This is a genomic window from Leifsonia sp. Leaf336, assembly GCF_001423695.1.
GTDB lineage: Bacteria > Actinomycetota > Actinomycetes > Actinomycetales > Microbacteriaceae > Leifsonia.
In genome coordinates this window covers 393103-618212 of the sequence record NZ_LMOZ01000001.1, presented here as the reverse complement: position 1 = coordinate 618212, position 225110 = coordinate 393103, and the positions used below count along the sequence as shown (strand labels likewise).

Annotated in this window: 228 protein-coding genes and 2 pseudogenes (2 of these 230 only partly in view); 88 read left to right on the top strand and 142 right to left on the bottom strand. The window is 69.6% G+C overall.

The features are described from left to right. The 34 genes from ASF88_RS02990 to ASF88_RS02825 all read right to left on the bottom strand — a co-directional run. Positions 1 to 328 carry the beginning of a tRNA pseudouridine synthase A gene (locus ASF88_RS02990; RefSeq protein ID WP_055914014.1) on the bottom strand. Its footprint begins 539 nt before the window's first position, so 328 of the gene's 867 nt are visible here — the first part of the coding sequence; the start codon lies at positions 326 to 328; its stop codon lies off the left edge, out of view. After that, positions 328 to 1368: a GNAT family N-acetyltransferase gene (locus ASF88_RS02985; protein WP_055914011.1), complete on the bottom strand. Its 1041-nt coding sequence runs from the start codon at positions 1366 to 1368 to the stop codon at positions 328 to 330. Before ASF88_RS02985 ends, ASF88_RS02990 begins: the two co-directional genes overlap by 1 nt. 95 nt (positions 1369 to 1463) lie before the next feature. Then, positions 1464 to 2030, bottom strand: coding sequence for a 50S ribosomal protein L17 (gene rplQ / locus ASF88_RS02980; protein WP_055914008.1), 567 nt, complete (start codon positions 2028 to 2030; stop codon positions 1464 to 1466). Between the two features lie 49 nt (positions 2031 to 2079). Beyond that, positions 2080 to 3075 (bottom strand): DNA-directed RNA polymerase subunit alpha, encoded by a 996-nt coding sequence (locus ASF88_RS02975; RefSeq protein WP_055914005.1) that lies wholly within the window; start codon positions 3073 to 3075, stop codon positions 2080 to 2082. Between the two features lie 119 nt (positions 3076 to 3194). Beyond that, complete coding sequence (gene rpsK, locus ASF88_RS02970; RefSeq protein WP_018191944.1) at positions 3195 to 3593, bottom strand: 30S ribosomal protein S11; 399 nt, start codon at positions 3591 to 3593, stop codon at positions 3195 to 3197. Positions 3594 to 3622: 29 nt separating this feature from the next. Then, entirely contained in the window at positions 3623 to 3997 is a 375-nt protein-coding gene (rpsM, locus tag ASF88_RS02965) for a 30S ribosomal protein S13 (RefSeq protein ID WP_055914002.1), read from the bottom strand. Between the two features lie 154 nt (positions 3998 to 4151). Continuing rightward, a complete protein-coding gene (gene rpmJ / locus ASF88_RS02960; protein WP_021759549.1) occupies positions 4152 to 4265 on the bottom strand; it encodes a 50S ribosomal protein L36 in 114 nt (37 codons plus the stop codon). A gap of 79 nt (positions 4266 to 4344) precedes the next feature. Next, the gene (gene infA / locus ASF88_RS02955) at positions 4345 to 4566 is read right to left on the bottom strand and encodes a translation initiation factor IF-1 (RefSeq protein WP_011186713.1); all 222 of its coding nucleotides are present in this window, start codon (positions 4564 to 4566) and stop codon (positions 4345 to 4347) included. Between the two features lie 169 nt (positions 4567 to 4735). Next, on the bottom strand, positions 4736 to 5581 hold the full coding sequence (gene map / locus ASF88_RS02950) for a type I methionyl aminopeptidase (protein WP_082518716.1): 846 nt from the start codon (positions 5579 to 5581) through the stop codon (positions 4736 to 4738). A 5-nt stretch (positions 5582 to 5586) separates the two neighbouring features. Further along, complete coding sequence (locus tag ASF88_RS02945) at positions 5587 to 6195, bottom strand: adenylate kinase (protein WP_200935220.1); 609 nt, start codon at positions 6193 to 6195, stop codon at positions 5587 to 5589. After that, complete coding sequence (gene secY, locus ASF88_RS02940) at positions 6192 to 7514, bottom strand: preprotein translocase subunit SecY (protein WP_055913996.1); 1323 nt, start codon at positions 7512 to 7514, stop codon at positions 6192 to 6194. The genes ASF88_RS02945 and secY overlap by 4 nt, the downstream gene beginning before the upstream one ends. Before the next feature lie 78 nt (positions 7515 to 7592). After that, on the bottom strand, positions 7593 to 8261 hold the full coding sequence (gene rplO, locus ASF88_RS20880) for a 50S ribosomal protein L15 (protein WP_082518715.1): 669 nt from the start codon (positions 8259 to 8261) through the stop codon (positions 7593 to 7595). Further along, a complete protein-coding gene (rpmD, locus tag ASF88_RS02930) occupies positions 8261 to 8446 on the bottom strand; it encodes a 50S ribosomal protein L30 (protein WP_055913994.1) in 186 nt (61 codons plus the stop codon). The genes rplO and rpmD overlap by 1 nt, the downstream gene beginning before the upstream one ends. Then, on the bottom strand, positions 8446 to 9165 hold the full coding sequence (rpsE, locus tag ASF88_RS02925; protein WP_055913991.1) for a 30S ribosomal protein S5: 720 nt from the start codon (positions 9163 to 9165) through the stop codon (positions 8446 to 8448). The genes rpmD and rpsE overlap by 1 nt, the downstream gene beginning before the upstream one ends. Next, positions 9162 to 9533 (bottom strand): 50S ribosomal protein L18, encoded by a 372-nt coding sequence (rplR, locus tag ASF88_RS02920; protein WP_055913988.1) that lies wholly within the window; start codon positions 9531 to 9533, stop codon positions 9162 to 9164. Before rplR ends, rpsE begins: the two co-directional genes overlap by 4 nt. 2 nt (positions 9534 to 9535) lie before the next feature. Beyond that, positions 9536 to 10072 carry a 50S ribosomal protein L6 gene (rplF, locus tag ASF88_RS02915; RefSeq protein ID WP_055913984.1) on the bottom strand — a complete coding sequence of 179 codons (537 nt, stop codon included), beginning with the start codon at positions 10070 to 10072 and terminating at the stop codon, positions 9536 to 9538. A gap of 7 nt (positions 10073 to 10079) precedes the next feature. After that, complete coding sequence (gene rpsH, locus ASF88_RS02910; RefSeq protein WP_055913981.1) at positions 10080 to 10478, bottom strand: 30S ribosomal protein S8; 399 nt, start codon at positions 10476 to 10478, stop codon at positions 10080 to 10082. A 111-nt stretch (positions 10479 to 10589) separates the two neighbouring features. Further along, on the bottom strand, positions 10590 to 11177 hold the full coding sequence (gene rplE, locus ASF88_RS02905) for a 50S ribosomal protein L5 (RefSeq protein ID WP_055913977.1): 588 nt from the start codon (positions 11175 to 11177) through the stop codon (positions 10590 to 10592). Then, positions 11177 to 11536, bottom strand: coding sequence for a 50S ribosomal protein L24 (gene rplX, locus ASF88_RS02900; protein ID WP_055913974.1), 360 nt, complete (start codon positions 11534 to 11536; stop codon positions 11177 to 11179). Before rplX ends, rplE begins: the two co-directional genes overlap by 1 nt. Before the next feature lie 3 nt (positions 11537 to 11539). Next, on the bottom strand, positions 11540 to 11908 hold the full coding sequence (rplN, locus tag ASF88_RS02895; RefSeq protein WP_018191958.1) for a 50S ribosomal protein L14: 369 nt from the start codon (positions 11906 to 11908) through the stop codon (positions 11540 to 11542). Then, positions 11905 to 12210: a 30S ribosomal protein S17 gene (gene rpsQ / locus ASF88_RS02890; protein WP_055913973.1), complete on the bottom strand. Its 306-nt coding sequence runs from the start codon at positions 12208 to 12210 to the stop codon at positions 11905 to 11907. Before rpsQ ends, rplN begins: the two co-directional genes overlap by 4 nt. After that, positions 12210 to 12542 carry a 50S ribosomal protein L29 gene (rpmC, locus tag ASF88_RS21085; RefSeq protein WP_055913970.1) on the bottom strand — a complete coding sequence of 111 codons (333 nt, stop codon included), beginning with the start codon at positions 12540 to 12542 and terminating at the stop codon, positions 12210 to 12212. Before rpmC ends, rpsQ begins: the two co-directional genes overlap by 1 nt. Next, a complete protein-coding gene (gene rplP, locus ASF88_RS02880) occupies positions 12542 to 12961 on the bottom strand; it encodes a 50S ribosomal protein L16 (RefSeq protein ID WP_055894786.1) in 420 nt (139 codons plus the stop codon). Before rplP ends, rpmC begins: the two co-directional genes overlap by 1 nt. Before the next feature lie 2 nt (positions 12962 to 12963). Next, positions 12964 to 13740: a 30S ribosomal protein S3 gene (gene rpsC / locus ASF88_RS02875; RefSeq protein WP_055913967.1), complete on the bottom strand. Its 777-nt coding sequence runs from the start codon at positions 13738 to 13740 to the stop codon at positions 12964 to 12966. Then, complete coding sequence (gene rplV / locus ASF88_RS02870) at positions 13740 to 14132, bottom strand: 50S ribosomal protein L22 (protein ID WP_055913964.1); 393 nt, start codon at positions 14130 to 14132, stop codon at positions 13740 to 13742. The genes rpsC and rplV overlap by 1 nt, the downstream gene beginning before the upstream one ends. Before the next feature lie 24 nt (positions 14133 to 14156). Next, on the bottom strand, positions 14157 to 14438 hold the full coding sequence (gene rpsS, locus ASF88_RS02865; protein ID WP_018191964.1) for a 30S ribosomal protein S19: 282 nt from the start codon (positions 14436 to 14438) through the stop codon (positions 14157 to 14159). A 12-nt stretch (positions 14439 to 14450) separates the two neighbouring features. Then, positions 14451 to 15290: a 50S ribosomal protein L2 gene (gene rplB / locus ASF88_RS02860; protein WP_055913962.1), complete on the bottom strand. Its 840-nt coding sequence runs from the start codon at positions 15288 to 15290 to the stop codon at positions 14451 to 14453. An 18-nt stretch (positions 15291 to 15308) separates the two neighbouring features. Further along, a complete protein-coding gene (gene rplW, locus ASF88_RS02855) occupies positions 15309 to 15608 on the bottom strand; it encodes a 50S ribosomal protein L23 (protein WP_055913959.1) in 300 nt (99 codons plus the stop codon). Next, positions 15608 to 16258, bottom strand: a complete 651-nt coding sequence (gene rplD, locus ASF88_RS02850; protein ID WP_055913956.1) for a 50S ribosomal protein L4 — start codon at positions 16256 to 16258, stop codon at positions 15608 to 15610. Before rplD ends, rplW begins: the two co-directional genes overlap by 1 nt. 5 nt (positions 16259 to 16263) lie before the next feature. Then, positions 16264 to 16923, bottom strand: a complete 660-nt coding sequence (gene rplC, locus ASF88_RS02845) for a 50S ribosomal protein L3 (protein WP_055913953.1) — start codon at positions 16921 to 16923, stop codon at positions 16264 to 16266. 14 nt (positions 16924 to 16937) lie between these two features. Then, complete coding sequence (rpsJ, locus tag ASF88_RS02840; protein ID WP_005050520.1) at positions 16938 to 17246, bottom strand: 30S ribosomal protein S10; 309 nt, start codon at positions 17244 to 17246, stop codon at positions 16938 to 16940. Positions 17247 to 17601: 355 nt separating this feature from the next. After that, positions 17602 to 18684, bottom strand: a complete 1083-nt coding sequence (locus ASF88_RS02835) for a glycosyltransferase (RefSeq protein ID WP_055913950.1) — start codon at positions 18682 to 18684, stop codon at positions 17602 to 17604. Next, positions 18681 to 19601 carry a glycosyltransferase family 2 protein gene (locus ASF88_RS02830; RefSeq protein ID WP_055913947.1) on the bottom strand — a complete coding sequence of 307 codons (921 nt, stop codon included), beginning with the start codon at positions 19599 to 19601 and terminating at the stop codon, positions 18681 to 18683. Before ASF88_RS02830 ends, ASF88_RS02835 begins: the two co-directional genes overlap by 4 nt. Next, positions 19598 to 20602 (bottom strand): glycosyltransferase family 2 protein, encoded by a 1005-nt coding sequence (locus tag ASF88_RS02825; RefSeq protein WP_055913944.1) that lies wholly within the window; start codon positions 20600 to 20602, stop codon positions 19598 to 19600. The genes ASF88_RS02830 and ASF88_RS02825 overlap by 4 nt, the downstream gene beginning before the upstream one ends. 464 nt (positions 20603 to 21066) lie before the next feature. On the opposite strand from ASF88_RS02825, the gene ASF88_RS02820 reads away from it, so the two are divergent. Continuing rightward, positions 21067 to 21696 (top strand): hypothetical protein, encoded by a 630-nt coding sequence (locus ASF88_RS02820; RefSeq protein ID WP_157498177.1) that lies wholly within the window; start codon positions 21067 to 21069, stop codon positions 21694 to 21696. 341 nt (positions 21697 to 22037) lie between these two features. Here ASF88_RS02820 and tuf read toward each other — a convergent pair whose 3' ends face one another. The 4 genes from tuf to rpsL form a co-directional block, all read right to left on the bottom strand. Continuing rightward, positions 22038 to 23231 (bottom strand): elongation factor Tu, encoded by a 1194-nt coding sequence (gene tuf / locus ASF88_RS02815; RefSeq protein WP_055913937.1) that lies wholly within the window; start codon positions 23229 to 23231, stop codon positions 22038 to 22040. Between the two features lie 114 nt (positions 23232 to 23345). Then, positions 23346 to 25460, bottom strand: a complete 2115-nt coding sequence (gene fusA / locus ASF88_RS02810; RefSeq protein ID WP_055913934.1) for an elongation factor G — start codon at positions 25458 to 25460, stop codon at positions 23346 to 23348. Between the two features lie 87 nt (positions 25461 to 25547). Beyond that, a complete protein-coding gene (rpsG, locus tag ASF88_RS02805) occupies positions 25548 to 26018 on the bottom strand; it encodes a 30S ribosomal protein S7 (RefSeq protein ID WP_055913932.1) in 471 nt (156 codons plus the stop codon). After that, complete coding sequence (gene rpsL, locus ASF88_RS02800) at positions 26018 to 26392, bottom strand: 30S ribosomal protein S12 (protein ID WP_055913929.1); 375 nt, start codon at positions 26390 to 26392, stop codon at positions 26018 to 26020. Before rpsL ends, rpsG begins: the two co-directional genes overlap by 1 nt. A gap of 409 nt (positions 26393 to 26801) precedes the next feature. On the opposite strand from rpsL, the gene ASF88_RS02795 reads away from it, so the two are divergent. Continuing rightward, positions 26802 to 27656 carry a WecB/TagA/CpsF family glycosyltransferase gene (locus ASF88_RS02795; RefSeq protein ID WP_055913924.1) on the top strand — a complete coding sequence of 285 codons (855 nt, stop codon included), beginning with the start codon at positions 26802 to 26804 and terminating at the stop codon, positions 27654 to 27656. A gap of 201 nt (positions 27657 to 27857) precedes the next feature. Here ASF88_RS02795 and ASF88_RS02790 read toward each other — a convergent pair whose 3' ends face one another. From ASF88_RS02790 to ASF88_RS02730, 13 genes are all read right to left on the bottom strand, one after another. Beyond that, on the bottom strand, positions 27858 to 28349 hold the full coding sequence (locus tag ASF88_RS02790) for a DUF6121 family protein (protein WP_055913921.1): 492 nt from the start codon (positions 28347 to 28349) through the stop codon (positions 27858 to 27860). Between the two features lie 44 nt (positions 28350 to 28393). Continuing rightward, on the bottom strand, positions 28394 to 29560 hold the full coding sequence (locus ASF88_RS02785; protein WP_055913918.1) for a hypothetical protein: 1167 nt from the start codon (positions 29558 to 29560) through the stop codon (positions 28394 to 28396). A gap of 99 nt (positions 29561 to 29659) precedes the next feature. Beyond that, complete coding sequence (gene pilO / locus ASF88_RS02780) at positions 29660 to 30376, bottom strand: type 4a pilus biogenesis protein PilO (RefSeq protein ID WP_055913910.1); 717 nt, start codon at positions 30374 to 30376, stop codon at positions 29660 to 29662. A gap of 2 nt (positions 30377 to 30378) precedes the next feature. After that, on the bottom strand, positions 30379 to 31116 hold the full coding sequence (locus tag ASF88_RS02775) for a hypothetical protein (protein WP_055913907.1): 738 nt from the start codon (positions 31114 to 31116) through the stop codon (positions 30379 to 30381). Beyond that, positions 31113 to 32162, bottom strand: coding sequence for a type IV pilus assembly protein PilM (pilM, locus tag ASF88_RS02770; RefSeq protein WP_055913905.1), 1050 nt, complete (start codon positions 32160 to 32162; stop codon positions 31113 to 31115). Before pilM ends, ASF88_RS02775 begins: the two co-directional genes overlap by 4 nt. Before the next feature lie 16 nt (positions 32163 to 32178). Next, entirely contained in the window at positions 32179 to 33012 is an 834-nt protein-coding gene (locus ASF88_RS02765) for a prepilin peptidase (protein ID WP_055913903.1), read from the bottom strand. Between the two features lie 11 nt (positions 33013 to 33023). After that, positions 33024 to 34721 carry a hypothetical protein gene (locus ASF88_RS02760; RefSeq protein ID WP_235493255.1) on the bottom strand — a complete coding sequence of 566 codons (1698 nt, stop codon included), beginning with the start codon at positions 34719 to 34721 and terminating at the stop codon, positions 33024 to 33026. A 59-nt stretch (positions 34722 to 34780) separates the two neighbouring features. Next, positions 34781 to 35458, bottom strand: coding sequence for a PulJ/GspJ family protein (locus tag ASF88_RS02755; protein ID WP_055913900.1), 678 nt, complete (start codon positions 35456 to 35458; stop codon positions 34781 to 34783). After that, complete coding sequence (locus ASF88_RS02750; protein WP_055913897.1) at positions 35455 to 36816, bottom strand: type IV pilus modification PilV family protein; 1362 nt, start codon at positions 36814 to 36816, stop codon at positions 35455 to 35457. Before ASF88_RS02750 ends, ASF88_RS02755 begins: the two co-directional genes overlap by 4 nt. 90 nt (positions 36817 to 36906) lie before the next feature. Then, positions 36907 to 37392, bottom strand: a complete 486-nt coding sequence (locus ASF88_RS21080; protein ID WP_055913894.1) for a type II secretion system protein — start codon at positions 37390 to 37392, stop codon at positions 36907 to 36909. 152 nt (positions 37393 to 37544) lie between these two features. Next, positions 37545 to 38771: a type II secretion system F family protein gene (locus ASF88_RS02740; RefSeq protein WP_055913891.1), complete on the bottom strand. Its 1227-nt coding sequence runs from the start codon at positions 38769 to 38771 to the stop codon at positions 37545 to 37547. Next, on the bottom strand, positions 38772 to 40385 hold the full coding sequence (locus ASF88_RS02735; protein ID WP_327063229.1) for a type IV pilus twitching motility protein PilT: 1614 nt from the start codon (positions 40383 to 40385) through the stop codon (positions 38772 to 38774). Positions 40386 to 40393: 8 nt separating this feature from the next. Beyond that, complete coding sequence (locus ASF88_RS02730; protein ID WP_055913889.1) at positions 40394 to 42058, bottom strand: GspE/PulE family protein; 1665 nt, start codon at positions 42056 to 42058, stop codon at positions 40394 to 40396. A gap of 236 nt (positions 42059 to 42294) precedes the next feature. Here ASF88_RS02730 and ASF88_RS02725 point away from each other — a divergent pair, with 236 nt between their 5' ends. Beyond that, the gene (locus ASF88_RS02725; RefSeq protein WP_055913887.1) at positions 42295 to 42645 is read left to right on the top strand and encodes a hypothetical protein; all 351 of its coding nucleotides are present in this window, start codon (positions 42295 to 42297) and stop codon (positions 42643 to 42645) included. Between the two features lie 26 nt (positions 42646 to 42671). Here ASF88_RS02725 and ASF88_RS02720 read toward each other — a convergent pair whose 3' ends face one another. The 3 genes and pseudogenes from ASF88_RS02720 to ASF88_RS02710 all read right to left on the bottom strand — a co-directional run bounded on the left by ASF88_RS02720 (position 42672) and on the right by ASF88_RS02710 (position 43953). Then, a complete protein-coding gene (locus ASF88_RS02720) occupies positions 42672 to 42899 on the bottom strand; it encodes a hypothetical protein (protein ID WP_055913885.1) in 228 nt (75 codons plus the stop codon). A gap of 89 nt (positions 42900 to 42988) precedes the next feature. Beyond that, positions 42989 to 43609: pseudogene (locus ASF88_RS21135) on the bottom strand (hypothetical protein); the annotation flags it as partial. Positions 43610 to 43716: 107 nt separating this feature from the next. After that, positions 43717 to 43953, bottom strand: a complete 237-nt coding sequence (locus tag ASF88_RS02710) for a hypothetical protein (protein ID WP_055913878.1) — start codon at positions 43951 to 43953, stop codon at positions 43717 to 43719. A gap of 78 nt (positions 43954 to 44031) precedes the next feature. Here ASF88_RS02710 and ASF88_RS20250 point away from each other — a divergent pair, with 78 nt between their 5' ends. Next, positions 44032 to 44244 carry a hypothetical protein gene (locus ASF88_RS20250; protein WP_157498175.1) on the top strand — a complete coding sequence of 71 codons (213 nt, stop codon included), beginning with the start codon at positions 44032 to 44034 and terminating at the stop codon, positions 44242 to 44244. 460 nt (positions 44245 to 44704) lie between these two features. On the opposite strand, the gene ASF88_RS02700 is transcribed toward ASF88_RS20250, so the two are convergent. The 8 genes and pseudogenes from ASF88_RS02700 to ASF88_RS02665 form a co-directional block, all read right to left on the bottom strand. Then, positions 44705 to 45007 carry a hypothetical protein gene (locus tag ASF88_RS02700; protein WP_055913872.1) on the bottom strand — a complete coding sequence of 101 codons (303 nt, stop codon included), beginning with the start codon at positions 45005 to 45007 and terminating at the stop codon, positions 44705 to 44707. Continuing rightward, positions 45004 to 46905 carry a glycohydrolase toxin TNT-related protein gene (locus ASF88_RS02695; RefSeq protein ID WP_235493350.1) on the bottom strand — a complete coding sequence of 634 codons (1902 nt, stop codon included), beginning with the start codon at positions 46903 to 46905 and terminating at the stop codon, positions 45004 to 45006. Before ASF88_RS02695 ends, ASF88_RS02700 begins: the two co-directional genes overlap by 4 nt. 147 nt (positions 46906 to 47052) lie before the next feature. Then, a pseudogene (locus ASF88_RS02690) lies at positions 47053 to 50876 on the bottom strand (DNA-directed RNA polymerase subunit beta'). A 49-nt stretch (positions 50877 to 50925) separates the two neighbouring features. Next, positions 50926 to 54423 (bottom strand): DNA-directed RNA polymerase subunit beta, encoded by a 3498-nt coding sequence (gene rpoB, locus ASF88_RS02685; RefSeq protein WP_055913869.1) that lies wholly within the window; start codon positions 54421 to 54423, stop codon positions 50926 to 50928. Positions 54424 to 54742: 319 nt separating this feature from the next. Then, entirely contained in the window at positions 54743 to 55810 is a 1068-nt protein-coding gene (locus ASF88_RS02680) for an SDR family oxidoreductase (RefSeq protein WP_055913866.1), read from the bottom strand. Positions 55811 to 55842: 32 nt separating this feature from the next. Then, positions 55843 to 56520 carry a response regulator transcription factor gene (locus ASF88_RS02675; RefSeq protein ID WP_055913863.1) on the bottom strand — a complete coding sequence of 226 codons (678 nt, stop codon included), beginning with the start codon at positions 56518 to 56520 and terminating at the stop codon, positions 55843 to 55845. Continuing rightward, positions 56517 to 57692 carry a sensor histidine kinase gene (locus ASF88_RS02670; protein WP_055913861.1) on the bottom strand — a complete coding sequence of 392 codons (1176 nt, stop codon included), beginning with the start codon at positions 57690 to 57692 and terminating at the stop codon, positions 56517 to 56519. The genes ASF88_RS02675 and ASF88_RS02670 overlap by 4 nt, the downstream gene beginning before the upstream one ends. A 7-nt stretch (positions 57693 to 57699) precedes the next feature. Next, positions 57700 to 58254: a hypothetical protein gene (locus ASF88_RS02665; protein ID WP_235493254.1), complete on the bottom strand. Its 555-nt coding sequence runs from the start codon at positions 58252 to 58254 to the stop codon at positions 57700 to 57702. An 87-nt stretch (positions 58255 to 58341) separates the two neighbouring features. Between ASF88_RS02665 and ASF88_RS02660 the strand changes: the two genes are divergently transcribed. Continuing rightward, positions 58342 to 59217, top strand: coding sequence for a spermidine synthase (locus tag ASF88_RS02660; protein ID WP_055913859.1), 876 nt, complete (start codon positions 58342 to 58344; stop codon positions 59215 to 59217). A gap of 30 nt (positions 59218 to 59247) precedes the next feature. Here the strand turns inward: ASF88_RS02660 and ASF88_RS02655 are convergent, their stop codons facing one another. From ASF88_RS02655 to ASF88_RS02640, 4 genes are read right to left on the bottom strand one after another with little or no spacing between them, the layout of a single operon-like run. Next, positions 59248 to 60171: a biotin-dependent carboxyltransferase family protein gene (locus ASF88_RS02655; protein WP_055913857.1), complete on the bottom strand. Its 924-nt coding sequence runs from the start codon at positions 60169 to 60171 to the stop codon at positions 59248 to 59250. Then, positions 60168 to 60848 carry a 5-oxoprolinase subunit B family protein gene (locus ASF88_RS02650; RefSeq protein WP_327063228.1) on the bottom strand — a complete coding sequence of 227 codons (681 nt, stop codon included), beginning with the start codon at positions 60846 to 60848 and terminating at the stop codon, positions 60168 to 60170. The genes ASF88_RS02655 and ASF88_RS02650 overlap by 4 nt, the downstream gene beginning before the upstream one ends. Before the next feature lie 2 nt (positions 60849 to 60850). Further along, on the bottom strand, positions 60851 to 61627 hold the full coding sequence (locus ASF88_RS02645) for a LamB/YcsF family protein (protein ID WP_055913855.1): 777 nt from the start codon (positions 61625 to 61627) through the stop codon (positions 60851 to 60853). Positions 61628 to 61631: 4 nt separating this feature from the next. Further along, positions 61632 to 62267, bottom strand: coding sequence for a CGNR zinc finger domain-containing protein (locus ASF88_RS02640; protein WP_235493253.1), 636 nt, complete (start codon positions 62265 to 62267; stop codon positions 61632 to 61634). A 72-nt stretch (positions 62268 to 62339) separates the two neighbouring features. Here ASF88_RS02640 and ASF88_RS02635 point away from each other — a divergent pair, with 72 nt between their 5' ends. Then, positions 62340 to 62948: a GNAT family N-acetyltransferase gene (locus ASF88_RS02635; protein ID WP_055913849.1), complete on the top strand. Its 609-nt coding sequence runs from the start codon at positions 62340 to 62342 to the stop codon at positions 62946 to 62948. A gap of 29 nt (positions 62949 to 62977) precedes the next feature. Here ASF88_RS02635 and ASF88_RS02630 read toward each other — a convergent pair whose 3' ends face one another. The 6 genes from ASF88_RS02630 to ASF88_RS02605 all read right to left on the bottom strand — a co-directional run bounded on the left by ASF88_RS02630 (position 62978) and on the right by ASF88_RS02605 (position 72416). Beyond that, on the bottom strand, positions 62978 to 63505 hold the full coding sequence (locus tag ASF88_RS02630; RefSeq protein ID WP_055913846.1) for a SprT-like domain-containing protein: 528 nt from the start codon (positions 63503 to 63505) through the stop codon (positions 62978 to 62980). A gap of 36 nt (positions 63506 to 63541) precedes the next feature. Next, positions 63542 to 63931 carry a hypothetical protein gene (locus ASF88_RS02625; RefSeq protein WP_235493252.1) on the bottom strand — a complete coding sequence of 130 codons (390 nt, stop codon included), beginning with the start codon at positions 63929 to 63931 and terminating at the stop codon, positions 63542 to 63544. Positions 63932 to 64314: 383 nt separating this feature from the next. Beyond that, positions 64315 to 70548: a DUF5979 domain-containing protein gene (locus ASF88_RS02620; RefSeq protein WP_157498171.1), complete on the bottom strand. Its 6234-nt coding sequence runs from the start codon at positions 70546 to 70548 to the stop codon at positions 64315 to 64317. A gap of 370 nt (positions 70549 to 70918) precedes the next feature. Beyond that, a complete protein-coding gene (locus tag ASF88_RS02615; protein ID WP_055913836.1) occupies positions 70919 to 71221 on the bottom strand; it encodes a DUF427 domain-containing protein in 303 nt (100 codons plus the stop codon). Between the two features lie 78 nt (positions 71222 to 71299). Then, the gene (locus ASF88_RS02610; RefSeq protein ID WP_055913833.1) at positions 71300 to 71875 is read right to left on the bottom strand and encodes a hypothetical protein; all 576 of its coding nucleotides are present in this window, start codon (positions 71873 to 71875) and stop codon (positions 71300 to 71302) included. Between the two features lie 4 nt (positions 71876 to 71879). Further along, positions 71880 to 72416: an EVE domain-containing protein gene (locus ASF88_RS02605; RefSeq protein WP_235493251.1), complete on the bottom strand. Its 537-nt coding sequence runs from the start codon at positions 72414 to 72416 to the stop codon at positions 71880 to 71882. A 112-nt stretch (positions 72417 to 72528) separates the two neighbouring features. Here ASF88_RS02605 and ASF88_RS02600 point away from each other — a divergent pair, with 112 nt between their 5' ends. From ASF88_RS02600 to ASF88_RS02585, 4 genes are all read left to right on the top strand, one after another. Continuing rightward, entirely contained in the window at positions 72529 to 72855 is a 327-nt protein-coding gene (locus tag ASF88_RS02600; protein ID WP_055913830.1) for a YciI family protein, read from the top strand. A gap of 107 nt (positions 72856 to 72962) precedes the next feature. Beyond that, entirely contained in the window at positions 72963 to 74273 is a 1311-nt protein-coding gene (locus ASF88_RS02595) for an RNA polymerase sigma factor (RefSeq protein ID WP_055916593.1), read from the top strand. 49 nt (positions 74274 to 74322) lie between these two features. Next, a complete protein-coding gene (locus ASF88_RS02590) occupies positions 74323 to 74898 on the top strand; it encodes a hypothetical protein (RefSeq protein WP_055913827.1) in 576 nt (191 codons plus the stop codon). Then, entirely contained in the window at positions 74895 to 75578 is a 684-nt protein-coding gene (locus ASF88_RS02585; protein ID WP_055913824.1) for a DUF1684 domain-containing protein, read from the top strand. Before ASF88_RS02590 ends, ASF88_RS02585 begins: the two co-directional genes overlap by 4 nt. 45 nt (positions 75579 to 75623) lie before the next feature. On the opposite strand, the gene ASF88_RS02580 is transcribed toward ASF88_RS02585, so the two are convergent. Then, positions 75624 to 77840 carry a HelD family protein gene (locus ASF88_RS02580; protein WP_055913821.1) on the bottom strand — a complete coding sequence of 739 codons (2217 nt, stop codon included), beginning with the start codon at positions 77838 to 77840 and terminating at the stop codon, positions 75624 to 75626. Positions 77841 to 78096: 256 nt separating this feature from the next. On the opposite strand from ASF88_RS02580, the gene ASF88_RS02575 reads away from it, so the two are divergent. After that, positions 78097 to 79839 (top strand): DEAD/DEAH box helicase, encoded by a 1743-nt coding sequence (locus tag ASF88_RS02575; RefSeq protein WP_055913819.1) that lies wholly within the window; start codon positions 78097 to 78099, stop codon positions 79837 to 79839. Between the two features lie 382 nt (positions 79840 to 80221). On the opposite strand, the gene ASF88_RS02570 is transcribed toward ASF88_RS02575, so the two are convergent. Beyond that, positions 80222 to 80803 carry an NUDIX hydrolase family protein gene (locus tag ASF88_RS02570; RefSeq protein ID WP_055913816.1) on the bottom strand — a complete coding sequence of 194 codons (582 nt, stop codon included), beginning with the start codon at positions 80801 to 80803 and terminating at the stop codon, positions 80222 to 80224. Between the two features lie 111 nt (positions 80804 to 80914). Between ASF88_RS02570 and ASF88_RS02565 the strand changes: the two genes are divergently transcribed. The 3 genes from ASF88_RS02565 to ASF88_RS02555 all read left to right on the top strand — a co-directional run bounded on the left by ASF88_RS02565 (position 80915) and on the right by ASF88_RS02555 (position 87139). Continuing rightward, positions 80915 to 81571, top strand: coding sequence for an alpha/beta hydrolase (locus ASF88_RS02565; protein ID WP_055913813.1), 657 nt, complete (start codon positions 80915 to 80917; stop codon positions 81569 to 81571). A 66-nt stretch (positions 81572 to 81637) separates the two neighbouring features. Further along, on the top strand, positions 81638 to 86356 hold the full coding sequence (locus ASF88_RS02560; RefSeq protein WP_055913810.1) for an ATP-dependent helicase: 4719 nt from the start codon (positions 81638 to 81640) through the stop codon (positions 86354 to 86356). Positions 86357 to 86362: 6 nt separating this feature from the next. Further along, positions 86363 to 87139 (top strand): DNA-formamidopyrimidine glycosylase family protein, encoded by a 777-nt coding sequence (locus ASF88_RS02555; RefSeq protein WP_055913807.1) that lies wholly within the window; start codon positions 86363 to 86365, stop codon positions 87137 to 87139. A gap of 86 nt (positions 87140 to 87225) precedes the next feature. On the opposite strand, the gene ASF88_RS02550 is transcribed toward ASF88_RS02555, so the two are convergent. Continuing rightward, on the bottom strand, positions 87226 to 87807 hold the full coding sequence (locus ASF88_RS02550) for an NADPH-dependent FMN reductase (protein WP_055913804.1): 582 nt from the start codon (positions 87805 to 87807) through the stop codon (positions 87226 to 87228). A gap of 78 nt (positions 87808 to 87885) precedes the next feature. On the opposite strand from ASF88_RS02550, the gene ASF88_RS02545 reads away from it, so the two are divergent. The 3 genes from ASF88_RS02545 to ASF88_RS02535 all read left to right on the top strand — a co-directional run bounded on the left by ASF88_RS02545 (position 87886) and on the right by ASF88_RS02535 (position 90829). After that, complete coding sequence (locus tag ASF88_RS02545; RefSeq protein WP_055913801.1) at positions 87886 to 88434, top strand: hypothetical protein; 549 nt, start codon at positions 87886 to 87888, stop codon at positions 88432 to 88434. 25 nt (positions 88435 to 88459) lie between these two features. Beyond that, positions 88460 to 88954 carry a MarR family winged helix-turn-helix transcriptional regulator gene (locus ASF88_RS02540; RefSeq protein ID WP_055913798.1) on the top strand — a complete coding sequence of 165 codons (495 nt, stop codon included), beginning with the start codon at positions 88460 to 88462 and terminating at the stop codon, positions 88952 to 88954. Positions 88955 to 89083: 129 nt separating this feature from the next. Continuing rightward, the gene (locus tag ASF88_RS02535; RefSeq protein WP_055913795.1) at positions 89084 to 90829 is read left to right on the top strand and encodes an LCP family protein; all 1746 of its coding nucleotides are present in this window, start codon (positions 89084 to 89086) and stop codon (positions 90827 to 90829) included. A 12-nt stretch (positions 90830 to 90841) separates the two neighbouring features. Here the strand turns inward: ASF88_RS02535 and poxB are convergent, their stop codons facing one another. Next, a complete protein-coding gene (poxB, locus tag ASF88_RS02530; RefSeq protein ID WP_055913792.1) occupies positions 90842 to 92575 on the bottom strand; it encodes a ubiquinone-dependent pyruvate dehydrogenase in 1734 nt (577 codons plus the stop codon). 149 nt (positions 92576 to 92724) lie between these two features. Here poxB and ASF88_RS02525 point away from each other — a divergent pair, with 149 nt between their 5' ends. Together ASF88_RS02525 and ASF88_RS02520 are read left to right on the top strand one after the other, a co-directional pair. Continuing rightward, positions 92725 to 93357 (top strand): ScbR family autoregulator-binding transcription factor, encoded by a 633-nt coding sequence (locus ASF88_RS02525; protein WP_055913789.1) that lies wholly within the window; start codon positions 92725 to 92727, stop codon positions 93355 to 93357. A gap of 245 nt (positions 93358 to 93602) precedes the next feature. Continuing rightward, positions 93603 to 93980: a DUF3566 domain-containing protein gene (locus tag ASF88_RS02520; protein WP_055913786.1), complete on the top strand. Its 378-nt coding sequence runs from the start codon at positions 93603 to 93605 to the stop codon at positions 93978 to 93980. On the opposite strand, the gene ASF88_RS02515 is transcribed toward ASF88_RS02520, so the two are convergent. Then, positions 93961 to 94602, bottom strand: coding sequence for a TetR/AcrR family transcriptional regulator C-terminal domain-containing protein (locus tag ASF88_RS02515; protein ID WP_082518709.1), 642 nt, complete (start codon positions 94600 to 94602; stop codon positions 93961 to 93963). The two genes, ASF88_RS02520 and ASF88_RS02515, sit on opposite strands and share 20 nt — an antisense overlap. A gap of 74 nt (positions 94603 to 94676) precedes the next feature. Between ASF88_RS02515 and ASF88_RS02510 the strand changes: the two genes are divergently transcribed. The 6 genes from ASF88_RS02510 (at position 94677) to ASF88_RS02485 (ending at position 99295) form a co-directional block, all read left to right on the top strand. After that, positions 94677 to 95321, top strand: coding sequence for a biotin transporter BioY (locus ASF88_RS02510; protein WP_055913783.1), 645 nt, complete (start codon positions 94677 to 94679; stop codon positions 95319 to 95321). Beyond that, positions 95318 to 96436 carry a class I adenylate-forming enzyme family protein gene (locus tag ASF88_RS02505; RefSeq protein WP_235493249.1) on the top strand — a complete coding sequence of 373 codons (1119 nt, stop codon included), beginning with the start codon at positions 95318 to 95320 and terminating at the stop codon, positions 96434 to 96436. Before ASF88_RS02510 ends, ASF88_RS02505 begins: the two co-directional genes overlap by 4 nt. After that, complete coding sequence (locus ASF88_RS02500) at positions 96426 to 97547, top strand: acetyl-CoA C-acyltransferase (RefSeq protein WP_055913780.1); 1122 nt, start codon at positions 96426 to 96428, stop codon at positions 97545 to 97547. Before ASF88_RS02505 ends, ASF88_RS02500 begins: the two co-directional genes overlap by 11 nt. Positions 97548 to 97656: 109 nt before the next feature. Continuing rightward, positions 97657 to 98358 carry an energy-coupling factor ABC transporter ATP-binding protein gene (locus ASF88_RS02495; RefSeq protein ID WP_055913777.1) on the top strand — a complete coding sequence of 234 codons (702 nt, stop codon included), beginning with the start codon at positions 97657 to 97659 and terminating at the stop codon, positions 98356 to 98358. Continuing rightward, positions 98352 to 98963: an energy-coupling factor transporter transmembrane component T family protein gene (locus ASF88_RS02490; RefSeq protein ID WP_055913774.1), complete on the top strand. Its 612-nt coding sequence runs from the start codon at positions 98352 to 98354 to the stop codon at positions 98961 to 98963. Before ASF88_RS02495 ends, ASF88_RS02490 begins: the two co-directional genes overlap by 7 nt. After that, positions 98960 to 99295 (top strand): CHY zinc finger protein, encoded by a 336-nt coding sequence (locus tag ASF88_RS02485; protein ID WP_235493248.1) that lies wholly within the window; start codon positions 98960 to 98962, stop codon positions 99293 to 99295. The genes ASF88_RS02490 and ASF88_RS02485 overlap by 4 nt, the downstream gene beginning before the upstream one ends. Before the next feature lie 154 nt (positions 99296 to 99449). On the opposite strand, the gene ASF88_RS02480 is transcribed toward ASF88_RS02485, so the two are convergent. Then, positions 99450 to 104243, bottom strand: coding sequence for an ExeM/NucH family extracellular endonuclease (locus ASF88_RS02480; RefSeq protein WP_082518708.1), 4794 nt, complete (start codon positions 104241 to 104243; stop codon positions 99450 to 99452). 211 nt (positions 104244 to 104454) lie between these two features. Here ASF88_RS02480 and ASF88_RS02475 point away from each other — a divergent pair, with 211 nt between their 5' ends. Then, on the top strand, positions 104455 to 105327 hold the full coding sequence (locus ASF88_RS02475) for a LysR substrate-binding domain-containing protein (RefSeq protein ID WP_055916587.1): 873 nt from the start codon (positions 104455 to 104457) through the stop codon (positions 105325 to 105327). A 91-nt stretch (positions 105328 to 105418) separates the two neighbouring features. On the opposite strand, the gene ASF88_RS02470 is transcribed toward ASF88_RS02475, so the two are convergent. Then, positions 105419 to 105976 (bottom strand): ScbR family autoregulator-binding transcription factor, encoded by a 558-nt coding sequence (locus ASF88_RS02470; protein WP_055913771.1) that lies wholly within the window; start codon positions 105974 to 105976, stop codon positions 105419 to 105421. A gap of 124 nt (positions 105977 to 106100) precedes the next feature. Next, positions 106101 to 106580: a hypothetical protein gene (locus ASF88_RS02465; protein WP_055913768.1), complete on the bottom strand. Its 480-nt coding sequence runs from the start codon at positions 106578 to 106580 to the stop codon at positions 106101 to 106103. Positions 106581 to 106694: 114 nt separating this feature from the next. Here ASF88_RS02465 and ASF88_RS02460 point away from each other — a divergent pair, with 114 nt between their 5' ends. After that, positions 106695 to 107873 (top strand): toxic anion resistance protein, encoded by a 1179-nt coding sequence (locus ASF88_RS02460; RefSeq protein WP_082518707.1) that lies wholly within the window; start codon positions 106695 to 106697, stop codon positions 107871 to 107873. Here the strand turns inward: ASF88_RS02460 and ASF88_RS02455 are convergent. The 3 genes from ASF88_RS02455 to fdhD form a co-directional block, all read right to left on the bottom strand. Further along, on the bottom strand, positions 107828 to 109438 hold the full coding sequence (locus ASF88_RS02455; protein WP_055913765.1) for an alpha-amylase family glycosyl hydrolase: 1611 nt from the start codon (positions 109436 to 109438) through the stop codon (positions 107828 to 107830). The two genes, ASF88_RS02460 and ASF88_RS02455, sit on opposite strands and share 46 nt — an antisense overlap. 100 nt (positions 109439 to 109538) lie before the next feature. Continuing rightward, the gene (locus tag ASF88_RS02450; RefSeq protein WP_055913762.1) at positions 109539 to 111830 is read right to left on the bottom strand and encodes an FdhF/YdeP family oxidoreductase; all 2292 of its coding nucleotides are present in this window, start codon (positions 111828 to 111830) and stop codon (positions 109539 to 109541) included. Beyond that, entirely contained in the window at positions 111830 to 112714 is an 885-nt protein-coding gene (gene fdhD, locus ASF88_RS02445) for a formate dehydrogenase accessory sulfurtransferase FdhD (protein WP_055913759.1), read from the bottom strand. Before fdhD ends, ASF88_RS02450 begins: the two co-directional genes overlap by 1 nt. A 45-nt stretch (positions 112715 to 112759) precedes the next feature. Between fdhD and ASF88_RS02440 the strand changes: the two genes are divergently transcribed. From ASF88_RS02440 to ASF88_RS02415, 6 genes are all read left to right on the top strand, one after another. Next, a complete protein-coding gene (locus tag ASF88_RS02440; protein WP_157498169.1) occupies positions 112760 to 113974 on the top strand; it encodes a molybdopterin molybdotransferase MoeA in 1215 nt (404 codons plus the stop codon). Positions 113975 to 114053: 79 nt separating this feature from the next. After that, on the top strand, positions 114054 to 116345 hold the full coding sequence (gene treS / locus ASF88_RS02435) for a maltose alpha-D-glucosyltransferase (protein WP_055913753.1): 2292 nt from the start codon (positions 114054 to 114056) through the stop codon (positions 116343 to 116345). Positions 116346 to 116447: 102 nt separating this feature from the next. After that, positions 116448 to 116828 (top strand): ArsR/SmtB family transcription factor, encoded by a 381-nt coding sequence (locus tag ASF88_RS02430; RefSeq protein WP_055913750.1) that lies wholly within the window; start codon positions 116448 to 116450, stop codon positions 116826 to 116828. After that, complete coding sequence (locus ASF88_RS02425) at positions 116825 to 117874, top strand: cation diffusion facilitator family transporter (RefSeq protein ID WP_055913747.1); 1050 nt, start codon at positions 116825 to 116827, stop codon at positions 117872 to 117874. Before ASF88_RS02430 ends, ASF88_RS02425 begins: the two co-directional genes overlap by 4 nt. Then, positions 117871 to 118488, top strand: a complete 618-nt coding sequence (locus ASF88_RS02420) for a cation transporter (RefSeq protein WP_055913744.1) — start codon at positions 117871 to 117873, stop codon at positions 118486 to 118488. Before ASF88_RS02425 ends, ASF88_RS02420 begins: the two co-directional genes overlap by 4 nt. Positions 118489 to 118553: 65 nt before the next feature. Beyond that, positions 118554 to 118835 (top strand): DUF5652 family protein, encoded by a 282-nt coding sequence (locus ASF88_RS02415; protein WP_055913741.1) that lies wholly within the window; start codon positions 118554 to 118556, stop codon positions 118833 to 118835. 31 nt (positions 118836 to 118866) lie between these two features. On the opposite strand, the gene ASF88_RS02410 is transcribed toward ASF88_RS02415, so the two are convergent. Further along, positions 118867 to 120018, bottom strand: coding sequence for a cation:proton antiporter (locus ASF88_RS02410; RefSeq protein WP_055913738.1), 1152 nt, complete (start codon positions 120016 to 120018; stop codon positions 118867 to 118869). 156 nt (positions 120019 to 120174) lie between these two features. Between ASF88_RS02410 and ASF88_RS02405 the strand changes: the two genes are divergently transcribed. The 6 genes from ASF88_RS02405 to ASF88_RS02380 are packed head-to-tail and all read left to right on the top strand — an operon-like array spanning position 120175 to position 125659. Then, complete coding sequence (locus tag ASF88_RS02405; RefSeq protein WP_055913735.1) at positions 120175 to 121566, top strand: ferredoxin reductase family protein; 1392 nt, start codon at positions 120175 to 120177, stop codon at positions 121564 to 121566. Next, complete coding sequence (locus tag ASF88_RS02400; RefSeq protein WP_055913732.1) at positions 121563 to 122081, top strand: FMN-binding protein; 519 nt, start codon at positions 121563 to 121565, stop codon at positions 122079 to 122081. Before ASF88_RS02405 ends, ASF88_RS02400 begins: the two co-directional genes overlap by 4 nt. After that, a complete protein-coding gene (locus ASF88_RS02395) occupies positions 122078 to 122830 on the top strand; it encodes an FAD:protein FMN transferase (protein WP_055913729.1) in 753 nt (250 codons plus the stop codon). Before ASF88_RS02400 ends, ASF88_RS02395 begins: the two co-directional genes overlap by 4 nt. A 38-nt stretch (positions 122831 to 122868) precedes the next feature. Then, positions 122869 to 123552 (top strand): response regulator transcription factor, encoded by a 684-nt coding sequence (locus ASF88_RS02390; protein ID WP_235493247.1) that lies wholly within the window; start codon positions 122869 to 122871, stop codon positions 123550 to 123552. Further along, positions 123549 to 124766 carry a sensor histidine kinase gene (locus ASF88_RS02385; protein WP_055913723.1) on the top strand — a complete coding sequence of 406 codons (1218 nt, stop codon included), beginning with the start codon at positions 123549 to 123551 and terminating at the stop codon, positions 124764 to 124766. Before ASF88_RS02390 ends, ASF88_RS02385 begins: the two co-directional genes overlap by 4 nt. After that, positions 124763 to 125659 (top strand): LysR family transcriptional regulator, encoded by an 897-nt coding sequence (locus tag ASF88_RS02380; RefSeq protein WP_055913720.1) that lies wholly within the window; start codon positions 124763 to 124765, stop codon positions 125657 to 125659. Before ASF88_RS02385 ends, ASF88_RS02380 begins: the two co-directional genes overlap by 4 nt. Positions 125660 to 125876: 217 nt before the next feature. Here ASF88_RS02380 and ASF88_RS02375 read toward each other — a convergent pair whose 3' ends face one another. From ASF88_RS02375 to ASF88_RS02365, 3 genes are all read right to left on the bottom strand, one after another. Continuing rightward, complete coding sequence (locus tag ASF88_RS02375) at positions 125877 to 126914, bottom strand: YeiH family protein (RefSeq protein ID WP_055913717.1); 1038 nt, start codon at positions 126912 to 126914, stop codon at positions 125877 to 125879. A gap of 75 nt (positions 126915 to 126989) precedes the next feature. Next, a complete protein-coding gene (locus tag ASF88_RS02370; protein ID WP_055913714.1) occupies positions 126990 to 127442 on the bottom strand; it encodes a DUF1801 domain-containing protein in 453 nt (150 codons plus the stop codon). Continuing rightward, positions 127411 to 128241, bottom strand: coding sequence for a metalloregulator ArsR/SmtB family transcription factor (locus ASF88_RS02365; RefSeq protein ID WP_055913711.1), 831 nt, complete (start codon positions 128239 to 128241; stop codon positions 127411 to 127413). The genes ASF88_RS02370 and ASF88_RS02365 overlap by 32 nt, the downstream gene beginning before the upstream one ends. 98 nt (positions 128242 to 128339) lie before the next feature. Here ASF88_RS02365 and ASF88_RS02360 point away from each other — a divergent pair, with 98 nt between their 5' ends. Next, positions 128340 to 128807, top strand: a complete 468-nt coding sequence (locus ASF88_RS02360) for an SRPBCC family protein (protein ID WP_055913709.1) — start codon at positions 128340 to 128342, stop codon at positions 128805 to 128807. Between the two features lie 31 nt (positions 128808 to 128838). Here the strand turns inward: ASF88_RS02360 and ASF88_RS02355 are convergent, their stop codons facing one another. Further along, positions 128839 to 129762, bottom strand: coding sequence for a S1C family serine protease (locus ASF88_RS02355; protein ID WP_055913706.1), 924 nt, complete (start codon positions 129760 to 129762; stop codon positions 128839 to 128841). Positions 129763 to 129969: 207 nt separating this feature from the next. On the opposite strand from ASF88_RS02355, the gene ASF88_RS02350 reads away from it, so the two are divergent. The 5 genes from ASF88_RS02350 to ASF88_RS02335 are packed head-to-tail and all read left to right on the top strand — an operon-like array spanning position 129970 to position 133919. Further along, positions 129970 to 131088, top strand: coding sequence for an ABC transporter ATP-binding protein (locus tag ASF88_RS02350; protein WP_235493246.1), 1119 nt, complete (start codon positions 129970 to 129972; stop codon positions 131086 to 131088). Next, positions 131085 to 132068 carry an extracellular solute-binding protein gene (locus ASF88_RS02345; RefSeq protein WP_235493245.1) on the top strand — a complete coding sequence of 328 codons (984 nt, stop codon included), beginning with the start codon at positions 131085 to 131087 and terminating at the stop codon, positions 132066 to 132068. The genes ASF88_RS02350 and ASF88_RS02345 overlap by 4 nt, the downstream gene beginning before the upstream one ends. After that, positions 132038 to 132292: a hypothetical protein gene (locus ASF88_RS20865; protein ID WP_235493244.1), complete on the top strand. Its 255-nt coding sequence runs from the start codon at positions 132038 to 132040 to the stop codon at positions 132290 to 132292. Before ASF88_RS02345 ends, ASF88_RS20865 begins: the two co-directional genes overlap by 31 nt. Continuing rightward, a complete protein-coding gene (locus tag ASF88_RS02340) occupies positions 132289 to 133107 on the top strand; it encodes an ABC transporter permease (RefSeq protein WP_235493243.1) in 819 nt (272 codons plus the stop codon). The genes ASF88_RS20865 and ASF88_RS02340 overlap by 4 nt, the downstream gene beginning before the upstream one ends. Continuing rightward, entirely contained in the window at positions 133104 to 133919 is an 816-nt protein-coding gene (locus ASF88_RS02335) for an ABC transporter permease (protein WP_055913697.1), read from the top strand. Before ASF88_RS02340 ends, ASF88_RS02335 begins: the two co-directional genes overlap by 4 nt. A 78-nt stretch (positions 133920 to 133997) precedes the next feature. Here ASF88_RS02335 and ASF88_RS02330 read toward each other — a convergent pair whose 3' ends face one another. Then, positions 133998 to 134897 (bottom strand): alpha/beta fold hydrolase, encoded by a 900-nt coding sequence (locus ASF88_RS02330; RefSeq protein ID WP_055913694.1) that lies wholly within the window; start codon positions 134895 to 134897, stop codon positions 133998 to 134000. 73 nt (positions 134898 to 134970) lie between these two features. On the opposite strand from ASF88_RS02330, the gene ASF88_RS02325 reads away from it, so the two are divergent. Both ASF88_RS02325 and ASF88_RS02320 read left to right on the top strand, forming a co-directional pair. Next, positions 134971 to 135438, top strand: a complete 468-nt coding sequence (locus tag ASF88_RS02325) for a MarR family transcriptional regulator (protein WP_055913691.1) — start codon at positions 134971 to 134973, stop codon at positions 135436 to 135438. Positions 135439 to 135492: 54 nt separating this feature from the next. Next, a complete protein-coding gene (locus ASF88_RS02320; RefSeq protein ID WP_055913688.1) occupies positions 135493 to 136200 on the top strand; it encodes a hemerythrin domain-containing protein in 708 nt (235 codons plus the stop codon). Positions 136201 to 136227: 27 nt separating this feature from the next. Here the strand turns inward: ASF88_RS02320 and ASF88_RS02315 are convergent, their stop codons facing one another. From ASF88_RS02315 to ASF88_RS02280, 7 genes are all read right to left on the bottom strand, one after another. Further along, entirely contained in the window at positions 136228 to 136812 is a 585-nt protein-coding gene (locus ASF88_RS02315) for a signal peptidase I (protein ID WP_055913685.1), read from the bottom strand. Further along, the gene (locus tag ASF88_RS02310; RefSeq protein WP_157498163.1) at positions 136809 to 138098 is read right to left on the bottom strand and encodes a hypothetical protein; all 1290 of its coding nucleotides are present in this window, start codon (positions 138096 to 138098) and stop codon (positions 136809 to 136811) included. The genes ASF88_RS02315 and ASF88_RS02310 overlap by 4 nt, the downstream gene beginning before the upstream one ends. 121 nt (positions 138099 to 138219) lie before the next feature. Then, on the bottom strand, positions 138220 to 138792 hold the full coding sequence (locus ASF88_RS02300) for an alternate-type signal peptide domain-containing protein (RefSeq protein ID WP_055913676.1): 573 nt from the start codon (positions 138790 to 138792) through the stop codon (positions 138220 to 138222). A 404-nt stretch (positions 138793 to 139196) separates the two neighbouring features. Continuing rightward, on the bottom strand, positions 139197 to 140138 hold the full coding sequence (locus tag ASF88_RS02295; RefSeq protein ID WP_055913673.1) for a patatin-like phospholipase family protein: 942 nt from the start codon (positions 140136 to 140138) through the stop codon (positions 139197 to 139199). A gap of 194 nt (positions 140139 to 140332) precedes the next feature. Continuing rightward, the gene (locus tag ASF88_RS02290; protein WP_055913671.1) at positions 140333 to 140674 is read right to left on the bottom strand and encodes an antibiotic biosynthesis monooxygenase family protein; all 342 of its coding nucleotides are present in this window, start codon (positions 140672 to 140674) and stop codon (positions 140333 to 140335) included. Between the two features lie 22 nt (positions 140675 to 140696). Continuing rightward, positions 140697 to 141293, bottom strand: a complete 597-nt coding sequence (locus ASF88_RS02285; protein WP_055913668.1) for a GNAT family N-acetyltransferase — start codon at positions 141291 to 141293, stop codon at positions 140697 to 140699. A 1-nt stretch (position 141294) separates the two neighbouring features. Further along, positions 141295 to 142110 (bottom strand): MBL fold metallo-hydrolase, encoded by an 816-nt coding sequence (locus tag ASF88_RS02280; protein WP_055913665.1) that lies wholly within the window; start codon positions 142108 to 142110, stop codon positions 141295 to 141297. Positions 142111 to 142346: 236 nt separating this feature from the next. Here ASF88_RS02280 and ASF88_RS02275 point away from each other — a divergent pair, with 236 nt between their 5' ends. Beyond that, positions 142347 to 143237 carry a formylglycine-generating enzyme family protein gene (locus ASF88_RS02275; RefSeq protein WP_055916585.1) on the top strand — a complete coding sequence of 297 codons (891 nt, stop codon included), beginning with the start codon at positions 142347 to 142349 and terminating at the stop codon, positions 143235 to 143237. A 63-nt stretch (positions 143238 to 143300) separates the two neighbouring features. On the opposite strand, the gene ASF88_RS02270 is transcribed toward ASF88_RS02275, so the two are convergent. After that, the gene (locus ASF88_RS02270) at positions 143301 to 143975 is read right to left on the bottom strand and encodes a GAP family protein (protein WP_055913662.1); all 675 of its coding nucleotides are present in this window, start codon (positions 143973 to 143975) and stop codon (positions 143301 to 143303) included. Between the two features lie 30 nt (positions 143976 to 144005). Beyond that, the gene (locus ASF88_RS02265) at positions 144006 to 144659 is read right to left on the bottom strand and encodes a hypothetical protein (protein ID WP_055913659.1); all 654 of its coding nucleotides are present in this window, start codon (positions 144657 to 144659) and stop codon (positions 144006 to 144008) included. Between the two features lie 83 nt (positions 144660 to 144742). Between ASF88_RS02265 and ASF88_RS02260 the strand changes: the two genes are divergently transcribed. Together ASF88_RS02260 and ASF88_RS02255 are read left to right on the top strand one after the other, a co-directional pair. Then, positions 144743 to 145240 carry a hypothetical protein gene (locus tag ASF88_RS02260; RefSeq protein WP_055913655.1) on the top strand — a complete coding sequence of 166 codons (498 nt, stop codon included), beginning with the start codon at positions 144743 to 144745 and terminating at the stop codon, positions 145238 to 145240. Positions 145241 to 145276: 36 nt separating this feature from the next. Then, entirely contained in the window at positions 145277 to 145714 is a 438-nt protein-coding gene (locus tag ASF88_RS02255; RefSeq protein WP_055913653.1) for a VOC family protein, read from the top strand. Here ASF88_RS02255 and ASF88_RS02250 read toward each other — a convergent pair. Both ASF88_RS02250 and ASF88_RS02245 read right to left on the bottom strand, forming a co-directional pair. Next, positions 145711 to 146424 (bottom strand): alpha/beta hydrolase, encoded by a 714-nt coding sequence (locus ASF88_RS02250; RefSeq protein ID WP_055913650.1) that lies wholly within the window; start codon positions 146422 to 146424, stop codon positions 145711 to 145713. The two genes, ASF88_RS02255 and ASF88_RS02250, sit on opposite strands and share 4 nt — an antisense overlap. Before the next feature lie 119 nt (positions 146425 to 146543). Next, positions 146544 to 146960 carry a hypothetical protein gene (locus ASF88_RS02245; RefSeq protein ID WP_055913647.1) on the bottom strand — a complete coding sequence of 139 codons (417 nt, stop codon included), beginning with the start codon at positions 146958 to 146960 and terminating at the stop codon, positions 146544 to 146546. A 202-nt stretch (positions 146961 to 147162) separates the two neighbouring features. Between ASF88_RS02245 and ASF88_RS02240 the strand changes: the two genes are divergently transcribed. Beyond that, on the top strand, positions 147163 to 147396 hold the full coding sequence (locus ASF88_RS02240) for a hypothetical protein (protein WP_442915013.1): 234 nt from the start codon (positions 147163 to 147165) through the stop codon (positions 147394 to 147396). Between the two features lie 40 nt (positions 147397 to 147436). Here the strand turns inward: ASF88_RS02240 and ASF88_RS02235 are convergent, their stop codons facing one another. Together ASF88_RS02235 and ASF88_RS02230 are read right to left on the bottom strand one after the other, a co-directional pair. After that, on the bottom strand, positions 147437 to 148975 hold the full coding sequence (locus tag ASF88_RS02235; protein WP_055913644.1) for a carboxylesterase/lipase family protein: 1539 nt from the start codon (positions 148973 to 148975) through the stop codon (positions 147437 to 147439). 17 nt (positions 148976 to 148992) lie between these two features. Next, positions 148993 to 150300, bottom strand: a complete 1308-nt coding sequence (locus ASF88_RS02230; RefSeq protein ID WP_055913641.1) for an MFS transporter — start codon at positions 150298 to 150300, stop codon at positions 148993 to 148995. Between the two features lie 157 nt (positions 150301 to 150457). Here ASF88_RS02230 and ASF88_RS02225 point away from each other — a divergent pair, with 157 nt between their 5' ends. After that, complete coding sequence (locus ASF88_RS02225; protein WP_055913638.1) at positions 150458 to 151024, top strand: TetR/AcrR family transcriptional regulator; 567 nt, start codon at positions 150458 to 150460, stop codon at positions 151022 to 151024. A 72-nt stretch (positions 151025 to 151096) separates the two neighbouring features. Here ASF88_RS02225 and ASF88_RS02220 read toward each other — a convergent pair whose 3' ends face one another. The 7 genes from ASF88_RS02220 to ASF88_RS02190 form a co-directional block, all read right to left on the bottom strand. Then, positions 151097 to 152410 (bottom strand): AMP-binding protein, encoded by a 1314-nt coding sequence (locus ASF88_RS02220; protein WP_055913635.1) that lies wholly within the window; start codon positions 152408 to 152410, stop codon positions 151097 to 151099. A gap of 14 nt (positions 152411 to 152424) precedes the next feature. Further along, positions 152425 to 152859, bottom strand: coding sequence for a hydroxyphenylacetyl-CoA thioesterase PaaI (paaI, locus tag ASF88_RS02215; protein ID WP_055913632.1), 435 nt, complete (start codon positions 152857 to 152859; stop codon positions 152425 to 152427). A gap of 257 nt (positions 152860 to 153116) precedes the next feature. Further along, complete coding sequence (locus ASF88_RS02210) at positions 153117 to 154289, bottom strand: glycoside hydrolase family 1 protein (RefSeq protein WP_055913629.1); 1173 nt, start codon at positions 154287 to 154289, stop codon at positions 153117 to 153119. A gap of 40 nt (positions 154290 to 154329) precedes the next feature. Next, positions 154330 to 155973, bottom strand: coding sequence for an ABC transporter ATP-binding protein (locus tag ASF88_RS02205; RefSeq protein WP_055913626.1), 1644 nt, complete (start codon positions 155971 to 155973; stop codon positions 154330 to 154332). Next, a complete protein-coding gene (locus tag ASF88_RS02200) occupies positions 155970 to 156914 on the bottom strand; it encodes an ABC transporter permease (protein WP_055913624.1) in 945 nt (314 codons plus the stop codon). The genes ASF88_RS02205 and ASF88_RS02200 overlap by 4 nt, the downstream gene beginning before the upstream one ends. A 17-nt stretch (positions 156915 to 156931) precedes the next feature. Next, positions 156932 to 157912, bottom strand: a complete 981-nt coding sequence (locus ASF88_RS02195) for an ABC transporter permease (RefSeq protein WP_055913621.1) — start codon at positions 157910 to 157912, stop codon at positions 156932 to 156934. Between the two features lie 70 nt (positions 157913 to 157982). Beyond that, positions 157983 to 159644 carry an ABC transporter substrate-binding protein gene (locus ASF88_RS02190; RefSeq protein WP_055913618.1) on the bottom strand — a complete coding sequence of 554 codons (1662 nt, stop codon included), beginning with the start codon at positions 159642 to 159644 and terminating at the stop codon, positions 157983 to 157985. Positions 159645 to 159802: 158 nt separating this feature from the next. On the opposite strand from ASF88_RS02190, the gene ASF88_RS02185 reads away from it, so the two are divergent. The 3 genes from ASF88_RS02185 (at position 159803) to ASF88_RS02175 (ending at position 163219) form a co-directional block, all read left to right on the top strand. Then, entirely contained in the window at positions 159803 to 160960 is a 1158-nt protein-coding gene (locus tag ASF88_RS02185; protein ID WP_082518702.1) for a LacI family DNA-binding transcriptional regulator, read from the top strand. Between the two features lie 49 nt (positions 160961 to 161009). Beyond that, positions 161010 to 161948, top strand: a complete 939-nt coding sequence (locus ASF88_RS02180) for an alkaline phosphatase family protein (RefSeq protein WP_055913611.1) — start codon at positions 161010 to 161012, stop codon at positions 161946 to 161948. A 74-nt stretch (positions 161949 to 162022) separates the two neighbouring features. Beyond that, a complete protein-coding gene (locus ASF88_RS02175; RefSeq protein ID WP_055913608.1) occupies positions 162023 to 163219 on the top strand; it encodes an alkaline phosphatase family protein in 1197 nt (398 codons plus the stop codon). A gap of 18 nt (positions 163220 to 163237) precedes the next feature. On the opposite strand, the gene ASF88_RS02170 is transcribed toward ASF88_RS02175, so the two are convergent. Both ASF88_RS02170 and ASF88_RS02165 read right to left on the bottom strand, forming a co-directional pair. Further along, on the bottom strand, positions 163238 to 163480 hold the full coding sequence (locus ASF88_RS02170) for a hypothetical protein (protein WP_055913605.1): 243 nt from the start codon (positions 163478 to 163480) through the stop codon (positions 163238 to 163240). Continuing rightward, positions 163477 to 163818, bottom strand: coding sequence for a hypothetical protein (locus tag ASF88_RS02165; RefSeq protein WP_200935219.1), 342 nt, complete (start codon positions 163816 to 163818; stop codon positions 163477 to 163479). The genes ASF88_RS02170 and ASF88_RS02165 overlap by 4 nt, the downstream gene beginning before the upstream one ends. Positions 163819 to 164033: 215 nt before the next feature. On the opposite strand from ASF88_RS02165, the gene ASF88_RS02160 reads away from it, so the two are divergent. The 6 genes from ASF88_RS02160 (at position 164034) to ASF88_RS02135 (ending at position 167814) form a co-directional block, all read left to right on the top strand. Further along, entirely contained in the window at positions 164034 to 164393 is a 360-nt protein-coding gene (locus ASF88_RS02160; protein WP_055913602.1) for a DUF7882 family protein, read from the top strand. Positions 164394 to 164441: 48 nt separating this feature from the next. Further along, positions 164442 to 164984, top strand: a complete 543-nt coding sequence (locus ASF88_RS02155) for a MarR family winged helix-turn-helix transcriptional regulator (RefSeq protein ID WP_055913599.1) — start codon at positions 164442 to 164444, stop codon at positions 164982 to 164984. A gap of 27 nt (positions 164985 to 165011) precedes the next feature. Continuing rightward, positions 165012 to 165479, top strand: coding sequence for a MarR family winged helix-turn-helix transcriptional regulator (locus tag ASF88_RS02150; RefSeq protein ID WP_055913596.1), 468 nt, complete (start codon positions 165012 to 165014; stop codon positions 165477 to 165479). Between the two features lie 87 nt (positions 165480 to 165566). Further along, on the top strand, positions 165567 to 166544 hold the full coding sequence (locus ASF88_RS02145; protein WP_055913594.1) for a diacylglycerol/lipid kinase family protein: 978 nt from the start codon (positions 165567 to 165569) through the stop codon (positions 166542 to 166544). A gap of 86 nt (positions 166545 to 166630) precedes the next feature. Further along, positions 166631 to 167146: an SRPBCC family protein gene (locus ASF88_RS02140; protein WP_055913591.1), complete on the top strand. Its 516-nt coding sequence runs from the start codon at positions 166631 to 166633 to the stop codon at positions 167144 to 167146. Next, positions 167143 to 167814, top strand: a complete 672-nt coding sequence (locus tag ASF88_RS02135; protein WP_055913588.1) for a class I SAM-dependent methyltransferase — start codon at positions 167143 to 167145, stop codon at positions 167812 to 167814. Before ASF88_RS02140 ends, ASF88_RS02135 begins: the two co-directional genes overlap by 4 nt. 7 nt (positions 167815 to 167821) lie before the next feature. Here ASF88_RS02135 and ASF88_RS02130 read toward each other — a convergent pair whose 3' ends face one another. The 6 genes from ASF88_RS02130 to ASF88_RS02105 form a co-directional block, all read right to left on the bottom strand. Then, on the bottom strand, positions 167822 to 168079 hold the full coding sequence (locus ASF88_RS02130; RefSeq protein WP_055913585.1) for a type II toxin-antitoxin system RelE family toxin: 258 nt from the start codon (positions 168077 to 168079) through the stop codon (positions 167822 to 167824). Further along, complete coding sequence (locus tag ASF88_RS02125; RefSeq protein ID WP_055913582.1) at positions 168076 to 168339, bottom strand: type II toxin-antitoxin system Phd/YefM family antitoxin; 264 nt, start codon at positions 168337 to 168339, stop codon at positions 168076 to 168078. Before ASF88_RS02125 ends, ASF88_RS02130 begins: the two co-directional genes overlap by 4 nt. A gap of 130 nt (positions 168340 to 168469) precedes the next feature. Further along, positions 168470 to 169111, bottom strand: a complete 642-nt coding sequence (locus tag ASF88_RS02120; protein WP_055913579.1) for an NADPH-dependent F420 reductase — start codon at positions 169109 to 169111, stop codon at positions 168470 to 168472. A 60-nt stretch (positions 169112 to 169171) separates the two neighbouring features. Beyond that, complete coding sequence (locus ASF88_RS02115) at positions 169172 to 170104, bottom strand: nucleoside hydrolase (RefSeq protein ID WP_055913576.1); 933 nt, start codon at positions 170102 to 170104, stop codon at positions 169172 to 169174. Next, positions 170101 to 170943 carry a ribokinase gene (locus tag ASF88_RS02110; RefSeq protein ID WP_055913573.1) on the bottom strand — a complete coding sequence of 281 codons (843 nt, stop codon included), beginning with the start codon at positions 170941 to 170943 and terminating at the stop codon, positions 170101 to 170103. The genes ASF88_RS02115 and ASF88_RS02110 overlap by 4 nt, the downstream gene beginning before the upstream one ends. 82 nt (positions 170944 to 171025) lie before the next feature. Further along, complete coding sequence (locus ASF88_RS02105; RefSeq protein ID WP_055913568.1) at positions 171026 to 171778, bottom strand: DeoR/GlpR family DNA-binding transcription regulator; 753 nt, start codon at positions 171776 to 171778, stop codon at positions 171026 to 171028. A 207-nt stretch (positions 171779 to 171985) separates the two neighbouring features. On the opposite strand from ASF88_RS02105, the gene ASF88_RS02100 reads away from it, so the two are divergent. From ASF88_RS02100 to ASF88_RS02075, 6 genes are read left to right on the top strand one after another with little or no spacing between them, the layout of a single operon-like run. Next, positions 171986 to 173137, top strand: a complete 1152-nt coding sequence (locus tag ASF88_RS02100; protein ID WP_055913567.1) for an extracellular solute-binding protein — start codon at positions 171986 to 171988, stop codon at positions 173135 to 173137. Then, positions 173137 to 174084 carry an ABC transporter permease gene (locus ASF88_RS02095; RefSeq protein WP_055913564.1) on the top strand — a complete coding sequence of 316 codons (948 nt, stop codon included), beginning with the start codon at positions 173137 to 173139 and terminating at the stop codon, positions 174082 to 174084. The genes ASF88_RS02100 and ASF88_RS02095 overlap by 1 nt, the downstream gene beginning before the upstream one ends. Further along, positions 174084 to 174905 carry an ABC transporter permease gene (locus tag ASF88_RS02090; protein WP_055913561.1) on the top strand — a complete coding sequence of 274 codons (822 nt, stop codon included), beginning with the start codon at positions 174084 to 174086 and terminating at the stop codon, positions 174903 to 174905. The genes ASF88_RS02095 and ASF88_RS02090 overlap by 1 nt, the downstream gene beginning before the upstream one ends. Before the next feature lie 28 nt (positions 174906 to 174933). After that, entirely contained in the window at positions 174934 to 175992 is a 1059-nt protein-coding gene (locus ASF88_RS02085; protein WP_235493241.1) for an ABC transporter ATP-binding protein, read from the top strand. Then, positions 175989 to 176690: a glycerophosphodiester phosphodiesterase gene (locus tag ASF88_RS02080; protein ID WP_055913556.1), complete on the top strand. Its 702-nt coding sequence runs from the start codon at positions 175989 to 175991 to the stop codon at positions 176688 to 176690. The genes ASF88_RS02085 and ASF88_RS02080 overlap by 4 nt, the downstream gene beginning before the upstream one ends. Before the next feature lie 14 nt (positions 176691 to 176704). Beyond that, a complete protein-coding gene (locus ASF88_RS02075) occupies positions 176705 to 177526 on the top strand; it encodes an inositol monophosphatase family protein (RefSeq protein WP_235493240.1) in 822 nt (273 codons plus the stop codon). A gap of 17 nt (positions 177527 to 177543) precedes the next feature. Here the strand turns inward: ASF88_RS02075 and ASF88_RS02070 are convergent, their stop codons facing one another. Beyond that, positions 177544 to 180354, bottom strand: a complete 2811-nt coding sequence (locus ASF88_RS02070) for a helix-turn-helix transcriptional regulator (protein WP_055913554.1) — start codon at positions 180352 to 180354, stop codon at positions 177544 to 177546. Positions 180355 to 180506: 152 nt separating this feature from the next. On the opposite strand from ASF88_RS02070, the gene ASF88_RS02065 reads away from it, so the two are divergent. From ASF88_RS02065 to ASF88_RS02050, 4 genes are all read left to right on the top strand, one after another. Further along, positions 180507 to 181412 carry an alpha/beta fold hydrolase gene (locus tag ASF88_RS02065; RefSeq protein WP_082518700.1) on the top strand — a complete coding sequence of 302 codons (906 nt, stop codon included), beginning with the start codon at positions 180507 to 180509 and terminating at the stop codon, positions 181410 to 181412. Between the two features lie 156 nt (positions 181413 to 181568). Continuing rightward, entirely contained in the window at positions 181569 to 182477 is a 909-nt protein-coding gene (gene ppk2 / locus ASF88_RS02060) for a polyphosphate kinase 2 (RefSeq protein WP_055913552.1), read from the top strand. A 100-nt stretch (positions 182478 to 182577) separates the two neighbouring features. Continuing rightward, the gene (locus ASF88_RS20630; protein WP_055913549.1) at positions 182578 to 183159 is read left to right on the top strand and encodes a hypothetical protein; all 582 of its coding nucleotides are present in this window, start codon (positions 182578 to 182580) and stop codon (positions 183157 to 183159) included. After that, on the top strand, positions 183156 to 183764 hold the full coding sequence (locus ASF88_RS02050) for an RES family NAD+ phosphorylase (RefSeq protein ID WP_055913546.1): 609 nt from the start codon (positions 183156 to 183158) through the stop codon (positions 183762 to 183764). Before ASF88_RS20630 ends, ASF88_RS02050 begins: the two co-directional genes overlap by 4 nt. 23 nt (positions 183765 to 183787) lie before the next feature. On the opposite strand, the gene ASF88_RS02045 is transcribed toward ASF88_RS02050, so the two are convergent. Then, positions 183788 to 184309, bottom strand: coding sequence for a VOC family protein (locus ASF88_RS02045; RefSeq protein WP_082518698.1), 522 nt, complete (start codon positions 184307 to 184309; stop codon positions 183788 to 183790). Positions 184310 to 184402: 93 nt separating this feature from the next. Continuing rightward, entirely contained in the window at positions 184403 to 184840 is a 438-nt protein-coding gene (locus tag ASF88_RS02040) for a tautomerase family protein (protein ID WP_055913537.1), read from the bottom strand. 90 nt (positions 184841 to 184930) lie between these two features. Between ASF88_RS02040 and ASF88_RS02035 the strand changes: the two genes are divergently transcribed. Beyond that, positions 184931 to 185503 (top strand): TetR/AcrR family transcriptional regulator, encoded by a 573-nt coding sequence (locus tag ASF88_RS02035; protein WP_055913536.1) that lies wholly within the window; start codon positions 184931 to 184933, stop codon positions 185501 to 185503. Then, positions 185503 to 186141, top strand: a complete 639-nt coding sequence (locus ASF88_RS02030) for a DNA-3-methyladenine glycosylase family protein (RefSeq protein ID WP_055913535.1) — start codon at positions 185503 to 185505, stop codon at positions 186139 to 186141. The genes ASF88_RS02035 and ASF88_RS02030 overlap by 1 nt, the downstream gene beginning before the upstream one ends. A 27-nt stretch (positions 186142 to 186168) precedes the next feature. On the opposite strand, the gene ASF88_RS02025 is transcribed toward ASF88_RS02030, so the two are convergent. Continuing rightward, the gene (locus tag ASF88_RS02025; protein ID WP_055913532.1) at positions 186169 to 186855 is read right to left on the bottom strand and encodes a hypothetical protein; all 687 of its coding nucleotides are present in this window, start codon (positions 186853 to 186855) and stop codon (positions 186169 to 186171) included. A 126-nt stretch (positions 186856 to 186981) separates the two neighbouring features. On the opposite strand from ASF88_RS02025, the gene ASF88_RS02020 reads away from it, so the two are divergent. Further along, positions 186982 to 187974, top strand: coding sequence for a glycoside hydrolase family 6 protein (locus tag ASF88_RS02020; RefSeq protein ID WP_055913530.1), 993 nt, complete (start codon positions 186982 to 186984; stop codon positions 187972 to 187974). Here ASF88_RS02020 and ASF88_RS02015 read toward each other — a convergent pair. The 8 genes from ASF88_RS02015 to ASF88_RS01980 all read right to left on the bottom strand — a co-directional run bounded on the left by ASF88_RS02015 (position 187971) and on the right by ASF88_RS01980 (position 196845). Next, on the bottom strand, positions 187971 to 188537 hold the full coding sequence (locus ASF88_RS02015; protein ID WP_055913527.1) for a hypothetical protein: 567 nt from the start codon (positions 188535 to 188537) through the stop codon (positions 187971 to 187973). The two genes, ASF88_RS02020 and ASF88_RS02015, sit on opposite strands and share 4 nt — an antisense overlap. A 58-nt stretch (positions 188538 to 188595) precedes the next feature. Next, the gene (locus tag ASF88_RS02010; protein WP_157498161.1) at positions 188596 to 189012 is read right to left on the bottom strand and encodes a hypothetical protein; all 417 of its coding nucleotides are present in this window, start codon (positions 189010 to 189012) and stop codon (positions 188596 to 188598) included. Between the two features lie 3 nt (positions 189013 to 189015). After that, entirely contained in the window at positions 189016 to 191295 is a 2280-nt protein-coding gene (locus ASF88_RS02005; protein ID WP_055913521.1) for a glycoside hydrolase family 3 N-terminal domain-containing protein, read from the bottom strand. Further along, positions 191292 to 192341 carry an ABC transporter permease gene (locus ASF88_RS02000; RefSeq protein ID WP_082518697.1) on the bottom strand — a complete coding sequence of 350 codons (1050 nt, stop codon included), beginning with the start codon at positions 192339 to 192341 and terminating at the stop codon, positions 191292 to 191294. The genes ASF88_RS02005 and ASF88_RS02000 overlap by 4 nt, the downstream gene beginning before the upstream one ends. A gap of 2 nt (positions 192342 to 192343) precedes the next feature. Then, entirely contained in the window at positions 192344 to 193333 is a 990-nt protein-coding gene (locus tag ASF88_RS01995; protein ID WP_235493348.1) for an ABC transporter permease, read from the bottom strand. Positions 193334 to 193455: 122 nt separating this feature from the next. Then, on the bottom strand, positions 193456 to 194268 hold the full coding sequence (locus ASF88_RS01990; protein ID WP_055913518.1) for an ABC transporter ATP-binding protein: 813 nt from the start codon (positions 194266 to 194268) through the stop codon (positions 193456 to 193458). Continuing rightward, a complete protein-coding gene (locus tag ASF88_RS01985; RefSeq protein ID WP_055913515.1) occupies positions 194265 to 195089 on the bottom strand; it encodes an ABC transporter ATP-binding protein in 825 nt (274 codons plus the stop codon). Before ASF88_RS01985 ends, ASF88_RS01990 begins: the two co-directional genes overlap by 4 nt. Before the next feature lie 76 nt (positions 195090 to 195165). Next, positions 195166 to 196845, bottom strand: coding sequence for an ABC transporter substrate-binding protein (locus tag ASF88_RS01980; protein ID WP_055913512.1), 1680 nt, complete (start codon positions 196843 to 196845; stop codon positions 195166 to 195168). A 174-nt stretch (positions 196846 to 197019) separates the two neighbouring features. Here ASF88_RS01980 and ASF88_RS01975 point away from each other — a divergent pair, with 174 nt between their 5' ends. Continuing rightward, positions 197020 to 197661, top strand: coding sequence for a TetR/AcrR family transcriptional regulator (locus ASF88_RS01975; protein ID WP_055913509.1), 642 nt, complete (start codon positions 197020 to 197022; stop codon positions 197659 to 197661). 7 nt (positions 197662 to 197668) lie between these two features. Here ASF88_RS01975 and ASF88_RS01970 read toward each other — a convergent pair whose 3' ends face one another. Then, on the bottom strand, positions 197669 to 199651 hold the full coding sequence (locus tag ASF88_RS01970) for a sensor histidine kinase (RefSeq protein WP_162242556.1): 1983 nt from the start codon (positions 199649 to 199651) through the stop codon (positions 197669 to 197671). Positions 199652 to 199743: 92 nt separating this feature from the next. Here ASF88_RS01970 and ASF88_RS01965 point away from each other — a divergent pair, with 92 nt between their 5' ends. The 3 genes from ASF88_RS01965 to ASF88_RS01955 all read left to right on the top strand — a co-directional run bounded on the left by ASF88_RS01965 (position 199744) and on the right by ASF88_RS01955 (position 203349). After that, entirely contained in the window at positions 199744 to 200310 is a 567-nt protein-coding gene (locus tag ASF88_RS01965) for a DUF805 domain-containing protein (protein WP_055913503.1), read from the top strand. A gap of 116 nt (positions 200311 to 200426) precedes the next feature. Then, entirely contained in the window at positions 200427 to 201521 is a 1095-nt protein-coding gene (locus tag ASF88_RS01960; protein ID WP_055913501.1) for a GNAT family N-acetyltransferase, read from the top strand. A 52-nt stretch (positions 201522 to 201573) separates the two neighbouring features. Then, a complete protein-coding gene (locus tag ASF88_RS01955) occupies positions 201574 to 203349 on the top strand; it encodes a DEAD/DEAH box helicase (protein ID WP_055913498.1) in 1776 nt (591 codons plus the stop codon). Between the two features lie 11 nt (positions 203350 to 203360). Here the strand turns inward: ASF88_RS01955 and ASF88_RS01950 are convergent, their stop codons facing one another. Next, entirely contained in the window at positions 203361 to 203681 is a 321-nt protein-coding gene (locus ASF88_RS01950; RefSeq protein ID WP_055913495.1) for a hypothetical protein, read from the bottom strand. Between the two features lie 577 nt (positions 203682 to 204258). On the opposite strand from ASF88_RS01950, the gene ASF88_RS01945 reads away from it, so the two are divergent. After that, a complete protein-coding gene (locus ASF88_RS01945; RefSeq protein WP_055913492.1) occupies positions 204259 to 205239 on the top strand; it encodes a helix-turn-helix domain-containing protein in 981 nt (326 codons plus the stop codon). Here ASF88_RS01945 and ASF88_RS01940 read toward each other — a convergent pair. Next, positions 205236 to 206027 (bottom strand): patatin-like phospholipase family protein, encoded by a 792-nt coding sequence (locus tag ASF88_RS01940; RefSeq protein ID WP_055913489.1) that lies wholly within the window; start codon positions 206025 to 206027, stop codon positions 205236 to 205238. The genes ASF88_RS01945 and ASF88_RS01940 overlap by 4 nt on opposite strands. Before the next feature lie 130 nt (positions 206028 to 206157). Between ASF88_RS01940 and ASF88_RS01935 the strand changes: the two genes are divergently transcribed. Both ASF88_RS01935 and ASF88_RS01930 read left to right on the top strand, forming a co-directional pair. After that, positions 206158 to 206835, top strand: coding sequence for a cation diffusion facilitator family transporter (locus tag ASF88_RS01935; protein ID WP_157498159.1), 678 nt, complete (start codon positions 206158 to 206160; stop codon positions 206833 to 206835). 76 nt (positions 206836 to 206911) lie between these two features. Then, a complete protein-coding gene (locus ASF88_RS01930) occupies positions 206912 to 207166 on the top strand; it encodes a Smr/MutS family protein (protein WP_055913482.1) in 255 nt (84 codons plus the stop codon). A 43-nt stretch (positions 207167 to 207209) separates the two neighbouring features. On the opposite strand, the gene ASF88_RS01925 is transcribed toward ASF88_RS01930, so the two are convergent. Continuing rightward, entirely contained in the window at positions 207210 to 208142 is a 933-nt protein-coding gene (locus ASF88_RS01925) for an aldo/keto reductase (RefSeq protein ID WP_055913479.1), read from the bottom strand. 239 nt (positions 208143 to 208381) lie between these two features. After that, positions 208382 to 208861 (bottom strand): hypothetical protein, encoded by a 480-nt coding sequence (locus ASF88_RS01920; RefSeq protein WP_235493238.1) that lies wholly within the window; start codon positions 208859 to 208861, stop codon positions 208382 to 208384. Between the two features lie 125 nt (positions 208862 to 208986). Between ASF88_RS01920 and ASF88_RS01915 the strand changes: the two genes are divergently transcribed. Next, the gene (locus tag ASF88_RS01915) at positions 208987 to 209358 is read left to right on the top strand and encodes a hypothetical protein (protein WP_200935217.1); all 372 of its coding nucleotides are present in this window, start codon (positions 208987 to 208989) and stop codon (positions 209356 to 209358) included. 67 nt (positions 209359 to 209425) lie between these two features. Further along, positions 209426 to 210055 carry a DUF1269 domain-containing protein gene (locus ASF88_RS01910; RefSeq protein WP_055913469.1) on the top strand — a complete coding sequence of 210 codons (630 nt, stop codon included), beginning with the start codon at positions 209426 to 209428 and terminating at the stop codon, positions 210053 to 210055. Between the two features lie 84 nt (positions 210056 to 210139). Here the strand turns inward: ASF88_RS01910 and ASF88_RS01905 are convergent, their stop codons facing one another. Continuing rightward, entirely contained in the window at positions 210140 to 211858 is a 1719-nt protein-coding gene (locus ASF88_RS01905) for a SulP family inorganic anion transporter (RefSeq protein WP_055913466.1), read from the bottom strand. A 36-nt stretch (positions 211859 to 211894) separates the two neighbouring features. Then, entirely contained in the window at positions 211895 to 212281 is a 387-nt protein-coding gene (locus ASF88_RS01900) for an SHOCT domain-containing protein (RefSeq protein WP_055913463.1), read from the bottom strand. Between the two features lie 185 nt (positions 212282 to 212466). On the opposite strand from ASF88_RS01900, the gene ASF88_RS01895 reads away from it, so the two are divergent. Then, complete coding sequence (locus ASF88_RS01895; RefSeq protein WP_055913460.1) at positions 212467 to 212883, top strand: DUF7144 family membrane protein; 417 nt, start codon at positions 212467 to 212469, stop codon at positions 212881 to 212883. A 16-nt stretch (positions 212884 to 212899) separates the two neighbouring features. Here the strand turns inward: ASF88_RS01895 and ASF88_RS01890 are convergent, their stop codons facing one another. Continuing rightward, a complete protein-coding gene (locus tag ASF88_RS01890; RefSeq protein ID WP_082518693.1) occupies positions 212900 to 214948 on the bottom strand; it encodes a GMC family oxidoreductase in 2049 nt (682 codons plus the stop codon). Positions 214949 to 215091: 143 nt separating this feature from the next. Between ASF88_RS01890 and ASF88_RS01885 the strand changes: the two genes are divergently transcribed. Next, positions 215092 to 216003 (top strand): helix-turn-helix transcriptional regulator, encoded by a 912-nt coding sequence (locus tag ASF88_RS01885; RefSeq protein ID WP_055913452.1) that lies wholly within the window; start codon positions 215092 to 215094, stop codon positions 216001 to 216003. Next, positions 216000 to 216767, top strand: coding sequence for an SDR family oxidoreductase (locus ASF88_RS01880; protein WP_055913449.1), 768 nt, complete (start codon positions 216000 to 216002; stop codon positions 216765 to 216767). The genes ASF88_RS01885 and ASF88_RS01880 overlap by 4 nt, the downstream gene beginning before the upstream one ends. Before the next feature lie 57 nt (positions 216768 to 216824). Here ASF88_RS01880 and ASF88_RS01875 read toward each other — a convergent pair whose 3' ends face one another. Beyond that, positions 216825 to 217757, bottom strand: a complete 933-nt coding sequence (locus ASF88_RS01875) for a helix-turn-helix domain-containing protein (protein WP_055913446.1) — start codon at positions 217755 to 217757, stop codon at positions 216825 to 216827. 16 nt (positions 217758 to 217773) lie between these two features. Continuing rightward, positions 217774 to 218775, bottom strand: a complete 1002-nt coding sequence (locus ASF88_RS01870) for an aldo/keto reductase (protein ID WP_055913443.1) — start codon at positions 218773 to 218775, stop codon at positions 217774 to 217776. Positions 218776 to 218898: 123 nt separating this feature from the next. Here ASF88_RS01870 and ASF88_RS01865 point away from each other — a divergent pair, with 123 nt between their 5' ends. Then, positions 218899 to 220290, top strand: coding sequence for a DHA2 family efflux MFS transporter permease subunit (locus ASF88_RS01865; RefSeq protein ID WP_082518692.1), 1392 nt, complete (start codon positions 218899 to 218901; stop codon positions 220288 to 220290). A 95-nt stretch (positions 220291 to 220385) separates the two neighbouring features. Continuing rightward, the gene (locus ASF88_RS01860; RefSeq protein WP_157498157.1) at positions 220386 to 221486 is read left to right on the top strand and encodes a hypothetical protein; all 1101 of its coding nucleotides are present in this window, start codon (positions 220386 to 220388) and stop codon (positions 221484 to 221486) included. 64 nt (positions 221487 to 221550) lie between these two features. On the opposite strand, the gene ASF88_RS01855 is transcribed toward ASF88_RS01860, so the two are convergent. From ASF88_RS01855 to ASF88_RS20240, 3 genes are all read right to left on the bottom strand, one after another. Further along, the gene (locus tag ASF88_RS01855) at positions 221551 to 223185 is read right to left on the bottom strand and encodes a hypothetical protein (RefSeq protein ID WP_157498155.1); all 1635 of its coding nucleotides are present in this window, start codon (positions 223183 to 223185) and stop codon (positions 221551 to 221553) included. A 571-nt stretch (positions 223186 to 223756) separates the two neighbouring features. Then, the gene (locus tag ASF88_RS20245; RefSeq protein WP_157498153.1) at positions 223757 to 224887 is read right to left on the bottom strand and encodes a hypothetical protein; all 1131 of its coding nucleotides are present in this window, start codon (positions 224885 to 224887) and stop codon (positions 223757 to 223759) included. A gap of 212 nt (positions 224888 to 225099) precedes the next feature. Then, positions 225100 to 225110 carry the 3' end of a hypothetical protein gene (locus ASF88_RS20240; protein WP_157498151.1) on the bottom strand. Its footprint extends 466 nt past the window's final position, so only the last 11 of its 477 coding nucleotides appear in the window; the start codon falls outside the window, past its right edge; the stop codon is at positions 225100 to 225102.

Sequence of the window (225110 nt, the reverse complement as noted above, 5' to 3'; positions counted from 1 at the left end):
CGGACACCGGGCCGAGGATGCCGTTGAGGCGTCGGGCGAGCGCCTCCTGCGCCGCCAGTGGCGGACGTTTGCCGTGCGGCTTCCGCAGCATCGCGACCTGCTCGGCCGAGAGATCGACGTGCGCCACCTGGCCGCGCGCGTGGACGCCGGCATCGGTGCGCCCGGCGACGGTGAGCACGGGAGGCTCCCCCGCTCGGCGGAAGATCGTCGCGAGACCCGCCTCCAACTCGCCCTGAACCGTGCGGAGGGCGGGCTGCCGCCCCCAGCCGTTGAAATCGGTGCCCTGGTAGGCGATGTCGAGTCGGAAACGGGTCGCCTCGCCGGTCATCAGTACTCCCGCACCAACCCGGTCTCGGAGAACGTCGTCGCGAACCCCATGCCGGTGTAGAGGCCGAGCGCGCCGCTGGGGTTGTCCGCGTCCACGTCGAGCACCGCCTTCTGCCACCCCCGCCGTGCGCTTTCGTGCAGAACGGCGCTGAGCAGAGCGGCCGCGATGCGTCGGCCGCGGTGCGCACGTGTGACCGCGACGGTAGAGATGTAGGCCCCCGAGAATCCCTGCGCCTCCCAGTCGTCCTCGTTCACGTCGCTGAGGACGACGCCCGCGACCTCCTCACCCGCGAGCGCGACGAACGACACCTCCGGGGCGAACGTGCCTCCGATCAGGCTGGCCCACTGCTCCTCGCTCAACGGCTGGCTGCCCCAGTGGTCGAGGAAGGCCGCGTCGCGCGCGGCGTGCACGGCCTCCGCCAGCTCCGACGCGTAGGGCACGATCCGCACGGCCTCCGTCGGCACGACATCCGGGATCGGCTCGGCGAGGTCGCGCTCCATCGTGTGGAACCAGCGCACCGCCTCGAACCCGGCGGCTGCGAGAAGCCGCTCCCGATCGGGAGCACGCGTGTCGGAGTATCCGACGAGCCAGCCGGGGAGGCGCTTGTCCAGCGCTGCGAGCTTCTGCTCGCCGCGCGCCCGCTGCCAGGCGACCAGCTCGCGGCCGATACCGATGCCGCGGTGGTCGGGGTGAACCGCGCCGTTCAGGAACTCGCGCACCAGGGTGATCTGCCGGGGCGGTTCCAGGATCGACCCGACCGCGAGCACGGCGCCGTCGTGCCCGACCGCGAGCAGCGTGTCACGCTCGAGGTCGACGAAGCTGAAACCGAGTTCGTCCTCCACCTCTTCTCGCGTGGTGAGGTAATTGGGATGGTCGACCGCGTCACTGGCCCTCAGCACGGCGTGCACGGCGTCGACGTCGGCTTCGGTGATCGGCCGCCATTCGGCGACAGCGGAATGCTGCGGCCGGTACGTCGGAGGCGCCTCCACGCGCTCGTTCAGCGGCGGAAGAGTCGTCTCGACGGATTCTGGCCCCGGCATCCCGCCAGCCTAGCGTGGAGGCCTTCGGGTGCCGAAACGGCGAGACGCCCCGCATCTGGAAGGAAGCGGGGCGTCTCACTGATGAAGCGGCAGGCTCAGGCCTTCTCTGCCTCGTCCTCGGCGGTGGTCTCACCGGCGGCCTCGGCGTCGCCGGTGGCCTCCTCGACGACCTCTGCCTCAGCAGCGGTGGTCTCCTCGGTGGCGGCCTCCTCCTCAGTGGCGGCCTCCTCCTCGACGACCGGCTCCTCGACGGGAGCGGCCTTCGGGGTCGCCGTCTTCTTGGCCGGCTTGGCCTTCGGGGCGACGGGCTCGAGCACGAGCTCGATCTGCGCCATCGGCGCGTTGTCGCCCTTGCGGAAGCCGAGCTTGGTGATGCGGGTGTAGCCGCCCTCACGCTCGGCGACCAGCGGCGCGATCTCGGTGAAGAGCTCGTGCACGACGCTCTTGTCGCCGATGACGGCGAGCACGCGGCGACGCGCGTGCAGGTCGCCGCGCTTCGCGAACGTGATCAGGCGCTCGGCGTAGGGACGCAGACGCTTGGCCTTGGTCTCGGTCGTCTTGATGCTCTTGTGGGTGAACAGCGCGGCGGCCAGGTTGGCGAGCATCAGACGCTCGTGCGCGGGACCGCCTCCGAGGCGGGGGCCCTTCGTGGGCTTAGGCATGATCGGTTATCTCCAGTAGTGAAAAGTCGAAGGCTTCGCTGACGCGGCCTCAGATGGTGGACTCGTCTTCTTCGTACCCGCTGTAGAAGTGGGCGCCGTCGAAGCCGGGGACAGAGTCCTTGAGCGACAGACCCATCTCGGTCAGCTTGTCCTTGACCTCATCCACCGACTTCTGACCGAAGTTGCGGATGTTCATGAGCTGCGTCTCGGACAGCGAGACGAGCTCGCTGACCGTGTTGATGCCCTCACGCTTGAGGCAGTTGTACGAGCGCACCGACAGGTCGAGGTCCTCGATCGGCATCGACAGCTCGGAGCTCAGCACCTGGTCCACCGGCGCGGGGCCGATCTCGATGCCCTCTGCCGCGCTGTTGAGCTCGCGGGCGAGGCCGAAGAGCTCGACGAGGGTGCGGCCGGCCGACGCGATGGCGTCGCGCGGGCTGATCGCCGGCTTGGACTCGACGTCGACCACGAGGCGGTCGAAGTCGGTGCGCTCACCGGCACGGGTGGCCTCGACGCGGTAGGTGACCTTGAGGACCGGGGAGTAGATCGAGTCGATCGGGATCTGGCCCGCCTCGCTGTACTCGTTACGGTTCTGCTGGGCCGACACGTAGCCGCGGCCGCGCTCGATGGTCAGCTCGACCTCGAACTTCGCCTTGTCGTTCAGGGTGGCGATGACGAGCTCGGGGTTGTGGATCTCCACACCGGCCGGAGCCGAGATGTCGGCGGCCGTGACCTGGCCGGCACCCGTCTTGCGCAGGTAGGCGGTGATCGGCTCGTCGTGCTCGCTCGAGACGACCAGGCCCTTGATGTTCAGGATGATCTCGGTGACATCCTCCTTGACACCGGGAACCGTGCTGAACTCGTGCAGCACGCCGTCGATGCGGATGCTGGTGACGGCCGCGCCCGGGATGGACGAGAGCAGGGTGCGGCGCAGCGAGTTTCCGAGGGTGTAGCCGAAGCCCGGCTCGAGCGGCTCGATGACGAACCGCGAACGGAACTCGGAGATGTTCTCTTCGGTGAGCGTAGGACGCTGTGCAATGAGCACTGTTGATTCCTTTCGGCTGAGTGTCCGCTATATGACACTCGCGTGAGTGAGGTGGGGTTCGTCACGCCGTCAGGCGGCGGTCCGGTGAGGACCGCCGCCTGGGCGGACGTGGAAGAGAACTAGACGCGGCGACGCTTCGGCGGGCGGCAGCCGTTGTGCGCCTGCGGGGTGACGTCGTTGATCGAGCCCACCTCGAGGCCGGCGGCCTGCAGCGAGCGGATCGCGGTCTCGCGGCCCGAGCCCGGACCCTTGACGAAGACGTCGACCTTCTTCATCCCGTGCTCCTGCGCCTGGCGGGCGGCCGACTCGGCAGCCAGCTGAGCGGCGAACGGGGTGGACTTGCGCGAGCCCTTGAAGCCAACTCCACCGGAGGACGCCCACGAGATGACCGCACCGGTGGTGTCGGTGATCGAGACGATGGTGTTGTTGAAGGTGCTCTTGATGTGGGCCTGGCCCACAGCGATGTTCTTCTTTTCCTTCTTGCGCGGCTTGCGAGCGGCCGACTTGGGTGCTGCCATTATGTTTCTCCTTCAGTCCTGATGTCGGCCTAGCGAGCCTTCTTCTTACCGGCGACGGTGCGCTTCGGGCCCTTGCGGGTACGAGCGTTCGTCTTGGTTCGCTGGCCGCGGACCGGGAGGCCCTTGCGGTGGCGGATGCCCTCGTAGCTGCCGATCTCGACCTTGCGGCGGATGTCGGCGGCGACCTCACGGCGGAGGTCACCCTCGACCTTGAAGTTGCCCTCGATGTAGTCGCGCAGTGCGACGAGCTGGTCGTCGGTCAGGTCCTTGACGCGGATGTCGCCCGAGATCTCGGTCTCGCGAAGGGTCTGCAGCGCACGAGTGCGCCCGACGCCGTAGATGTAGGTGAGTGCGACCTCCACGCGCTTCTCGCGCGGGATGTCGACGCCTGCTAGACGTGCCATGGTGTGGCTTCTCCTGTGATGAGTGGAGGTCTTCAGCGGTCCCGGTGCCCCGGCCTCCTCCGAGGGTGTCCCCCGCCTCCACGAATGGAGGCGGGTTCTGGGATCGCTTCGATATTGAGTTGAGTCGTGCTGGCAGTCGGAACTGCCGCCGCGATCAGCCCTGGCGCTGCTTGTGGCGCGGGTTCTCGCAGATGACCATGACCCGGCCGTTGCGACGGATGACCTTGCACTTGTCGCAGATCTTCTTGACGGAGGGCTTGACCTTCATTGTGTTATTACCTTTGTTCGCTGTCCTCGTACCTCGCCAGGGGCTACCCGGTGGCGTGGCCGTTACTTACAGCAACCCGTTACTTGTAGCGGTAGACGATCCGGCCGCGGGTCAGATCGTAGGGGCTCAGCTCCACGATCACGCGGTCCTCGGGGAGGATGCGGATGTAGTGCTGGCGCATCTTGCCGGAGATGTGGGCAAGAACCTTGTGACCGTTGGTGAGCTCGACGCGGAACATCGCGTTGGGGAGCGCCTCGATCACAGATCCTTCGATCTCGATGACACCGTCTTTTTTGGCCATAGCCTCACTGTCGCTAGTCGTAGTGGTTTGCTGGTCGTGCGTTTACACCGGCGATAGGCATGCATCGAGCACGCCTAAGACACCAAGGATCAATCTTATGGGATACCGAGCCATTTCGCCAATTCTGGGCTATCATCTGCGCCCGCTGTGAGCGAACAGGGATGACCGCTCACGCGATCGGCGTCGGCGTTATCCCGAAGGGAGCGAGGCCCGCCGCTCCCCCGTCGGCCGCGGTCAGCACCCAGATGCCGTCCGCGTGGACGGCCACGCTGTGCTCCCAGTGGGCGGCGGCGGAGCCGTCCTCGGTCGCGACCGTCCAGCCGTCGTCTTTCACGTAGGTGTCCTGGTCGCCCAGAACCACCATCGGTTCGATCGCGACCACGAGGCCGGGGCGCACCTCCGGCCCCTTCGAGCGCACGCGGTAGTTGAACACCGGTGGCTCCTCGTGCATGCGGCGCCCGATCCCGTGCCCGATGTAGTCGGTGAGGATGTCGTAGTCACCCTGCGAGAGGATGTGGTCCTCGACCGCCTCGCCGACTTCGTTGAGATGGCGAGCCGTCGCGAGACGGGCGATGCCATGCCAGAGCGACTGCTCGGTCACATCGGAGAGCTTCTGCCGCTCGCCCACCCGCTCCGGGTGCGCGGGGTCGGCCAGCACGAAGGTGCGTGCCGCGTCGCCGTTCCAGCCCGCGCCGTCGGCGCCCGTGACGATCGCGCCGCTGTCGATCGACACGATGTCGCCGGGCAGCAGGATGCGCGGGCCCGGGATGCCGTGCACGACCTCGTCGTTCACCGACGCGCAGATCGTGTGGTGATAGCCCGCCTCGAGCTTGAAATTCGAACGGCCGCCGGCTCGCTCGATCGCCGCCTCCGCGATCTCATCGAGCTGGAGCGTGGACATACCCGGGGACACGACCTCCGCGACGGCGTCCAGAGACGCCGCGGTCGCCCGCCCCGGCGCGACCATCTGGCGCAGCTGGGCGGGCGTCTTGTAGATCGTCCGCTTGAAGGCCACGGTCGTTACGCGACGGGCTCGTCGGCCCCGGCGAGCGGGTGGATGCCGCGCTCGGCGAGAGCCGAACGGATCCGCGTCGCGACCTCGTCCACGCCCCCGAGGCCATCGACCTCGACCAGCAGACCACGGTCGCGGTACACGTCGATGAGCGGAGACGTCTCGCGCACGTAGACCTCCTGGCGGTGGCGGATGGCCTCCTCGGAGTCGTCGGCGCGCCCCTGCTCCTGCGCCCGCTTCGTGAGGCGGGCGACGATCTCGTCCTGGTCGGCGACCAGCTGGATCACGGCGGCGAGCTCCTGGCCGTGCGAAGCGAGCAGCTCGTCGAGGTACGCCACCTGGTCGAGTGTGCGGGGGTAACCGTCGAGCAGGAAGCCGCCCTGCGCGTCGTCCTCGGCCAGACGGTCGGTTACGAGCTTGTTGGTGAGGCTGTCCGGCACATAGTCACCGGCGTCGACGATGGCCTTGACCTCTTTGCCGAGCGGAGTCTCGTTCTTGATGTTCGCCCGGAAGATGTCGCCCGTGGAGATGTCGGGGATCCCGTACGCGGTGGTGATGCGGGAGGCCTGAGTGCCCTTGCCCGCCCCGGGAGGTCCGACGATCAACATACGGGTCAACGCAGAAGCCCTTCGTAGTGACGCTGCTGGAGCTGCGAGTCGATCTGCTTGACCGTCTCGAGTCCGACACCGACGATGATGAGGATGGACGTGCCGCCGAACATGAAGTTCTGACTGGCGCCGAGCAACGCGAAGGCGATGAGCGGGATCAGCGCGATGACACCGAGGTAGATCGAGCCGGGCAGCGTCACGCGCGTCAGGACGTAGTCGAGGTACTCCGCCGTCGGGCGTCCGGCGCGGATGCCGGGGATGAAGCCGCCGTACTTCTTCATGTTGTCCGCGACCTCCTCGGGGTTGAACGTGATGGCCACGTAGAAGTACGTGAAGCCCACGATCAGGAGGAAGTACAGGAGCATATAGAGCGGGTGGTCGCCCTTGGTCAAATAGTTCGTGATCCAGGTGACCCAGGGAGCGGGAGCCTTGCCGGCCGCGGGCTGGTTGAACTGCGCGATCAGAGCAGGCAGGTACAGCAGCGACGACGCGAAGATGACCGGCACCACACCCGCCATGTTCACCTTGATCGGGATGTACGTGTTATTGCCGCCGTAGGTGCGTCGACCGACCATGCGCTTGGCGTACTGCACCGGGATGCGACGCTGCGATTGCTCGACGAACACGACGGCCGCCACGATCAACAATCCGATCGCGATCACGACCAGCATGACCTCGATGCTCTGCGACTGGCCGATGGCCCAGAGCGAGCTCGGGAACTGCGCCGCGATCGACGTGAAGATCAGGAGCGACATGCCGTTGCCGATGCCGCGCTCGGTGACGAGCTCGCCCATCCACATGATGAGGCCGGTGCCGGCGGTCATCGTGATGACCATGAGCATGATGGCGTACCAGGAGTCGTCCGTGATCAGCTGCGTGCACTGCGAGACGGCCGTGGTGCCGAAGAGGGCGCCCGAACGGGCGACGGTGATGAGGGTCGTCGACTGGAGGACGCCCAGCGCGATCGTGAGATAGCGCGTGTACTGCGTGAGCTTCGCCTGGCCCGCCTGGCCCTCCTTGTAGAGGGTCTCGAAACGCGGGATGACCACGCGGAGGAGCTGCACGATGATCGACGCGGTGATGTACGGCATAATGCCGAGCGCGAAGATCGAGAGTTTGAGGAGAGCGCCACCCGAGAACAGGTTGACCAGCGAGTAGAGCCCCGAGGTGTCCTGGTTGGCGTTCAGACAGGTCTGCACGTTGGGGAAGTCGACGAACGGCGCAGGGATGAAGGAGCCCAGCCGGAACAGGGCGATGATCCCCAGCGTGAAGAAGATCTTCCGGCGGAGGTCCGGGGTGCGGAAGATCCGCGCGACGGCGCTAAACAAAAGTGCGTCCTGCTTTCCTGTAAGAGTCAGTCGGGTGACCGGTTGCCCGGCCACCCGACTGCGCTGCTTTACGGGCGGCTACTTGACGGAGCCACCAGCGGCGACGATCTTCTGCTCGGCGGAGCCGGAGACCTTGTCGACCGCAACGTTCAGCTTAACCGCAATGTCGCCGTTACCGAGAACCTTGACCTTCTCGTTCTTGCGAACGGCGCCCTTGGCGACGAGGTCGGCGATGGTGACATCGCCACCGGCCGGGTACAGCTCGGCCAGCTTCTCGAGGTTGACCACCTGGTACTCGACGCGGAACGGGTTCTTGAACCCGCGCAGCTTCGGGGACCGCATGTGGAACGGCAGCTGGCCACCCTGGAAGCCCGGGCGGACCTGGTAGCGGGCCTTGGTGCCCTTCGTACCACGGCCCGCGGTCTTGCCCTTGGAACCCTCACCGCGTCCGACGCGGGTCTTGTCCTTCTTGGCGCCCGCGGCGGGACGGAGGTGGTGCACCTTCAGGACCTGCTCGCGGGGCTCCGCGACGTCCTTCTTGGCCGAGGACTTCTTCGCCGGGGCGGCGACGGTCTCGTCCTTGGTCGACGCGGCAGCCTTGCCGGCGCCGGCCTTCGCCGGAGCCTTCTTGGCGGGAGCCTTCTCTGCCTTCTCAGCAGCCGGCTTCGCGGCGGCCTTGGTGGCGGGCTTCTTCGTGGCGGCCGGCTTGTCGGCAACGGCCTCAGTGGTCGGCTTGTCGTCAGCCATTAGTCGATCTCCTCAACCTTCACCAGGTGAGCGACGGTCTTGACGTACCCGCGGTTCTGCGAGTTGTCGTCGCGGACGACGACGTCACCGATTCGCTTCAGTCCCAGACTGCGCAGCGTGTCGCGCTGGTACTGCTTCTCGCTCACTTTCGACTTGATCTGCGTGATCTTCAGGCGCGCGGCCATCAGGCACCTACCTTCTCTGCCTTCTTGGCGGCAGCAGCGGCCTCGGCCGCCTCGGCCTCGGCACGCAGCAGGCGCGCGGGCGCGACCTGGTCGTAGTCGAGACCACGGCGAGCTGCGACGGCACGGGGCTCCTCGAGCTGCTTCAGCGCCTCGACGGTCGCGTGCACGATGTTGATCGTGTTGGACGAACCGAGCGACTTGCTCAGGACGTCGTGGATGCCGGCGCACTCCAGGACGGCACGAACCGGACCACCGGCGATAACACCGGTACCGGCGGCGGCCGGACGCAGGAGGACGACGCCGGCGGCGGCCTCACCCTGCACCGGGTGCGGGATGGTGACGCCGACGCGCGGGACGCGGAAGAAGTTCTTCTTCGCCTCCTCGACGCCCTTCGAGATCGCCAGCGGCACCTCGCGGGCCTTGCCGTAGCCGACGCCCACCAGGCCGTTGCCGTCGCCGACGACCACGAGAGCGGTGAAGCTGAAGCGACGACCACCCTTCACGACCTTCGAGACGCGGTTGATGGTGACGACACGCTCCAGGAACTGGCTCTTGTCGGCGTCACGGCTGCCACGGTCGCGGTTGGGGTTGCGCTCCCGGCCACCGCGGCGCGGCTCGCGCTCACGGTTGTTGTCGGTCGACGCAGCGGTCTCGACCGGCTGCGCGGTCTCCGTTACCTCAGCGGCCACGGTCTGCTCCTTGTTGTTCTCGTCGCTCACAGGTTCAGCCCACCTTCACGAGCGCCTTCGGCGACGGCCGCGACGCGACCGGCGTACTTGCTGCCGCCGCGGTCGAAGACCACGGCCTCGACGCCGGCGCTCTTCGCGCGCTCGGCGACCAGCTCACCGACCTTGCGGGCCTTGGCGGTCTTGTCACCGTCGAAGCTGCGGAGGTCGGACTCCATGGTCGACGCGGAGGCCACGGTGTGACCCTTCGCGTCGTCGACGACCTGCACGAAGACGTGACGGGCCGAGCGGGTGACGACCAGGCGCGGACGAAGCGCGGTGCCCTCGATCTTCTTGCGAAGACGGGTGTGACGACGGTCGCGAGCGGCCGCCTTGCTCTTTCCTCTGGTACCCAGAGCCATGATTACTTACCAGCCTTTCCGGCCTTGCGACGAACGACCTCGCCGGCGTAACGCACGCCCTTGCCCTTGTACGGCTCGGGCTTGCGGATCTTGCGGATGTTCGCGGCGACCTCGCCCACAGCCTGCTTGTCGATGCCGCTCACGGTGAGCTTGTTGTTGCCCTCGACCGTGAAGGTGATGCCGGCCGGCGGCTCCACGTTGACCGGGTGGGAGAAGCCGAGGGCGAACTCGACGCCCGCACCCTTCTGCGCCACGCGGTAACCGGTGCCGACGATCTCCAGGCCCTTGGAATAGCCCTGGGTGACGCCGATGATGTTGTTGTTGATGAGAGTGCGGGTGAGGCCGTGGAGCGAACGCGATGCGCGCTCGTCATCCGGGCGGGTGACCAGGATCTGGCCCTCGTCCAGCTTCGCCTCGATCGGGCTCGCGACGACGAGCGAGAGCTCGCCCTTCGGGCCCTTGACAGTGACGGTCTGGCCGTCGATCTTCACATCGACCCCGGCAGGGACGTCGATGGGCAGTCTTCCAATACGCGACATGGCAGGGTCACCACACGTAGGCGAGGACTTCCCCACCCACGCCCTTCTTCTCAGCCTGGCGGTCCGTGAGGAGCCCCGAGGAGGTGGACAGGATGGCGACACCGAGGCCGCCGAGGACCTTGGGGAGCTCCGTGGACTTCGCGTAGACGCGGAGGCCGGGCTTGGAGACTCGCTTGATGCCGGCGATGGAGCGCTCACGGTTCGGACCGAACTTGAGGTTGAGCGTCAGGGTCTGGCCGACACGGGCGTCGGTGACCTCCCAGCCGGAGATGTAGCCCTCGTTGGTGAGGATCTCGGCGATGTGTGCCTTGAGCTTGGAGTGCGGCATCGACACGGTGTCGTGGTGCGCCGAGTTCGCGTTGCGCAGTCTGGTCAGCATGTCTGCGACCGGATCTGTCATCGTCATTGCGGTTTTCCTTTGTTCACCAGGTTTCGTGCAGCCGTTACACGACTGACGACCTGTGGTGGAAGTGGGCCGGCCGGGTGGCCGGCCCACAAAGAGACAAGACTACTAGAGTCAGTTGCTCGTCTCGTTCGAACGGAACGGGAACCCGAGCTGCTTGAGCAGCGCGCGACCCTCGTCGTCGTTCTTCGCGGTGGTCACGACCGTGATGTCCATACCGCGGACGCGGTCGATCCGGTCCTGGTTGATCTCGTGGAACATCGACTGCTCCGTGAGACCGAACGTGTAGTTGCCGTTGCCGTCGAACTGCTTGTCGCTCAGGCCGCGGAAGTCCCGGATACGGGGCAGCGCGAGCGAGAGCAGACGGTCGAGGAACTCCCACATGCGGTCGCCGCGCAGCGTGACGTGCGCGCCGATCGGCTGACCCTCGCGCAGTTTGAACTGCGCGATGGACTTGCGGGCCTTGGTGACCTGAGGCTTCTGGCCGGTGATCAGAGTGAGGTCGTTGATGGCCCCGTCGATCACCTTTCCGTCACGAGCCGCCTCGCCCACGCCCATGTTGACGACGATCTTCACGAGGCCGGGCACCTGGTGCACGTTCGTGAAGCCGAAGTCCTTGGACAGGTTCGCGGCGATCTCGGTCTTGTACTTCTGCTTCAGGCGAGGCTGGATTTTGCCAGCACTCGTTGCAGTGTCCGTCATTACAGGTCCTTACCAGACTTCTTGGCGTAACGAACGCGGACCGTCTTGGAGACGCCGTCCTTCGTTACGGTCTCGGTGCGGAAGCCGACGCGGGTCGGCTTCTTGGTCTCGGGGTCGACGAGCGCCACGTTGGACACGTGGATCGGAGCCTCGTGGGTCTCGATGCCGCCGGTCTTCGTGCCGCGCTGCGTCTGGCCGACGCGAACGTGCTTGGTCACGAAGTTGACGCCCTCGACGATCACGCGGTTCTTCTCCACGAGGACCTCGATGACACGACCCTGCTTGCCACGGTCGCCACCGCGGGCCTGCGAGCGGCCCGAGATGACCTGGACCAGGTCGCCCTTCTTGATGTTCGCCATGGGTTACAGCACCTCCGGGGCAAGCGAGATGATCTTCATGAACTTCTTGTCGCGAAGCTCACGGCCGACCGGGCCGAAGATGCGGGTGCCGCGGGGGTCACCGTCGTTCTTCAGGATCACGGCGGCGTTCTCGTCGAACTTGATGTAGGAGCCGTCCGGGCGGCGGGTGTTCTTCCGCACGCGCACGACGACGGCCTTGACGACATCGCCCTTCTTGACGTTGCCGCCGGGGATCGCGTCCTTGACCGTGGCGACGATGACGTCACCCAGGCCGGCGTAGCGACGGCTGGAGCCGCCGAGGACGCGAATGGCGAGAAGCTCCTTGGCGCCGGTGTTGTCGGCGACCTTGAGTCGGGATTCCTGCTGAATCACTTGGCCTTCTCCAGAATCTCAACCAGGCGCCACCGCTTGGAGGCGCTCAGCGGACGGGTCTCGTTGATGAGAACGAGGTCGCCGATGCCGGCGGTGTTGTTCTCGTCGTGCGCCTTCACCTTGGAGGTGCGGCGGAGGACCTTGCCGTACAGGGGGTGCTTCACGCGGTCTTCGACCTCGACGACGATGGTCTTGTCCATCTTGTCGCTGACGACGTACCCGCGACGGGCCTTGCGGTAACCGCGGACGATGGCCTCGTCGGCCGCCGACTCCGCGGCCGCGGCCTTGGTGGTCTCAGCCATTACTTGGCCTCCTCAGTCTCGGTCTCAGCGATGTCGGCGGCCTCAGGGGCCTCCTTCTTCGCCTTGCTCTTCTTCTCCGCCTTGGCAGGCGCCACCTCGGCAGGAGCCGGGGTCGCCCGGATCCCGAGCTCGCGCTCACGGATCACGGTGTAGATACGAGCGATGTCGCGCTTGACCGCACGCAGGCGGCCGTGGCTCTCGAGCTGGCCGGTGGCCGACTGGAAGCGCAGGTTGAACAGCTCTTCCTTGGCCTTCTTCAGCTCGTCGATCAGACGCTCGTCTTCAAAGGTGTCGAGCTCGCTGGGAGCGAGCTCCTTGGTGCCGATCGCCATTACGCGTCGCCCTCCTCGCGCTTGATGATGCGTGCCTTGAGGGGCAGCTTGTGGATTGCACGGGTCATGGCCTCACGAGCGAGTTCCTCGGAGACGCCGGAGACCTCGAAGAGGACCCGACCCGGCTTGACGTTCGCGACCCACCACTCGGGGGAACCCTTACCGGAACCCATTCGGGTCTCGGCCGGCTTCTTCGTGAGCGGACGGTCCGGGTAGATGTTGATCCACACCTTGCCGCCACGCTTGATGTGACGCGTCATGGCGATACGAGCGGACTCGATCTGACGGTTGGTCACGTAAGCGGGGGTCAAGGCCTGGATGCCGAACTCGCCGAAGGAGACCTTCGTGCCACCGGTCGCCTGGCCGGAACGGCCGGGGTGGTGCTGCTTGCGGTGCTTGACTCTGCGTGGGATCAACATGGTTATGCCTCAACTCCTGCTGCGGCCGGCGCGCTCTCGGTGGCGGGTGCGTTGCCCCGGCCACCGCCGCGACGCGGACGGTCGCGGTCGTTGCGCTCACGCGACGGCTTCTGGTTTGCCTGCTCGCGAGCAAGCTCCTTGTTCGTGATGTCGCCCTTGTAGATCCACACCTTGACACCGATGCGACCGAAGGTGGTCTTGGCCTCGTAGAAGCCGTAGTCGATGTTGGCGCGGAGGGTGTGCAGCGGCACACGGCCCTCGCGGTAGAACTCCGAGCGGCTCATCTCAGCGCCACCGAGACGGCCCGACACCTGGATGCGGACACCCTTGGCGCCGGCGCGCTGAGCGCCCTGCAGGCCCTTGCGCATCGCGCGGCGGAACGCCACACGGGCGGCGAGCTGCTCGGCGATGCCCTGAGCGACGAGCTGGGCGTCGGCCTCGGGGTTCTTGACCTCGAGGATGTTCAGCTGGATCTGCTTGCCCGAGAGCTTCTCGAGGTCGGAGCGGATGCGCTCGGCCTCGGCGCCACGACGACCGATCACGATGCCCGGACGGGCGGTGTGGATGTCGACGCGGACGCGGTCGCGGGTGCGCTCGATCTCGATGCGGGACACACCCGCGCGGTCGAGCGACGTCTTCAGCAGGGTGCGGATCTTGACGTCTTCAGCGAGGTAGTCGCTGTAACGCTGACCCTTCTTCGTGCTGTCGGAGAACCAGCGCGACACGTGGTCGGTGGTGATTCCCAGACGGAAGCCGTACGGGTTGACTTTCTGACCCATTAGTTGCTCGCCTTCTTCGTGGCCGTGGCGTCCTGAACCTCATCCGGCGTCGCGAGGACGATCGTGATGTGGCTGGTGCGCTTGTTGATGCGGAAGGCGCGGCCCTGCGCTCGCGGCTGGAACCGCTTGAGGGTCGTGCCCTCGTCCACGAAGGCGCGGCTCACGTACAGGTCCTGCTCGTCCAGGTAGGTGTTGCTCTGGTCGGCCTTGACGCGCGCGTTGGCGATCGCCGAGGCGACGAGCTTGTAGACCGGCTCGCTCGCACCCTGCGGGGCGAACTTCAGGATGGCCAGGGCCTCCTGAGCCTGCTTGCCGCGGATCATGTTGACGACGCGGCGGGCCTTCATGGGGGTGACGCGGATGTGACGCACGCGTGCGATCGACTCCACCATTTCTCTCCTCCTTACGCCACCGCGTTAGCGGCGGCGACCCTTCTTGTCGTCCTTCACGTGACCACGGAAGGTGCGGGTGGGCGCGAACTCGCCCAGCTTGTGACCGACCATGGTCTCGGTGACGAACACCGGGATGTGCTTGCGACCGTCGTGCACCGCGATGGTGTGACCCAGCATGGCCGGGACGATCATCGAGCGGCGCGACCAGGTCTTGATCACGTTCTTGCTGTTGGCCTCGTTCGCGGCGACCACCTTGCGAAACAGGTGCTCGTCGACGAAGGGGCCCTTCTTGAGACTGCGTGGCATCTTCTCGAACTCCTACTTACGCTTCTTGCCGGCGTTACGGCGGCGGACGATGAGCTTGTCGCTTTCCTTGTTGGGGTGGCGCGTACGGCCTTCCTTCTGACCCCACGGGCTGACCGGGTGGCGACCACCGGAGGTCTTGCCCTCACCACCACCGTGCGGGTGGTCGATCGGGTTCATCGCGACACCGCGGACGGTCGGGCGGACGCCCTTCCAGCGCATGCGGCCGGCCTTGCCCCAGTTGATGTTCGACTGCTCGGCGTTGCCGACCTCGCCGATCGTCGCGCGGCAGCGCGCGTCGACGTTGCGGACCTCGCCCGAGGGGAGGCGCAGCTGCGCATAGGGGCCGTCCTTCGCGACGAGACGGACCGAGGCACCGGCGGAACGCGCCAGCTTGGCGCCTCCACCCGGCTTCAGCTCGATGGCGTGCACGACGGTACCGGTCGGGATGTTGCGCAGCGGCAGGTTATTGCCCGGCTTGATGTCGGAGCCGGCGCCCGACTCGACCACGTCGCCCTGCTTCAGACCGGCCGGAGCCAGGATGTAGCGCTTGGTGCCGTCCACGAAGTGGAGCAGCGCGATGCGAGCGGTGCGGTTGGGGTCGTACTCGATGTGCGCGACCTTGGCGTTGACGCCGTCCTTGTCGTTGCGACGGAAGTCGATCACGCGGTACTGGCGCTTGTGGCCACCACCGATGTGACGGGTCGTGATGCGCCCCTGGTTGTTGCGGCCACCGGTCTTCGACAGTGGACGGAGAAGGGACTTCTCCGGGGTCGAGCGGGTGATCTCGGCGAAGTCGGCGACCGAGGAGCCGCGACGACCCGGGGTCGTGGGCTTGTAATTACGAATAGCCATGTCTGTCTTCCTCTAGTCTCAGCCGACGGCCGTGAAGATGTCGATGGATCCGGACTTCAGCGTGACGATGGCACGCTTGGTGTCCTTGCGCTTGCCGAGGCCGAACTTGGTGCGGCGGGTCTTGCCCTGACGGTTCAGGGTGTTGATCGACGCGACCTCGACCTTGAAGATCGACTCGATGGCGAGCTTGATCTCGGTCTTGTTCGAACGCGGGTCGACGATGAAGGTGTACTTGCCTTCGTCGATCAGGCCGTAGCTCTTCTCGGAGACGACCGGGGCGATGATGATGTCGCGCGGGTCCTTGTTGACGGCGGCCATCAGGCAGACACCTCTTCCTTCTTGCTCTTCGCCGCGATGAAGCCTTCGAGCGCGGCCTGCGAGAAGACGATGTCGTCGCTCACCAGGACGTCGTAGGCGTTCAGCTGGTCGTAGGTCAGCACGTGTACGGACGGGACGTTGCGCACGCTCTTGAAAGCGAGCTCGTCGTCGCGCTCCAGCACCACGAGGACGTGGCGAGAGGTCGCGACACCGCTCAGCAACTCCACGACGACCTTGGTCGAGGGGGCCTCGCCGGTCGTGAACGCCTGGACGGCGTGGATGCGGCCGCCGCGGGCGCGGTCCGAGAGGGCGCCGAGCAGAGCAGCGGCGATCATCTTCTTCGGGGTGCGCTGCGAGTAGTCCCGCGGGTTCGGTCCGTGCACGACGCCACCGCCGGTCATCTGAGGAGCGCGGATCGAGCCCTGACGAGCGCGACCGGTTCCCTTCTGCTTGAACGGCTTGCGGCCGGCACCGGAGACCTCACCACGGTTCTTCGTCTTGTGGGTGCCCTGACGCGCGGCGGCGAGCTGGGCGGTGACGACCTGGTGGATCAGCGGGATGTTGGTCTGAACGTCGAACAGGGAGTCGGGAAGCTCGACGGAGCCGGCCTTCTTGCCCTTCAGGTCGACGACGTCAATCGAGGTAGCCATTTACCTTAGGCCCCCTTCACTGCGTTGCGGACGAAAACGATGCGGCCACGGGCGCCGGGAACGGCACCCTTGACGAGCAGCAGGCCCTTCTCGGCGTCGACGGCCTGGACCTTGAGGTTCAGGACGGTCACGCGCTCGCCACCCATGCGACCGGCCATGCGCATGCCCTTGAAGACACGGCTCGGGGTCGAGGAGGCGCCGATGGAGCCCGGCTTGCGGTGGTTGCGGTGCGCACCGTGCGAGGCGGAGACACCCTTGAAGTTGTGGCGCTTCATAACACCGGCGAAGCCCTTGCCCTTGGAGGTGCCGACGACGTCGACCAGCTGGCCGGCCTCGAAGGTGGCGTCCACGGTGAGCTCCTGGCCGGCCGAGTACTCGGCGGCGTCGGCGGTGCGGACCTCGGTGAGGTGGCGGCGCGGCGTAACGCCCGCCTTGTCGAAGTGGCCTGCGGCCGGCTTGTTGACCTTGCGCGGGTCGATCTGGCCGTACGCGATCTGGACGGCGTTGTAGCCGTCGACCTCGGGGGTGCGGACCTGGGTCACGACGTTCGGCGTGATCTCGATGACCGTCACGGGGATGAGCTTGTTGTTCTCGTCCCAGACCTGGGTCATGCCGAGCTTCTTGCCGAGGAGGCCCTTGGAGGTCTTGGTGTCGATGTTGGACATAGCGGCACTCCCCCTCAGAGCTTGATCTCGATGTTGACGTCGGCGGGCAGGTCGAGACGCATGAGCGAGTCGACGGCCTTCGGCGTCGGGTCGATGATGTCGATCAGCCGCTTGTGCGTGCGCATCTCGAAGTGCTCGCGGCTGTCCTTGTACTTGTGGGGCGAACGGATGACGCACACCACGTTCTTCTCGGTGGGAAGCGGCACCGGGCCGACGACGGTCGCGCCAGCACGGGTCACCGTGTCGACGATCTTGCGCGCCGAGGTGTCGATGACCTCGTGGTCATACGACTTAAGCCGAATGCGGATCTTCTGTCCCGCCATGTCTGACTCTCTCTCTTGTTATGGCGTCGTACGAGACGGCTCTCTCGAGCCGTTCCTCGCATTGGACGCAGTGCGACGTACGCGTGGGGAACGCCACTATTCTTCTGTCAACTCACGAACCGCCCTGAGCACAGACCTATGGCCTGTTTTTCGAGGATGTCGATTGTGAGCATGTCCTGCTACCTGCGGCCTAACCCCTCAACCGCCGGTCCGAAGACTCCCGCGGTGGGCTATGCACTGCCTGGCAGTGATCCGTTCGGAGCGCACGTGAGCGCGCTCGTTCCGAAATGTTGAACCACACAAGTTTGCCAGATACTCGGCAATGCTGCAACCCGGGCGTGTCGCGCGTCGGTCGTCAGCGCCGACGAGCGGCCAGAAGCTCCTCCACACGGCGTCCGAATGCGTCGTATTCGGAGGCGACATAGGCCTCGAGCGCCACCGCCGTGTCGGTCGCGGTGCGGCCTCCGTCGGTCGCCAGTCGCACCAGTGCCGCGGCGAGCTCCGCCGCGAGCTGCTCGTCGTCTCCGCCGTCGACCTGCACGAGCTGGCCGGCGCACACGTCCGCGATCTCGGCCAGCGCGGGAGACGTGCGCGTCACGACCGTCCGACCGGACGCCAGGCCCTGCCAGACCTTGTTCGCGATCACCGTCCGCGCTTTGTCGGAGTCACCGAAGATCCCGAGCACGATGTCGGCATCGGCGAGGTGGCCGGCGAGCTCCTCCTCGGGAACGGGGTCGATGAACCGGCAGACGCCGTCGAGTTCGAGCTCGGAGACGCGGCGCTCGATCTCGCGACGGGGCGTTCCGTGGCCGATGAGGGTCACCGACAGCTCGGTCTCGCCGACCGCCCTCCGCACCGCCTCCAAGACCACGGGCAAGCCGTGCAGCGGGATGTAGTTGCCGTAGTAGAGCACCTTCACGACGCCCCCGGACCGTGGTTCGGGCCGGGCCGCGGGAAGTGCCCACGCCGGGGCGCCGACCGGAAGCGAGAGCACCTCCGTGCCCGGGTGGGCGTCCGCGAGAGCGCGCGCCCGCACCCGCGTGTCGATGAGGACCAGGTCGGCTACGCGACAGGCGATCCGGTCGACCACGGAGTACCAGCGCGCGCGCAGCGTGCCCGGTCTGGTCTTCTTCCAGTCTTCGACCATCGTCTCGTACTGCCCCACGAAGCCGTCGACGACGAGCACGCCGCGGTTGACGCGCGCCACGATCCAGAGCAGAACGGCGTACGGGAGAGAGAACTCGGCGAGGATGTACAGCTGCTTGCCGTGCAACCCGAACAGCAGCGTGAGGACGTCGTGAGGTATCCGACGGCTCCTCGAGCCCTCCCAGCGCCGGTTGACGGTGATGTCCGCACCGAACCGACGCGTCAGGTAGGCGCGGATGCGCGCGTTGCGCGGGTAGGACGGATCCCATACCCGGCCGTAGCCGACCTTCACGAACGCGCCCCTGCCGTGCGGATGCCGTTGCGCGCGGCGCGCGCGACCGTAACGCCGAAATACGCCCACGCGCCGTAACCGGCGCGACCGAGACGCAGGGCCGCACCCAGGCACGCGAGGAGGCCCCGTGCGCTCGCGGCCCGGCCGGCACGGTCGGCCGGGATGGTGAGGAAGAAGTCTCCGCGGATGCGGGCGGAGTGGTTGGCCAGGTGCCGCTTGCCCCAGTCCAGACTCGATCGCCAGTCCGGTGCCGTCGTCAACGAGTCCGGATGACTCACCGGCCGTTCCACGAGCGGCACGGGCAGACAGAGCATCCGCGTGCCGCGGTTGCGCTCCAGCCGCACGAGCCATTCCCAATCCTGATGCAGCCGGACCGTGGTGTCCCACGGCTCGTCGAGAGCGAGAGAGCGTGGGAACAGCATGGTGGAGGAAGCGAACTGCGGCGACACCGAGTGGAGCCGTGGCCTCGCGAGGAGGTAATAGGAGATGCTCAGAACGTCGACCACCGGCTCCGTCGGAACGATGCGCGTGAGACCCGTGAGCGTGTCGAGTTCGGCGATGGAGCACGTGATGAGCCAGTTGTCATCGCTCAGTCCCCGCTTCCTCACAGCAGCGAGCTGATCGCTGAGCTTGGACGGCACCCAGGTGTCGTCATCGTCGAGCAATGCGATCAATTCGTGCCGGGCGGCGCGGATGCCCGCCATCCGCGCCCCGTTTCCGCGATCGGCCGGGTCGGAGCGGACGACCCGCACGCGCGGGTCGTCGAATTCCGGGTTCTCGCCTGGCCCGTTCATCGCGACGACCACCTCGACCTCGACGTCGCGCTGGGCGAGCGCGGAGTCGACCGCGGTGTGAAGGGTTGCCCGGGTGTTCATCGTCGGGATGACGACGGAAACGGCGTCGTGCAAGGTGGTCATGAGCGAAGCCTCCTGAGCCGGTCATGGAGCCAGAGAGCGGGGATCAGCAGGGCCGGGTACACGGGCCCGGCCGCCAGGATGATGCGTCCGTGGAGCGTGGCGCGGCGGTCGATCGCCGCGCACTCGGCGAGGTCGAGCCTCCGCAACTCGGCTCGGGCCAAGCGGATTCCCTCTCGCACGTCGGGACGGGGCGCGCGACGCCGGATCGGGACGAAAGCGACGGCGATCGCGTAGAACCACAATCGGAAGTACTCCACCAGACGCGGGTCGATGCCCGCCCGGCCGGCAGCGGCGACCGCGACGTCTCTGGCCGCGGCGTAGCGGCTGAAGTCGGGACGTCGTCCGCGGCTCAGCGAGCCCGACCGCTCGACATAGGTGTAGACGGAGTGCGGAGACAGGGCGATCCGCTCGCTGCGTTCAATCGCGCCGATCACGCCGACGAAGTCCTCCTGCGGGTACTCGGTGCCGAATGGGGTGTCTCCGAGCACGGATCGATGAAAGAGCTTGCTCCAGAGGAAGCCTTGGACGTCGCCGCGGAGGATTCGCAGCAGGGCCGTCTCGCGGTCGATGACGTGGGACTCGTCGACTCCGTCGACCCAGCGCTCAGCGGCAGCGGCCGACCGGAAGCGCGCGCGTGCGAAGACGAGGTGAGGTCGGCTCTCGCGAATCACCTGGTCGAAGACGGCTAGCGCATTCGGGGCGGGCTCGTCGTCGTCATCGACGAACCACACATATTCGCGCCGGACGTGGCCGAGCGCGATGTTGCGCGCACGGGCGGGACCGTGGTTTTCGTCGAGTGCGACGACCACGGCGTCCGCCTTCGACGCCGCCCAGGCCCCCAGCCGCTCCGGCGTGCCGTCGTGCGAGGCATCATCGACGAGCACGACCTGGGCACCGCGATCGATGCGATCGAGCCACGCCAGCGTGTGCTCAACAGCATCGCCCGCGTTGTGGAAGCAGACGACGATGCTGATCGGATACTCGGGTACTGAATTCACCATGATGTCCCGGTCATACTACTGCAGGTAACATATCTATTTATTCACTCCCGTCGCATCTGACGCGGAGACTACGGCGACGAAATCCTCCCCATTGGGGCTCCCGTCTCGTTTTCCACGGATCTCGCCCGGCGAGGCCAGAGGGCCTCCCCGGCCACAATGCTGAGGACATGACAGCAATTTCGCGCACAACCGATACCGCAGAGAGACGCGCCCACCTCCGCTTGGTCGAGTCCGGAAGCCCTGCGACCTTCCGGCGGGGCGATCGACCTCGCTCCCGGCAGGAGCTGCTCGAGCGCCTCCAGCTTTTTGCAGCTCTACGGGCACGACCGCCGGTCTTCGCCTACTGGTCGGCAGCGCTGATCCATGGTCTCCCGTTCCTGACCCCTCCCCCTTCGACGATCCACGTCGTCACGACGGGTGCGTACGGAAGCGCCGGCCGGGGCGTCGTCTCGTCCCCACGACCCGTGGAAATGCAGGTGGAGCGCCGACACGGCCTGCTGGTGACCTCAGCCGCGCAGACGGTGGCCGACCTCGCGGGACGCACGTCGTTCGAAGAAGGAGTGGTCGTCGCAGATCACGTGCTAACCAGCGGCCCGTTCGGCGACCAGACGCCGCTCACCGCACGCATCGAGATCATGGCCGCCGCCGAACGCATCGTCGATGCCGGCGAACGGTCGCGCGCCTTGGCAGTCGCACGGTTTGCGGACGGCCGCGCAGGTTCGCCGCTCGAATCGATCAGCCGCGCGACCATGGCACTGGCGGGTGCGCCTGCTCCTGAGCTCCAATTCGCGGTCCACGACCTGGACGGTCAGTTCGCGCGGGTCGCCTTCGGCTGGCCGACGCTCGGACTGGCGGGCGAAGTGGATGGCGCCGAAAGGCTCCTTCACCCCGTGTTTCACCGCTCGCGCGATGCCCAAGATCGCCTCGCGGCGCGGACGCAGCGCCAGCGGCGGATCGAGGCCGCAGGGCTGCGCATCATCCGCTGGCGTAGGGAAACCGGCCGTCGTGTCGACAGGATGCGCGAGCTCTTGGTGAGCGAGGGAATGCCACTCGACCCCGTCTCCCGTCGTGCCGAGCTCGGCCTGGACGCGTGATTGCACGGAAAAGCGGGACCGACCTCGGTCGATCCCGCCCGAACGGCGCCTCGCGCCGCCGCTCTCGTGGTTCCAAGTCCGCTTACGCGGTGTCCGAACTATTCATCCGTGATCCGGTCAGCGGCTTGGTCTGGTTTGCGAGGTCCATGCTCACCATAGGCACTCTCCCTTCGTCGACGGATCCGTTCGGTTGAAACGGTGGGACAATTCTGCGCCCGACCGGCCGAGAGGTAAACCCCCCGAACCATGATCGTCTTGAGGCGGGTAAAACGACGGAGGGCCGGATCCTCGCGGATCCGGCCCTCGCCGAGTGAGTCTGCTCGGTAGACCGAGCGAATGACTTACTTGTTGATCTTGGTCACCGTACCGGCGCCCACGGTGCGGCCACCCTCACGGATGGCGAAGCCGAGGCCCTCCTCCATGGCGATCGGCTGGATCAGCTCGACCGACATGTCGGTGGTGTCGCCGGGCATGACCATCTCGGTGCCCTCGGGCAGCGAGATGACGCCGGTGACGTCGGTGGTACGGAAGTAGAACTGCGGACGGTAGTTCGTGTAGAAGGGGTTGTGACGGCCACCCTCCTCCTTCGAGAGAATGTAGGCAGTGCCCTCGAAGTTGGTGTGCGGCGTAACCGAACCCGGCTTCACGACGACCTGGCCGCGCTCCACGTCCTCGCGCTTGGTGCCGCGGAGGAGCAGACCACAGTTCTCGCCGGCCCAGGCCTCGTCGAGCTGCTTGTGGAACATCTCGATACCAGTGACCGTGGTCTTCTGCGTCGGGCGGATGCCGACGATCTCGACCTCGGAGTTGATGGCGAGGGTGCCACGCTCGGCGCGACCGGTGACGACGGTGCCACGACCGGTGATCGTGAAGACGTCCTCGATCGGCATCAGGAACGGCTTGTCCTTGTCGCGCACCGGGTCCGGGATGGACTCGTCGACGGCGTCCATGAGGTCGAGAACCGACTGGACCCACTTCTCGTCACCCTCGAGAGCCTTGAGGCCCGAGACGCGCACGACGGGGGCGTTGTCGCCGTCGAAGTCCTGGCTGGAGAGCAGCTCGCGGACCTCGAGCTCGACGAGCTCCAGGATCTCCTCGTCGTCGACCATGTCGGACTTGTTCAGCGCGACGAGCAGGTACGGAACGCCGACCTGCTTGGCCAGCAGCACGTGCTCGCGGGTCTGAGCCATCGGGCCGTCGGTGGCGGCGACCACGAGGATCGCGCCGTCCATCTGGGCAGCGCCGGTGATCATGTTCTTGATGTAGTCGGCGTGACCCGGGGCGTCGACGTGCGCGTAGTGGCGCTTCGGCGTCTCGTACTCGACGTGCGAGATGTTGATCGTGATACCACGCTGACGCTCTTCCGGAGCCGAGTCGATCGACGCGAAGTCGCGCTGCACGTTGGTCGCCGACGGGTACTTGTCAGCAAGCACCTTGGAGATCGCCGCGGTGAGCGTCGTCTTGCCGTGGTCGACGTGACCGATGGTTCCGATGTTCACGTGCGGCTTAGTCCGCTCGAACTTGGCCTTAGCCACTGTGGTCCTCCTCAGGACTCTCGTGCAGACACCCCGGTCGACGGATTTCGACCGGAGGGTCTACGGGATTGGTTTCTTATGTTACGGGATGTTGCCTGGGAGCAGTGACCGAGGTCACTCGCCCTTGCTCTTCTGGACGATCTCGTCGGCGACAGCCTTCGGGACCTCCGCGTAGCTGTCGAACTGCATCGAGTACACCGCACGGCCCGAGGTCTTGGACCGCAGGTCGCCGATGTAGCCGAACATCTCGGACAGCGGGACGTTGGCGCGGACGACCTTGACGCCGCTCGCATCCTCCATGGACTGGATCTGTCCACGGCGGGAGTTGAGGTCGCCGATGACGTCGCCCATGTACTCCTCCGGCGTACGCACCTCGACCGCCATGAGCGGCTCGAGGAGCACCGGGTTCGCCTTGCGCGCAGCCTCCTTGTAGGCCATCGAGCCGGCGATCTTGAACGCCATCTCCGAGGAGTCGACGTCGTGCGAGGCACCGTCGACGAGCGTCGCCTTGACGCCCACCGTCGGGAAGCCGGCGAGCACGCCGACCTGCATCGCGTCCTGGATTCCCGCGTCGACCGAGGGGATGTACTCGCGCGGCACGCGACCACCGGTGACGGCGTTCACGAACTCGTACGAGGTCTCCGGGGTGACGTCCATCGGCTCCAGGCTGATCTGCACCTTTGCGAACTGACCGGAACCACCGGTCTGCTTCTTGTGGGTGTAGTCGTACTTCTCGACCGTGCGGCGGATCGTCTCGCGGTAGGCCACCTGGGGCTTGCCCACGTTGGCCTCGACGTTGAACTCGCGCTTCATGCGGTCGACGAGGATGTCGAGGTGGAGCTCGCCCATGCCCTTGATGACGGTCTGGCCGGTCTCCTGGTTCTGCTCGGTGCGGAACGTCGGGTCCTCTTCGGCCAGCTTCTGGATCGCGGTGCCCAGCTTCTCCTGGTCGGCCTTGGTCTTCGGCTCGATCGCGACCTCGATCACCGGCTCCGGGAAGGTCATCGACTCGAGCACGACCTGGTTGTCCGGGTCGCTCAGGGTGTCACCGGTGGTGGTGTCCTTGAGGCCGATCACCGCGTAGATGTTGCCGGCGGTGACGTAGTCGACCGGGTTCTCCTTGTTGGCGTGCATCTGGAAGATCTTGCCGATGCGCTCCTTCTTGCCCTTGGTCGAGTTCACGACCGCGGCACCGGAGTCGACACGGCCCGAGTACACGCGCACGTAGGTCAGACGACCGAAGAACGGGTGCACTGCGACCTTGAACGCGAGGGCCGAGAACGGCTCGGTGGCGTCGGCGTGACGGAGGATGACCTCCTCCTCGTCGCGCGGGTTGTGCGCCTCGATGGCGGGCACGTCGAGCGGCGAGGGGAGGTAGTCGATCACTGCGTCGAGCATCGGCTGAACACCACGGTTCTTGAACGCGGAACCGCAGAGGACCGGGTAGATCTCGTTGTTCACGGTGAGCTTGCGGATGGCCGCCTTGATCTCCGGAACGGTGATCTCCTCGCCGCCGAAGAACTTCTCAAGCAGCACGTCGTCGGTCTCGGCGACGGTCTCGAGGAGACGGTTGCGGTACTCCTCGGCCTTCTCCTGAAGGTCGGCGGGGATCTCCTGGACCTCGTACTTGGCGCCCATCGTCACGTCGCCCTTGGCGTCGCCCGGCCACACCAGCGCGCGCATCTCGATCAGGTCGACGACGCCGACGAAGTCGGACTCGGAACCGATCGGGAGCTGCATCACCAGCGGCTTGGCGCCGAGGCGGGAAACGATCGTGTCGACGGTGAAGTAGAAGTCGGCGCCCAGCTTGTCCATCTTGTTGACGAAGCAGATGCGCGGGACGACGTACTTGTCGGCCTGACGCCACACGGTCTCCGACTGGGGCTCGACGCCCTCCTTCGCGTCGAAGACCGCGACGGCACCGTCGAGCACGCGGAGCGAACGCTCCACCTCGACCGTGAAGTCGACGTGTCCGGGGGTGTCGATGATGTTGATCTGGTTCTTGTTCCAGAAACAGGTCACGGCCGCGGACGTGATGGTGATGCCGCGCTCCTTCTCCTGCTCCATCCAGTCGGTGGTCGACGCACCGTCGTGGGTCTCACCGATCTTGTGGTTGACGCCCGTGTAGAACAGGATGCGCTCGGTCGTGGTGGTCTTGCCGGCATCGATGTGGGCCATGATGCCGATGTTGCGGACCTTCTTCAGGTCGGTGAGCACGTCCTGTGCCACAGGTTTCCTCCGAAAAGTAGAGAGTGGAAGGGGTGCCGCCCGGGCGGAGCACTCCTGGGGAGTACAACGCCCGGACGACGAAAAGTGTTACCAGCGGTAGTGGGCGAAGGCCTTGTTCGACTCGGCCATCTTGTGGGTGTCCTCGCGGCGCTTGACCGCGGCACCCAGACCGTTCGACGCGTCGAGGATCTCGTTGGTGAGACGCTCGGTCATCGTCTTCTCGCGACGGCCCTTGGCGTAGCTGGTGAGCCAGCGAAGCGCGAGGGTGTTCGCGCGGTGCGGCTTGACCTCGACCGGCACCTGGTAGGTCGAACCGCCGACGCGGCGGCTGCGGACCTCGAGGGTCGGGCGGATGTTGTCGAGCGCCTTCTTGAGCGTGACGACCGCGTCCTGGCCGGACTTGGAGGCGACACCCTCGAGCGCGTCGTAGACGATGCGCTCGGCGAGGCCCTTCTTGCCGTCGAGGAGGATCTTGTTGACGAGCTGGCTGACGACCGGCGCGCCGTACACCGGGTCGGCGACGACGGGGCGCTTCGGAGCGGGACCCTTGCGAGGCATTACTTCTTCTCCATCTTCGCGCCGTAGCGGCTGCGAGCCTGCTTGCGGTTCTTGACGGCCTGGGTGTCGAGGGCGCCACGGACGATCTTGTAGCGGACGCCGGGCAGGTCCTTCACACGGCCGCCGCGGACGAGCACCATCGAGTGCTCCTGCAGGTTGTGGCCCTCACCGGGGATGTACGCGGTGACCTCGGTCCCGTTCGAGAGCTTGACACGCGCGACCTTGCGGAGCGCCGAGTTCGGCTTCTTGGGGGTGGTGGTGTAGACACGGGTGCACACGCCGCGCTGCTGGGGGTTGGACTTCAGGGCGGGAGCCTTGGTCTTGGTGACCTTCGGCGTCCGGCCCTTCCGAACCAACTGCTGAATGGTTGGCACTGAACTTCTCCTTATATGGACTGCACGGTGACAGTTGTTGCTTTTTCCCCGCACCCCGATCCACCCGCTTCGCGGGTCGCTCGGGAAGTGAGGAGTATCGGACCGATGGCCGATATGCCGTGGGGGCAGGGTTCCGTGCGGTTCCTTGCCCATCGGATGAGTACGTGCCGGCCCGCCTGTTTCCCCGTGAGGGCGCCCGTCGCCAGGCATGGAACAAGCGCGCGACAGAGCGCACACCCGATAAATACTATCGTCCGCGCGGTAAGCGGTCAAATGAACGAGGGCGTGCTAGCGCGCTGTCCGCGCACAGCGAAAGATCTCACCCTCGCGTGAAACCCGGGGTGATTCCACCGGGGTCGTACACCGAACTCGTGTGTGACATCCACAATACATATGTGACACTTGCCGGGTGCAGACCTTCGAACGCGCCGTCCTGGGCGGCCTCAAGCTAGACCGCGCCGACCTCGACGAGTCCAGCCGCCACGTCATCGACCTCTCCCGCTCCGGCGGCGGGATCGTCGTCACTTCCAACGTCTCGATCTCGCGGCACCTGCGGACGGTCGGCCTCCCCGAGCTCGAGCGGGAGACCTCGTTCTGGACCGTGGACGGCGTCCCCCTCACCTGGTTGCTGCGGATCGCTGGTAGGGGGCGGTTCCCGCGAGTCACCGGCACCGACCTGATGAACGCCGTCATCGAGCACCCCGCCGCGACAGACCTGCGCGTCGGCATCGTCGGCGCGGCGGCGACCGAAGCCGAGACGTTCTACCGCGCGAAGGGACACTCGCACGTGCACGGGTCCGACCTCCCGTTCGCGGAACCGGGCAGCCTCGCGCTGATCGACGCGGCTAGCGCGTTCATCGAGACCGTCCGTCCGGACGTCCTGTTCGTCTGCTTAGGCTTCCCGAAGCAGGAGCGCCTGATCCTCGAACTGCGCAAGAGGCACATCGACAGCATCGTCTTCATCGGCGCAGGCGCCGCGGCGCAGATGAACACCGGCCACTTTCCCCGGGCGCCGCACCTGATGCGCCGACTCGGACTGGAGTGGGTGTGGAGGATGGGGCAGGACCCGCACCGACTCGTCAAGCGCTACCTGCTGCAGGATCTGCCGTGGCTCGTCGGGATGATCCCGATCGCGCTGGCAGAGCGGGTGCGGACCCGGCGTCGCCGGACGACGGCGGCCCCTCACTCGTTCGCGGAACCCTCCCGCGCGCCGGAGAGCGCGGAGGAGAGCGTGGCGAGCGAGCGCTCCGATCGAGCGGCCTGACCCCCGGGTCAGGGGCGAGCCTGGCGTCCCGAGGTTCGTCCGATCAGCGGGGAGACGCTCCCGGCCATGCTGTCACTGTCCAGTCGCGTGGCGGCGGGACGGAAGCGTCGGAAATCGAACCTCTCTGACGGGTTGCCGCAGCGTATCGGCAGGGATGGACCGCTACGTCCACCCTCCGAGTCACATCCCGCGGGACGACCCTCATTCGTCGTCGGGACGCTCCCACGGCCAACGCGGCCTCCCGCGCTGCCGAAAGCGGCCGACGAGCACGAGTTGGTACAGCAGCATGATCAGGAACGCCACCACCGCGACCGCAATGGCATACAGGCTGGCGAACCGAGACACGGCGAAGAGCGCGAAGCGGAGGGCGTCCCCGGTCGCGAGCGCACCGGCCACTCCTCCGGAGAGACAGTAGGCGAGGTAGCACGCCAGGCCCGCGCCGAGCGCATTGAGCGGTGCGATACGCTGCTGCTCTCCCGGCACGCGGATCCCGGTGAGAATGAGCAGGACGAGGAATACGCCGACGGCGACGGCGACCATGATCGGCCCGACCAGCGGCCCAGCCGCCGGATCCGGGATCACCTCGGTGTCCGTCGCGAGCGAGATCACGCCGAACGCGGCGACGAGCACGGCGAGGTAGAGCCCGGCGGCGAAGCAGGCGACGACGATCACGTAGGAACGTTCCTCACGCATAGGAGTCTCCCGGAGCCGGCCTGCGACGGATCGGAACGGGCGTGTCAGTACCCCTGCTGCGCGTAGGCGTTGGCGGCCTGGTTCTGCGCATCGGCGACCTGCTGCTCGTAGTCGGCCTGCGCCTCCGCGTTGCGTGCCTTGAGCTTACGGCCGCGAGCGGCGAGCCAGGCGCCGGTCCAGATGGAGACCTCCCGGGCGATCACGCCGGCCAGGACGGCGAACGGAGCGACCCACACCTGGTTGAGCAGGATCTGCCGCTCACCGGGGTTCTTCTGGAAGTAGCCATTGTCGACGAGCACGGCGCCGATGTAGACGAGGTAGACGAGGATGGCGACGAACAGGCCCCCGAGGATGTACGCCCACCAGCGGGCGCGGTTGATGATCTGGATCAGCACCACCATGCCGACGAAGAAGGCGACGATCGGCGCCCACGCCGCGCTACGAGTGGAGAACTGGATGAGGGCCGGAATGAAGTCACTGGTGGGAGCGATCATCGCTCCCACCACGACGACAGCGAGCGCCCACAGGACGGCGAAGAGCACGGTGCCGACGAGCGCGATCAGGATGCCGACGCCGCGGTTGCTCTTGCGCTTGGGCGGCTCGGGCCGCTGCAGGAAGATCGGTGCGACCGGATGCGGCGCCATGGGCGGCGCGGCGACCGGCTCGGGCTGGGCGGCGTAGGCGGCCGTGGCTGCGGCGGGTGCCGCAGCCTGCTGGGCGGCCGCTTGCTGGGCGGCCTCCCCTGCGATGATCACGGGCGCGGCCGACTGCGCGGGCGACGCCGTGTCGACCGTAGCGTCACCGGCGGCGGTCGCTCCCGGCTCGGTGTGCGTGCGCGCGACGGCGGCCGCGATGTCGTCGTCGGAGGCCGTCACAGGCTCGAGTTCGATCGTCGGCGCGGGAGCGGCGGGTGCGGCAGCGGCCGGTGCCGGGGTCGCCGGCGCGTTCTCGTCAGCGGGACGGTTGACGTGACCGCGGGCGGAGACGGGGCCCGACGGGGGCGCGGCCATGTCGGGATCGGTGTCGTGCGGCTCGGTTGCAGAGTCGGCGGCGGCCGGCTCGGCGGGTGCTTCTGCGGTGGTCGCCGGCTGTTCGGCAGGCGTCGGCTCGGCTGCCGCGGAGGCGGCGGGCGCGGTGGCCGGGTCGACGTCGGGCGCGTTCGGCCCTGCGCCGTCCCGCTTGTCAGCGGGTTCCGGTGTCGTGTCGCTCATGCTGGCACTCCTCGCTCCGCCCCAGTGGGCACCTGTAAGTGGTGCCCACTGTAGCAACGGGGGTGCCCAAGTCGAGGGAGGGCGGGCCGGGATGCGGCCCTAGTGCTTCGAAGCGGGGGCGGCCGTCGTGGGCTTCAGAGAGAACAGGTACCCCGAGACGCGCCCGTCCCAGCCCGGCCCGGTCGTCGAGGACGCTACGTTCGATCCGGTGACCAGGAACAGACGGTCTCCCGACTGGATGGCGCCGACGAAAGCCTGGAGCTGGGCTTGAGAACCGGACGCGGTGATGACGATCGGGATGAGCGAGAGGTTGTCGGCCGTGATAGCCGGGTTCTGGACGGGCGGCATCCCTGGAACGCTGCTCGCACTCGGCGCGGGCGTCGGAGTCGCTGCAGGAGCCGGAGTGGGCGTCGCGGTCGACGACCCGGACGCGGAGGCAGCCGCCGCCGGCGCCGCAGGCGGCACGGGGGCCGTGTAAGGGACGGCGTCCGACGGGGTCACTTTGGTGATCGTCACGCCCGCGGATGCGGCGAGCTGGTTGAGCTCGGAGTAGAACGCGGGGAGCCCCGCATCCGCCGGAATGGCCTTGGCCAGTTCCGCGAGCTGCGCCTGCGTCTCCGGCAGCTTCGCGTGCGCATCCTTCAACGCCTGGAGCTGCGAGTTGTAAGTGGCGTTCTGAGCATCGATCTGAGCGCGCTGGACCGCCGCCTGCCCAGCGGCCCCGAGCTGCGGGGCGATGGCGACGAACCAGCCCCCCACCAGCACCAGGGCTGACAGCGCGACGGCGCCGATGATCCACAAGCGATTCTTGTCCACGGTTACTCCCCCTTTCCGGTGAGACGGTGGTCGTACGCCTTCTCGTTGAGGTGCACGGTCACGTTGACGGTGTAGGCCCCGGTCGTCGCGTCGCGCGACGCGTCATCGGTGATGGCATCGACCACTCCGGGGACACTTCCCAGCGCAGTGAGCCAGGCCGGCATCGCGTCCAAGGAGCCGGCGTCGGCCGTCATCTTGACAGTGGCGACGCGCGCCCCTTGAAGAGGAGCGTCGGCCTGCTGGTAGATGGCGATCGGTGATGCCGAATCGGTCTGGAGCGCGGTCAGTGTCACGCCGGCCGGTACTGTCGCTTCGAGGAGCCCGTAGTATTTCGCCCAGTCGATCTCTGTCGAACCCGCTACCTGCTGCGCCGCCTTCGCGACCTCGACCTGCTGCTGCGCTACGCGCGTCGAGAGGAACGACTGCTGCTGTTGTAGCAACGACTGGGACTCGGCTTGGCCTTCGGCCACGGACGACTGTGCTGCGACGGAAAGTGCCGCGGCGCCGCCGGCGCCCAGGATCACCAGGACGACCACGCCCAGCACCGAATAGATCAGCACACGCCGAGTGCTGCGCGCCTTGCGCTCGGCCCTGATCTGCGGAGGCATCAGATCGACAACCGGCTCCGGGATGCGGAACCCGATCGCTTGCTGCGGCCCCCGGGACCGCTGCGACGCCTTCCGTCGCCCCGCGGCCGTTTCCTCCTCAGACACCGCCGAGTTCTTGATGGCGAGAGTCATGCTGCCCTCCTCAAGGCCAGGCCGAGCGCTACGCTGAGCGACGGCCGATCGGCGCGCAACGCGTCCGTCGAGACCTTCCTGGACAAACCGACGGCGCGGAACGGGTCGCCCGCGTGGACGGGAATGCGTGACATCTCTGCGAGCGCCTCATGAAGACCCGCGAGCTGCGATCCGCCGCCGGTGAGGACGATTCCTGCGATCCGTTCCTCCGGCCGGGTGTTGATGAAGTAGTTGACGGTGTTCCGGAGACTCGTCAGCAACTCGCCGGTGACCTGCAGGAGCACATCCGCGACTCGCTTCTCATCGAGGGTCTCCGCCCGCCGCACGAGTCCGAACTCCCGCTTCTGGCGTTCCGCGGTCTCGAGGTCCACTTCCAGCGCCGATTGGAGTGCCTTCGTCGCGTCGGCGCCTCCCGCCGGAATGATGCGGACGAATTGCGGTACACCGTCCTTCACGATCACCACATTGGTGGTCGCGGCGCCGATGTCCACGAGCGCATAGGTGCCGCCGACTTGCGTACGAGCAGCCAGTGCCCGCGCAAGTGCGAACGGGATGAGGTCCACGTCGGACGCTTGAAGACCCGCCAGCTCGGTTGCACGGACATTGGCAAGAACAGCGTCTTTCACGGCGGCTACCAAGAGCCCGGTGAGCACGGGACCGGTGTCTGTCTGCGACTCGGCGACGGGATAGAAGTCGAGGAGCGCGTCACTCACCGGAAGCGGCAGAAGATCCTGAACGTGGAACGGAAGCGACTCACGGATCCGCTCGCGGGGCCCGGACGGAACCGTGAGGTCGCGCACGAGCACGCGTTGGTTGCCCATCCCAAGTACCGCGGTACGGCTGCGGAACTTTCCGGCGCTCCACAGCTGCTTCAAGCAATGGGCGACCGTGTTCGGCTCGATCACTTCCCCTCGTTCGACGGCTCCAGTCGGAAGCGGAACGGTCGCGTAGCTGACGAACGTCGGCTTCGCCTTATCCGGATTCTCGAGTTCTACGGCGCGCAGCGAGGTCGTGCCGATGTCCACGCCGACGATTCTGGTTGTCATGTGGTTCCTCGTTTTCCTAATTCAATCCCACGATTGAGAGGTAGAAGCGGGCGAGAGGCTCGCCCCAGAACACGCCGACCCAGCACCCGGCGAGCATCCACGGGCCGAATGGGATGCCCTTCCCGCGGCTTGTGCGCCGGAGGCCCAGGAGGACTACGGCATAGAGGCCGCCCAACACGAACGCGGCGAACGATCCCACGATCAGCTCGGACCACCCCGACCAGCCGAGGTACATCCCGATGACCGCGGCGAGCTTGACGTCTCCGAAACCCATTCCGCCGCGGTAGGCGAGCGCGAGAAGCAGGTAGCACGTGAACAGCACGCCGCTGCCTACGACGGCACGAAGGGCGTCGCCCCACCCTCCGCCGGTTACGGCTGCCGCCAACAGCAACACGGCACCGACGCCAAGGGTCGGGAGGACGATCACGTCGGGCAGACGGTGCGTATCGGCATCGATGAGTGCGAGGACGATGCTCACACCCGCGAACAGCAGGAAGGCGAACGCCCCGAAGACCGTGGGCAACGGGGGAGCTTCCGCGATGCCTCCGGCGACGGTGATCGCCCACCAGCACACGGCGGCGAAGGCCAGACCTGTCGCCGCCTCCACGAGCGGATAGCGGACGGAGATCGGAGTGGAGCAGTCGCGGCACCGACCACGCAGGATCAGCCAGGAGAACACGGGAATGTTATCCCAGGGTCGGATCGCTGATCCGCAGGACGGGCAGGCGCTCGCCGGCGATACAACCGATCGCCCCTCGGGCACACGATAAGCGACGACGTTGAGGAACGAGCCGATGAGAAGGCCCAGCACGCCGGCGAATCCGACGACGATGCCCATAAGGACTGTCATGGTTTGATCGATCACGGGATCACCGACCCGTCCGCGTTGAACGCGGTCTTCACTTCGACGACGGCCGTGGTTCCGTAGGTCGTCGAGACCGGCGAGAGGAACTTAGGAGGCGCCTCATAGGCGAGCCGGGAGTCGTACTGGTAGTTCTTGACGTAGCCGGTCGACACGGTTCCGCCGCTGGACTGGGCGACCGGGCCTCGGAACTTTTGGGCGATCGCCCCATTCACAGTGAGCGTCCCCTTCTTGCCAGCCGTGTAGTTCTGAACCTGGAAGGTGTGCGCGACTGAGAGGATCGCCGCGTCGATCTCGAGTCCGCTCTGCGACGAGTCGAGCAGCGAGCCGCTCGAGTTCACCGGGTTGTAAACCCAGACGGCGTTCTGACCCACGAGCCCGAGCATGTCCGCCTGATTGTCCACCCACTTGAGGTTCCCGACGACGTAGACGTAGTTGTCGGCCGCGATCGTCGCGGCACCGTGGAAGGTTCCCTGCACGAAGACGTCACCATTTCGGCAGCCGTACGACGGGGCAGAGGTGCTCGACGACGGAGCCTTCTCGTTCGCCATCGGGTATCCCAGCCCGTTGCTCGTTCCCGAGCTGCCCGACGCGTTCGAGCACGTGAAGCTGGTCGGGAAGGTGCCGGAGGCGTAGTAGTTCGGGTCGGTCGACGAGGTCGGAACGGTCTGCACGAAGATCAGGTTGTTCGCCGGAACCGGGATGGTCTGTCCCGCCGGGCTTCCCAGCTTGCCGGTCGAGGCATAGCCGGGAGTGCCGCAGGTGGTCGTGGGATTCACGCCGACGCCGGAGGGCGGATCCCCGGTGACGTTCGTCGCGCGCGTCCACGGACTGCGGACGGTCATCGTCCCGTCCGAATTGAAGGTGATCGTCGTCGGACCGGTGTAGAGGCAGCCCGGGCGGGCAACCGTCGCCGGCAGGTCGGTGCGCGTCTCCTGCTTCATCTGCGTGTTGGTGGCCGGCATCGGTACGACCGGCCCGTAACGCGGGTAGCCCGAGATGGCGAAGGTACCCGCGGCGCATCCGTTCGGGATGACGTAGTCGATGCCCGACGACGGGTTGTAACCCGTGGTGACGATCCCGTTGAACGTGGTGCCGCAGATCTGCAGTGTGTCGTTCGAGTGCACCGGCCCGTTGATCACGTCATTCGAGGCGAACTGGATGGTGGTGCAGTTGGGTCGACTGCTCACCGCCCAGGCGTACGCCGGCGTGCACAAGGTGGACGAGGTCGCCGGGTCCTGAATCTCGTAATCGGTGAAATAGAGGAAGTCGATGAAGCCGGATTGTTTCAGGTCCGCGACGATGGACCGGGTCGTCGTACCGACCATGCCCGTGGAACGCAATCGCAGAGTTCCGATCTGGGAGTATTTCGAGTTGTCCACCTCATAGCGGTACATCGCTGCTCCGGCGCTACCGGGAACGGTGGCCCAAGAACCGAGAGGGCCGACCCCGAAAGCCGGGTTGCCGTTCGTGCCGGTGAAGGTGCTCCCTGCACTGAACGGCGCCGTCGAGTTGCCGTACTGCTGATAGGTGTTGTCGTTGGCGAGCTTGGCCTGGTAGTCCTCGATGCCGGCGTAAGCGGCAGACATCGCGGCGTTCCAGTTGGAGTCGCCTGCCGACTTCACCGTGCCGCTGAGAGTCGACGCAGCCATCACCGAGACGAGCAGCAGGAGGACCATGCCGATGATCAGCACCATGGGGAGCGCCAAGCCATCTTCGGATCCCGGGCGTCGCGGCACGAGCTTGGAGATCATCATCACGACCTCGCTAGAGGGAGATTGGGAAGACCGACCGTGTTCTGGATGGTCACGTTCGACATGTCGCCGGCCGTGGTCGTACCTGCCGTGATCGACACCTGGACGGCGGCGATGCTCCTCGGGTTCGTCGCTGGGTTCGATAGGGGGGTGTTCGTCACCCCGAGATAGCTGAACAGCGGAGCGACGCTTCCCGACGAGGGGATGATGCTGCTGGCAAGGATGCGCTTGGTGGTCGCAGCGACCGAGGTGGGATTGGGGAACGTCCAGTATCCGCCGGTCTGAGCCGTCCCCGGCCAGACCTCCTCCACGAGGTTCCTGCTGGCATCCACGGAGAACCGGACCTGGATGGGCTGCTCGGCCGACGAGCTCAGATTGACGTAGGCGTAGACGGTGAGCGTCTCGGGACCGATCGATTGAAACGCGGGATCGTTCAGTGCCTGTCCCCTGACCGGGTTCTCGGTGGCGGCGCGCAGGACACGCGACACCTCGTTCATCCCGTTGGAAGCGGACTTGGTATTGGTGTCCAACGAACGGGAGATGGCGAAGTTGCGATTCGTCGACACGAAGACGGCACCGACGATTGTGAGCATGATCCCGAAGATCATCATCGCCACGAGTACCTCGGCGAGCGTGATGCCGGCATCCCGAGGCTGTGTGCGTTCCGTCGACGTGCTCACGGGCCGACCGTTCTCGGGTCGAGCGTGATGGTCGAGGGCGCTGTGACGATCGCTCGCGTCACCGGAGTCATTGAAGTCGTGGGGATGGAGGTCGTCGTGCTGCCCGAACTCGTTCCCGTATAGAGCTTCCAGGCGCCGAAGGGGAGGACGTAAGTCATGGTCGTCGCGGTGACCGGCCCGAACGTTAGGTTCGGCGTGCTGATCGCACATCCGGGATCTCCGGAGCCGCTCACCGGCGACTGGGACACGGCGGTGACATACCGGCCCACAGTGAGACCGCTGACCTTCACCACGCCGGAGGCCACCGGCATCGGACCGGACCCGCCGGGGCCAGCCGCCGGCGCGGCACCGACCGCCTTGCCTGTCGCGCCATCGCCGGAGGCGGGCGTCGTCCAGGCGGCGGGATCGACGGTGAGGCAGGTCGGATTCGAACCGACCGGTGCGACGTAGGCACCCGCGAACGCGGAATAGCCGTCAGCGAACGGGAATAGCCGAATGCTCGCGGTGGTGCCGAGGGTCTGGGTATACACACCTCCGACCACGCTCACGAAGGTGACGGGCAGGTTCGTGGGAGGCACCCCGGAGGTGTACTGCAGCGAATACAGAGCGCCGTTGTCGTAGGTGAACGGCGCCTTGCCGACGCCGCCGCCCGAGACAGGAAGTGTCGAGACGACAGGGTTCGGGTTCTGCTTGATGTCCACGTAGTTCGGCGTGGAGAGCTTCACATCGTAGTTGCCGGGCGTCACCTTCAGCGCATATGTGCAGCCGTTGGAATCCGTCGCCGCGGGCTGCGCCGCGAGTGCGACCGCACCATTGGGGTTGGTCGATGACGGCGAGACCGTCGCCGTCACTCCCTCGGTTCCGGCACCGGTCGAGGAGGTGACGGAGATGATGATCGTGCCCAGCATCGGATCGTTGATGCGGCTGTTCGGCGCGATGATGCTGTTGGCGGTGACGGGACTCGTCCCGGCTACCTGACCATCCCAGCTGACGGAGATGTTCAGCTTCTTGTACTGAAGCGTGCCACCGCCGGCGCCGCAAGCGACGGTGCTGTTGTTCGTCGGCACCCAGTCAGCTTTGCGGCTGATGTGAAAGGTCGTTCCGTTGACGACCTGGGTCCACGCGTCGCTGTCGATGGTGAACACATTGCTCACCGAGCGGTCGTAGTCGATCTCCTGCGCGGCGAGGTTGGTGGCGATCTCGCGGGCACGGGACTCGCGGACGCGGACCAGAGAGCTGGTCATCGAGAAGGCGACCAGGGTGGCGATGATGCCGAAGACGAAGATGGCGATCATGACCTCGATCAGCGTCAGACCGTCGTCGCCGTCGAGGCGGCGGAGGATCCGGCTAATGGACATGGTCACCTCCTTCGGGTTGAGGCGAGACTGCTGGAGACGAGGGACGGCCGGTGGGGCGCCGCGAGAATGGCGCCCCACTGGCCGGACGGATCAGTTACCCGGGAGCGCCGTGCAGGCTCCGGAGGAGACGCCGTTCTTCGAGTCGACGTGGAACGGGTTCTTCGTGTCGGCGCTGATCGCGTCAACGCAGAAGTTGGTGAAAGTCGAGCTGGCGAAGGCCTTGGGGGCCTGCCCGCCGGTCCCGGTGTAGTTTCCACTCGCGGTCGCTCCGAGCGAGCTCAGGGTCGGACCGCTGGTGCCGATCACCGTCGTCGGGTCCAACGAGGTCGGGAAGGTCGCCGACGGGTTGTTGGTGTACGCGGCGACCAGGGCGGTCTTCACGTTCGACAGGTCGGTCTTGACCGCCGTGTCCTTGGCGTTGTTCTGGATGCCGATGTAGATCGGGATGGCGATGGCGGCGAGGATGCCGATGATGATGACCACGACGAGGAGCTCGATCAGGGTGAAGCCCTTCTCGCCCTCCTCCAGGAGGCCCTTACGACGGGCGTTCAGCTTGCCCATGAGTCGGAAGTACATTGCAGTTGTCCTTCGGTCGGGAATTCGAGCGGCCAATCGGTCCGTTCGTCGCTTGATGCTATTTCGAAGAAAATTCGGAGGATAATCCCACGAAAGGGGGGAATATCGCACCTTAGATACCCCAGTCCGGGGGGACAGAACCCCCGAACGAGTCACTTGATGAGCGAACCGATCTGGAAGATCGGCATGTACAGAGCGATGACCATGCCGCCGATCACGACGCCGAGGAACCCGATGAGAATGGGTTCGATCATCGCGGTCAGCTGCTCCGTCGCAGCCTCCACTTCTTGCTCGTAGAAGTCGGCGATCTTATTCAGCATGGTCTCCAGCGAGCCGGAGTCCTCCCCCACGGCGATCATCTGCGTGACCATGGCCGGGAACACAGGCTGCTGCAACAGAGGCTTCGCAATCGACTCGCCCTGGCGGACCGACTCGGAGACCTCGACAAGAGCCCGCTCGATCACCCAGTTGCCGCTCGTTTCGCCCACGATCCTGAGAGCCTGCAGGATCGGCACGCCGGCACCGATCATGTTCGAGAGGTTGCGGCTGAAGCGCGCGACAGCGATCTTCTTCAAGAGCGGCCCGAAGACGGGGACCTTGAGCTTGAGCGGATCCACGCGCCTCCGGACCTCGACCGTGTGCCGATTGCGCGACCACCAGATCGCGAAGACGATCAGGCCGACGATGAGGATCGGAGCGATCCAGACCATCGCATGCGAGAGGATGACGAGGATCTCGGTCGGCACCGGCAGCGGTGCCCCGAGGCCTTTGAACATGTTCTCGAACACCGGGACGATGAAGAGCAGCATCGCCATTACCGCGAGCAGAGACATGGCCAGGACGATGACGGGGTAGGTCATCGCTGACTTGATCGTCGAACGGAGTTTGACCTCCTTCTCGAAGTTCTCCGCGACCGACTCCAGGGCGTCGTCGAGAAAGCCACCGGTCTCGCCAGCACGCACCATGTTGATCATCAGGGGAGGGAAGACCCTGTCGTGCTTCCGAAGCGCATCCGAGACGGAGACACCGGTCTCGACGTCGTCACGGACGCCCTCCATCATCGCCGCGAGCTTCTTGTTCTCCGTCTGCTCGGCGAGGATGTTCAGCGTCTTCAGCAACGAGAGACCCGCGGCGATCATCGTGGCCATCTGCCGGCTGAGGATCGCCAGATCCTTCAGCTTTACGCCGGTGCCGAACCCGATGTTGATGTCGCGATTGAGGCCGGTGCCTTCCGGTGCCTCCGAGACGGAGATCGGTGAGACCCCGAGCGTGCGCAGCCGAGCCACTGCCGCCGACTGTCCCTGCGCGTCGAGCTTCCCCTTGACGATCTTGCCGTCGACGTCGCGGCCCTTGTAAGCGAAGGTTGTTGCTCCAGCCAATTACCTCACCGTGCCTGAGTAGGTGTCGCCATAGTCCGGCCCGCTGGTCGAGATCGCGGCACCCTGGGCAGCCGCCCCGTCCACGCGCTGGATGAGTCGCCCGATGCCCTCGGTGTCGTGAGCCTTCTCGAGAGCGGCGGTACGCGTCACCGTTCCCGCATTGACCAGGTCTGCGAGGTGCTGGTCCATAGTGTGCATCCCCGACTCGCGGCCCGCCTGCATCATGGACGAGATCTGATAGGTCTTGCCCTCACGGATCAGGTTCGCGATCGCCGGGGTGATCATGAGTATCTCCGTCGCGACCGCGCGCCCACGCCCGGATGCGCGTTTGACTAGCGTCTGGCAGACGACCCCCTGAAGTGTGGCCGCGAGCTGGGCGCGCACTTGGTCCTGCTGATGCGGCGGGAATACGTCGATGACACGGTCGATCGTCTGAGGCGCGTCCTGCGTGTGCAGGGTTGCGAACACCAGGTGACCGGTCTCCGCAGCGGTCAGCGCGACGGAGATCGTCTCCAGGTCGCGGAGCTCACCGATCAGGATCACGTCGGGGTCCTGACGGAGAACGTGCTTGAGCGCGTTGTTGAAGCTGTGGGTATCGTGGCCCACTTCGCGCTGGTTCACGATCGCGCGCTTGTGCTTGTGCATGAACTCGATCGGGTCTTCGACTGTGACGATATGGTCCGCTCGCGTGGTGTTCACCAGATCGATGAGAGCCGCGAGAGTCGTCGACTTGCCGGATCCGGTCGGTCCCGTCACGAGTACCAGTCCGCGCGGAAGCTGGGCGAACTTCGCGATCTGCTCGGGCACACCGAGCTCTCGCAGTTGCTTGATCTCCGTCGGGATGAGGCGGAAGGCAGCTCCGATCGAACCGCGTTGCTGATAGAGATTGACGCGGAATCGCGAGTTCGCAGAGATCGTGAACGCGAAGTCGAGCTCCAGCTCGCGGGAGAAGATCTCCTGCTGACGTGACGTCAGGAGGCTCATCAATGCCGTTCTCGTCCGGTCGTGGTTCCAGGGATCGCTAGCTCCGGCCGGCGTTAGCGATCCGTCGATGCGGACCATCGGCGACGCGCCGGCGGTGACGTGGAGGTCGGAAGCACCGCGATAGACGACCTCGCGAAGCGCGGCGACGAGCTCGGGGTCCGCACCCTCCAGAGCCGACCGCTCGTCGGGCGTCAGTAGGGTGAGGTCGTCGGCGGGGTGGTCGTGAGTGGCGGCGACCGCCGTCGCGGGTTCGACGACCTCGGTGTACTCGGCGGCCCGTCGTCCTGCCGGAACGAGACGTGGAGCCTCCGTGGGGTGCGCCGGGTCGATCGGGGCGTTGGCGGCCGTTTCCAACGACCACACCACTGACGATGGGGAAGAGCCTGCCGGTGGCGGAGCAGCGGGCGCGAGGTGCTCCACCCCGCCCTGAATGACGGGATACGCCGCGGTGGGCGCCGGAGGCTGCTCCGCGAAAGATCGCGGCGCTGGCCATGTCGGCGGCTCGACCGGCACGCCGGCTCCGGGATTCCAGCCTTCCGCCGTTGCGCCCGGAGGCGTGACGGGGATCTCGTAGATCGGCTTCGCCGTCGGCGGCGGGAACCCGCCCCAGCTCTCGTCGTTCGTTGTCATCGGCCCTCCTAGGCAACCACTCTCAGGATCTCTTCCACGGACGTCATGCCGCGCTTGACCTTCTCCCAGCCGTCCTCGCGCAGAGTCAACATGCCCTGCTCCCGGGCGGTGCGTCCGATCTCGGCGCTCGAGGCGCGCTCGACGGCCAGCCGCTCGATGTCCTCGGTCACCGCCATCACCTCATGCACCGCGATCCGGCCCCGGTAACCGGTGTTGGAGCAGGAGGGGCATCCCACCGGGACGTAGAGGTCAGGCAGCGGTTGCTCGGCTGACACCGGGAACCGCAACCGGATCAGGTCGTCGTGCGTGTACGCCCCAGGCTGCTTGCACCGCTCGCAGAGCCGGCGGGCGAGGCGCTGGGCGACCACGCAGTCGAGCGCCGAGCCCACCAGGAACGGCTCGATGTCCATCTCGGTCAGACGGGTCACAGCGCTCGGCGCGTCGTTGGTGTGCAGGGTCGAGAGCACCAGGTGGCCGGTGAGCGACGCCTCGATGGCGATCTGCGCGGTCTCATGGTCGCGGATCTCGCCCAGCAGCACGACATCCGGGTCGCTGCGGAGGATGCTGCGCAGCGCGCTCGCGAATGTCAGGCCCGCCTTGGGGTTGACCTGCACCTGGTTGATCCCCGCCATCCGGTACTCGACCGGGTCCTCCACGGTGATCACGTTGATCTCGGGGCGGGCCACGGCATTGAGGGTCGTGTAGAGCGTCGTCGACTTGCCCGAGCCGGTCGGGCCGGTGACCAGGATCATCCCGTACGGCTTGGAGTACGACGCCCGGTAGGTCTCGAAGTTGCGCTCGAGCAGGTTGAGGTCGGTGAGCGTCATCCCGGTGTTCGAGTTGTCCAGGATTCGCATGACGACCTTCTCGCCCCACACGGTCGGCAGCGTCGCCACGCGGAGGTCGATCTGACGGCCGCCGTGCACGACCGACATGCGGCCGTCCTGCGGCTTGCGGCGCTCGGCGATGTCGATGTCGCTCATGATCTTGAGGCGCGAGATCACGCCGTTCTGGATCGCCTTCGGCGCGCTCTGCATCGCGTGCAGCACGCCGTCGATGCGATACCGCACGCGCACGTCATGCTCGGCAGGCTCGATGTGGATGTCGGAGGCGTGGTCCTGGATGGCCTGGCTCACGAGCAGGTTCACGAACCGTACGATCGGGGCCTCGTCGTCGCCGTCGGTCAGAGCGCTCTGATCCTCGACGGGAGCGGATTCCTCCTCCAGCGTCGTGGTGAGGTCGCTGAGCTCATCGTCGGCGCGGATGTGGCGATCGATCGCGGTCAGGAGGTCGGCCTCGTCGGCGACGACCGGGGACACGCCCATGCGTGCGGCGGCACGCACGTCGTCGAGCGCGAAGACATTGCCCGGGTCGGCCATGGCCAGCACGACAGATCCGTCGACGATCCCGATGGGCAGCACGGTGTGCCGGCGGCAGATCACGCCGGGGATCAGGGCGACCGCCGTGCGGTCGACCGGGTAGTCGGCGAGCTCGACGAAGGGGAGGCCGGACTGCGTCGCGCGGGCGCGCGCGAGCTGCCCGGCGGTGATCGCCCCGCGGCTCAGCAGCTCACGGACGACGGCCTCGTCGGCACTCGGCTCGGTCTCGACACGGTCCAGGTACTCGATCGGGAGATGGCCGTGCAGGATGAGGATCTCGGTCATGGACGCCACGGGGGACCTCCTCGGATAGAAGTCCTGCCGCTTCGGGTATACGACAGGGCGCCGCCGTCGCCCGGGCGAGACTCCGGGCGGGGCGAAGCCTTGTCACCGTAACCGCCCCGCGCTCACCCGGAACAGACCCGCTTGCGGGTGCCCCGCGCGCGGGGGCCAGCGCTGCGGAGCGCCGAATGTGCTGCCCGCCGCCCGATAGATTGACCGAGAGACGCGGCTCGGGGAAGGAGAGACTCGTGGACGCAGCGCCGAATGACGCGACACCGAACGACGCCCCTCCCCGTCGCGCTCGGTACGCCTACTGGCTACTGGCCTCCGTGCCGTTCGCTCTCGTCCTCGACGTCTGCCTGACCGGATTGGCCGATTTCGCGTGGTGCGGCTTGAACTCCTGCCTCTACCCGACCAGTCCCGCGGAATCGAGAATGAGTCTCCTCGCGGCCGTCCCGCTCCTCTTCGGCATCCTGCTGCTCACGTTCCTCGCACTCGCGCTGCCCCCGTGGACACCCGGATGGAAACGCCCGGCGATTGCTGGGGCGGTCGGACTCCTGGCGGTCGGTGCGGCCACGATCGTGGTCTTCTCGCACTGACCGATCGTCGCGACAGCGCGATCAGGTCAGCGCCGGCGGAGGTCGCCGCGGCGGCTGGCGAGGTAGACGAGGATGCCGCCGAGCACGGCGCAGCCCATGGTCGTCAGCCAGAACGGGAGGGTGCCGGCAGCGTTACCGGTGGCCGCCTGGACGATGCCCACGACGAAGCTGACCACGGCGACCACGAGTGCGACGGCGGCGAAGCCCAGCATCGAGCGGCCGACCGTGTCCGTGTACTCCAGAAGCCTCCACACGCTTCCATTCTCGCGTATTCACGCGGGCACCGACGACGAAGGCCCCCGGCGTGAGCCGGGGGCCTTCGTGGTACGGACTACCTACGGGATCAGTTGTAGGTGCCCGGGGTGTAGTCGTCCGAGCTGAAGCTGTCGAAGTCGACGAAGCTCAGGTCGTTCTCGCTGAACGCGGAGTCGTCGGCGAAGATGCGGTTGGGGTACCGCTCCGCCTTGGCCTCCTCCGTCGCCTCCACCGAGACGTTCCGGTAGCGGGACAGACCCGTGCCGGCCGGGATGAGCTTACCGATGATGACGTTCTCCTTGAGACCGATCAGCGTGTAGTCGTCCGAGCTGAAGCTGTCGAAGTCGACGAAGCTCAGGTCGTTCTCGCTGAACGCGGAGTCGTCGGCGAAGATGCGGTTGGGGTACCGCTCCGCCTTGGCCTCCTCCGTCGCCTCCACCGAGACGTTCCGGTAGCGGGACAGACCCGTGCCGGCCGGGATGAGYTTACCGATGATGACGTTCTCCTTGAGACCGATCAGCGGGTCGGACTTGCCCTCCATGGCCGCCTGCGTCAGGACGCGGGTGGTCTCCTGGAAGGACGCGGCCGACAGCCACGACTCGGTCGCCAGCGAGGCCTTGGTGATACCCATGACCTCCTGACGGGCGGACGCCGTCTTCTTGCCCTCGGTCAGCGCAGCGCGGTTGATCTCGTTGTACCGCGAACGGTCTCGAGGCCTTGGTGATACCCATGACCTCCTGACGGGCGGACGCCGTCTTCTTGCCCTCGGTCAGCGCAGCGCGGTTGATCTCGTTGTACCGCGAACGGTCTCGAATACTACGAACTCCTGTCCTCCACGCCCCATTCATAAGCCTCGCTCAGGGTGCCGAGGAACTTCTCACCATCCGCTCCGGATACACGGAAGAAATCGTCTCTGTCGCCGGAGAGCCAGATTTCATAGAGGCCATCACCCGCGGGCACGAAGTTGAAAGTTCGTAAGGCCCAGCTGGCACGGTCCTTCGGGAGCTTGATCAGCTCCTCCGCCCCTTCCCGCGCATAACCCAGCTCTGCCATTCTTCGGATGTACCGCTCGTGATTCACGGAACCTCCCGCAAATACCCTTGCTTGACCAGCTTCTGAACCCTCCGGGACGTGGTGCTGCGAGCCGAGACCTGGATCATGCGAGAGTCGATCTGTGACGAACAAGTCAAAAGCGAGCGCTCAATGAGGCTGGGGGCGCCGCGCGATACGGTCTTCCTGCCGCTTTCGCCTGTCTTCGAAAACGTAGTCATACGCATCACTCAACGTTCCAAGGAACTTCTTGCCGGCCATTCCAATTCGAAAGAAGTAGTCCCTTTCATCTGAGAGCCAGATTTCATAGAGGCCTTCGCCTACTGGCACGAAGTTGAAGCTCCGCAATACCAGGTCAGACGAATCCCTCGGGAGCCAGATCAGGTCCTCCGCCCCTTCCCGCGAGTAGCCCAGCCCTACGGTCCTTTGGATGTATTGCTCGTGATTCACGGAATCTACCTCATTACCTTTGCTTGAGCAGCTTTTGAGCCTTCGGGACGTGGTAACGCGCGCCGACACCTGGCTGTTCGAAACGCCGTCTCTCTACGCACGATATTCGAGGTTCGCAAAGCCAAATCGGATGCATCATGCGAGAGTCTTATGAGCCGTTCAGCTACCTCTCGCGACTACCCGATGTGTGACATTTCCTGAACGTATCGCTCGTGGTTCGCTTGATCACCCTTGCCCAGGCTTGGCCCTCAAGATCATTCAGGCCGACTCAGCTTTGGCCAACGAACATGTCAAAAACAAGGGCTCATTCAGGCTGGGGGCGCCGCGCGAGTCGCTCTTCCTGCCGCTTTCGCCTGTCCTCCACAACCCATTCATACGCCTCGCTCAGGGTTCCGATGAACTTCTCACCATCCGCTCCGGATACACGGAAGAAGTCGTCCCTGTCGCCGGAGAGCCAGATTTCATAGAGGCCATCACCCGCGGGGACGAAATTGAAGGTTCGTAAGGCCCAGCTGGCTCGGTCCTTCGGGAGCTTGATCAGCTCCTCCGCCCCTTCCCGCGCATAGCCCAGCTCTGCCATTCTTCGGATGTACTGCTCGTGATTCACGGAACCTCCCTCACATACCCTTGATCGATAAGCTCCTGGACACCGTCCGGGAAGTGGTACTGCGTGCCCAGACCCGGCTGTTCGAAACCCGGCGCGATGTCGCCCATCCGGACATTATCTGGCACAGGCTTCACGATCTCGTAACGCACCGTTGTCGCGTTGTCCCCAAGACGATCAGGCGGCAGCGACAACTTCTCGAACGACGTTTCCGGAGGGGCAGCAAAGTCCCCATCAACTAGGTTGCCATCGTTGTCGCGGAACGTGATTCGTTCGAGGACGTCGCCCGGAACAAGATCCGCCGGTTTTGAGACCCCATTAACAAAGCCGTCCGTATGAGGTGGAGCATCGGGCCAGTTCCATCGGGGCCGTCCTTCGCCGTCGAACCCCTTCAGGTACTTCTCCAGGAAGCCGTCCCAGCCAAGTCCTCCGGTGGGATCGTAGCCGGGAAAGTTCTTCGCACGGGTTGCGTCCATCAGCTCACTCTTCAGCGCCTGGACCTCATCGGCCTTTCGGGAGACGGTACCGGGGGCGCCCAGCGGTTTCACGCCGGGGAGGTATTTGCCGGGTTGGGCCAGACCGTTGGCGAGTTCGCCTGCTTTGCCGGCTAGGCCTGCGGCGCGTGCGGCTTTGGCGACCACGGCGCCGGGGATGATCAGGCCGGCGAGCTCACCGACGATCTGTCCGCCCCTGTACCAGTCACCGGAGATCACCTTGGCGCCGGTCTCGATCAGCTGGTTCCACAACGCGTCGCGGGCGGCCTGATCCGTGATCAGCGCCGACACCCCAACAGCGGTGTCTTTCACGCTGAGTTGTGCAAGGCCGGTGAGAGCGTGACCGGCACCGGAGATGAGGCCGCCGGTGAACGGCGACACAGCCGCGACCGGTTTGGCAACATTCGTGTCGATCCAGGTGGCCGCCATTCCGGCGAGGTTGAACTCCCGCCCGGTGGTGGCGATGGAGTAATGGTTGATGCCGTTGTTGATCCCGCCGACCACCATCGCCGCACCCAGCCCGGTCAGAAACAGCGAGGATCCTGCAGTGAAGGGGGTCAACCCGAGGCCGATGACGGTGACCACCGCGCCGGTCAGGACCTGCAGCCCGTCCCAGAGCAGGTCCCACCCGGCCTGCTCCCGCCGCGCCTTCTCCGCCGCCTCCAGGTCCTCCTGGAACCCCTCGAACGCCTTCGTCCACCCCTTCGTGGCGGCGTCCTGGTGGGCCTGGCAATACTCCACCATCCCCGCCGTCAACGCGCCGAGCCCCTGCGCGGACAGGGCGAAGCTGCCCGGCATGTACGACCGGCCCCGGCCCACGGTGAGCGAGCCGACGTTGTTGACCACCCGACGCAACTCGGCGATCAGGCCCTGCACCTGGGCGAACCCGTGATCGGAGGCCTCATACGCTTCCCAGGTCCCCAATTGGCCCTTCACGATCGCGTGCATCCGGCCCAAGTCCTCGACCGTCCGCTCCGCCTGGACGGCCCCGGCCCCACCCAGCGAGACCAGGTGGGAAGCGTCCCCAGCGATCGTCCGCAACTCCGCAGCGACATCTTGCAGGGTGCCCATCCCCGCCCCCAACTGAGTCAGATGCGCTTGCAACTCGTCCCGCACAAGCCAGAAGTTCCCGCCCGTGTCGACCTGCGCGTACCCGTTCCAATACACCCCGACCGCGGTCTGGAACGTGGAGAGCCCGATCAGCAACGAGCGCAGGATCGGACCATGCACCTCCCGAATGTAAGCACGCATCCCGTCCGCGCCCAGGCCTCTGACCTTTTCCGACGCCGCGAGGACCTGCAACCCCTGCGCCAACTCGTGGACCGCTTCCATCCTCTTGGCAAGCCCGCTCTGCAACCCGGGCGAGGACGCCTGCCAGGCATCCGCCGAAAACTCCACCACACCCATCTGCTTCACATTCCCCACTGCCACCTCGAAACAACATCAAATATCAATTTTACAGGTTACATCAGGGATGACGCAGGCGACCAACCCGCGAACGACGAAGGCCCCCGGCGTGAGCCGGGGGCCTTCGTGGTACGGACTACCTACGGATCAGTTGTAGGTGCCCGGAGTGTAGTCGTCCGAGCTGAAGCTGTCGAAGTCGACGAAGCTCAGGTCGTTCTCGCTGAACGCGGAGTCGTCGGCGAAGATGCGGTTGGGGTACCGCTCCGCCTTGGCCTCCTCCGTCGCCTCCACCGAGACGTTCCGGTAGCGGGACAGACCCGTGCCGGCCGGGATGAGCTTCGGAACACCCGCACCGACGCGGCGGGCGGAGCGCTCTCGATCGGGACGACGTCCATGGACTCGGTCGCCAGCGAGGCCTTGGTGATACCCATGACCTCCTGACGGGCGGACGCCGTCTTCTTGCCCTCGGTCAGCGCAGCGCGGTTGATCTCGTTGTACCGCGAACGGTCGACGAGCTCGCCCGGCAGCAGATCCGTGTCACCGTGGTCCACCACGGTCACCTTGCGGAGCATCTGGCGGACGATGACCTCGATGTGCTTGTCGTGGATCGGCACACCCTGCGAGCGGTAGACGCCCTGCACGCCGCCCACCAGGTGCTTCTGCACCTCGCGGACGCCCTTGACCCGGAGGACTTCCTTCGGGTCAACGGTGCCGACGATCAGCTGCTGGCCGAGCTCGACGTGCTGGCCGTCCTCCACGAGGAGGGTCGAGCGCTTCAGCACCGGGTAGACGTGCGGCTCGTCGCCGTTGTCCGGGGTCAGGATGACCTTGCGGGACTTGTCCGTCTCCTCGATGACGATGCGGCCGGCAGCCTCGGCGATCGGGGACGCACCCTTGGGGGTACGCGCCTCGAACAGCTCCTGCACGCGCGGCAGACCCTGGGTGATGTCGTCCGCGGAGGCCGAACCACCGGTGTGGAAGGTACGCATCGTCAGCTGCGTTCCGGGCTCACCGATCGACTGGGCGGCGATGATGCCGACCGCCTCGCCGATGTCGACGAGCTTGCCGGTCGCGAGCGAACGGCCGTAGCAGGCGGCGCAGACGCCGACCGCCGACTCGCAGGTGAGCACCGAGCGGACCTTGATGTCGGTCACGCCGGCGGCCACCAGCTTGTCGATGAGCACGTCGCCCACGTCCTCGCCGGCCTTCGCCACGACGGAACCGTCGGTGCCGACCGCGTCGGCAGCGAGGGTACGCGCGAACACGGAGTTCTCGACGTTCGGGTCGCGGGTGAGGACGCCGTCGGCGCCCACGGTCGCAATCGGGAGGTCGAGGCCCTTGGTCGTTCCGCAGTCGTCCTCACGGATGATGACATCCTGCGAGACGTCCACCAGACGACGGGTCAGGTAGCCCGAGTCGGCCGTACGGAGAGCCGTGTCGGCCAGACCCTTGCGGGCACCGTGCGTCGCGATGAAGTACTCCGCCACCGACAGACCCTCGCGGTACGAGGAGATGATCGGACGGGGGATGATCTCACCCTTCGGGTTGTTCACCAGACCACGCATACCGGCGATGTTGCGCACCTGCAGCCAGTTACCACGGGCACCCGACGTCACCATGCGGTTGATGGTGTTGTCGGCCGGGAAGTTGGCGCGCATGGCCTCGGCCACCTCGTTGGTCGCCTCGGTCCAGATCTTCACCAGCTCCTGGCGGCGCTCGAGGTCGGTCGTGAGACCCTTCTCGAACTCGGCGGTGATCTTGGCGGCCTTCTTCTCGTAGCCGGCCACGATCTGCGCCTTGTTCGGCGGGGTCAGGATGTCGCTCAGCGACACCGTGACGCCCGAGCGGGTGCCCCAGTAGAAGCCGGCGTCCTTGATCCGGTCGAGCGCGGCGGCGACCTCCACCTTCGGGTACCGCTCGGCGAGGGCGTTGACGATCGACGAGATCTGACCCTTGTCGGCGACGGCCTCCACGTAGGGGTAGTCCGCCGGAAGCGCCTCGTTGAAGAGGGCGCGACCGAGAGTGGTCTCCACGATGGCGGTGACGGGCTGCGTACCGGTGTCGGCCGCGTCGGACGGCACGTAGTCGTCGAGACGGATCTTCACCTTGGCGTTGAGGTGCAGCGAGCCCTGGTCCTTCGCGAGGATCGCCTCGGAGACCGAGGAGAACGCGCGACCCTCGCCCACGGCGCCCTCGCGGACGGTGGTGAGGTGGTGCAGACCGATGATCATGTCCTGCGAGGGCAGGGTGACCGGGCGGCCGTCGGACGGCTTCAGGATGTTGTTCGAGGCGAGCATCAGGATGCGGGCCTCGGCCTGGGCCTCCACGGACAGCGGGAGGTGCACGGCCATCTGGTCGCCGTCGAAGTCCGCGTTGAAGGCGGCGCACACCAGCGGGTGGAGCTGGATGGCCTTGCCCTCGACGAGCTGCGGCTCGAACGCCTGGATGCCCAGACGGTGCAGGGTGGGCGCGCGGTTCAGGAGGACCGGGCGCTCGCGGATGATCTCCTCGAGCACGTCCCAGACCTGCGGACGCGAACGCTCAACCATGCGCTTGGCGGCCTTGATGTTCTGAGCGTGGCTCAGGTCGATCAGGCGCTTGATCACGAACGGCTTGAACAGCTCCAGGGCCATCTGCTTGGGCAGACCGCACTGGTGCAGCTTGAGCTGCGGACCGACGATGATGACCGAACGGCCCGAGTAGTCCACGCGCTTGCCGAGCAGGTTCTGGCGGAACCGGCCCTGCTTACCCTTCAGCATGTCGCTGAGGGACTTGAGCGCGCGGTTGCCGGTGCCCGTGACCGGGCGGCCGCGGCGACCGTTGTCGAACAGCGCGTCGACGGCCTCCTGGAGCATGCGCTTCTCGTTGTTCACGATGATCTCGGGAGCACCGAGGTCGAGCAGGCGACGGAGACGGTTGTTGCGGTTGATCACACGACGGTAGAGGTCGTTCAGGTCGGAGGTCGCGAAGCGGCCGCCGTCGAGCTGGACCATCGGGCGCAGCTCCGGCGGGATGACCGGGACGACGTCGAGGACCATCGCGGCCGGCGAGTTGCCGGTCGCCAGGAACGACGACACCACGCGCAGGCGCTTGATGGCGCGGATCTTCTTCTGGCCCTTGCCGTTGGCGATCTGCTCGCGGAGCAGCTCGGCCTCGGCAGTCAGGTCGAAGGACTGCAGACGGCGCTTGATCGCCTCGGCGCCCATGAACGCCTCGAAGTACAGGCCGTAGCGGTCGACGAGCTCATTGAAGTCCGCGTCCTCCGGCTTGAGGTCGCCGACCTTGAGGGTGCGGAACGACTCCCACACGCGCTCGAGGCGGGCGATGTCCTCGTCGTAGGACTTGCGGATCTGGCCCATCTCCTTCTCGGAGGTGTCCTTGACGCGACGCTTCTGGTCGGCCTTGGCACCTTCCTCCTCGAGGGCGGCGAGATCGGTCTCGAGACGCTGCAGACGCTCGGCGACGCGGGCGTCGCGCTGGTCGGACAGCGTCTTGATCTCGAGGCGCAGCTCGTTCTCGAGGCCGGGGAGGTCGGCGTGACGGCCGTCCTCGTCGACCTCGATCACCATGTAGGCGGCGAAGTAGATGACCTTCTCGAGGTCCTTCGGCGCCATGTCGAGCAGGTAGCCGAGGCGGCTGGGCACACCCTTGAAGTACCAGATGTGCGTGACCGGCGCGGCGAGCTCGATGTGGCCCATGCGCTCGCGACGCACGGAGGACTTGGTGACCTCCACGCCGCAGCGCTCGCACACGATGCCCTTGAAGCGGACGCGCTTGTACTTGCCGCACGAGCACTCCCAGTCGCGGGACGGGCCGAAGATCTGCTCTCCGAACAGGCCGTCCTTCTCGGGCTTCAGCGTGCGGTAGTTGATCGTCTCGGGCTTCTTGACCTCGCCGTAGCTCCAGCGACGGATGTCGTCAGCGGTGGCCAGGCCGATACGCAGCTCGTCAAAAGTTGTCGATTCGAGCAATGTTTAACTCTCTCCTAGAAAGATTCGTCAGGTGGGTCTGGCTACCGGATCAGATCTCGTCGATCGACGAGGACTCGAACCGGGAGGAGATGTTGATGCCGAGCTCCTCCGCAGCGCGGAAGGCTTCGTCGTCGGCGTCGCGCAGGCTGACTGTCTGGCCGTCGGCGGAGAGGACCTCCACGTTCAGGCAGAGGGACTGCATCTCCTTGATGAGGACCTTGAAGGACTCCGGGATGCCCGGCTCCTGGATGTTCTCACCCTTGACGATGGCCTCGTACACCTTGACGCGGCCGAGGATGTCATCCGACTTGATGGTCAGGAGCTCCTGGAGCGCGTACGCGGCTCCATAGGCCTCGAGGGCCCACACCTCCATCTCACCGAAGCGCTGACCGCCGAACTGCGCCTTACCACCGAGCGGCTGCTGGGTGATCATCGAGTACGGGCCGGTCGAACGCGCGTGGATCTTGTCGTCGACCAGGTGGTGCAGCTTCAGGATGTACATGTAGCCGACCGACACCGGGTCCGGGTAGGGCTCGCCGGAGCGGCCGTCGAACAGCTGCGTCTTGCCGGACGAGCCGATCAGACGGTCGCCGTCGCGCGTCGGGAGCGTCGAGTCGAGCAGACCCGCGATCTCCTCCTCTTTGGCGCCGTCGAACACCGGGGTCGCGACCTTGGTGTTGGGCGCTGCGCTGTGCGCGGCCTCGGGGAGGTCGGCGGCCCACTTGGGCTTGCCGGAGATCTCCCAGCCGTTCTTCGCGATCCAGCCGAGGTGGATCTCGAGGACCTGGCCGAAGTTCATTCGACCGGGCACACCCAGCGGGTTGAGGATGACGTCGACGGGCGTGCCGTCCGCGAGGAACGGCATGTCCTCGACCGGGAGGATCTTCGAGATGACGCCCTTGTTGCCGTGACGGCCGGCGAGCTTGTCACCCGCGGTGATCTTGCGCTTCTGGGCGATGTAGACCACCACGCGCTGGTTCACGCCGGAACCGAGCTCGTCGTCGCCGTCCTGCGCGTCGAAGACCTTGACACCGATGATGGTGCCCTCCTCGCCGTGCGGGACCTTGAGGGAGGTGTCGCGCACCTCGCGGCTCTTCTCGTTGAAGATCGCGCGGAGCAGGCGCTCCTCAGCCGACAGCTCGGTCTCGCCCTTCGGGGTGACCTTGCCGACGAGGATGTCGCCGGGGCGCACCTCGGCGCCGATGCGGATGATGCCGCGCTCGTCGAGGTCGGCCAGGAGGTCCGGGCTGACGTTCGGCAGGTCGCGGGTGATCTCCTCCTTGCCCAGCTTGGTGTCGCGGGCGTCGACCTCGTACTCCTCGATGTGGATCGAGGAGAGGGTGTCGTCCTTCACCAGGTTCTGGCTGAGGATGATCGCGTCCTCGAAGTTGTGACCCTCCCACGGCATGAACGCCACGAGCAGGTTCTTGCCGAGCGCGAGCTCGCCGTTCTCGGTGGCCGGGCCGTCTGCGACGACCTCGCCCGCCTCGATCCGGTCGCCCTCGTCGACGACCACGCGGTGGTTGTACGAGGTGCCCTGGTTGGAGCGGTCGAACTTGCGCAGGTAGTAGGTCTTGATCGTGCCGTCGTCAGCCTGGACGGTGACGGCGTCGGCCGAGACCTCGGAGACCACACCGGACTTCTCGGCGGTGACCACGTCACCGGCGTCGATGGCCGCGTAGCCCTCCATACCGGTTCCGACGACCGGGCTCTCCGAGCGGAGCAGCGGCACCGCCTGGCGCTGCATGTTCGCACCCATGAGGGCTCGGTTGGCGTCGTCGTGCTCGAGGAACGGGATCAGGGAGGTACCCACCGACACCATCTGGCGCGGGGAGACGTCCATGTAGCCGATCTCGTCGGCGGGGATCAGGTCGACCTCGCCGCCCTTCTGACGGGCGAGCACGCGCTCCTCGACGAAGTGGCCGTTCGCGTCGAGCGGGGCGTTGGCCTGCGCGACGACGAAGTCGTCCTCCTCCGAAGCGGTGAGGTAGTCGATCTGCTCGGTCACGCGACCGGCGACGACCTTGCGGTACGGGGTCTCGATGAAACCGAACGAGTTGATCCGCGCGAACGACGCGAGCGAGCCGATCAGACCGATGTTCGGGCCTTCCGGCGTCTCGATCGGGCACATGCGGCCGTAGTGCGAGGGGTGCACGTCACGGACCTCGACGCCCGCGCGCTCACGGCTGAGACCACCCGGGCCCAGCGCCGACAGGCGGCGCTTGTGGGTCAGGCCCGCGAGCGGGTTGTTCTGGTCCATGAACTGCGACAGCTGGGACGTTCCGAAGAACTCCTTGATCGCGGCGACGACCGGTCGCACGTTGATCAGGGTCTGCGGGGTGATCGCCTCGATGTCCTGCGTGGTCATGCGCTCGCGGACGACGCGCTCCATGCGGCTCAGGCCCGTGCGGACCTGGTTCTGGATGAGCTCGCCGACGGCGCGGATGCGACGGTTGCCGAAGTGGTCGATGTCGTCGGTGTCGAGACGGATGTCGGTCTCGACGCCGTTGCGCAGGCCCTTGAAGGTGGTCTGGCCGTCGTGGAGGGCGACCAGGTACTTGATCGTGGCGAGGATGTCCTGCACGGTCAGCACGGAGTCCGTCAGCGGGGCCTCGAGGCCGAGCTTGCGGTTGATCTTGTACCGGCCGACCTTGGCGAGGTCGTAGCGCTTCGGGTTGAAGTAGAAGTTGTCCAGCAGCGCACGCGCGGCCTCGGCGGCGACCTGCTCGCCCGGACGCAGCTTGCGGTAGATGTCCTTCAGCGCCTCCTCTTTGGTGAGGATGGCGTCCTTCTCGAGGGTCAGCTCGATGGACTGGTAGCCGGCGAACTCGCTGAGGATCTCTTCGCTCGTGAGGCCGAGGGCCTTGAGGAAGACGGTGACCGACTGCTTGCGCTTGCGGTCGATGCGGACACCGACCTGGTCGCGCTTGTCGATCTCGAACTCGAGCCACGCACCGCGGCTCGGGATGACGCGCGCCGAGTAGATGTCCTTGTCGGACGTCTTGTCGGCAGCGGCCTCGAAGTAGACGCCCGGCGAGCGGACGAGCTGCGAGACGACGACACGCTCGGTGCCGTTGATGATGAACGTGCCCCTCTCGGTCATGAGCGGGAAGTCGCCCATGAAGACCGTCTGGGTCTTGATCTCACCCGTGAGGTGGTTCATGAACTCGGCCTCGACGTAGAGCGGGGCCGCGTAGGTCTTGCCCTTCTCCTTGCACTCGTCGATCGAGTACTTCTTCTCCTCGAGGAACGGGTTCGTGAACGAGAGCTGCATGGTCTCGCCGAGGTCCTCGATCGGAGAGATCTCTTCGAAGATCTCCTCGAGGCCCGTGTTGGCGGGCAGATCCTGACGACCCTGGGCTTCGGCCTCGGCGACGCGTGCCTTCCACGCGTCGTTTCCGACCAGCCAGTCGAAGCTCTCCGTCTGCAATGCGAGCAGATCGGGAACGGTGAGGGTGTCCGTGATCTTGGCGAACGAAAGACGAGATGCGGCTCGTCCGTTCTTGGGTGTCTTGTCAGTGTTGGTTGCGTTGCGCGCAGCAGCCAAGGAAATAACCTCCGTGGGCCCCGTCGGGCCAATTACTGTCGGTCGAGATGTGGTGTTTTAAGGGACGAGGACTCCCAGACACGTCGCGCGGCGCCGTATCTGACCCGGTGAACCGGGCCCAGGCGCGTGCGTGGAAAGTCAGAGCCGACCGCAATATGAAGGCAAGGGTGTGCGCTGGGAGCGCAAAGAACCACTATATGTCAAACTGACGCGCCGTGTCCAGTCTTTTCTTGACCCGAAGCGCAGTCACGGTGTATAACCACGCGGGCGTCCCGGTATTCCCGGGATTCCGGGGCTGATACTCAGGGCGAACTTCCAGTCAGCGCAGGCGCGGCGGGAGGGAGTCGACCGTCGCGAAGACGGCCTCCTCACGGGAGCGCGGGTTCCAGCCGAGCACGGTGCGGGCCTTGTGCGACGAGCCGTTGCGGTACACGCCGATGTCGGGCAGCGAGCCGCGGACCCGCCTGCTGAACGGCGCGGCAGCCTTGATCACCCACGTCGGCATCACGCCCGTCCGGACGCGGTCTCCGGCCGGCGATCCCAGGTGGCCGCGGATCAGGAGGGCGAGCTCCGACGCGCTCAACGCATCCCCGGCCGTCGCGAGGAACCGTTCGCCAGCCGCCTCGGGTCGCGTCATCGCGAGCAGGTGGAGGCCGGCGACGTCGCGCACGTCGACGACGCCGAAGCACACGTCGGGCAGTCGCGGGAGGCGGCCCTCCCGCACCAGTTTCACGAGCTCGACCGAGCTCGAGTAGCCGGGCCCGAGGACGGGGCCGAGGATGCCGACGGGGTTCACGGTGGCGAGCTGGAGGCCACCGCCGTCCTTCGCGAGGCTCTGCTCTTCCCGGACGAAGGCCCACGCCGCCTGCTCGGCGAGCGTCTTGGAGCGGACGTAGGCGCTGATCGGACGGCCGCTGTCGAGTTCGGTCCAGTCGCTCTCGGTGAAGGGGCGCTTCGTCGGCGGGTGACCGTAGCCGATCGCGGCGAACGACGAGGTGAGGACCACCCGCTCGACGCCGGCGTCGCGCGCGGCGCGCAGCACGCGGAGGGCGCCCTCCTTGGCCGGCCGCACCAGCTCGTCGGGATCCTTCGGCTCGGTCATCGGGAACGGCGACGCGACGTGCAGCACGAAGCGGCAGCCCGCGACGGCCTCCGCCCAGCCGGCGTCGTCGAGGAGGTCGGCGACGGCGAACTCGACCCGGTCACCGGCGTCCGGGCTGTTCTCTCCGGAGAGGTCGGCGCCCGCGGCCAACTGCGAGCGCACGTCGGCCGCCCGCTGCGGCGACCGGATCGTGGTGCGGACGTCGTAGCCCGCCTCCAGCAGCGCGAGCACGCAGTGCGCACCCAGAAACCCCGACCCGCCCGTCACCAGCACCCGATCCGCCATGACGACATCCTCCTCCGCCTCTCGGCGCCGGGCTACCGGCGGACGAGGGCGATCGCCTGGGCGCGGGTCTGGACGCCGAGCTTGGCGAAGATGGCGTTGATGTGCGTCTTGACGGTCGAACCGCCGACGAACAGGGCGGAGGCGATCTCGCCGTTGCTGAGGCCGTCGGCGACCAGTCCGAGCACCTCGGCCTCCCGGCGGGTGAGCGTCGGGAACCGCGCCACGAGCGCGTCGGGACGGTCGGCCGGCCGCCCCGGTGCGGCCGAGGTCAGCGAACCCACGATGCGGGCGCCGACCTCCGGAGCGAACGTCGACTGCCCCCGGGCGACGGCGCGGACAGCGGCCGCCAGCTCGGCACGGCCGGCGTCCTTCGTGAGGTAACCGCGGGCACCGGCGCGCAACGCGGCGAGGATGGACTCGTCGTCGGCGAAGGTCGTCAGCACCAGCACGGCGACGCCGGGCGCCGCCTGGGTGATGCGCTCGGTGGCGCCGACGCCGTCGAGCACCGGCATCCGGAGGTCCATCAGCACGACGTCCGGACGCTCGGACACGGCGAGCGCGACCGCTTCCGCGCCGTCGGCCGCGGCGCCGACGACCTGCACGTCGGGCAGGAGGCCGAGCACCGTGACGAGCCCGTCGCGGATGATCGCCTGGTCATCGGCGACGACCACGCGGATCGTCCTTTCAGCGTCGGGGAGATCGGCGCTCATGCGAGCCTCGCTTCGGCGGTCACGGTGAACCGGCCGCCGTCGGAGGTCGCGGTCGCCGAGCCTCCGAGCGGGAGGGCGGCGAACCGTTCGCGCATCCCCTCGAGGCCGTGGCCGCCTCCGGAGCCCGCGAGCTCGAAACCGGCCGTCGACGCGGCCGGAGCCGACGCGGCCGACGCGACCAGCGGCGAGGAGACGGTGAGCAGCACCCGCTCAGTCTGCCAGTCGAGCCGGGCGTCGACCGGAGCGCCCGGCGCATGCTTGCGGGCGTTGCTCAGCGCCTCCTGCAATGCCCGTTGCAGCGCGGTCGCCTGGCCGGCGCTGAGCGGCGCTGGTTCGCCCGACACGCTGAGGCCGGCGGCGCCGCCGAGCGTGCGGTGGGCGGCGAGGAGGTCGTCGAGGCCGGCGCGGAAGTCGGCGGGGGTCACCGTCGCCGGCACGGCGGAGCGCTCGGGGTCGCGCAGGGCGGCGACCGCCCTGCGCGCCTCCGCGAGCCCGTCGGCCGCGAGACCGCGTGCGACGACGACCCGGTCGCGTGCCGTGGTCGCGTCGCCGGCCTCCAGCAGCGCGTCGACCGCGTCGAGTTGGATGACCAGCCCGCCGAGGCTGTGGGCGAGCACGTCGTGGAGGTCGCGCGCGATGGCCACGCGGGCGGCCTCCTCGCGCATCTCGAGATCGCGTTCGCGCAGGAGCGCCGCCTGCTCCTCCGTTGTGCGGAACTGGCGGCGGCTGAGGCCGGCGAACGCCGCCAGGACGATTCCCGCCATCTCGCCCAGCACCGCGGCGACGGGCGAGCCGAAGGGCACGGCGCCGACCGCGACCAGTGCGGCACTCAGCACGGCGACCGCCCCGCCGAGCTGGACCGGGCGCCCCGGGTCGCCGATCAGATACAGAACGGCGACGGCCGCCGGGACGATCGCCAGCCCGTCGGTCGCCGGCGCCACGAACGAGCCGGCGATCGCCGCGACGAGGCTGAGTGCCAGGGCCGTGCGCCCCCACCCGACGAAGCTGAGCACAGCACGCACGGCCCACGCGGCCACCGACACGAAGGCCACCACCAGCACCCACACCGGGCGATCCTCGGTGTGGGTGCGCAGCAGCGACCAGCCGACGGCGACGGCGCCGAGCAGGTTCAGGACGAGGGCGAGCAGCCCCGGTCTGGTCGAGAAGTCCACGAGACCATCATGCGGCGAGCGCGGCGTGCCGATCGAGACGCGCCGCGAAGACGGCGGTTCGGGCGGCGCGGTTGGCGGCGAAGACCAGGAAGATGGCGCCGGTCGCGGTCGCCAGGTGCGACCCGGCGGCGGAGGCGAGCACGTCCACTCCGATGCGGACGCCGATCACGGCGATCCACAGCACCATCCCGAGAACACCGGTGCGCGACTCGTACGTGGCGACGTAGCGGGCGTCGCTGCCGAGCTGCACAGGGGTCTCCAGGGGGCGGAAGTGCGCGATCGCGCCCATCCACGCGCCCATCCCGAGCGACAGCACGATCTCGCCGGCGACCACGGCGATGTCGAGCGGGGTGAGCGCGGACGGCTTCACCTGCTGCCCGATCGTCACGAGCCCCACCACCGCCAGGATCGCGGGGAACCGCCACATCTTGGCGATCGACACCGGGCGCCAGGTGAGCTGGCGGTAGCCGACCCAGCAGATCAGCAGCAGGATGAGGATCGCGTTGGTCAGCGTCTGGACGGTCATGGAGGTCAGGTCCTTCCGGCCGGTGGATCCGGCCACTCCCCCAGCGTCGTCGCCGGGGGCGGCGGGCGGGACCTCCCGACGACGGAGGTCGGGTGGAGATCGGGTGGAGACTACGCTGGTCGGGTGCCCCACAACCCGTCGGTCCCGTCGGTCGTCCTCGCGGAGAGCGGTTACCTCGCCAGCATCGAGCCCGACCGGTTCGTGCCCGGCGCGTACCAGCTGATCGTCGACGGGACGCCGCAGTCGCACGTCGACCTGGACGACCCCAGCCGGCTGTTCTTCGAGTACGTGCAGCGGATGGGCAACGTGATCGACCTGATCGGGGAGCCGGGCCAGCCGATCACCGCCGTGCACCTGGGTGCCGGCGCGCTGACCCTCCCTCGCTATGTCGCCTACACGCGCCCGGGATCGCGGCAGCAGGTGGTGGAGCTGGAGAGCCGGCTCGTCGATCTGGTGCGCGAGAACCTGCCCCTGCCGCGCTACGCGCAGATCCGTATCCGGCACGGCGACGCGCGGGAGGTCGTCGGCAAGCTACCGGCCGGCCTGCGCGGCGAGGTCGACCTCCTGGTGATCGACATCTTCAGCGGCGCACGGACACCAGCGCATGTGACCAGCGTGGAGTTCTACCGATCGGCGGTCTCGCTGCTGAAGCCGGACGGCATCGTGCTCGTGAACGTGGCGGACGGCCCTCCGCTGACATTCGCCCGCAGCCAGGTCTCGACCCTCGGCGCCGTGGTGGAGAACGTGGCGGCGCTGGCCGAGACGCAGGTGCTCAAGGGGCGGCGATTCGGGAATGTGGTGCTGGTGGGGTCACAGTCTCCGCTGCCGCTGGAGTGGCTGCCGCGCCTGCTGGCGAGCGGACCGCACCCCGCGAAGGCCGTGGCGGGCGAGGAGCTGCGCACGTTCGCCGCAGCCGCGCCCATCGTGACCGATCAGACGAGCGTGCCGTCGCCGCCGCCCGCGCGCAGCATCTTCCAGAGCGGCACGCGGCGCGACTGAGCAGGTCGGCGCGGCCCGCCTTGTCGCGACCTAGGCGTGGCGGAAGAACACCGTGTGGCCGGGGCGCAGCTGCGCGAAGGCGTCGAGGGAGCGTTCCGCGACCACCGCGATGACCGGGTAGCCGCCGGTCACCGGGTGGTCGGCGAGGAGGACGGTCGGGCGCCCGTCGGGCGAGACCTGCACTGCGCCGGCGACCATGGGCTCACTCGGCAGTTCGCCCGTCACGGCGCGCTCCAGCAGCGGGGGAGGCGACGGCTCGACGCCGACAGCGTGCGAGCGAACACGCGGCGGATCCAAGCGCACCCCGACGCGGTCGCCGTCGGCACTCACCCGCCACTCGACGGTGAAGAAGGCGTCGAGTGCGGCCGGGGTGAACCAGTCGGCGCGGGGCCCCCGGTGGGCGCGCACCTCCGTCGGTTCGTCGCCCGGCTCGGCGTGCGGGACGAAGTCGATCGCCGGCACCGGCGTCGGCGGTTCCGCGCCGATCGGGAGGAGGTCGCCCGGCTGCAGGGCGCCCGGACCGAGCCCGGAGAGGGTGTCGCGGGAGCGGGAGCCGAGCACGGCCTCCACGTCGATGCCCCCGCGTACCGCGAGGTAGCTGCGCATCCCGGCGGCGGGCTGGGCGATGCGCAGCTCGGCACCCGCTTCCGCGTGCACGGCTGCGTGAGGGTCGACGGGACGGCCGTCGAGGAACAGCCGCGCGGGCGCACCCGTCACGGCGAACCACACCGGCGCCTCGAATCGCGCGGCGAACCCGCCCAGCAGGATCTCGACGCCGGCTGCGGACTCGGGGTTGCCGACCAGCCGATTCGCCAGCGCGAGCGCACCGCGATCGAGCGCGCCGGACGGGCTCACCCCGACGGCCGCGTGCCCGGGCCGGCCGAGGTCCTCGATCAGCGCGAGCGGGCCGGGTGTGAGGATGCTCACTGCTGCTCCCGGCTGCGCGGCGGTCACAGCGCGACCTCCACGAACCGCACCTCGACGCCGGGGCGAAGGAGCGCGGGCGGGTCTGCGTGCACGTCCCAGAGCGCGGCCTCGGTGCGGCCGATGAGCTGCCACCCTCCGGGGCTCGATCGCGGGTAGACGCCGCTGAACTCGCCCGCCAGCGCCACCGAGCCGGCCGGCACCGAGGTGCGCGGTGTGGACCGGCGCGGCACGCGCAGGCCGTCGTGGTCGGTCACCAGGTAGGCGAAGCCCGGTGCGAAACCGCCGAACGCCACGCGCCAGCGGGAGCCGGTGTGCCGTTCCACGACCTCCCGCTGTGTGATGCCGAGCAACGCCGCCACCTCGGTCAGGTCGTCGCCGTCGTAGCGGACGGCGAGCTCGACCACTTCGTCCGCCACCGTCGAGGGAGGCTCGGGCACGGTTCGCTCGATCCAGCCGCGCGCAGCGGCCGGGGACAGCACGCGCGGATCGAGCAGCACGGCTATCGTGCGGGCCGCCGGGACGAGGTCGACGACGCCCGCCGGCCGGGTTCGGTCGAGGGCGCGGAACAGCCCGAGCACCGCGTCCAGCTCGGCGCGGGCGATGCCGGCGTCACCCGCCTCCACCGCGCTCGCCTCCACCTCGACCAGCAGCGCGCGGTCGCCGTAGCCGAGGACCCGGAACGTCAGGTCGTCGTGCGCCTCCACGATCAGACGAACGCTTCCACGGCGATTCCGGCCTCGACCAGTCCGCGTCGCACGGCCTCCGCCATCGCGACCGCTCCCGGGGTGTCGCCGTGGACGCACAGCGATTGGGCGGCGACGGCGATCCGCGTGCCGTCCACGGCCTCCACTGTGCCGTCGACCACCATGCCGACGGCGCGCGCCGCGATCGCCTCCACATCGGAGAGGAGGGCGCCGGGCTCGGTGCGCGGAACCAGCGTGCCGTCGGCGCGGTAGCCGCGGTCGACGAACGCCTCGCCGACGAACCGGAGGCCGCGCTCGACAGCGGCCCGCGCGACGGCGGAACCGGTAAGGCCGAGCACAGGAAGCGCCGGGTCGAACGCAGCGACGGCGTCGACGACGGCAGCCGCCTGCGACTCGTCGTCGACGATGCGGTTGTAGAGGGCGCCGTGCGGCTTGACGTAGAGCACGGCCGTTCCGGCGACGCGCGCCATCCCCGCCAGCGCCGACAGCTGGTAGAGCACCTCGTCGCGCAACTCGCGCGCAGGTACGTCCATGCTGCGACGGCCGAAACCGGCCAGGTCACGGTAGGAGACGTGCGCTCCGACGGTCACGCCGTTCTCGACCGCCAGACGGCAGGTCGACAGCATGGTGGAGGGGTCGCCCCCGTGGAACCCGCACGCGACGTTCGCACTGGTCACCAGTCGCAGCATCGCGGCGTCGTCGCCCATCGTCCAGGCGCCGAACGACTCGCCGAGGTCGCTGTTGAGGTCGACGCTGCTGCGCTCGGCGATGGGCTCCATCCACTTATTGTGCGGTACCGGCCGCGCCCCTCGCACCGGCGGCGCGCGCCCGGTGCGCCCGCACCTTGGCGCGGTTGCCGCAGCGCTGCATCGAGCACCAGCGGCGGTTGCTGCTGCGCGACGTGTCGAGGTAGACCAGCCGGCAGTCGTCGGCCGAGCACTCGCGGATGCGGCCGTCGGCGTCGGGGCCGAAGAGCCGCACGGCATCGCGGGCGACCGTGCCGAGCGCCTGGTGCGGCCGGGCCAGAGTGCGACCGGCCTGGCGGCCTCCCCCGGCCAGCACCGGCGGGATGTCCGGCGTCGCCGCGAACAGGTTCACGACGTCGACGTCGCTCGGCGCGAGCGTCTCGCCCCGGCTGGCCTGACGGGCGAGCCGGCCGATGGCGATACGCAGCATCTCGGCGTCGCGGAACTCCCGCTCCCCCGCCGTCGCCGCCACCTCGGGGAAGCGATCGCGGAGCCAGCCGCCGAGCGCCTCCGGGCCGTCGATCGAACACCATTCCGCGTTGTCCGGCTCATCGAGGCCGCCCGTGTACGAGAAGTCGAGGGCGAGCGATCCCGAGTCGAACCACCAGCGCAAACCGTCTGAATCGTCCATCCACTGTCCGGTTTCGCGGGGCAGGAGGACGTCGGTAGGCACCGAACTACCTTAGTCGGTTATCGCCGACGCCCACGCCGCTCGCCCCCGATCGCGGGATGGGATACTGAGCGGATGAACGCGACCCGCCCCGACCCGGCAGCCGTACTCGAGGGCGCGACGGTGCGCCTGCGGGCGCTCACGACGGACGACCTGCCCGACCTCCACGACGCGATCGCTCACCCCGAGGTGTTCGCGGGAGGCTGGGGCGGCGGCCCGGCCGCGTATCGCGACACTTACGAGGCGTGGCGGGAGTTCATCCTGGGCTACCTCGCCTGGGACAGCGGCAACGTCACCGCGGTCTGCCTGCGCGACGGCGACCGCATCGTCGGGACCACGACGCTCGGCGACTTCGACCTCGTGAACGGCTCCGCCCACATCGGCTGGACCGCCTACGCCCCGGAGGTCTGGGGCACCCGCGTCAACGCCGAGACCAAGCGCCTGCTGCTCGGCGCGGCGTTCGACAACGGCTTCGAGCGGGTCAAACTCCAGGCGGACGTGCTGAACGAGCGCTCGCGCGCTGCGATCCTCCGCCTCGGCGCCACCTTCGAGGGCGTGCTGCGGCACACGCAGCCGCGCGCGGACGGCACCTGGCGCGACACCGCGGTGTACTCGGTGCTGCGCGAGGAATGGCCGGCGGTGCGCGACGGGCTGGACGCCCGGCTGGGGTTCGCCACGGCCTGAGTCGTGCGGACCTGCCCGTCGGGCCCCGGTCAGTCCAGCTCGAGCCCGCGCGGGTCGAGCGCCTCGGACGCTGCCGCCGCCGCCATCCTCCGCTGCGCTGTCGACACCTCCCGGTGCACCCACGAGATGAGGTTGGCGGAGTCGAACCGGCGACTGCACGCCCCGCACGCCAAGGCGCGGGCCGGCTTGCGGTAGCGGTAATGCGTGTGGCCGCTCGGGCAGGTGCCGACCCAGGGCGCGAGGTCGTCGGCGATGGCGCCGCCGTGCAGCCGCTTGCCCTCGTAGCCGAGGTCGAGCGCGATCGCCCGCCACCGCGGTCCGTGGCCCGCGCGCGAGCCGGCGAGCGCGTGCGCCACCTCGTGCAGGAGGATCTGGTGGATGTCGTCGTCCTCGTACCGCGCGGCCAGGTAGCGGGACACCGTGATGCGCTTGGCGCTGTAGTTGCAGAGACCCGCGCGGGTCTTGGCGTTGTCGAAGTCGAAACTCCACACGGTGGGGTCGAGGTGGAGGGCGATCAGGGCGTCCGCCCAGCGGCGCACGCGGTCGAGCTCGGCCATCAGCGCTGATCCCCTGGTCGACTCATGACCCGCATCCTACGCCGGACCACCGCCGTCGTCCGCGCCGGGAGTCTCCTCGCCCGCGGCGGCGCGTTGCGCCTCCAGGAACCGCTGCACCACCGCGACGGCGGTGAGGGCACCCTCGATCTCGGCCGGCGAGGCGCCGAGCTTCTCACGCAGGAAGACCGCGGCCGTCATGTCCGACAGTGCGTGCTCGTACTCGGCCTGGTCGAAGTAGCACTTGCCGCGGTTCTGCACGGCGAACGCCTCCAAGGCGCTCCAGTCACGGCCCCGCGCCTCGTCGACGCAGCCGGTCAGCTCCACGATCGCTTCGTCGAACTTGCCCTGGTATTGGAGGACCTGGGCGCGGCGGATGCGTGCTCCGAGCAGCTGCTCGCGGTCACCGGTGAACCGCGCCTGACGCACCGCCTCGTTGCCGACGACGAGCGCCTCGTCGAGCCGGCCGAGCAGGCGCAGCAGGACGGTCTTCTCGTTGAGCGCGCTCAGGCTCCGGAGGCTGCCGAGCTCGTCGAGCCGCTCGTCAGCGGCACGCAGATCGACACGCTCGCGGAGCGTGGACGGATCGTATCCGAGGATGATGCTCAGGGTCGGCTCCCAGGTCGTGCGTTTCCTTCCAGAGTAGTCGTCCGAATCCGTTTACCCGGGCTGCCGCGTGTCCGGCGCGGGGACGAGCGGGGTGGCAACGGAGGATTTCCGCGAAGAGGCCCGGGGCGGCGGCAGGTAGCGGAGGAGTCGCGGTGGGTTCTCCACCGCAACTCCTCCCTTCTCTGCGCCGGGTCAGGCGCGCGTCAGGCGCGGCGGCGGCGCCAGCCGACGAACGCGGTTCCGATCAGGGCCAGCATGCCGGCCCAGAAGGCGACGAGGAGGTAGTCGCCGGTGCTGCCGGTCTTCGCGAGGTCGCCCGAGGGCGCGGTCACGGGCGGGTCGACGTAGACCGTCGCGCACGCCGCCTGTGCGTCGTCGGCGCACGGGCCGTCGATCGCCGGCGGCTGCCACGGGCCGACCGGGGGTGTCGTCACGCGCACCGCGTTGACCGGGTGGCTCTCCGCGGCGTAGGTCACGACGACGTGGAGGTCGAGGCTCGCGCCCTTCGCCAGGCTCGCCACCGGCCAGGTGACCGTGCCGGCCGAGCCCGCGCCTCCCGCACCCGCGCCTCCCGCACCCGAGGCAGCGAACGTGCCGCCCTGGTCGGCCGAGACGAACGTCGCGCCGGCCGGGAGCGTGTCGACCACGTCGAACCCCGTCGCGTCGAGCGCTCCGATGTTGGTGACGGTGATCGTGTACGTCAGCTTCTCGTTCATTCCGACGACCGGGGCCGAGGCGCGCTTGGCGACCTCGAGCCGTCCGTACTCGAAGGTGTTGGTGATCGTGGTGATCTGCGCGGGCGGCACGACACCCTGCACCGACCCCGCGCCGATGTGGACGCTGCCGTTGGCGACCGTGCGGTCCGCCTCCCCGGAGCTGCCCGCGGCGCCGGACTCGGCGACCGTGCAGTCGGATCCGATCGGGAGGCCGTCGATGCGCGCGGTGAAGCCGGCGGAGCGCTCGAGCAGGGTGTGCGCTGCCGCTCCCAGATCGACCGGCACTCCCGCGACCGTACAGACGACATCGGCGCCGAACTCGTCCGGTGCGGCGGAGGCCGCAGCGCCCGTCACGACCTTGTCGATCTGCAACGGACCGGTGGCGATCGTCACGCCGGCCTTCACCGGCGCCCGGCGCACCGTGCCGCCGCCCACCAGCGACGCGGTCGCCCCGAACTGGTTCCAGGCAACGGCCGGCGCGGAGGCCGGCGACGCAGGCAGCGACACCGGAGCGCCGTCGGTCGCCGTCGACGTGGCCGGGCGGTCGATGGTGCGGTACAGCACCGTCGCCCCGTCGCCGCCGCGCAGCGCGCCGCTCGCGGTGCCGGTGAAGTCGAGCGTCACACGGAGGCCCGTCACATCGGCCCAGTCACCGGTGAACGCGCCAGACGGCGTCCACGAAGCGGGGTGCGTCGAGCAGGTCGGATCGCTCGGCCACGCGGTGGTCGCTCCGGTCTGGCAGACGCCGGGCTCGGTGGTGACCTCCCAGCTGACGGCCGTCCCGGCCGGCACGTCCTGCACCGTCACCCCGGCCGTGCCGTCGAAGACCGGCCGGAAGGTCGAGCCGCGAGCGCCTCCGGTGGCGAGCATGCGGTCGCCGATGGTGGGCAGCGGATCGACGAAGACGAGGGAGGCGTAGTCGACGGTCCCTGTGTTGAGCGCGTTGAGCCTCCACTGGTCGGTGCCGCCGACCACGGTGTTCGCGGCGCACGGCGACGCGTAGTAGCCGTCGGCGTCGGTGCGGCAGGTCGCCGTCGGGTCGGTCAGATTCACCGCGCCCGAGACCGTGCGGCCGACGACGTCGCCCTGGACGCCCTTGGTCGTGTAGAGCGACGGGCCGTTCACCGGCTGCACGTAGTTGGTGGTGCCGCACTCCGTGGCGGGGAGGCCGCTCAGCGTCCCCTGGCCGTTGCCCGAGGAGTTGGTGCACGCAGTGAGGGTCTGCACCGTCGAGACGACGAACTGGTTGGTCGCCCGGTCGCCCGAAGCCAGGCCCGGCTTGAGGATCAGGCCGAGCACGATCGTGAACCGCTCGCCCGGCGACATCCGCGACGCGCCGGCCGGCCAGGTCAGGCCGATCCGTCCGGTCGCGGAGTCGTAAGCCACCGTCGGAGCCGTCGAGAGGGTCCCGCCGGCGCTGGTCGTGAAGGTCGGTGCCTCGCCGTCCCACGCGAGCGAGGACGGCAGGGTGTCTGTCAGCCCGGTGAGGTCGAGGTAGCCCGTGCCCGTGTTCGCGAACGTCAGGGTCCACGGAACGCTGTCGCCGACCGAGACGGTGTGCACGTTGTTGGCCGGGGACTTCGCGACATCGAGGGAGGCCGTGCCCGGCGCGAGCTGGATGCCCGCGGAGGCGCCGGCTGTGGCGTCGGCGTACACGGTCGGGGTGTCGGTGCGGTGGCTCACCGTCTGCACGCTGTCGGTGACCGTGCTCGGGAAGGCGATCGCCGATCCGTCACGGGAGACCGCGAGCAGGGCGACGTGCAGGACGACCGTCGCCGTGAAGCCCGCGGGCACCGCGCTCCTGCTGAGGAGGGCGCCGTCAGCGCGCAGGAACGTGAACCGCAGCCCGGTCACGTGCCCGACGGCGGCCGTCGGCAGGGCCGCAGCGGCCGCGGGGGTCCCGATGATCCAGGTGCCGCCTCCGTCGGTCTGGGCATCGACCCGCACCTGGTCGGCGCCGGCAGGCAGCGTGACGTCGCCGGCGGTCAGACCGGTCAGCGCGAAGCGGTTCCAGAACGCCGGGTCGTCATCCGTGAGGACGACCTGGTGCGTCGCCGCCGTCGCGGACCCGGGGGTGGCAGTGAGCGTGACGGTCACCGGGGCGTTCCGGTCGCGCTCCAGCAGGGTGCTCGGCGAAATCGCCTTGGCCGCGGTGACGCCGATGGCGCCCGTGGTCAGGGTCAGCGCAGCGTCGGCGGAGGCGTACGGCTGCGAGCCCTGGCCCGACGGGTAGAGCACGGGGTCATAGCCCTGGGTGAAGCCGTGGTTGTCGATGCGGAAGGCCGTGACCGCCGCGCCCGAGGTGCGGGTGACCGCGCGGACGCGGGTGTCCAGGGTCATGGTGAGGGCCTGGCCGGACGCGATCGTGCCTCCGGTCGTCTGCGGGCTCGTGCCCTGGTAGACGACGCTCACACCGACGACGTCGGCGAGGTCGGCCGGCGCGAGCGCGGCTGCCACGCGCATCGAGACCTGGGAGGTGGAGATGGTGCCGTCGGCCGCGCGGTGCCACAGGGTGACCTGCGACGCGTCGAGGTCGACCTGCCCCGCGGGCACCGCGAAGGCGATCCGGGTGAGGTCGAGCCGCTCGAACGGGCTGGCATCCGTGTAGGTCGCGCCGGAGAACGGGTCGGCTCCCCAAGCTCCCGCGGCAGAGAGGCAGGCCGTCTCGGCCCCCGCGTCGCACGGCGACGGGTCGGTCACCCGCACGTACGAGGCCCGGGAGGTCGAGGTGTTCTCGGCCGTCAGCGTGAACGTGTTCGTCGGGTAGTCGGCCGCGTCGACGTCGCCGAGGTGCGGGACGACGATCGTGGAGCGCGAGCTGGTCTTGGTCAGGCTGACCGCCGGCGGCTGGTCGATCAGCGTGACGGTGTCATGGCCGGTGACGGGAGGGACGTTCGTGCCGCCCTTGACGCCGTCGGCCTGCGCCACGTTGTCGACCGAGCCGGTCGTGCCCTCGGTGACCCAGGGATGCGCGGGGTCGGCGGGAACGCGCTGCACGTTGCGCAGCTGCCAGACGAGCCCGATGGGCCTCGACTGGCCGAAGGCGACGGTCGCGACCCCGGAGCCTGCGGGCGGCGCGGTCGGGTCGGTGGCTGCGGCGCGCGCGAGGTCGTTCGGCACCACCGTGATCCGCACGCCCGTGGTGTCGGCCGTCTGCGCCGGCGTCAGGGTGTACCCGACGAAGCCGGCGCCGTTCATCCAGCCGCCGGACGGCGCGGGCACCGTCGTCCAGGCGCCGCCGCGGAACAGCTCGACGGCGCTCACGGAGTCCCAGCGCAGCAGCGGGTCGGCGCTGTACGAGATGGGCGAGACCTTCAGGAGGTCGAACGACTGGAACACGGTCGACTCGGGGTGCGCGGGGTCGCCTGCCGGGTCGGTCAGAGCGACCGAGCTGTAGCCCGTGTCGGTGACGCCCCAGCTGAGCAGGGTGCCCGCCTGGTCGCCCGACTGCGACGGGAGGTCGGTGACGTCGCCGGTGAGGTCGGTCTTCGTCCACTTCTTCGTGATGCCGAGCGAGCCCGCGCCGGTGGTGGACTGGATCTTCGCGTCGGCGTCGGCGGTCTTCTGCGCACCGGTGACGACTGAGCCGTCGACCGCGCCCACCGTGTTCGCGACCGCGTGGTTCGTGTACGTGCTGGCCGCGCCTCCCGCCGTGGAGGTCGCGCCGGAGCCGTCGCGCAGCGTGGCGCGCGCCTGACCGGTGATGGCCGGGCGCACCGTGGTGCCCTGCGCGAAGCCGGCGGCGTCCTCGAAGGTGAACTGCAGCCCGACGGTGCCGGCCGGGAGCGATGCGGCCCGGTAGATCTGCGCGGCGGCGGTCGCGTCGACGGTGTCGAGAAGCGTCCACGTGGTGCCGTCGGTCGTGTACTTCACCGTCAGCGTGGAGCCCTTGAGCACCTGCGTCGGGGCGATGCCGATCGGGTCGAAGCCGTTGAAGAAGTCGTTCGCGACGCCGGGTCGCCAGACGTCCTGAACGACGATGCTGGTCGGGCGCACGTACGCCGAGTCGCTCGACGTGGTCGCGGGGAGCTGTGCCGTGACGGTCGCACCGGGCGACACCGGCGCGGACGGCGTGATGGTCTTGGCGAGGCTGAGCTCGATGTCGGGGAAGAAGATCGACAGCGGCGCGGTCGCCTGGGCGCTCTTGGTGCCGGCGGCGTTCGCGCCGGTGACCGTCAGCGTGTTGGTGGTGTCGACGTGCGCGCCGACCGCCGCGATGTCGGAGGTCGGGGCGATCAGGAACTGCGCCGTCGCGACGGTGCCGGTGGCGATGGCGCCGGTGAAGGTGAGCTCGAGGCCGGTCAGATGCTCTCCGGCCGGAGCCGCCGGGGCCACCGGTGTGCTGCCGTCGGCGAACGGGACCGCCTGGGTGGACCCGTCGGAGAAGTGCCAGACGACCTGGGCGGCGGTCGCGCCGGACGGGTACGAGACGCCGGCCGCGAACCCGCCGAAGCGGAGGTCGTCGGTGAAGTAGCCCAGGTCGGAGAGGGTGAGTGAGTCGAGCGGGCCGTTGGAGGCGTTCTTGCCCGAGATCGTCGCGGTGGCGGTGGTGCCGGCCGGGATGCGTGCGGGAGAGATCTGCTTGCCCGGGGTCACGGCGACGGTCAGTCCGCCGACGGCGAAGGGCGCCGTGGCGGTCTTCGTCACGGGCGTCTGGTTCTCGACGGCGACGGTGCCTGCGACACGGTTGGTGACGCTCGCACCGGTGACCAGCGCGGCGCCGGTCTGGCGGTTCGTGGTGCGCTGGGCGACGAGGACGCCGACGGAGCCGACCGCGCCTCCCTCGGTCAGTGCGGTGCCGTCGGCTCCGGCGAAGGTGAAGCGGAGGCCGCCCACGTCGCCGTTCTGGACGCCCGCCGGGAGGGCGATCGCCGACGGGTCGGCCGGAGGTCCGGTGTGCCACGCCCAGGCGCCGGTCGCGGTGTCGCGCACGTAGGCGTCCACCTGCACCGTGGTCGCGCCCTGCGGCAGCACGACACCGCCGAATCCGGCGAAGTCGACCAGGGCGAACGGGTTGGCTGCGTCGAGCGCCGCGGCGGCGTCGGCGGCGGTCGCCGGGTCCTGCAGCGTCAGAGTCGAAGCCGGGACGTTGGAGGCGTTCTGCGCCGAGAGCGAGATCGTGGACTGCGCCCCGGGGAGGTACTGCTGGCTCGCGGGCGTCCAGGTCTTGCCGACCGCGACATCCACCGAGGTCGGCACATTCACGGTCACGTCGGCGCTGCTGGTCACCGGGGTGGCGGAGCCGGCGAACGTGCCGACCGCCGTGTTCGTCACCGCGTGGTTCACCGCGGGCGACTGCGGTGTCAGCGTCTGCGGCGCCGCCAGCGTCACCATCACCAGGTAGGTCCCGCCGGCGGGGATGCCGACGCCTCCGCTGACCGGCTCCTGGAACTGCACGGTGAGGACGCACGACGCGGTCACCGTGTCGGTGCAGCCTGCGAGGCTCTTCGTGGCGGGCTTGGAGGTCGGCTGCACGCTGGTGTCGAGGATGCTGAAGCCGGCGAACTCCGCGGGCAGCGCATCCACCAGTTTCGCGTCGACGCAGTCGTTGTCGTCGCAGCCCACCTCGATCTTGTAGGTGAACTCGGCGCCCTTGAGGACCGTGACGGCCTTCTGGCCGTCCCCCACCGTCTTGTCGACGGTGAGCGCGGCATCGGCGGCGAACGCCGGCGCGGCGGCCAGGCCTCCCCCGATCAGCGCGACGACGGTCGCGGCGCTCACCGCGCCGAGGAGCCTCAGCCGCGGTGCGGTGCGGGAGGCTCCTCGGCGGTCCGCGCGATGCGCGGGCGGCCTGCTGCGGTCGGTGCTGCTGCGGAACGGATTGCGGACATGCGGGAAGACACGACGAAGCACGGCGATCGGGTTTCGGGTAAGCGTGAGCTCGGGTACGCGCGCCGAAGTACGGGCCGGGTATGCCCTCGCGCGCCTCCCGGTTCGGGTCCCGGGAGGTTCTCTCGCACTACCTGTCTAGCAATTCCGACCGTTCGGTCGGAAGTACGTTTGTACCCCGTTTTCGAGGGTCAGTCCCCAAAAATGCGGACAGAGCGTGTCCCCCAGTACAGGGGTGGTCGATTCTGTCGACTGAGTCGACTCAGTCGACGACGCGCACGTCCTTCCAGAACGCCACGTAGTCGCTGTAGTCCTGCCCGACGCGGTCGAACGAGCTCGGGTACGGCGTCGGGTAGCTCCAGGCGCGGTCCTGCAGCACCGTGTCCCCGTGCTTCACCGAGAAGTACTGGCATTCGCCCTTCCACGGACAGGTGTACGGGGTGGCGGACTCGACCAGGTACTCGGACTTCACGCTCGCGGGCGGGAAGTACCAGTTGCCCTCGATGCGGATCAGGTCCTCGGTCGGAGCCTCGGCGATGACGGTGTCGTTCAGAACTGCTTTCATGTGTGAAACCTCCTGATCGCAGTGAACACCCGGGTCTACCGGATCATTCCGGCGGCACCGCGGTTTGCTACCGAGCGCTCAGGCTGCTCGCAGCACACGCACCTCGGAGGCCGTGCCGAGCCGTCCGGAGCCGGCCAGTTCCGCGGCGTCGGCGCCCGACGCGATCCGCTCCTGCCCAGAGACCGAGGCGGTCAGCAGGTGCGCGACCGCTCCGCGCAGGCCGGTGAACGCGGCGCAGGCGGCCGCGGCCTCCGGAGAGCTGTAGTCGATACCGACGCTCGCGAGCGCGTCGACGACGGCGCCGGCGGCGAGGAGGTCCTCCACGGCGAAGCGCGTCCCGCCCTCCGCCGTCGTGCCTCCGGCCGCGATCAGGGCGACCATCGCTCGGCGTCCGAGACGCACCTGCTCGTCTAGGATCCAGCGCGCGACCGCGGGGGCGTCAGTGAGCCCGGCGGCCACGACGGCGCCCGCGCCGGGGATCTGCGCGGCGGCGGCCTCCACGGGCTCGTCGGTCAGCGCGTCCACCCACACGACGATGTCGGCGTCGGTCGCCACGGCAGCCGCCCCTGCGGCCGCCCAGTCGAAGCGCACCTGGTACTTGGCCTGACGGTGCGCGGCGGGGACGGTCGAAGGGTGCGAGCTGGCGGAAGTCACCGCATCAGCGTAATCGCGCGGCGAAACCGGTCGACACGTGTTGCGCTCGGTGACGCTGTTCGTGCTCGCGCTCCCGTGCGGACGACGGGCGCATCTGCTCGCGGATGAGTTCGAAGTCGTGCCGGGTGAGCTCGATGAGCCCGGCGCGCAACTGGTAGCCCCAGTCGGGCTTGTCGCGCGTGAAGTCGAGGGAGGACAGCAGCGGTCGGATGGGAGTGGCGACCGCGTCGTGATCCCAGTCGACGCGGCGGCGCCACGCGACGAAGTCGGCGGAGGCGTTGCGGCGCTGGCCGGCACCCGGCTGCATGCCCTGGGTCGCCTGGTACACGTCGGCGTCGGCCAGCCTGCCGACCGCGGTGAACTGCTTGAGCGGATCACCATCGGGATACGACTCCCGCGGCGAGTAGTACACGAACCCGTCGGCCGCGCCCATCCGCTCGAGCGGAGCCCGCGCGCCGTGGTTGACCTGGACGAAGCCGCCCGCGACCCCGCGCAGCACGTGGTCGTGCTGAACCACGCCCAGCCAATAGCGGATCGCCATGCTCCCGTTCTAGCGCACGCGTCCGACATCGCGCTCAGGACGGGCGCTGGATGTCGAATCCCGCGCGCGCCGCTCGACGTCTCGATGAGTGCACCAGACGGAAGGATCCTGCATGCGCTACCTCCTCGTCCTCTCGACGGACCCGCTCGACGCGCCGCCCGCGTCCGACGTGCTGCAGCGGTTCACCGTCGACCTGATCCACGCCGGGGTGCTGCTCGCGGGCGAGCTGCTCGCCGGGGACGGCCTCCTCGTCGAGCTCAGGACCGACGGCCCCTGCCGGATCGCCGACGCTCCGACCACAGCGGCCAGCGCGTGCGCCCTGTGGATCGTGCAGACCTCCGATCGCGCAGAAGCCGTCGAATGGGCCAGGCGCCTGCCGCTGGATCGTGGCAGAGTCGAGGTGCGCCGCATCGTCGGCGGCGCCGCGGCAGAGGCGTGAGCGGCGCTGGTGTGAGCGGCGGAGCCGTGAGCGGCGGAGCCGTGAGCGGCGGAGGCGTGAGCGGCGCTGGAGACCGGGGAGGGACGCTGGTGGCGGAGGGGCAGGACGTGACGGGCTCGCACGACGCGACACCCGACGAGGCCCGGCGCGCCGTCGAAGCGGTGTGGCGCATCGAGTCGGGCAAGCTGGTCGCCGGGCTCGCCCGGTGGACCGGCGACGTGGGGCTCGCGGAGGAGTTGGCGCAGGACGCCCTCGTCGCCGCGCTCGAGCAATGGCCCGAGACCGGCGTGCCGCGCACCCCCGGTGCCTGGCTGACGACGGTCGCCAAGCGCCGCGCGATCGACGGCTGGCGCCGGCGCGAGCGGCTCGACGAGCGGTACGCCGCACTCGCCCGCGACCTGGAGCAGCAGGACGACGACGATCCGGCCGCGGTGGCGGAGGAGGAGATCCAGGACGACCTGCTCCGGCTCGTGTTCGTGTCGTGCCACCCCGTGCTCGCGCCCGGCGCCCGGGTCTCGCTGACGCTCAAGCTGCTCGGCGGCCTGACCACTGAGGAGATCGCGCGGGCCTTTCTGGTGCCCGTGCCCACGATCGCGCAGCGCATCGTGCGCGCCAAGCGCACGCTCAGCGCGGCTCACGTGCCCTTCGAGGTGCCCGATCGCGCCGACTACGCCGAGCGGCTGTCGTCGGTGCTGGAGGTCGTCTACCTGATCTTCAACGAGGGCTACTCGGCCACCGCAGGCGACGACTGGATGCGTCCCGACCTCTGCCAGGAGGCGCTGCGACTCGGCCGGGTGCTGGCCGAGCTCACGCCGCACGAGCCGGAGGTGCACGGGCTGGTCGCGCTGATGGAGTTCCAGGCCTCCCGCCTGCCGGCGCGGGCGACCGCCGACGGCACGCCCATCCTCCTGCAGGATCAGGACCGCACCCGCTGGGACCGCATCCTCATCGGTCGCGGCGTCGCGGCCCTCGCGCGCGCCGACCGCCTGCTCGGCGCACGCGGCCGCGGGCCGTACGCGCTGCAGGCCGCCATCGCCGCCTGCCACGCGACCGCGCCGGCCCCCGGCGACACCGACTGGGAGGAGATCGTCGCGCTCTACGGCGCACTGGCGAGACTGCGGCCCTCCGCCGTCGTCGAGCTCAACCGCGCGGTCGCCGTGTCGATGGCCTACGGTCCGGACGCGGGGCTCGACGTCGTCGAGCGGCTGGTGGAGGGCGGCGCCCTCGACTCGTACCACCTGCTGCCGTCGGTGCGCGCCGACCTCCTGTTCAAGGTCGGCCGGCACGCCGAGGCGGAGGTCGAGTTCGAACGGGCCGCGTCGATGACCGCGAACGCGCGCGAGCGGACGCTGCTGCTGGGACGGGCGGCGGAGGCTGCGGCAGCGGGCGCCTCCGGGGCATCCGGGAGTGCGCCGTGAATGCCGCCTCCCCCTGCCCCGGTGCGAGGAGATGCGTGACACTGGGGAGGTGAGAGTCCTGCTCAAGCTCATCCTCGACTGCGACCCCGATGCGGCCTGGCGCGCCCTGCAGAGCCCCACCGCGTTCCGGGAGGTCGCGATGCCGTGGGTGGACTTCCGGTCGGACGAACCCGCCGGGTTCCCGACCGTCTGGGACACCGCCGAGCACCGGGTGAGCGTGCGCGCGCTGGGCGCGTTCACCGTCGGCACGCAGGCGATCCGGCTCGACACCCTGCGCTCCACCGACCCCCGCGAGAGCGCTACCCGCATCCTGCGCGACAGCGGAGGCGGAACCGGCGGCGTCCTCTCCGCGATGCCGCACCTGGACCATCGGATGGCCGTCGCGCCCGATCCCGCAGGGCCCGGGCCGGACGGCCGCCTACGCACCCTCTACCGGGACCGGCTGATCGTGCGCGCCGGTCTCGTCACCCCCCTGGCCTGGTACGGGCTGTGGGCGTTCTGGCAGTGGCGCGGCGTGCGTCTGCGGCGCCTCGCGCCCACCTGGGCGTACGATCCCCCCACGCCCGACGAGAAAGACAAGAGCGCCGAGAACCACGAGAGCGCCGAGACGGAGGCAGCAGCATGAGCACCCTCACCCCCGAGCCCGCACCCACGGTCGATCCCGGACACGGACGCGCCGCGACGGCGGTGCAGACCGCGGACTGGCGGCGCAGCGTCTTCGCGCTGTACGCGTCGGTGCGGCGGATCGCCTCGAGCGACCCGGCCGCCGCGCACGCGCACTGGATCTCCTGCCGCAACGACCTCTTCTCGTCGCACCCGGCCTCCCCGCTGCTCGACGCCGACCGCGAGCGCTTCACCGGCCTCCCGGTGTCGCCGTACGACCCCGACTGGCGCTACGAGCTGCCCGTGCACCCGCCGGCGGAGCCGAAGCGGATGGACGTAGAGACCGGCACCGACGGCGTCGTGCCCTTCGAACTCCTCGGCACCGTGCGCGTGCCGCTCGCCGGCACGCTCGACGTGTGGCGGCTGGCCTCCTACGGCGGCGGTCTGTTCGTGCCGATCAAGGACGCCCTCGCCGGCAAGCGCGGCGGCACCTACGGCGGCGGGCGCTACCTGATCGACACGATCAAGGGCGCCGACCTCGGGATGTCGGCCGACGACGGCGAGGCGACGCTCGTCCTCGACTTCAACTTCGCCTACAACCCGTCGTGCGCGTACGACCCGGCCTGGGCCTGCCCGCTCGCGCAGGCGGGCAACACCCTCGCGGTGGAGATCCCCGTCGGCGAGCGCTACTCCGGCGCGTGAGCGCGAGGTCGGGACTCAGCGGGCGACGCCTCAGCGGGCGACGCCTCAGCGGGCCACGAGGGTGAGGCGCTGCGTCGGGCGCGTCATCGCGACGTAGAGCGACGCGGCGCCGCGCACCGATTCGGCGGCGAGCGCGTCCGGGTCGGCCAGCACGACCGCGTCGAACTCGAGACCCTTCGCCTCGTAGCCGGTCAGCACCGAGATCGGACGCGTGAGCCCGGCCGCCCCGCGGGCCGCGTCGTCGCCGAAGCGTTCCCGCACCGCGGCGGCGACGGCCTCCACGTCGCCGGCGGTCGCGATCACGGCGAGCGTGCCCTGGCGGTCGATGCTCCGATCGTGCGCGACGGCCTCCGCGACCGAGACCGGGAGGCCGGCCGCGCCCGCCCCCACCCGGCGGATCGGCCAGTCACCCTCGCGGACCGCGCGCGTCGGCGTGATCGGAAGTCCGGCGTCCTGGGCGATGCGCTCCGCCTCCCGCGTGATCTGGGCCGGAGTGCGGTAGTTGACCGTCAGCTCCTCGAGGCGCCAGGCGTCCTTGAACGACGGCCGCAGCGCGTCCTCCCAGCTCGTCGCGCCCGCGGCCGACGCCACCTGGGCGATGTCGCCGACGATGGTGAACGACTTCATCGGGCAGCGACGCACCAGCACGCGCCACTGCATCGGCGACAGCTCCTGCGCCTCGTCGACCACCACGTGACCGTAGGTCCAGGAGCGGTCGGCGGCCGCGCGCTCGGCGGTCGTTCCGCGGTCCGCCTGCTCCGCGAACCCGTCGGCCAGCTGCTCGGCGCTGACCAGGCCCTCCACGCCCATGTTGCGGATCGCTGCGCGCGCGTTCTCGAGGTCGCGCTTGCGCTGGCGATCGCGCTCGCGGGAGGCCGGGTCGGCACGGCCGGGGAAGTCGCCCAGCAGCTCGGCGGCCTCGTCGAGCAGCGGGACGTCCGAGACGGTGAACGGCTCGCTCCTGTCGCGCAGTAGCGCCTCCCGCTGCGCCGGCGTCCAACGCGGGGTGAGCTCGGCGAGCCAGGCCGGGCGCGCGTACAGGTCCTGCAGCAGCTTCTGCGGTGTCAGCGGCAACCAGGCCGTGTTGAGCAGCACCCGCACGTCGTACGAGGTGCGGAGGTCCTCCCTCAGCACCCGGAGGTCGGCCTCGTCGATCGTCGAGCCTCCCGCCCGGAGCTGGGTCGCGAGCTGGTCGGTCAGCTCGCCGAGCGCCTGCTTGACGAACGTGACCCGGGCGACATTGTGCGGCTTGCCGGTGCGCTGCGCCTTCGCGATCGCCCGCTGGACGAGCTCGGGCTGAACGACGAGCCGCTCGTTGTCCACCACGATCGTCTGCGCCTCGTCCGGCGCCTTCTGCCGCGACCGCACCGCGCGCGACAGTAGGCGGGCCATGGTCGCCGCACCCTTGAGACGCGCGGCCTCCGGGGCGTCTTCGGCGGTGGCCTCCACACCGGGAAACAGCTCGCCGAGCGTCTGCATGACCACGCCCGTCTCGCCGAGCGACGGCAGCACCGCCTCGATGTAACGCAGGAACGCCGACGACGGGCCGACCACGAGCACACCGGAGGTGCTGAGCCGCTGCCGGTTCGCGTACAGCAGGTAGGCGGCGCGGTGGAGCGCGACGGCCGTCTTGCCGGTGCCGGGACCGCCCTGCACGACGAGCGCGCCGCGGAGGTCGGAGCGGATGATGCGATCCTGCTCGGCCTGGATGGTCGCCACGATGTCGTGCATGCGGCCGGTGCGCTGCGCGGTGAGCGCCGCCAGGAGGGCGCCCTCGCCCTGCACCTTGCCTGCCGCCGCACCCTCGTCGAGCAGCGCCTCGTCGAAGACCTCGTCGTCGATGCGGACGACCTGGCGCCCGTTCATCGTGAGGTGCCGACGGGCCCGCACGCCCATCCGCTCGCTCGCGGTGGCCTGGTAGAACGCGCTCGCCTGCTGGGCACGCCAGTCGACCAGCAGCGAGCGCTGGTCGTCGTCGCGCAGCCCGACGCGCCCGATGTAGCGGTGGTCGGTGCCGTCGACGGGCTCCTGGAGCAGCAGGCGGCCGAACACGAGCCGCGCATCCACGTCTCGCAGCTGCAGCAGCTGGTCCTCGTACAGGCGGGCGAAGGCGTCGCGTTCGCTGCGCGCCTGGTGGTTGCTTCCGACACTCTCACGGCGCACGCGCGTCAGCCGCTCCTCCGTCTCGACCCGGAGCGTGTCGAGCCGCTCGTACAGTCCGGAGACGACGGCCCGCTCACGTTCGAGTTCCGATTCCTGCACGCGCGGACCACCTTCCGGATTACGGGCCGACAGTCTACGACCTCCCGCCGTGAATCCGCTCCCAGCAAGCGTGGGGCGGCACAGGGTAGACTTGGCGGACCAGCACGACTGGCCTGCCGGCATTCGCCGGTGTGCGCGAGCGCCGGGCGGTGGCCCCGCCGCGCACCTCCACTCTTCTTTCCGGCGAAGACGTCCCGTTCTTGCGACGACCGCCCGAACCCGCCCGCAGGGCCGCGCCCTGCCAGAAAGGCACTTTGTGACCACCCAGACCTTCGCCGACCTCGGCGTCCCCGCTCCCCTCGTCTCCGTCCTCGCGGCGGACGGCAAGACGGAGCCGTTCCCCATCCAGGCAGACACCCTGCCCGACACCCTCGCCGGGCGCGACGTGCTCGGACGCGGCAAGACCGGCTCGGGCAAGACCATCGCGTTCTCGCTGCCGCTGGCGGCACGGCTCGCGGCCTCCTCGACCACTCCCGGCGGCCGCTCGCGCGGATACCGCCGGCCCCGCGGCCTCGTGCTCGCACCGACCCGCGAGCTCGCCACCCAGATCGACGCGACCCTCAAGCCGCTCGCGGCCGCGCTCGGCCTGACGACGACCACCATCTTCGGCGGCGTCTCGCAGAGCCGCCAGGTCACCGCGCTGCAGGCCGGCGTCGACATCATCGTCGCCTGCCCCGGCCGCCTCGAAGACCTCATGAAGCAGGGAATCGTGCACCTCGACAAGATCGAGATCACCGTGCTCGACGAGGCCGACCACATGGCCGACCTCGGCTTCCTGCCGACGGTCACGCGCATCCTGAACGCCACGCCGTCGCGCGGCCAGCGCCTGCTCTTCTCGGCCACGCTGGACAACGGCGTCGACAAGCTGGTGTCGAAGTTCCTCACGAACGAGGTGCTGCACTCGGTCGACGACGCGACGAGCCACGTGGAGGCCATGACCCACCACGTGTTCGAGGTCAGCGACCAGGACGCCAAGAAGGACCTGATCCACGCCCTCGCCTCGGGGCGCGGCCGACGCATCCTGTTCATGCGCACCAAGCACCAGGCCAAGCGCCTCGCCAAGCAGCTGACCTCGGCCGGGATCCCGGCGGTCGACCTCCACGGCAACCTTAGCCAGGGGGCCCGCGACCGCAACCTCGCCGCCTTCGGCTCGGGAGACGTGCGCGTGCTGGTCGCGACCGACGTCGCCGCCCGCGGCGTGCACGTCGACGAAGTGGAGCTCGTGGTCCACGTGGACCCGCCCGCGGAGCACAAGGCGTACCTCCACCGCTCGGGCCGCACCGCCCGCGCCGGAAGCGCGGGAGACGTCGCCACGGTGATGCTGCCCGACCAGGCGGGCGACGTGCGATCGCTGCTGCGCGCGGCTGCCATCACGGCGAGCCCGCAGCGCGTCACCGCGGATTCGCCCGCTGTGACCTCGCTGGTCGGTGAGCGCGCGCCGCATGTCGCGCCGGCGCCTGCGTCTGCGTCTGCGTCTGCGTCGAAGAGTGGGAACGGTGGCTCCGGTTCCGGTGGTGGCGGCGGTCGCGGTGGCCGCGGCGGTCGCGGGGCCGGTCGCGGTTCGAACGGCGACGGTCGTGACGCGGGTGGCCGCGAGAACGCCGGGCGCAACGGTGGAGGCCGGAACGGCGCCGCCCGCAACGCCGGCGGTCGCGACGACGCCGGTCGCAACGACGCCGGTCGCAACGGTGGAGGCCGCGACGCAGGAGGTCGTGACACCGCCGGCCGCGACAACGCGCGCGGCGACGGCTCGTCGCGCCGGCGCGGCCGTGGCCGCGGTGCGGCGCAGTCCGACGCTCGACCGGTGACCGGTGAGCGCACCGGAGGCGCCGGACGCAACGGAGGGAACGCCGGCAACGGCGGCGCCTCCCGCACCGGCAACGGCGGCAACGGCGGGGCGGCCCGCAGCGGCGGCGCTCCGCGCACCGGGATGCGCGTCGGCGACCTCGTCGGCGGAAGCACCAGCCGAGGCCGCGGCACCCGCCGCGCCCGCGGCTGACGCCGCCCGCGTCGACGACTCCTGAGATCGGCACCGACACGCTGCGCGTGCGACGGTGACTCCGGGGGTCCGCTGCCCGGGGCGCTCGTCCGGGCGCGCCTCGTCCGGACGAAACGCCAGTCCCGTCTGCAACGGAGGATCGCGGCGCGCAACCCGCCCGTGACTCCTCCGTTGCCTGCGACCGGCCCGCGCGTCGCGGCCGATCACCTCCGTTAGCGACGCCGACGGCAACGGAGGACATCCGGTGCGACACGCCCGGGAAAGGCGGTTAGCGGAGGAGATCGGGCTCGGGATCGGGCCTGATTCCTCCGTTGGCGACGAACCGGCGGAGGTCGTCGAGGGAGGCGAGGCGGCTCAGGCCAGGCGGCTCAGGCTAGGCGGCTCAGGCGAGGCGCCCCACCGACGCCATCGCGGCCTTGACGAGCGCGCCTCGGCCGCCCTCCAGCTCTTCGCACACCGTCGGCGAGACGGTCTCGTCGGGCGTCATCCAGGTGATCTCGAGGGCGTCCTGCCGGGGCTCGCAGGTACCTGTGACGGGCACGACGTAGGCGAGCGAGACCGCGTGCTGGCGCTCGTCGGTGAACGCGGACACCCCGGGCATGGGGAAGTACTCGGCCACCTGGAACGGGATGGGGCTCGCGGGCAGCAGCGGGAAGGCCATCGGCCCGAGGTCTTTCTCGAGGTGCCGGAACAGCGCCTCCCGCAGCGTCTCGCCGTACATGACGCGCCCGGAGACCAGCGTGCGCGTGATCTCGCCGACGGCGTTGGCCCGCAGCAGCACGCCGACCTCCGTCACCTGGCCGAGGCCGTCGACCCGCACGGGCACGGCCTCCACGTACAGCAGGGGGAGCCGTCGCCGGATCTGCTCCAGCTCGATGTCACTCAGCCAGGCGGGGCCCGGCCGGGCCCCCGAACCGTCGAGCGGGTCGGGAGTCGGGTCCGGGTCGGGGGTGCGCACGCTCATGCACCGATCCTACGGATGCCGCGGCGCTCGTCCACGCAGACAGACGGATCTGTGGACTGAGCCGCGATCTGGGGACTGTGGAGGACGGTCATGTAGTGCACAGAATGGAACATGCCGTTTCCCGCCCCCGAGCTCCACCTCGACCACGACGCCGTGCTGTGGTCGGCAGGCGAAACCGATCGGGTCGGCCGGCCCCGGTTGATCCTGCTGCACGGCTACGCATCGGATGAGGCGGACCTCTTCGGCATCTCGGCCTACCTGCCGCTGGAGCCGGTGATCGCGTCGCTGCGCGCGCCGATCCCGGAGGGTCCCGGCTTCGCGTGGTTCTCGCGCTTCACGAACGTCTCCGGCGACCCGCTCGCGGCGAACGCCAACGCGGCCGCACGCGCGGTCCTCGACTGGATCGACGAGCAGCCGGAGGCGCCGACCGGCCTCCTCGGCTTCTCCCAGGGCGGCGCGCTCGCGCTGCAGCTGATGCGACTGGCCCCCGAGCGGTTCGACTTCGCCGTGGCACTGTCGGGCTTCGTCGTGCAGGGCGCGGCGGACGGGGATGCGACGCTCGCCGAGCGCCGTCCGCCGGTGTTCTGGGGGCGCGGTACCCACGACGACACCATCCCCGCGGCCTCCATCGCGCGCGCCGAGGAGTGGCTGCCCGGCCACAGCAGCCTCGACGCCCGCATCTACGAGGGTCTCGCACACGGCATCTCGCCGCTCGAGCTCGGCGACATCTCGTCGTTCATCCGGGCGAACCTCCCACGCCGCGGCTGACCCTCGGGCGAAGCGCGACCCGGGCTGCACTGGTCCGTGTCGGTGGGCGGGAGCAGGATGGAGTGGATGAGCGACGTGCTCGACCGGTTCTCCCCCGCGACCCGTGAATGGTTCCGCGGGGCCTTCGCCGCGCCCACCGACGCGCAGGCCGAGGCGTGGGAGGCCATCTCGCACGGGCGCCACGCGCTCGTCATCGCGCCGACCGGCTCGGGCAAGACCCTCGCGTCCTTTCTCTGGGCGATCGATAGGCTGGCGAGCCGCGAGACGAAGCCGGACGACCGGCCGGGCACCCGCGTGCTCTACATCTCGCCGCTCAAGGCGCTCGGCGTCGACGTCGAGCGCAACCTCCGGGCCCCGCTGGTCGGAATCACGCAGACCGCGCGGAGGCTCGGGTCAGAGCCTCCGCATGTCAGCGTGGGCGTGCGCTCCGGCGACACCACCTCGGCCGACCGCCGGGCGCTCGTCGCCTCGCCGCCGGACATCCTGATCACGACCCCCGAGTCGCTGTTCCTGATGCTCACCTCGCAGGCCCGCGAGACGCTCGCGACGGTCGAGACGGTCATCGTCGACGAGGTGCACGCCGTCGCCGCGACCAAGCGCGGCGCGCACCTCGCCCTCTCGCTCGAACGCCTCGACGCGCTGCTGCCGAAGCCCGCGCAGCGCATCGGGCTCTCCGCCACGGTGCGCCCGGCGGAGGAGGTCGCGCGCTTCCTGGGCGGCCGCGCGCCGGTGGAGGTCGTGGCCCCGCCCGCGGGCAAGCGCTTCGACCTCCGCGTGGTCGTGCCGGTCGAAGACATGAGCGAGCTCGGCACGTCGACGTTCGCGAGCGGCAACGACGACGGCTCGGCCCCGCAGGCCGGCTCGATCTGGCCGCACGTCGAGGAGGCGATCGTCGACCGCGTGCTCGAGCACCGTTCCTCCATCGTCTTCGCGAATTCGCGGCGGCTGGCCGAGCGGCTCACGGCACGGCTCAACGAGATCTATGAGGAGCGGGTGCTGGGCGGCGAGGCGGCCGCCCGTACCGCCACCCCTACCTCTCCGGCGATCGCCCCGCCCCGCCCGCCCGCCGAGCTGATGGGCGGCTCCGGCCAGACCAAGGGCTCCGCCGCCGTCGCCGACCCGGAGTCGCTCGTGCTCGCCCGCGCGCATCACGGCTCGGTCAGCAAGGAGCAGCGGGCGCTCATCGAGGATGACCTGAAATCCGGCAGGCTGCGCTGCGTCGTGGCGACCTCCAGCCTCGAGCTCGGCATCGACATGGGCGCCGTCGACCTCGTGGTGCAGGTGGAGGCCCCTCCGTCGGTCGCGAGCGGTCTGCAGCGCGTCGGCCGCGCCGGCCACCAGGTGGGCGAGGTCTCGCGTGGCGTGGTCTTCCCCAAGCACCGCGCCGACCTGATCCACTCGGCGGTGGCGACCGAGCGGATGGTCGGCGGCCTCATCGAGACCCTCAAGGTGCCGACCAACCCGCTCGACATCCTCGCCCAGCAGACCGTCGCGGCGACCGCGCTCGAGCCGCTCGACGCCGACGACTGGTTCGACACCGTGCGTCGCAGCGCCCCGTTCGCGACGCTGCCCCGCAGCGCCTACGACGCCACCCTCGACCTCCTCGCCGGCCGCTACCCGTCCGACGAGTTCGCCGAACTGCGCCCGCGCATCGTCTGGGATCGCGACGCCGGCACGCTGACCGGCCGTCCCGGCGCTCAACGGCTCGCGGTGACGAGCGGCGGCACCATCCCCGACCGCGGGATGTTCGGCGTGTTCATGGTCGGCGAACGGGCGAGCCGGGTCGGCGAGCTCGACGAGGAGATGGTCTACGAGTCGCGCGTCGGAGACGTCTTCGCGCTCGGCTCGACCAGCTGGCGCATCCAGGAGATCACCCACGACCGCGTGCTGGTGACCCCGGCGTTCGGGGAGCCGGGGCGGCTGCCGTTCTGGAAGGGCGACGGTCTCGGGAGGCCCGCGGAGCTGGGCGCGGCCGTCGGCGCTTTCATCCGCGAGCTGAGCACGGCCTCCCCCGCCGATGCGGAGCTGCGCTGCGTGGAGGCCGGGCTCGACGCGTTCGCGACGGCCAACCTGCTGGCGTTCCTCCGCGAGCAGAAGGAGGCGACGGGCCACCTCCCCACCGACCGCACGCTCGTGGTCGAGCGGTTCCGCGATGAGCTCGGCGATTGGCGGGTGGTGCTGCATTCCCCGTTCGGCATGCAGGTGCACTCGCCGTGGGCGCTGGCCGTGCAGGCGCGGGCGCGGGAGCGATACGGGATCGACGCCGGCGCGATGGCCGCCGACGACGGGATCATCGTGCGTATTCCCGACACGGAATCCACCCCTCCGGGCGGCGAGCTGTTCGTCTTCGAGCCGGCCGAGCTCGACGAGCTGGTGACGCTGGAGGTCGGCGGCTCCGCGCTCTTCGCGTCGCGGTTCCGGGAGTGCGCGGCCCGCGCCCTCCTGCTGCCGAAGTACAACCCGGGCAAGCGGTCGCCGCTGTGGCAGCAACGGCAGAAGGCGTCGCAACTGCTCGACGTCGCCCGCAAGTACCCCAGCTTCCCGATCATCCTCGAGACGGTGCGCGAGTGCCTGCAAGACGTCTACGACCTCCCCGCGCTCGACGAGGTGGCGCAGAGCATCGCCCAGCGCCGTATCGCGATCGTGGAGGCCGCGACCGAGACGGCGTCGCCTTTCGCGCGCTCGCTGCTCTTCGGCTACGTGGCCGCGTTCATGTACGAGGGCGACAGCCCGCTCGCCGAACGCCGGGCGGCCGCGCTGTCGCTCGACGCCGGGCTCCTCGCCGAACTCCTGGGGCGCGCCGAGCTGCGCGAGCTGCTCGACCCCACGGTCATCGAGCGGGTGGAGCTGCAGCTGCAGCGACTCGCCCCCGACCGGCGGGTGCGGGGCGAGGAGGGCGTGGCCGACCTCCTGCGCCTGCTCGGCCCGCTGACGGTCGAGGAGGTCGCGCAGCGGTTGCAGGGAGAGGCCGAGGTGACAGCGACCGACGCGTCGACCGAGGCCGCAACCGAGGACGACGCCCCCGCTCCCCCGCACGCCACCCTCGAGACGGCGGCCGCCCACCTGGCCGCCCTGGTCGACTCCAAGCGGGCGCTCGCGGTCAGCTTCGCCGGTGCCGAGCGCTTCGCCGCCATCGAAGACGCGAGCCGGCTCCGCGACGCCCTCGGTGTGCCGCTCCCGATCGGCGTGCCCGTCGCGTTCATCGAACCGGTCGACGATCCGCTCGGCGACCTGGTGAGCCGGTTCGCCCGCACGCACGGGCCGTTCGAGATCGGCGAGCTCGCCTCCACGTTCGGACTCGGCCCCGCGATCGTGCAGGACGCCCTGCGGCGCCTTTCGTACGACGGCCGGGTCGTGGAGGGCGAGTTCCGCCCGCACGCGCACGGGTCGGAGTGGTGCGACGCCGAAGTGCTGCGCCGGCTGCGCCGGATGTCGCTCGCAGCGCTGCGGCAGGAGGTCGAGCCGGTCGAGACCGCGACGTTCGCGCGGTTCCTCGGCGACTGGCAGCACCTGGGCTCGACACTGCGGGGCGTGGACGCGGTCGCGTCGGTCGTCGAACAGCTCGCCGGTGCCCGCATCCCGGCCTCCGCCTGGGAGTCGCTGGTGCTGCCCGGCCGCGTCGCCGACTACAGCCCGGCGATGCTCGACGAGCTCACGGCAACCGGAGAGGTCATCTGGTCGGGCGACGGGTCCCTGCCCGGCAACGACGGCTGGATCAGCCTCCACCTCGCCGACTCCGCGCCGCTCACGCTCGCGCCGCCGGCCGACCGTGAGCCCGACGAGCTGCAGCGCGGCATCCTGGCCGCGCTGGCGCGCGGCGGCGGCTACTTCTTCCGGCAGCTCTCCGACACGCTCGGGGCCGAGCGCGGGGAGGCGCTCGACGACGCCGAGCTCGTGACCGCGCTCTGGGAGCTGGTCTGGTCGGGGCTCGTCACCAACGACACGCTGGCGCCGCTGCGTACGGTCACCGGCGCGGGCGGCGGCGCGCACAAGCGGCCGCGGCAGCCGACACGGTCGCGGATGTACCGCGGACGCGTCGGTCCGGCGCGGCAGTCGGCGATGGTGACCCGGATGGGCCCGCCGACCGTCGCCGGCCGGTGGTCTCTGCTCCCGGAGCGCGACCTCGACTCCACGGTGCGCGCGCACGGTCAGGCCGAGACGCTGCTCGACCGCTACGGCGTCGTGACCAGAGGTTCGGTGATGAACGAGGGCACGCCCGGCGGTTTCGCACTGGCCTACAAGGTGCTCAGCGGCTTCGAGGACACGGGGAGGGCGCGTCGCGGCTACTTCGTCGAGACGCTCGGCGCCGCGCAGTTCGCCAGCGGCCCGACGGTGGACCGCCTCCGCACCTTCGCGCGCGACCACACGCAGCCGCGGCCGTTCGAGGCGCTCGCCATCGCGGCCACCGATCCGGCGAACGCGTACGGGGCAGCGCTGCCGTGGCCGTCCGTGCCGTCGACGCCGGGCGGTGTGGAGGGCGGCACCGGGCATCGCCCCGGCCGCAAGGCGGGCGCGCTGGTCGCCCTCGTCGACGGCGAGCTGACCCTGTACGTGGAGCGCGGAGGCAAGAGCCTGCTGTGCTTCGTCGACCAGGAGGACGAGGAGGGCCGCCCGGCGCTGCTCGCGGCCTCCCGCGCTCTCGCCGGGCTGGTGACCTCACGCCGGGTCGACAAGCTCGCCATCGAGACCGTCAACGGCGCGTCCGTGCTGGGCACTGCGCTCGGAGCGGCGCTCGGCGAGGCGGGCTTCCTCGCGACCCCCCGCGGACTCCGGTTGCGCGGGTGACGGCGGATGCCCGAAGGTGACACCGTCTTCCAGACCGCCGCGCGCCTGCGGCGCGCACTGGAGGGGCGCGTGCTCACGCAGACCGACTTCCGGGTTCCCGCGTACGCGACGGTCGATCTCAGCGGGCAGCGCGTCGACGAGGTCGTCAGTCGCGGCAAGCACCTCCTCATCCGGGTCGGGGAGCACAGCATCCACAGCCACCTGAAGATGGAGGGCTCGTGGGAGGTCTACCCACCGGGCGGCCGCTGGCGGCATCCGGCCTTTCAGGCGCGCGCAGTGCTGCGGACCGCCCAGACGCAGGCGGTGGGGTTCCTGCTCGGCGTGCTGGAGGTCGTCCCGCGGTCGCAGGAGGAGTCGGTCGTCGGGTATCTCGGGCCGGACCTCCTCGGCCCCGATTGGGACGCGGCCGAGGCCGTGCGGCGGGTGGAGGCGCATCCCCAGACGCCGATCGCCGTCGCGCTGCTCGACCAGCGCAACCTCGCCGGCGTCGGCAACGTCTACGCCAACGAGATCTGCTTCGTGCGCGGCATGCTGCCGACGCGGCCGGTGGGCGAGTCGGATGTGCCCGCCGCGGTGGATCTCGCGCGGCGCATGCTGGTCGCCAATCGTGACCGCACGGTGCGCGTCACGACCGGCGACACCCGCCGCGGCCGCAACACCTGGGTGTACGGCCGGGAAGGCCGACCGTGCCTCCGTTGCGGAACCCTCATCCGTCGCTCGCAGCTCGGGCGCACCGAGCTCGAGGAGCGGGTCACCTACTTCTGCCCCGTCTGCCAGACCTGAGCGGTGGCGCGTCGAGGGGCACGTTGTTGTCGCTTTAGCGGCGCGAGCGCGACAACAACGTGCCCCTCGAGTGAGAAACGGGGGTGCTACGCGGCGGCGTCCTCCTCCACGGAGCCCTCGCGCACGGTCGCGAGCGCGGCAGACCACGACTCGAGCTGGTCGAAGAGCGGGGTGAGGCCGGCCTCCGCACCGGCGGTCGGCTTGAGCGCCCAGTTCTCGAAGTCGTGCTGGAGGCTCAGCCCGACGAACGCGCTGACGGTCGCGACCTGCAGCTGCGAGAGCACCAGGCGCAGGTGCTCCACCGCGCGGGCGCCCCCGAAGACGCCGTAGCTGACGAAGCCGGCCGCCTTGTTGTACCACTCCGAACCGACGAAATCGATCGCGTTCTTGAGGGCGCCGGAGGTGCTGTGGTTGTACTCGGGAGTGACGAAGAGATAGCCGTCGAACTCGGCGATCTTGGCCGCCCACGCCTTGGTGTGGTCGTTGGCGTACTGCCCCATCGCGGCGGGCATCGGCTCGTCGAGGTGCGGGAGGTTCCACTCGGCGAGGTCGACGAGCTCGTACTCGACGCCGGCGCGCTTCTCGGCGTGCTCGAGCACCCAGCGGGCGACGGACTCTCCGTTGCGACCCGGGCGGGTGCTCCCGATGATGATGGCGATCCTGGTCATGTCAGCCTTTCCGTTTTGATGACGTGTCACCTGCGCGAACCCGGACTCCCGCCGTCGTATTCCCGCTAGGCTCGCGACATGTCGCAGCATCCGCACGACCGGCAGCCCGACGACGCGCACCTGCCCGCCGACGCCACCCCGCAGGAGCGGCAGGAGGCCGGGGACCGGCTGCGCGAGCGCATCTACGTGACCTTCACGGCGCTGGCGATCCTGATGGCGCTCAATGCGCACGGCGAGCACCTCGACTCCCCCACTGTGCTGTGGACGCTCATCATCTCGGTCGTCGGCGTCCTGCTCGCGGGGCTCGCCTCCGATCTCGTGTCGCACATGATCGTGCACGACACGCTTCCGTCGGCGCGCGAGTTACGCCACATGCTGGCGGTGGCCTCCCGCGCCCTCGGCGTCATCGCCGTGCCGGTGATCGTGCTGGTCCTGGCCTACTTCGGCGTCATGCAGGCGCGCACGGCCGTGATCGTCGCGATCTCGGCCCTCATCGCGTCGCTCGCGGTGATCGCCCGGATCGCCGTCTCGCGCACCGGGCTCTCCTGGTGGAAGCAGCTGATCGTGCTCGGCGGGATCGTGCTGCTGGGAGTCGTCGTCGTGTTCCTGGAGCAGCTGGCCCACTGACGACGAGCCCGTGCAAGGATGATGTATGCCGACCCTGCGCACCCGACCAGACCCGCGCAAGCTCAGCGCGCCCGAAGAGGAGCTCTTTCACGCGTTCTACCTGATGAGGCGTGGATTCGATCGCGCGCTGGACGCGCAGTTGCAGCGCGACGACGGCATCTCGATCTCTGAGCTGGAGGTGCTGATGACTCTCGTCCGCGCCCCGGGACGCCGGTTGCGGGTGCGTGATCTCGTCACCCTCACCGGCTGGGAGAAGAGCCGGGTCTCCCACCAGGTCACCCGCATGGCGGCGCGCGGCCTCCTCGAGCGCGAAGACTGCGCGGAGGACCGCAGGGCCACGTGGATCCGGCTGAGCGGCGACGGCCGGCGCGTGGTCGTCCACGCCCTCCCGAAGCACACGGCCACCATCCGACGCATCCTCTTCGACGCGCTCAGCGACGAGCAGCAGGAGGAGCTGCTGGCGATCTCGCAGCGCATGATCGCCGCAATGGAGGAGCCGGAGGACGTGCCCGGTCTGTGAGGGTTCTCGCAGCCCCGCCGATCCCCTAGCCGAGAGCTCGCTGGGAAAGGGACCGGGATCGCCTGGCCATTCCCGGCAACACCGCCGGAAACCAGCCGGTTCGCAGGCCGCGCACTCTAGCGTGCTGATGTGCGACGCCCGAACTTCCCCGCTGGAGACGACTCCGCCGCCGGCCGCGACCGTCGCGAGCCGGCGACCGAGGTCTACGGACGCGTGCCCGCAGCCGATCCGCGCCGGCCGGTGCGGGCGACGCGACCGGCGTCCGGCGTGCCTTCGGGTCGCGGGAGCGCCGCAGCGGGAGCTGCCGGTGCGGGCGCAGCGGGTGGCCCGCCGCAGAACGACCCCGCCTCGGACCTGTTCGGGCTCTCCGGCTCACCGGCCCCGGCGCCGGGTGACGGCGGCTTCGGCGACGGCGGGGCGGGCGGCGGCACCGGTGGAGGCCGCGGGAGCGGCGCAGGAGGAAGCGGCGGAGGCGGCCGCGGCGGCAAAGGCCCGCGCAAGCACCGCCGCGCCAAGCGCATCATCGCCTGGACGGCCGGCACGCTCGCGGTGCTGCTCGTCGTCGTCGGCGGGTACGCGGCGTACAGCTACTTCCGCTTCGTCGGCGGCGTCAGCCACGTGGATGTCATCTCGGGCCACGGCGACGGCACGACGCAGAACATCCTGCTCGTCGGAGACGACCACCGGCCCGACAACGCCACCCAGGAGCAGCTGAACCAGCTGAGCACCACCGAGGACGGCGGCGGCACCAACACGGACACGATGATGATCCTGCACATCCCGGCCAACGGGAAGTCGGCGACGCTCATCTCCCTCCCCCGCGACTCGTGGGTGAACGTGCCGGGACACGGCATGAACAAGCTGAACTCGGCGTTCTCGCTCGGAGGGGGCGGCAGCGACCCGACCAGCGGCGCCAAGCTGCTCATCCAGACGGTGCAGGGCCTCACCGGGCTGACGATCGACCACTATGTGCGCGTCTCGCTCCTCGGCTTCTACACGATCGCGCAGGCGCTCGGGCCGGTGCAGGTGTGTCTCAACAACGCCGTGAACGACCCGTACTCCGGAGCGGACTTCCCAGCGGGCGTCTCGACGCTCGATGCGAAGCAGGCGCTGTCGTTCGTGCGCCAGCGTCACGGCCTCCCCCGCGGGGACCTCGACCGCGTGGTGCGTCAGCAGTACTTCCTCTCGGTGGAGGCGCACAAGTTCCTGTCGGCGGGCACCCTGCTCAACCCGGGCAAGCTGACCGCGACGCTCGATGCCGTCAGCGGCTCGCTCGAGACCGACCCCGGCCTCAACTTCCTGCAGCTGGCCGCGCAGCTGCAGGGGCTCACCGGTGGCAAGATCAAGTCGGCGACCATCCCGATCTCGGGAACGCCGACGATCACCGTGGACGGCCAGGACCTGTCGATCGTGCAGGTCGACACCGCGGCGATGCCCGCGTTCGTCCAGAGTCTGGAGGGCGTCCCCTCCGCGTACGACAGCGCCACGGCGGCCAAGCCGGCGGACACCACCGTGACCGTGCTGAACGGCGGCAGCCAGAACGGGGCCGCGAGCACCGCGACGCAGACCTTCTCGGCGGCCGGCTTCAAGACCGGGACCCCGGGCGACGCCGACACCACGGCGACGACGACGATCCAGTACCCGAAGGGTCAGGAGGCGCAGGCGAAGGCCGTCGCCGCTCTGCTCCCCGGCGCGGCCGTGCAAGAGACCGGCAGCGTCAGCGGCGTCACGGTCGTGCTCGGCGACGACGGGCTGATGCCCACCGCTCCGGGGGCCGCGAGCACCGGAGGCGGTGCCGCCTCCACGGCCCCCGCACCGTCGCCCACGCCCACCGGAGTGGGCACCAACTACGACTCCAAGGTCTGCATCAACTGACGCCGACCGGCGTCAGTCGAAGAGACGGCGGAAGACGTTGGTGTCGGCGAGGTCGATGAGCTCGTCGCCGCGACCCGACATGATCGTGCGCAGCGCGTAGAGCGTGAAGCCCTTGACCTGTTCGGCGGTGATCGCCGGCGGGATGCTGAGCTCCTGACGCGCCGTCACCACGTCGACCAGCGCCGGACCGTCGTGCGCGAACGCCGTGCGCAGCGCGCTCTCGAGCTCGTCGGGCTTCTCGACCCGCTGGCCGTGGATGCCGATCGCCTGGGCGACGCGCGCGAAGTCGGGGTTCTCGAGACCCGTGCCGTAGTTGACGAAACCCGCGGCCTTCATCTCGACCTCCACGAAATTGAGGGAGGAGTTGTTGAAGACGACGATCTTCACCGGCAGCTTGTTCTGCACGAGCGTGAGCAGCTCGCCGAACAGCATCGCCAGACCGCCGTCGCCGGCGAGGGCGACCACCTGACGCCCCGGGAACGCCGCCTGCGCGCCGACCGCCTGCGACAGCGCGTTCGCCATGCTGCCGTGGTTGAACGAGCCGATCAGCCGGCGAGAGCCGTTCATCCGCAGGTAGCGCGCCGCCCAGACCACCGGTGAACCGACGTCCGGGATGAAGACGGCGTCCTCGCTCGAGAGCTCGCTGATCAGCCGGGCGACGTACTGCGGGTGGATCGGCGTGCGGTTGCGGTCGTTGACCGCCAGGTCGTCGAGGCTCTTGCGCGCCTTCAGGTAGTGCGATCGCGACGACTCGAGGTGCTTGGTGTCGTTCCGGTCGTTCAGGAGCGGCAGCAGCGCCTCCACCGTATCCTTCACGCTGCCCACCAGGCCGAGATCGATCGGCGTGCGCCTGCCGAGGTTCTCGCCCCGGATGTCGACCTGGATGATCTTCGCCTTCGACGGATAGAACTGCTGGTAGGGGAAGTCGGTGCCGAGCATCAGCAGGGCATCGCAGGCCTCCATGGCGCGGTAGCCCGACGAGAAGCCGAGGAGGCCGGTCATCCCGACGTCGTAGGGGTTGTCGTACTCGACGAACTCCTTGCCCCGCATGGCGTGCACGACGGGTGCCCGCAGGGCTGCCGCGATGTCGATCAGCTGCGGGTGCGCGCCCTCCACGCCGGCCCCGGCCAGGATGGTGACCCGCTTGGCGTCGTTCAGGAGGTCCGCCGCCGCGCTGAGCTCGGCCTCCGTCGGCCGTGTCACCCGGGGACTGTAGACGATGGGCGCGGACGGCCGGCGCCCGACGCTGTCCTTGAGGAAGACCTCGCCGGGGATGACCACCACGGCCACTCCGCGCCGCTCGATCGCCGTGCGCATCGCGATCTCGAGGATGCGCGGGAGCTGCTCGGGGTAGCTGACCAGTTCGGTGTAGACGGACGCCTCGCGGAACAGGTCTTGGGGATGCGTCTCCTGGAAGTACGTGCTGCCGATCTCGGGGCCGGGGATCTGCGCCGCGATCGCGAGCACGGGCACGCGACTGCGATTGGCGTCGAAGAGCCCGTTGATGAGGTGGAGGTTGCCCGGGCCGCAGCTGCCGGCGCACACGGCGAGCTCCCCCGTGAGCGCGGCTTCGGCCGCGGCGGCGAAGGCGGCGGCCTCCTCGTGCCGCACGTGCTCCCAGGTGATGCCGTCGGAGCGTCTCAGCGCGTCGGTGAAGCCGTTGAGCGAGTCGCCGGGAATGCCGTAGACCCGCTGGACCCCGGCCTCCCGGATGATCTGGACGATGGTGTCGGCGACGGTTGTCATGCGGCGTCCTCCTCGGTCGGCACGGCGGCGGCGGTCGGTCTGGCGGCGATACGGATCACGCTACTCGCCCGATGCGAGCGCGTCAGGATCCGTTCTGCTCGGATCCGCACATCACACCCATAGGTCCGCGGCATTAATGTGATTTCGACATGGTCAGCCAACCTCGCGCGCTCGTCACTCGCGACGCCATCCTCCGCGGCGCCGCAGAGATCTTCGGCGCACGCGGATACGGCCTCGCCTCCATCGCCGACATCGCGGCCGCGGCGGGCCTGACGAAGGGCGCCCTGTACTTCCACTTCGCCTCGAAGGACGAGCTCGCGTTCGCGGTGATCGCCGAGCAGCACCGCCGCACCATGGCCGCCTCCGCGGCGATCCTCGCCGAGGGGCGCCCCGCCCTCGAGACGCTGATCGTGCTGAGCCGGAGTCTCGCGCATCAGCTGCTGGAGGATCCCGTCGTGCAGGCCGGGATCCGGCTGACCACCGACGTCGCCTCCACGGACCACCCGGTGGTCGAACCCTACGAGGACTGGTTCTCGGCGATCGAGGAGCTGACCCGCCGGGCGATCGCCGAAGGCGATGTCGCCGAGAGCGTCGACCCGGCGGTGTTCGCCCACTTCCTCTCGCCCGCGTTCACGGGCGTGCAGCTGGTGTCGGCGACGCTGACCCGGCGCGCGGACCTGCTGCAACGCGTGCGGGAGATGTGGACGGTGATCCTGCCGGGCATCGCGGCCGAAGGCCGGCTGGACGCCCTGCGGGACCTGCCCGATCTCATCGTGGAGTGAGAGTGGAGTGACCGCTGGGCGGCCTCCCAGCACAAGGGAACCGCCCGACCGACATCCCCCCAGTTGCCGAAGCATGTACGTCGGTCGGGCGACCGCCCCCGCACGCCCATATTACATGCATAACCGGTCGATCGGTTTGTTTCACAGGGCCGTCACGGGTCCACCGGCGGCCGCCGGACGTCGGTTAGACTCGCCGAGGGGGAGCCGCGCGAGCGGCGAGGAATGGCACCACGGGGAGGTCGTCGATGTCGGCACGCACGAAACAGAAGAAACGGGCGTCGATGCGCCTGGTCTACATCGACTTCTGGTCCGCGCTGAAGATGTCGTTCCTGATCAGCCTCGTGCTGGCCGTGGTCATCGTCGTGCTCACGTTGCTGCTCTGGTCGGTGCTCGACAAGCTCGGACTGGTGTCCTCGATGAGCAGCTTCCTCGAGAGCATCGCCGGCGCGCAGGGCGCGGCGCTCGTCTCCGGCCTCACCTTCGCCAACGTGATGACCTTCACCCTGGTGGTGTCGCTGCTGGAGGTCATCGTCGTCTCCGCGCTCGGCGCGATCTTCGCCGCCCTGTTCAACCTGGCCACCAACGTCGTCGGCGGCTGGAAGGTCACGTTCGGGAGCGACTGAGCGCCGCGTCCGCACGCTCGCCGAGGCGTTCGAGGCCCCCGACCAGCAGGTCGACGCCGAACGCGAAGGCCTCCGCCGAGTCCGACACGTCCAGCGGGTCCGCGGCCTCCCCTGTGGCGAGCACGCCGATGCTGTCGAACTGCATCCGCTGCTGCTCGTGCGACACATGGCCGAGCACGAAGTGCAGGAGGGCGGTGGCCGCCCTCTCGGACGTCTCGGCGTCGAAGCCGCCGGCGGCCGCGGCGGCCGCCAGCCGTCGCTGCGCCGCGGCGTCGCCGAGACCCAGCGCGTAAGTGCTGGCGACGACCTCCGCGCCGTCGCGGTAGGCGAGCAGGGCGTTCCGGAGGGCGGCCGACTCGGCGCGCAGACGGTCGGGCCAGGGCGCGGAGGGGCCGGCATCGGCAGCCGTGTCGGCCGTACGCGCGACGATGCGGTCGGCGAGTTCGGCGAGCAGCGTCTGCTTGTTGGGGAAGTGCCAGTAGAGCGCGCTCGGCTGCACGTCGAGCGCACCGGCGAGGCGACGCATGGTGAGGTCGGGCAGGCCGTAGTCGTCGAGGATGCGCAGCGCGGTCTCCGCCACGTCGTCGCGCGTGTGCCTGCGGCCGCTTTCGTTTCCCGTCACGTCACCACTATAGTGAACGCTGTTCAGGTGAACACCGTTCAGGTGAAGGACCCCTCACTCCGAAGGACTGGCCCATGACCGACTCCCCCAGCACCCGCCGCGTCCGCTCTCTCGACGCCACCGACCTCGCCCGGGTCGCCGTCGCCGCCGCGATCGTGGCCGTCCTCGGCCTCCCCGGAGGCTTCACCGTTTTCGGAAGCGTGCCGATCACCGCCCAGACACTCGGCGTCATGCTCGCCGGCGCACTGCTCGGGCCGTGGCTCGGCGCCCTCTCGATGGCCGTGCTGCTCGCGCTCGTCGCTGCGGGCCTCCCCCTGCTGGCAGGAGGCCGCGGCGGGATCGGCGTCTTCGTCGGGCCCTCGGCCGGCTACCTCTTCGGGTGGATCCTCGGCGCGCTCGTCATCGGGCTGATCGTCCACGCGGGCGGCCGCAAGCCGGTCGTCTGGCGCACCCTCGTGGGCGTCGTGGTGGGAGGCATCCTCGTCGTGTACGCCGTCGGCATCCCGGTGCAGAGCCTCGTCACGCGGCTCCCGCTCGCCGAGACCGCACTCGCCAGCCTGATCTTCGTGCCCGGCGACCTGGTGAAGGCGGTCATCGCCACGGCGGTGGTCGTGACGCTCGTGCGGGCGTACCCGCGGGCGTTCCGCCGCACCGGGGCCGCGAAGCCTGCTGCCGACGCCACCCCCGCGCGCGACCGGGACGGCGCGCCGGTCTCGTGACGGTGATCGTCCCGCTGCACGACGACGACCCGGCGCTGCTCGACCGGCTCGCGTCGGCGCGCGCGAGGGGCGACGTGCCGCTGGTGCTCGACGCCCGCCGGCCGGCCGAGCAGTTGCGGGCCGCCGTGGCGGCGGCCTCCCGTGCGGACCTCGACGGGATCGGCTGGGCGACCCTCACCTCCGGCAGCAGCGGCGCACCGCGGATCGTGCTGCGCACGCACGCGTCGTGGGCGGCGTCGTTCGCGCCGGTCGCCGAGCTGCTGGGAGCCGCGGACGCTGTCGCCCTCCCCGCCCCTGCCTCCTCATCGCTGACGCTGTTCTCGCTCGCGCATGCCCTCGATGGAGGCCCGCGACCGCTGCTCGGCGACGTCGCCGCGGCCGATGGCTTCCACGGCACGCCGGAGGGGCTGCGGCGTCTCCTCGAGCGCGGCGCGGCGCCGGGGCTGCGGACCGCTCTCGTGGGCGGCTCGCACCTCGATCCGTCGCTGCGTGCACGCGCGGAGGAGGCGGGCATCCGGGTGACGGCGTACTACGGCGCAGCGGAACTGTCGTTCGTCGCGGTCGACCACGGCGACGGGCTGACGCCGTTCCCCGGCGTCGAGCTGCGCGTGGTCGACGGCGAACTGTGGGTGCGATCGCCGTTCGTCGCCGCGGGCTACGCGGGCGCGGACGGTCCGCTGCGGCGCGACGGGGCGTGGGCGACGGTCGGCGACCGCGCCGTGCTCGAGTCGACGGTCGGCGACCGCGGCGGCCCGGGTGGCGAACGGCTGCGACTGCTCGGGCGCGCGGACGACGCCATCCTCAGCGCCTCGGCGACGATCGTGCCCGACGAGGTGGAGGCCGCGCTGCGCGGCATGCCCGGCGTGCGCGACGCGGTGGTGTTCGGCCTCCCGACCGGTCGCGTCGGCGCGCTGGTGGCGGCACTGATCGAGCCGGCCGGCTCCGCCCTCTCGCTCGCCTCTCTGCGCGAGGCTGCCGCCGAGCGGCTCGCGCCGGCGCACCGTCCGCGACGGTGGTACCTCGGCGCGCTCCCGCGCACGGCCTCGGGCAAGCCGGCGCGCGCCGAAGCGGTGCGCCGGGTGCTCGCCGGGGAGGTGCGTCGCCTTGAGCACTGAGGCTCCCGTCGTCATCGCCGCCCGCCGCACCCCCATCGGCACGCGCGGCCGAGCCTTGGCCGGCGTGCGCGTGCACGAACTGGCCGCCCCGGTGCTGCAGGCGGCCCTCCACGACGCCGAGACCGTGACCGGAGGATCGGTCGAGATCGCCGACGTGCTGCTGGGCAACTGCATGGGGCCGGGCGGCAACCCGGCGCGTCTGGCCGCCCTCGCCGCCGGCCTCGACCCGGCGATCCCCGGCGGCACCGTCGACCGCCAGTGCGGCAGCGGTCTCGCCGCCATCCTCGACGCCGCGGCGGCGATCCGAGCGGGCGACGGGCGGGCACGGCTCGCGGGTGGGGCCGAGAGCGCCTCCACAGCGCCGGTGCGCTCGGTCGGCGGCGTTCCGTACGACCGGGCGCCGTTCGCTCCCGCCGGGTTCCCCGACCCGGACATGGTGCGGGCGGCCGAGGATCTCGCCGCGCACGACGCCCTCGCGCGGGCACGGCTCGATGCCCACGCCGCGCGGAGCCACGCGCGCGCCAACGCCGCGTACGCCGCCGGACGCTTCGCCGACGAACTCGTGCCGCTGGCCGGGCTCGACCGCGACGATGCGGCGGGCGGCGCGGAGCGCGTCCTCCCCCGGCTCCCCGCGCTGTTCCCGGGTGGTGTGCTGACGGCCGGCACCTCCACCCGCATCGGCGACGGGGCGGCCGCGGTCATCGTCGCGCCGGCCGGGACCGCGCCCGGGCTCGCGGTGCGGTCGGGCGCGATCGTGGGCGGCGATCCGGCACTGCCGGGGCTCGGCGCCGCGCCCGCGATCCTCCGGGCCCTGGCTGCCGCCGGGGCGGACGCGGACGAGATCGCGGCCTTCGAGCTGGTGGAGGCGTTCGCGCCGCAGAGCATCGCCGTGCTGAGCCGCATCGGCGTGGCCGACGACGACCCGCGGGTGTGCGCGGACGGCGGAGCCCTCGCGCTCGGCCACCCGTGGGGTGCGAGCGGCGCGGTGGCGGTCGTCCGGCTGTTCAGCCGGCTGGTCCGCGGCGGCGCGCCCGCCGGCACGCTTGGCGTCGCCGCGGCGTCGGTCGGCGGCGGCCTCGGCGTGGCCGCTGTGTTCGAGGTGGTGCGATGAGCGCGCTGCTCGCGTCGCCGAAGGGCACGTTGTTGTCACTTTTCGGGCTCGAAAGCGACAACAACGTGCCCCTCGCGGGCAGGGTCCCCGGTATGCAGGGGAGGTCGCGATGAGCGCGCTGCGGCTGACGGGCGTGGGAGTCCGGCTCGGCGACGTCGACGCCCTCCACGACGTCGACCTCGACCTCGACGCCCGCACCATCGCGGTGATCGGCGAGAACGGGTCGGGCAAGTCCACGTTCGCGCGCCTCCTGGGCGGCCTGGTCCCGGCCTCCACGGGCGCGCTGAGCATCCTCGGATACGACCCTGCGCGGCAGGCCGGCGAGCTGCGGCGCCGCACGGCGGTCGTGTTCAGCAACCCCGACGCGCAGATCATCATGCCGACCGTGCAGGAGGACGTCGCGTTCTCCCTCCGCCCCGAACGACTGGGCCGGGAGGCGGCCGCCCTCCGAGTCGCGGAGGCGCTCGACCGTTTCGGGCTCACCGCTCTCGCCGACCGTCCCTCCCACGACCTCTCGGGCGGCCAGAAGCAGCTCCTCGCTCTGTGCGGCGCATTCGTGCGGCGCCCGGAGCTTGTCGTCGCGGACGAGCCGACCGCCTACCTCGACGCCCGCAACGCCCGACGCGTCGCCGACCACCTGCTCGAGGACGCGGGCCACCGCCTGGTGCTCGTCACCCACGACCTGACGCTGGCGGCGCGCTGCGATGTCGCCGTGTTGTTCGCGGGCGGCACCGTCGAGGCGGTCGGCGAGCCGGTGGAGGTCGTCGCCGCGTACGAGCGCCTGCTCGCCGAGGGGAGCCTCCCGTGCTGACCCTCTACCGCCCGGGCACCGGGCCGCTGCACCGGATGCCCGCCGGGCCCAAGCTGCTGCTGGTCCTCGTCGCCGTCCTGGCCGTCTCGCTGCTGCCCGCCACCTGGGCCGGGGCGGGCGTCGCGGCCGTCGTGCCTGCGCTCGCGTATGCCGCGGCGGGCCTCCACGACGGCCTGCTCGGGATGCGCGAGCTCGGCCGTCAGGTGCTCGCCGTACGCTGGGTGATCGTGATCACCATCGCCGGCCAGCTGATCTTCCTAGGTCCGCAGCCGGCCGTCGCCAACACCGCCAGGGTGACCTCGGCGATCGTCCTGGCCGCCCTGCTCGTCCTGACGACGCGGGTCGCCGACCTCCTCGACGCCCTCGAGCGCGGTCTGCGCCCGCTCTCCGTGCTGCGCGTCGACCCGGCGCGGGTGGCGTTGCTGCTCACGGTCACGCTGAGCACGGTGCCGGTTCTCGCCGGGCTCGCGCGCGACGTGCGGGACGCGCAGCGCGCCCGCGGCGCCCGTATGGGCCTCCAGGCGTTCGCGGTGCTGTTCCTGGTACTGGCTTTCAAGCACGCCGACGAGCTCGGCGACGCCCTCACCGCGCGGGGTGTGCGGTGAGCGCGGTCGGCGACGCCGCTCCCCGCGTGCTCGGCCCGACCGTGGACGACCAGACCCGCTGCATCCACTACCGCACCCCGCTCGACGTCATCGCGATCCGCTTCGCGTGCTGCGGCGAGTTCTACCCGTGCCATCTCTGCCACGCCGAGACCGCCGACCATTCGGCACGGCAGTGGCCGGTCGCCGAACGCGACGAGCACGCCGTGCTGTGCGGCGTCTGCTCCGCGACACTGACGATCGCCGACTACCTGGAGGCCGACGCGTGCCCCGCGTGCGGCGCCGCGTTCAACCCGGGGTGCAAGCTGCACACGGAGTTGTACTTCGAGGTGTGAGGAGGCCCTCCCCGCGCTGCGCAGAGGCCGCCATTCGTCACGAATGTCGAGATTCGTGCCACGAATGTCGACATTCGTGACGAAGGTCGCGGCGCCCCACGCGACGGCCGCCGGGCGCGCGAGGCGCCCGGCGGCCGTGGTCAGCCGTTACCGGCTACTGCTGCTGCCAGCCCCAGAGCCAGCCCGTGAGCCAGTTCCAGACGAGCGTCCAGATCCAGTGACCGACCGCGTTGCCGTTGGAGACCTTGAGGTCGTCCCAGCCGATCACCGTGTTGGTGCTGTCCTGCACAGACAGCTTGTGGTCGCCCTTGGCGAGCGGCTTCGGGAGGGTCAGGTGCAGGATGCCGTCCGCCGGCACCTTCACCCAGCCTCCGCCGACGCTCACCGGCTGCGAGTAGACCCACACCGACACCCACTGGCCCGCGCGCGCCTTGCCGACCGTGACGTCGATCGGGTCTCCCGCGTGGTAGGCCTTGTCCTTGAACGAGATCTTGCCGTTCAGGGCCTTGGTCAGCTTCGACTCGGCGGCGGCCACCGGGTCGGAGGTGGGCTTGCCGTCGGTCGGGGCATCGGCGACCGTGAGCGGGATGCGCACCGTCGTGCCGGACTCCTTGGCCGTGAGCACCAGGGTGCTCGCTCCCGCGGCGCCGGCGGGGACCGTGAAGGTCACCGTCGCGTTGCCCGACGCGTCCACCGGCACGGAGCCGATGACGGCCGAGCCGCCCCAGCTCAGCTCGAGCGAGGTGTTCGCCGGGCTGCCCAGGCTGGTCAGGTTGAGCTTCTGGACGCCGAAGCTCACTTGCTGACCGCGCTGCAGCGTCGTCGTGGGGACGTCCGTGACGGACACCCCGCGGCGGGCGAAGCTCGGCGACAGCGGGCTGTGGGCGGTGATGTAGCCGATCCAGGCGTCCCGGTCGATGAGACCCGAGTCGCGCGTGTCTGTTCCGGCCGCGAACGCCCGGAAGTTGTCGCCGCCCTGGGCAAGGAAGGAGAACGTGCCGATCCGGTACGACTTGGCCGGGTCGATCGGCGCGCCGTTCACGATGATGCTCGTGATGCGGTCGCCCTCCGGACGGGTCGCGTCGTAGGTGTAGCTGACGTTCTTCGACAGTCCCAGGTCGAGGAACGGCCGGCTCGGCACGGTGCCGTCGGCGTTCCGCTGCCACTGCTGCTCGAGCGCCTGCTTGAACTGCGCCCCGGTGAGGGAGGTCGTCCACAGGTTGTTCACGAACGGCAGCACAGCATTGGCCTGTGCATAGGTGACGGTGCCGTCGGTGCCGTACAGCAGCTCCGCGCGGAGGCCTCCCGGGTTCACAACGCCGATCTCGGCGCCGCCCAGCTGGGCCGGCGACAGGGTCGACAGCAGCGAGTCGGCGACCAGGTTGCCGAGCGTGGACTCGCTCATCCGGTCGTCGCGGGCGCCGTTCAGGTAGGCGGTGGTGATGTCGGCGGTGACCGACCCGACCTTCTGGTTGCCGATGACGGCCGCATCGGCGAGCGCCTTGTCGACGATTGTCTTCACGGCGGCGACCCGCGGGTAGGCGGCGACCAGGCTGGCGTCGCTGTCCGTGGTGCGTGCCACGTTGCGGTCGGTATGGCCGGTGACCTGCTTGGAGTCGCCGTCCACGGTCAGCGTGATCTGGCCGATGTTCTCGCCGTAGCTGCCGGTCTGCACGATCGGACGCGTCGCTCCCGCGACACCCGGGACCGGGCCCTCCCACGCGTACTGCTTGTGGGTGTGCCCCGTGAAGATCGCGGAGACCTTCGCGCTGGTCTTGGTGACGATGTCGGCGAACGCTCCGCCGGCCGCGACCTCCTGGTCGAGCGTCGCACCCTCGGGCTGACCGAAGCCGGCGCCCTCGTGGTACTCGGCGACGATCACGTCGGCCTCGCCGTTGCCCGGGTCGCCGTCGGTGAGCTCGCCTGCCACGCGGTTGACGGCCTCCACCGGGTCTCCGAAGTCGAGCGACGCGATGCCGCCCGGCGTGACCAGGGTCGGGGTCTCCTGTGTGACGGCGCCGATGACGCCGACCTTCAGGCCGTCGACCGCGAACACCGCGTACTGCGGCAGCGCCGGGGTCTTCGTGCCCTTCTGGTAGACGTTCGCGCCGAGGTAGCTGAAGTCGGCGGCGTCCTTCACGCGGCCGGTCAGGTCGCTGTAGCCCTTGTCGAACTCGTGGTTGCCCACGGTGCTCGTCTTCAGGTCGAGCGCGTTCAGCACGTCGAGCGTGGGGATGTCACCGGCCGAAGCCGAGGCGAACAGGGAGGCGCCGATATTGTCGCCCGCGGAGAGGAAGAGGGTGTTGCCCTCCCCGCCCTCGGCGCGCAGCTTCTCGACGGTCCCGGCGAACTTCACCGTGTTGCTGTCGATCCGACCGTGGAAGTCGTTGATGTTCAGCAGGTTGAGCGTCACCGGTGCGGCCTTGAGGCCCAGGCCGATGATGACCGGGTCGTGGTCGCTGGAGCGGTACGGGCCCGGCTCGTAGAAGTTGGTGACGTTGTAGTTGTAACGGCTGTACTCCAGGGCCACCGACTCGACGGAGTTGATGTTCCAGACGTCCGCACCGGTGATGACCGCGTTGGCCGCCGGTGAGGCGAGCACGTGGTCGAGCGAGCCGACGGTGCCGCCGAAGGAGTAGGTCGCCTTCGTGGTGCGGGTGCTGACCTGGTCGACGTAGCCGGCGTCGGTGAGGACCTTGATCGGGTCCTCGTTGAGGTAGGCGTTGAAGTCGCCGATCAGCAGCACCTTGTCGGTGCCCAGCGTGGTCTTGCGCTCGTCCGCGAACGTGACGAGGGCGTTGGCCTGCTTGACGCGGGAGGCGTTGGACGCTCCCTGGCCGTCGCCCTGGTCAGCGTCGGCGCCCGTTCCGGAGCCCTTCGACTTGAAGTGGTTCACGATGGCGATGAACGCCGAGGAGTCCGCGGCTCCGACCTTCTTGAAGGCCTGGGCGAGCGGCTGGCGGGCGTTGGCGAACGCGGCGTCGTCGAGGATCTTCGACGCCCCGACCGGAGCCGCCGCCGCCTTCTTGTAGATGAACGCGGTGCGGATGACGTCCTCGCTCGACGGGACCGTCGCGGGCGAGGGCACGTACGCCCAGACCTCGCTGCCGGCCGCGCTGTTCAGGGCGGCCACGAGGGTCTTCAGCGCGTCGTCGCGGTCGAGGCCGAAGCGCGCCGAGTTCTCGATCTCCTCGAGGGAGACGACGTCGGCGGTGAGGGCGTTGATCGCGGCGACGATCTTGTCCTGCTGGCGCTTCAGGCTGGTCGCGTCGGCGGCGCCGCGGGCGTCGCAGCCGGAGTTGACGGTGATCTTGCTGCCGTCGCGGTCGGTGTAGAAGGTGCAGCCGCTGAGCTGGTCGCCCGTCGTGGTGAAGTAGTTCAGCACGTTGAAGGTCGCCAGGCGCAGGTCGCCTCCGACGTTCGCCGGAGCCGCGGTGCGGGTGTTGCCGAACGTGACGGGCTGGACGGCCGCGGCGTTCGCGGGCGTGAGCTCGGCGGTCGGCTGGAATTTCCAGGCGTCGTTGCGGTAGTCGAGGATGACCGGCTTCGTGAAGGTGACCGGGGCGCCCACGCGGACCGGGCTGGTCAGCGACAGGTACGGCAGCGGCTTCGACTTGTTGGCCGCGCTCAGGAAGTTGGTCGAGGCGCCGTCGTCGAGCGTGACGGAGCGGGCCTTGTTGTCGGCGACGGCGGCCGTGTACTCCGCGGTGCCGGGGCGCGCGGTCTCCGTCGGCTGCACGAGCGGCTTGTCGCCGGCCGCGAGCGCGATCTCGCCGTACTGGTTGGCCGAGTAGACATCGGTGACGGTGAACGCGCCCTGTGGTGCGACCAGCATCCCCTCGAGGCTCTCGCGCTGCGCATCCGTGGTCGGGAGGGCCACGGTCGCGGGGGCCGGCGCGGTGACCGTGCTCGCGTCGAGCTTGTCGACCTTCGTCGGGGTGATCTCGGTCAGGCCGTTGAACTCGCTGACCGCTCCGGTCACCTGCACGTAGTCGCCGACGGCGACGCCGGAGGCGAAGGAGGAGCCGAACGCGAAGACCGCGTCGGACGCCGTGTGCGTCGCGAGGTCGATCGCGCCGCCGGTGCCCGGGGTCTGCAGGTAGAAGCCGTTGAAGCCTCCGGTCGCGTAAGCCGCGGTGACGACGCCGACGGTGCTGACCGTCTGGCCCGCCTTCGGGCTGGTGTCACCGGTGCCCTGGATCTCGGCGATGGTCACCGTGCCCGGCGGACCGGGGTCGGTTCCCGTTCCCGGGTCGGTGCCGCCTCCGCCGCCCGGGTTGCCGGGGTCGGTGGCCGACGCGGTGTTCTGCGGAGTGATCGTCGCGCTCAGCGCGAGGTCTGCGGCGTTGTCGTCGGTGTCCTTGAAGGCCGCGCGGTTGAGAGACTTCACGTCCGTGTTGCCGCTCGGCGCCGTAGCCGGCTTGCTGCCCTCGAAGGTGTTCGAGGTGCCGTAGCCGACGAGGTCGGCGACGCTCGCGTTGCCCGTGACCGAACCGGTCGGCAGGGTCAGCGCGGTGGCCGACTTCGCGAGGACGAGCGTGCCGGTGGTGCCGCTCGGGTTGAGCGCGTTGCTGGCGGCGTCGGGAGTCGGGAGGGCGGCGCCGTTGGTGCCGTTGGAGGCGCCGGCGACGAGGTAGAACGCCTTGGCGGCGATGCTGCCGCTCAGCGGGACGACGCCGTTCGCGGCGCCCGTGCCCGCGGCCGAACGGTACTGGAGGCTCCAGCCGGTGAGCGCGACCGCCTGGTCGCCCGGGTTGTAGAGCTCGACGAACTTGTTGGTGTAGGCGGCTCCGGCGCTGCCGCCGGACAAGTACGCTTCGTTGATGACGACGCCGGTGCCGTCAGTGCTCGCGAAAGCGGGGGTTGCGACAAGGGAGCCGGCGGCAAGGCCTGCTCCGACGGCCACGGCGGTGGCGGCGCGCACCAGTGTGCGCAGTCTCAATGACATCTCTCTCCTCGGTCGGAAGGGGGGAACTCGTGCGAGTCCGCCGCAACCTTAGGAATCGTGGAGAACCGCACGCTGTCTCGTGAGTGAACGTACAGAAAACTCGTACAGGGGTAGACCGCTCATTTGAGCAGACCCCGCCTCCTAGCCCTGTTCGCGGGTCTGCACCACCACCTCACGGCGCTGGTGACGCAGCTGCGCCATGATGGTGTTCATGCGGATCGACGAGATCGCCCACTTCCGGGCGCTGGCGGCGGAGGGCCACCTGGCGCTCGCGGCCGAGACCCTCGGCGTCTCGCAGTCGACGCTCTCGCGCTCCCTGGCGCGGCTGGAGGCCGAGGCCGGGGTCGAGCTGTTCGACCGGCGTCGCGGTCACCTCGAGCTCAACCGCTACGGAGAGATCCTGCTGGCCCACGCCGTCCGGGCCGAAGCGGAGCTGGAGACCGGACGGGCCCGCATCGACGCTCTGCGCGACCCCGCCGCCGGAATCGTGTCGCTCGCGTACGTGTCGTCGTTCGGCAGCTGGCTGCTGCCACGGGTGGTCAGCGAGTACCGCAGCCTGTTCCCGGACATCCGGTTCGCGCTGCGCGGCGGCACGGCCGACACCGTGCTCGACGCGTTGCGGGAAGGCTCGGCGGATCTCGCATTCCTGAGCCCCGACCCGCGCGATCCGGACATCGACTGGGTGCCGCTGACCGCTGAGCGGCTTGTGCTCGGCGTGCCGGAGGGCCATCCACTGGCCTCCGGGACCGAGGCGGCGTTCGCGGACATCGCCGAGGCGGAGCTGGTCGCGCTGCGGCCGGGATCGGGCCTGCGGACCATCGCGGACGCGTATTTCGCCGCGCACGGGGTCGTCATGGCACCGGTCATCGAGGTGACCGAGCTCTCGACTCTGCGCGCGCTCGTCCGCGACGGTGTGGGAGTGGCACTCATCCCCGACACTCCCGCCGAGCCGGGGATCGTCGCGGTGCCGCTCGCCGACGAGGCCGAGCGGGTCGTCGGCCTCGCCCGCAACCGGCTGCGCTCGCAGTCGGCGGCGGCGGAGCAGTTCGCGCGCTTCGTGCGCGAGGAGCTCACGACGACCTGAGCCGCCGAGGGGCACCTTGTTGTCCCTTTCAGGCGCCGAAAGGGACAACAACGTGCCCCTCGGCATCCGTCAGGGCGGGCTGATGGGGGGCTTAGAGCAGGGCTCGCCAGAGCCGGTCGATGTCGGCCCGCAGGTCGTCCAGCCTCCCGCGCTCGGAAGCGATCATGTACGCGCCGAAGAATCCCTGCACCGCGACGATCGCGACCTCACGCGGCGACAACCCACCCGCGAGCTCGTCCTCCTGCGCCAGGTAGCGCTCGACGACGCCCACCCAGTGTTCGTACGGGTCGGCGTCCGGCCCGGGCGGGAGGACGGTCTGCGACAGAGCCATCGCCGCCCGCACACGCACATCCGAGGCGAAGACCCCGCCGACTCTCTGCGTGAGCTCCACGGCGGCCTCGACGCCCCGGAGGCCGCTCCCGTCGATCTCTGCGACGATCGCGGGCCAGTTGCCGTACTTCTCCTCCAGCAGCGCTTTGGCCAAGTCGAGCTTGGACCGGAAGTGGAAGTACACCGCGCCCTTGGTGAGCCCGGTGCGCTCGACGATCCGCTCGAGGCGGGCGCCTGCGTAACCGTGCTGATCGAACTCGTCCGCCGCCGCGTCGAGAATGGCGGCGCGACTGCGCTCGGCGCGTTCCTGGCGTGGCATGGAGGGTCCTCGATCCGTTCGAACCGGTGGTCCCCCAGCGGCCAACTCTAGCCGCGACGAGCAAACCGGCGGCGCAAGACGGGCTCCGGCGCGTTGCGCGACCGGGGGGTGTGCCTGGGGCGGCTCAGCAGGAATCGGCGAACAGCCTCCGCGGCCGATCGGGATCCGCGTCGTCGAACAGCACGGACGCGACTTCGCGCGGCGCCCCGAGGGGATCCTTGCGGCCGGTGGCGACGAACGACCAGTCCGCGTCGCGCTCCGGGTCGTGCTCGATCCAGACCGAGAAGTTCCAGAATCCGCGCAGCCCGGCATCCAGGAGGCCGGGACCGTCGACGACGAGCACGGCGTCGGGCGCCGCGGACCGGAACGGGGTTACGACCCCCGCGCGCAGGTCGTCGGCCTGCACCCCCGCGGCCGCGTGCGCGCGTTCGGCCTGCTGCCCCGCGGCGCGCAGGGCGTCCGCGAGCGCGTCGGCGGCGGCGGGGAGGTCGGCGCCCGGCACGCCCGTGACCGCGACGAACCTCGGCCCCGTGCGGTAGTGCTGCAGGAATTCGGCGGCGAGCCCGTCGAAGAAGGTCGCCCGATCGGTGGTGGTGCTGCCCATGTCGCGAGTATCCCACCGCGGTGCGAGGGTCGCCAGCGCTGCAGGCATTACCGCACTCCCAGCCCCGCGGCCTACCCTGGGAGCACGTGTCGGCCTCGGCGGGAGGAGCAGCGCATGAACGCGAGCCCGGGGGACGGCCTGCGGCCACCGGAGGCCGTCGCCGAAGTCGGCGAGGAGCAGGCCGTGGGCATGGTGGGAGTCGCACCTGACCGCGCGGCCGAGCTCGAGCAGCGGGCCCGCGCCTGGATCGCGGAGCTGGCCGCCGCCGACCCGGAGAGCGAAGGGTTCCGCCGCAAGATCGTCGGGTTCTCCCGGCTGGGCGACAAAGAGATGCGGGAGTCGAGCGACGCCTCCCGGCAGATGCTGAGCCGCCCGGCGGCGTCGCTCGCAGCGGCGCGCGGCAAGAAGTCGGTGCGCTCCGATCCGCAGTACGGCGTGCTGCGCACCCTGCAGGAGCTTCGCTCGACCGTGAGCGACTTCGACCCGCAGCACCTTGCCGGCCGCTATCGCACTCTCTCGCGCCTTCCCGGCGGGAGGCGGCTGCGACGCTACATCGAGCGTTTCGAGTCGGCACAGCGGCAGCTCGACACGATGGTCGCCGCCCTCGATCACGGCGAGGAGTCGCTCCGCCGCGACAACGCGGCGATCGCCGAAGAACGTGCCGCGCTGTGGAAGACGACGGAACGGCTCAACGAGTACGTGCTGCTCGCCGGCGCGCTCGACCGCGCGACCGTGGAGTACGCGGCGCGGCTGCGGGTCACCGATCCCGATCGGGCCAAAGCGCTGGAGGACGAGGCGCTCTTCCCGATCCGCCAGCGTCGGCAGGACCTCACGACGCAGATCGCCGTCTCCGTGCAGGCGTACCTCGCGCTCGACGTCATCGCCAAGAACAACGTGCAGCTCATCAAAGGAGTCGAGCGGGCGAAGACCACGACCGTCTCCGCCCTGCGCACCGCGGTGGTGGTCGCCCAGGCCCTCGATAACCAGCGCATGGTGATCGACCAGCTGGCCGCCCTCCACCAGAGCACCAACACCCTGATCGGCCGCACGGGCGACGCGCTGCGCGACCAGACCGAGCAGATCCAGAAGGAGCAGACATCCTCGGCGGTCGACGTCGAAGCGCTGCAGCGGGCGTTCGACAACGTCTTCGCCACGATGGACAGCATCGAGACCTACCGCGGCCAGGCCATCGACAGCATGGCCAGCACGGTCGACGCGCTGGAGAACCAGGTGGCCCGCTCGCGCGGCTACCTCAAGAGGTCGCGGGGCGACACGAGCCAGGCGAAGCCGTAAGGAGCGAGCACGCGGCCGTCCCAGCCGTCGGCGAGCACCACCTCCCCGTGCCCGTGCACGTTCACCGTCGCGTCGCGATCCGCCAGGTTGTGGAGGGTGAGGAGGCCGTCGCGCTGAAGCGCGAGCACGGCCGGGTCGCCGCTGTCGACGACCGTCCAGCCGCCGGCGTCGGCGTGGGTGTCGCGTCGCACCCGGGCCAGTTCGCGCGCGAGGGCCAGCAGTGAACCGGGGTCGGCCTCCTGCGCTCGCACGTTGACCGCGGGGAACCCGAACGGACCGTCGACCTGCGTCCGCAGCGTCAGCGGCGACTCGGCTGCCGAGGTGAACCCTCCCCATTCGGTGTCGTCCCACTGCATCGTCGTGCGGGAGGCCCCGCGGCCCTCCACACTCAGGTCGTCGCCCACGCCGACCTCCTGACCCGCCTGCAGCAGTGGCACGCCGGGCAGGGCATGGAGGAGGCTCAGCGTCATCCGGACGCGCTGCTGCGGCTGCAGCATCGGCGCCCAGCCGCGACGGATGCCGCGCCCGTAGATGATGGCGCGGGGATCGGTCGCGAACCGGTCGAAGACCTCCTGCCGTTCGTCGTCGCTCAGCTGCGACAGGTCGAGCTCGTCGGCGTTGCGCATGAGGTTCAGGCGGGACTCGGGCGGGATGTTGGCGTCCAGGCGGGCGAGCGCTTCGACGATCGGCTGCGCCTGCTCGCGCGCGAGGGCGAGGAACGTCGCGTTGTTGAGGCTGAAGTCGATGACCGCGTCGAAGCGGTCGTTCTCGATCAGCTTCGCCATCAGTTCCGGCGCCTCATCGGCCTCGGCGATGAGCGCGACATCGGGTCGGATCTCGCGCAGGCGCGCCCGGAGCCTGTCGAAGAACACGTCGTCGTCGACATCGGTGTCCGGCCTCCCCTTGCCCTGCACGAGGAGGAGCGCGGCGTCGATCCGGAAGCCGTCGACCCCGACGCCGAGCCAGTAGGTGAGCAGCTGGACGATCTCCTCGAAGACATCGGGATCGGTCGCGTTGATGTCGGGCTGGAACGAGTAGAACTGGTGGTGGTAGTACCGGCCGGCCCGCTCGTCGAACGTCCAGACGCTCTCCTCCTCGCCGGGGAACATCGGATGATCGCCCGGCTCGGTGGAGTCGTCATCGCTCCACACGAAGAACTTCCCCGCCCGGCCGTCGGTGTCCTCCCGTGCGGCGAGGAACCACGGGTGCCGGTCGGAGGTGTGGTGCGGGACCGCGTCGATGAGGATGCGGATCCCGTGATCGTGGGCCCGCGCGATCAGCTCCCGCAGGTCGTCGAGGTCGCCGAAGCGCGGGTCGACCGCCAAGTGGTCGTCGACGTCGTAGCCGTTGTCTCTGCGCGCGCTGGGGTAGAACGGCAGCAGCCAGATCCAGGTGACACCGAGCGATGCAACGTGGTCGAGATGCTCGATGGCGCCGCGGAGGTCGCCGAAGCCATCGCCGTCGCTGTCGGCGAACCGGGACAGGTCGAGGCCGTAGACGAGGGCCCCCGGATCGGTCGCCCAGCCGGCCGGGTTGTCGGGTGTGTGTTCGTGCGTCTGTGGCATGCACCAGTAGTACGCCTGGTTTCGCTGCTGTGCCTCCCGGTGGCGGCGGGTCGGCGACCACGGCGTGTACCGCACCCGTGACCGTCCGGTCGACGGGCGATCACTCGCGCGGCACCAGCCGCACGATCACCGCCTTCGAGACCGGGGTGTTGCTGCCGGTGGCGGCGCTCTGCAGCGGCACGAGGACGTTCGCCTCGGGATAGTAGGCGGCCGCGCAGCCGCGAGCGGTCGGGTACGACACCACGCGGTAGTTCTCGAGCACCCGGTCGGGCTCGTCGCGCCACTCGCTGCGGATGTCGACGCGCTGGCCGTCGGTCAGGCCCAGCTCGGCGAGGTCGAACGGGTTCACGAAGACGACGTCGCGGCCGTTCTTGATGCCGCGGTAGCGGTCGTTGAGGCTGTAGATCGTCGTGTTGAACTGGTCGTGTGAGCGCAGCGTCTGCAGGATCAGCCGGCCCTCCGGCCGCTCCAGGTGCTCCAGCTCGTTGACGGTGATCATCGCCTTGCCCGTCGCCGTGTCGAAGCGCCGCTCGTCGCGGGGGCCGTTCGGGAGGACGAAGCCGCCCTTGCGGCGGATGTCGTCGTTGAAGCTCTCGAAGCCTGGGACGACGTGGCTGATGTGCTCGCGGATGACGTCGTACTCGGCCTCGAAGCCAGCCCAGTCGATGCCCAGCGCGGGATCGAGGGTCGCCTGCGCCAGCCGGCACACGATCGCGACCTCCGACAGCAGGCCGGACGCGACCGGGGGGACCTTGCCGTGCGTCGCGTGCACGGCGCAGACGCTGTCCTCCACCGATAAGAACTGCGGGCCACCCTTCTGGAGGTCGACCTCCGTGCGGCCGAGCGTCGGCAGGATGAGCGCCTCGTCGCCGGTCACCACGTGCGAACGGTTCAGCTTGGTCGACACCTGCACGGTCAGCCCGGCGCCGCGCATCGCGGCCTCCGCCGCCGCCGTGTCGGAGATCGCCCCGACGAAGTTGCCGCCCATCGCGAAGAAGACGTCGATCTCGCCGCGCTGGAGGCCCTCGATGGTCTGGAGGGCGTCGAAGCCGTGGGCGCGCGGCGGGTCGAACCCGAACTCGCGCTGCAGTGCGTCGAGGAACCTCTCGGGCATCTGCTCCCAGATCCCCATGGTCCGGTCGCCCTGCACGTTGCTGTGGCCGCGGATCGGGGAGGCGCCCGCCCCCGGCTTGCCGATGTTGCCGCGCAGCAGCAGGAGGGTGATGAGCTCCTTGAGGGTGGCGACGGCGTTCTTCTGCTGCGTGAGACCCATCGCCCAGGTGATGATCGTGCGGTCGGAGCGCACGTAGAGGTCGGCGAGGAGGTCGATGTCGGCCAGGCTGAGGCCGGTGGCCTCCAGAACCGTGGCGTCGTCGAGGGTCGCGATGTGCGCGCGGAACTCCTCCAGCCCGAGGGTGTGCTCGGCGAGGAACGCGTGATCGAGCACGGTTCCCGGTGCGGCGTCCTCGGCCTCCAGCACCCGCTTCGACACCGCCTGGAGGAGCGCCATGTCACCGCCGGAGCGGATCTGCAGGAAGTGGTCGGCGATCTGCGTGCCCTTGCCGATGATGCCGCGCGGCTTCTGCGGGTTCTTGTAGCGGATGAGCCCGGCCTCCGGCAGCGGGTTCACCGCCACGATGGTGGCGCCATTGCGCTTGGCCTCCTCCAGCGCGGTGAGCATGCGCGGGTGGTTCGTGCCCGGGTTCTGGCCCATCACGATGATCAGCTCGGCCTTGCCGAAGTCGTCGTAGGCGATCGTCGACTTGCCGATGCCGATGGTCTCGCTCAGCGCGGTGCCGGTCGATTCGTGGCACATGTTCGAGCAGTCCGGGAGGTTGTTGGTCCCGAACGCGCGCACGAACAGCTGATAGACGAAGGCGGTCTCGTTGGCCGTTCGACCGCTGGTGTAGAAGGCGGCGCGATCGGGCGAGTCGAGGGCGTTCAGGCGGTCGGCGATCAGCGCGAACGCGGCCTCCCAGCCGATCGGCTCGTAGTGGTCGGAACCGGCCGGCTTGTAGACGGGCTCGACGAGACGGCCCTGCATCCCGAGCCAGTACTCGGACTTGTCGAGCAGGCTGGTCAGCGAGTTCTCGGCCCAGAAGGTCGTCGGCACGGTGATCGGAGTCGCCTCCCAGGTGACCGCCTTGGCGCCGTTCTCGCAGAACTCCAGGAGGTTGCGCTCGCCCGGGTCGGGCCACGCGCAGCTCATGCAGTCGAAGCCGTTCTTCTGGTTGATCGCCGTCATCAGCTTCGCGGTGCGCGCCGGGCCCATCTCGCGGATCGCCGGCTCCATCGAGTGCAGGATGGCGGGGACGCCGACGGCCCACTCCTTCTTGTGGCCGACCTCGAGGTCCGGGTACTCGCTTCCCGGGTTCACATCCGTCTCATGCATCAGACGAGGGTCTCCTGACTCTGCGGTTCGCGTGCCTGCGGTTGCGCGACGGGCGCCGGCACGACGCGCTCCGCCCCGGAGTAGACCACCATCGACGATCCCCGGAGGAACCCGACCACCGTGAGGCCGAGCTCCGTGCCGAGGTCGACGGCGAGCGACGACGGCGCCGACACCGCGGCCAGCACCGGGATGCCGGCCATCGAGGCCTTCTGCACCAGCTCGAAGGAGGCCCGGCCCGACACCATCAGCACGGTTCCGCTGAGCGGGAGGCGGCCCTCCTTGAGCGCCCAGCCGACCACCTTGTCGACCGCGTTGTGCCGGCCGACGTCCTCACGGAGGACGAGCAGCGCGCCGGTCGACGCGTCGAACAGCGCGGCCGCGTGGAGGCCTCCGGTCTTCTCGAACATCGCCTGGCCCTCCCGCAGCCGGTCGGGGAGGGTGGTCAGCAGCTCGTCGGTCACGCGGACGGCGTCGTCCGCGACGGGGTAGGCGGAGCGGGTGCGGACGGCGTCGATGCTGGCCTTGCCGCAGAGGCCGCACGAGCTGGTCATGTAGAAGTTGCGGTCGAGGCTCACGTCGGGGCGCGGAACGCCGGGCGCCAGCGTGACGTCGAGGACGTTGTAGGTGTTCTCGCCGTCGACCGTGCCGCCGGCGCAGTAGCGGATGGCGTTCAGCTGGTCGGCGTGCGCGATCACGCCCTCGGAGACGAGGAAGCCCGCAGCCAGATCGAAGTCGCTGCCGGGGGTGCGCATGGTGATCGAGAGCGGGGTGCCCGCTACCCGGATCTCGAGCGGCTCCTCGACGGCGAGCACGTCCTCCCGCCGGCTGCGCGATTCACCGACGACGATGCGCGTGATCTGTTTTCGCGATGTCGTTCGACTCATGTTCCAGGCTTACCACGGGCGGCCCCTGGCCCATACTCGAATGATGTGTGGAACAGCATCACGGATGGACATGGCGCGGTGACCGCGCGGCCGACCTGGCTGGAGGCACGCGCGATCGCGGCTTCCGCCGGAGCCGGTGCGATGCTTCCTCCGGAGCCCGTCGCGCTCGATCGTGCGGTGGGGCGCCGCCTCGTCGACGACCTGGTGACGCCGATCGACCTCCCGCACTTCGCTTCCGCCGCGATGGACGGCTGGTTCGTCGTCGGGGACGGCCCGTGGCGGGTCGTCACCGCCGGAGCCACGGCGCCGGCCGGGGGCCAGGCGTGGCCGATCGTCACGGGTGCACCGGTGCCGGACGCACCGGAGCCGGGCCTTCCGATCGCGGTGCTGCGCAGCGAGAGCGGGGTCGTGGAGGACGGCCTCCTGCGCTCGACGGTCGCAGCGGAGCCGCGGCCCGACCATCACATCCGGCGGCCGGCGACGGAGGCCGGGCGCGGCGAGCTGCTCATCGCCGCCGGCACCCTGCTCAACCCCGCGCATGTCGCCCTCGCGGCCGCCACCGGCGCCGACGAGCTGACCGTGCAGGCGGTGCCGTCGGTCGCGCTCGTGTTCACGGGCGACGAGGTGGTCACCGAGGGCGTGCCGCCCACGGGGCGTGTGCGCGACAGCTTCGGCGTGCAGTTCCCGGCGCTCGTCCGGATGCTCGGCGGCCGTGTCACGGGAGCGGTGCGCGTCCCCGACCATCACGACGAGACCGTCGCGGCGCTGCGCGACTCCCGCGCCGACGTCGTCATCACGACCGGCGGCACCGGAGGCTCGTCGGCCGACCACGTGCGGGCGGCGCTCCTCGCCCTCGACGCCCACCTCCTCGTCGACGGTGTGGCGATGCGACCGGGAGGCCCCACCCGCATCGCCCGGCTGCCGGACGGCCGGCTCGTCGTCGCCCTCCCGGGCAACCCGCTCGCGGCGATGGTGGCGGCGATCACGCTCGTGGAGCCGCTGCTCGCCGGCCTGGCCGGCCGCGAACCGGTGCCGACGCGCGTCGTGCGCGGCACCGACGTGGAGGGCCGCGCGGGGACGACCGTACTGGCCCCCTACACCGACGTCGGCGGGCGCGCGGTCGTCGCGGCCTGGCGCGGCGCCGCCATGTTGCGCGGGCTCGCCGGAGCGACCGGCCTGCTGGTCGTGCCCCACGAGGGCGAGCCCCTGTCGTTGCCGCTCCCCTGGCCGATCTCCACGGGGTCTCCTGTGGAGATCTAGTTCTCCACAGGTTCACGGAGCCGGGGGTTCGCGGGCTCGGAGCTGGGATAGCGTGGCAGTCGTGCCGGGAGGAGAGCAGATGGACGAGTCGGTAGAGACCGAGACGCAGGCCAGCGAGGTGGCGGCCGAAGTGGAGACCGCCGAGGCCGAGGTCGCCGAGTCCGAAGCCACCGAGATCACCTACGACGAACAGCTGTACCCGGCGCGTCCGCGCCGGCTGCGGCCCCGCGCGAACCTGCGCGGCGGCAGCATCCGTCGCACGGTGTCAGACCCGCGCGCGGCCAACGGCCTGAACCCCGCCTACGTCCAGTGGCTGGTCCGGCAGTCGATGCTGAAAGACGCCGACGTGCTCAGCCGGCAGCTCTCCGGTTCGCCCAGCATGTGGCGCAACCCCTACGCGCGCCCGGACGCACGGCGCGCGGTCGCGACCTCCGACGTCTGGTTCACCGCCTACCCGATCTCGCTGATCACCCGCAGGGATCAGAGCTTCCTGGCCGCGCTGGCCGACCCCGACCTGTGGGCCGCCTTCCAGCGCATCGGCATCAACGGCGTCCACACCGGCCCGGTGAAGAGGGCCGGCGGCATCCGCGGGTGGCAGGAGACCCCGAGCGTCGACGGCCACTTCGACCGGATCGGCACGCAGATCGACCCGATCTTCGGCGACGAGGAGACCTTTCAGCGCCTGACGGACGTCGCCGAGGAGCACGGCGGCGTCGTCATCGACGACATCGTGCCGGGTCACACCGGCAAGGGCGCCGACTTCCGGCTCGCCGAGATGGCGTACAAGGACTACCCCGGCATCTATCACATGGTCGAGATCCCGCCGGAGGAGTGGCACCTGCTCCCCGAGGTGCCCGAACACCGCGACTCGGTCAACCTCGATCTGGCGACGGAGGCGGCGCTCGCGGAACGCGGCTACATCATCGGCGAGCTGCAGCGTGTCATCTTCTACGCTCCAGGCATCAAAGAGACGAACTGGAGCGTCACCGCGCCGGTGGTGGGCGTCGACGGGGTGACACGGCGCTGGGTGTACCTGCACTACTTCAAGGAGGGGCAGCCCTCGGTCAACTGGCTCGACCCCACGTTCTCGGGCATGCGGCTCGTGATCGGCGACGCCCTCCACTCGCTCGGCGACCTCGGCACGAGCGCGCTGCGACTCGACGCCAACGGCTTCCTCGGCGTCGAGAAGAGCGCGGAGGGCCTGCCGGCCTGGTCGGAGGGCCACCCGCTGTCGCACGCGGCCAACCACGTGATCGCGGGCATGGTGCGCAAGGTCGGCGGCTTCACGTTCCAAGAGCTCAACCTGACCGTGGAGGACATCCGCGACACCGGCGCTGTCGGCGCCGACCTGTCCTACGACTTCATCAACCGCCCGGCGTACCACCACGCTCTCGCGACCGGTGACACCGAGTTCCTGCGCCTCACCCTGCGCACGTCCCTGGAGCTCGGGGTCGAGCCGGTGAGCCTGGTGCACGGCCTCCAGAACCACGACGAGCTGACCTACGAGCTCGTGCACTGGGCGACGCTCCACAAGAACGACCTGTACCCGTTCCGGTACCAGGAGCTGACCGGAGGCGAGCTGGCCGAGCTGATCCGGTCGGAGCTGGTCGAGAAGCTCACCGCACCGTCCGCCGACTACAACCTGGTGTTCACGACCAACGGGATCGCCTGCACCACGGCCTCCCTCATCGCGGCCACGCAGGGTCACCCCACGCTCGACTCGATCGCCGAGTCCGACGTTGCGGCCATCCGCGACGCGCACCTGCTGCTCGCGGCGTTCAACGCGTGGCAGCCGGGCGTGTTCGCGTTGTCGGGCTGGGATCTGCTCGGGGCGCTGACGCTCCCCCGCACCGAGGTCGCCGACCTGATCGCCGACGGCGACACACGCTGGGTGGAGCGCGGCGCGCACGACCTTCTGGGCGTCGCCCCCGACGAGCAGCGCTCGGCGTCCGGCATGCCGCGGGCGCGCTCGCTCTACGGCACGCTGCCCGAGCAGCTGAAGCGCCGCGACTCGTTCGCGAGCGGGTTGCGCGACCTGCTGCGCATCCGTTCCAAGTACGGCATCGCCTCCGCTCGCCAGGTCGACGTGCCCGACGTCGCGCATCCCGGGATGCTGGTGCTGGTCCACGAGCTGGAGACGCTCGACGAGCAGGGCCTCCCGATCGTGCAGCTGACGGTGCTCAACCTGAGCGCCGAGGCGGTGGACGGCACGGTGCGATCCGACGCCATGCCGCTGGGCGCGGCGGTCGTGGACGCGGGTGACGACGCCGAGATCGCGACCGTCGACAACCTCAGCAGCTTCCCGTTGAGCATCGGGCCGTACGGGGTGCGGTTCCTGGTCCTGCAGCGGCCGGCCCCGGTGGAGGCCTGACGTCCGGCGGGCATGTTCGTGACGAATCCGTCGATTCGTGCCACGAATGCCGCGATTCGTCACGAATCTGGAGGGCTCGATGGCATGTGCTTTAATCTGCGTATGGATGCAGATAAGCCGATATGCGGACGTTTGCCCGACAGTCAGTTCGTCGAACTCGCGGTGGAGGTGTTCGGGATGCTCGCCGACGCCACCCGCGTGCGCATCATCCTCGCGCTGCGGGACGCGGGCGAGCTGTCGGTCAACCACCTCGCCGACATCCTCGACAAGCAGCCGGCCGCGGTCTCCCAGCACCTCGCGAAGCTGCGGCTCGCGCGCATCGTCGCGACCCGGCAGGACGGCCAGCGCGTCTTCTACCGCCTCGAGAACGAGCACGCGAGCCGGTTGGTGACCGACGCGATCTTCCAGGCGGAGCACTCGCTCGGCGGCACCCCGCGGCACCACCACGCGTCGGCGACGGCCGAGACGGAGGCATCGGCATGAGCGGGGCGGCGCACACGCACCACGACCACCCGCACGACCACGACCACACGCACGAGCACACGCACGACCACGAGCACCCGCACGACCACGACCACCCGACCGGCTTCAAGGGCTTCCTCTACGGGCTCTTCGTCCCGCACTCCCACGACGCCGCCGACTCCATCGACGATGCCCTGGAGGCGAGCACCGAGGGCGTCCGCGCACTCAAGATCAGCCTCTTCGTGCTGCTCGGCACCACCCTCCTCCAGGCCGTCATCGTCGCCTTCAGCGGGTCGGTCGCACTGCTGGCGGACACGGTCCACAACTTCTCCGACGCTCTGACGGCCATACCGTTGTGGGTGGCGTTCGTGCTCGGCCGGCGTGTGGCCTCCCGCCGCTACACCTACGGGTTCGGCCGCGCGGAGGACCTCGCCGGCCTGTTCATCATCGCCGTCGTCGCGCTGTCGGCGGTCGTCGCCGCCTGGCAGTCGATCGACCGGCTCTTCCACCCGCACCCGCTGGAGAATATCGGCTGGGTGGTCGTCGCCGGACTCATCGGCTTCGCCGGCAACGAGGCGGTCGCGATCTACCGCATCCGCGTGGGCCGGCGGATCGGCTCCGCCGCACTGGTCACCGACGGCGTCCACGCCCGCATCGACGGCTTCACCTCCCTCGCGGTCGTGATCGGCGCGATCGGCGTCATGCTCGGCTTCCCGCTCGCCGACCCGATCGTCGGCCTCCTCATCTCGGCGGCGATCATCGTGCTGCTCTGGGGAACCGTCCGCAGCATCGGGCGCCGCCTGCTCGACGGCATCGAGCCCGAACTGGTCGACCGCCTGGAGCACGCGCTCGAGGAGACGCCGGGCGTGGCGGCCGTGCCGCGCGTCCAGCTGCGCTGGGTCGGTCACCGGCTGCACGGCAGCGCGCGGCTGGAGGTCGCCGCGACCTCCCTCGACGACGCGCACCGCATCGTGGAGGCCGCCCGGGCGCACGCGGGGTCGCACCTCCGCAACCTGGACGAGCTGCACCTGGAAGTCGCGCCGACGGCTGCGCACCCGACGCGATGACGAGCGAGGCGGCGGTGGACGGCCCGGCGCGGCGCAGGCTGATCCGGTTCGGCATCGGCCTCGAGGTCGTCACCCTCGCCTGGAACGTCATCGGCGTCGTCGTGCTGGGGGTGCTCGCCTACGCGAGCGCCTCCGTCGCGTTGCTGGGCTTCGGGCTCGACAGCCTCATCGAGATCGGCGCCAGCACGGTCGTGATCTGGGAGCTCACGGGCAGCGGCGAGCGACGTCAGCGGATCGCCCTCCGGCTCATCGGCGCCGCCTTCGTGCTGCTGGCGGCCTACCTGCTGGTCCAGGCGATCGTCGCCCTGCTCGCCGGTCACCGCGCGGCCCCGTCGCCCGCTGGCGCGGGCTGGACGGCCGTTACCGCGGCCGTCATGTTCGCACTCGCGTTCGGCAAGGCCCGCACCGGTCGCCGGCTGGGCAACCCCGTGCTGATCACCGAAGGCCGGGTGACGCTGATCGACGGCATCCTCGCCACCGCGGTGCTCGTCGGCATCGCGCTCGACGGGCTGCTGGGCTGGTGGTGGGCCGACCCGGTCGCCGGGCTGGTGATCGTCGGGTACGCGGTGCGGGAGGCCGCGCAGATCTTCCGCGGCGAGCACGACGAGGGCTGAGCCGAGGGGGCCGCGTCGACGGGGGACCCTTGCCGCACGCGCCGCGCGAGCGGTCGAATGAGCGCATGAGAAACCACTACGAAGTGTCCCGGATGGGGATGCAGGATGTGCCGCCCTCCGGTCGCGCGCTGGTCGTCGCGGTCGTCGTCTGGAGCCTCGCCTGGAAGGGCGCCTCGCTGTGGCGCGCGGCCAGGAACGGCAGCAAGCCGTGGTTCGTGACTCTGCTGCTCACCAACACACTCGGCGCTCTCGACGCCGTCTATCTGTTCGGCGTCGACCGGCGTCACCTCCGCGAAAAGTTGCGGGAACGCGTGATCCCCGCCGGGGGTCCGGACGAAACGGCCTAGCCGACGACGGCCGGCGGGCTCGACAAACTCGTCATGACGCCGGCGTAGCCTGCGCCGCCGCATCCCTCCGCGCGACGGCAGCGATCGAGACCGCGGAGGTCGCGACGCTGACGAGCGCTCCGAGCAGGATCGCGCCTCCCTCGCCCGGTGCCAGCGCATGCGTCTCGAGGCCGAGCGTCACCGCCGCGACCGGCACGCCGAGCTGACCGGCCGACGCCACCGCCTGCGCCCAGGGGAGGCCGGCGAGGCGGGAGGCCAGGTGAGCGACGATCGCGCCGGCGCCGAGAGCGAGGCCGAGCAGGATCATCGCCGGGTGCGCGACGAGTTCGCGGAGGTCGAGCGACGCACCCAGCCAGACGAAGAACAGCGGGCCGAAGAAGCCCTCCGTTATCCCGAACAGCTGCCGCGCGAGTCGGTGCGGCTCGCCGACGGCCGACAGCAGCAGCCCGAGTGCGAAGCCGGCGATCATGATCGACAGGTGCGCGAACTGCGCGATGGCCGCGAACGAGAACAGCACCAGGAGGCTGACCCGCAGCTCCAGTGCGAACCTCCGCCGTTCGGAGTAGTCGTGGACGAACTGACGGCGGCCCGAGCGCACGAAGCGGGTCAGCGCGAACCAGAGCGCCACGGTGATCGCGGCGATGACGACCAGGCCGATTCCCGCGGTGAGCGCGCGCCCCGGTTCGATGACGAGCGGCAGGAGGACGACGCACACGACGTCCGCGACCGCGATCTGTGCGACGAGCTGCGCGGCCGACCGCTTGTCGATGCCCACCGACTGCAGCATCGGCAGCACGAGGGCGGCGGACGACGACGCCACCAGCACGCCGTACAGCAACCCGTGCGGGGAGTGGAAGACCAGGGCGAGCAGTGCCGCCAGCGCGGCGGAGGCCGCCCCGACAGCGGCCGCGCCGAGGGCGCCGCGCGCGAAGGCGGCGCGCACGTCCCGGTCAGCCAGCGGCACCTGCGAGCCGACGACGACCATCGTCAGCCCGAAACCGATCTGGGCGAGCAGGGTGAAGTCGTCGTTCGTCGGATCGACCAGCCGGAATCCCGACGTGCCGATGACGAGGCCGCCGACGAGCTCTCCCACCACGACGGGCACCCGCCACCGCGCCCGGGCCGACGCGAGCGGACCGAGCAGGCCGACGGCGACCACCAGCGCGAGCAGGGCGAAGCTCATGAGGGAACCGTAGCGGGGCCGGGCGCTGTGCGGACGGCGACACCCTCCGACGATGCGCCGACGGCCACCGACGCTCGGCCGACTCCATAGCTCTTCCTTAGGCGACTCTCAGCCCACGTAAGAATGCACAAAGATTCAGCCGCCATCGTTGGAGTCATGGCAGAGACCTGGGCCGCTGCGACGGCCCCCACGACGAACCCCGCGAGGCGACCGCGCCGCGGCACCGCGACGCGGCACCGGCGCAGTGCGCGCACGGTGCGCGTCGTGCTCGTGGCGAGTGTCGTCGTGGTGCTCGGGATGTGGTGGTTCAGCGTCCCGGCGAGCTTCGCCTCCACCCCGGCGAACGCGATCACCTCCATCGGCGAGCTGAGCGGGATGGTCGGCGCGCTGCTGGTCTGCTACCAGGTGCTGCTGATCGCCCGGATCCCGTGGTTCGAGAACGCCGTCGGCCTCGACAAGCTGGTCTCGTGGCACCGGTCGCTCGGAGCCTCGGTGATCTTTCTCATCGTCGTCCACGTCGTCTTCATCGTGCTGGGCACGGAGGTGGTCGACAAGACGACGCCGTGGGACGAGTTCTGGAACGTCTACTACTCCTACCCCGACATGTTCACCGCGCTCGTCGGCACCATCGCGTTCCTCGCCGTCGGCCTCAGCAGCGCCCGGCTCATCCGCGCCAAGCTGTCGTACGAGGTCTGGTACTGGCTGCACGTCACGACTTACGTGGCGATCTTCCTCACCTTCCTGCACCAGCTGAGCGGAGGCGCGCACTTCGTGTCGAACCCGCTCAACCGCGTGCTCTGGATCGCGCTCTACCTCGGCACCGCCTCCGCCGTGCTGACCTGGCGGTTCATCCTCCCCACCATGGACGCCTGGCAGCGCAGGATGCGCGTGGCCGCGGTCGTGCCGGAGGGGCACGGGCTGAACAGCGTCTGGCTCACCGGGCCGCACGTCGATCGGCTGGGGGTCCGCGCGGGCAACTTCCTGCTGTTCCGGTTCGTCGCCTGGGGACACCTGGGCACGGCACACCCGTACTCCGTGTCGGCCGTGCCGTCGAACGACCACCTACGCATCACCGTCGGCACGCTCGGCGACCACTCCAGCCGGCTGGCGGCGCTCAAGCCCGGCACCCTGGTCTTCGCGGAGGGCCCGTTCGGTCACTTCACGGCCGACCGGGCGAGCCGCGGCAAGATCCTCCTCGTCGCCGGCGGCGCCGGGATCGGCCCGATCCGCGCCCTCGCGGAGGACCTGGTCGCCCGCGGGGCGCAGCCCGTCGTGCTCTACCGGGTGAGCCGGCCCGAGCAGCTCGCGCTGCTGAACGAGCTCACGTCGATGCCGGGCGTCACCGTCTACCCGCTGGTCGGCCGCCGCGCCGAGCTCGGCTTCGACCCGCTCGGCCCCGGCTACCTGAAGCGGATCGTCCCGGACGCCCACAACTGGGAGGCTTTCATCTGCGGGCCGGAGGGCATGGCGGCGAACGTGGAGGCCAGCCTGAAGGAGCTGCGGATGCCCAAGCGATTCATCCACCGAGAAGAACTGAGCATGTCATGAACAACAAGTCGTGGCGGGGGACCATCCTCTTCACCGTGATCCTGGTGACCATGGGCGCGACCGTCGGCCTCAAGCTGTACGGGGTCGGCGAGCAGGCGACCAGCGCTCAGACCTCGGTCCACGTGTCCACCTCCGCCTCGGGCAGCACGACCTCCACCGCCCCGACCACCAGCACGCCCAGCGCGACCGCGACGCCGTCGCCGAGCGCGACCGCCTCCGCGCCGGCCGCCTCCGCCGCGTCGGCCACCAAGACCGTCACCGGCACCGCCGTCGACACGCGCTACGGGCCGGTGCAGGTGAAGGTGACGTTCTCGGGCACCACGATCACCGCCGTCGACACCGTGCAGTACCCGAGCGAGAGCGGCCGCGACGTCGAGATCAACTCGCAGGCGCTGCCCATCCTGCAGCAGGAGACACTGTCGAAGCAGTCGGCCCAGATCGACACGGTCTCCGGGGCGACCTACACCTCGGAGGGCTACATCCAGTCGCTGCAGTCGGCGATCGACCAGCGATGAGGTTCCTCGATACCGTGATGGGCATCCCCATGTCGATCGATGTCCGCGACCCGCGCGACGCGACGGCGGCGGCCGGGCGCGCCTTCGCCGTGCTGCGGGAGGCCGACGAGCGCTTCAGCGCCTACCGGCCCGACAGCGAGCTCAGCCGCGTGAACGCGCACGGAGGCGGGCTCGACGGCGTCAGCGACGACTTCCGGGAGGTCGTGGCGCTCGGGTCGGCGCTGGCCGACGCGTCCGGCGGGGCGTTCCGCATCCGCCGGCCGGACGGGAGCTGGGACCTCGACGGCGTCGTGAAGGGCTGGGCGGCCGACCGCGCCGCGCGCGTGCTGACCGAGGCGGCCTTCCGCGACCACTGCCTGAACGCCGGCGGCGACGTGGCGGTCGCGGGCAGTCCGGGCGATGGGAGGCCGTGGCACGTCGCGGTGCGCTCCCCTGACAGCGCCACCGAGCTGCTCGCCGTGCTGGAGGTGACAGACGGGGGCGTCGCGACCTCCGGCGCCTACGAGCGCGGCACCCACATCGTCGACGGCCGCACGGGAGCGGCGGCGACCGGGCTGCGCAGCGCGACTGTCGTCGCCGACGACCTGACGATGGCGGACCTGCTGGCGACCGCCGTCTTCGCCCTCGGGCCGCACGGCGTGCGCTGGGCGCTCGGCCACGGCGCTCGCGCCGTGCTGGCGGTCGCGGCCGACGGAACGCTGCTGGGCGTGGGCGACCTGGCCTTCGCGCGCGCGGAGGACGACGGGTGAGCGCGGACGGTTCGGATGCGGCCTCCTATGCTGTGGGAATGAGCGCCGCGTCACGCACCGAAGGGCCCCGCGTGCTCGTCGCGGAGGACGACAGCCGTCTCGCGGGCATGCTCGAGACGCTGCTGCGCTCCGACGGGTACGACGTCGTGATCGCCCGCGACGGGCAGCGCGCGCTGCACCTCGGCCTCACCGAGGCGTTCGGCGCCGTCGTGCTCGACCGCGGCCTCCCCGCCGTCGACGGGCTCGGGGTGCTCGCCGGGCTGCGCAAGAACGGTGTGACGACGCCCGTGCTGATCCTGTCGGCGCTCGGCACCGCGCCCGACCGCGTCGACGGACTGAACGCGGGCGCCGAGGACTACCTGGCCAAGCCGTTCGACATCGACGAGCTGCTGGCGCGGGTCCGTGCTCTGATCCGCCGCGCGTCGTCGAGCGTGCCGACCGTGCGGTTCCCTGGCGGGAGGCTGGACGTCGGCAGCCGCACCGTGACGCTCGCCGACGGGGGCCGCACCGTGCTCTCCGACCGGGAGGCCGGCCTCCTCGAACTGCTGGCCCGGCGTCCCGAGCAGGTCTTCTCGCGCGGCGTGCTGCTCGACGAGGTGTTCGCCGACGCCGACGACCCCGGCGTGGTCGACACCTACGTGCACCACCTCCGCAAGAAGTTCGGCCGCACCCTGATCGAGACCGTGCGCGGGGTGGGCTACCGGCTGGGCGGCCTGGAATGAGGGCCGATCAGCGCGAGCTGCGCGCAGCCTCCAGCCGGCTCGCCGTGCAGTTCGCCCTCATCATCGTGGCGCTGTTCGCGGTGCTGGGCGGCGTCGTCTACGTCGTGGTCTCGACCGGTCAGAACGAGGCGGCGCACCGCGCGCTGCAGGACGCCTCGATGATCGACTCGGTGCACGACGCACCACGGAATCTGCTGATCACGGTGGTGATGCCGGACGGCGGCAGGGACAGCTCGCCGCACCTCCCGAGCGGGCTTCCCGACGAGAAGGCGCTGCAGGACGTCATCCAGAACGGCGGCTCGCGGCTGGAGACCGTCGACGCCGGCGGCCAGAGCTACCTGACCCAGACCGACGTGCGGCGCGGCAAGGTCGTGCAGGTCTCCTACGGGCTCAGGGAGCAGCAGGAGGAGCTCAACCGGCTGCTGGTCGCGCTCGTGATCTCCGGCATCATCGCGACCGTCGCGGCAGCGGGCATCGGCCTCCTGCTCGCCCGCCGTTCGATGCGCCCGATGTCGGAGGCGCTCGCCCTGCAGCGACGGTTCGTCGCCGATGCCGGGCACGAGCTGCGCACCCCTCTGACGCTGCTGAGCACGCGGGCGCAACTGCTGCGACGGCGGCTGGCCTCCGGCGACGCCTCCGTCTCCGAGGTCGACGTGCGCGACGGGCTCGACGAGATCGTCGACGACAGCCGCGCGCTGACCGAGATCGTGGAGGACCTCCTCACTGCGGCCGACCCGCGCCAGAGCGCGGAGGCGGAGGGCGTCGACATCGGCGCGCTCGCGGCGGTCGTGGCGCGCTCGGCCGAGGGACGCGCGCACGATCGCGGCATCGCGATCTCGACGGACGCCGTGGAGGACGCCGTGGTCACCGGTGCTCCGGTCTCGCTGCGGCGGCTCATCGTGGCGCTGGTCGACAACGCGCTCGATCACGCGGTCGCTCAGGTCGGCATCGCGGTGACGGCATCGCGCGACGAGGTCGTGCTGACGGTGTCGGACGACGGGCCGGGATTCGCAGACGAAGAGCGCGCGTTCGACCGGTTCGCCTCCACGCGCGCCGCGAGCGCAGCCATCGGAGGCGGCCACGAGCGGCACTACGGGCTCGGGCTGGCGCTGGTCGCGGAGGTGGTCGACCGGCACGGCGGCACGGTGACGGCCGCCGGCGCTGCGGGCGGCGGCGCGGAGGTCGTGGTGCGGTTGCCGCGGGCGCACGCGTGACTCCGAGCATCGTGAGCCTGCGGCTGCTGGTGCAGACCGTCGAGCGGGGCAGCGTCTCGCAGGCGGCGCGCGCGGTCGGCCTGACGCAGCAGGCGGCCTCCGCCCGGCTCGCCGCGCTCGAACGCGATCTCGGCGTCGCCCTGATGGTGCGCAGCACGCACGGCACGCGGCCCACCGAGGCCGGCGCACTGGTCGCCGAGTGGGCGGCGGAGGTGCTCGACGCCGCCGACCGGTTCGACGCGAGCGTGCTGTCGTTGCGCGAGTCGTCGCAGGGCAGCCTCCGGATCGCCGCCAGCATGACCATCGCCGAGAACCTGGCGCCGCGCTGGCTGACGGCCATGCAGGGCGAGTCGCCCGACCTGCGCATCGAGCTCATCGCCGCCAACAGCGAGGCCGTCGTTGCTGCCGTGCGGAGTGGTGCCGCCGCGATCGGGTTCATCGAGACGCCCGACCTCCCCGCCGACCTGGAGGCCGCCACCATCGGCTCGGACGAGCTCGTGGTGGTCGTCGGGCGGGGGCACCCATGGGGGCGTCGCACGCGCGGAGTCTCCGTGGAGGACCTCGCCCGCACACCCGTCGTGGCGCGGGAGAGCGGCTCCGGAACCCGACTCGCCTACGAGCGCGCCGTCGCCGACGCCGGCCACCCGGCCGTGCGCCCCGCGCTGGAGCTCTCATCGACGAGCGCCATCCGCGCCACGGCGGCGGCCGGCGACCACCCGGCCGTGCTCAGCATTCTCGCCGTGCGCGAGCAGCTCGCGGCCGAGACGCTCGCGAAGGTGCCGGTGCGGCAGCTGCGGATCGTGCGACCGCTCACCGCGGTGTGGCGGCGCAGCAACGCAGGCCTGCCGGACGCGGTGCGGCGGCTGCTGGAGGTCGTGCGGGCGGCGTCCTGAGCGCGGCCGCTGCGCCGCTGCGGCGGGGCACGGGATGCGGCTCAGGGAGGAAATGCAGGGCGGACGGCAGCGAGAAAGCAGATAACGGAGGAGATCGGCGGGGTTTGAGGGCGGATGTCCTCCGCTCCCGACCGCAGGATTGGACCCTCAGAGCTGGCCGGTCAGAGCTGGCCGGTCAGCGCCGGCCGGTCAGAGCTGACCGGTCAGAGCTGGCCGGTCAGAGCTGGCCGGTCAGCGCCAGCACCGCCAGGCTCGTGACCGCGACCAGGGTCGAGAGGATCCCGCCCAGGAGCAGCGGCCTCCACCCCGCGCGCCGGATGGCGGCGATGTCGGTCGAGAGGCCGATCCCGGCGAGCGCGACCGACACCAGGAACACACTGACCGCCACGAGCGCGTCATGCACCCCGGCCGGGATCGGCACGACCGAGTTCGCCGCCGCTACGACCAGGAACCCGACCAGGAACCACGGCACGAGCCCCACGATCCGGCGGGCGGTGAGCGGAGCACCGGCGTTGCGCCTCCGGTGCTCGACGACGGCGAGGGTGACGCTGATCGGGATGATCATGAGCGTGCGCACCAGCTTGACGACGACCGCGAAGCCCAGAGCGGAGGTCGCGAACAGGCTTGCCGCCGCCACCACCGAGCTGGTGTCGTTCACCGCCGTGCCGGCGAACAGGCCGAACGCGTGCGGCGTCATCCCCAGCGCGTGGCCGATGAGGGGGAAGACGAGCACGGCGACGGCGTTGAAGAGGAAGATCGTCGACACCGCATACGCGATCTCCGCGCTGGCCGCCCCGATGATCGGCGACACCGCGGCGATGGCGGACGCCCCGCAGATCCCCGTGCCGACTCCGATGAGCGTGCGCTCGCGGGTGGGGATGCGCAGCGCCTTTCCGAGCAGCCAGGCGGCCAGCAGGCACACCGCGAGCGTCGTCAGCATCACCGGCAGCGACTGCACGCCGACGACGAGGATGCTCGACAGGGACAGCTGGACCCCGAGGAGGACGACGGCGAGCTGCAGCACGAACTTGCCCGAGTAGGCGATCCCCGGGGCGAAGCGACCGGACGGCCTCCTGATCACTCCCACGATCACTCCGATGATCAGTGCGGGCAGCGCGCTGCCGAGCGCCGGGACGAACCGGGAGACCACGGTGGCGACCAGGGCGATCACGACGGTGATCGCGACGCCGGGGGCGACCTCCACCGCTCGTGTGGTCAGTCGGGTCGGGAGGGTGCGGGCGCGGGCGAACTGCATGTGTTCGAGCCTGGTGGATCGCGGGGGCCGTCCGCTACCGGGTTCGCGTTGTGGGGGCACAACCCCAGATTGTGACTAGCGTCGCTTGCCGCCCACGCCGGGCACCGAGGCGACCTGCCTCATCCACTCGCCCACAAGGCGCTCGTCGAGCTCGTCGATCGTGTGCAGTTCGACGCCCCGGGTGGCCTTCCCCATGCCGATCGGCGTCACCGGCGGCACGGGATCGAGCGCCACGCCGTTGATGAACATGACTTTGACATGGTCGTCGAAGCCGCCGCAGCAGAAGCACCAGCCGTCACCCACGCCGTAATACGACATCCCCCACTTGATCGAGCGCTGCAGGTTCGGGAGCGTGCGCGCCGCGAGCGCGTCGACCGCCTCCGCGATGCCCCGCTGAGGTTGGGGGAGGCTCGCGATGTACGCGAAGACGGGCTTGTCGCCCACGGCCGCCTTCGCGGGGCTGGCACGGCCGGTCATGGCGTGCGGGAGCGGCGCGTCAGCGCTGTCGCCGGGGGTGCGGGCGGTCATGGAGGGGATTGTAGTTCGCCTCCGTCAGGAGGTGCACCAGACGTTCCAGCTGCTGCGACCAACCCGGCTCCAGCCCCGCCAGCATCGGTGCCGCCTCGGGGTGCTCGGCGCTGGCGCGGATCGTCACGCGCATCGCCGTCTCGGCCTCCCCGGCGAGCCGGACATCCACCTCCACCGGGAACACGACTCGCCCATCGGGGTGCAGCGGGGAGAGTTCGAACCTCAGTCGTGTCCCCGTTTCGACCTCCTGCACCGCGCCGGCGGACGCGTACTCCGCCCCGTCGGCCTCACGGAGCACCAGCTCCGTGCGTGCTCCCCGCACCGGGGCGACCGCGCAGCGCACCACGGTGAAGTGCCGCGGAGACCACCACCGCGCGGCCACCTCCGGGTCGGTCCACGCGCGCCAGACGGCCGTACGGGAGGCCGGCACGCGGCGCTGCAATGTGAAATCGACTGTTGCGGGGCGCCCGGAACCGGTGCGCTCCTCCGCCTCGGCCACTCCCGCCGCGTAGTCGTCGAGCGCCCGGTCGTCCTCCGTCTCCGCGGCCAGCCCGTCGAACCAGGCCGCGAGCCGGCCGAGCGCCTCACGGTCCAGGCTCGCCAACCGGCGGCGGCCCAGCTTCTGCACCCGGATGAGGCCGGCGGCCTCCAGCGCTTGCACGTGCTTCGTCGTCTGCGGCTGGAGGGCGCCGAGAGCGGAGGTCAGCTCGCCCACGGTGCGAGGGCCGTCGGCGAGCAGCATCACGATGCGGAACCGCGTCGGCTCGCCGATCGTCGCCAAGACCTGCTGCGCGTCCACTTCGCCTCCCTTACGCAGAATAATGGACGTTGACACATTCGTCTAGACGAATATATTGTGGCTCTCGAACGCACGATCCACGACGACAGGAGACCACGATGAAGACCATCGAACGAACCGTGTCCGCTCAGCCGGACACCGTCTGGGAGCTCTGGACCACGCCCGCGGGCATCTCGCGCTGGTGGGCGCCGGACGGCTTCCGCACCGACGTGGACAGTCTGGACCTGCGGCCCGGCGGCGAACTCGTCTACACGATGACGGCGGAGGCGCCGGAGCAGGTGGCCTTCCTCGAGCAGAACGGCCTCCCCCTCAGCACCGAGTCGCGCAAGGTCTTCACCGAGCTGGAGCAGCCGGGCCGGATCGCCTACCGCTCGGTCATCGACTTCGTCCCCGACCACGAGCCGTACGAGCAGCTCACCGTGGTCGACCTCCAGCCGACCGCCGAAGGCACGCGCGTCGTGATGCAGGTCGAGGAGATGCACGACGACGTCTGGACGGAGCGGCTGCTCGCCGGCCGGGCCAACGAGCTGGAGAACCTGGCGCGACTGGTCGGGGGCGGCGTCTGACGCCACATTCGGCGCAAATCCACAGCCTCCGCTACGCGTCGGCGAGCTCGGTCGGCTCCACGATCGCGTCGACGAGGGCGCCGTTGCGCCAGACGGTGAGCTCGAGGCGCCGGCCGATGGTGCTGGCGATCATGAGGCGCTGGAGGTCGGCGACGGCGTGGATGCGCATCCGGTCGAGCGAGATCAGCACGTCGCCCGGGCGGATCCCCGCGAGGTCGGCCGGGCTGTCCGGAACGACCGACATCACCTGGATCCCGGTACGGGCTCCCGCCTTGCGGGCGACGTCCTCCTGGAGGGCGATCTCGGCTCCCGCGATGCCGAGCCAGCCGCGACGCACGCGACCCTCGCGCATCAGCGTGTCCACGATCTGCCTGCTGGTCGCGTTGATCGGCACGGCGAGGCCGAGACCGGTGCCGGCGACGGCCGTGTTCACGCCGATCATGCGGGCGGAACTGTCGGCCAGCGCCCCGCCGCTGTTCCCGGGGTTGAGCGCGGCGTCCGTCTGTATCACCTCGTCAACCACTCGCCCCGCCCGCGTGGGCAGCGAACGGCCGAGCGCGGAGACGATGCCGGCGGTCACGCTTCCCGCGAGGCCCAGCGGGTTGCCGACCGCCACGACGAGCTGGCCGACCTGGAGGGCGGCGGCGTCACCGAGCTCCACGGGGGCCGGAGTCGGGGCGTCGGCCTGCAGGATGGCGAGGTCGGACAGCGGGTCCCTCCCGACGATGTGAGCCCGCACCCGGGTGCCGTCGCCGAACGCGAGGTCGACCTGGGTCGCCCCCTCCACGACGTGCGCGCTGGTCAGGAGGTGGCCGTCCGCCGAGACGACCGTGGCGCTGCCGAGGCCGACACCGCGGGAGGTCCGCGCAGTCACCGCGGCGACGGCCGGCCCGACCGCGGCGGCGACCCGCACCACCACCGCCGAGTAGGCGTCCAGGGCTCCGGCATCCGTCATAAGACGAGTGTGCGCCTCACGCACGGCGTTGCTCCCGTCGTTCGCCCACGGCGCACGCCGGTCGGTGAACCGAAGATTCCGACCGCGTGAGGAGTCTCCCGCAGCGGGAATCGACACTCGACACGAAGATTCGCTGCGGATTGCGTAGCGCGCCTGGACATCCCATCGCATAGGATTGGCCCCGCCCACCGTCGAAGGAGACTGGATGTGAGCGAGCAGCCCGCCATCAGGCTGACCGGTTTGACCAAGCGTTTCGGATCGGTCGCCGCCGTCGACCACCTCGACCTGGAGATCGCCGCCGGCGAGTTCTTCTCGATGCTCGGACCTTCGGGCTCGGGGAAGACCACCGTGCTGCGCTGCATCGCCGGCTTCGAGCAACCGACATCGGGCACGATCGAGCTGTTCGGGCAGGACGTGACGAGCAAGCCGGCCGCCGCCCGCGACGTCAACACGGTCTTTCAGGACTACGCGCTGTTCCCGCACATGTCCGTCGTGGACAACGTCGCGTACGGCCTGCGCGTCCGCGGCGTCAAACGATCCGAGCGGCGCAGGAGGGCGCTCGACGCGCTCGCCTCCGTTCGGCTGGAGGGGTTCGCCGATCGCAAGCCCGCCCAGCTCTCCGGCGGTCAGCGACAGCGCGTGGCACTCGCCCGCGCGACGGTCGTGCAGCCCAAGGCGCTCCTGCTCGACGAGCCGCTCGGCGCACTCGACCTCAAGCTCCGGCAGCAGATGCAGGTCGAACTCAAGCAGCTCCAGCACGAGCTCGGCATCGCGTTCGTCTTCGTCACCCACGACCAGGACGAGGCCCTCACGCTCTCCGACCGCATCGCGGTCTTCAACAACGGCCGGATCGAGCAGCTCGGCACCCCCCGCGAACTCTACGAGCACCCGGTCTCGCGGTTCGTCGCCGACTTCGTCGGGACCTCCAACCTGTTCGGCCCGGAGCACGCCTGGAGCATCCTCGCCCGGCGCGGCGAGTACTCGATCCGGCCCGAGAAGCTGGCGCTTCACACGGTCGGCGAGGCCGCAGACCTGGCCGGGACGGCGAGCGCCGCCGGAACGCTCGTCGAGTCGGTGTACGCGGGCAACAGCATCCGGCGCGTGGTCGACCTCGACGCCGGTCTGCGCATCTCGGTGCTGGAGCGCAACGACCGCACCCACCGCACAGAACTCGATCGCGGCACCCGGGTGCACATCTCGTGGAACGACGACGACCTCCGGGAGCTCGCCCCGGCGTCCCCCGACTCCGAGCCCGAGCCGGAGCCGGAGCCCGCAACAGCAGACGTACCTCGCAGCAGAGGTGTAGAAGAGAGGCAAGACTCATGATTCGTGGAACGAAGCGCCTCGCGCGCTCGGCCGCCGCGGTTGCGGCCGTCTCCGCCGCCATCCTCGTGCTCGCCGGTTGCTCCGGCGGCGGCAACTCGGGAGGCTCGGCGGGCTCGGTCCCCAGCGTCCCGATGGCGAAGAAGCTCGGGTCCAACGAGGGCCAGCTGAACATCATCGTCTGGGCGGGCTACGCCGAAGACGGCACGAACGATCCGAGCGTCGACTGGGTCACCCCCTTCGAGAAGAGCACGGGTTGCCAGGTCAACGCCAAGGTCGCGGGCACCTCCGATGAGATGGTGCAGCTCATGCGCACCGGCGACTACGACGGCGTCTCGGCCTCCGGAGACGCCACCCTGCGTCTCGTCTACGGCGGCCAGGTCGCGCCGGTGAACACCAAGCTCGTGCCGAACTACACCACGATCTCCAGCTTCCTGAAGAACAAGGCGTGGAACTCGGTCGACGGGCAGATGTACGGAATCCCGCACGGCTGGGGCGCGAACGTGCTCATGTACAACAAGGCGACGGTCACCCCGGCGCCGGACTCCTGGTCGGCCGTCTTCGACGACGCCTCCAAGTACACCGGCAAGGTGACGGCCTACGACTCGCCGATCTACATCGCCGACGCCGCCCTCTACCTGCAGGCGCACGACAAGTCGCTCGGCATCAAGGACCCGTACTCGCTGACCGAGAAGCAGCTCGACGCCGCCGTGTCGCTGCTCAAGAAGCAGAAGGCCTCCGTCGGGGAGTACTGGTCGGACTACACCAAGGCCGTGCAGTCATTCGAGTCGGGCAGCAGCGAGGTCGGCACCTCGTGGCAGGTCATCGCGAACCTGATCCAGAGCGACGGCAAGGTGCAGGTCGGCACGACCGTCCCGAAGGAAGGCTCCACCGGCTGGTCGGACACCTGGATGATCTCGTCCAAGTCGAAGCACCCGAACTGCATGTACCAGTGGATGAACTGGATACCTCCCCGAAGGTGAACGCGGAGGTCGCCGAGTGGTTCGGTGAGGCCCCCGCCCAGACGAAGGCCTGCGAGCAGACCGCCGACCCCAACTTCTGCGCCACCTACCACGCCACCGACGCCGACTATGCGTCCAAGATCCACTACTGGACCACGCCGCAGACCAAGTGCGTCGACGGCAGCGGCACGAACTGCACCGCTTACAGCGAATGGGTCAGCAAGTGGCAGGAGATCAAGGGATGAAAGCACGCCTGGGCTTCCTGCTCGGGCCTCCCCTGCTCTGGCTCGTCGTCATCTACCTCGGCTCGATCGCCGTCCTCCTGGTGTCGTCCTTCTGGACGGTGAACGGCTTCACGGGGGCGGTGGAGCCGACCTTCACCCTCCAGAACTACGCGACGCTGGTCACCGACCCGCTCTACGGGACCGTCGCGCTGCGCACGCTGCTCGTGGCGCTCGGCGTGACGCTCATCGACGCCGTGGTCGCCTTCCCGATGGCTCTGTACATCGCGAAGGTGGCCCGGCCGAGCCGTCGCGCGCTCTACCTCGTGGCGGTGACGACGCCGCTCTGGGCCAGCTACCTGGTCAAGGCGTACGCGTGGCGCATCCTCGTCGAGCCGGGAGGCCCGATCGCCGTCGCGACGGGAGGCTACACACCCGGGTTCGGCCTCCCGGCGACGATCATGACGCTGGCCTACCTCTGGCTGCCGTACATGATCATCCCCGTGTACGCCGGCTTCGACCGGGTCCCCGACTCGTTCTTCGAGGCGAGCTACGACCTCGGCGCGTCGACCTGGCGGACGATCCGCACGGTCGCGTTCCCCCTGGTGTTCCCCGCGATCGTGGCCGGCTCGATCTTCACCTTCGCGCTGAGCTTCGGCGACTACATCGCGGTCGGGATCGTGGGAGGCAAGACGCAGCTGCTCGCCAACCTGATCTACGGCCAGCTGGTCACCGCGAACAACCAGCCGCTCGCGGCCGCTCTCTCGGTCATCCCACTGATCGCCGTCGTGCTCTACCTGCTGGCGGTCCGCCGCACGGGCGCATTGGAGAACGTATGAAGCTGCTCTCGACGCCCGCGCGCATCGTAGTCGGGCTCTGCATGGCCGTCGGCCTCGTCATCCTGTACGTGCCGCTGCTGCTCATCGTGCTGAACTCGTTCAACAGCTCCCGCACGTTCTCGTTCCCCCCTCCCGGGTTCACGCTGCAGTGGTGGGTGGACGCGTTCCACTCGCGCGGAGCCGCGGACGCGCTCGCGACCTCGGTGATCGCCGGGCTGTGCGCGTCGGCGATCGCGCTGGTGCTCGGGACGATGGCCGCGTTCGCCGTCCAGCGGTTCCGGTTCTTCGGGCGCCAGAGCATCAACTTCCTGGTGGTGCTGCCGATCACCCTCCCGGGGATCGTCACCGGCATCGCGCTCGCGTCGACCTTCACCACCGTGCTCGGCCCGGTCGGGGTGACGCTGGGGCTGGCCACCGTCATCATCGGCCACGCCACGTTCTGCATCGTCATCGTCTACAACAACGTGCAGGCGCGGTTGCGGCGGATGGGGACCTCCCTCGAGGAGGCCTCGGGCGACCTCGGCGCCCGAGGCTGGCAGACGTTCCTCTGGGTGACGCTGCCGCAGGTGCGCGGTGCGCTCGCGGCCGGCGTGCTGCTGGCGTTCGCACTGAGCTTCGACGAGATCGTGGTGACGACGTTCACCGCGGGGCCGGCCGTGCAGACCCTCCCGATCTGGATCTTCCAGAACCTGTTCCGGCCGAACCAGGCGCCGGTCGTGAACGTCGTGGCGGCGGTGCTGACGATCCTCGCCATCATCCCGGTGTGGATCTCGCAGCGCCTCGCCGGCGACTCGGTGTCGAGCCGCGTGTAGGCGTCCCGGCCTCCGACCTTCGTCACGAAAACGCAGATTCGTGCCACGAATCTCGACATTCGTGACGAATGTCCAGGGTCAGCGGACGGGGAGGTGTGCGCGAAGCGCGGCTGCGACGGCCTGCGGCTTGCCGCGGTCGGCGGCGTTCTGGGTGGCCGAGTGGCCGGCGCCGTCGATCGTGGCGGTCGCGGCGCCGGGCAGCAGCTGGTGGAGGCGCTCGACGGCGTGCCGCAGGTAGCCGGGCGACTTCGCGGCGCCGATGAGGACGACCGTGCCGCGAAGCGCGCGATAGCGCTCGATGTCGTCGGCGTGCTCGGCGACGATGCGCATGTCGTACGGCACGCCGGCCGCGAGTTCGGTCATGGAGGCTCCGCCGACCGGCAGCGTGCCGGCGTCCTTGGCGATCATCTTCCGGGTGCTCGACTCGAGCATCCGCCGCGGGAAGAAGCGGAGGAAGCCCGGCCCCATCTGCGTGCCGAGCAGGGCGGTGACCATGTAGGCCCCCACGTCGCCGCGCGCGACCTCCGGGTCGAACCGAGGCAGGAACCCCTCGAGGTCGAGGGACCCGTCGGCGACGAGAGCCGGCTCGAAGAGCACCACGGCGAGCTCCGGGTGCCGGAGGCCGACCTCCGCGGCGAGGATGGCGCCGGAACTGATGCCCAGCACGGTCGTCGCCCCGGTGGCCGCGACGACCGCCTCGATGTCGGCGAGCTCGGAGGCCGGGTCGTACGCGCTCAGGGCCGGGTAGGGACCGCTGCGACCGCGGCCGCGGCGGTTGATCAGGTGCACGGTGAACGTGTCGCCGAGCGCCTCCGCCAGCTCGCTCTGGCTGGCGGCCGACTGCATCGTGCCGTGCACGACGACGTGGCCGGGGCCGGTTCCTGTGCTGAAGTACTCGATCGGCGTGCCATCCTCGGAGGACACGAGGTGGGCGGTGAGGCCGCCGGCGGGTCGTGCGGTGCTGACTGTACGGGACATCGGAACTGCCTTTCGTGACGACGAAGAATTGTCTTAGTCACTAAGATAATGAGTAAATGAGAGGTTTGCAAGAGTGGAAGCACACAATCGTGACGCTCTGATCGCGCGGCTGACCGACCTGGGCGCGCAATCCGCGAGCCTGACGGCGCTCTTCCAGCAGCGGGCGGCGGCGAGCTACGGCCTCGGCGTGAGCGACATGAAGGCCCTCGACCTGCTGATGCGTAACGGCCCGCAGACCGCCGGTCAGCTCGGCGCGGCGCTCGGGCTGACCTCCGGAGCCGTCACCGGGATCGCCGACCGCCTGATCCAGCGCGGGTTCGCCCGCCGCGAGACCGACGCCGCCGACCGGCGCCGAGTGCTGCTCTCGGCCGACTTCGAAGTACTGACCTCGGGGCCGAACGTCTACCAGTGGATCGGAGAGGCGTTCCGGGCGTTGCACGACTCACTGACCACCGAGCAGCTCGAATTCCTCACGCGCTACCAGGAGGAGGCGATCGCGCTCACCCAGGAGGCCGTCGACCGGCTCGCGCAGAGCGACTAGCGAGCACGACGAAGGGGAGCGCGCAGACCCGCCCCGCCGACGTAGAGTGCCCGCATGTCAGCCACCTCCCTCCCCGCGTCGGGCGAGCCTCCCCTCGACGGGCCGAAGACCTGCGACGCGAGCGGCATGATCGAGATCCACCGCTTGTTCCGGCACTCGTTCGGCGAAGCCCGCGGCCTGGTCGACGGCGTCGCGGACGGCGACACCGCTCACGCGGACGTCGTCGCGGCCCAGCTCTCGCTGATCTCGGTGTCGCTGCACGCCCACCACGAGGCCGAGGACGAACGGCTCTGGCCGGCGATCGACGAACGCGCCCCCGCCTGCGCGGCGCACGTCGAGCGGATGAAGCAGCAGCACGCGGCGATGCTCGTGCAGCTGAACGCGCTCGACGCCGCGCTCCCCGCGTGGAGGGCCGCTCCGGCCTCCACCACCGCCGCGCCCGTGCACAGCGCCCTCGACGGGATCAACACCGCGCTCGCGCTGCACCTCCCCGACGAGGAGGCGAACATCGTCCCGGTCATGGAGTACACGATCACCAAGCAGGAGGAGGAGTGGTTCGCCAAGCACGGCCGGGCCAGCACCCCCAAGGGCCAGAACTGGAACATGCTCGGCGCCATCCTCGCCTCCCAGCCCGACGGCGGCGACGAGTGGATGAAGAAGCATCTCCCCGGTCCGGTGACGCTGCTCTGGCGGTGGGTCGGGGCGGCGAAGTACGCGAAGTACCGCGCCGAGCTGGAGGGGGATGCGGCACCGCGCGCGTGAGCGGGGCCACTGTCGGGAGCTCCGGGGTCACGGGACGCGAGCGCGCTCGCGCACCGCGGCCACGGCGCCCCGCACGATGAGGAAGCCCGCATAGGCCAGCAGGAGGATGCCGACGGCGGGGAGGATCCAGGACCGCTGGCCCTGGTCGAGGGCGCTGTTCACGTAGCCGAGCAGCGGGATGCTGTACCAGACCTCGCCGCGCACCTGGTCGGCGATCACGGGCGGGTCGGCCTTCGCGTTGTTGTCGCCCTTGGTCGTGAACGTGAGGCCTCCAGTCGTGGAGTGCGTGATCGCGATGACGCGGTGGGAGATGACCTCTGGCTGTCCCGATCGGATCTGGTAGGTGACGACGTCGCCGACGCGGATGTCGGCCGCGGCGACCGGCTTCACCACGACCAGGGTCCCGGGAGGGAGGGTCGGCTCCATCGATGACGTCAGGATGGTCACCGGCACGGCGCCGGCGAGGCGAGGCACCACGATGGCCACGGTGGCGAGCAGCAGCACGAGGCCGAGGAGGCCCGCGCTCACGCCGATCCCGATGTACTCGAGGAGGGTCTCCGGTCGCCGGCGGCGGGAGCGCCGACCGGGGCTGCGGGACATCACGGCGGTCACGGCGTCACCGCCACGAGCGAGAACTGCTGCGACGCCGCCGTCGCCGAGCAGGTGGCGGCGCGCAGCTGGCCTCCGGTGCCGGCGTCGAGGCAGACCGTGGTGCCGTTGGCGGAGGGGGTGACCGCGAACCGGAAGAGTCCGTTCACCAGCGCAGTGGTCGTCCACTGGGCCCGGGTCTGGCCCGCGTTGATGCCCAGCTGCACCAGGGCGTTCGGAGGCGAGCCCGCGGCACTCCAGTAGTACAGCGGCGAGGTCGGGCTCGGCCGGGAAGAGGTCACGGCTCCCGTCGTGTTCGCCGCAGGCAGCGTCCATGCCTGGCCGCCGGCGGCCGTGGTCGCGACGCAGGCCGTCTGGCTCACGGCGGTTCCGCTGCCGAGTCCGGTCGCCGGCACCGCGGCGCACAAACCCGTCGCCGCACTGACCACCTCGTACCAGGTGGTGGACACGATCGGCGCCGAAACGGTGACGGGGGTGGAGGCCGCCGAGACGTTGCCGGCCGCGTCGGCAGCCGTGACTGTGACCGTGTGGTCGCCCGGTGGCAGCGGGAGGGTCGCCGTCGTCGCCGGGGCTGCGACGGAGGCCACGGTCACGCCGTCTCGGGCGATCCGGTAACTCGTGACTCCGACGTTGTCGGTGGACGAGAACGCCAGGGTCGCCGAGGTCGCTGTCGACGACGTCAGCGAGAGCGTCGGCGTCGCTGGCGCGATGTCGTCGGTGAACGACTGCGTCGAGCTGACCGACGCGCTGCTCGTCCAGGTGCCCGCCGTGACGACCGACGTGATGGTCAGCGCCACGGCCGAGCCGCCGGCGATCCCGGAGGCGGAGGCGACGTTCATCGCCGAGCGGATGCAGTACGCGCTCGTCGCGCCGGGCGCGATCGTGCCGGTGAGCGGGATGCCAGCGGCCGACGCCCAGGTGGAGGTGTACGCGCCGGAGGGCGCCGTCGCCGCCGCCGTGCAGGATGCGACGCTCGCCACCGGCCACACGGTGATCCCGATGGCGCGCGCGAGCGCCGACGAGCTGCCGGACCCGAGGGTCACGACCGAGCTCAGCGAGCTGGTGACCGTGCCCGTGTTGGTGACGACCACGCCTCCCGTCGTGGTGGTCTGCCCCGAGCGGAAGGTGAACGCGAGCGTCGGCCCCATCGTCTCTGTGAGCGAGACCGTGCCTCCCGTGACCGTGCCGCCGTTGGAGGAGGCGGCTCCGTTCCAGAGGGCGTAGCTGCCTCCGCCGGGCAGGCCGGCGAACGCTGTCAACGCGATCAGAGCGGCAGCCCCTGCGAGCACGAGCGGAAGGCGCCGGCGAGCAGCCGGAGACCGGAGGCCCGGGCGGTTGTCCGCCCGGTGCCTCGCGCCCCTCCGGCCGCCCGCCATGACTTCGCGCCTCCGCCGCGTCGCTCGCGCCCGGCTACTGCTGCTGCAGCGTGATCGCCAGCTTGGTGAGGTCGACCGTGCCGCCCTGGGCGGTGGTGCCCGAGGTGGTGGGGTCGAAGGGCAGCGTCACGACCACGGTGACCGTGGTGGTGGCAGCCAGGCCGGCGACCTTGTACGTGTTCGGCGTGGCCGTCGCGGTGATGCCGGTCGGCAGGGTGCCCGGGATGGTGACGGTCATCCCGCTGGTCAGCGCGGCGGCGAGCTGAGCGCTCGCGGTGCCGGTGCCGGCCTTGATGGAGGTCGGGTCGACGGTGAGCAGCGCGCTCAGGTTGTCGCCGGTCGCCGAGAGGTCGACCTTCTGGGTGAAGGTCAGCACGTCGCCGGGGACGGCGCGGAAGCTGGAGATGGTGATCGGGGAGGCCGCGCCGCTGCCGTGCGCGGCCGTCCAGCTGCCGGTGCCGTTCGGGACGATGGTGATCGTGCCGGACTGCACGGTTCCGGCGGCGGCCGTGGCCGAGCCGTTCCAGAGGGCGAAGGATCCGGCGCCGGTGAGGAGGAGGGCGATGCCCACGGCTCCGGCGATGGCGCCCTTGGTGAACCTGTTCATGGGGTGTGCTCACATTCTGTTCGGGTCGAGTCCCGGCAGGCGCGAGCGCGCTCGACGATGAGCGCGTCACAGGCACGTCGTTCGGGTCGACGTCGGTGATGCGGAGTGCCCCGTCAGTCAGGGCCGCCCTCTAGGTCGGGCGTGGTGCTGTGCTCCAGCGGGGAGGGTCGGATCCCCGTCGACGAGCCACCTGCGACCGATTTTCGGGTAGGTCGCACCGGCTCGACGCCGACACTAGCGTGTCGGTCAAATGGAGGACAACAGGTGGGGTACACCCAGAACGAGGGGGCCTGATCGGGGGCGCTGCGGCTCATCCGGAGAAGGGCGGCGGCGCGCCGGCGGACCGCCCGTAACTCCGGAGAATCCACGTCGGGCGACGCGGATCTCCGGAGTTGCGGACGCAGCTACACCGCCGGCTCCGTGATGCGCCGCGCCTCGCGCCGGCCCTGCGCGAAGCCGGCGCGGGCCGAGGGCGGGCGCGTCGCCGGGTCCATCTGGTTGGTGCCCATGGCCTCCAGGGAGGCCGCGTCGGGCGTGATCACGACGACCCGGCTGCCCTGCGCCCGCAGCGCCTCCACCTGGTCGGCGAGCTCGTAGCCCGGGAAGCGCCGGATGCCCTCGAACTGGCCGGGGCGGACCCAGTCCGCGCCACCGAACGGCGACAGCACGATCACGGTCGCGTAGCCGGCCGCCAGGTCGGCGTTCTCGGCCGAGCGGACCCCTCCGTTGATGTAGTGGACGCCGTCCACGACGTGCGTGGCGGTGCCGCCCGGCAGCGCGGTGCTCGCAGTGACGGCGTCGGCCAGTTGCACGCCGGAGTCGCGGTCGAAGGCGACCAGCTCGCCGGTGTGCGCGTTGAGCGCGACGACGAGCATGGGGCGCTCCGGCCAGCGCTGGCTCGGGAGCCGGGAGGCGACGAGCGCGCGCCGCTGCTCGGCGCCGGGGCGGAGCACGTCATCGCTCTCCAGGGCGAAGGCGCCGAGCGCCCTGTGCAGTTCCTCCGCCGAGGAGGCCGCGGCGCCGATGGCGCGCAGTCGTTCGAACAGCTCCTGTTGCGGGATGGAGGCCGGCCGCTGGGCCGGGCTCTGCGGGGCGCCGCTCGGCCGGGCCGATGCCACCAGCGCGGCGGCGTACAGGTCGGCGGCCGGCATCCCGCTGCGGACGCCTGCCGCCGCGGTGGAGCCGGCGGAGGTGCCGATCACCAGGTCGGCGAGTTCGGTCAGGTCGTGGCCGGCGTCGGCCAGACCGGCGATGACGCCCATCTGCCAGGCATTGCCTGCGGCTCCCCCGCCGCCGAGGACGAGGGCGACGTCGTGAGAAGAGTGCGGTTCGTGGTTCTGATCCATGTCGTGATCCTTCGGGAGAAGTGCAAGGGCACCCGCGGATCGACGACGCAGCGCTAGAGGCTGCGGCGCAAGGGGGCGAGCACCCGACTGTTGATGGAAATCGGACTCACCTCCTCTGCTGGCGCGCTACGGCAGCGCGTACGGACGAACGCTTGAACGATAGTCGCGCGCGCGGGCCACCGCAAACCACCGTCTCAGGGCGCCGGCGCCGGCACGTGCTCCAGCCCCAGCCCCGCCTGCCCGTACGTGCTGAGCACCTCCCCGATCACGACCCGGTACGAGCCGATCCAGCGTTCGTGGAGGCGCTTCGCCTCCCGGTGCGTATCCATGCCGATCAGCTGGTGGAGGGCCTCCAGGCTCTCCCAGTAGTAGACCTCCGAGTGCAGACCGGTCTCTGCGTTCTCCCACGCCTCCTCGCCGAGGAAGCCCGGGATGCTGCGGGCGCGCTCGGCGATCTCGTCGTTGAGCCGATGGAACTCATCGTCGTACGGCTTCGTCGCGAAGATGAACGTGGAGGTGTAGGTCGTGCCGGTCATGCGAGCAGCATAAGGAGCGCGCTCATCCGAACGCCAGGTACGTCCCCGCCTTGCCCGGCTCGCGCAGCTCGAAACGGACGGCGAGGTCGGTGTGCGCCAGGAGGCGCACCTGCTGCTCGAACTGCTCGTTGGTGACGAAGACGACCCTCTCGAAACCCCAGTCGTCGCGCAACCATGCGCGTAGCGCGCCGAGCAGCGCCCGGTCGAGGCCGGCCTCCAGCTGCGACAGCCGTACCCAGAAGTAGGCGACGGCATCGACGTCGTTCCACGCCTCGCCACCCACGGGCGCGACCGTCGATCTTGCCAGGAAGCTCGCCGTCGTCGGGAACAGGTAGACGCAGCCGAGGCAGACGGTGTCCCCCGGGTCGCGCACCGTGAAGGTGTAGGCGCGGTGTTCGTCGTGCCGCTGCTGGAGGCCGGCGAGGTCCTCCCGGTTCGCCTCCACGGTGAAGTCGTCGGCGGGCCACTCCGACTGCTCCCACCGGCGGAGCAGCTCGCGCGTCTCCATCAGCGCCGCGAAGTCGTCCGCAGCGTCGTCGGTGCGGATCGGGCGCAGCACGAAGCGCTCGTGTCTCAGCGCGACCGGCACGGTCGCGCCCGGATCGCCGAAGGACGCCACGTCACGACTCCGCTGGCGGCGACGTGTGCGGGATCGACAGCTGGTCGAGCTGACGTTCGTGCACGCCGCGCACGAACTCCCAGCCCCCGCGCGGCGACTCGACGCGCGGGTCGTGCGGCTCGTAGCCGTCAGCGAGGGCCTCCACGTAGGCCCGGTCGCGGGCGAGGCGGTCGCGCAGGTCGGACGCGCCTCCGACCGAGCCGTGGCCCGGGATGACGACGGTCGCGGTGCCCGCCTCGGCCTCCAGCAGCTGCAGCGCGGCGAGGTAGTCGCCGAGCGGGTCCGCGGCGCCGGCCAGGTCGAGCATCGGGACGAACACGTCGGACAGCATGTCGCCCGCCGCCAGCACGCCCGCCGCTTCGATCACGAGCCCCGCGTGGCCGGGCGCGTGCGCCCGGTGCTCGAGGACGCGCACCGTCGGGCCGTCCCAGGGGATCCGGTCGGCGTCGGCGGCCAGACCGGTGATGTCGTCGCCGAGGCCGGTGAGGCGCACGTCGTCGGGGATGCCGAACCGCTTCGCGTCGATCCCGGCCGCGAGCCGCCGGCGCGCGGTGTCCGCGGCGAGCGCCGTCGCCCAGTGGTCGACTTCGCCGAGCGCGGGATGCCACAGCAGATGGTCCCAGTGCGGGTGCGTCGCGAATCCCGCGACGACCGTATGACCGGCCCGCTGGAGGTCGCCGGCGAGCTCGAGGATCTCGCCCTCGTGGATGCCCGGGTCGATGACCAGCACCCCCGACTCCCCCACGACGACCACCGCGTTGGTCTGACACCACGCGCTGGTATAGACGAGCACCCCGTCAGCCACTTCGCTCAGCACGGCACCAACCTACCCCGCGCCCTCCTACCGGGCCCCTGCCCCTCCCGCAGAAAGGAGATCCGGGCGCGACACGCCCGTGATCTCCTTCCAGACACCCTCTGACAGGAGATCCTCGGGCGTGTCTCCTGCGGTCCACAAGCGCGGCCCCGCGCACGTCATCCACACCTCCCGGCCGGGCCTGCCGGGGGCGGCGTGCGCGCTGATACGGTGATCGCGTGACCGACGACGGCAGAGAGATGGTCCTGATCGAGGGCGGCACGTTCGCGATGGGGTCCGCCGAGTTCTACCCGGACGAACAGCCCGTCGTCGAACGGGAGGTCGCCTCCTTCCTCATCGACCGCTACCAGGTCACGAACGAGGACTACGCGCGCTTCGTCGCCGACACCGGGTACGTCACCGTCGCCGAACGTCCGATGGCGGCCGCCGACTACCCCGGCGTCGCGCCGGAGGATCTCGTACCCGGTGCCATGGTCTTCACGCCGACCGCAGGTCCCGTCGACCTCGGCGACTGGCGCAACTGGTGGAGGTGGCAGCCCGGCGCCTCCTGGCGGGCGCCCTTCGGTCCCGGCTCGGCGATCGACGACCGGCTGCACCATCCCGTCGTGCACATCGCGTTCGAGGACGCCCAGACCTACGCCGCCTGGGCGGACAAGCGGCTGCCGACGGAGGCCGAGCACGAGTTCGCCTCCCGCGGAGGCGTCGCCGGCGCACGGTTCGCGTGGGGCGAGGAGCCCTACCCCGGCGGTGTGCCGCAGGCCAACTCCTGGCTGGGCCGCTTCCCCTACGACAACCACGGGGTCGGCGGCACCGCAGCGGTCGGCTCGTATCCCGCGAACGGTTTCGGGGTCTACGACCTGATCGGCAACGTCTGGGAGTGGACGACCGACTACTACACGCCCCGGCACGTGCGACTGAGCGACAATCCCGTCGACGCCGGCAAGCGGCAGAACCTGCTCGCGACGGCGAGCGCGCACGAGGGCGAGACCATCCCGCGGCGCGTGCTCAAGGGCGGCTCGTTCCTGTGCTCGCCGGAGTACTGCCTGCGGTTCCGCCCGGCGGCGCGGTCACCGCAAGCGGAGGACACCGGGATGTCGCACATCGGGTTCCGATGCGCCGCCGACGCCTGAGAACGACCGACGCCTGAGCTGACCAACGCGAGCGCACCCCCCGCCTGAGCACGACCGCCGCCGTCAGAGCACCGCCGCGATCCAGCGCCCCACGAAGTCGACCCCGATCACCAGCAGCACCACGACCAGCAGGGTGGTTCCGTGTTCGGCGAGCCAGGTCTGCAGCCGCCGTAGCGGGGCCTCCGCCCGGTCGGGTGCGACGATCGCGGCACCGACCGGGATGGTCACCGAGCTGGTGCTGAGCAGCACGAACACGACGACCACTACGAGCTGGGCGGCGGCGGCGAGGCCACCGGTCGCGATGTCGACGCCGACAGCCGCCGCGACCGCGAGGTGCAGGGGGCTGACGATCGAGAGGACGAGCCCGAGCCCCAGCGCCGACCACGGCGTGAGCCGGCCGATCATCCGCGAGAGCCGCGGAGGTCGTAGCTCGATGCCGGGCCGCGGGCGCGCCCGCCAGGCGAGGGCGGCCGACCCGAACATCACGAGCGCGACGATCGGGTCGAGGAACCAGGCGTCGCTCTTCAGCGAGGGCAGCTGGATCGCCCCGATGGCGGCGCCGAAGACGGTGAACAGCACGATGTAGAGGGCGATCCCCACGACCCAGCCGATCGCGTAGGCGCCGGGAACCGCCCGCGCCCGGCCGGAGAGCAGCAGAGCGGTCGCCGCCATCACGCGCGTCGGGCTGAACCACACGACCAGTGCGAGCGGGAGGATGGCACCGACGACCGCGAGCATCCCGTCCTCCGCCTGCGACAGCGTCGCCGCCTACGCGGAGGCGGCGCGCAGCCCGTCCCCGCGCCGCGCGCGCTGCCCCTCGACGATGTAGAGGACTCCGGTCGCGAGCTGGAGCGCCTGCGAGGCGATCAGTGCGCCCATCCAGACCGGAATCAGAACGATGACCGGGAGGGTGCTGACGAGGAGGGCGACCACCGTCGTCACGGCGAACGCGAGCAGCGCCCAGCGAGCGGGACCGCGGAGCACGCCGGCGCGGACGACCGCGAACGCGGCGACAGCCAGCGCGATCAGAGACAGCACGTCGATCCCCCAGATCAGCGAGGACCAGACGACGAGCACCGCGGGCGCCGCGACGGCGCTCGGCGCCGGCCACGAGAAGTACCCGGTGGAGAGGGTGTGCGTGACACCGAACACGATGAGCGCGAGCTTTCCGACGACCGATGTTCCCACGATGCCCGTCTCGCCGCGCAGCCCGATGGCGAGCACGATGCAGGCGGCGATCAGGGCGATCGCCGACAGCCCTCCGACGACGGGATAATTCGCGTAGATCCAGGAGACGTCGACGGCGGGAATCAGGAAGGCGGCGTTCGAGAGCAGCGGGAACACCGCCGCCACCGCGAGTCCGGCACCTCCCCAGGTCAGCGTCACTGTCGACGTGCGGCCGAGTGTCCCGGATTCCCCCATGGGGACAGACTGGCCGTTCGGCGCGTGGATGCGCAAGCATCCGGAGCCGAATCCATGCCAGGATCGGTGCAGACGCCGACACGATGGGGGACAACGTGATGCGGACGACGGGGACGTCGACGGTCGAGACCGGGGAGCTGTCGCGGCTTCCCGCCGGCCCGATCCTGGTGCGGCTGCGCCGGGTGCTGATCACGGGGGCCGCCGCCGCCGCGGTGTACACGCTGCTCAGCACCGGGAGCATCGGGACATGCTCGGACTCCCCCGGCGGCGGTGACTCCGGCACCACGCAGGTCACGTGCGCGAACCTCGTCGTGCGCCCGAGCTGGATCGTCTACGCCGCGTTCGCGGTCATCCTGTTCGTCGCGATCGGCCGGGTCGCCCGCCAGGCCTCCACGGTCGCGGACGCGCTCCGCACGCTCGATCGCGCCGCCACCCTCACCATCGCTCTCGCGTTGGTCGCGGGGTTCATCGGGATGGCGTGGCTGTTCCTCGTCCCGCACGAGTCGCTGACCAGCGGCGGAACGATCATCTTTCCGTTCCCGTTCAGCGCGCCCGAGCTGACGATCACGCACAACCCGTGAGCCGCTCCATCCCGGAGGCTGAGTAGCATGCACCCCATGGCCATCAGACTCGACAACGTCGGCATCGCGGTGCGCGACCTCGAAGCGACCATCGCCTTCTTCACCGACCTCGGTCTGGAGGTCGTCGGCCGTGACACCGTCAGCGGCGAGTGGACGGACACCGCCGTCGGCCTCGACGGCAACCACGCCAAGATCGCTCTGCTGCAGACACCGGACGGCCACGGCAAGCTGGAGCTGTTCGAGTACCTCCACCCCGACGCCATCGAGACCGAGCCGACGCTCCCCAACGAGATCGGCATGCACCGAGTCGCGTTCGCGGTCGACGACATCGACGCGGCCCTGGAGGTCGCGGCCGCGCACGGCTGCTACCCGTTGCGCGGCGTCGCGACCTACCAGGACATCTACAAGCTGACCTACCTCCGTGGTCCGAGCGGCATCCTGGTGATGCTGGCCGAGGAGCTGCAGAAGGGCTAGCTGTTCTCCGCTGCCGCCCGGATGAACGCCGCCACCCGGCCGGACTGCACGGTGAAGGCCGTGTGCGAACCGTCGATGTGCTCCGTGGTCGCGCCCATGCGCTGCGCCCAGGCCGCCTCGGCCTCCGGCGAGATGGCGTTGTCCTTGTCGGACACCAGGAACCAGCTCGGGATGTCGTGCCAGCCGGCCCCCGTGGCCTGCTCGGTGAGCGCCGCCACCGCCAGCGGACGCTGCGTGGCGTAGAGGACGGCGGCGACGGCATCGGAGGAGTCGCCGCAGAACACCTCCTTGAAGCGCTCCTTCTTCACGTAGATCTCCGGGCCTCCGGGCGCCCCCACCGCGTCGTACGGCGTCGGCTCGTTCTCGGTCGCCAGCAGCGGCGCCGGGTAGGGCTGCTGCGCGCTCACCGCGCTCTCACCCACCTCCAGCCCGAACGCGGCGAGGAAGACCAGCGCCTTCACGTTGCTCAGCCCGGCCGAGGCCTGACCGATCACCGCGCCGCCGTAGGAATGGCCGACGAGCACGACGGGACCGTCGATGGCGGAGACGACGCGCCGCACCGACTCGCCGTCGTTCAGGAGGCCGCGCAGCGGGTTCGGCGGTGCGACCACGGTGTAGCCGGATCCCTCGAGTTCGGTGATGATGCCGGCGTAGCCGGAGGCGTCAGCGAAGGCGCCGTGAACGAGGACGATCGTGGGCAGTGCGGGCATGAGTCTCTCCTCAGGTGGTTGACGTGGTTCCGTAAGGCCACCGACGTGGGCGGCCTCCACGGCGCCATCCTGAGGTCTCCTCATGCCCGGTGGCAAGAGAATTCGACGTGAACGCGCGGTCAGCGCCCGACGGCTGTGCGCAGGATCGCGGCGATCCGCTCCTCGTCCGCAGCGGTCATGCTGGTGATCGCGTATCCCACCGGCCACAGGCCGCCGTCGTCGAGCTGGGCCGCCTGCTGGAACTCGATCGTCGCGTAGCGGATCTTGAACTTCGATCCCGGCTTGAAGGCGACGACGACTTTGCCCGCGGCGTCGGCGTACGCCGGCATCCCGTACCAGGTCTTCGCGGCCAGCGGCGTGTTCTCGGCGACCAGCCGGTGGAACGCCTGCGCGAACTCCTTGTCGGTGCCGGTCATCGAGGCGATCGCCTCGTCGCATGCGGCTGCGGCGTCCGCGCCCTCCTGCGCCGCCTTCTTCTCGGCGACCGCGGCCTTGATCGCGGCCTTCTCCTCTTTGCTGAACGTGGTGTCGGCCATGGTTCCGTTCCCCTCTCGTGACCTGAGTTCACCCTAGGCCGCGAGCCAGGCCCGTCGCTTCTCCGATCCTGCTCGGTTCCGAACCGGTCACGGAGTGTCGAAGACACTAGCCGAGCGCCGTGCTCAGGGATCACACTGTGCACACCCGGCACATCCCTCGCCGTCGGCGACGGACCGGTGCTCGGCGACAGGGAGGTATGCCGTGACCATGCACCCGTCCATCCACCACGAGCCGCACCTCGACGAGACCTCACCCGTCCCGTACCTGCGGCACGGGCAGCTCATCGCGCTCATCCACTGGAACCGCGTCGCCGGCGACTGGAAGTACACGACCCTCCTGGCCGAGTACGCCGGGCGCGACGACAAGCACTGGCAGGTGATCGCACAAGGCCAGCCGATGACTCTCGACCGGGCCGAGTGGGCGATCTTCAACTGAGCCGGATCGTCCCGGCCCGGTCGCCTCAGGCCCGGTCGCCTCAGGTCAGCAGCGGCCGCACCGAGCCGTAGGCGTCGTCCTCGTCGCGCGTGCGGGCGTCGTAGACGCGCACGGTGCGCGCGGAGGCGTCGTCGTACCGCGGCCAGCCCGGGTCGCCGGCTGCGATGAACGCGACCGCGGCCGCGTGCAGCTCGTCGGCGAGCGCCTGAGGCGGGTTCGGACCCGCCAGCGGCTCCATGGCCGGTCCGTCCAGGCAGTCGAAGAAGAACGGCACGTCGAGGCAGTGCTCCGCGAAGCCGAAGTGCCCGGACGGCCACGCGAACCGGTACACCCAGGTGGGCGCGGCTCCGCGGTCGGCGACGATCTTCAGCACCGCGATCCGGAACATCCGGTCGGTGAGCACGCGGCCGGCCAGCCGGGCCTTGCCCTTCGCGACGACGTCGGCGTTCGCCTCCAGGTACGCCTTCTGCGCCCTCTTCGGCACGCCGAGCTTGCCGAGCAGGATCCCCTTCGGCACCAGCGCCAGCTTCGCGCCCGCGTCGGCCATCGCCATCGTGAACTCGTCGTCGGTGGCGCCGAGCACGAGCGGCTTGCTCGCGCCGACCCCGTTCCGCAGCGACTCCGGCGTGGAGCGCACGAGGAGGTCGCCGTCGATCGTCGGGCCGAGCGGGAGGCCGCCGTCGACGACCTCGTTCAGCGCGTCGGGTCCGAGTTCCGTCGCCTTCTTCTGCAGCTCGAGGATGCGCTCCTCGTCGAGCGTCGACCAGCCGGCGCGGGTCGGCTCGACGCCGGCGGTCGCGGCGAGCGCGCGTCCGAACGCCTCCGACTTCTCCGGGGTCACGTCGGCGAGCGCGCCCGAGATCGCGTAGACGGAGTGGAACAGGTGCTGCGCCTTCTCCATGCCGAGCAGCGTCAGCACAGCGCCTCCGCCGGCCGACTGGCCAGCGATCGTGACGCGGGCCGGGTCGCCGCCGAACGCCGCGATGTTCTGCTGCACCCACTCCAGCGCCAGCAGCCAGTCACGCACGCCGCGGTTCGACGGCGCGTCCTCGATCCAGCCGAAACCGTCGAAGCCCAGCCGGTACGAGATCGTGACGGTCACGACGCCGTCGCGGTTGAAGTTGCGCCCGTCGTACCAGGGGCTCGCCGGCGAGCCCGCGAAATAGCCGCCCCCGTGGATGTACACGAGCACGGGGAGGCCGTCGCCGTCCGTCGCCCGCTCGGGGCTGGGCGTGTGCACGTTGACGTTCAGCGTCGATTCCCCCGGCACGCTCGGCTCGGGGATGAGCGTCACACCCGGGTCGCCGCGCTGCGCGGTGGGTCCGAACGACGCAGCGTCGAGCACGCCCTCCCACGGAGCCTTCGGCACCGGCGCCGCGAATCGCAGCTCACCGACCGGGGCCTCGGCGAACGGGATGCCCAGGAACGCCGCCGAGCGCAGGGCGCCGCGGGCGCCCGATCCGGGCGGGGTGGTGTCCTTCCATCGCCCGCGCACGGGTCCGGCGAGCGTCTGCACCTCCGGGTGCGCGGCCTCTTCGGCCGTCGCCTCCGGGTCGAGAGGGGTCTGCGTGTTCTCCATCACCATCATTCTGCCTTTCACTTGACGCTCTTGATCGGAGCGGTGGCCACCGCGCCGAGGATGGCGAAGACGATCGCGAAGACGAACAGCACCGGGTATCCGCCGAGGGACCCGATGATGATCGCGGCGATCGGCGCGCTGAGCGCCTGCGGGATGTTGGTCGCGACGTTGAGGATGCCGAGATCCTTGCCGGCGGCGCCGCCCTCGTTCGGCAGCACCTCTGTCATCAGCGCCGCGTCCACGGACATGTAGAGGCCGAAGCCGATGCCGTTGATGACGCTCATCGCGATCATCCCGGTCAGGTTCGGCATGAGGAGCGGCATGGCAAGCCCGATCGCCATGACCACGGTCGCGGTGTAGATGAACACCTTGCGGCGCCCCGCCCGGTCGCTCCACCATCCCGAGACCACGATCGCGATCAGGGTCGGCACGAAGGCCACGAGCGTCAGCGTGATGACCGCGCCCGTCGCCGCCTGCAGCGAGAGCTTGATGTAGTCGGTGAGGATGTAGAGCTGGTAGGTCGAGACGACGAAGTAGCCAAGGATCAGGAGGAACCGCGCGGTGAAGGCCCAGAAGAAGTCCGGGTGCTTGCGCGGGTTGATCCAGAAGCCCGAGAAGAACGCGCCCCAGCGGAACGGTTCGACCGTGGAGTCCTTCGACGACCAGTCGCGGTTGATCAGCACGAACAGCACCGTGACGACGATGACGGCGCCGCCGAAGATCGAGTACCCGACGCCGACCTGCTGGGCGAAGGCACCGGCGAGCATGACGCCGATGGTCATGCCGAGCTGGGTGCCGAGGCCGATCATGGCGCTCGCGCCTCCACGCTTCGAACGCGGGAAGCGATCGGCCGTGATCGTGGTGAGCGGGGCCTGCAGGAAGTTCAGCGCGACCTGGATGACGACCCAGAAGACCGTGATCCAGAGCAGGTCGCTGAGCGAGCCGAGCCCGAACAGGAAGATGCCGCCGACGATCGCGCCGACGACCATCCACGGAGCGCGGCGCCCGAACCGGGAGCGCGTGCGGTCGCTGAACGCGCCGGCGAGCGGCTGCGCGAACAGGGTGAAGACGAAGGAGGTCGTGGTCACGATCGCGAGGTTGCCCACCTTGTGCGCGGGGTCGAGCAGCGCGACCTGCACGGGGAGCAGGATCGCGATGAGTCCGCCGTAGGTGGCGAAGAGCGTCAGGGAGGCGGCGAGCAGGCTGGGCAGCAGGCGCTTGGTGGCGGGCGGGCTGGCCGCGGGCCGGCCGACGGCGGGCTGCTGCGCGCTGATGAAGCCGGTCGGCGCGACCTCGGCGGCCGGATCGGGAGGGGTCATGGTCATGCGGAGCTCCTCATTGAGCGGGACGGATGCCGATCGCAATACCAAACGATGTTCGGTATTTGGATCGTGACGATTGTCGCAGCTAAACCCGAACGCTGCAAGGGTTTCGGCTCGAAAACCGGATTCCGTTCGCGTTTGACCGCCTATCCTGGATCCCATGGCCAAGAGAGGTGCGTACGCGAAAGGCGTCGTCAAACGCGAGGAGATCCTCGAGGCCGCTCTCGAGATCATCGGCCAGCGCGGGTACCGCAGCGCCTCCGTGCGTGAGATCGCCGACGCGGTCGGCCTCAGCCCGGCGGGCCTCCTGCACTACTTCGGCTCCAAGGAGCAGCTGTTCGTCGAGATCCTTCGCGCTCGCGACGAGCACGACGTCCAGCAGTTCCCCGACGCAGGCTTCGAGCAATCGTTGGTCGAGATCATCCGGCACAACGCGCAGGTGCCCGGGCTCGTCGAGCTCTACACGCGGCTCGCGGCGGAGGCGGGCGACGACGGTCACCCGGCCCGTGCCTTCTTCCTCGATCGCACCGAGACCGTGCACGCGGCGGCCCGGGAGGCCTTCGTCGCCGAGCAGCGCGCCGGGCGCCTCCGCGCCGACCTGGACCCGGACTGGATCATCCGCGCCGGTCACGCCCTCGCCGACGGCCTCCAGAACGCGTGGATCCTCGACCCGACGATCGACATGGCCGCCGACGTCGAGCAGTTCTTCGCGCTGCTGCGGCCCTGAGGCGCGACCTTCGTCACGAATGGCGTGTTTCGTGGCACGAAAAGCGACATTCGTCACGAATGTCGCGCCAGCTCAGCGGTAGTCGTAGACGCGCTTGTACTTGCCCTCGCTGCGCGGGAGCTCGGCGGGCTCGGCGAGGACGACGTCGACGGTGGTGCCGATATGGGTCTTGATCCGCTGCTGGAGCACCTTCGCGGCCGCCTCGCACACCTCGCGGTCGAGGGCGGGATGCCGCTCGATGCGCACCGTGAGCGTGTCGAGCCTGCCCTCCTTGCGCAGCTCGAGCACGAAATGCGGAGTGAGCGTCTCGATGCCGAGCACGAGCTCCTCGATCTGGGTGGGGAAGAGGTTCACGCCGCGGAGGATGATCATGTCGTCGTCGCGGCCGGTGATCTTCTCGATGCGGCGCAGCGCCGGGTAGGCGCTGCCCGGCAGCAGGCGCGTCAGGTCGCGCGTGCGATAGCGGATGACCGGGAACGCCTCCTTGGTCAGCGAGGTGAAGACGAGTTCGCCGTGCTCTCCGTCGGCGACCGGCTCCCCCGTGTCGCCGTCGATCGTCTCGGGGAGGAAGTGGTCCTCCCACACGTGCGGGCCGTCCTTCGTCGCGACGGACTCGCTCGCGACCCCCGGGCCCATCACCTCGCTGAGGCCGTAGATGTCGACGGCGTCGAGGCCGAGCCGGCGCTCGATCTCGGCCCGCAGTTCGTTCGTCCAGGGCTCCGCGCCGAGGATCGCGACCTTCAGCGTCGTGCCGCGCGGGTCGAGCCCCGCAGCCTCGATGGCGTCGGCGATCGTCAGAAGGTAGCTGGGCGTGCACATGATCGCGTCAGGCTCGAAGTCGTGGATGAGCTGCACCTGCCGGGCGGTCTGGCCTCCCGACATCGGGATGACGGTCGCGCCGATCCGCTCGATCCCCGCGTGCGCGCCGAGGCCTCCCGTGAACAGGCCGTAGCCGTAGGCGTTGTGCACCTTCCAGCCGGCCTCCACGCCCGCGGCCAGCAGCGACCTCCCGACCAGGTCGGCCCAGCGGTCGAGGTCGCCCTGCGTGTAGCCGACAACCGTCGGCCTCCCGGTCGTGCCGGACGACGCGTGGATGCGGCGGACCTCCGCCATGGGCACCGCGAACATCCCGAACGGGTAGGTCGAGCGGAGGTCCTCCTTCGTGGTGAACGGCAGGAGGCGGATGTCGTCGAGAGTGCGGATGTCGGCAGGCCCGACGCCGGCCGCGTCGAACTTCGCGCGGTAGAGCGGCACGTTCTCGTACGCGTGCCGCACCGTCCACTGGAGGCGCCGGAGCTGCAGGTCGCGGAGCTCGTCTCGGGTGATGGTCGCCGGCTCGACCTCGGTGAGGTCGAGCCCGGCGGAAGCTGTGGTCGTCTTCGACACGGATGCCTCCGGGTTCAGTCGGCCGTGCCGGGGGCGTCGCCGGCGGCACGGTTGGTGGTGAGCGAGCGGCCGCGGAACTCCGCGACCACATCGCCGGTCTCGTCGCTGACCGTGACGTCGTAGACGCCGGTGCGCCCGACCAGGCTGCGGCGTACGGCGTGCGCGGTGAGTGTCTGCCCGGAGCTGGTCGACTTGAGAAAGGTGATGTCGGCTCCGGCGGCAACGGTCACTCGCTCGTCCTCGTTGCACGCGATCGCGAACGCGGTGTCGGCGAGCGCGAACACCAGTCCGCCGTGCGTGATGGCGAAGCCGTTGGTCATGTCGTCGCGCACCTGCATGCTGACGATCGACTCGCCGGGTTCGTCCTTCTCGACGACCATGCCCAGGGCCGCGGAGGCGCGATCCCGCTGCATCATCGGGCGCACGGCCTGCACCCGTTCTGCGCTCATGCGCGTGCCTCGGGCCGCACCGGGTTCACCAGGACAGTGTCGGACATCGTCATCCTCACCCGCCGGAGGATCGGAGCGTCCTCGGCGACGCCCGAATTCCTTACCGATCGTTCGGTAATCGTGTCATCCGGAGGGCGCGGACGCAACCACCGCTCTCCCGAGGGGCACGTAAACGCCCTCAAAACGCGCGGGAAGGGGCGTCTACGTGCCCCTCGGCGGGAGGGCCACCCAGCGCCGAGCCGGGGCGGATCTCGCGCTCACAGCGCGTTGCGCCGCGCCACGGCGCCGAGCCAGCCGAGCGACGGCTTGGGCGTCCGCTCGAAGGTCTGCAGGTCGACGCCGATGAGCCCGAAGGTCGGCCGGTAGCCGCTGGCCCACTCGTAGTTGTCGAGCGCGCTCCAGTGCAGGTAGCCGCGCACGTCGATGCCCTCCTCGATCGTCTCGTGGATGGCGCGCAGCGACTCCTTCGTGTAGTCGACGCGGCGGCCGTCGTCGGCGGTCGCGATGCCGTTCTCGGTCACCATCACCGGCGTGTGCCCGCTCTTCTCCCACGCCGAGCGGATGCCGTTAGCGGCGGCCGGCGGGTAGAACTCCCACCCGGTCAGCGTGGTCTCGGCGTCCTCGGCGACCGGGCGCGGGCCCTCCGGCCCGATGAACGTGCGCGTGTAGGCCTGCACGCCGACGAAGTCGTCGCCCTCCGCCTGCTCCAGGTACCAGTCGTCGCGCGGGTAGCCGTACTCGTGCAGCATCTCGGCCGCACCGGGCTCGTCGACCGCCCGGAAGTCCTGTGTCGCGACCGTCCAGCCGCTCTGCAGACCGGGGACCGACGAGAGCACTTCGCGCGACCTCCGGTGCGAGGCGAGCAGTGCGTCGGCGACCTGGAGGTCGGGGTTCGGGAGGCCGAAGGCGACCAGGTTGCGGGCGTCCTCGCCTCCGGCCAGCATCGCGGCGATGTTCGGCTCGTTGATGGTGCACACGTAGCGCACGCCATCCTCCAGGATCGGCAGCACCGTCTCGGTGTAGCGGGCGAACAGGTCGGGTGCCTCCGGGTTGCGCCAGAAGCCGGCCTCGTCCATCCACCGCGGCACGGTGAAATGCATCAGCGTCACGACCGGCTCGAGACCGACCTCGAGGCAGGCGTCGATCATCCGCCGGTAGTGGTCGAGAGCGGCACGTGAGACGAAACCGCACTCCGGTTCGACGCGCGCCCACTCGACCGAGAAGCGGTAGCTGTTCAGGCCGGCGTCGGCGAGCAGCCGGAGGTCCTCCGGATACCGGTGGTAGTGGTCGGCGGCATCTCCGCTCGGCTCCACGATCGGGGTGCCGGGGGTGTGCTCCATGACCCACCAGTTGCTGTTGACGTTGTTGCCCTCCACCTGGTGGGCCGCGGTCGCGGCGCCCCAGAGGAAGCCGTCGGGGAAGGTGAGCACAGAGTTTCTCCTCGGTCGAGATCGGATGGGTCGCCGGACGTCAGCCGCGCGGGCTCGGCACGGCGTCGAGCAGCCGCACGGTGTAGTCGTCCTGGGGTCGTTGCAGCACCTCGGCCGTGTCGCCGCGCTCGACCACGACGCCCTTGTCGAGCACCATGATCCGGTCGGTGACGAGCCGCGCGCTGAGCAGGTCGTGGGTGATGTAGAGCATGCTGACGCCGCGGGTGCGCCTCAGCTCTTCGAGCAGGGCGAGCACGCCTGCGCGCAGGGACATGTCGAGCATCGACACCGGCTCGTCGGCGATGATCACCTGCGGGTCGCTCGCGAGCGCGCGGGCGATGACGACACGCTGGCGCTGGCCTCCCGAGAGCTGGTGGGGCAGCCGGGTCGCGAACTTCTCGACCGGCGTGAGTCCGACCGTCTCGAGCAGTTCGAGCACGCGCGCGCGGGCGGCGCCGCCGCGCAGACCGGTGAAGTTCTCGACCGGTCTGGTGAGGATGTATTCGACGGTGTGCAGGGGGTTGAGCGCCGCGTACGGGTCCTGGAACACCATCTGCACCTCCGAATGCAGCTGCTTGAGCGCGCGGCGACCGCGCAGCGTGTCGATACGCGTGCCGCCGAACGCGATGGTGCCGGAGGTCGGCCGCTCCACGCCGGTGATCATCTTGGCGATCGTCGACTTTCCGCTGCCGCTGGCCCCGACGAGCGCCATCGACATCCCGGGTTCGAGAGTGAAGGACACATCGTCGACGGCGCGTGTCGCGCTGCCCCTGCGCCCCTTCGGGTACACCTTGGTCAGGTTCGAGACGACGATCGGCTCGCGTGCGCCCACCCGCTGGCGGTCCGCCGGGCGCACGTCTGCGTCGGCGCGGCGGACGAGTCCCGGCACGGTCACCTCGGCGGCCCGCGGGTCGCCGTAGTGGCTCAGCAGCATCTGCGTGTAGGGGTGCTGCGGAGCGTTCAGGATGCGCTCGCTCGGGGCGTCCTCCACGATGACGCCGTCGTGCATGACGAGCACGCGCTGCGTCGCCTCCAGCACGACCCCGAGGTCGTGGCTGATGAGGACGGCCGTGAAGTTCTCGGACGCCTGGAGCTGCCGGATGGTGTTCATCACGGCGTGCTGCACGAGCACGTCGAGCGCGGTCGTCGGCTCGTCGAAGACCATCAGCCGCGGCTCGAGCGAGAGGGCGAGCGCGATCGAGACGCGCTGGCGCATCCCGCCCGAGAGCTCGCCGGGGTACCGGTTCAGCGTCGCGGGAGGCAGCTCGACCTTGGCGATCAGCTCCTCCGCCCTGGCGGCCCTGGCACGCGGCGGCACATGACCGTGCGCGGCGAAGATGTCCATGAAATGGTTGCGGATCGTCCGCACCGGGTTGAGCGCGTTCATGCCCGACTGCAGCACCATGGCGAAGCCGCCCTGCCGCTGGGTGCGCACCTCCTCGGTGGAGAGCGCGGCGATGTCGGTGCCGTCGAACAGGATGCGGCCTCCCGCGATGCGCGCCGGAGGCTTCGACAGCCGGGTGAGCGCGAAGCCGAGCGTCGACTTGCCGGATCCCGACTCGCCCACCAGCCCGACGAACTCGCCCTGGTCGAGCTCGAAGCCGACCTTCTTGACCGCCTCGAACGCGGTGCCGTGGCCTTCGTCGTAGACGACGGACAGGTCTTCGACTCGCAGTAGGCTCATCGTGCCGCCTTCCTCTCGCGCAGACGGGGGTTGCTGAGCCCGTCGACTCCGAAGTTGATGAACGTCATGGAGACCGCGAACAGCGCGATCATGAGGCCCGGCGCGAAGAGCTGCACCCACTGGCCGGTGAGCAGCACGTTGCTGTTCTGCGCCCAGAAGAGCATCGTTCCCCAGCTCACCGTGTTCGGGTCGCCGAGACCCAGGAACTCCAGGCCCGCCTCCGCCAGGATGGCTGCGGTCGCGGCGCCGAAGAAGCTCGCGACGATCAGCGACGTCATGTTGGGCAGGATCTCGCGGAACACGATCCGGTTCGCGCTCTCTCCGCTGAACTTGGCCGCGGTCACGAAGTCGCGCGAGCGGAGGGTCTGCGTCTGCGAGCGCAGCACGCGGGCGCCCCACGCCCAGCCGGTCACCACGACCACGAGCACGATGACGCCGATCCCGCCGTTGTGGAGGTACGCCGCGATCACGATCATGAGCGGCAGCGACGGGATGACCAGGAAGAGGTTGACGACGAAGCCGACGCCTTCGCCCCAGAACGCACGCACGTAGCCCCAGCTGAGGCCGACGGCGACCGCGATGATCGTGCTGAGCAGTCCGGCGACCAGGGCCACCGACACCGAGATCCGGGAGCCCCAGATCAGCTGCGAGAGCACGTCCTGGCCGACGGCCGTGGTGCCGAGGAGGTGCGCCGCGCTGCCGTCCTGGCCGTGCGGGAAGGAGGTGTCGTGCGGATCGTACGGCGCGATCAGCGGGGCGAAGATCGCCATCAGGATGAACAGCGCGAGAAGGACGATGCCGAAGCGCGCCTTCGGCTCCGACCAGACGGTCCCGAACGCGCGCCCGACCACCCGGAGCGGGTTCCACTTCCTGTTGTCGCTCGCCGCGGCGGCCGCGACCTCTGTCGCACGGACGGAGGTCGTCGTCGGTGGCTGCGTCATCGTGGGTTCCTTCTGAGTCATCGTCTGGTCCTCGGGTCGAGCACGCCGTACAGGATGTCCACCAGGAAGTTCGCGATCAGGACGCTCACCGTGATGATGAGGAACAGCGCCTGCATCAGCGGGTAGTCCTGGTTCGTGACCGCGTGGAAGAGGAGGAGGCCGACGCCCGGGTAGGCGAACACGGTCTCCACGAGCAGGGAGCCCCCGACGACGCCGCCCAGCACCATGCCGAACGACGTGAACTGCGGCAGGACCGCGTTGCGCGCCGCATAGCGCAGCGCGACGGTGCGCGTGCGCAGGCCGTTTGCCTCCGCGAAGGTCACGTAGTCCTCGCCGAGGGTGTTCACCATGGCGTTGCGCATGCCGATGATCCAGCCGCCGAAGGCGGTGAGCAGGATCGTGAGCCCGGGCAGGATCCCGTGGTAGACGGCATCGGTGAAGAAGTCCCAGCTCCAGTTCGGCGTCGCGGTCTGCGAGTACGCCCCGCTGGTCGGGAACCAGCCGGCCACGTACCCGAAGAAGAACAGCAGCAGCAGCGCGATCCAGAAGTAGGGGAACGCGGAGAGGAACTGGCCTCCCACCGTCGGGACGGTGTCGAGCGCGGTGCCGCGCTTCCACGCCGCCAGCACGCCGAGCAGCGTGCCGAGCACGAAGGCGAGGATGGTCACGGTGCCGACGAGCACGAGCGTCCAGGGCAGCGCCGCCCCGATCAGGCTCGAGACCGACTGCGGGAAGTAGCTGAACGACGGCCCGAAGTCGAAGTGGACGACCTGGCCGAGGTACGTGACGTACTGGTCCCAGAGGCTGCCGGTCGGCACGCCGAGCTGGGCCTCGATGGAGGCGCGCATCGCCGGTGAGACCGGGCCGTTCTGGCTGAGCTTGGCGATCGCCGCGTCGGCGGGCGATCCCGGCATCAGACGCGGGAGGATGAAGTTGATTGTGATGGCGGCCCAGAGCGTGAGGACGAAGAGTCCGAGCTTGCCCAGCAGATAGCGCACGACGCCTCCTTTCGATGTGTGGGGTTCGGCAGTGGCCGGTCGCGGGAGGCCTCCCGCGACCGGCCAGGAATCACTTCGCCTTCGTGAGGTGGGTGAGGATCAGCAGCGAGTTCTCCGTCCAGGTGGCCGGGGTCGCGTACGGGTCGCTCTCGCTCGGCCAGCCGGTGAAGCTCTTGTCGCTGAACAGGCCCCAGAGGCCGCCGTAGAACAGGCTGATGACGGGCATCTTGGTGTACATGACCTCCTGCAGCTGGCCGGCGATCTTCTTCTGCTGGCTGTCGGAGGTGGCCGAACGCATCTGCGCGAGCAGGGCATCCGCCTGCGGGTCGCTGAACCGCTCGAAGTTGCCGGACGCCGCCGTGCCGATCGGCTTGGCGAACTGGCTGCTCATCAGGGTGTTGAAGTCCTGGTAGACGCTGCCCGCGCCTCCGAACGCACCCATCAGGAGCTGGAAGTCGCCGTTGTTCTGCGCCTGGGTGTAGGCGGCCGGCTGCGGCTGGTCGATCGTCACCGCGATCCCGAGCGACTGCAGTTGCGACTGGATGGCCTGAACGCCGCGGAGCCAGTCGGTGTAGCCGTTGGGCGTGGTGATCGTGAGCTGGAGCTGCTGGCCGGAGGAGTCGACGAGCTTGCCGCCCTGCTGCGTGTAGCCGGCCTTCGCGAACGACTGCAGCGCCTTCTGGGTGTCCTGCTTGATCATCCCCTGGTTCGGCAGCGAGGAGTTCAGCCACGATTGCGCGTTCGGCAGCAGCAGGCCGTTCTGGCCCGCGGCCTTCACGTAGCCCTGCTCGGCGTCGTTCGCGATCTTGTCGCGGTCGAGCGCGGAGGCCAGGCCCGCACGGAAGTCCAGGTTGTTGAACGGCGCCTTGGTCAGGTTGGGGATCAGCGAGATGGTGCCGCCGGGCGGGAACCAGTACTTGTTGTGCTGCTTGTTCGCACCCACCCAGGTCTTGTCGACATTGTCGATGAACGAGTAGGCCCAGTCGTAGCCGCCCTTGACGATCTGGAGGCTGGTGTTGGAGGCCGGGAGCACCAGCTTCTCGGCCGCGACCTTGTCGGCCTGCCAGTACTTGGTGTTCTTGACCATCGTGTACTGGTTCGGCGCGAAGTCGCCGACGACGTACGGACCGGTGGCGACCGGCTTCTCGTTCGGCCACGTCACCGGGTCGTTGACGGACTTCCAGACGTGCTCCGGCACGATGATCTGCTGGTCGATGATGTTCGCCGCGGGGACGTTCGGGCCCTTGAGGTGGAACGTCACCGTGCTGCCCGACGAGCTGATCGTGTCGATGTTCTGCCACTGGCCGAGGAGGTCGAGCGCCGGCGTCTTCTTGAGGAGGTCGAACGTGTAGACGACGTCGGCCGCGGTGAACGGCTTGCCGTCGGACCAGTCGACGCCCGAGCGGATCGTGTACTCGATCGTCTTCGGGTCGACGATCTTGTCGCCGGTCGCGAGGAACGGCGTGGCCTTGCCGTCGATGGCGTTGACGACCTGCAGGGGCTCGTACATGTAGTGAGCGCCCGTGCGGGCGGTCGGCGAGAACGGGTTGAAGTTGCGCACGAACGTCGGGTTGCCGCCGTCCGCGCCGAAGAGCAGGGAGCCGCTGGCCCCCGAGTTGCCGGATCCGTTGGAGGCGGAGGTCTGGATACTGCACGCGCTCATCGCCAGCAGCGATGCGGCGGCGGCGAGGGCGACGAGTGAACGGCGGAGGCGCGTTCTGGGTTTGTTCATCGCAAGGGTCCCTTCAGTCGACGGTGACGAGGTGCTCCGCACTCGGGCGGCGAGGCTGTGCTCGGCTCGGCTCGGCGCAGGAGGCCGAACGGTGAGCGGGACCCACTGTAAGCGCATACGAAACGTCTTTCAACCCCTGCCCCGAAAGATCGTTCCACATGCCACAATGTGATCTAGTCCACCAATTCGAAGAGGAACTCGGGAGAAAAGTGGCGGGAAAACCCACGGTGTATGATGTCGCAGCGCACGCCGGCGTATCGATCGCGACCGTGTCGCGCGTGCTCACTCGACCCGATGATGTACGCGCTTCCACTCAGGAGCGGGTTCTCGCCGCCGTCCGTGAGCTGCGCTACGTGCCGAGCGGCAGCGCGCGCGGGCTGGCCTCCCGCCGCACCGGCGTCCTCGGACTCTTCCTCCCCGGTGTCGACGCGGTCGAAGACCTGAGCGATCCGGCCATCGACGCCGACCGCCCTGTGGAGGTGCGACTCGACCCTGTGCGACCCGGCCAGCGGCTCGGCGCCGACCTGTACTTCGAGGCCGTGCTGCGCGGCTGCGAACTCGAAGCGTGGCGCCAGGGCTTCTCGCTGATGATCAGCGTGGGGCGCGGCCGTTCCCCCGAATCCCTGGAGATCGCCCTGAGCGACCTCGCAGGCAAAGTGGACGGCCTGGCGGTGATCGCGCAGAGCGCGCCGCACGACGTCCTCAAGCGGATCGGCGACAGCATCCCGGTCGTCTACCTGGCCGGCCAGCGCCGCGGCGATGACTTCGACCACATCACCGTGCGCAACCGGGAGGGCATGCGCGCCCTCACCGAGCACCTCATCGACGCGCACGGCATCCGCGACCCCATGTACCTGACCGGGCCGTTCGACTCCCCCGACGACGCTGAGCGCTACGGCGGCTTCGCCGAGGCGCTGGAGGGCCGCGGCATCAACCCGACCGCGCTCCCTGTCCTCCACGGCGAGTTCTCGCGCGAGCGCGCGAGGGCCGTCGCCGCGGACCTTATCGACGGCGGACGCCTCCCGCGCGCGCTGGTCTGCGCCAACGACCAGATGGCTCTCGGCGTGCTGGACGCGCTCGGCGCCGCCGGCCTCCGCGTGCCCGAGGACGTCATCGTGACCGGCTTCGACGGCATCGACGACGGAGCGCGATCGACCCCACGCCTCACCACCGTGCGGCAGCCGATGCTCGAGCTCGGCCGGGCGGCCGTGCGCGCGATGGTGGCGCGCCTGAACGACCCCGACCGGGAGCCGGTCAACACCGAGCTGCCGGTGACGGTCCTCCTCCGCGAAAGCTGCGAGGGCCCGCTCCGCTAGACCGCGGCCGATCACTCACGCGTCCCGGCCCGCGGCGTACTGTGCAGGCATGCTCAGGCGCGTCGGAGTTCTGATCGCGTGCGTCGGGCTCTGCCTGGCGGGCTGCACCCCGGGCGGCCCGGCGCCGGTCACGAGCGCGCCCAGCGCGCAGAGCGCCGCGCCGTCGGCCCCGCCACCCGCCGCGACCCTCTCCTCCGCCGCCCTGCAGCACATCGTCGTGATAGTCGAAGAGAACAAGCCGGCCACCGCGATCCTCGGCGACCCCGACGCGCCCTACCTGAACCAGCTGGCGCGGTCCGGCGCGCTGGCGACCCATTACTCCGCGGCGGCGCACCCGAGCCTCCCCAACTACCTGGCGCTCACGAGCGGCACCACCGGAGGCATCACCACCGACTGCAACCCGCCGGGAGGTTCCTGCCTGGTCACCGGACCGAACCTCGCAGACGCGCTCGACCGGTCAGGACGGTCGTGGAAGCTGTACGCCGAGAGCATGCCGGCTCCGTGCACGACCACCAACACGAGCCTGTACGCGGTGAAACACAACCCGTTCCTCTATTACCCGAGCGTCACCTCCGAGCGGGCGTACTGCGCATCGCACGACGTCCCGTATTCGCAGCTCGGCGCCGACCTGGCGTCCGGGGCGTCGCTGCCCGATCTCGCCTTCATCACCCCGAACCTGTGCGACGACATGCACGACTGCTCTGTCGCGGCCGGCGATGCCTGGCTCCGGGCGAACGTCCCGCGGATCCTCGCCTCCCCTGCGTTCACCACGCAGCGGTCGCTCCTCGTCGTCACCTTCGACGAAGGCGACGCGTCGGACAACACCGTCGCCTGCGTGTTCGCGGGCCTGGCGGCGCGGCCGCATACGGTGTCGGCGACCCCGTACACGCACTATTCGCTGCTGCGCACCATCGAGCGCGCGTGGGGGATGAACCCGCTCACCGGGAACGATGCGGCCGCGTCGGCGATGACGACGATGCTGCGCTGAGCGATCATCGACGCCGCCTGCGAATCCCGACACGATGCTGGTGCACGCTGCGCTCGCGTGCTTCGTTGGGTCTCATGGCAGACGTCAAACGCGTGATCGTCTTTCTGCAGGAGAACAAGACCACCGATTTCTACTTCCCGAGCCTCTCGGAGTGGGGCGCTCAGGTCGCGAACACGGGAGGCCTGCGCACCTCGGCGCCCGACTTCGACCAGCCGCACGACCGGAACGCCTGGGTGCACTACGCGATGGGCGACTACCCGGCCGAGCCGATGCAGCTCGACAACGATGCGCTCATCCCGTATTACAGCTGGCTCGCGAAGACGTTCGTCTTCAGCGACCACCATTTCGGCTCCGGCTCCAACTCGACGCCTGGCCACATGCTGGCCGTCGGCGGCCAGATGCCGACGCTCAAGAATCCTCCCTTCGTCGGGACGCACCCGGTGTGGGACCTCCCGTCGATCTTCACGGTCGCCCAGAAGGCCGGCGTCAGCTGGGCCGCGTTCCCCGACCAGGACGGCTACCCGGTCAAGTTCTATACGTCGCTCTCGAAGCCGCCCGGAACCGACGACATCCACCCGCCGTCGCAGTTCATCCCGATGGCGAAGGGCGGCACCTTGCCGGAGGTCTGCTACGTCTGGTCCCCCGCGGGATACGACGAGCACCCGCCTGCGACCAGCGCCCCCGACTACCTCACCAAGGGGCAGGGTCTGGTGTGGCAGCGCGTCCAGGCGGTCATCGACGGCGGAGGCTGGGACGAGACCGTCTTCATCCTCACCTGGGACGACTGGGGCGGCTACGCGGACTCCGTGCCGACCCCCGGCATCGAGACCGTGCCAGACGCCCTCCATCCCGACGGCTTCCCGATCATCGGAGGCTCCCGCATCCCGCTGCTGATGTTCGGCGGTCCGGTGACCCAGGCGATCGACCCCGAATGGCACTCGCACGCGTCGATCCCCAAGACCATCTGCGACCTCCTCGGGCTGGGATCGTTCGGGGTGCCGCGCGTGGACGACGCACCGTCGCTCGCGCACCTGGTGCAGCCGGGGCTCGGGCGACCGGTGCCGCCCGCACCGGGCACGTCGTTCCCGCAGCCGACCGCGCCGAACCCGCGGCCGGTTCCCGTTCCACCTCAGCCGTGGCCCGGCCCCGTCGGCCGGCCCCTCCCCCCGCTCGTGACCCTCGACGGGACCACCGTCCCCGCGCCCAGCGACGGCCGAGTGAATGCGAAGCCTCCGAAGGCCCCGGTCGCGCCGGCGCCGCCGCTCACGTAGGCCGAATCCTGTCGATTGCTAGTCGTCGTCCGCGAGGCTGCGGAGCACCGACCAGCCGTCGCCGGGGAGGATCGTGAGCTCGCCGTCGCCCGAGGGCTCGTGCGCGAAGAACACCGCCGACCCGTCGGCCTCCCCCGGGCCGCCGTAGGTCGAGAGCAGCTCGTCACCCTGCGGGGAGCGCAGCACATAGGCGCGCTTCGGGACGAGCTGCGACCAATCGCAGACCTCGTCTTCGGAGTCGGAGGTCACGCTGGAGGTCACGCCGTGACCGACCGGCGCAGGATGCTGCGCACCCAGCCGATGAGACCGGGAGTCTCGTGGCGGCGGAACCAGCTGGCGTAGACCGCGACTTTGGCCTCGGACGGCGTGCTGAAGCGGCCGAGTTCGCGGCCGTCCGCGGCCGAGGCGACGAAGCCGTCGTCGACGCGCTCGATCATGCCGAGGTAGGTCGATGGCGTCTCGGCGACCCACAGCCCGTCGACCGGCTGACGCCAGGCGAGGTGCTCGCTGGGTGCAGGAGTCTGGTCGCTGCGACGACCATTCCGGACTGCGACGGGCAGGCGGAGGGCCGGTCGGACATCCTTGATCGCGATCGTCATGACTACTCCTTGGAGACGTGCATTTCGTGAAGTAACTAGAGCTTCTAGCTAATTGATCGTCGTAGCAACTTTCGCTCGGGGGGTTGATTCTGCGCGGTGTTCCTGCTACTTAGTTGCGGCGATTGAGCATCTAGAGATTGATGTAGCTAGATTCCCTAGCAATCAGCTAGGCTCATCGCGATCACGGGAACCCACCCGGAACGAAGGAGAGAGCCATGGGAACGCTGACCTACAACGGCGACAGTTTCACCTTCGACGACAGGACGCTCGCGCACCTGCAGGCGGCACTCACGCTCAAGCTGCGGCGTCGGGAGCCGTTCCTCCTCAGCTGGGTGCCGCAGGAGGCCGGTGACTTCGCCCGCACCTCACTCTGGATCGACAACGCCATCCCGATCCGGTACGACTTCGACCAGGCCGACCCCGGTCGGCTCAACGACGCGTGGCTCAACAGCATGGTCGAGATGGCCAGTCGCGCCAGCGGGCTGCTCGTGACCGAGGAGCCGGCCAGCCTGGGCGCGTACCGCGACCGCCGAGGCCGCGGGATGGTGCGCCAGGTGGCATCCGCCGGTCACTGACCGCTGTCGCTAGATCTTCTAGCTTGTAGCTGGTCTATCATTTCTTCCATGACGACGGACGACAAGCGTCCGGCGCCCCACTACTGGTATAGCGCCGAGACGGATCGCGAACGGGCGATCGACGTGCTGGAGCACATCCGCGCCTACGGGGCAGCGGACAGCGCCATGCAGCGTCGGTCTGAGAAGACGATGGGCATGAACGAGAACGACATCTCGGCTCTGCGCTACCTGCTGCGTGCGCACGAGCGCGGGTTGACGGTCGGGCCGCGTGAGCTCGCCGAGTATCTCGGCATCCAGAGCTCGTCGATCACGGTGCTTCTCGACAGGCTCGAGAAGGCCGGGCACATCCGGCGCGAGCCGAGCCCGTTCGACCGCCGGGCGCTGATCATCATCCCGATGGTGCCGACGAGCGAGCTGCACAAGGCCATCCTCGGCGACGTGCGCGAAGAGCTCGTGGAGGTCGCGTCGAGCCTCACTCCGGAGGACGCGGAGACCGTAATCGAGTTCATGGACCGGTTGCGCGACGCCGTCGACCACATCGACAACCCGGCCACGAGTGCCGAACAGGCGAAGGTCCGCTCAGCCGACTGACACGCGCGTGCGATTATCATCGACCCGATGACCGACACGCCCTGGTTCGACACCGCTCCGCCGCACGCGGTGCGCGTCATCGCCTCCCTGCGCGAGTACCGCACGGCCGAACAGGCGATGCGGCGGCGCACGCGCGAGTCGATGCGCATGGGCGAGGCCGACCTCCGGGCATTGAAGTTCCTCCTCAAGGCGCAGGAGGAGGAGCGGGTCACGACGCCTGTGCAACTCGGCGCCCACCTCGGAATGAAGTCGTCCTCGGTCACCGCGATGCTCGACCGGCTGACCGCGTCGGGGCATGTCTCGCGCCACCCGCACCCCAGCGATCGGCGCAGCATCACCATCCGGGCGACGCCCGGCGCCGACGAGGAGGTGCGGCACACGCTCACCGCGATGCACCGCCGTCTTCTGGAAGTGGCTGCCGAGCTCGGGCCCGAGCGGTCGCGGACCATCGTCGCCTTCCTCTCCCAGGTCACCGCGCTGGCCGACCGCGACTGATCGGCACTCAATAGGCGTTTCGGCCACGACCTCCGGAATTGCTCGAGTCGGGCGTACTGTCACTGTCAGTACATCGAGGGGAGTCGGATGAGCAGGGCCGCGATCGTGGTCAACCCGGTGAAAATGGACGAGGCTGCGTTGCGCGCCGCGCTCGAGGCGGCCGAGCGGAGGCACGGCTGGGAGGACACCCTCTGGTTGGAGACCACCGAGGACGACCCGGGGACGGGTCAGGCCAGGGAGGCCCTCGAGCACGGTGTCGACGTCGTGATCGCCGCGGGCGGCGACGGCACGGTGCGCACAGTGGCGGAGGAGCTGAGCGGCACCGACACGCCCCTGGCGCTGCTGCCGTCCGGCACCGGCAACCTCCTCGCGCGCAACCTCGACCTGACGCTGGACGACGTCGAGCACGCGCTCGACACCGCCTTCGACGGCGACGACCGGCCCATCGATGTGGGGATCGCCGAGCTCCGCGACGGAGACCGCACCGAGAAGCGGGCCTTCCTCGTGATGGCCGGCATCGGGATGGACGCGCAGATGATCGCCGCGACCGACGACGACCTCAAGGCCAAGGCGGGCTGGCTCGCGTACGTCAAAGCGATCACGACCGTGCTGCGCGACAAGAACGAACTCCGGCTGCGCTACCAGCTCGACGGAGGCCGGACGCACTCGATGCACGCCCACACGGTCCTCATCGGCAACTGCGGCTCGCTGCCGGCCAACATCCTGCTGCTGCCCGAGGCCTCCGTCGACGACGGCCTCCTCGACATCGTGGTGCTGCGGCCGGAGGGCTTCACCGGCTGGCTCCGGATCATGGTCAAGATCTTCTGGGAGAACGGCGTCCTCCGGCGCACCAGTGCCGGCCGGCGCCTGATGGGCGCGGACAAGGAGGTGCGCGCCATGAACTACCTGAAGGGCCGTGAGCTCATCGTCAAGCTGAGCCGCCCGGAGGACGTCGAACTCGACGGCGACCTGTTCGGCCGTGTCTCCTCGATGCGCACACGCATCGACCCCGGCGCCCTGCTGGTGAGGGTTCCGAAGGGCGAAGGAACCGCGCGGGCGGAGTGAACCGCGCGCGCCGCCACCTCGTGTAACCCACTGAGGAGGTCGGAGGCCGCGCGCCCGGAGCTGGACGCCGCAGCCCCCGTCGGCCCATGACCATCAGACACAGCATCAACCAGACCAGCGCGGACACCCGCGCCCGCACCATCCGGACCGAGAGCCGCATCATCGTCGCCGCCGGCATCGACACCGTGTGGGCGTACCTGTGCGACGTCGCCCGGTGGGCGGAGTGGGCGCCCACCGTGGTCGAGTGCCGCATCCGCGGCGGCGGCCCCCTGCGAGCCGGCGCATGGGTGGATCAGCGCGCGCACGACCTGGGGTTCGACCACCGCCGGAGCGAACGGGTGACCGCCGTGGACGAGCCCCACGCGATGGCGTTCGCCGGCACGATGGGCACCTCGGTCGCGCGCTGGGGTATGGAGTTCGTCCCGGTCGGCGAGAGCGGCACCGCAGCGATGATGTGGGTGGAGGTCGACCTGGCGAACGTCATGCGCATCTACCCCGCGCGGGCCCTCCAGGCGCAGATCCAGCGCGTGAGCGACCTCGAGATGACGGGCATCCGCGCTGCGGTGGAGGCCGACGTCCAGGCCGGAACGGGGTCGCCGTGACCGACGCCGACCGCACCAGGGAACGCCTGATCGAGACCTACCGGAGGAAGGCCGCGCACTACGACGTGACCTCCCGGCTCTCGCCCGTGCCCGGCTACCCGCAGCACGGCCAGCGCCTGCTCGCGGTGCGCGCGCTCGGCCTGCACGCCGGCGCGACCGTCGTCGACCTCGCGTGCGGCACCGGCCTGAACTTCCCGCTGCTGCAGCGGGCGATCGGGCCGGAGGGCCGCATCATCGGCGTCGACCTGACCGACGCGATGCTCGCGCGCGCCCGGGGCCGGGTGGAGGCGAACGGCTGGCGGAACGTCCGTCTCGTCCAGGCCGACGCCGCCGGGTTCGTCTTTCCCGCGGGCGTCGACGCGGTGCTGTCCACCTATGCGCTGACCCAGGTGCCCGGGCGTGGACAGGCGGTCGCGCACGCCGCCGCCGCGCTGGCCTCCGGTGGCCGCCTCGCCGTGCTCGACCTGAAGCTGCCCGTCGGAACGCCCACGTGGATGTCCCGGCTCGGGGTCGCCGTCGTCGGCAGGTCGGCCTCCCTCGACGAGTGGATCGCGAGCCGGCCGTGGGAGGAGATCCGCGCGGCCGCGCGGGAGGGCCTGGCCGACCCGGGCTGGCGGGAGCTCTGCATCGGCACGGCGTTCCTGGCGACCGGGACGGCGCGGGAGTAGGGGCGCGTCAGCGCTCGTGGACGTGCCGACGGTGGCCGGCGTGGACGATCACAACGGTCAAGACGCTGTCCTCGATCCGGTAGAGAACCCGATAGTCCCCCGTCCGCACACGCCACTCCGGGCGCCCCGTGAGCTTCTTCGCCGCCGGTGGTCGGGGCTCATCGCTCAGCAGTTCGATTGCAGCCGCAACGCGAGTGCGGGCCTCTGGCGGGAGCTTGCGGATCGCTCGCGCTGCCGCGGGCAGCACCTCGACGACATAGCTCACAGAGTCAGGCCGAGATCGCGCTTGACGTCCTCCCATGGAATGGGAGCCTCGCCGAGGTTCTGAGTCTCTTCCCACGCCGCGTCGACGGCACGAATATCCGCGAGCTCCTCTGCGTCCTCCAGCAAATGCTCCAGCTGCCCCGAGTCGATCACCGCCGCCACGGGACGATTGCGCCGAGTGAGATAGACCGGCTCGACCCGCGCCTCGTCAACGATGGACGCCAACCGGCCCCGCGCATCCGTGATCGCAACCTCAATCATACGGAAAGACTAGCAAAATGTACGTAATCGTGCAAATAGGACAATTTGCTCATCTGCGAAGCATGAGAACACAGAAGGCCGGCACCACACGGTGCCGGCCTTCGTGAAGGTGGTCGATGCTGCTGCGACCTCAGAGCGTCCGGGACGCCTTCGCCAGGTTGGCCTCGAGCTCCTCGCGGTTCTGGCGGACCACATACGCGGGGCGGTCGCGCTCGACGCGCCAGCTCTCCGAGAGCGGGCCGATGTTCACCGTGTCGAAGCCGAACTCGTCGTAGATCGACGTCACCAGTGCGGCGGCGTCGTCGAAGTCGCTCGCGGTGGCGAGGGCTCGGCGGTTCGGCGTACCGGCAGGCGAGCCGGTCGTCGGGATGTCGCGGGCGCCGATGTGGTTGAAGCCCTTGACGACCTTCGACTCCGGCAGGTGCGCCTGCAGCAGCCCCGACACGGTCGCGGTGCCGTCGTCGAGCTCGGCGATGTGACCGTCGCGCTCGAAGTAGTAGTTGTTGGTGTCGATCACGATCTTGCCCGCGAGCGGCGCCACCGGGATGTCCCGGTAGCTCTTCAGGGGCACGGTCACGACGACGAAGTCGCCGGCCGCGGCGGCCTCCGCGGCGGTCGCGGCGGTCGCGGACGGGCCGAGCTTCGCGACGAGATCCGCGAGCGTCTCCGGACCCCGCGAGTTCGCGATGGTGACGGTGTAGCCGTGCTCGATGAAGGTCTGGGCGAGTGCCGTGCCGATGTGGCCGGCTCCGATGATTCCTACGTTGGTCATGACGTCTTCAACCCGGAGGAGTCGCCCGAATTCCGCACCCGGCGCGAGCTGCACAGATTCTCAGGCGGCGCCGGAGCGGCCGAGCACCGTCAGGATCGCGGCCGCCGCAGGCTCCGTCGCCACCACGGCCGTGTGCACGGGGCGGTCGCTCTGCCCGCTCCCCCGGACCGTCCGTCCGCGCTCCGCGCCGGCAGCCGTCTCGACCGTGATCGGTCCTTCGAGCCGGCCGGTGACGGGGAGCAGCTCCATCGCGACCAACGCGGCCAGCGGGTCGTGCAGCGCCGCGCTCCGGCTCTCGAACACGCCGGCGTAGAAGTCGAGGTACAGCTCGAAGGCCAGGGCGACGGCGTGCAGGAGGGGGTCGTCGCTCGCCGCGAGGCGCTCCACCTCCTCCGCCGTGATGACGTGGTCCATGGTCACGTCCAGGGGCACGAGCGTGATCGTCCACGGTGCGGCGAAGACGATCTCCGCGGCCTCCGGGTCGTTGAAGATGTTGGCCTCGGCGATCGGGGTGATGTTGCCCGGCACCTCGACGGCGCCGCCCATGATGGTGACCCGGCGGATCCGCTCGGGGAGGGTCGGGTCGACCGCGAGGGCCTCCGCGAGGTTCGTCAACGGCCCGATCGCGAGGATGTCGAGCTCGCCCGCGTGACGGTGCGACAGCTCGAGGAGGAGTTCCACCGCAGTCGATGCGACCGGCTGGGCCAGCGGCTCCGGGACGACGAGCCCGCCCAGGCCCTCCGATCCGTGGACGTCGGCCGCGGCGCCGCCGAACCGCCCGCTCAGCGGATCGTGGCGGCCGATCGCGACCGGGATGTCGGTCCGTCCGGCGAGCTCGAGCAGATGGAGGGTGTTCCGGGCGGCCACCGCCGACGAGACATTGCCGCTGACCGTGCCGATCCCGGCGAGGTCGGCGCCGGCGCGGAGCAGCACGGCGATCGCCAGCGCGTCGTCGATTCCGGTGTCGCAGTCGAGGTAGAGCGGAGCCGTCATGTCATCGCCTCGTAGTCGTGGAGTGGGAAGAGGGCCGGTTGGGAGGCCGGGTCGGCGACCGCGGCCGCGCCGACGGCCGAGGCGGTCGCGAGCGCGGAGCACGGGTCGGCGCCGGCCGCCAAGCCTAATGCGACGGCCGCGCAGTAGGCGTCGCCCGCGCCGACCGAGTTGACGACCGTGGCGGGCACCGCAGGCACCGTGGCCGTGCGCTCGCCGTTCTCGAAGAGCGCGGACCCGGCTCCGCCGTAGGTGACGACCACACGGCGCGCGGCGCGCAGCGACTCCATCGCCGCGTACTCGTGCTCGTTGACCACGATCAGGTCGGCTCGCCGCACCAGCCGCTCGGGCAGCTCGCGCGCCGGCGAGGCGTTCAGCACGGTGAAGGCGTCGGTCGCCAGGAATGCGGCCTCCACCACCTCCGCAGGGATCTCGAGCTGTGCGATCAGCACGTCGAAGGCGCGGTCGCCGGGCGAGACATCGGCGGGAGGCGCCACCACCTCGGCGTTCGCTCCCGCGCAGACGACGATCTGGTTCTCGCCCGCGTCGTCGGTGACGATCAGGGCGACGCCCGTGGGCTCCGCGACGCGACGGACGCTCTCGACGTCGACGCCGACCGCACGCAGCGTAGCGAGCGCGAGGTCGCCGTCGGCGTCCTGGCCGACCGCGCCGAACATCACCACGTCGGCGCCGAGCTGCGCGGCGGCCGACGCCTGGTTGGCGCCCTTGCCGCCCGCCTCGCGGCGGAACGCGTGCCCGGAGACTGTCTCGCCGGGGTTCGGAAGGCGCGGCGCCGAGGCCACCAGATCGATGTTGATGCTGCCCAGCACCGCTGCCCTCATCGTGTCATCCCTCCAGCACGCGCGCATTCGCCGCGGCGACCACGATAGCGCGGACGATCTCCTCGCCGACGGCGGCCGCGCTCTAACCCGCGATCACGACCTGCGTCCCGTACCCGCCAGCGCCCTCCAGCGTCGCCGTGCCCGAGCCGGGCGTCGTGACGACGATGTCGAAGTCGTGCAGGGACGCGATCTGGAAGGCGCCCTCTCCGGGGAACTTGAGCGACGTCGCGACCAGGATGGTCCGGTCGGCCGCGCGGCACATCCGGTGCTTGATCGTCGCCTCCTGGTTGAGGTCCGTCACCACCGAGCCGTCGGGGCGGACACCCCCGCTGCTGATCACGGCGACGTCCGCGTGGATCAGGGCGAGCATCTGCTCGGTGAGCGGACCGGACACCGTGCCCGGCTTCGACCCGACGGCCCCGCCGAGCAGGATGAGGGTGCAGACGGGGTCGTCGCCCAGCACGCGCAGGATCCACAGGTTGTTCGTGACGATCGTCACCGGCCGATCGCGGAGGTGGCGGGCGATCGCGAGCGTGGTGTGGCCGATGTCGAGCAGCACGACATCGCCGTCGCGGACGAGGTCGGCGGTCGCCGACGCTATGACGCGCTTCTCGGCGGCGTCGGCGTCCAGGTCCGCCAGCTCGTCGTGCTCGGCCTCAGGGAGGGTGGCGCCGCCGTGCACCCGCCGCACGTTGCCGGCGAGTTCGAGGCGCTCCAGGTCGCGCCGGATGGTGGTGCCGCTGACGTCGAACAGCGCCGACAGCTCCTCGACCGTGACGCTCCCCGCCGTGCGGACGCGGTCGACGATGGCCTGTTCGCGTTGGTGCGTCAGCATGCGCTCTCCTCTCAGATGTGAACACTTCCAGCGTCACGGTGCTCATTTTCGCTCATATGAATGCCGAATGAACAGTATTGGGCGCTCATTTGAAACCTCGCTCTGGACTATCGCCACGAACGCGCAGCACGGTTAGCGTGAAACCGCTCGCCCCCGACCGGGCGCAGCGACTCCCACTCACTCCCTCTCCCACTCAGGAGCGCTTTCGTGAAAACCTCCCGCTTGCTCGCCTCCCTCGCGGTCGTCACGGCCGCGGGCCTCGCCCTGGCCGGCTGCGCCCAGAGCAGCTCGGCCGCGTCGTCCACCGACGGCTCGGACAAGAAGCTGACCGTCTTCCTCAGCGCGGACACCAACATCCAGGACCTCTGGCAGAAGACCCTCATCCCGGCGTTCGAGAAGGCCAACCCGGGCTACACGGTCTCCGTCGACTTCGACCTGCACGGCCTCCACGACCAGCAGACCGTCGCGAAGCTCACCGCGGCGACCCTGCAGAAGAAGGACCCGGGCTACGACCTCGTCGACGCCGGCTTCGTCGCCCAGGTCGCCGCGTCGGGCCTGCTGACGAAGGTCACCAGTGCGAACGTCCCCGGCCTGGCCGACGTCCCGAAGGACCTCGTCACCGCCGGCGGCAACGGCGGCATCCCCTACCGCGGCTCGAGCGTCGTCCTCGCGTACGACACCAAGACCGTCCCCACGCCGCCGAAGACCCTCGACGACCTGCTCGCGTGGATCAAGGCGCACCCGGGCAAGTTCGCCTACAACTCCCCCGACACCGGCGGCAGCGGAGCGGCGTTCGTCTCCACGGTGCTCGACCAGAACCTCTCCGACGCCGACCGCACCAAGCTGGTCACGGGCACCGACCCGAGCGTCGAGAGCGGATGGGACAAGGGCTTCGCCACGCTGGCCTCCCTCAACCCGTACGTGTACCAGAAGGGCGTCTACCCGAACGGGAACAACCAGGTCCTCGACCTGCTCTCCAGCGGCCAGATCTCGGTCGCCCCGGTGTGGAGCGACCAGTTCATCACCGGGCACAAGAACGGCCAGATCCCGGCGAACATCGCCTACACGCAGATCTCCGACCCGTCGCTGACCGGCGGCGCCAGCTACCTCGGCATCCCGTCCGCCTCGCCGCGCAAGGCGGGCGCGGAGAAGCTGGTCTCCTGGCTGCTCACGCCGGCCGCCCAGGGCCTCGTCTCCGACAGCATCTCCGGCTACCCGGTGATCGCGCTCGACAAGCTCCCCGCGGCCTCGCAGGCCCTCTTCAAGGACGCCGACATCGCGCACCTGCGCCCGTCGTACTTCGCCACGGTCTCCGCCGACATGAACAAGGCGTGGGCCCAGAAGGTCCCCGGCAAGTAATGGCCACCGTCACCGCCACCACGGCGGCGGCCACCGCGGACCGCGGCGCGCACCACGCGTCGCGGTCCGCGGCGGCGGGCTTCCTGCTCGCCCTTCCGCCGGTCGTCGTCATCGCGCTCTTCGTCGGCGTGCCCGTGGTGCTCGCCCTCGCCTTCAGCGTCGGCTTCACGGGCGGGCTGAACTCGGTCGTCGCCGCCGTGGGCCAGAACGTGCACCACGCCGACGGCGCCGTACCGACGTTCGCCGCCTACGGCGACGTGTTCACGACCCCGGCCTTCTGGCAGGACCTCGGCCTGACCGTCGGCGTCACCCTGGCCAGCACGGCCATCGTCGTCGTCCTGGCCGGCGGGATCGGCCTCTACCTGCGCCTCTACGGCGGCCGGCTCGCGCGGCTGCTATCCGCGGTCGCGATCGTGCCGCTCTTCATCCCCGTGGTGATCGCGTCGTGGGCGATCCTGACGTTCTACTCGGCCGACGGCTTCCTCCGCAGCCTGTTCGCCCAGGTCGGTCTGGAGGCTCCGGTGTGGTCGTACACCGCGGTCGCCATCGTGATCGGCTCGGCCTGGACCTCTTTGCCGTTCGCCGTGCTGATGATCGCGTCCGGCCTGCAGTCCGTGCCGGACGCCCTGATCGAGGCGGCTAGGGACGCCGGCGCCGGCACCGCGCGCATCGTGCGCACCATCCTGCTCCCGATGAGCGCCGTGCCGATCGTCATCGCGGTGACGTTCACCGCCATCGGCGTGATCGGTTCCTACACCGTCCCGTACTTCACCGGCCCGAACGCGCCGACGATGCTCGGCGTCTCGCTCGCCAGCTACTTCACCGCGTACAACCAGCCGCAGCAGTCGCTCGTGATGGCGTTCGTCGTCTTCCTCGCCGCAGCCGGAATCGGCGCGCTGTACGTCTGGGCGAACTTCCGCAGCGCCCGCCGCGAGGGGAGGATCTGATGCCGCGCCCCGTCTCTGCAGCTCTGCGCACGGCGGGCGTCACGGCCTTCGCGGTCGTGCTGCTGGTGTTCGTGCTGGGGCCGCTCGTCTGGCTGGGCGCACACGCGTTCGCCGACCGCTGGACCTACCCGAACCTGCTCCCGGACTCGTGGACGCTGCGCTGGTGGCAGACCGTCTTCACCGACCAGGCGCTCGGCTCGTCGATCCAGAACTCGCTGCTGATCACTCCGGTGGTCGTGCTCGTCTCCGCCGTCGTCTGCCTGCCCGCCGCGTACGCGTTCGCGCGCTTCGAGTTCCCGGGGCGGAGGCTGTTCCTGATCGGGCTGTTCGCGACCAACGCCTTCCCGCGGATGGGCCTGTTCGCGACCCTCGCCTCCCTCTACTACGCGCTCGGCCTGATGAACACGTTCGCCGGAATCGTGGTCGTGCAGCTGCTCGGCACGATCGTCTTCATGACGTGGATCCCTGCCGCCGCGTTCTCGGCGGTGCCGCGCTCGCTCGAGGAGGCGGCACGCGACGCCGGCGCCTCACGGGCGCGCGTGTTCTTCACGGTGACGCTGCGGCTGGCACTGCCCGGCATCCTGGTCGGCGCGGTCATGGCCTTCCTCGCGGCGTTCGACGAAGCCCAGGGCACCTACCTCGTCGGCGCGCCCGACATCCTCACGATGCCCACCGAGATGTACAGCCTCGTCCTCAACTTCCCCAAGCAGGTCGCCGCCGTGTTCTCGATCCTGCTCGCCATCCCCTCGGTGGTGCTGCTGCTCGCCGTGCGCAAGCACGTCATGGGCGGCCAGCTGGCCGAGGGCTTCCAGCTCAAATGAACAGCCAGCCCGAATGAAGGAGCGCTCCATGTCCTCCCCCACCCCTGTCGGCGGCGCCGACCCCACCGGCGACGGCGGCCTCCGATTGACCGCCCTCCGCAAGACGCTCGGCGGCCGCACCATCATCGACGACCTCGACCTGACGGTGCAGCGCGGCGAGCTCGTCTCCCTGCTCGGGCCCTCCGGCTGCGGCAAGACCACGACGCTCCGGATGATCGCCGGCTTCCTCGCCCCCGACGCCGGCCGCATCACCATGGCCGGCCGCGACGTCACGCGCCTCGGTCCCGACAAGCGGCCCAGCGCGATGGTGTTCCAGAACTACGCGCTGTGGCCGCACATGACTGTCGCGACGAACGTCGCGTACCCGCTGCGGCTGCGCCGGCTCTCTCGCGCGGAGGTCGCCGACCGCGTCGAGCGCATGCTCGGCCTGGTCAACCTCCTGCATCACCGCGACTCGCGCCCGCCGCAGATCTCCGGCGGCGAGCAGCAGCGCGTCGCGCTGGCCCGCGCGCTCGTGCAGGAGCCGGACGTGCTGCTGCTCGACGAGCCGCTCAGCAACCTCGACGCCAAGCTGCGCGTCAAGGTGCGCGAAGACATCCGCGACCTCCAGCAGCGGCTCGGCATCACCACGGTGATCGTCACGCACGATCAGGAGGAGGCGCTCTCGATCTCGGACCGCGTCGCCGTCATGAACGCGGGCCGCATCGAGCAGTTCACGACACCGGCCGAGCTGTACGCGCGGCCGGAGACCGAGTTCGTCGCCACGTTCATCGGCTCCCTCAACCGCTTCGAGGGGTCGTTCGACGGTGTCCGCATCGTCGACGGGCCCGGAGTCGTCGGCGTCCGTCCGGAGTCCGTCGCGTTCACGACGACGCCCCGGCCGGGCGCGCTGCACGCGACTGTCGAGCGGGTCGTGCCGCACGGCCACTTCCACGAGCTGCGCCTGCGGCGCGACGACGTGACGCTGTCGGCGTACGCGTCAGGGCGTCCGCCTGCGCTCGGTGCGGTCGGCTTCGCCTCCATCGAGGCGGCGCTGATCTACCGCGACGGCCGTCTGGTGCGCCAGCCCGAGGCGGTGGTCGCATGATCGCGCGCGCCTCCGCCCATCGCGGCGACTCGTCCGTGTTCCGCGAGAACACCCTCCCGGCCGTTCGCTCCGCCATCGCCAAGGGCGCCGAGATCGTGGAGATCGACGTGCGGCTCACCGTCGACGGCGAGGTGGTCGTGCTGCACGACCCCACGCTCGAGCGGCTCTGGGGCGATGCGCGCGGCATCGACGAGGTGGGGGCGGCCGAGCTCCGGGCGTTCGGAGGCCCGGACGACCGGCCTCCGCTGCTCGCCGATGTGCTCCCGCTCTTCGCCGGCGTCGCGAGCCGGTTGGTGGTCGACATGGACGACGCCCGGTTCGCGGCGCCGGCTCACGCCGTGGCCTCCGCGTTCGCCGCGGCCACCGGCACCACCGTCGACTGGTGCGGCGACCTCGACGGGATGCGCGTGCTGCGCGACCTCGACGCCTCCGCCCGGATCTGGCTGCCATGGCGCCAGCTGCGCGTGCCGGGGGCGGCAGAACTCGCCGCGCTGAACCCGGTGACGATCAACGTGCCGTTCCCGATCGTCGACGAGGCGTTCGTCCGCGGCGTGCACGACGCCGGCCTGACGGTGACGGCGTGGACGCTCGACGAGCCGGAGGATCTGGCCCGCGCGCTGGACCTGGGCGTGGACACGATCACGACCAACCAGCTGGACAGGCTGCTGACGATGCGGACGGGGATGGTGACGCTGTGAACGGAGACGAGGCTGTGAACGAGAACGACGCTATGAAGCCGGAGGAACTGGCCGCTGCCCGCGCCCTCGCCGTCGAGCTGGGCGCCTGGGCGATCGAGCAGACAAGGACGCATCCGGTGACGACGGTGACGACCAAGGCCGACCCCGCCGATCTTGTCACCGATCTGGACCGGTCGATCGAGCAGTACGTGCGCGAACAGGTCCGCCTCCGCTTCCCGGGCCACGCGTTCGTGGGCGAGGAATTCGGCGGCGAAGCGGTTCCCGGTCGCCCGACCTGGTACCTCGATCCGGTCGACGGCACCACGAACCTCGCCAACGGCATCCCCTGGACGGCGTTCTCCCTGGCGCTCGCGATCGATGACCGCCCGCTCGTCGGCGTCGTGGCCGACCCGTGGCACGACGCGCTCTTCGACGCCGTCGCCGGCGAGGGCGCCCGCTGCAACGGCGAGCCGCTCACGCTCCGCTCGGGTGGCTCGCTCACCGGCGGCGTCGTCGGCAGCGAACTCGCCGGCCACCGCGCCTGGACCGGTCTGCGCGAGCTCGCGCAGTCGCTTTCGACCGCGTTCTGCACGCTGCGCGTGATGGGCTCGGGAACACTCACCCTCCTCGGCCCGGCTGCCAGCCGCGGTGTTGGAGGCCTCGTCCACCGGTTCAGCCCGGTCGACCACCTGGCGGCGGTGCTCATCGCGCACGAGGCGGGCGCCGCGGTGCTCGGCCACGACGGCCGGCCGACGCTCTTCCCCGAGACCGGAGGCATCCTCGTGGCCGCGCCCGAGGTCGCGGCAGAGCTGTTCGCCCTGTGGAAGGACGCCAGGGATCAGGCGGCGCTGGTGTAGGGATCGCTCCGCTCGCCTCAGGTCGAACCCAGCCCCCGCGCGAGGGAGCCCACGGCATCGGTCCGCAGTTCCCTGCGGGTCGTCACCCCGAGCTTGGTGAACACCTTTCCCAGATGCCACTCGACGGTGCGCGGGCTGATGAAGAGCTGCGCGCCGATCTCCGGGTTGCTGCGGCCGTCCGCGGCGAGCCGGGCGATGAGGGCCTCCTGCTCGGTGAGGTCGTTGGCGGTGTCGACCGTCCTGGCGCGGGCGGTCTCCCCGGTCGCCGCGAGCTCCCGCCGGGTGCGCTCGGCGAATCCCTCCATATCGACCTCGCGGAAGAACTCGTGCGCTGCACGCAGTTGCGCGCGCGCGTCGACGCGACGGCCCTGCCTGCGCAGCCATTCGCCATAGACGAGGCGGGTGCGCGCCAGCGCGACACGGATGCGGGTGCGAGCGAGGCGGTCGATCGACTCGCGGTAGAGAGCCTCAGGATCGCCGGCATCGCCGGGGTCGGCGAGGAGGGCGCGACAGCGGGCGAGCACCCCGAGCGCCCAATCGGTTCCGGAGGCCTGCACGATCTCGTCGAGGCGGGCGAGGGCATCCGTTCCCCTGCCGGGCCGTCCGCTGCGGGCGGCCGCCTCGATCAGCTCCGGATACACCCAGGTCGACAGTCCCAGCTCGAATGGGTGTCCGGCGGCGCGCTCGGTGACCTCCAGAGCCTCGTCGTACCGGCCGAACGCGTTCAGGAAGACCGAGCTGGTCAGCTCGGTGCCCGCGAGCCAGAGCCCCTCGCCGCGGGCGGCGGCGTCGGGGCGGTTCGCGTCCAAGATCGCCCGGGCCTCCGTCTCGGCTCCACCCCAGGCGGCGCGGAGGAATGCGATGTGCGGGCTCAGTCCGCGGCCGGTCGCCGACGTCACGGCGTCGGCTTCGGCGGCCACGGCGAGCGCGGCAGCCAGGTCCCCGACGAACAGCTCGACGGTGAACCGCTCCGTGAGCGCGATGGACAGCATGCTCAGGGCGCCTGAGCGGCGGGCGAGGTCCACGTTCCGGGCTGTCAGTTCGATCCAGGCGTCGTCGTCGCCGACGGCGCGCGCGGCCCGGGAGGCCGGCCAGAGCCAGCGCAGCGCGTCCTCGTCGGGCAGCGGATCTGTGCGCAGAGCGTCGAGCGCGCGACGCAGCACCGGGATGCCGGAGGCGTACCCGCGCATGACGAGCTGCGCGAAGCCGCCGAGGAGCAGCGAGCGGGCTGACGGCGGCCCCTCCCCGGCGTCGCCCCAGTGCGCCTCCCCGATTGCGGAGGCCACCTCGTCGAGGGCGTGGCCGCCGCGCGCGAGCCGACCCGCGAAGAGCGCGGCCGTGAACGCCTCGAGGTACGTGTCGCGGGAGGTGCCAGCGTCGAGTGTCTCGAAGCGCTTCGCGGCGCTCAGCAGCAGCGCGGGCGCCTCCCTTCCGCGCGTGGCGGCGAACGCGAGCCGGGCGCCCAGCAGCTGGGCTCGCGCGTCGTCGAGCTCGGACAGCGGGCCCGCGGACGCGATGGCGAGCATCGCGCGGGCCGCGTCGACGGTGCCGGCCTGCATCCGCGCGTCGGCCGCGGCGAGCGCCCGGCGGGCCCGGCAGGAGGGGTCGACAGTGAGCTCCGTCGATCGGGTCAGGAAGGCGCCGGCCGCCGCCCAGCCTCCGCGTGCGCGCGCCCGGTCCGCCGACTCTTCGAGCTCGGTCGCGACCTCCTCGTCGAGACCGGTCGAGGCCGCTGCGCGATGCCAGGCCCGGTAGTCGGCGTCGGCCGGGTCGACGATGGCGTCCGCGAGAGCGCGGTGGGCCGCGCGTCGCTCGGTCTCCGTCGCAGAGTGCGAGACCGCCGAGCGCATCAGCGGATGCCGGAAGCGCACCTGTGCGCCGAGCTCCAGCAGCCTGGCCTCCTGCGCGGGCCGGAGCGCGTCGGCCGGGATGCCGGCCGCGTCGGCGGCCCGCCACAGCAGCGCAACGTCGCCCGACGGGTCCGAGGCGGCGATCAGCAGCAGCCGCCGTGTCTCGGGAGGGAGCGGTTCGAGCCGACGGGCGAAGCCGCGCTCGATCCGGATGGCGACCGCCTGGCCGTCATCGGCGCTGCCTGTTGACCCGTCCACCGCGTCCCTGTCGTGCGCCAGCTCCCGGAGGGCGAGCGGGTTGCCGCGCGCTTCCGCGAGGATCCTGGTGCGCACCCGCTCGTCGAGCGCGCCGGCGACGACCGAGTCGAGGAGGGCCCGCGCGTCGGCATCCGCGAGGCCACGCAGTTCGAGGGCGGGGAGGTCGTCGATCCCGGCCGCGGGCCGCTCTGCGGACTCCTCCGCCTCCCGTATCGCGAACAGCATCCCGACCCGTTCGGCGCCGAGCCGCCGCGCGACGAACGCCAGGGTCTGCAGCGACGCCGCGTCCACCCACTGCGCGTCGTCGACGATGCACAGGAGCGGCACCGCTTCCGCGGCCTCCGCGAGCACACCCAGCACGGCAAGCCCGACCAGGAACCGATCGGGCGGCTCCCCACTCCGGAGGCCGAACACCGTGCCGAGCGCCTGCCGCTGCGGCTCCGGCAACCCGGAGACGCGGTCGGCGAACGGCGCGCACAGCTGCTGGAGGACCGCGTACGCGAGCTCGACCTCCGACTCGACTCCGCTCACGCGCGCGACGGTGAGACCGGCCGCGCGCTGCGCGGCGTAGTCGAGCAGGGCGGTCTTGCCGGCGCCCGCCTCGCCGCGCAACACCAGCACGTCGCTCCGACCGGAGGCCGCCTGGGCCAGGAGCCGGTCGAGCCGCGCGCACTCGTCGTCCCTGCCCCGCAACGCCGGGCGCTCTTCCTCGATCGACATGACCCACCGCCGGTTCCGACCCTAGGGATGCGGTCATCCGCTGGCAAGGGACCCGCACGGCAGCGGACCCGGGGGTCACCCGGGCGCGACGGGGTGAGCGCACGACGACGATTGGTGACATCGGAACGAGATCTCAGGAAAGGGGATCCATCATGAACACCACAGCAACCACCACCGCCCGCTCGGCCTTCGGCATCGGAGTCGAGCTCCGCGACGGCTTCGCCGAGGTCGCCGACGGCGTGACGCTGCACTACGTGGAGGCCGGCACCGGTCCGCTCGTCCTGCTGCTGCACGGCTTCCCGGAGTTCTGGTACGGCTGGCGCGACCAGATCGCGCCGCTCGTGCAGGCGGGCTACCGGGTCGTCGCGCCCGACCTCCGCGGTTACAACCTGTCGTCGAAGCCCGCGGAGTTCGCGGACTACACCGCCGACAAGCCGGCCGCCGACATCGCCGCGCTGATCCATGCGCTCGGCAGCGAGACCGCGACCGTCGTCGGCCACGACTGGGGCGGCTCGATCGCCTGGACGCTGGCGATGAACAGCCCGGAGGTCGTCGAGCGGCTCGTCATCCTGAACGCCGCCCACCCGCGCAAGCTCAACGAGGGCCTGAAGAGCCCGCGTCAGTTGGAGCGCAGCTGGTACTTCTTCTACTTCCAGCTGATGGGCACGCCGGAACGGCACGCGGCCAAGGACGACTGGCGGTTCTTCAGCCGGTTCTTCCGCGACGCCCAGCCCGCCTACACCGAGGACGAACTCGACCGGTACCGCGAGGCCTGGTCGCAGGACGGCGCCGCCACGGGCATGATCGACTACTACCGCGCGGCCGTGCGGCTCGGGTCGAAGCAGAAGGTGCTCACCGTCACCGCACCGACCCTCGTCATCTGGGGCCAGGAGGACCGCTTCCTGGGCGCCGGCCTGGCCGAGCCGCACGCGGAGGACGTGCCGAACCTGGTCGCCGTCGAGCGCCTGGAGGGAGCATCGCACTGGGTTCACCACGACGAGGCCGAGCGGGTGAACGAACTGCTCATCGAGTTCCTCGCCACCGGCCGGGTCGCCTGACCCGGACTGCGGCGAGCAGCCGTCGTCGAGCAGGAGAGCAGTGGGCGGACGACCCTTCATCGGGTCGCCCGCCCGCTCCCGTCACGACCGCGCCCACCGGACGTCCGTAGTACCGGCTGTACACCTGGCTCACGTACACTCCCGGCAGGGGGACGGATGACAGGCGAGTTCCCCAACGACGACCTCCGCGAGTACATCGAGTACCTGCGGACGGCCGGCTACACCGTGCAGGGCGGGCACACTCCCGACCCCGATCTGATCGACCCCGAAGGCAACCCGGTCTACACCTGGCAGGAGGGCTATCCGTACTCCGAGCGGATGACCCGCGAGCAGTACGAGCTCGAGAAGTACCAGCTGCAGGTGGAGCTGCTGAAGTTCCAGTACTGGCTGGAGGACAACGACCGCCGCGCGGTCATCGTCTTCGAAGGGCGCGATGCCGCGGGCAAGGGCGGCACCATCAAACGGTTCACCGAGCACCTCAACCCGCGCACCTCCCGCGTGGTCGCCCTGTCGAAGCCCAGCGACCGCGAGCGCGGCCAATGGTACTTCCAGCGCTACGTGCAGCATCTGCCCACGGCCGGTGAGATCGTGATGTTCGACCGATCCTGGTACAACCGGGCGAACGTGGAGCGCGTGATGGGATTCTGCACCGACGAGGAGTACGAGTCGTTCATGGCGCAGGCGCCCGCGTTCGAGAAGATGCTCGTCGACTCGGGCATCCACCTCACCAAGTTCTGGTTCTCGGTCTCGCGCACCGAGCAGCGCACCCGCTTCGCCATGCGCCAGCTCGACCCGGTGCGTCGCTGGAAGCTGTCGCCGATGGACATCGCCTCCCTCGACAGGTGGGACGAGTACACGGCGGCCAAGGAGGAGATGTTCCGCCGCACGGACAAGCGGCACGCTCCGTGGACGATCGTCCGCTCCAACGACAAGAAGCGTGCGCGCGTGAACGCGATGCGCCACTTCCTCGCCCAGTTCGACTACGAGGGCAAAGACGCTTCCGTCGTCACGCGTCCCGACCCGCTGATCGTCATGCGCGGCAAGAGACTCGACGCGGACGAATAGGCGGGCCCCGGCCGGCTGGGAGACCTCCCGCCCTGGTTGACATGGTTGACGCAGGCGTGACATCCTGAGTTGACGCAGTTGACACGCCTGGAGGTCTCTCATGAGTATCGTCTCCCCCGAGCGTCCACCGGAGTCCGCTCGGGACATCGAGGTGCATCGTGCAGACGAGATCTCGGACGCTGTTCGCGTCCGACTACTCGAACTGGTCGACCAGGGCGCGGAGCTGATTCAGCTCGGGGATGCGGATGACGTCGCTGCACAGCTGGTCAGTCGGTTGCCGGTCTCGAACCCGTGGCCCCGGATCGTCGGTCCGTGCTACTCGAGCGGGTCCCTGCAGCGTGAACTCGGGATGAGCCGCGCCGCGGTCTCGAAGGCTGCCGGCGAGCGTCGCCTGCTTCGCTTGGAGACCTCGGACGGCCACTACGTCTATCCCGCCTTCCAGGTGGTCGACGGCGCGCTGGTGCGAGGGCTGCGTGAGGTGCTCAACGCACTCCGTCTCGGCGCGCCGGACGATCCCTGGACCTGGGCGCAGTGGCTGAACACGCCTGTTCCGGACCGGACTGCCGTGGTGGCGGAGGGTGCGGAGGCCCCGATGCGCCGGAACATCGAGCGGCTCGCCGATGGGGATCTCGCGGGCGTGGTCTGCGATGCCGAGGCCGCGGCATCGAGCTGGGCTGCGTGACGGCGGCCCAAGGGCCGCCGGACCCGACCCGCGACTTCCGAGCGTTCCCGGTCCGGCAGCTCCACGCGACGTCGAAGGTCTTCCGTGCGCACGCGCCTCACCGGAGCGCCTGGTGGTTCGACAGCAGCGTGCACGGCCGTTTCAATCTGCACGGCGCGCGTGGCACCTGCTATGCCGCGACGAGGGTGCGGACTGCCGTCCGCGAGAAGCTCCGCGACCAGATCAGCGCCAGCCGAGTGATCTCTCGAAAGCTGGCGGATTCGTTCATCGTCTCGGTCATCACCACACCGTCGGACTTCCGCTGTGCTGCAGTGAGTAGTGCGCGGGCCGTCGAGCACGGCATCGTCAGAGAGCTGGTGACGACGGCCGACTACGACATCCCGCAGCAATGGGCTCAGGCCTTCGATACCAACGGCTTCGACGGAGTCTTCTACGGCTCGGCGTACACGACGGGACCAGCAACGGCCATAGCGATCTTCGGCGGCGCCGGGGGCGCCCCCGTCGGGTACGCCGAACGACAGCACATGACCGGCGCCGAGGCGTGCCAGGTGTCCGGGATCGCGGTCGTCGGTCCGCCGACGATGGACGCGCTCACAATCATCTGAGGCGGCCCGGGCGCCTCTCCCGCTTACTCGGGCCGCAGCGGTGCGCTTTCGTATGCGCGCGCGACGCCGCTGAGCTCGGTGTCCAGCGTGCTCTGCGCCACGCTCATCGCCTCCGCGTAGTGCGGCTCGGAGAGGCGTCGCCACATCTCGTCCTCCGCCACCTCCTCCACCACGGTGATCACCCACCAGATGTTGCCGAAGGGATCGGCGATCCGGCCTCCGCGCTGCCCGAACGCGCTGTCGGAGGGCTCGGTGACGACGCGCGCGCCGCGTTCGACGGCACGTGCCATCGCGGCATCGGCGTCGGGGACGAAAACGCGCAGCAGCGCAGGGAGCCGGGGCCAGTCAGCACGGCGGTCGAACGCGAGCAGCACCGTGTCCCCGACGCGGATCTCCGCGTGGCCGATGCTGCCGTCCTCCACCTGAACCCGGGCGAGCTCCACGCCGCCGAAGGCGTCGGCGACGAAGTCGAGCAAGGCACCGGTGTCGTCCGTCACCACCCAGGGCGCGACGGTGGTGTAGCCGGTGGGCTGGAATGCGGTCATGAGATCCTCCTGCGGTCGTTCCCTCCAGCATCCCGAAGCAAGCGGACAGATCATGTCCTCTATTCGACGTGCCACCGCGTCGCGTGACCGCCGCTACTGTGCGCCCGCCTGCAGCTCCGCGATCTGCGCGCGGGCCGCGAGCACCAGCTCCTCGTTGGTGTTGGCGTGGCCGCCCAGCCCCCAGCCGCCCTCGACGGCCTCGGTGAGCAGCACCCAGGTGCGCTCCGTCAGCGACGGGTCGCCCGCAGCCTCCGCGATGAGCGCGGTGAACTGCTCGACCACGGCGAGCTGCTTGGCGCGGTCGAGCGCACCGGCGTTGGTGAGCACCTGCACGCGGACGTAGTTCGAGTCGCCGTCGACGTTGGAGAGCGCGTCGGCGGGGAGGTCGTGGACGAAGCCCGCGGTGTTCTTGCGGAAGAGCGGGATGTCGGGCACTTGCTCGATCACCTTCAGCGTGTCCGCGAGGGTGCGGGCAAGCGCGTGCGTGTCGGAGAACGTTCCGGCGGTGGCGTAGACGTCGATCATGGGCATGGGAATCAGCTCCTCGAATCCGGGTCAGCCCGACCAGTGTGGAGTATGATGCCCGTCATAGCCAATAGCTTTTGACGCGAAAGGCGATGGATGGTCTCGGATGCGAAGGCGCGGATGATCGAAGGCGCGGCCCGGCTCCTGGCAGAGAAGGGCCTCCAGGAGACCTCGTTCTCGGAGGTGGTCGCCCTCACCGGCGCCCCGCGCGGGTCGATCTACCATCACTTCCCGGACGGCAAGGCGAGCCTGGTCGCCCAGGCGCTCGAGCTCCAGGGCGCGAAGTCGAACGCGCTCATCGAGTCGGCGCGCGGCAAGCCGGCCGTCGACGTCGCGTCCACGTTCATCGGCGGCTGGCGGAGCCTCCTGATCGTCTCGCAGTTCCGCATCGGCTGCTCCGCCGTCGCGGTGACGGTCGCGGCGGACTCCGACGACTTGCTGCAGCGGGCCGGCGATGTGTTCCGCGGCTGGGCCGAGCTGCTCGCCGAACTGCTGACGCTCGGCGGCGTCGATCCGGCCGCGGCTCCGGCAGCGGCCACGCTGCTGATCGCGGGCAGCGAGGGTGGCGTCATCCTCAGCCGCGCGCAGGCGAGTATCGAGCCGTTCGACAGCGTCGCCGAACAACTGCTCGGGCACGTACGTGCGCTGAGCGAGGGGACTGCGACCTGATGCCGCAGACCAGTGACCTCGAAGCGGCGGCGGCGGAGCTCGGCGCACGGGACCCGGTGCTCGCCCGCCTGCACGCGCACCCGGGCATCCCGCACTTCCCCATCCCGTTCGAGAGTCCGTTCGCGTCGCTGGTCCGCGGCATCTGCTCCCAGCAGATCGCCGCCCCCGCGGCTGCGGCCATCCACGGCCGCCTCGTCGCCGCGCTCGGCGAGGTGGTGCCCGAGCGCATGCTCGCCCTGTCGGACGAGGAGCTGCGTCGGGTCGGCCTCTCGAAGAACAAGGTGGCGTCGCTGCGGGATCTCGCCGCCCGGGTCGTCGACGGCGACGTCGTGCTTGACACCGACGCCCTCGACGCGCTCACCGACGACGAGGTGATCGCTCAGCTCTCGCGGGTCCGCGGGATCGGCCCCTGGTCGGCGCAGATGTTCCTGATCTTCCACCTCCACCGTCTGGACGTCTGGCCGGTCGGCGACCTGGCCGTCCGCAAGGGCTACGGCCGCGGCTGGGGAGTTGCCACCCCGACGCCGAAAGAGCTCCAGGCGGCCGGTGACGCGTATCGCCCCTACCGTACGATCGTGGCGTGGTACTGCTGGGCGGTCGCGGCCGAACCGGCCTCCGCAGACCTCCGTTCTCCGTAGCCTGCGGTTCTCAGCAGCCGGCGGTTCTCAGTAGCCTGCGGGCCAGGAGAACGCCTGCGGCGCAGTGACGGCGGAGCCCTTCTTGGCGACGACGATGTCGATGTCCTCGTGCGAGGTGAGCGGGATGGACCGCGGGTCGCCCGCGTAGGTCTTGCCGTCGACGAAGACCGTGACCGTCTGGCCGTCCGCGCCGTCCCGATAGGGGCCGACCCGGCCCGGCGCCAGCTTCTGCTGCCACTCGTCGAAGACCTGGCCGAGCGTGAACGTCTGCACGGTCGGCGACTCGACGTGGATGATCCCGGACTCGTCGTGTGTGTGGATCGGCGAGATGCGCTGCTGCGCCACGTCGATGCCCATCTCGGCCGGCACGACGACGGGCGAGCCGTCGACCGTGACGCTGAGGTGCTGGTGGATGTGCAGCGCGGTCCCCTCGGCGGTGAGCATCTGGAGGCCGGCGGCCTTCACGCCCGCCTCGACATCGGCGGGGGCTGCCCATGACGCGCTGCTGGCCGAACCATCGGAGGCCGACGCGACCGACGCCGACGGCTTGCCGTTCAGCACGACCGCCGTGATGAGTCCCGCCACGACGAGCACAGCGACGACGACCCCGCCGCCTATCAGCAGCTGCCGTCGACGCGCGCGCCGAGCCTCCTGCCGGCGCAGCTCGGTCGCGCGCCGCTGCGCCTCCATGCGTCGGTCGTTCTTGTCGTTCACGCTCTCAGTCAACCAAGCCGCGACTGTGCCGCCGCCGCGCGGTCGATCCGAATCATCTGGGGATCCTCAGAATCCCGATCTCCGCAGACCCCTGACCTGGGGGAGCAAGGAGCCGATAGTGCGGGTATGCGCACACTCATCTCACTGCTGGGCGCGGCTCTGGCCGCTGCTGCGCTGCTGACGCCCCTGCCGCCCGCCGCTACGGCCCGGGCCGATGACTCCGCCTTCGGCAGCCGGCTCTACGTCGACCCCACCAGCGACGCCCGGCTGGTCGCCGACCGGCTGGCCGCCTCCGGCGACACCGCGAGGGCGGCGCTGATCGAGCAGATCGCGAGCCAGCCCACAGCCGTCTGGCTGGGCGACTGGTACGGCCCCGACCTGTTGAGCAGCGTGATCCAGCGGCACCTGCGTGCGGCCTCCGCGCAGGGCGCGACGCCCGTCTTCGTCACCTACGCGATCCCCGACCGGGATTGCGGAGGCTATTCCGCCGGCGGTTTCACGCCCGACCAGTACCTCGACTGGAACCGCCGGATCGCCGCCGTGCTCGCAGGCAGCAGCGCCGTGGTGCTGATCGAGCCGGACTCCCTCTCCATGCTTCCGAGCCCGAAGTGCGCGGGAGTCGCCGACACCCGCCTCCCGCTGCTCCGCTCCGCGGTGAGCATCCTGGGTGCGGCCGGGCTCAGCACGTACCTCGACGGCGGCAACGCGCGCTGGCTGACACCCGACGTGCAGGCCTCCTATCTGAAGGCCGCGGGCATCGCCGACGCGCGCGGCTTCTTCACCAACGTCTCGAACTTCGACGCCACGCAAGTCGAGCGCGACTACGCGGGCAAAGTGTCGTCGCGCGTCGGCTGGAAGCACTTCGTGATCGACGTCTCGCGCAACGGCAACGGCTGGACCGGCGACTGGTGCAACCCGCCCGGCGCCGCGTTGGGCCAGAACCCGCAGATCACCGAGTCGCCCACGGTCAAGCTCGACGCGCTGCTCTGGGTCAAGCATCCGGGCGCGAGCGACGGACCCTGCTACGGCGGGCCCGCGGCCGGCCGCTGGTTCGAGAGCGGGGCGGAGGCGCTGGTGCTGGGGCGGGCATCAGCGAGCACCGCGGGACGAGCGCCCTAGTCTCCCGGGTAGCGCGCATGCGGCGTCGCCGGCCGGAGCGCGAAGGCGTCGATGATGAGCTGCGCGGCCTCCGCCGGCGCGAAACGCTCCGTGTCGATCGACAGGTCCGCCGGGATCGTCTCGGTCGCCGGACTGCCGGCCTCGCGTTCTCGCATGCGTCTCAGCGTGGGGAGATCGTTGAGTTTGGCGAACTCGCTCCGGCTCGGGTCCTCGATGCGCCGCTCCTGCTCGTCATCGCCCACGTCGAGACGGACGAACCGCACGTGGCCACCGGCTTCCTCCACCGCCTGCCGGGCACGCCCGGGGAACCCCGCCTCCACGGTCGGCTCGGGGGCGAAGGTGAAGACGAGATCCGTTCCGGATGCCGCCGCCTCGGCAAACGTGGCGAGCCAGAACTCCTCGCGGAGCCGAACGAACGGCGGTGAGCCGAACGTGAAGACCGCGGTCAGGGCATCGACGATCAGGTGGTTGTGGAACACGCCGAAGTGGATGCGCGCCGCCAGCTCGCGGGCCACGGTGAGCTTGCCCGCGGCAGCGGCCCCGAAGAGGAAGACGAGTTCCATGCGCCCAGCGTACGCAGTCGCCTCCTCGCCACCGGCGAATGGGGCGGAGGACACCTACTTACCGGGCTACCGCGATCCGGGCGCTGTCGGCGAGCTGCGGATCGTCAGCGGTGTCGCTGCCGAACCGAAGCTCGAGTTCGAACTCCTCGACGTAACAATCCCGCACGTCCGCGAAGGCGGAGACTGCGGCGAGCTGGCTGTCGAGCGAGTTGTCGACGAGATCAGCCCACACGATCGCACGCGACTCGTTCAAGTAGAAGCGCACGGAAAGCGACTGCAGCGCATTCCACCCACCCAGGAACGAGAAAGCAGTGCTTCCGATGGCCTCAGCCATGATGGGAGCTTCCTCCTCGGGAACGGGTGTCCAACTCGTCATCACACGAGGATAGCTTGCCCGGCCGAGCGAAGAACAGGCGATCACCCTGGGGCCCTGTGAGGCCTGCACGCCGATGACGCGCTTCACCTCATCAGTCATCCGTCACTGCACCACGAACCCCGCCACCAGCAGGTCGACCTCCCGTGACGACGCCCCGACGAGCAGCTCGAACTCCCCCGCCTCCACGTGGCGGTCGCCCGCCGCGTCGACGATCGTGCAGTCGGCGACAGGCAGCCGCAGGCTCACGCGTGCGGTCTCCCCCGCCGCCAGGTCGACCTGGCGGTACGCCTTCAGCTCGGTGTCGGCCCAGCTCACGCTCGTGACGAGGTCGCGCACGTACACCTGCACCGTCTCGCGCACCGGCCGGTCGCCGGTGTTGCTCACGGTCACCTCGGCCACGATCTCGTCGTCGACTCCGAGCGCGTCGCTCGCGAGCGTCAAGTCGGAGTATTCGACGGTCGTGTACGAGCGGCCCTGGCCGAACGCCCAGGCGGGCGCCTGGGTCAGGTCGGCGTAGCGGTCGCCGTGCTGTCCGCGGATCTGGTTGTAGTACGTCGGCTGCTGGCCGACGTGGCGGGCGAACGAGATCGGCAGACGGCCCGAGGGCTCCACCCGACCGGCGATGATCTCGGCGATCGCCTGACCGCCGAGCATGCCCGGGTTCGCCGCCCACAGCACGGCAGCGGCCTTGGCGGCCGACGGCGGCAGCACCAGCGGTTTGGAGGCGAGCAGCACCACCACGACCGGCTTGCCGGTCGCGATCACCGCGTCGAGCAGCGCGTTCTGGCCACCGATCAGCTCGAGTGTCGCCGTCGAGCGGCCCTCGCCCACGAGCTCGATCCGGTCGCCGACCACGGCGACGACCACGTCGGACGCCTCGGCGGCCGCGACGGCCTCCGCGATGAGCTCGGTGGACGGCGGCGTCGGCACGACCACCCGGGGCCGCGGCTGCCCGTCGGGGAACGTCGCCCCGCGCGGGTCGTCCTCGAGGGTGAGGATGTCGGCGCCGCGCGCGTACTCCACGCTCCAGCCGTCGATCGCCTGCAGACCGTCGAGCACCGTCGTGATCATCTCGCGCGGCTGGCCGTCGAGCCAACCGGCCTGGCCGGAGCCGCCGGCCCAGTCGCCGAGCTGGGTCTGGGCGTCGTCGGCGAGCGGGCCGACGAGGGCGACGCGGAGCGGAGCAGCCGACGGAGCAGCAGCCAGCGGCAGCGTCCCGTCGTTCTCCAGCAGCACGATCGAGCGGCGCGCGACCTCCAGGTTGAGCTCCGCGTGGGCTGCGCTGCCGACCACCTCGTCCAGGCGGGGCGACGGGAGGCGCGGGTCCTCGAACAGGCCGAGGTCGAACTTGAGCGTCAGGATGCGGGCGACGGCCGCGTCGAAGGCGTCCTCCGTGAGCATCCCCTTCTCGACGGCCTCCAGTGCGCCTTCGAAGAACATCGGGGTCGTCATCACCATGTCGTTCCCCGCCGTCACGGCGGCGGCCGCGGCGTGGGCGTGGTCGGGCTGGATCTTCTGCTCCCAGACCATCCGGCCGACGTTGTCCCAGTCGGTGATGAGGGTGCCGGTGTAGCCCCACTCGCCGCGGAGCACCTCGCTGAGCAGCCAGTCGTTGATCGTGATCGGCACGCCGTCGGTGCTCTGGTAGCCGAGCATGAAGGTGCGGCAGCCCTCGCGGGCCACGCGCTCGAACGGCGGCAGGAACCAGCTGCGGAGCTTGCGTCGCGAGATGTCGGCCTCGCTCGCGTCACGGCCGCCCTGCGTCTCCGAGTACCCGGCGAAGTGCTTCGCGGTCGCCAGGATCGCGGTCGGGTCGTCGAGCCCGTCGCCCTGATAGCCGCGCACCATCGCGCTGGCGAGCTCGCCGATCAGGTACGGGTCCTCACCGAACGTCTCGCTGATCCGGCCCCAGCGCAGGTCGCGTGCGATGCACAGCACGGGCGAGAACGTCCAGTGCACACCGGTGACGGCGACCTCCTCGGCGCTGGCCCGGGCGACGCGCTCGATGAGTTCGGCGTCCCACGAGGCGGCCATGCCGAGTTGGGTCGGGTAGATCGTGGCGCCGGGCCAGAACGAGTGTCCGTGGATGCAGTCCTCGCCGACCAGCAGCGGGATCCGCAGCCGGGTCTGCCCGGTCAGCCGGTTGGCCTCCACGATGCGCTCGGGCGAGGTGTGCAGGATCGAGCCGACGTGACGGCGCAGCACGTGGTCGCGGAGGTCGTCGCGCGCGTCGAGCTGGAGCATCTGCCCGACCTTCTCCTCGATCGTCATGCGGCCGAGGAGGTCGGCGACGCGTTCGGCGGTCGTCAGCGACGGGTCCTGGTACGGAAGGCGGGCCTCCTGTTCGGCTTCTGTGGTCGTGGACGGGAGGATCGAAGTCATGCGGTGTTGCTTTCGGGTGAGGCTGCGGGGGTGGCGGCGGGTTCCGTGCGCACCTGGGTGACGGCGGCGTTGACGTTCATGCCCTTGCGCTTCATCGCACGCGCGCGCTCGCCGGCCGAGCGGAGGCGCGGGTTGACGTATTCGTCGATGCCGAAGTTGATGAGCGCGAGCGACACCCCGAGCAGCGCGATGCACAGTCCGGCGGGGACGTACCACCACCAGTAGTCGGGGAAGGCGTTGTTCTGCTGCGCCCAGAACAGGATGGTGCCCCAGTTCAGGTTCGAGACCGGGATGACCCCGATGAACGCGAGGGTCGTCAGACCCAGCACCGCGGCCGTCATGGTGCCGACGAAGCTGGAGGCGATGATCGCCATCAGGTTCGGCAGCATCTCGACCAGGATGATGCGGTGCAGCGGCTCGCCGTTGGCGCGCGCGGCCTGGATGAAGTCGCGGTTGCGCAGCGACATGGTCTGCGCGCGCAGCACGCGCGCGCCCCAGGCCCAGCCGGTCAGACCGAGGACCGCGGCGATGAGCGCGAGCGGCGGGTCCTGGAACTGCGAGGCGACGATGATCATCAGCGGGAGGCCTGGGATGACCAGGAACACGTTCGAGAGGGCCGACAGCGACTCGCTCTTCCAGCCGCGGAGGTAGCCCGCGGTCACGCCGACGATGATCGCCACGATCGTGGCCATGATGGTCGCCAGGAAGCCGACGACGAGCACGCCGCGGGTTCCGTAGATCAGCTGGCTGAAGACGTCCTGGCCGATGTGCGTCGTACCGAGGAGGTGCTTGAACGACGGCGGCTGCAGCGTCTCGTTCAGGTGCTGGGCGTTCGGGTCGTAGGGCGCGATCAGCGGGGCGAAGATCGCCACGAGTATGAACACGCCCATGATGATGAGGCCCGCGGCCGACTTCGGGTTGCTGAACATGGCCAGCGAGACCTTCAGCTGCGACCAGAACGTGGTCTTCTTCTGGGGTTTCGTGTCGACGGCCAGCACGGCAACGGTCTCCGGGGTGCCGACACCGGTGGAGGTGGGGATGGTCATGGTCAGGCCTCCGTCTGACGAGTGCGCGGGTCGAGGATGGCGTACGCGATGTCCGCGATGATGTTCGCGATGAGCACGGCCAGGACCAGGACGAGGAAGATGCCCTGCATCAGCGCGTAGTCCTTGGCGTTGGTGGCGTTGAGCAGGAGCAGCCCGATGCCGGGATACGAGAACACCATCTCCATCACGATCGTGCCGCTGACGATGAAGCCGATCGCGAGCGCGAAGCTCTGGATCTGCGGCAGCACCGCGTTGCGCGCGGCGTAACGCCACAGCACGCGCCGGTTCGGCATGCCCTTCGCCTGCGCCACGGTGATGTAGTCCTCGTCGAGGACGGTGAGCATCATGTTGCGCATGCCGAGCACCCAGCCGCCGATCGACACGATCACGATGGTGAGCATCGGGAGGGCGGCGTGCGAGATCACCTGGCCGATGAAGTCGCCGTTCCAGCCCGGCTCCACGCCCAGCTCGTAGGCGTGCCCGGCGGGGAACCAGCCGAGGGTCGTCGAGAAGAGCGCGATGAAGATCAGGCCGACCCAGAAGTACGGCACGGTGCCGAGGAACGTGGTGATGGGGATGAAGACGTCGAGCCGTCCGCCGCGCCTCCAGCCGATCACGGCGCCGAGGCTGGTGCCGACGAGGAAGGAGATCACGGTCGCGAAGCCGACCAGTCCGAGCGTCCATGGGAGGGCGGAGGCGATCGCGTCGCCCACCGGCGCCATGCCCGTGGAGATCGAGACGCCCAGATTGCCGTGCAGCAGCATGTCCCAGTAGTTGACGTACTGCTGCCACAGCGGCACCGACTGATCGACGCCGAACATGATGCGCAGGGCCTTCTCGGCGTCGGGGGTGAGCTGGCCCTGGCTGCGGGCCATGTACGCGCTGACGGCGTCGCCCTTCATCAGCCGGGGCACGAAGAAGTTGATGGTGATGGCGGCCCAGAGGGTGAACGCGTAGAAGGCGACGCGTCCGCCGATGAAGCGCCATGGGATGCGGCGGCCCTTCCGCTCCGCGCGGGTGGCCGTCGTTCCGATGAGGGTCGGGTCGACGTGCGCGGGGTCGGAGTGCGTCAGGTCGGCCGGCGTCAGGCCGGCGGACCGTGTCGTTTCGGCGCTCACAGGGCACCTCCTGCAGTCTGTGCGGCCAGCGCCGCGAAGTGCTTCTCGGGGTCGGGGGACGCGGCACGGAGCTCGCGGGTGTACGTGTCCTGCGGGCGCAGGATGACGTCGTCGGCGGGGCCGTGCTCGACGATCCTGCCCTGGTTGAGCACGATGATCTCGTCGCTGAAGTGACGGGCGGTCGCGAGGTCGTGCGTGATGTAGAGCACGCCGAGGCCGTCTTCGCGCTGCAGGTCGGCCAGGAGGTTGAGGACTCCGAGCCGCAGCGACACGTCGAGCATCGAGACGGGCTCGTCGGCCACCAGCAGCGCGGGGCGCGACGCGAGGGCGCGGGCGATGGCCACACGCTGGCGCTGACCTCCGGAGAGCTCGTGCGGTCGGCGGTCGATCACGGCGTCCGCGTCGAGTCGCACACGGGTCAGGAGGCGCCGCACCTCGTCGTCGACCTCCTTGGCCGGGACGACCTTGTCGAGCCGGAGGGGACGTTCGATGTGGTGGCGGATCGTGTGCGAGGGGTTCAGCGACGCGAACGGGTCCTGGAAGACCATCCGCAGCTGCTGACGATAGCGCCGCAGCCGCTTGCCGCTGCGCGGGATCGGGGCGCCGTCCAGCAGCACCTCCCCGCTGGTCGGGATCTCCAGCTGCGTGAGGATCTTCGCGATCGTCGACTTGCCGCTGCCGGACTGCCCGACGAGTCCGATGGTCTGCCCGGAGCCGAGCGCGAAGCTGACGTCGTCGAGGGCCTTGAGCTGCCCCGATCCGCGGACGTTGTAGATCTTGGTGATGTTCTTGAACTCGAGCGTCGTCATCGGACGACCACTCCTCTCTCGCCCGTGAGCCGCGGGAACGACTTGAGCAGCGTTCGCGTGTACTCGTGCTGCGGGTCGGTCCAGATCTGCTCGGCAGGCGCCAGCTCGACGATCTCGCCCTCGCGCATGATGGCGATCCGGTCGCTGATCTCCAGCAGCAGCGGGAGGTCGTGGGTGATGAAGACGACGGAGAAGCCGAAGTCGTGACGGAGCTGGGAGATCTGCTTGAGGATCTCGCGCTGCACGAGCACGTCGAGGGCGGTCGTCGGCTCGTCCATCACCATCAGCTGGGGGCGGAGCGCGAGGGCCATGGCGATCATGACCCGCTGGCGCATGCCGCCGGAGAGCTCGTGCGGGTACGAGCGGATGCGCTGGCCTCCGACCTTCACGATCTCGAGGAGCTCGATGACCGCGGCCTTGCGCTCCGCGCGGCTCATGCCGGGGCGGTGCACCAGGAAGACGTCGTCGAGCTGAGCCCCGATGGTGGCGACCGGGTTGAGGGCGTTCATGGCGCCCTGGAAGACCATGGAGGTCTTGTCCCACCGGAAGCGGCGCATCTGCTCCGCGTCGAGGGCGTTGATGTCGATGTCCTCGCCGCTCTCGTCGTGGAAGACGACGCTGCCGGTCGTGATGACGGCCGGGGGCTTGAGGAGACGCTGGACACCGTAAGCGAGTGTGGTCTTGCCGCACCCGCTCTCGCCGGCGAGACCGACGATCTCACCGCGCTTGATGTCGAGGGTCACGTTCTTCACCGCCGCGACCGGCGGATCGACGTCGTACACGACCGAGAAGTCGCGTATGGAGAGAAGGGAGTCTGTCATGGTGCGCTTTCCGTCCGCGGGTCGTCCGGGGCGGGGCCGGCCGATGGCCTGCCCCCGCCCCGGACGTGCTGGGTGATTACTTGCTCGCGGGCTTCAGCTTCATGAGCACCTGCACCGCCGACGGCTGCGTCGGGTCGGCGGTCGCGTACTGGTCGCTCTCGCTCGGCCAGCCGACGAACTTCCGGGTGTTGTACTCGGCGAGCTGCGGGTGGGTTCCGATCGCGATGGCCGGGACGTCGTCCACGAAGATCTTCTGCAGCTTGTTCAGCGCAGCGGTGCGGGCGCTGTCGTCGGACGCCTGTGCGTACTCCTTGAGCAGGGCGGTCGCCTCCGGGTTGCTGTAGCGCCCGAAGTTGTCCGAGACCTTGCCGTCGGCCGCCTGGTCGATGTAGCTCGAGTTCATGACGTCGTCGTAGATGTGCCACGGGTTCGAGCCGGAGCCGGTCCAGTGCAGAGCGGCCTCGAAGTCACCGGAGGCCATGTTGGCGAACCAGGTGTCGGCGTCGGGGGTGGCGACCTTCGCGTCGGCGCCCAGGGTGCTCTTGATCTGCGTCGCAGCCAGCTGGATGCCGGTGACGTAGTCGTTCCAGCCCTGCGGGTCCTGCAGGGTGAAGGAGACCGGGTTGCCCGACGGGTCGATCAGCGCGCCGTCCTTCCAGGTGTAGCCCGCGTCGCTCAGCACCTTCTTGGCGCCGTCGACGTCGATCTTGAACTCCTGGTCCTTGTACTCGGACGCGATGTACTGGTCACCGGTCGGCTGCGGGATGCCCGTCACGTTCTTCAGCTCGGGGCCGGCGTTGCTGCGGGCCTTCTCGGCGTGCGCCTTGCGGTCGATGACCATGTTGACGGCCTTGCGGAAGGCGACGTTGTTGAACGGGGCCTTGGTGGTGTTGACCACGATCATGTCCGGGCTCAGGACGTTGGCGCCCCAGAACACGTTGTGCTTCGGGTCCTTGTCCACGTAGTTCTTCTGGTAGTCCGTGATGAAGATCTGCGCCCAGTCGGTCTCGCCGCTCTGGAGGGCGCGGAGGAGGCCGGTGTTGTCGTTGTACTCGAGGTAGTTCAGCTGGGCCACCGGGACGGTGCCGCCCCAGTAGTCGGTGCGCGCCTTGAGCACGACGCCCTGCGACGAGAAGCTCTTGATCGTGTACGGGCCGGTGCCCACCGCCTCCTTGACCGCGTCCTTCGACGGGTCGGCGATGGTCTTCCACTGGTGCTCGGGGACGATGGCGACCTGCAGCACGTCGCCCTGCTTGACGAACTTCGACTCGCTGAAGTTCAGCACGACGTTGTCGCCGTCCTTCTTGACCTCGGTCAGCTTGAGGCCGGCGAGGTCGAGAGCCGGGGTGTTCTTGATGAGGTTGTACGTGAAGACGATGTCGTCGGCGGTGAACGGCTTGCCGTCGCTCCACTTGACGCCCTTGCGCGGGGTGACCGTCAGCTGGGTGTAGTCCGAGTTCCACTGGACCTTCGACGCCAGCCACGGGGTGGTCTCGTTCTTGCCGACCGGGTTGACGATCGCGAGGGGCTCGTAGATCATCCGGTCGTAGCCGAGCGACATGCCCGAACCGGTGGTGATGAACGGGTTGTTGATCTGGGTGGCCAGGATGGCTGCGCCATCCGGCTTCGCCACGGTGAGCGATCCACTGCTCGCGGTGCTCGACCCCGACTTGTTGTCGGACGAGCAGCCGGTGAGTGCCACCGCGCTGAGCGCGGCGATCGCCGTCACCGTGATCAAGTGCTTCCTAAGCCTCATTGCTTCTCCTTCGTGACGGGCACATCCGTTGTGCCCTGGTGCTGCGGAATGTTGGCTGACCATAACTTGCTTACTGGTCAGAAAGCAAGTTGGCTGAGGCGAGGTTACTGGGTGGTAAGCTCGCTCGCAAGCAGCCCCGACGGGATGCGGCGAAGAAGCGACACGGAGGGCCGAATGAGCGGCGGCAGCGCCAGTCCGCGCCCGGAAACCGAGCGCAGACGCACGGAGATCCTCCGTGCGGCGATCGAGACCTTCGGCACGAAGGGGTCGACGAACGGAACCCTCACCGACATCGCCGAGCAGGTCGGGATGACCCACGCGGGCGTCCTCCACCATTTCGGCTCCAAGAACAACCTGCTGCTCGAAGTGCTGGAGTTCCGCGACCGCGACGACGTCGCCCACCTCGCCGACCGGCACATCCCCGGCGGCCCAGCGCTGTTCGCGCACCTCGTCGCGACCGCGCAGCGCAACTCACTGCGGCCGGGCATCGTGCAGGTGTTCACCGTGCTCTCCGCGGAGTCGGTGACCGAGGACCACCCCGCCACGGAGTACTTCCAGGAGCGGTACCGCAACCTCCGGCTCGAGATCGACGCAGCGTTCCGTGCGCTCTGCGCTCAGGAGGGCGTGACCGAGCCCGAGACGATCGACAAGGGCGCGGCCTCCATCCTCGCCGTCATGGACGGCCTCCAGCTCCAGTGGCTCCTCGACCCCACCGCGGTCGACCTCGCCGGCGCGAGCGAGTTCGCCATCGAGGCGATCGTGAACGGCGTGCTGAAGGCGGGGCCGGCGCTGGGCTCGTACGTCAAGGAGGCGTGACGGACAGTCACGCTTCTCTGCCGACGCTTCTCGGCAGTTCGACGGTCGCGCGCGTTCCGCCGGGCGCGGGCGACTCGAGTCGAACGGAGCCTCCGTTGCGTTCGACGAGTTCGGCGACGATCGCCAGCCCGAGGCCGGTTCCCGGGACGGCGGCACGGTCCATGCCGGGAGCCCGGTAGAACCGATCGAAGGCATGCGCGAGAGTCTCTTCGCTCATGCCCGGGCCGGTGTCGGCGACCACCACCGAGACCGCGGCATCCGTGACGGTCGACGTGATCGTGACACTCCCGCCGCGCGGTGTGAACTTGATGGCGTTCGCGACGAGGTTGGTCAGGATCCGGTTGACGTCGCCCGGTTCGGCCAGGGCGATGCCCGCTCGGCCGACCGTCGAGAGGACGATGTCCTTCTTCGCGGCGAGTACGCTCGCCGCGGTCACGACTTCGTCGATCTGGGTGTTCAGGTCGACGTCCGGAGTGCTCGACTCCACCGGTCTTGCCCCGCTTGCGCCGAGCGTCAGGAGGTCCTCGACGAGCGACGACAGCCGAACGGCGTTCCGATCGATCACTTCGACCCAGGAGCGCTCCTGGTCACCGAGCGCGTCGGACGAGGACAGCAGTTCGCAGAACCCGACGATGCTGGTGATCGGCGTGCGCAGTTCATGGCTCGTCGTCGCGACGAAATCCCCTCGCTGCCGCTCGAGATCGAGCCGTGTCGAGCGGGCCGCCTCCTTCTCCCGTTCCGCCTCGAGCGTCGCCGCCTGCATCCGCAGCGTGTCGGTCACGTCGACGAGCTGGACGGCGAATCGGTCGGACTCGTCGGGGATCCGGTTGGCCGCCACGGTGATGGTGCGCGTGTCCGACTGCAGGGTGACGGCACCCGCCCCGGTGAGTGCGGTGCGGGCAGCGTCAGCCGTCTCACCCTCCCATCGCCGACCGCTGCCCGGAGGCAGCAGGGCGGTAGCCGTGGGATTGCTCCAGACCACCTGAAGCGCCCCGTCGTCGGATCTCTCCGCGATGATCAGTCCGACCGACGCCTCGACCAGGCTGCCGGAGAGCAGCCGGGACGTCGCAACCAGTTGGCGGGTGGTGGCCCGGAGCTCGTACTGGGCTGTCGACAACACAATCGCGAAGCCGGCGAAGATGACCAGGAATGTCTCCGCGAGCGCTGCCTCCTGCGTGAGGTCGAAGCCGACCCGGTCGAACGGGCCGCCGCCTATGACCGTGAGCGCCAGCATCGCCATCGACGCGAGCAGTGTCTCGACGACGACGACGCGGATCGGGAAACGGAATGCCGCCCACGCGAGCACGGGGAACGGGAGGAACGCCAGCGGCAGATGCACCGACGGGTGGAAGACCAACCCGATGATGCCGGCCAGGATGACGGCCTGGATCGTCATCTCGGCGATCGTCGCGCGAACGGGGATCGCCGGCGGCAGCAAGCCGAAGGGAGCGATCATGAAGACGGCGGCCATATGAGAGGCAGCGACGAACACGGCGGTGGGAAGGAAACCGCCGCCCTCGAGCACCACGACGGCCGCACCGACGAGCACGCCGATCGTGAGGGCGCCCGCGAGAACGGCAATCGTGAACTGCATCGCCGCCGCGAGGTTGCGAAGCCGGAACTCGCGTCCGCCCAGCCGGACGAGCACCAGCACGACCACCAGGGCCTCGAGCGCATTCGCCACTCCGAAGGCGCCCGCGACCGGAAGCGGTCGACCCGCAACCGCATTGGCGAGGCCTGTGGAGAGGACGATCGCGACCAGCGCCCAACCGCGGAGACGCCCTGTGGGTGCGAGCAGGATCAACAGCACCGAAAGCCCGGCAGCGGGCCACCAGATCGCGACCTCGCCGCCGGGAGGCGTGACGCGAACACCGAGTACCGAAGCCAGGAAGATGAGGACCACCGCGATCAGCCATCCCCACCACGGCAACGGTCGACGCGACACGCTCCGTTGCGCGTCGACGACGGGGAGACGGTCAGCGCTGGTCACATCATGGAAAGTACCAGTCGAGCGCGAGGAGGCCGGGGCGGCTGGCCCGAGCACTCTCCCGAATAGGCACTCAGGGTGTCACCATGATTGTGATGGAGACGGCACAGCAGCGCGTGCCCCTGTGGGCGCCGTACTACAGGGCGCCGTTCGGCGTGTGCTTCGTCCGCTACTGGAAGAAGTACGCGCGCTTCGACGGGCGCGCCAGCCGCAGCGAATTCTGGTGGTGGACACTCGCCGACGCACTGATCGTGCTCGGTCTGTGCGCGATCGTGTGGATCGGGTCGCTGGGGATCACCGTCGGCATCGTCCTGCTCATCGTGTGGTGGCTCGGCACGGTGATACCCGGACTCGCCCTCGCGGCGCGCCGCCTGCACGACGTCGACCTCCGCGGCCTGCTCCTGTTCCTGCTCCTCATCCCGAGCCTGGGCGGCTTGGCGATCCTCGCGATGACCCTCCTCCCGCCGAACCCCCGCGGCGCCCGCTTCGACCGCCCCGACGCCGAGGTGCCGGGATACACCGTGTCGGTTCCCGGGGCCGGACTCGCGGCACGGGACTACGGCTGGCCGCCCATTCCGCTGCCGTATGCGAGCCCGGCGGGCGGCCAACCCCTGTACGCGGCGCCGCCGCCGCGATCGCGGCCCCCGCGGCCGCCCGCTTAGCACTTGTGATCCCGAGCGCCGCCATGGAATGCTGTACCCCGTGATTCTGTAGCAGCGATTCCCTTCCTCCCCACGACCGTGGGTGAGTCGATCGATCCTGCCTGCAAAGAGGTCTCATGTCATCTTCAGATCACACCATCACGCTCCCGGGCTTCACCATCGAGCCGCTCGTCGTCCCGGCCAGCGTCGACGCCGCCGACGCCGCCGACTTCGTCGCCTTCGCCGCGGTGCGCAGCGCCGTCGAGGCGGAGCAGCGCGGCCACGACGGCGAGGTCATGACCGCCGCCGAACTGCTGCCCGACTGGAAGGACGCGTCGAGGCAGATGGCCGGGCTCGTCGCCAAGGTCGACGGCCGCGTCGTCGCCCGCGCCAACCTGGCGCTGCCCGCCGACGCGCGCGAATGCTGGGGAGCGATCTCGGTCCTCCCCGGGTTCCGCGGCCGCGGCATCGGCTCGGCGCTCTACGAGCGGCTCGAGCAGCTGGCTCGGGAGGCCGGCCGCACCACCATCCAGAACCAGACGACCTACCCGGCGGGGGTGGAGGGCGAGGCGATTCCCGCACCGACCGGCTTCGGGTCGGTGCCGGTCGCCCTCCCGTCGACCCGGTTCCTGCGCCGTCAGGGCTACTCGCTGGAACAGGTGGGGCGAATCAGCGCCCTGTCGCTGCCCGTCGATGCGGACGTGCTCGCCGCCCTTCTCACCGAGGCGACAGAAGCGGCCGCCGGCTACCGGACCGTCAGCTGGCACGGCCGCACGCCCGAGGAGTGGGTCGAAGCCATCGCGCTCCTGCGCACGCGGATGAGCACCGATGCCCCCAATGCCGGCATCGAGCTGACCGACGTCTGGACGGCGGACCGCGTGCGGGCCGTCGACGACCTGTGGGAGGCCAGCCCCCGCGTCGCACTGACGTCGATCGTCGTCGAGACGGCGACAGGCCAGGTCGCCGGCTTCACGGAACTCGACGTCTCCAGCGGATCCGACCGGCCGGCCGAGCAGATGGACACCCTGGTGCTGCGCGAACACCGCGGACACCGGCTCGGGATGCTGCTGAAGCTCGCCAACCTCCGCGAACTGGCCGCCCGCTTCCCCGCGTGCGACCGCGTGGAGACGGTGAACGCAGAGGAGAACCGCCCGATGCTCGACGTCAACGACGCGATCGGCTTCGCCCCGGCGAGCTTCTCGGCGCGGTGGCGGAAGAACATCGGCGGGTGACAACGACGGTCCCCGCGTGGTGCGCGCACCCCGCGGGGACTACCGTTGAACGATGACCACGCCCGAAGACTCGCACAGCGAGGCAGAGACCGACGACGCGATGACCTTTTCCGACCTGGGGCTCGACAGCGCCGTGCTCAGAGCCTTGAAAGACGTCGGTTACGAGACCCCGTCGGCGATCCAGGCGGCGACGATCCCACTGCTGATGGAGGGCCGGGACGTCGTCGGCCTCGCCCAGACCGGAACGGGCAAGACGGCGGCGTTCGCCCTCCCCATTCTGTCGCGGCTCGACCTGACGCAGAAGACTCCGCAGGCGCTCGTGCTCGCGCCCACCCGCGAACTGGCCCTGCAGGTGGCGGAGGCGTTCGAGAGCTACGCGGCGCACCTGAGGGGGGTGCACCTGCTCCCGGTCTACGGCGGGCAAGGATACGGCGTTCAGCTCTCGGCGCTGCGGCGGGGCGTCCACATCGTGGTCGGCACGCCGGGCCGCATCATGGACCACCTCGATAAGGGGACGCTCGACCTCTCCGAGCTCAAGTACCTCGTGCTCGACGAAGCCGACGAGATGCTGAAGATGGGGTTCGCGGAGGATGTGGAGACCATCCTGGCCGACACCCCGGACGACAAGCAGGTCGCACTGTTCTCGGCGACCATGCCGCCGCAGATCCGCCGCATCTCGAAGAAGTACCTCCACGACGCAGAAGAGGTCACGGTCAAGACCAAGACCACCACCTCGGCGAACACGACGCAGCGGTACCTCGTGGTGTCGTACCCGCAGAAAGTCGACGCCCTCACCCGCATCCTCGAGGTGGAGAACTTCGAGGGCATGATCATCTTCGTCCGCACCAAGAACGAGACGGAGACGCTCGCGGAGCGGCTCCGCGCCCGCGGCTACTCGGCGGCGGCGATCAACGGCGACGTCGCGCAGGCCCAGCGCGAGCGCACGGTCGATCAGCTGAAGTCCGGCAAGCTCGACATCCTGGTCGCCACGGATGTGGCGGCGCGCGGTCTCGACGTCGAACGCATCAGCCACGTGATCAACTTCGACATCCCGATCGACACCGAATCGTACGTGCACCGCATCGGCCGCACCGGTCGCGCCGGACGAAGCGGCGCCGCGATCAGTTTCGTGACCCCGCGCGAACGCCGCCTGCTCACCGCGATCGAGAAGGCCACGCGCCAGCCGCTCACTCAGATGCAGCTCCCGAGCATCGAGGACGTCAACGTCACCCGGCTCGCCCGCTTCGACGACGCGATCACGGAGGCCCTCGCACAGGACGACCGCATCACGCGATTCCGCGACATCATCGGCCACTACGTCGAGCACCACGACGTGCCCGAAGCCGACGTGGCAGCGGCCCTCGCCGTCGTCGCCCAAGGCGACGAGCCCCTGCTCCTCAGCGAAGACGACGCTCTCGCGCTGCGCGTCGAGCGCGACTCCCGCTCCGACGACCGTTCCGGGCGCTCCGACAGACGAAGCGACCGATCGCCGCGACGCGAACGCAACGACAAGCCGATGGCTCCGTACCGCATCGAGGTGGGCAAGCGGCACAAGGTGGAACCGCGCCAGATCGTCGGGGCTCTGGCCAACGAAGGCGGCCTGAGTCGCGAAGACTTCGGTCACATCCGCATCATGCCGGAGTTCTCCATCGTCGAGTTGCCGGCCGACCTTCCCGCAGAGACGCTCTCCCGGCTCTCGGGAACGCGGATCAGCGGCAAGCTGATCGAGCTCCGGCCCGACCGGGGCGCCCGCCCGCGCCGCGACGCCCCGCGACGCGAGGATCGGCAGCGCGACGATCGGCCGCCGCGCAAACCGCGGCGTCGCTGACATACAGGGCCTCAATAGTGACGCAGTTCCCGGTGGCACGTCCCCGGCGCTCCGGGGACCGCAGCCAAGTCCTCCAGCCCCAGTTCGACCAGGGCGAGGCGCGCGCGCAGAACGGACGAGCGGGGATGTCCGGTCAGCTCCGCGAGTTGCGAATGGCTCAGAGTCGAGACCCCGCCGTCGGTGGCCCACGACGCCTCGACGAGGGCGACCGCGAGGACGACCTCCGGATCGATGTCCTTCAATGCCAGGACCTGCCGGGCATCCGCGCGCGTCAGAGCGCGACCGACCGCGGTGATCCACGCATCGCGGCCCAGGTAACGGGAGCCGGCCATGGGCCCTATCGCCTGCCGAACCGGAACAGGCGCGCGAGCCTCCCACCGCGCCGTCGCCGGGGGGCCGGCCGGTTCTGGTCGCCGGAGTCGTCGCCGCCGTCGGCCCTCTGGAGGCGCAGAAGTCCGACGAACTCGCAGCGCGTACAGCTCCACAGATGGCTGTGGACCGCCAGGCCCACACCGAAGTAGGGATTGGGGGCGATGCTCGCGCGGGCACCGCATCGCGGGCACGTCCTCGGCCACACAGGCCTCTCCGACTCAGCCATCGAACGTCGGCCGTCCGCTCCTGTGATGCATTCGCTTCCGCCTCGGGGATGGATCTCTGCCTGCGGCCGCAACAGCGGCGCAGGGTGCGGTGGCCCTCCCCACCCGAAGGGGAGGGCTACCGCGTCGTCGACCCGGGGACTCGACGACGCCTCCACGCTATGCGGGGTGGAACGGCGTCGATATCCGGTCCGCGCGGCTCACTGTCCATCGTGCGCGAGTGTCGGCGTCCGGATGCTCCCGGCCAGAGAAGCCCCTCAGCTGGCCCTCCGTCCGTTAGGGCACATACGATTAGGGCACATACAATCTGTGCATGCAGCCAGAGATCGAGATGTTCGGGAGCCGCCGCATCGCGTCGGCGCCCGGCGTCGAGGAGGCGCGCCACGTGCTCTCCCAGGTCTTCCTGCCGGTGGATTTCCCCGCCGCCACGTCGTCGAGCACGGTCGACCTGACCCTGAACGCGATGACGGTCGGCCGGATCACGTGCGGCTTCATGCGGTTTCGGGAGGCCGTGCGCATCGACACGGCCGAAGCCGCGAACTTCCACGTGGACATCCCCATGACCCGTCACGCGAAGATGCAAGCCTCCCTGTCGGCTCCGGTGTACGGCACGTCGCAGACGGCCGGAGTCTTCATGCCGGGAAGGCCGGTCACGCTCGACTGCAGCGAGCACTTCTCCCAGCTCGCGTTGATGATCCCCCGCGACGAGCTGCAGCTCGAACTGGAGCAGTTTCTCGGCGAACCCGTCACACGCCCGCTCGAATTCGCAGCCGAACTCGAGCTCACCGGCACCGGGGGGCAGTCGATCATGCAGACCATCCGCATGCTCGACAGCGCGGCCGCGCAGCCCGGCGGAGCGCTCTGCCATCCGCTGGCCGCGCAGCGGCTGGAGCAGACCCTCATCCAGAGCCTCCTGTTCGCTCAGCCGCACAACTACACGGCCGCGCTGGTCGCCCCGACGGCGGCGGCGGGCACCCGGCCCGTCGCGAAGGCGGTGGAGCTTCTGCGCAGCAGACCCGCTCATCCGTGGACCGTGGCCGAACTGGCGGCGGCGGTCTCGATGAGCGTCCGCAGCCTCCAGGAGGGGTTCCGCCGATCGCTGGACACCACGCCGATGGCGTATCTGCGCGGACTCAGGCTCGAGGAGGTCCACCAGGAGCTGGCCGCGGCCGACCCCGCCGCGGTCAGTGTGACGGAGGTCGCCACGCGCTGGGGGTTCGTGCACCTCGGCCGGTTCGCCGCCGCCTATTCACGTGCCTTCGGCGAGCGACCGTCGGCGACCCTCCGGCGCTAGCGCACGGGTCGTTTTCCGGACTGGACGAGCGCGGCACTGACCTCCGCGCGTGCGTCGAAGGCGCCGGCGTCCAGCGCCGCCTCCGCGACGCGGCGCCCTTCGGCGATGAGTCGCGGCACGTCCGACATCGCCCACTGGGCCATGCCCTCCATCTCGGGCTGCAGGAGGACGACCGACGGGTCGTTCTGGAGGTCGGCAGTGCGGCTGACGGTGCGCATCATGCGCACGTTCTCCCATTTCGCGTGCAGCCGGACCACGATCACACGGGAGGCGCCGAGCGCGCGAGCGGCGGCGACAGGCACGTTGTCGACCATTCCGCCGTCCGCGAGGCGGGCGCTGTCGCGCCGCACGTGCGGGAGCAGCCCGGGGATCGCGATCGTCGACCGCAGCGCGGCACTCAGCGGTCCGCTGTCGATCGTGACCGCCCGCCGCGTGCGCAGGTCGGTGGCGACGGCGCCGAACGTGCGCGGGAGGCTCTCCACGAGCGGGTCGGTGCCGAGGACGCGCAGCACGCTCTCCGTCACAGCGCGGGTGTCGAGCAGCCCCCAGCGCGGAGCGGCCGACCACCGCGCGATCGCGTTCCAGCGGAACGCCAAGGCGCCCCGCTCGATCGCGTCGGCCTCGAACCCCGCCGCATACGCTGCCCCGACGAGGGCGCCCGAACTGGTCCCGGTCACGATCCCGGGGTGCACGCCCCGTTCGGCGAGCACCTGGAGGACGCCCACGTGAGCCGCGCCGAACGCGCCTCCGCCGCTGAGCACGAGACCGAGTGTTCGATCGTCGGCCACGTCGCCCTCCCTCGTCTGCTGATCGGTCGAGAACGTAGACCTCACGGATGGGAGGCGACTGTGACTCGTGCCCTCGGACGCACTCCGATCTCGGCTCGATTCGCAGGTCAGGACGCGAAAGACTTACGGTGTGTCCGATACCGCAGACCCTGGCGCGTCCTCACCGGCGGCGATGAAACCGCCGCGGTGGAGTCAGCGCCGTCGAATCTCGATCGTCCTCGTCCTCAATCTCGCGCTGATCATCGGTCTGGTCGTCGCCGGATTGCTCGCACACTCGGTGAGCGTGCTCGCCGCGGCGGGAGACACCGTCGCCGATTGCTTCGCTCTCGTGCTCGGTCTGGTGGCCATCGCCCTTCGCGACCGCGATCCCGACCGACCGCACGCCCAGCGGCCGATCGCGATCGCCGCCCTCGTGAACGCCACGCTCCTTCTGATCGTGACCGCCACGGTGACTGTCGAGGCAGTGTCCAGACTCGTGGAAGGGTCCCCCAGTGTCGAGGGCCTCCCGATGGTTGTCGTCAGCGTGGCCACCGTCATCGTGATGCTGACCGGCGCGCTCGTGCTCGGCCGTTCGGCGGCAGGCGAGGACCTGCATATGCGATCCGTGCTGATCGACGCCGTCGCGGATGCAGCCGCGGCAGCGGCGGTCGCTGTGGCCGGGGCCATCATCCTGATCACCAACGGTCTCTTCTGGCTCGACCCCGTTCTCGCACTGGGGGTATCCGCTCTGATCGCGATCGCCGCCATTCAACTGGTCGTCAAGGCGATCTCCGCGCTCCGCGGGAAGCAGGTCGAGTTCGACGATTGACGGGTATGCCGATCCCTCCCCGAGTTCCGCCCGACCAGCCACCCTGCCGAGTTTCGCACGGGTGCAGGATGAGCACATGAAGCTGACGCTCGACCTTCACGACATCTACAACCGAGGCGGCGACATCGACCGCGCCCTGCGTGGGGTCATCGCGGAGGCCGTGGCGAAGAAGGCTCCGCTGGTCGAGATCATCCCGGGGAAGGGATCGGGCGCGCTGAAGAAGCGGGTGCTGCGCTTCCTGGACCTGCCGGAGATCAAGGCCCAGTATCACCGGGTCGAGAAGGACTCGAAGAACTTCGGCCGGGTGTTCGTGCACTTCCGGTGGAAGTAGGACTCGACCTAGCGCAGCACCCGGGGCCGCACGGGGACCTCCCTTACGGAACCAGGTACCCCGCCGCCCGGTACAGCTCGTACCACTCCGGCCGCGTCAGCGGCAGCTCGGAGCCGAGCGCCGCTGCGGCCACGCGCGACGGCGTCGTGGTGCCGAGCACGACCTGCATCCGGGCCGGGTGTCGCGTGATCCACGCGACGGCGATCGCCTCGGCGGGAACGCCGTACTTCTCGGCCAGGCGGTCCACGACCGCGTTGAGCTCGGGGTACCGCTCCGAGCCCAGGAACGGGCCGTCGAAGAAGCCCGCCTGGAACGGCGACCAGGCCTGCACGGTGATGTCGTGGAGGCGGCAGTAGTCGAGGATGCCCGAGTCGCGGCTGATCGACTGGTCCAGGGCCTGCATGTTGGAGGCCACGCCCTGGGCGATGATCGGCGCGTGCGTGATCGACAGCTGCAGCTGGTTGGCGACGAGCGGCTGGGTCACGTAGCGGCGCAGCAGCTCGATCTGGCCGGGCGTGTGGTTCGAGACCCCGAAGGCCCGCACCTTGCCGGAGTTCGACAGCTCGTCGAAGGCGCGCGCCACCTCCTCCGGCTCGACCAGGGCGTCGGGGCGGTGCAGCAGGAGGATGTCGAGATAGTCGGTGCCGAGCGCCTCCAGACTGCCGTTCACCGACTCTAGGATGTGCTCGGCCGAGAAGTCGAAGTACGGGCCGTCCGGCACGATGCCCGCTTTGGACTGGATGACGAACTCCGCGCGCTCGGAGGCGCTCAGCTTCATCGCCTCGGCGAACCGGCGCTCGCAGCCGTGCAGCGGGGAGCCGTAGACATCGGCATGGTCCAGGAAGTTGATGCCGGCGTCCCGGGCGGTCCGCACGAGCGTGCGCACCTCCTCGTCGGACTTGTCCTGGATGCGCATCAGGCCGAGCACCACATTGGGCGCGGTGATCTCAGTGCCGGGCAACGTGAAAATTCGCACGGGTCGTCCTCTCGGGGAGCGGTGGTGGCGCGCCTCGGACGGACGCGCCTCCCACGTTACGAAGGCGCCATTCGGAAGTCCAACAACTATTGGCTCTGCCAATGATGAGCCGGATCGATCAAACGGCCCGCGCTCTCCGCATCAGCCGCTGCAGCACCGGAAGCGCTCCGATATCGCCCGCACCGATCGAGCGCGGCACCGAGATCCCGGTCGACTTCTTCGACCAGGCGATGAGAGAATCAGCCCTTCTTGAGCTTGATCGTCGTGGTGGTGCCGAGAGCGCTGGCGGAGTAGCTGATGGTGTCGTCCTGGAAGGTGAACTCCTTCGTGGCGTCCTGCGACGCGAGCATGGCCGATGCCGTCGCCTCCTGATCGCGCGTCGAGGTCCACTTGTAGGGCGTCGACGCGTCGGTCGGCGCGGCGAAGGACCCGACCCAGTAGATCGACTTGGTGTCGCCGTTGTCGCTCACCCAGTTGATGGTGATGACGTCGCCGGAAATCTCGGCTTCCTGGTAGGAGTCGACGGCCGCCGAGTTCGTCTGTTTCCAGGTGCCCGTGAGGTCAGGAGCCTTGGAGGCCTCCTTGGTCGGCTCGGCGGACGAGCTGCTCTTCGAGTCCGAGGAGGACGCCGGGGCGGTGCCCGGGGCGGTGCTGCACGCGGTGAGGGCGAGGGCTGCTGTGATGGTGATTGCGAGCGCGAAAGGTGTGAGTTTGTTCATGATCAGATCCATAGTGGCAGCCCGCTGACGGATCCTCAGCACCCCAGTCCTGGGCACTCAGCCCATCGCGCCAGAACGTCAAGGCTGGCACTAGTGCTGCTGTAGTGAGTTGCTACATTCGGGGAATGAGCCACACCATGCCGATGCGGATGGACGGCGATGCCGCGAAAGCCGTTCGCGGAGTCTCCAGTGATATCCAGCGCGTGCTCGCGGGCGACGCGGCCTATGACGAGCTCGGTGAGCGCGGCCAGGCGGTGGTGCGTGCGATCTGGGACGAAAAGATGACCAACCGCCTGGCCCGGCTGGACCTCGCGACCGAGTTCACTCGAGAGAACCGGTCCTGGATCGAAGCCGACGAGCGGGGCAAGGCCGTGGTGCACGGCGAGAACTCCTCGCAGGCCCGAATTACCTCGGCAGGTCGACCTGTCCCGCGCCCGGCGCGCGGACCAGCACAGGCGGATTCACCCGCGCCGAAGTCCCGTCTCGATCCGGCATAGCCGCCGGCGAAGCCCCCTCCTATACTTGCGGCCGAACGGCAGTCACCGCTCTTTAAGGAGACCCGACATGACCGATGCAACATCCACTCCCGCCGACAAGTCAGGCGCTGATGACGGGGCCGTCAGCGTGGAGGCGGCGGGCATCAGCGACGGCGCCTACACGCTGATCGCCGCCGATTTCGCGGACACCGACATCGCACTGGAGGCGTACGAAGAACTCAAGAAGGTCGAGGACGGCGCGACGGTCAAGATCGACGGGGTCGTCGTCGTCAAACGCAACACGGACGGCAAGCTCGAAGTGCAGAAGGCCACTGATCACAGCACCCGCGAGGGCCTCGCCTGGGGCGCCGTGGGAGGCGCGGTCCTGGGCGTGCTGTTCCCGCCCTCCATCATCGGCAGCGCGCTCGTCGTCGGCGCAGGCGGCGGGATCTTCGGCAAGCTGCGAGAGCGCCACCACAAGAAGGAGCTGGCGAAGGAGCTCGAGGATGCGATCGACCCCGGACACTCCGGCATCATCGCACTCGTCTCCAACCCCGGCGAGGTCAAGATCCGCAAGGCGCTCGAGAAGGCCGACCGGATCGTCGAGAAGGCCGTCGACGATGCCGCCGCGGCGGACATCAAGGCCGCAGGCAAAGAATCGGACAGCGCGGCCGATTCACCCTCCGCCACCGCGAGCGACGACGCCGACAAGAAGTAGATCGGCAGCGCGGGGAGCCACTCGGCACTCCGGAACGGCACGGTCCCGCCGTGCCGTTCCTCTGCCGACCATCTGTCGGCGCTTTCAGCCTCCATCGCCGCGCCGGTCTTCGGCATCGTTCTGCTCGGCCTCCACCGCCCTGTGGATGTTGCCGTGGATGTGGTCGGTTCCGATGAGTTCGATCACACCTTCGCGTTCGAGGACCGCCCGCGGCCCCGGCTTCAGCCGGGTGAGACGGAGGTTGATGCCGGCCTCCCGGGCTAGCGTCACCACGTCCGCCATCGTGGCGGCGCCCTGCGAGTCGACGAAGTTGATCCCTCCACAATCGAGGACGATCCCGGTCAGGTCCGGATTGGCCTGGATGACCTCGCGGAGGTGGTCCTGCAGGGCGTCGGCGGTCGCGAAGAACAGGCCGGCGTCGAAGCGGACCACGGCCACGCCGGGCAGGATCTCGTCGCCCGGGTTCGTGTCGGCCTCCCGGAACACCTGTGTGCCCCGTTCTCGGCCCAGGGTCGGCATCTCCGGGTGGGTGGCCACGGCGACCAGCCAGGCCAGGGAGAGCCCGATCCCGATGATCACGCCGGCGAGCACCCCGAAGACCAGGGTCGAGAGGAGGGAGACGATCGCGATCCAGAAGTCGACCTTCTTCACGCGGAAGAGCCGTCGCAGCTCCGGCACGTCCATCATGCCGCTGACGACGGCCTCGATGATCAGCGCTCCCAGGACCGCCTTGGGCAGGATGGAGAACAGCGGCGCCAGCACCAGCAGCGTCAGCAGCACGGTGACGCCCGAGGTCAGCGACGCTATCCCGGTCTTGGCCCCGGTGCGGTCGTTCAGCGAGCTCGCCGACAGGCTCGTGGAGACGGGCATCCCCTGGAACAGCCCTGCACCGATATTGGCGAAGGACTGGGCGAACGACTCCTGGTTGATGTCGATCTCGTAGCGGTGCCTGGCCGCGAACGTACGCGCGTCGCCCGCCGTCTGCGAGAAGCCGATCATGACCAGCGCCACCGCGGCGAGCGCGACCGTGCCCGCGTGATCCCACAGCTGTTGGAGGTCCGGGACCTGCGGCAACGGCAGGCCGCGCGGCACCTCCCCGACCACCGCCACGCCTTTGGCCCCGAGGTCGAGCAGCGCCGACGCCAGCAGGCCGCCGACCACGAGCACCAGCGCCCCGGGGACCCGCGGAGCGACCACCCGCAGCCCGAAGACGACGACGAGCGAGATGACCCCCACGAGAACCGTCGTCGGGTGCGCTCCTCCCAGCGAGCCGATCCACGACCACAGCTCCTGGATCGGGTTGGCGCCGCTGGTCTCGGTCCCGGTGAGCTTGGGGAGCTCCCCGATCACGACGTCGATCGCCGCGCCGAAGAGAAAGCCGGTGACCACGGCTCGCGAGAGGAACTGCGCGATCCAGCCCATCCGGAAGACGGCGAGCAGCAGGAAGAGGATGCCGGACGCGAGTGTGATCCCCGCGACGAAGGAGGCGACGTCCTTCTCGCCGGTGATGTTCGCCGCGAGCACGGCGCTGGCCGCCACCGCCGCGAGCCCGGAACTGGGCCCCATCGAGATCTGCCGGCTGGTCCCGAAGATCGCGTAGATGATCGCGCCGGCGGCGGCCGCGTAGAGGCCGTTCTGCAACGGGACACCGGCGATGCCGGCGTAGCCCAGGTTCTTCGGGACGATGAGGGCCGCGACGGTGACCCCGGCGATCACGTCGCCCCGGAGCCACGCGCGCCGGTAGGAGCGGAGCTGGCCGACTATCGGGACCAGGTCCGGACGTCCACTGCGGGTCCGGGGCATGCGCTCGTCTTACCGCAAAGCCGAGCCGCCGAACCGTCAGGCCGCAGCCCCGAGCGCCTTGGCTTTGAGCGCCTCGAATTCCGCCGGCGTGATCGCTCCGCTGTCGAGGAGTTGCTTGCCCGCCTCGATCTCGGCCGCGGGCGAGCTGGTCCCCGCTACCGAGCGGACGTAGTCGTCCGACTGCGCTTGAGCCTGCCTCGCGCCGGCCATGCTGCGCTGCGCCATCCTCCCGCCGCGGGCGATCAGATAGATGAAGGCCGCCAGGAAGGGCACGACCACGAGGAACAGCACCCACAAGGCCTTCGCCCACCCATTGAGCTCCGGGTCGCGGAAGAGGTCGATGAAGACGCGGATGAAGATCGAGATGCAGACGACCACGAGGTAGAACCAGAAGGACCAGACGAGAAAATCCCAGAAAGTCATAGCGACCGCGCTCCTCCCGCGAGGCGAGGGATGCTTCGCATGGCCGAAAGGTACGACGCCGAGCGACCCCTTGGCTATACCGAATCGGGGCGTGAAACTGCCCCATTGCCAAGGCTCACTCGGCCGCTGCATCATGCGGATCACAGGAAGTCTCGCTCCACCTCACACGCAGGGAGTCGGCCATCATGGCTCAGACGCAGACACACGCCCCTCAGCAGCGGACCGGATGGGTCGGCTGGATCTACTTCGCCGGGGTCGTGCTCCTCATCGGAGCAGCGATCGACATCTTCTACGGCATCATGGCGATCGTCGGCCCGAACACCGCCTATTTCGTCGGGCCGAACGGCGGCGCGGCGAAATTCGACGTGGCCGGGTGGGGCTGGTGGTCTCTGATCATCGGAGTCCTGCTCGCGGTCGCGGCGTTCTTCCTCCTCACCGGGAGGACCTGGGCACGGGTGGTCGTCGTCGCACTCGCGGCGGTCAATGCGGTCAGCCATTTGCTGTCGCTGCCCGCACAGCCCTGGTGGTCGCTCGTGATGGTAGCGCTGGACATCCTCGTGATCTTCGCTGTTACCGTTCACGGCCGAGAGGTCCGTTCCTGAGCGGACACGCTCTCGCTTACATGAGCGCCCCGACGCGGAGAGCGTTCGCGATGACGGTCAGTGCGGGGTTGAAGCCGCCGTTCGTCACGTGGAGCGACGCGTCGGCGACGTAGACGTTGCGGGTGCCCCAGAGCCGTCCCGTCGGGTCGCACGCGCCGTCCGCGGGGTCGGCGGAGAGGCGCGCCGTGCCCGCGGAGTGCTCTTGGCCCTGGACGGCGATCGGCAGCTCACGCGTGACGATGTCGCGACCGCCGGCGGCCTCCAGCCAGTCCGAGCAGTGCCGGGCCATCTCGGCCACGTTCGCTTTCGTGGCTTCGTGGGCCGTTCCCCGCAGCCGCGCGGCGGGCATCCCACGCCGGTCGGTCACGACCGGGTCGAGGCTCACACGCGTCTGCTCGTGCGGGATCTCCTGGACCATCGACATCGTCCCGACGAGGTTCGGGGTGTCGCGCATCCAGGCCTTGTGAGCATGGCCGAACGGCTCCGCGGCCAGCTGCCGCCCGGCCTGAGCTTTGTCGTACGGGAACTGCAGGGCGGCGTCGAAGATGACGCCTCCTCCCCACCCGTTCGGGTCGTGATGCACGAAGTCGACGGTTGCGACGGAGTGCCCGGGCCCGACGGTCTCCTTGATGTCCGGTGCGGTGCCCGCCATGGCGAGGGCGACGCCATGCGTCATGTGGTTGCGGCCGACCCACTCGTTGCCGAGGCCCGAGGCCAGCAGCAGCCGGGCGGTCTCGATGGTTCCCGCCGCGACGATGATCCGATCGGCGCGTGCACGGAACTCGCGTTCGCCGTCCGGGCCGGCGACCACCCCGACCACCCCAGAAGCGGTCCCGCCTCCATCGTGCTGTATCGATGTGACCTGGGCGCCGAGCAGGAGGTCCGTCCGTCCCGTCGCGAGCGCGCGCGGGACGAAGGTGTTCTGCGCTCCGTTCTTCGCGTCGACGGGGCAGGCGTGGCCGATGCACTGCGGACACCTCACGCAGGCCTGCCTCCCGGCCCGATCGACGGTGTTGATCGCGAACGGGATCGGGGAGGCCGAGATTCCGAGTCGCCCGGCCGCCGACGTGAACGTGTCGCGGGTGCGGTCGCCCGGCATCGCCGGCATGGGATAGCCCCGGCGACGGCGGGTCGCGCGACCGACCGCGCTATCGGCGTCGCCCGCAACGCCGAGCTCCCACTCCGCGCGCTCGTAGTACGGCTCCAACTCCTCGTAGCCGAACGGCCAGTCGGCCAGGGTGCTCCCTGCAGGGACGCCGTATGTGGAGGCCATCCGGAAGTCCTGCTCCCAGAACCGCCACGACATCCCCTGCCAGACGCGGGTGCCGCCGCCGAGGACCATCGCGTTCAAGCCGTACGCGAGGGAATCGCCCTCCCCGCGCAGCACTTCCGCACTGCCGTCGGCGTGCTCGAGCACGCGCGGATTGCCGGCGTGCGGCCCCACACGCACGTCGTAGAGACCGGTCCGCTTGCCCTGCAGGTGGTTGCCGCGGAGGTCGCCGTTGCGAATCGGCCGGGCGCGTTCGATCAGGAGGACGTGCCTGCCGCGTTCGGAGAGCTCGGCGGCCACGGCCCCTCCGCCGGCGCCGGCTCCGACGACGATCACGTCGTAGTGGTCGGCGAGCGCACCGGCGTCGATGCCTGCGGGATCGGCGGCCTCCACGGCTTCGACCCCATCGGGGACCGCGGCGTAGCCGACCATCCGCCAGCCCGCCGGCTCGCGCGTTCCCGCGTAGTAGCCCTGCAAGGCGACCGTGATCAGTGCGTCCATCGAACCGGCCGCTACCGGGTCCACCACGAGCGACGCGACGACGGCGGACTGCTCGGCGGCACCGAGCGCGGCAAAGGGGCGCCCATACGCGGCGGACGCGGCGTGCTCCGCCAGCATCGCCGCCCGGGCGAGCGGCGCCTCGCTCCACGAGAGGAGGTCGGCGTGGTGCTCCTGCAGCAGTCGCCCGACCCCTCCGTCCCACGCTCCCGGCCACTCGTCGGCCGGCACGACCGTCTCGAAGAGCGCACGCAGCGTCGGCTCATCCACCCAGGTCACCTGCTCGCCATCGACCATGTGCCGTCCCTCCGAAGTTCGACCGCCGACGTCGGCGACTCACACGAAATGTATACGAGCGCCTCGATGATGTTGCGGTCACGGTCGTTCCAGGTAATGGCAGAGCCTCCCTCGCCGGATGATCCCGGCGTAGCGTCGAAGCCATGAGCAACGCCGATGACGTGCGGGAGTTCCTCACCTCCCGCCGCGCAAAGATCACCCCGGAGCAGGCCGGACTACCCGCCTACGGCGGCAACCGCCGCGTGGCGGGGCTGCGCCGCGAGGAGGTCGCGATGCTCGCCGGTCTCAGCGTCGACTACTACACCCGCCTGGAACGAGGCAATCTCTCCGGCGCCTCCGACAGCGTGCTCGAAGCGCTCGCCCGCGCCCTGCAGCTCGACGACGCCGAGACCTCCCATCTGTACGACCTCGCCCGGGCGGCCGATGTCGCCCCTCGCATCCGGCGCAAGCGCAGCCCGAAGACCGTGCGGCCCAGCCTGCAACGCGTCATCGACGCCATCGAGACCGCCCCCGCCTGGATCCGCAACGACCGCGGCGACGTCCTCGCCGCCAACCAGCTCGCACGCGCCCTCTACCTCGACCTGATGGCCGAGGAGGTCAAGCCGCCCAACAACTCCCGCTTCACCTTCCTCAACCCGAAGGCACGGGACTTCTACTCGAACTGGGAGCAGGCCGCCGACGACATCGTCGCGATCCTGCGCCAGGCCGCCGGCCGCAATCCGTACGACAAGGACCTCACCGACCTCGTCGGCGAGCTCTCCACCCGCAGCGAGGAGTTCCGGACCCGCTGGGCGCGGCACGACGTGCGCCACCACCGCACCGGCCGCAAGCGCATCCACCACTCCATCGTCGGCGACCTCGACCTCGCGTTCGAAGCCCTCGAACTCCCGGGCGAACCGGGTCTGCGCATCAACGTCTACACCGCCGACCCGGGGACCCCGTCCGAGGACGCCCTCACGCTGCTCGCCAGCTGGGCCGCCACCCAGGAGCAGCAGGACGCCGCACACGTGACCGGGACCGAGAGCGCCGACGAAATCACCCTGGAGAAGAAATGACCAGCCGCCCCGAAACCGTCCTGATCGTCGGCGCCACCGGCAGCATCGGCCGCCACGTCGTCACCGAAGCCCGCCGCCAGGGCTACCGCGTGCGAGCGCTCGTCCGGAATCCCGACCGCAGCCGCGGCCTCCCCGACGACATCGAACTGGTCGTCGGCGACCTGACCGAACCCGACACCCTTCCCGCAGCTGTCGACGGCGTCGACGCGATCGTCTTCGTGCACGGCACCACCACCAGTGAGCGGGATGTCCGGGACGTCGACTACGGCGGCGTCGCCAACATCCTCAAGGCGCTCGACGGGCGCCGCGTCCGGATCGCCCTGATGACCGCGATCGGAACCACCCGGCCCGGCGTCTCCTACGCCGAATGGAAGCTCCGCGGCGAGCGCCTGGTGCGCGCCAGCGGCAACGCGTACACGATCGTCCGGCCCGGCTGGTTCGACTACAACGACGACGACCAGCGCACCATCGTCATGCTGCAAGGCGACACCCGCCAGTCCGGCACGCCCCGCGACGGTGTCATCGCCCGCGACGAGATCGCCCGCGTCCTCATCGACGCGCTCGGGTCGGAGGCCGCCGACCACAAGACTTTCGAGCTGGTCGCAGAGAATGGTCCAGAGCAGGACGACCTCACCCCGGTGTTCGCGGCGCTCGCAACCGATAGCCGCGCCTCCCTCGACGGCGCGGAGGACGCCTCCGTGCTGCCCCTCGACCGCGAACCCGAGAGCTTCCGCCGCGACCTCGACTCCATCCGAAGCCGCTGATTCGCACCTCCACGAGCCGTCGATCCACACGCCGCCGGTGACGTCTCTTGCGGCTTCTTACCCGTCGGCGGCCTGAGAAGGAACGTCCTGAGTGGCTCTCGACCTACCCTGCTCTGTGGTGTCCTCCTGCTCGCGGGTGGCCTCCCAGCTGGCGAGAATCCGGAGGGCGTCGGCGGTGGGTGTGCCGGGTTCTGCCATGTACACGTTCAAGCTCCAGCCAGGGTGGTCGGGAAGCTCGGTGCCTTCGAAGAGGAACTCCAGGTCTCCGACGACGGGGTGCAGGAAGCGCTTGACGCCGGTGACGTGGCGGCGCACGTTGTGGTCGCCCCACTTCCTCCGGAACTCTTCGCTTCGGGTGGAGAGCTCGCCGATCAAGTCCTGCATGTCCCGGTCGTAGGGGTCACGGCCGGCTTCGGTGCGCAAGATCGCGACGATCATGTCGGCGGCGAGGTCCCAGTCCGGGTAGAACCGCTCCGCGCTCTCACGGTGCAGGAACGCGAATCGGGCCAGGTTGACCGGCCGCTCGCGCAGGGCGCTGTAGGCCTCGACGTGAACGGCTCGTGCCAGGAGATTCGTGGCCAGGATGTCCATCCGGCCGTTGCGGATCAGCGCGGGGCCGCCGGTCACGGCGTCGAGCATCAGCTGGAGACCCGGTCGGATGGTCGCTGAACGAGAACTGCTGCGCGGCCGGCGCACCGTCGATGCGTTCGCCGTCCGAGCGAGGTCGAAGAGGTGCCGGCGCTCGGCCTCGTCCAGCAGCAACGCGGTCGCGATGGCGTTCAGGACGGCCTCGGAGACACCGCTGAGGTTCCCGCGCTCCAGCCGCGAGTAGTACTCGACGCTGACCCCCGCGAGCAGTGCCACCTCCGTACGGCGGAGGCCCGGCACGCGACGGTTCGGGCCACCCGGCAGGTCGACCTGCTCCGGCCGCACCTTCGCGCGTCGGGTCGTGAGGAACTCACGGACGTCGTCGCTGTTCTCCGCACTCATGACCTCCCTCCCCCGCTCACAGGTTGGTCTGGGCTTCGAGGAACCCGGGGTAACGGCCGCCCTGGATGTCGGCGTTGTCCGACGCTTCGGTCAGGCGGCTGAGATCCTCGGGAGAGAGCACGAGGTCGGCCGCGGCGAGGTTCTCCTCGACACGGTTCAGCTTGGTCGTCCCGGGGATGGGCACGATCCACGGCTTTCGGGCGAGCAGCCACGCCAGAGCGACCTGGCCCGGGGTGGCGTCGTATCCGGCCGCGACCTCCTTGACGGCCTCCACCAGTGCGAGGTTGTGCTCCAGGGCGTCGGGAGCGAATCGCGGAATCTGCGCGCGCAGGTCGTTGCCCTGATCGAACGTCGTCGAGGTGTCGACGGTTCCCGTGAGGAAGCCTTTGCCGAGCGGGCTGAACGGCACGAAACCGATCCCGTTCGCCTCGCAGACGGCGAGCACCCCCTCTTCCGGCCGACGCCACCACAGTGAGTATTCGCTCTGGACGGCGGTGACCGGTGTGACGGCGTTGGCCCGCTCGATCGTCGTTGCGGATGCCTCGGAGAGCCCCCACGTGCGGATCTTGCCGGCGGCGATCAACTCCTGGATGGCGCCGGCGAAGTCCTCGATGGGCGCGTCCGGGTTGATGCGGTGCTGGTAGTAGAGGTCGATGGTGTCCGTGCGCAGGCGTCTGAGTGATCCCTCGACTGCGGCCGCGAGGTCCCCCGGCAGCAGCATCCGTCCGCGCACCCTGCGTTCGACCGGATCGATGTCCTGGGCGTACTTGGTGGCGATGACGACGGAGTCGCGTACGGGCTCCAGCGCCTCGCCGACGAGCTCCTCGTTCGTGTGCGGGCCGTAGATCTCCGCGGTGTCGAAGAATGTGACCCCGCGTTCGACCGCGCCGCGGATCACAGCGATCATCTGCTCACGGTCGGGCCGTCCACTGTAGCCCCCGGTCATGGTCATGCAGCCGAGACCGATCGCCGACACGTCGAGCCCGGCCGTGCCGAGGGTTCGCTTCTGCTTCGTCATGGCCTCCACCGTACGAGCGAATCCCGCCCGGTGGGGTGCCCTGCCGGAACACCTTTCACCAGGGACTCCCGTGGACCCGCAATACGAGGTTCCGTTGAATCACCCCGACCAGGAAGGACTTCCGTGCCTCGAACTGACGCCGTCGCACCGGCACGCACCACAGCCGCCGATGCCGCTGGAGGCCGCCCGCGCCTCACGCTGCTGCTGGCATCGCTCGGGTTCTTCCTGATCACCCTCGACATCCTCATCGTCAATCTCGCCCTGACACAGATCGGCGTCGAGCTCGGCGGCGGCACCGCGGGCCGACAGTGGGTGATCGACGGCTACACGCTCACGTTCGCAGTGCTGCTGCTGTTCGCCGGCAATCTGTCCGACCGGATCGGCGCGAAGCGTTCCTTCGGATGCGGCATCCTCCTCTTTCTCGTCGCGTCGATCGGCTGCGCGCTCGCGCCTTCACTGGGTCTCCTGATCGCCGCACGCGTCGTCCAAGGCGCCGGCGCTGCGATCATGCTGCCGGCGTCCATGGCGCTCATCCGCGAAGCGTTCCCCGACGCTCGCCAGCGCACCCACGCCCTCGGCATCTGGGCCGTGGGAGGGGCCGTCGCCGGCGCGGTCGGCCCACTTGTCGGCGGAGCGCTCACCACAGTGGACTGGCGGCTCGTGTTCGGCATCAACCTCCCCGTCTGTGTTGTGATGCTGGTGCTGCTGGCCTTCGTCGCCCACTCACCGAAACGACCGACACCGTTCGACTGGGCCGGCCAAGCCGTATCGATCGTGGCGCTGACCGCCCTGATGTACGGCCTCATCACCGGAGGCGACCAAGGCTTCGGGCAACCCTCGGTCATTCTGTCGCTCGTGGTCGCCGTGGCCGGGATCGCCGCGTTCCTCGTCCTCCAGTCACGGGTGCGTCACCCGATGATGCCCCTCCAGCTCTTCCGCTACAGCGGGATGCGGATCGCACTCGTCGACGGATTCGTGTTCATGGTCGGCAACTTCGGGTCGGTCTTCGTCGTCAGCCTCTACCTCCAACAGCACCTCGGTCTGAGCCCCCTGCTCGCCGGGCTCGTGTTCCTTCCGTCGGCGGCGTTCAGCATCACCGGCAACATCATCAGCGGGACGCTCGCCAACCGATACGGCGCGCGCCTCCCGATCGTGCTCGGGTTCGCGCTGATGGCGGCCGGCTTCGTCGGACTGCTCCTTGCCGCCCCGGCAGGCTCACCGATCCTGACCGGTGCGTTCCTGATCTTCACCGGCACCGGGGGCTCGGTCGCCATGCCCCCGGTGACTTCCGTGGTGCTGGCGAGCGTCCCGGCAGAGAGGGCCGGCACCGCAAGCGCTGTCTTCAACACCTTCCGACAGGTCGGCGGAGCCGTCGCGATCGCCGTCTTCGGCGCGTTCATCGCCAACACCGACACCTTCATCCGCGGTATGCAGCTGAGCTTCGCCATCGCCGCGATCGCGCTTCTGGCGGCCGGCCTCGTCGGCCTGCGCATCCGGACCGGTTCCCATCACTGACGCAGACGGCAGGCCACGATCATTCGTAATACATGAAAAAACCTCAACAAAAGTGTTATCGTCAGCCACCGGTCTAGCGCCCAAGGGGAGGACTCATGACAGGTAACGCCGCGCTCAGAGTCGCAACGGTCGCTGCGGTGCTCGCTCTCTCCGCCACCCTCGCCGGTTGTGCCAATACCCGAACAGGCAACGATTCCACTTCGAAGGGCGTCGTCACCGCGCCGCCAGCATCCGACGCCGCCTCCACCGCCACACCAACAGAGACACCGGGGCCACAGCTCAGCGGGATCATCGCCGTCCAAGGGGCGACGACCTCCTTTGGGCCGGCGACACTCGATGTACTCACCATCGACCCCAGCAGCGGCTCGTCCACGACGTACGCGACGTTCCAGTCCGCTACCGACGGCAGCGGACCCGAGGTCTCCACCGACCTCGTCCGCAACGAAGGTGGCCCGACGCCGGACGTTGTAGCCGCCATGTTCTCCCACGACTTCACACGCGTCGCCGCCACGATCACAGACCCCACCACCAATCTGATCAACGCCGGCTGGATCGACAGCTCCGGCCAGTTCACCAACGTCACGGGATCCCTCTACCAGCAGGGTCAATTCGCGGACGTCCCCGGTTACCGAGACCCGATCTTCGGACCAGGCGACGCTTTCTACGTCTCCCAGTACACCGGATCCAGCGGGGACACCGGCCTTGCGAAGCTCTACACCGCAGCACCCGGCAGCACCCAGCCGACCCTCGTCAACACGCCTGCAGCGGACTACACGCCGTACTGGTTCTGGGTTTCACCGAACGGGACGATCACCCCGCAAAGCCCAGGCGGCTACCACTACGAAGAGAACGTCACCCCAGGCATCGGCTCGGTCCGCGCGGAAAGCTGGGTCGACGCCGGTACCTGGCTTGGCGTCGATTCGAACGGGCTGCAAGTGTGGGCCGACTCAACAGTGCTACCAAGAGACCAGATCAACGTCATGGACTGGGGGTCGGACGGCCGTGCTGTCACACCGCAGGTCAACGGCTTCACAGTACGGTCTCCGGTCATCAGCCCCGACAAGCAGACAGTTGCCTTTCTCGCGAAAACCGCCGACGGCACCCACCTCTACACCGTGCCGATCATGGGCGGACAACCACAGATGGTCAACACCACCGGCGTCGACGACACGACGGTACTCGCAGCCTGGCGTTGACGGCTGCCCGCCCGCTTTTGCGGATGCGCAGTCGACCTATATTCGCGCTGGCCGCCGGCGCCCGTCACTGGACGTAGGCGTCGAGGAAGTCCGCTACGGCCACGGGCAAGTCGCCGCAGAGGGGTACCGACGGGGTGGCGGTGATGGTTAGGGCCCACATCCCAGTGAAGTCCACCGTCTGTCTGGGGATGATTTCGCCGGGATGCAGGGTCCACGTTCCGTAGGTAACCTCGGGGAGCGTTCCGAACGCTCCCAGACTGCTACTGCCGCCGAGCGACAGGGTGAGTGAGTAGTCCGACGGGACATCGTTGTTGAGGGCGAGGGCGAAGCTGACCTTCGTGTATGCGTCGCTTCTCATGTAGATGGACGAGCCGTACGAGTCGGTGCCGCAGCCCACGAATATCTTCGTGCTGTTCGGGTAGGAGTTGGTCACGCCGTTGGCCGTGATGGTGGGGTTGTCCCGCACGACCTCGTCCAGGAGGGAGCCGCCCATCTGGAAGAGCCACTGTGCGCTTGTCGGGATGCTGTTGACCTTGTTCGGGTCTTTGGCGGCGATGGTGAATTGGACGGCGTTGGTATGGGCGATTTCCCGAGCGGCTCCCTCGAGCTGGGCGACGAGGAGTGCAGGGCCGGTGAGGATGATGCCGAGGATGGCGGCGCCCGCACCCTTCATCAGGGTGGCAACGCAGGAGAGAATTGAGCGCAGCGATTCCCCGCTCGGGGCGCTGGTTCCCGAGTTGACGACGCCGAGGATGCACTCGCCCTTGTCGGCGAGGTCTAGCCACTTGTTAGGGAAGATCATCCCGAGACCCCACAGGATGCTGGCGACTTGGCTAAGCCCGGGTTCTACTTTCAGCGCGACGGTGTACGGCGGTTCAGCCTCGAAGTGACCGGCGAGAGTTTCGCCAGGCAGCATCACGTTCTTGCCTTTCAGCGCCGGTTTGATGATGTTGAACAGGGCTGCGGTTGCGGCATTGGATAGGGTGCTGGCGGTGACCGGCCTGTAGGTGGTGTCCGGATCGGTGAGGATTTGCCAGACGAGGCCGTCGTTCGACTGGATCGACCAGTCGGTCCCATGAATCGCCGAGGTCGCGCACGGCCAGACGACGTCTTCGGTCAGCCCCGTGATTTTCAGGTCGCTCGACTTGTCGCTGTAGCAGTCGGGCGGGTTCGTTTTCATTCCAGCTGCCTGGCCGATCCAGCTGGTGAGCTGACTGACAAGGCGGCCGCGGTCGACGACGACAGGTGCGTACCAGCTCAAGTGCGTGAGTGCAGCAGTGACCTGGTGGTCGGTCTTGTCATAGGTGGAGTCCACGAAAGCTACGCCGGAACGGGTGGTCTTGTCCTCGCCGAGTACAAAGACGTTGGCAGGGTCTGCCCCGTCCGGGACATCGAAAACGGCGCTCAGCGGTTTCGCCGGCTGTTTCCCGTCGAGGCTAATGGACACCGCCGTGCCGGCGGTTTTTGTGAACCGGGTTAGGTCTTCTGGGACAGGCGCGGAGATCGTCCTGACGGAGACTTTCGTGCCGTTGTCGGACACGCCCGCAGGCCCCTGAATGCGGGCGCCAGCGACGGCAGCACTGAATCCGTTGTCGTCGACTTTTGTCGTGGCGGTCGGCCCGACTGGTGTGCAACCGACGAGCGCGGCGACAGCAACGGCCACTGCCGCGACGACAGCTATGGCGCGTGCCTTCAACATGGTCCCCCCGCTCGGATTCGCCTGAGGAAATCATGAGGGATATTCGATTAAGAATCGAATGCCCCCAACCGGGGGCCACGCTCAACCGCGCCGAGCCCCGCACTCGCGCACGCTGGGAAAGTGGCCCTTTCGGCGAAAAGCAAAAGCCCCCGGATCTGGGGCCTACGCTTGTTGCGGCCCTCTCGGGATTCGAGGGACTAGGCCTGCGGCGGAAGTTGTCGCCTCATGAACTGCTCACATTCCGGACAGGGACGTGGAAGCGATTGGAATTCGCCCACGACTTGTGGGCGTCGATGGAGGCGAACGAGCGTCGCGACGTCGCCCGACGTTGGTTCATAGGAGGGAATCCGCAGCTTGGCGGCGGTACACCGGTGATGGCTATCCGCGCGAATCGGCACACCGACGTTCAATCCGCCGCCGAATCATTCATTCGCGACGATGTTGACGCGTGACGCTCCTCAATTGGACCGCTAAGCAGCAGTGCCCGATCTGCATTGCGGCAGCACCTCGGAGGTCGCCAATGGTCACCAGACGCTCACCCGAGCCCTCACGCTGTAGGACTGAGCATTTCTTAGCGATCCGCAATACCGTGATGCTTCGACAGATGGTCTGGCGAGAACGGCACGTCCAGACTGCGCGAGGTTTGCACCTCTACACCCCTGGGCGAACCCGTATCGACGGTCATGACCTCGAAACGCGTGCCAAGCACGGTAACCGACGCTCCCACTTGCGGGTCTAGGGCTGCTTCGAACCAGGCGGGATCCACCTCCGAGCGTCCAGCTCCGACGTCATGGGCGCCGAGCGAGTGAATCACGACTGCCGGCATAAGGCCCCGGTCATCGTCGTGAGCAGCCCCTGATGGTGCTCGGTACTCGACGGTGAGGCTTATGTTCGGCGCGTCAGGTGCTGAAAGCACCGAGACAATTGGGGTCGCTTGAGCCGAGGTGTTCGAGAAGTCGGTTAGGGCTCCTACCCACGTTCGTTCCCCGATTGAACTGTGGGTGACCCAACCCGAGTCCTCGAAAAACGGCGTTCCACGGAAACGCCGGTACAGAGAAGCGGCCGCAGCCCTGCGTTCACTCCACCAAAAGTTGGGGTCCAGGACCTGGGTTTGTGCGAACTCCGCCGGAACGTCGACGGGCGATTGCGGCTGCGTGTACCCCATGACGCAGTAGGGGTCATTGTAGAGGGATCCGAAAACATTTGGCGGTGGGATGAATGGCCCAAACGAATGTTGGAAACCAAGCACATGGCCGAGCTCGTGTTCGTAAAAGCCGATGATTCCACCCTGGTCAAATACAGCCCCACCCGGCGTCGCTCCTGCGTCGACCGGCGGAGGGTGCACGAACGCAATTACTTGATCAAAGCCGTCCAATGACACGTCTTCTTTGTTCAAGAATGATCGGATGGCAGCGTAAAGCTGGCCCCTATCATCTTTGAGCAATTTGCCGTTCGGCGCCGTTGAGCTGCGCGAGATGTCACCAAGGCGCCACCACTTGCCGATGCTGAAGTCGAACTCAAGCTGAAGAAGCCCAAGAGACGATCGGAGCCAGTAATCTCTGACGCTCCACCCATTCGAGCCCTGAAACAGCTCGTAGAAGAGCTCGTCAGGCCATGTTAGGGACGGCTCCTCGCCATCCGTTTTTCCCCCGGGCGCGAACTGGAAGCGTAATACTGCGACTTTGACGGGATTGGGCTTCATTGTGAATCCTCCTACCGACGCGTTTCCAGATCGTACGCTTCATCAAATCGGCGCATAAGCGCTAACTTTGCGGCGATTGTGGCGTCGGTTTTCGATGCAGCCGACTCACTACCTCCGAGTCAAGAACGTCGGGGAGGTCGAGTGATCCTGCCCGCCGCTCTATTGGCGCGACCACAGAGTTCGCTTCTGCGAGCCATGCGAGCTTGCTTCATCTACCCAACCT

Coding starts and splice junctions, on each gene's coding strand:
- ASF88_RS02985 (WP_055914011.1), bottom strand. CDS start 1,368: ATGCCGGGGCCAGAATCCGTCGAGACGACTCTTCCGCCGCTGAACGAG.
- rplQ (WP_055914008.1), bottom strand. CDS start 2,030: ATGCCTAAGCCCACGAAGGGCCCCCGCCTCGGAGGCGGTCCCGCGCAC.
- rpsK (WP_018191944.1), bottom strand. CDS start 3,593: ATGGCAGCACCCAAGTCGGCCGCTCGCAAGCCGCGCAAGAAGGAAAAG.
- rpsM (WP_055914002.1), bottom strand. CDS start 3,997: ATGGCACGTCTAGCAGGCGTCGACATCCCGCGCGAGAAGCGCGTGGAG.
- rpmJ (WP_021759549.1), bottom strand. CDS start 4,265: ATGAAGGTCAAGCCCTCCGTCAAGAAGATCTGCGACAAGTGCAAGGTC.
- infA (WP_011186713.1), bottom strand. CDS start 4,566: ATGGCCAAAAAAGACGGTGTCATCGAGATCGAAGGATCTGTGATCGAG.
- rplO (WP_082518715.1), bottom strand. CDS start 8,261: ATGGCTGACGACAAGCCGACCACTGAGGCCGTTGCCGACAAGCCGGCC.
- rpmD (WP_055913994.1), bottom strand. CDS start 8,446: ATGGCCGCGCGCCTGAAGATCACGCAGATCAAGTCGAAAGTGAGCGAG.
- rplR (WP_055913988.1), bottom strand. CDS start 9,533: ATGGCTCTGGGTACCAGAGGAAAGAGCAAGGCGGCCGCTCGCGACCGT.
- rplF (WP_055913984.1), bottom strand. CDS start 10,072: ATGTCGCGTATTGGAAGACTGCCCATCGACGTCCCTGCCGGGGTCGAT.
- rpsH (WP_055913981.1), bottom strand. CDS start 10,478: ATGACGATGACAGATCCGGTCGCAGACATGCTGACCAGACTGCGCAAC.
- rplE (WP_055913977.1), bottom strand. CDS start 11,177: ATGACGGACACTGCAACGAGTGCTGGCAAAATCCAGCCTCGCCTGAAG.
- rplX (WP_055913974.1), bottom strand. CDS start 11,536: ATGGCGAACATCAAGAAGGGCGACCTGGTCCAGGTCATCTCGGGCCGC.
- rpsQ (WP_055913973.1), bottom strand. CDS start 12,210: ATGGCTGAGACCACCAAGGCCGCGGCCGCGGAGTCGGCGGCCGACGAG.
- rpmC (WP_055913970.1), bottom strand. CDS start 12,542: ATGGCGATCGGCACCAAGGAGCTCGCTCCCAGCGAGCTCGACACCTTT.
- rplP (WP_055894786.1), bottom strand. CDS start 12,961: ATGTTGATCCCACGCAGAGTCAAGCACCGCAAGCAGCACCACCCCGGC.
- rpsC (WP_055913967.1), bottom strand. CDS start 13,740: ATGGGTCAGAAAGTCAACCCGTACGGCTTCCGTCTGGGAATCACCACC.
- rplV (WP_055913964.1), bottom strand. CDS start 14,132: ATGGTGGAGTCGATCGCACGCGTGCGTCACATCCGCGTCACCCCCATG.
- rpsS (WP_018191964.1), bottom strand. CDS start 14,438: ATGCCACGCAGTCTCAAGAAGGGCCCCTTCGTCGACGAGCACCTGTTT.
- rplB (WP_055913962.1), bottom strand. CDS start 15,290: ATGGCTATTCGTAATTACAAGCCCACGACCCCGGGTCGTCGCGGCTCC.
- rplW (WP_055913959.1), bottom strand. CDS start 15,608: ATGGCCGCCGTCAACAAGGACCCGCGCGACATCATCATCGCCCCGGTC.
- rplD (WP_055913956.1), bottom strand. CDS start 16,258: ATGGCTACCTCGATTGACGTCGTCGACCTGAAGGGCAAGAAGGCCGGC.
- rplC (WP_055913953.1), bottom strand. CDS start 16,923: ATGTCCAACATCGACACCAAGACCTCCAAGGGCCTCCTCGGCAAGAAG.
- rpsJ (WP_005050520.1), bottom strand. CDS start 17,246: ATGGCGGGACAGAAGATCCGCATTCGGCTTAAGTCGTATGACCACGAG.
- ASF88_RS02830 (WP_055913947.1), bottom strand. CDS start 19,601: ATGACCACCTTGCACGACGCCGTTTCCGTCGTCATCCCGACGATGAAC.
- ASF88_RS02825 (WP_055913944.1), bottom strand. CDS start 20,602: ATGGTGAATTCAGTACCCGAGTATCCGATCAGCATCGTCGTCTGCTTC.
- rpsG (WP_055913932.1), bottom strand. CDS start 26,018: ATGCCTCGCAAGGGTCCCGCTCCGAAGCGCCCCGTCGTCGCCGACCCG.
- ASF88_RS02790 (WP_055913921.1), bottom strand. CDS start 28,349: ATGCGTGAGGAACGTTCCTACGTGATCGTCGTCGCCTGCTTCGCCGCC.
- ASF88_RS02785 (WP_055913918.1), bottom strand. CDS start 29,560: ATGAGCGACACGACACCGGAACCCGCTGACAAGCGGGACGGCGCAGGG.
- ASF88_RS02775 (WP_055913907.1), bottom strand. CDS start 31,116: ATGACTCTCGCCATCAAGAACTCGGCGGTGTCTGAGGAGGAAACGGCC.
- pilM (WP_055913905.1), bottom strand. CDS start 32,162: ATGACAACCAGAATCGTCGGCGTGGACATCGGCACGACCTCGCTGCGC.
- ASF88_RS02765 (WP_055913903.1), bottom strand. CDS start 33,012: ATGACAGTCCTTATGGGCATCGTCGTCGGATTCGCCGGCGTGCTGGGC.
- ASF88_RS02760 (WP_235493255.1), bottom strand. CDS start 34,721: ATGGTGCTGATCATCGGCATGGTCCTCCTGCTGCTCGTCTCGGTGATG.
- ASF88_RS02750 (WP_055913897.1), bottom strand. CDS start 36,816: ATGTCCATTAGCCGGATCCTCCGCCGCCTCGACGGCGACGACGGTCTG.
- ASF88_RS21080 (WP_055913894.1), bottom strand. CDS start 37,392: ATGTACTTCCGACTCATGGGCAAGCTGAACGCCCGTCGTAAGGGCCTC.
- ASF88_RS02735 (WP_327063229.1), bottom strand. CDS start 40,385: ATGACAACGAACGACGAGAGCTGGGGCGGGTTCCCGCCGCCGACGGCG.
- ASF88_RS02710 (WP_055913878.1), bottom strand. CDS start 43,953: ATGGCAGAGCTGGGTTATGCGCGGGAAGGGGCGGAGGAGCTGATCAAG.
- ASF88_RS02695 (WP_235493350.1), bottom strand. CDS start 46,905: ATGGGTGTGGTGGAGTTTTCGGCGGATGCCTGGCAGGCGTCCTCGCCC.
- ASF88_RS02680 (WP_055913866.1), bottom strand. CDS start 55,810: ATGGCGGATCGGGTGCTGGTGACGGGCGGGTCGGGGTTTCTGGGTGCG.
- ASF88_RS02675 (WP_055913863.1), bottom strand. CDS start 56,520: ATGAGCGCCGATCTCCCCGACGCTGAAAGGACGATCCGCGTGGTCGTC.
- ASF88_RS02645 (WP_055913855.1), bottom strand. CDS start 61,627: ATGGAGCCCATCGCCGAGCGCAGCAGCGTCGACCTCAACAGCGACCTC.
- ASF88_RS02635 (WP_055913849.1), top strand. CDS start 62,340: ATGAACGCGACCCGCCCCGACCCGGCAGCCGTACTCGAGGGCGCGACG.
- ASF88_RS02630 (WP_055913846.1), bottom strand. CDS start 63,505: ATGGCCGAGCTCGACCGCGTGCGCCGCTGGGCGGACGCCCTGATCGCC.
- ASF88_RS02615 (WP_055913836.1), bottom strand. CDS start 71,221: ATGAAAGCAGTTCTGAACGACACCGTCATCGCCGAGGCTCCGACCGAG.
- ASF88_RS02605 (WP_235493251.1), bottom strand. CDS start 72,416: ATGGCGATCCGCTATTGGCTGGGCGTGGTTCAGCACGACCACGTGCTG.
- ASF88_RS02600 (WP_055913830.1), top strand. CDS start 72,529: ATGCGCTACCTCCTCGTCCTCTCGACGGACCCGCTCGACGCGCCGCCC.
- ASF88_RS02585 (WP_055913824.1), top strand. CDS start 74,895: ATGAGCACCCTCACCCCCGAGCCCGCACCCACGGTCGATCCCGGACAC.
- ASF88_RS02570 (WP_055913816.1), bottom strand. CDS start 80,803: ATGAGCGTGCGCACCCCCGACCCGGACCCGACTCCCGACCCGCTCGAC.
- ASF88_RS02565 (WP_055913813.1), top strand. CDS start 80,915: ATGCCGTTTCCCGCCCCCGAGCTCCACCTCGACCACGACGCCGTGCTG.
- ASF88_RS02560 (WP_055913810.1), top strand. CDS start 81,638: ATGAGCGACGTGCTCGACCGGTTCTCCCCCGCGACCCGTGAATGGTTC.
- ASF88_RS02555 (WP_055913807.1), top strand. CDS start 86,363: ATGCCCGAAGGTGACACCGTCTTCCAGACCGCCGCGCGCCTGCGGCGC.
- ASF88_RS02550 (WP_055913804.1), bottom strand. CDS start 87,807: ATGACCAGGATCGCCATCATCATCGGGAGCACCCGCCCGGGTCGCAAC.
- ASF88_RS02545 (WP_055913801.1), top strand. CDS start 87,886: ATGTCGCAGCATCCGCACGACCGGCAGCCCGACGACGCGCACCTGCCC.
- ASF88_RS02540 (WP_055913798.1), top strand. CDS start 88,460: ATGCCGACCCTGCGCACCCGACCAGACCCGCGCAAGCTCAGCGCGCCC.
- poxB (WP_055913792.1), bottom strand. CDS start 92,575: ATGACAACCGTCGCCGACACCATCGTCCAGATCATCCGGGAGGCCGGG.
- ASF88_RS02525 (WP_055913789.1), top strand. CDS start 92,725: ATGGTCAGCCAACCTCGCGCGCTCGTCACTCGCGACGCCATCCTCCGC.
- ASF88_RS02520 (WP_055913786.1), top strand. CDS start 93,603: ATGTCGGCACGCACGAAACAGAAGAAACGGGCGTCGATGCGCCTGGTC.
- ASF88_RS02510 (WP_055913783.1), top strand. CDS start 94,677: ATGACCGACTCCCCCAGCACCCGCCGCGTCCGCTCTCTCGACGCCACC.
- ASF88_RS02495 (WP_055913777.1), top strand. CDS start 97,657: ATGAGCGCGCTGCGGCTGACGGGCGTGGGAGTCCGGCTCGGCGACGTC.
- ASF88_RS02480 (WP_082518708.1), bottom strand. CDS start 104,243: ATGTCATTGAGACTGCGCACACTGGTGCGCGCCGCCACCGCCGTGGCC.
- ASF88_RS02475 (WP_055916587.1), top strand. CDS start 104,455: ATGCGGATCGACGAGATCGCCCACTTCCGGGCGCTGGCGGCGGAGGGC.
- ASF88_RS02470 (WP_055913771.1), bottom strand. CDS start 105,976: ATGCCACGCCAGGAACGCGCCGAGCGCAGTCGCGCCGCCATTCTCGAC.
- ASF88_RS02465 (WP_055913768.1), bottom strand. CDS start 106,580: ATGGGCAGCACCACCACCGATCGGGCGACCTTCTTCGACGGGCTCGCC.
- ASF88_RS02460 (WP_082518707.1), top strand. CDS start 106,695: ATGAACGCGAGCCCGGGGGACGGCCTGCGGCCACCGGAGGCCGTCGCC.
- ASF88_RS02455 (WP_055913765.1), bottom strand. CDS start 109,438: ATGCCACAGACGCACGAACACACACCCGACAACCCGGCCGGCTGGGCG.
- ASF88_RS02450 (WP_055913762.1), bottom strand. CDS start 111,830: ATGCATGAGACGGATGTGAACCCGGGAAGCGAGTACCCGGACCTCGAG.
- fdhD (WP_055913759.1), bottom strand. CDS start 112,714: ATGAGTCGAACGACATCGCGAAAACAGATCACGCGCATCGTCGTCGGT.
- treS (WP_055913753.1), top strand. CDS start 114,054: ATGGACGAGTCGGTAGAGACCGAGACGCAGGCCAGCGAGGTGGCGGCC.
- ASF88_RS02430 (WP_055913750.1), top strand. CDS start 116,448: ATGGATGCAGATAAGCCGATATGCGGACGTTTGCCCGACAGTCAGTTC.
- ASF88_RS02425 (WP_055913747.1), top strand. CDS start 116,825: ATGAGCGGGGCGGCGCACACGCACCACGACCACCCGCACGACCACGAC.
- ASF88_RS02420 (WP_055913744.1), top strand. CDS start 117,871: ATGACGAGCGAGGCGGCGGTGGACGGCCCGGCGCGGCGCAGGCTGATC.
- ASF88_RS02415 (WP_055913741.1), top strand. CDS start 118,554: ATGAGAAACCACTACGAAGTGTCCCGGATGGGGATGCAGGATGTGCCG.
- ASF88_RS02410 (WP_055913738.1), bottom strand. CDS start 120,018: ATGAGCTTCGCCCTGCTCGCGCTGGTGGTCGCCGTCGGCCTGCTCGGT.
- ASF88_RS02405 (WP_055913735.1), top strand. CDS start 120,175: ATGGCAGAGACCTGGGCCGCTGCGACGGCCCCCACGACGAACCCCGCG.
- ASF88_RS02400 (WP_055913732.1), top strand. CDS start 121,563: ATGAACAACAAGTCGTGGCGGGGGACCATCCTCTTCACCGTGATCCTG.
- ASF88_RS02395 (WP_055913729.1), top strand. CDS start 122,078: ATGAGGTTCCTCGATACCGTGATGGGCATCCCCATGTCGATCGATGTC.
- ASF88_RS02390 (WP_235493247.1), top strand. CDS start 122,869: ATGAGCGCCGCGTCACGCACCGAAGGGCCCCGCGTGCTCGTCGCGGAG.
- ASF88_RS02385 (WP_055913723.1), top strand. CDS start 123,549: ATGAGGGCCGATCAGCGCGAGCTGCGCGCAGCCTCCAGCCGGCTCGCC.
- ASF88_RS02375 (WP_055913717.1), bottom strand. CDS start 126,914: ATGCAGTTCGCCCGCGCCCGCACCCTCCCGACCCGACTGACCACACGA.
- ASF88_RS02370 (WP_055913714.1), bottom strand. CDS start 127,442: ATGACCGCCCGCACCCCCGGCGACAGCGCTGACGCGCCGCTCCCGCAC.
- ASF88_RS02360 (WP_055913709.1), top strand. CDS start 128,340: ATGAAGACCATCGAACGAACCGTGTCCGCTCAGCCGGACACCGTCTGG.
- ASF88_RS02355 (WP_055913706.1), bottom strand. CDS start 129,762: ATGACGGATGCCGGAGCCCTGGACGCCTACTCGGCGGTGGTGGTGCGG.
- ASF88_RS02345 (WP_235493245.1), top strand. CDS start 131,085: ATGATTCGTGGAACGAAGCGCCTCGCGCGCTCGGCCGCCGCGGTTGCG.
- ASF88_RS02340 (WP_235493243.1), top strand. CDS start 132,289: ATGAAAGCACGCCTGGGCTTCCTGCTCGGGCCTCCCCTGCTCTGGCTC.
- ASF88_RS02335 (WP_055913697.1), top strand. CDS start 133,104: ATGAAGCTGCTCTCGACGCCCGCGCGCATCGTAGTCGGGCTCTGCATG.
- ASF88_RS02330 (WP_055913694.1), bottom strand. CDS start 134,897: ATGTCCCGTACAGTCAGCACCGCACGACCCGCCGGCGGCCTCACCGCC.
- ASF88_RS02320 (WP_055913688.1), top strand. CDS start 135,493: ATGTCAGCCACCTCCCTCCCCGCGTCGGGCGAGCCTCCCCTCGACGGG.
- ASF88_RS02300 (WP_055913676.1), bottom strand. CDS start 138,792: ATGAACAGGTTCACCAAGGGCGCCATCGCCGGAGCCGTGGGCATCGCC.
- ASF88_RS02295 (WP_055913673.1), bottom strand. CDS start 140,138: ATGGATCAGAACCACGAACCGCACTCTTCTCACGACGTCGCCCTCGTC.
- ASF88_RS02290 (WP_055913671.1), bottom strand. CDS start 140,674: ATGACCGGCACGACCTACACCTCCACGTTCATCTTCGCGACGAAGCCG.
- ASF88_RS02275 (WP_055916585.1), top strand. CDS start 142,347: ATGGTCCTGATCGAGGGCGGCACGTTCGCGATGGGGTCCGCCGAGTTC.
- ASF88_RS02270 (WP_055913662.1), bottom strand. CDS start 143,975: ATGCTCGCGGTCGTCGGTGCCATCCTCCCGCTCGCACTGGTCGTGTGG.
- ASF88_RS02265 (WP_055913659.1), bottom strand. CDS start 144,659: ATGGGGGAATCCGGGACACTCGGCCGCACGTCGACAGTGACGCTGACC.
- ASF88_RS02260 (WP_055913655.1), top strand. CDS start 144,743: ATGGGGGACAACGTGATGCGGACGACGGGGACGTCGACGGTCGAGACC.
- ASF88_RS02255 (WP_055913653.1), top strand. CDS start 145,277: ATGGCCATCAGACTCGACAACGTCGGCATCGCGGTGCGCGACCTCGAA.
- ASF88_RS02250 (WP_055913650.1), bottom strand. CDS start 146,424: ATGCCCGCACTGCCCACGATCGTCCTCGTTCACGGCGCCTTCGCTGAC.
- ASF88_RS02245 (WP_055913647.1), bottom strand. CDS start 146,960: ATGGCCGACACCACGTTCAGCAAAGAGGAGAAGGCCGCGATCAAGGCC.
- ASF88_RS02235 (WP_055913644.1), bottom strand. CDS start 148,975: ATGGAGAACACGCAGACCCCTCTCGACCCGGAGGCGACGGCCGAAGAG.
- ASF88_RS02230 (WP_055913641.1), bottom strand. CDS start 150,300: ATGACCATGACCCCTCCCGATCCGGCCGCCGAGGTCGCGCCGACCGGC.
- ASF88_RS02225 (WP_055913638.1), top strand. CDS start 150,458: ATGGCCAAGAGAGGTGCGTACGCGAAAGGCGTCGTCAAACGCGAGGAG.
- paaI (WP_055913632.1), bottom strand. CDS start 152,859: ATGAGCGCAGAACGGGTGCAGGCCGTGCGCCCGATGATGCAGCGGGAT.
- ASF88_RS02205 (WP_055913626.1), bottom strand. CDS start 155,973: ATGAGCCTACTGCGAGTCGAAGACCTGTCCGTCGTCTACGACGAAGGC.
- ASF88_RS02200 (WP_055913624.1), bottom strand. CDS start 156,914: ATGACGCAGCCACCGACGACGACCTCCGTCCGTGCGACAGAGGTCGCG.
- ASF88_RS02190 (WP_055913618.1), bottom strand. CDS start 159,644: ATGAACAAACCCAGAACGCGCCTCCGCCGTTCACTCGTCGCCCTCGCC.
- ASF88_RS02185 (WP_082518702.1), top strand. CDS start 159,803: ATGCCACAATGTGATCTAGTCCACCAATTCGAAGAGGAACTCGGGAGA.
- ASF88_RS02180 (WP_055913611.1), top strand. CDS start 161,010: ATGCTCAGGCGCGTCGGAGTTCTGATCGCGTGCGTCGGGCTCTGCCTG.
- ASF88_RS02175 (WP_055913608.1), top strand. CDS start 162,023: ATGGCAGACGTCAAACGCGTGATCGTCTTTCTGCAGGAGAACAAGACC.
- ASF88_RS02165 (WP_200935219.1), bottom strand. CDS start 163,818: ATGACGATCGCGATCAAGGATGTCCGACCGGCCCTCCGCCTGCCCGTC.
- ASF88_RS02160 (WP_055913602.1), top strand. CDS start 164,034: ATGGGAACGCTGACCTACAACGGCGACAGTTTCACCTTCGACGACAGG.
- ASF88_RS02155 (WP_055913599.1), top strand. CDS start 164,442: ATGACGACGGACGACAAGCGTCCGGCGCCCCACTACTGGTATAGCGCC.
- ASF88_RS02150 (WP_055913596.1), top strand. CDS start 165,012: ATGACCGACACGCCCTGGTTCGACACCGCTCCGCCGCACGCGGTGCGC.
- ASF88_RS02145 (WP_055913594.1), top strand. CDS start 165,567: ATGAGCAGGGCCGCGATCGTGGTCAACCCGGTGAAAATGGACGAGGCT.
- ASF88_RS02140 (WP_055913591.1), top strand. CDS start 166,631: ATGACCATCAGACACAGCATCAACCAGACCAGCGCGGACACCCGCGCC.
- ASF88_RS02125 (WP_055913582.1), bottom strand. CDS start 168,339: ATGATTGAGGTTGCGATCACGGATGCGCGGGGCCGGTTGGCGTCCATC.
- ASF88_RS02120 (WP_055913579.1), bottom strand. CDS start 169,111: ATGACCAACGTAGGAATCATCGGAGCCGGCCACATCGGCACGGCACTC.
- ASF88_RS02115 (WP_055913576.1), bottom strand. CDS start 170,104: ATGACGGCTCCGCTCTACCTCGACTGCGACACCGGAATCGACGACGCG.
- ASF88_RS02110 (WP_055913573.1), bottom strand. CDS start 170,943: ATGAGGGCAGCGGTGCTGGGCAGCATCAACATCGATCTGGTGGCCTCG.
- ASF88_RS02105 (WP_055913568.1), bottom strand. CDS start 171,778: ATGCTGACGCACCAACGCGAACAGGCCATCGTCGACCGCGTCCGCACG.
- ASF88_RS02095 (WP_055913564.1), top strand. CDS start 173,137: ATGGCCACCGTCACCGCCACCACGGCGGCGGCCACCGCGGACCGCGGC.
- ASF88_RS02090 (WP_055913561.1), top strand. CDS start 174,084: ATGCCGCGCCCCGTCTCTGCAGCTCTGCGCACGGCGGGCGTCACGGCC.
- ASF88_RS02085 (WP_235493241.1), top strand. CDS start 174,934: ATGTCCTCCCCCACCCCTGTCGGCGGCGCCGACCCCACCGGCGACGGC.
- ASF88_RS02080 (WP_055913556.1), top strand. CDS start 175,989: ATGATCGCGCGCGCCTCCGCCCATCGCGGCGACTCGTCCGTGTTCCGC.
- ASF88_RS02070 (WP_055913554.1), bottom strand. CDS start 180,354: ATGTCGATCGAGGAAGAGCGCCCGGCGTTGCGGGGCAGGGACGACGAG.
- ASF88_RS02065 (WP_082518700.1), top strand. CDS start 180,507: ATGAACACCACAGCAACCACCACCGCCCGCTCGGCCTTCGGCATCGGA.
- ppk2 (WP_055913552.1), top strand. CDS start 181,569: ATGACAGGCGAGTTCCCCAACGACGACCTCCGCGAGTACATCGAGTAC.
- ASF88_RS20630 (WP_055913549.1), top strand. CDS start 182,578: ATGAGTATCGTCTCCCCCGAGCGTCCACCGGAGTCCGCTCGGGACATC.
- ASF88_RS02045 (WP_082518698.1), bottom strand. CDS start 184,309: ATGACCGCATTCCAGCCCACCGGCTACACCACCGTCGCGCCCTGGGTG.
- ASF88_RS02040 (WP_055913537.1), bottom strand. CDS start 184,840: ATGCCCATGATCGACGTCTACGCCACCGCCGGAACGTTCTCCGACACG.
- ASF88_RS02035 (WP_055913536.1), top strand. CDS start 184,931: ATGGTCTCGGATGCGAAGGCGCGGATGATCGAAGGCGCGGCCCGGCTC.
- ASF88_RS02030 (WP_055913535.1), top strand. CDS start 185,503: ATGCCGCAGACCAGTGACCTCGAAGCGGCGGCGGCGGAGCTCGGCGCA.
- ASF88_RS02020 (WP_055913530.1), top strand. CDS start 186,982: ATGCGCACACTCATCTCACTGCTGGGCGCGGCTCTGGCCGCTGCTGCG.
- ASF88_RS02015 (WP_055913527.1), bottom strand. CDS start 188,537: ATGGAACTCGTCTTCCTCTTCGGGGCCGCTGCCGCGGGCAAGCTCACC.
- ASF88_RS02010 (WP_157498161.1), bottom strand. CDS start 189,012: ATGACTGATGAGGTGAAGCGCGTCATCGGCGTGCAGGCCTCACAGGGC.
- ASF88_RS02005 (WP_055913521.1), bottom strand. CDS start 191,295: ATGACTTCGATCCTCCCGTCCACGACCACAGAAGCCGAACAGGAGGCC.
- ASF88_RS02000 (WP_082518697.1), bottom strand. CDS start 192,341: ATGACCATCCCCACCTCCACCGGTGTCGGCACCCCGGAGACCGTTGCC.
- ASF88_RS01990 (WP_055913518.1), bottom strand. CDS start 194,268: ATGACGACGCTCGAGTTCAAGAACATCACCAAGATCTACAACGTCCGC.
- ASF88_RS01985 (WP_055913515.1), bottom strand. CDS start 195,089: ATGACAGACTCCCTTCTCTCCATACGCGACTTCTCGGTCGTGTACGAC.
- ASF88_RS01980 (WP_055913512.1), bottom strand. CDS start 196,845: ATGAGGCTTAGGAAGCACTTGATCACGGTGACGGCGATCGCCGCGCTC.
- ASF88_RS01975 (WP_055913509.1), top strand. CDS start 197,020: ATGAGCGGCGGCAGCGCCAGTCCGCGCCCGGAAACCGAGCGCAGACGC.
- ASF88_RS01965 (WP_055913503.1), top strand. CDS start 199,744: ATGGAGACGGCACAGCAGCGCGTGCCCCTGTGGGCGCCGTACTACAGG.
- ASF88_RS01960 (WP_055913501.1), top strand. CDS start 200,427: ATGTCATCTTCAGATCACACCATCACGCTCCCGGGCTTCACCATCGAG.
- ASF88_RS01955 (WP_055913498.1), top strand. CDS start 201,574: ATGACCACGCCCGAAGACTCGCACAGCGAGGCAGAGACCGACGACGCG.
- ASF88_RS01950 (WP_055913495.1), bottom strand. CDS start 203,681: ATGGCCGGCTCCCGTTACCTGGGCCGCGATGCGTGGATCACCGCGGTC.
- ASF88_RS01945 (WP_055913492.1), top strand. CDS start 204,259: ATGCAGCCAGAGATCGAGATGTTCGGGAGCCGCCGCATCGCGTCGGCG.
- ASF88_RS01930 (WP_055913482.1), top strand. CDS start 206,912: ATGAAGCTGACGCTCGACCTTCACGACATCTACAACCGAGGCGGCGAC.
- ASF88_RS01920 (WP_235493238.1), bottom strand. CDS start 208,861: ATGAACAAACTCACACCTTTCGCGCTCGCAATCACCATCACAGCAGCC.
- ASF88_RS01915 (WP_200935217.1), top strand. CDS start 208,987: ATGAGCCACACCATGCCGATGCGGATGGACGGCGATGCCGCGAAAGCC.
- ASF88_RS01910 (WP_055913469.1), top strand. CDS start 209,426: ATGACCGATGCAACATCCACTCCCGCCGACAAGTCAGGCGCTGATGAC.
- ASF88_RS01905 (WP_055913466.1), bottom strand. CDS start 211,858: ATGCCCCGGACCCGCAGTGGACGTCCGGACCTGGTCCCGATAGTCGGC.
- ASF88_RS01900 (WP_055913463.1), bottom strand. CDS start 212,281: ATGACTTTCTGGGATTTTCTCGTCTGGTCCTTCTGGTTCTACCTCGTG.
- ASF88_RS01895 (WP_055913460.1), top strand. CDS start 212,467: ATGGCTCAGACGCAGACACACGCCCCTCAGCAGCGGACCGGATGGGTC.
- ASF88_RS01890 (WP_082518693.1), bottom strand. CDS start 214,948: ATGGTCGATGGCGAGCAGGTGACCTGGGTGGATGAGCCGACGCTGCGT.
- ASF88_RS01885 (WP_055913452.1), top strand. CDS start 215,092: ATGAGCAACGCCGATGACGTGCGGGAGTTCCTCACCTCCCGCCGCGCA.
- ASF88_RS01880 (WP_055913449.1), top strand. CDS start 216,000: ATGACCAGCCGCCCCGAAACCGTCCTGATCGTCGGCGCCACCGGCAGC.
- ASF88_RS01875 (WP_055913446.1), bottom strand. CDS start 217,757: ATGAGTGCGGAGAACAGCGACGACGTCCGTGAGTTCCTCACGACCCGA.
- ASF88_RS01870 (WP_055913443.1), bottom strand. CDS start 218,775: ATGACGAAGCAGAAGCGAACCCTCGGCACGGCCGGGCTCGACGTGTCG.
- ASF88_RS01860 (WP_157498157.1), top strand. CDS start 220,386: ATGACAGGTAACGCCGCGCTCAGAGTCGCAACGGTCGCTGCGGTGCTC.
- ASF88_RS01855 (WP_157498155.1), bottom strand. CDS start 223,185: ATGTTGAAGGCACGCGCCATAGCTGTCGTCGCGGCAGTGGCCGTTGCT.
- ASF88_RS20245 (WP_157498153.1), bottom strand. CDS start 224,887: ATGAAGCCCAATCCCGTCAAAGTCGCAGTATTACGCTTCCAGTTCGCG.